209 protein-coding genes, 9 tRNA genes, 1 other RNA gene and 1 riboswitch (2 of these 220 cut by a window edge) are annotated in these 228,977 nt (G+C 70.0%); of the genes, 84 read left to right on the plus strand and 135 right to left on the minus strand.

Going from position 1 to position 228,977, the window contains the following annotated elements:
- The 8 genes from Q0747_RS00305 to Q0747_RS00340 all read left to right on the plus strand — a co-directional run.
- Nucleotides 1–1,595, plus strand: partial view of a 3-hydroxyacyl-CoA dehydrogenase NAD-binding domain-containing protein gene (locus Q0747_RS00305; protein WP_298251281.1) — the 3' portion only. The gene continues 532 nt to the left of window position 1, outside the view; 1,595 of the gene's 2,127 nt are visible here — the last part of the coding sequence; its start codon lies off the left edge, out of view; it ends in the stop codon at nt 1,593–1,595.
- A gap of 107 nt (nt 1,596–1,702) precedes the next feature.
- Entirely contained in the window at nt 1,703–2,155 is a 453-nt protein-coding gene (locus Q0747_RS00310; RefSeq protein WP_298251282.1) for a VOC family protein, read from the plus strand.
- 49 nt (nt 2,156–2,204) lie between these two features.
- Nucleotides 2,205–3,062 (plus strand): NmrA/HSCARG family protein, encoded by an 858-nt coding sequence (locus Q0747_RS00315; protein WP_298251283.1) that lies wholly within the window; start codon nt 2,205–2,207, stop codon nt 3,060–3,062.
- A 70-nt stretch (nt 3,063–3,132) separates the two neighbouring features.
- Nucleotides 3,133–3,495 carry a UBP-type zinc finger domain-containing protein gene (locus Q0747_RS00320; RefSeq protein ID WP_298251284.1) on the plus strand — a complete coding sequence of 121 codons (363 nt, stop codon included), beginning with the start codon at nt 3,133–3,135 and terminating at the stop codon, nt 3,493–3,495.
- A gap of 42 nt (nt 3,496–3,537) precedes the next feature.
- A complete protein-coding gene (locus tag Q0747_RS00325; protein ID WP_298251285.1) occupies nt 3,538–4,122 on the plus strand; it encodes a TMEM175 family protein in 585 nt (194 codons plus the stop codon).
- Nucleotides 4,123–4,482: 360 nt separating this feature from the next.
- A complete protein-coding gene (locus Q0747_RS00330) occupies nt 4,483–5,700 on the plus strand; it encodes a glycine betaine/L-proline ABC transporter ATP-binding protein (RefSeq protein ID WP_298251286.1) in 1,218 nt (405 codons plus the stop codon).
- On the plus strand, nt 5,697–6,647 hold the full coding sequence (locus Q0747_RS00335) for a proline/glycine betaine ABC transporter permease (RefSeq protein ID WP_298251287.1): 951 nt from the start codon (nt 5,697–5,699) through the stop codon (nt 6,645–6,647). The genes Q0747_RS00330 and Q0747_RS00335 overlap by 4 nt, the downstream gene beginning before the upstream one ends.
- Nucleotides 6,648–6,713: 66 nt before the next feature.
- The gene (locus Q0747_RS00340; RefSeq protein WP_298251288.1) at nt 6,714–7,634 is read left to right on the plus strand and encodes a glycine betaine ABC transporter substrate-binding protein; all 921 of its coding nucleotides are present in this window, start codon (nt 6,714–6,716) and stop codon (nt 7,632–7,634) included.
- Between the two features lie 102 nt (nt 7,635–7,736).
- Here Q0747_RS00340 and Q0747_RS00345 read toward each other — a convergent pair whose 3' ends face one another.
- The 5 genes from Q0747_RS00345 to ileS form a co-directional block, all read right to left on the minus strand.
- Complete coding sequence (locus Q0747_RS00345) at nt 7,737–8,693, minus strand: aldo/keto reductase (RefSeq protein ID WP_298251289.1); 957 nt, start codon at nt 8,691–8,693, stop codon at nt 7,737–7,739.
- Between the two features lie 53 nt (nt 8,694–8,746).
- Nucleotides 8,747–9,163 carry a nucleoside-diphosphate kinase gene (ndk, locus tag Q0747_RS00350; RefSeq protein WP_298251290.1) on the minus strand — a complete coding sequence of 139 codons (417 nt, stop codon included), beginning with the start codon at nt 9,161–9,163 and terminating at the stop codon, nt 8,747–8,749.
- A gap of 71 nt (nt 9,164–9,234) precedes the next feature.
- Complete coding sequence (locus tag Q0747_RS00355) at nt 9,235–9,666, minus strand: DUF4233 domain-containing protein (RefSeq protein WP_298251291.1); 432 nt, start codon at nt 9,664–9,666, stop codon at nt 9,235–9,237.
- Between the two features lie 8 nt (nt 9,667–9,674).
- Complete coding sequence (locus Q0747_RS00360; RefSeq protein WP_298251292.1) at nt 9,675–11,081, minus strand: folylpolyglutamate synthase/dihydrofolate synthase family protein; 1,407 nt, start codon at nt 11,079–11,081, stop codon at nt 9,675–9,677.
- Nucleotides 11,074–14,400: an isoleucine--tRNA ligase gene (gene ileS / locus Q0747_RS00365; RefSeq protein WP_298251293.1), complete on the minus strand. Its 3,327-nt coding sequence runs from the start codon at nt 14,398–14,400 to the stop codon at nt 11,074–11,076. The genes Q0747_RS00360 and ileS overlap by 8 nt, the downstream gene beginning before the upstream one ends.
- 406 nt (nt 14,401–14,806) lie before the next feature.
- Here ileS and Q0747_RS00370 point away from each other — a divergent pair, with 406 nt between their 5' ends.
- The gene (locus Q0747_RS00370; protein ID WP_298251294.1) at nt 14,807–15,196 is read left to right on the plus strand and encodes a hypothetical protein; all 390 of its coding nucleotides are present in this window, start codon (nt 14,807–14,809) and stop codon (nt 15,194–15,196) included.
- Nucleotides 15,197–15,265: 69 nt separating this feature from the next.
- Nucleotides 15,266–16,165, plus strand: coding sequence for a cytochrome P450 (locus Q0747_RS00375; protein WP_298251295.1), 900 nt, complete (start codon nt 15,266–15,268; stop codon nt 16,163–16,165).
- A gap of 73 nt (nt 16,166–16,238) precedes the next feature.
- On the opposite strand, the gene Q0747_RS00380 is transcribed toward Q0747_RS00375, so the two are convergent.
- On the minus strand, nt 16,239–17,042 hold the full coding sequence (locus tag Q0747_RS00380; RefSeq protein ID WP_298251296.1) for an SDR family oxidoreductase: 804 nt from the start codon (nt 17,040–17,042) through the stop codon (nt 16,239–16,241).
- Nucleotides 17,043–17,184: 142 nt separating this feature from the next.
- On the opposite strand from Q0747_RS00380, the gene Q0747_RS00385 reads away from it, so the two are divergent.
- From Q0747_RS00385 to valS, 6 genes are all read left to right on the plus strand, one after another.
- The gene (locus Q0747_RS00385; RefSeq protein WP_298251297.1) at nt 17,185–18,702 is read left to right on the plus strand and encodes a SulP family inorganic anion transporter; all 1,518 of its coding nucleotides are present in this window, start codon (nt 17,185–17,187) and stop codon (nt 18,700–18,702) included.
- Nucleotides 18,703–18,712: 10 nt separating this feature from the next.
- Nucleotides 18,713–19,414: a TVP38/TMEM64 family protein gene (locus tag Q0747_RS00390; protein WP_298251298.1), complete on the plus strand. Its 702-nt coding sequence runs from the start codon at nt 18,713–18,715 to the stop codon at nt 19,412–19,414.
- Nucleotides 19,383–20,060, plus strand: a complete 678-nt coding sequence (locus Q0747_RS00395) for a CDP-alcohol phosphatidyltransferase family protein (RefSeq protein WP_298251299.1) — start codon at nt 19,383–19,385, stop codon at nt 20,058–20,060. The genes Q0747_RS00390 and Q0747_RS00395 overlap by 32 nt, the downstream gene beginning before the upstream one ends.
- Nucleotides 20,061–20,234: 174 nt before the next feature.
- Entirely contained in the window at nt 20,235–20,945 is a 711-nt protein-coding gene (locus Q0747_RS00400) for a class I SAM-dependent methyltransferase (protein WP_298251300.1), read from the plus strand.
- A gap of 42 nt (nt 20,946–20,987) precedes the next feature.
- Nucleotides 20,988–22,319: a DUF2254 domain-containing protein gene (locus Q0747_RS00405; protein WP_298251301.1), complete on the plus strand. Its 1,332-nt coding sequence runs from the start codon at nt 20,988–20,990 to the stop codon at nt 22,317–22,319.
- A gap of 66 nt (nt 22,320–22,385) precedes the next feature.
- Nucleotides 22,386–25,016: a valine--tRNA ligase gene (gene valS / locus Q0747_RS00410; protein ID WP_298251302.1), complete on the plus strand. Its 2,631-nt coding sequence runs from the start codon at nt 22,386–22,388 to the stop codon at nt 25,014–25,016.
- A 46-nt stretch (nt 25,017–25,062) separates the two neighbouring features.
- On the opposite strand, the gene Q0747_RS00415 is transcribed toward valS, so the two are convergent.
- Nucleotides 25,063–25,680, minus strand: coding sequence for a DsbA family protein (locus tag Q0747_RS00415; RefSeq protein ID WP_298251303.1), 618 nt, complete (start codon nt 25,678–25,680; stop codon nt 25,063–25,065).
- A 244-nt stretch (nt 25,681–25,924) separates the two neighbouring features.
- Between Q0747_RS00415 and Q0747_RS00420 the strand changes: the two genes are divergently transcribed.
- Nucleotides 25,925–27,403 (plus strand): glyceraldehyde-3-phosphate dehydrogenase, encoded by a 1,479-nt coding sequence (locus tag Q0747_RS00420; protein WP_298251304.1) that lies wholly within the window; start codon nt 25,925–25,927, stop codon nt 27,401–27,403.
- Between the two features lie 205 nt (nt 27,404–27,608).
- Here the strand turns inward: Q0747_RS00420 and clpX are convergent, their stop codons facing one another.
- The 5 genes from clpX to Q0747_RS00445 form a co-directional block, all read right to left on the minus strand.
- Entirely contained in the window at nt 27,609–28,901 is a 1,293-nt protein-coding gene (gene clpX, locus Q0747_RS00425) for an ATP-dependent Clp protease ATP-binding subunit ClpX (RefSeq protein WP_148600286.1), read from the minus strand.
- Nucleotides 28,902–29,064: 163 nt separating this feature from the next.
- Nucleotides 29,065–29,739, minus strand: coding sequence for an ATP-dependent Clp protease proteolytic subunit (locus Q0747_RS00430; RefSeq protein ID WP_298251305.1), 675 nt, complete (start codon nt 29,737–29,739; stop codon nt 29,065–29,067).
- Nucleotides 29,740–29,780: 41 nt separating this feature from the next.
- A complete protein-coding gene (locus tag Q0747_RS00435) occupies nt 29,781–30,380 on the minus strand; it encodes an ATP-dependent Clp protease proteolytic subunit (protein ID WP_148600541.1) in 600 nt (199 codons plus the stop codon).
- Between the two features lie 335 nt (nt 30,381–30,715).
- On the minus strand, nt 30,716–32,293 hold the full coding sequence (gene tig, locus Q0747_RS00440; RefSeq protein WP_298251306.1) for a trigger factor: 1,578 nt from the start codon (nt 32,291–32,293) through the stop codon (nt 30,716–30,718).
- Nucleotides 32,294–32,363: 70 nt separating this feature from the next.
- A tRNA-Pro gene (locus tag Q0747_RS00445) sits at nt 32,364–32,437 on the minus strand.
- A gap of 111 nt (nt 32,438–32,548) precedes the next feature.
- Between Q0747_RS00445 and Q0747_RS00450 the strand changes: the two genes are divergently transcribed.
- A tRNA-Gly gene (locus tag Q0747_RS00450) sits at nt 32,549–32,619 on the plus strand.
- 19 nt (nt 32,620–32,638) lie between these two features.
- On the opposite strand, the gene Q0747_RS00455 is transcribed toward Q0747_RS00450, so the two are convergent.
- Nucleotides 32,639–33,526: an Fpg/Nei family DNA glycosylase gene (locus Q0747_RS00455; protein ID WP_298251307.1), complete on the minus strand. Its 888-nt coding sequence runs from the start codon at nt 33,524–33,526 to the stop codon at nt 32,639–32,641.
- Nucleotides 33,519–33,989, minus strand: coding sequence for a ribose-5-phosphate isomerase (locus Q0747_RS00460; protein WP_298251308.1), 471 nt, complete (start codon nt 33,987–33,989; stop codon nt 33,519–33,521). The genes Q0747_RS00455 and Q0747_RS00460 overlap by 8 nt, the downstream gene beginning before the upstream one ends.
- Nucleotides 33,990–34,193: 204 nt before the next feature.
- On the opposite strand from Q0747_RS00460, the gene pepN reads away from it, so the two are divergent.
- The 4 genes from pepN (at nt 34,194) to Q0747_RS00480 (ending at nt 38,504) form a co-directional block, all read left to right on the plus strand.
- Nucleotides 34,194–36,746 (plus strand): aminopeptidase N, encoded by a 2,553-nt coding sequence (gene pepN, locus Q0747_RS00465; protein ID WP_298251737.1) that lies wholly within the window; start codon nt 34,194–34,196, stop codon nt 36,744–36,746.
- 76 nt (nt 36,747–36,822) lie between these two features.
- Complete coding sequence (locus Q0747_RS00470; protein ID WP_298251309.1) at nt 36,823–37,299, plus strand: OsmC family protein; 477 nt, start codon at nt 36,823–36,825, stop codon at nt 37,297–37,299.
- Between the two features lie 105 nt (nt 37,300–37,404).
- On the plus strand, nt 37,405–38,028 hold the full coding sequence (locus Q0747_RS00475; RefSeq protein ID WP_298251310.1) for a mechanosensitive ion channel family protein: 624 nt from the start codon (nt 37,405–37,407) through the stop codon (nt 38,026–38,028).
- A complete protein-coding gene (locus Q0747_RS00480) occupies nt 38,025–38,504 on the plus strand; it encodes a globin (RefSeq protein ID WP_298251311.1) in 480 nt (159 codons plus the stop codon). The genes Q0747_RS00475 and Q0747_RS00480 overlap by 4 nt, the downstream gene beginning before the upstream one ends.
- A 45-nt stretch (nt 38,505–38,549) precedes the next feature.
- On the opposite strand, the gene Q0747_RS00485 is transcribed toward Q0747_RS00480, so the two are convergent.
- Together Q0747_RS00485 and Q0747_RS00490 are read right to left on the minus strand one after the other, a co-directional pair.
- Complete coding sequence (locus Q0747_RS00485) at nt 38,550–39,209, minus strand: hypothetical protein (protein WP_298251312.1); 660 nt, start codon at nt 39,207–39,209, stop codon at nt 38,550–38,552.
- Nucleotides 39,206–39,679 (minus strand): thioesterase family protein, encoded by a 474-nt coding sequence (locus Q0747_RS00490; RefSeq protein ID WP_298251313.1) that lies wholly within the window; start codon nt 39,677–39,679, stop codon nt 39,206–39,208. The genes Q0747_RS00485 and Q0747_RS00490 overlap by 4 nt, the downstream gene beginning before the upstream one ends.
- A 166-nt stretch (nt 39,680–39,845) precedes the next feature.
- On the opposite strand from Q0747_RS00490, the gene tesB reads away from it, so the two are divergent.
- A complete protein-coding gene (gene tesB, locus Q0747_RS00495; protein WP_298251314.1) occupies nt 39,846–40,766 on the plus strand; it encodes an acyl-CoA thioesterase II in 921 nt (306 codons plus the stop codon).
- 133 nt (nt 40,767–40,899) lie between these two features.
- Here tesB and ettA read toward each other — a convergent pair whose 3' ends face one another.
- From ettA to mptB, 5 genes are all read right to left on the minus strand, one after another.
- The gene (gene ettA / locus Q0747_RS00500) at nt 40,900–42,582 is read right to left on the minus strand and encodes an energy-dependent translational throttle protein EttA (protein ID WP_298251315.1); all 1,683 of its coding nucleotides are present in this window, start codon (nt 42,580–42,582) and stop codon (nt 40,900–40,902) included.
- A 71-nt stretch (nt 42,583–42,653) separates the two neighbouring features.
- A complete protein-coding gene (locus Q0747_RS00505; RefSeq protein WP_298251316.1) occupies nt 42,654–43,331 on the minus strand; it encodes a single-stranded DNA-binding protein in 678 nt (225 codons plus the stop codon).
- A 161-nt stretch (nt 43,332–43,492) separates the two neighbouring features.
- Nucleotides 43,493–43,565 (minus strand) — tRNA-Arg (locus tag Q0747_RS00510).
- 58 nt (nt 43,566–43,623) lie between these two features.
- Nucleotides 43,624–44,055: a DUF3224 domain-containing protein gene (locus Q0747_RS00515; RefSeq protein WP_298251317.1), complete on the minus strand. Its 432-nt coding sequence runs from the start codon at nt 44,053–44,055 to the stop codon at nt 43,624–43,626.
- 82 nt (nt 44,056–44,137) lie between these two features.
- A complete protein-coding gene (gene mptB, locus Q0747_RS00520; RefSeq protein ID WP_298251318.1) occupies nt 44,138–45,658 on the minus strand; it encodes a polyprenol phosphomannose-dependent alpha 1,6 mannosyltransferase MptB in 1,521 nt (506 codons plus the stop codon).
- A gap of 247 nt (nt 45,659–45,905) precedes the next feature.
- Between mptB and orn the strand changes: the two genes are divergently transcribed.
- From orn to def, 4 genes are all read left to right on the plus strand, one after another.
- On the plus strand, nt 45,906–46,508 hold the full coding sequence (gene orn / locus Q0747_RS00525; RefSeq protein WP_298251319.1) for an oligoribonuclease: 603 nt from the start codon (nt 45,906–45,908) through the stop codon (nt 46,506–46,508).
- Nucleotides 46,509–46,622: 114 nt separating this feature from the next.
- Nucleotides 46,623–46,695, plus strand: a tRNA-His gene (locus Q0747_RS00530).
- Nucleotides 46,696–46,839: 144 nt separating this feature from the next.
- Nucleotides 46,840–48,012 (plus strand): acyl-CoA dehydrogenase family protein, encoded by a 1,173-nt coding sequence (locus tag Q0747_RS00535; RefSeq protein WP_298251320.1) that lies wholly within the window; start codon nt 46,840–46,842, stop codon nt 48,010–48,012.
- Between the two features lie 5 nt (nt 48,013–48,017).
- The gene (gene def, locus Q0747_RS00540) at nt 48,018–48,590 is read left to right on the plus strand and encodes a peptide deformylase (RefSeq protein WP_298251321.1); all 573 of its coding nucleotides are present in this window, start codon (nt 48,018–48,020) and stop codon (nt 48,588–48,590) included.
- 15 nt (nt 48,591–48,605) lie between these two features.
- Here def and Q0747_RS00545 read toward each other — a convergent pair whose 3' ends face one another.
- Nucleotides 48,606–49,895 (minus strand): MFS transporter, encoded by a 1,290-nt coding sequence (locus Q0747_RS00545; RefSeq protein WP_298251322.1) that lies wholly within the window; start codon nt 49,893–49,895, stop codon nt 48,606–48,608.
- Between the two features lie 342 nt (nt 49,896–50,237).
- Nucleotides 50,238–50,636: RNase P RNA component class A (gene rnpB / locus Q0747_RS00550), an RNA gene on the minus strand.
- Between the two features lie 78 nt (nt 50,637–50,714).
- On the opposite strand from rnpB, the gene Q0747_RS00555 reads away from it, so the two are divergent.
- Nucleotides 50,715–51,476: a YaaA family protein gene (locus Q0747_RS00555; RefSeq protein WP_298251323.1), complete on the plus strand. Its 762-nt coding sequence runs from the start codon at nt 50,715–50,717 to the stop codon at nt 51,474–51,476.
- 52 nt (nt 51,477–51,528) lie between these two features.
- On the opposite strand, the gene Q0747_RS00560 is transcribed toward Q0747_RS00555, so the two are convergent.
- The 3 genes from Q0747_RS00560 to Q0747_RS00570 all read right to left on the minus strand — a co-directional run bounded on the left by Q0747_RS00560 (nt 51,529) and on the right by Q0747_RS00570 (nt 54,271).
- A complete protein-coding gene (locus Q0747_RS00560) occupies nt 51,529–52,494 on the minus strand; it encodes a reverse transcriptase-like protein (RefSeq protein WP_298251738.1) in 966 nt (321 codons plus the stop codon).
- 29 nt (nt 52,495–52,523) lie between these two features.
- Nucleotides 52,524–53,273: a zinc ribbon domain-containing protein gene (locus Q0747_RS00565; RefSeq protein WP_298251324.1), complete on the minus strand. Its 750-nt coding sequence runs from the start codon at nt 53,271–53,273 to the stop codon at nt 52,524–52,526.
- Between the two features lie 119 nt (nt 53,274–53,392).
- Nucleotides 53,393–54,271 (minus strand): Nif3-like dinuclear metal center hexameric protein, encoded by an 879-nt coding sequence (locus Q0747_RS00570; RefSeq protein ID WP_298251325.1) that lies wholly within the window; start codon nt 54,269–54,271, stop codon nt 53,393–53,395.
- A gap of 105 nt (nt 54,272–54,376) precedes the next feature.
- Between Q0747_RS00570 and msrA the strand changes: the two genes are divergently transcribed.
- The 3 genes from msrA (at nt 54,377) to epsC (ending at nt 56,579) form a co-directional block, all read left to right on the plus strand.
- Entirely contained in the window at nt 54,377–54,901 is a 525-nt protein-coding gene (msrA, locus tag Q0747_RS00575; protein WP_298251326.1) for a peptide-methionine (S)-S-oxide reductase MsrA, read from the plus strand.
- A 98-nt stretch (nt 54,902–54,999) separates the two neighbouring features.
- On the plus strand, nt 55,000–55,935 hold the full coding sequence (gene cysK, locus Q0747_RS00580; RefSeq protein WP_298251327.1) for a cysteine synthase A: 936 nt from the start codon (nt 55,000–55,002) through the stop codon (nt 55,933–55,935).
- Between the two features lie 56 nt (nt 55,936–55,991).
- A complete protein-coding gene (epsC, locus tag Q0747_RS00585) occupies nt 55,992–56,579 on the plus strand; it encodes a serine O-acetyltransferase EpsC (protein WP_298251328.1) in 588 nt (195 codons plus the stop codon).
- Nucleotides 56,580–56,694: 115 nt separating this feature from the next.
- Here the strand turns inward: epsC and gndA are convergent, their stop codons facing one another.
- On the minus strand, nt 56,695–58,131 hold the full coding sequence (gene gndA / locus Q0747_RS00590) for an NADP-dependent phosphogluconate dehydrogenase (protein ID WP_298251329.1): 1,437 nt from the start codon (nt 58,129–58,131) through the stop codon (nt 56,695–56,697).
- Between the two features lie 231 nt (nt 58,132–58,362).
- On the opposite strand from gndA, the gene rlmN reads away from it, so the two are divergent.
- Together rlmN and Q0747_RS00600 are read left to right on the plus strand one after the other, a co-directional pair.
- Nucleotides 58,363–59,577, plus strand: a complete 1,215-nt coding sequence (gene rlmN / locus Q0747_RS00595) for a 23S rRNA (adenine(2503)-C(2))-methyltransferase RlmN (RefSeq protein WP_298251330.1) — start codon at nt 58,363–58,365, stop codon at nt 59,575–59,577.
- An 88-nt stretch (nt 59,578–59,665) separates the two neighbouring features.
- Nucleotides 59,666–59,741 (plus strand) — tRNA-Val (locus tag Q0747_RS00600).
- Nucleotides 59,742–59,854: 113 nt separating this feature from the next.
- Here Q0747_RS00600 and Q0747_RS00605 read toward each other — a convergent pair.
- The 4 genes from Q0747_RS00605 to Q0747_RS00620 form a co-directional block, all read right to left on the minus strand.
- Entirely contained in the window at nt 59,855–60,625 is a 771-nt protein-coding gene (locus Q0747_RS00605) for a hypothetical protein (RefSeq protein WP_298251331.1), read from the minus strand.
- Between the two features lie 91 nt (nt 60,626–60,716).
- A complete protein-coding gene (locus tag Q0747_RS00610; RefSeq protein ID WP_298251739.1) occupies nt 60,717–61,598 on the minus strand; it encodes an NAD-dependent protein deacetylase in 882 nt (293 codons plus the stop codon).
- Nucleotides 61,599–61,693: 95 nt separating this feature from the next.
- The gene (locus Q0747_RS00615; protein WP_298251332.1) at nt 61,694–62,158 is read right to left on the minus strand and encodes a redoxin domain-containing protein; all 465 of its coding nucleotides are present in this window, start codon (nt 62,156–62,158) and stop codon (nt 61,694–61,696) included.
- Nucleotides 62,159–62,161: 3 nt separating this feature from the next.
- Nucleotides 62,162–62,578, minus strand: a complete 417-nt coding sequence (locus Q0747_RS00620) for a DUF3052 domain-containing protein (protein WP_298251333.1) — start codon at nt 62,576–62,578, stop codon at nt 62,162–62,164.
- Between the two features lie 357 nt (nt 62,579–62,935).
- Between Q0747_RS00620 and aceE the strand changes: the two genes are divergently transcribed.
- The 6 genes from aceE to fabF all read left to right on the plus strand — a co-directional run bounded on the left by aceE (nt 62,936) and on the right by fabF (nt 70,909).
- Nucleotides 62,936–65,689: a pyruvate dehydrogenase (acetyl-transferring), homodimeric type gene (gene aceE / locus Q0747_RS00625; protein ID WP_298251334.1), complete on the plus strand. Its 2,754-nt coding sequence runs from the start codon at nt 62,936–62,938 to the stop codon at nt 65,687–65,689.
- A 120-nt stretch (nt 65,690–65,809) separates the two neighbouring features.
- The gene (locus Q0747_RS00630; protein WP_298251335.1) at nt 65,810–67,138 is read left to right on the plus strand and encodes a CdaR family transcriptional regulator; all 1,329 of its coding nucleotides are present in this window, start codon (nt 65,810–65,812) and stop codon (nt 67,136–67,138) included.
- A 78-nt stretch (nt 67,139–67,216) separates the two neighbouring features.
- Complete coding sequence (locus Q0747_RS00635) at nt 67,217–68,182, plus strand: ACP S-malonyltransferase (protein WP_298251336.1); 966 nt, start codon at nt 67,217–67,219, stop codon at nt 68,180–68,182.
- Complete coding sequence (locus Q0747_RS00640) at nt 68,179–69,240, plus strand: beta-ketoacyl-ACP synthase III (RefSeq protein WP_298251337.1); 1,062 nt, start codon at nt 68,179–68,181, stop codon at nt 69,238–69,240. The genes Q0747_RS00635 and Q0747_RS00640 overlap by 4 nt, the downstream gene beginning before the upstream one ends.
- 77 nt (nt 69,241–69,317) lie before the next feature.
- Nucleotides 69,318–69,563, plus strand: a complete 246-nt coding sequence (locus Q0747_RS00645) for an acyl carrier protein (protein WP_019482900.1) — start codon at nt 69,318–69,320, stop codon at nt 69,561–69,563.
- Nucleotides 69,564–69,673: 110 nt separating this feature from the next.
- Nucleotides 69,674–70,909 (plus strand): beta-ketoacyl-ACP synthase II, encoded by a 1,236-nt coding sequence (fabF, locus tag Q0747_RS00650; protein ID WP_298251338.1) that lies wholly within the window; start codon nt 69,674–69,676, stop codon nt 70,907–70,909.
- 40 nt (nt 70,910–70,949) lie between these two features.
- On the opposite strand, the gene Q0747_RS00655 is transcribed toward fabF, so the two are convergent.
- The 16 genes from Q0747_RS00655 to ffh form a co-directional block, all read right to left on the minus strand.
- Entirely contained in the window at nt 70,950–71,453 is a 504-nt protein-coding gene (locus tag Q0747_RS00655; protein ID WP_298251339.1) for a DUF3145 domain-containing protein, read from the minus strand.
- A 219-nt stretch (nt 71,454–71,672) separates the two neighbouring features.
- Nucleotides 71,673–72,605: a tyrosine recombinase XerC gene (locus Q0747_RS00660; RefSeq protein ID WP_298251340.1), complete on the minus strand. Its 933-nt coding sequence runs from the start codon at nt 72,603–72,605 to the stop codon at nt 71,673–71,675.
- A 27-nt stretch (nt 72,606–72,632) separates the two neighbouring features.
- Nucleotides 72,633–73,259: a methylated-DNA--[protein]-cysteine S-methyltransferase gene (locus tag Q0747_RS00665; RefSeq protein WP_298251341.1), complete on the minus strand. Its 627-nt coding sequence runs from the start codon at nt 73,257–73,259 to the stop codon at nt 72,633–72,635.
- A 34-nt stretch (nt 73,260–73,293) separates the two neighbouring features.
- Nucleotides 73,294–74,487, minus strand: coding sequence for a DNA-processing protein DprA (dprA, locus tag Q0747_RS00670; RefSeq protein ID WP_298251342.1), 1,194 nt, complete (start codon nt 74,485–74,487; stop codon nt 73,294–73,296).
- The gene (locus Q0747_RS00675) at nt 74,487–76,022 is read right to left on the minus strand and encodes a YifB family Mg chelatase-like AAA ATPase (RefSeq protein WP_298251343.1); all 1,536 of its coding nucleotides are present in this window, start codon (nt 76,020–76,022) and stop codon (nt 74,487–74,489) included. Before Q0747_RS00675 ends, dprA begins: the two co-directional genes overlap by 1 nt.
- Nucleotides 76,022–76,387, minus strand: a complete 366-nt coding sequence (locus Q0747_RS00680; protein WP_298251344.1) for a YraN family protein — start codon at nt 76,385–76,387, stop codon at nt 76,022–76,024. Before Q0747_RS00680 ends, Q0747_RS00675 begins: the two co-directional genes overlap by 1 nt.
- 89 nt (nt 76,388–76,476) lie before the next feature.
- Nucleotides 76,477–76,803, minus strand: a complete 327-nt coding sequence (locus tag Q0747_RS00685) for a DUF2469 domain-containing protein (RefSeq protein ID WP_148600324.1) — start codon at nt 76,801–76,803, stop codon at nt 76,477–76,479.
- A 7-nt stretch (nt 76,804–76,810) separates the two neighbouring features.
- On the minus strand, nt 76,811–77,539 hold the full coding sequence (locus Q0747_RS00690; RefSeq protein ID WP_298251740.1) for a ribonuclease HII: 729 nt from the start codon (nt 77,537–77,539) through the stop codon (nt 76,811–76,813).
- Between the two features lie 5 nt (nt 77,540–77,544).
- Nucleotides 77,545–78,351, minus strand: coding sequence for a signal peptidase I (gene lepB, locus Q0747_RS00695; RefSeq protein ID WP_298251345.1), 807 nt, complete (start codon nt 78,349–78,351; stop codon nt 77,545–77,547).
- A gap of 84 nt (nt 78,352–78,435) precedes the next feature.
- Entirely contained in the window at nt 78,436–79,119 is a 684-nt protein-coding gene (gene lepB, locus Q0747_RS00700) for a signal peptidase I (RefSeq protein WP_298251346.1), read from the minus strand.
- A 9-nt stretch (nt 79,120–79,128) separates the two neighbouring features.
- A complete protein-coding gene (gene rplS, locus Q0747_RS00705; RefSeq protein ID WP_298251347.1) occupies nt 79,129–79,488 on the minus strand; it encodes a 50S ribosomal protein L19 in 360 nt (119 codons plus the stop codon).
- Nucleotides 79,489–79,700: 212 nt separating this feature from the next.
- The gene (gene trmD, locus Q0747_RS00710; protein WP_298251348.1) at nt 79,701–80,486 is read right to left on the minus strand and encodes a tRNA (guanosine(37)-N1)-methyltransferase TrmD; all 786 of its coding nucleotides are present in this window, start codon (nt 80,484–80,486) and stop codon (nt 79,701–79,703) included.
- Nucleotides 80,486–81,064, minus strand: a complete 579-nt coding sequence (gene rimM / locus Q0747_RS00715; RefSeq protein WP_298251741.1) for a ribosome maturation factor RimM — start codon at nt 81,062–81,064, stop codon at nt 80,486–80,488. Before rimM ends, trmD begins: the two co-directional genes overlap by 1 nt.
- Before the next feature lie 99 nt (nt 81,065–81,163).
- Nucleotides 81,164–81,409, minus strand: coding sequence for an RNA-binding protein (locus Q0747_RS00720; protein WP_298251349.1), 246 nt, complete (start codon nt 81,407–81,409; stop codon nt 81,164–81,166).
- 1 nt (nt 81,410) lies between these two features.
- On the minus strand, nt 81,411–81,815 hold the full coding sequence (rpsP, locus tag Q0747_RS00725) for a 30S ribosomal protein S16 (RefSeq protein ID WP_148600330.1): 405 nt from the start codon (nt 81,813–81,815) through the stop codon (nt 81,411–81,413).
- Nucleotides 81,816–82,015: 200 nt separating this feature from the next.
- Nucleotides 82,016–83,599 carry a signal recognition particle protein gene (gene ffh, locus Q0747_RS00730; protein WP_298251350.1) on the minus strand — a complete coding sequence of 528 codons (1,584 nt, stop codon included), beginning with the start codon at nt 83,597–83,599 and terminating at the stop codon, nt 82,016–82,018.
- Nucleotides 83,600–83,757: 158 nt separating this feature from the next.
- Here ffh and Q0747_RS00735 point away from each other — a divergent pair, with 158 nt between their 5' ends.
- The gene (locus Q0747_RS00735; RefSeq protein WP_298251351.1) at nt 83,758–85,194 is read left to right on the plus strand and encodes a glucose-6-phosphate dehydrogenase; all 1,437 of its coding nucleotides are present in this window, start codon (nt 83,758–83,760) and stop codon (nt 85,192–85,194) included.
- A gap of 20 nt (nt 85,195–85,214) precedes the next feature.
- Here the strand turns inward: Q0747_RS00735 and Q0747_RS00740 are convergent, their stop codons facing one another.
- Nucleotides 85,215–86,297, minus strand: coding sequence for an ammonium transporter (locus Q0747_RS00740; RefSeq protein WP_298251352.1), 1,083 nt, complete (start codon nt 86,295–86,297; stop codon nt 85,215–85,217).
- Nucleotides 86,298–86,462: 165 nt separating this feature from the next.
- Here Q0747_RS00740 and Q0747_RS00745 point away from each other — a divergent pair, with 165 nt between their 5' ends.
- Genes Q0747_RS00745 through Q0747_RS00750 form a run of 3 tightly spaced genes read left to right on the plus strand, consistent with a single transcriptional unit; the run spans nt 86,463 to nt 87,795 of the window.
- Nucleotides 86,463–86,813, plus strand: coding sequence for a helix-turn-helix transcriptional regulator (locus Q0747_RS00745; RefSeq protein WP_298251353.1), 351 nt, complete (start codon nt 86,463–86,465; stop codon nt 86,811–86,813).
- 2 nt (nt 86,814–86,815) lie between these two features.
- Nucleotides 86,816–87,013 carry a hypothetical protein gene (locus Q0747_RS13890; protein ID WP_367277650.1) on the plus strand — a complete coding sequence of 66 codons (198 nt, stop codon included), beginning with the start codon at nt 86,816–86,818 and terminating at the stop codon, nt 87,011–87,013.
- Entirely contained in the window at nt 86,926–87,795 is an 870-nt protein-coding gene (locus tag Q0747_RS00750) for an SRPBCC domain-containing protein (protein ID WP_367277648.1), read from the plus strand. Before Q0747_RS13890 ends, Q0747_RS00750 begins: the two co-directional genes overlap by 88 nt.
- Before the next feature lie 8 nt (nt 87,796–87,803).
- Here the strand turns inward: Q0747_RS00750 and ftsY are convergent, their stop codons facing one another.
- A complete protein-coding gene (gene ftsY / locus Q0747_RS00755) occupies nt 87,804–88,997 on the minus strand; it encodes a signal recognition particle-docking protein FtsY (protein ID WP_298251354.1) in 1,194 nt (397 codons plus the stop codon).
- Between the two features lie 88 nt (nt 88,998–89,085).
- On the opposite strand from ftsY, the gene Q0747_RS00760 reads away from it, so the two are divergent.
- Complete coding sequence (locus Q0747_RS00760; RefSeq protein ID WP_298251355.1) at nt 89,086–90,408, plus strand: MFS transporter; 1,323 nt, start codon at nt 89,086–89,088, stop codon at nt 90,406–90,408.
- 24 nt (nt 90,409–90,432) lie between these two features.
- On the opposite strand, the gene smc is transcribed toward Q0747_RS00760, so the two are convergent.
- Nucleotides 90,433–94,059 carry a chromosome segregation protein SMC gene (gene smc, locus Q0747_RS00765; RefSeq protein ID WP_298251356.1) on the minus strand — a complete coding sequence of 1,209 codons (3,627 nt, stop codon included), beginning with the start codon at nt 94,057–94,059 and terminating at the stop codon, nt 90,433–90,435.
- A gap of 223 nt (nt 94,060–94,282) precedes the next feature.
- On the opposite strand from smc, the gene Q0747_RS00770 reads away from it, so the two are divergent.
- Genes Q0747_RS00770 through Q0747_RS00780 form a run of 3 tightly spaced genes read left to right on the plus strand, consistent with a single transcriptional unit; the run spans nt 94,283 to nt 98,894 of the window.
- Nucleotides 94,283–95,308, plus strand: a complete 1,026-nt coding sequence (locus tag Q0747_RS00770) for a 3-oxoacyl-ACP synthase III (RefSeq protein ID WP_148600338.1) — start codon at nt 94,283–94,285, stop codon at nt 95,306–95,308.
- Nucleotides 95,302–97,929 (plus strand): alpha/beta fold hydrolase, encoded by a 2,628-nt coding sequence (locus Q0747_RS00775; protein WP_298251357.1) that lies wholly within the window; start codon nt 95,302–95,304, stop codon nt 97,927–97,929. Before Q0747_RS00770 ends, Q0747_RS00775 begins: the two co-directional genes overlap by 7 nt.
- Nucleotides 97,926–98,894, plus strand: a complete 969-nt coding sequence (locus tag Q0747_RS00780) for an NAD(P)-dependent oxidoreductase (protein ID WP_298251358.1) — start codon at nt 97,926–97,928, stop codon at nt 98,892–98,894. Before Q0747_RS00775 ends, Q0747_RS00780 begins: the two co-directional genes overlap by 4 nt.
- 150 nt (nt 98,895–99,044) lie before the next feature.
- On the opposite strand, the gene Q0747_RS00785 is transcribed toward Q0747_RS00780, so the two are convergent.
- The 7 genes from Q0747_RS00785 to Q0747_RS00815 all read right to left on the minus strand — a co-directional run bounded on the left by Q0747_RS00785 (nt 99,045) and on the right by Q0747_RS00815 (nt 103,827).
- Nucleotides 99,045–99,848 carry a C40 family peptidase gene (locus tag Q0747_RS00785; protein ID WP_298251359.1) on the minus strand — a complete coding sequence of 268 codons (804 nt, stop codon included), beginning with the start codon at nt 99,846–99,848 and terminating at the stop codon, nt 99,045–99,047.
- A 2-nt stretch (nt 99,849–99,850) separates the two neighbouring features.
- A riboswitch (cyclic di-AMP (ydaO/yuaA leader) is annotated at nt 99,851–100,028 on the minus strand.
- A 161-nt stretch (nt 100,029–100,189) separates the two neighbouring features.
- Nucleotides 100,190–101,152 (minus strand): bifunctional DNA-formamidopyrimidine glycosylase/DNA-(apurinic or apyrimidinic site) lyase, encoded by a 963-nt coding sequence (gene mutM, locus Q0747_RS00790; protein ID WP_298251360.1) that lies wholly within the window; start codon nt 101,150–101,152, stop codon nt 100,190–100,192.
- Entirely contained in the window at nt 101,153–101,869 is a 717-nt protein-coding gene (rnc, locus tag Q0747_RS00795) for a ribonuclease III (protein ID WP_298251361.1), read from the minus strand.
- Between the two features lie 66 nt (nt 101,870–101,935).
- Nucleotides 101,936–102,139, minus strand: a complete 204-nt coding sequence (gene rpmF, locus Q0747_RS00800) for a 50S ribosomal protein L32 (protein WP_298251362.1) — start codon at nt 102,137–102,139, stop codon at nt 101,936–101,938.
- Nucleotides 102,140–102,141: 2 nt separating this feature from the next.
- The gene (locus Q0747_RS00805) at nt 102,142–102,708 is read right to left on the minus strand and encodes a DUF177 domain-containing protein (protein WP_298251363.1); all 567 of its coding nucleotides are present in this window, start codon (nt 102,706–102,708) and stop codon (nt 102,142–102,144) included.
- A 214-nt stretch (nt 102,709–102,922) separates the two neighbouring features.
- Nucleotides 102,923–103,363 carry a hypothetical protein gene (locus Q0747_RS00810; protein ID WP_298251364.1) on the minus strand — a complete coding sequence of 147 codons (441 nt, stop codon included), beginning with the start codon at nt 103,361–103,363 and terminating at the stop codon, nt 102,923–102,925.
- On the minus strand, nt 103,360–103,827 hold the full coding sequence (locus tag Q0747_RS00815; protein WP_298251365.1) for a cupredoxin domain-containing protein: 468 nt from the start codon (nt 103,825–103,827) through the stop codon (nt 103,360–103,362). The genes Q0747_RS00810 and Q0747_RS00815 overlap by 4 nt, the downstream gene beginning before the upstream one ends.
- 370 nt (nt 103,828–104,197) lie before the next feature.
- Between Q0747_RS00815 and Q0747_RS00820 the strand changes: the two genes are divergently transcribed.
- The 3 genes from Q0747_RS00820 (at nt 104,198) to Q0747_RS00830 (ending at nt 106,079) form a co-directional block, all read left to right on the plus strand.
- Complete coding sequence (locus Q0747_RS00820; RefSeq protein ID WP_298251366.1) at nt 104,198–104,785, plus strand: GNAT family N-acetyltransferase; 588 nt, start codon at nt 104,198–104,200, stop codon at nt 104,783–104,785.
- A gap of 196 nt (nt 104,786–104,981) precedes the next feature.
- Nucleotides 104,982–105,314, plus strand: a complete 333-nt coding sequence (locus Q0747_RS00825) for a hypothetical protein (protein ID WP_298251367.1) — start codon at nt 104,982–104,984, stop codon at nt 105,312–105,314.
- Between the two features lie 222 nt (nt 105,315–105,536).
- Nucleotides 105,537–106,079: an MOSC domain-containing protein gene (locus Q0747_RS00830; RefSeq protein WP_298251368.1), complete on the plus strand. Its 543-nt coding sequence runs from the start codon at nt 105,537–105,539 to the stop codon at nt 106,077–106,079.
- A 28-nt stretch (nt 106,080–106,107) separates the two neighbouring features.
- Here Q0747_RS00830 and coaD read toward each other — a convergent pair whose 3' ends face one another.
- Nucleotides 106,108–106,581, minus strand: coding sequence for a pantetheine-phosphate adenylyltransferase (gene coaD, locus Q0747_RS00835; RefSeq protein WP_298251369.1), 474 nt, complete (start codon nt 106,579–106,581; stop codon nt 106,108–106,110).
- Between the two features lie 97 nt (nt 106,582–106,678).
- On the opposite strand from coaD, the gene Q0747_RS00840 reads away from it, so the two are divergent.
- The 4 genes from Q0747_RS00840 to Q0747_RS00855 all read left to right on the plus strand — a co-directional run bounded on the left by Q0747_RS00840 (nt 106,679) and on the right by Q0747_RS00855 (nt 110,339).
- Complete coding sequence (locus Q0747_RS00840) at nt 106,679–107,908, plus strand: aminotransferase class I/II-fold pyridoxal phosphate-dependent enzyme (RefSeq protein ID WP_298251370.1); 1,230 nt, start codon at nt 106,679–106,681, stop codon at nt 107,906–107,908.
- A complete protein-coding gene (locus Q0747_RS00845; protein ID WP_298251371.1) occupies nt 107,905–108,723 on the plus strand; it encodes a spermidine synthase in 819 nt (272 codons plus the stop codon). Before Q0747_RS00840 ends, Q0747_RS00845 begins: the two co-directional genes overlap by 4 nt.
- A gap of 118 nt (nt 108,724–108,841) precedes the next feature.
- On the plus strand, nt 108,842–109,447 hold the full coding sequence (locus Q0747_RS00850; RefSeq protein WP_298251372.1) for a hypothetical protein: 606 nt from the start codon (nt 108,842–108,844) through the stop codon (nt 109,445–109,447).
- A gap of 112 nt (nt 109,448–109,559) precedes the next feature.
- The gene (locus Q0747_RS00855; RefSeq protein ID WP_298251373.1) at nt 109,560–110,339 is read left to right on the plus strand and encodes a YcnI family protein; all 780 of its coding nucleotides are present in this window, start codon (nt 109,560–109,562) and stop codon (nt 110,337–110,339) included.
- A 143-nt stretch (nt 110,340–110,482) separates the two neighbouring features.
- Here the strand turns inward: Q0747_RS00855 and rsmD are convergent, their stop codons facing one another.
- From rsmD to Q0747_RS00915, 12 genes are all read right to left on the minus strand, one after another.
- Nucleotides 110,483–111,055, minus strand: coding sequence for a 16S rRNA (guanine(966)-N(2))-methyltransferase RsmD (gene rsmD, locus Q0747_RS00860; protein WP_298251374.1), 573 nt, complete (start codon nt 111,053–111,055; stop codon nt 110,483–110,485).
- Nucleotides 111,056–111,064: 9 nt separating this feature from the next.
- Entirely contained in the window at nt 111,065–112,156 is a 1,092-nt protein-coding gene (locus tag Q0747_RS00865; protein ID WP_298251375.1) for a sulfate/molybdate ABC transporter ATP-binding protein, read from the minus strand.
- Nucleotides 112,156–112,998, minus strand: a complete 843-nt coding sequence (locus Q0747_RS00870) for an ABC transporter permease (protein ID WP_298251376.1) — start codon at nt 112,996–112,998, stop codon at nt 112,156–112,158. The genes Q0747_RS00865 and Q0747_RS00870 overlap by 1 nt, the downstream gene beginning before the upstream one ends.
- A 33-nt stretch (nt 112,999–113,031) precedes the next feature.
- Nucleotides 113,032–113,838, minus strand: a complete 807-nt coding sequence (gene modA / locus Q0747_RS00875; RefSeq protein ID WP_298251377.1) for a molybdate ABC transporter substrate-binding protein — start codon at nt 113,836–113,838, stop codon at nt 113,032–113,034.
- Between the two features lie 2 nt (nt 113,839–113,840).
- Nucleotides 113,841–114,245, minus strand: coding sequence for a molybdopterin-binding protein (locus Q0747_RS00880; RefSeq protein ID WP_298251378.1), 405 nt, complete (start codon nt 114,243–114,245; stop codon nt 113,841–113,843).
- A 41-nt stretch (nt 114,246–114,286) separates the two neighbouring features.
- On the minus strand, nt 114,287–116,515 hold the full coding sequence (locus Q0747_RS00885; protein WP_298251379.1) for an ATP-dependent DNA helicase RecG: 2,229 nt from the start codon (nt 116,513–116,515) through the stop codon (nt 114,287–114,289).
- Complete coding sequence (locus Q0747_RS00890; protein WP_298251380.1) at nt 116,505–117,446, minus strand: DAK2 domain-containing protein; 942 nt, start codon at nt 117,444–117,446, stop codon at nt 116,505–116,507. Before Q0747_RS00890 ends, Q0747_RS00885 begins: the two co-directional genes overlap by 11 nt.
- A 22-nt stretch (nt 117,447–117,468) precedes the next feature.
- Nucleotides 117,469–118,494, minus strand: a complete 1,026-nt coding sequence (locus Q0747_RS00895; RefSeq protein ID WP_298251742.1) for a thiamine-phosphate kinase — start codon at nt 118,492–118,494, stop codon at nt 117,469–117,471.
- Between the two features lie 86 nt (nt 118,495–118,580).
- On the minus strand, nt 118,581–119,486 hold the full coding sequence (rfbA, locus tag Q0747_RS00900) for a glucose-1-phosphate thymidylyltransferase RfbA (RefSeq protein ID WP_298251381.1): 906 nt from the start codon (nt 119,484–119,486) through the stop codon (nt 118,581–118,583).
- 4 nt (nt 119,487–119,490) lie between these two features.
- Complete coding sequence (locus Q0747_RS00905) at nt 119,491–120,981, minus strand: bifunctional dTDP-4-dehydrorhamnose 3,5-epimerase family protein/NAD(P)-dependent oxidoreductase (protein WP_298251382.1); 1,491 nt, start codon at nt 120,979–120,981, stop codon at nt 119,491–119,493.
- Nucleotides 120,982–120,984: 3 nt separating this feature from the next.
- Nucleotides 120,985–121,983 carry a dTDP-glucose 4,6-dehydratase gene (rfbB, locus tag Q0747_RS00910; protein WP_298251383.1) on the minus strand — a complete coding sequence of 333 codons (999 nt, stop codon included), beginning with the start codon at nt 121,981–121,983 and terminating at the stop codon, nt 120,985–120,987.
- Nucleotides 121,984–122,082: 99 nt separating this feature from the next.
- Nucleotides 122,083–122,874 (minus strand): hypothetical protein, encoded by a 792-nt coding sequence (locus Q0747_RS00915; protein ID WP_298251384.1) that lies wholly within the window; start codon nt 122,872–122,874, stop codon nt 122,083–122,085.
- Between the two features lie 198 nt (nt 122,875–123,072).
- Between Q0747_RS00915 and Q0747_RS00920 the strand changes: the two genes are divergently transcribed.
- From Q0747_RS00920 to Q0747_RS00930, 3 genes are all read left to right on the plus strand, one after another.
- On the plus strand, nt 123,073–123,558 hold the full coding sequence (locus Q0747_RS00920) for a DUF3515 family protein (RefSeq protein WP_298251385.1): 486 nt from the start codon (nt 123,073–123,075) through the stop codon (nt 123,556–123,558).
- 37 nt (nt 123,559–123,595) lie between these two features.
- Nucleotides 123,596–124,453 (plus strand): SMP-30/gluconolactonase/LRE family protein, encoded by an 858-nt coding sequence (locus tag Q0747_RS00925; RefSeq protein ID WP_298251386.1) that lies wholly within the window; start codon nt 123,596–123,598, stop codon nt 124,451–124,453.
- An 83-nt stretch (nt 124,454–124,536) separates the two neighbouring features.
- Entirely contained in the window at nt 124,537–124,767 is a 231-nt protein-coding gene (locus Q0747_RS00930) for a DUF3072 domain-containing protein (protein ID WP_298251387.1), read from the plus strand.
- 1,149 nt (nt 124,768–125,916) lie between these two features.
- Here Q0747_RS00930 and ribA read toward each other — a convergent pair.
- Both ribA and Q0747_RS00940 read right to left on the minus strand, forming a co-directional pair.
- Nucleotides 125,917–127,275, minus strand: a complete 1,359-nt coding sequence (gene ribA / locus Q0747_RS00935) for a GTP cyclohydrolase II (RefSeq protein ID WP_298251388.1) — start codon at nt 127,273–127,275, stop codon at nt 125,917–125,919.
- 62 nt (nt 127,276–127,337) lie between these two features.
- Nucleotides 127,338–128,249, minus strand: a complete 912-nt coding sequence (locus tag Q0747_RS00940; protein WP_298251389.1) for a LysR family transcriptional regulator — start codon at nt 128,247–128,249, stop codon at nt 127,338–127,340.
- A 144-nt stretch (nt 128,250–128,393) separates the two neighbouring features.
- Here Q0747_RS00940 and Q0747_RS00945 point away from each other — a divergent pair, with 144 nt between their 5' ends.
- Together Q0747_RS00945 and Q0747_RS00950 are read left to right on the plus strand one after the other, a co-directional pair.
- Nucleotides 128,394–131,927 carry a bifunctional proline dehydrogenase/L-glutamate gamma-semialdehyde dehydrogenase gene (locus tag Q0747_RS00945; RefSeq protein WP_298251390.1) on the plus strand — a complete coding sequence of 1,178 codons (3,534 nt, stop codon included), beginning with the start codon at nt 128,394–128,396 and terminating at the stop codon, nt 131,925–131,927.
- A gap of 128 nt (nt 131,928–132,055) precedes the next feature.
- On the plus strand, nt 132,056–133,123 hold the full coding sequence (locus Q0747_RS00950) for a YeiH family protein (RefSeq protein ID WP_298251391.1): 1,068 nt from the start codon (nt 132,056–132,058) through the stop codon (nt 133,121–133,123).
- Nucleotides 133,124–133,167: 44 nt separating this feature from the next.
- Here the strand turns inward: Q0747_RS00950 and Q0747_RS00955 are convergent, their stop codons facing one another.
- The 6 genes from Q0747_RS00955 to leuC all read right to left on the minus strand — a co-directional run bounded on the left by Q0747_RS00955 (nt 133,168) and on the right by leuC (nt 139,771).
- Nucleotides 133,168–134,310, minus strand: a complete 1,143-nt coding sequence (locus Q0747_RS00955; protein WP_298251392.1) for a D-alanine--D-alanine ligase family protein — start codon at nt 134,308–134,310, stop codon at nt 133,168–133,170.
- Nucleotides 134,307–135,353, minus strand: coding sequence for an NAD(P)H-dependent glycerol-3-phosphate dehydrogenase (locus Q0747_RS00960; protein WP_298251393.1), 1,047 nt, complete (start codon nt 135,351–135,353; stop codon nt 134,307–134,309). The genes Q0747_RS00955 and Q0747_RS00960 overlap by 4 nt, the downstream gene beginning before the upstream one ends.
- Nucleotides 135,350–136,138 (minus strand): 1-acyl-sn-glycerol-3-phosphate acyltransferase, encoded by a 789-nt coding sequence (locus Q0747_RS00965; protein ID WP_298251394.1) that lies wholly within the window; start codon nt 136,136–136,138, stop codon nt 135,350–135,352. Before Q0747_RS00965 ends, Q0747_RS00960 begins: the two co-directional genes overlap by 4 nt.
- Nucleotides 136,139–136,150: 12 nt before the next feature.
- Nucleotides 136,151–137,500 carry a UDP-N-acetylglucosamine 1-carboxyvinyltransferase gene (gene murA, locus Q0747_RS00970; RefSeq protein ID WP_298251395.1) on the minus strand — a complete coding sequence of 450 codons (1,350 nt, stop codon included), beginning with the start codon at nt 137,498–137,500 and terminating at the stop codon, nt 136,151–136,153.
- Nucleotides 137,501–137,695: 195 nt separating this feature from the next.
- Nucleotides 137,696–138,295: a 3-isopropylmalate dehydratase small subunit gene (leuD, locus tag Q0747_RS00975; RefSeq protein ID WP_298251396.1), complete on the minus strand. Its 600-nt coding sequence runs from the start codon at nt 138,293–138,295 to the stop codon at nt 137,696–137,698.
- Nucleotides 138,296–138,304: 9 nt separating this feature from the next.
- Nucleotides 138,305–139,771 (minus strand): 3-isopropylmalate dehydratase large subunit, encoded by a 1,467-nt coding sequence (gene leuC, locus Q0747_RS00980; RefSeq protein WP_298251397.1) that lies wholly within the window; start codon nt 139,769–139,771, stop codon nt 138,305–138,307.
- A gap of 148 nt (nt 139,772–139,919) precedes the next feature.
- Here leuC and Q0747_RS00985 point away from each other — a divergent pair, with 148 nt between their 5' ends.
- Entirely contained in the window at nt 139,920–140,639 is a 720-nt protein-coding gene (locus Q0747_RS00985; protein WP_298251398.1) for an IclR family transcriptional regulator, read from the plus strand.
- Nucleotides 140,640–140,876: 237 nt separating this feature from the next.
- Here Q0747_RS00985 and Q0747_RS00990 read toward each other — a convergent pair whose 3' ends face one another.
- From Q0747_RS00990 to Q0747_RS01020, 7 genes are all read right to left on the minus strand, one after another.
- Nucleotides 140,877–142,688 (minus strand): GTPase, encoded by a 1,812-nt coding sequence (locus tag Q0747_RS00990; protein ID WP_298251743.1) that lies wholly within the window; start codon nt 142,686–142,688, stop codon nt 140,877–140,879.
- 50 nt (nt 142,689–142,738) lie between these two features.
- Nucleotides 142,739–144,502 carry a dynamin family protein gene (locus Q0747_RS00995; protein WP_298251399.1) on the minus strand — a complete coding sequence of 588 codons (1,764 nt, stop codon included), beginning with the start codon at nt 144,500–144,502 and terminating at the stop codon, nt 142,739–142,741.
- 152 nt (nt 144,503–144,654) lie between these two features.
- A tRNA-Glu gene (locus Q0747_RS01000) sits at nt 144,655–144,727 on the minus strand.
- Between the two features lie 67 nt (nt 144,728–144,794).
- Nucleotides 144,795–144,866, minus strand: a tRNA-Gln gene (locus Q0747_RS01005).
- A gap of 69 nt (nt 144,867–144,935) precedes the next feature.
- Nucleotides 144,936–145,703 (minus strand): HAD family hydrolase, encoded by a 768-nt coding sequence (locus Q0747_RS01010; RefSeq protein ID WP_298251400.1) that lies wholly within the window; start codon nt 145,701–145,703, stop codon nt 144,936–144,938.
- Nucleotides 145,704–145,706: 3 nt separating this feature from the next.
- Nucleotides 145,707–147,215 carry a glutamate--tRNA ligase gene (gltX, locus tag Q0747_RS01015; protein ID WP_298251401.1) on the minus strand — a complete coding sequence of 503 codons (1,509 nt, stop codon included), beginning with the start codon at nt 147,213–147,215 and terminating at the stop codon, nt 145,707–145,709.
- Between the two features lie 75 nt (nt 147,216–147,290).
- Nucleotides 147,291–148,064, minus strand: a complete 774-nt coding sequence (locus tag Q0747_RS01020; protein WP_298251402.1) for a fumarylacetoacetate hydrolase family protein — start codon at nt 148,062–148,064, stop codon at nt 147,291–147,293.
- A 671-nt stretch (nt 148,065–148,735) separates the two neighbouring features.
- On the opposite strand from Q0747_RS01020, the gene Q0747_RS01025 reads away from it, so the two are divergent.
- A complete protein-coding gene (locus Q0747_RS01025; RefSeq protein WP_298251403.1) occupies nt 148,736–149,665 on the plus strand; it encodes a hypothetical protein in 930 nt (309 codons plus the stop codon).
- A 210-nt stretch (nt 149,666–149,875) separates the two neighbouring features.
- A complete protein-coding gene (locus tag Q0747_RS01030; RefSeq protein ID WP_298251404.1) occupies nt 149,876–151,447 on the plus strand; it encodes a bifunctional diguanylate cyclase/phosphodiesterase in 1,572 nt (523 codons plus the stop codon).
- A 30-nt stretch (nt 151,448–151,477) separates the two neighbouring features.
- Here the strand turns inward: Q0747_RS01030 and Q0747_RS01035 are convergent, their stop codons facing one another.
- Both Q0747_RS01035 and Q0747_RS01040 read right to left on the minus strand, forming a co-directional pair.
- Nucleotides 151,478–152,584: a branched-chain amino acid aminotransferase gene (locus Q0747_RS01035; RefSeq protein WP_298251405.1), complete on the minus strand. Its 1,107-nt coding sequence runs from the start codon at nt 152,582–152,584 to the stop codon at nt 151,478–151,480.
- A gap of 93 nt (nt 152,585–152,677) precedes the next feature.
- The gene (locus Q0747_RS01040; RefSeq protein WP_298251406.1) at nt 152,678–153,730 is read right to left on the minus strand and encodes a 3-isopropylmalate dehydrogenase; all 1,053 of its coding nucleotides are present in this window, start codon (nt 153,728–153,730) and stop codon (nt 152,678–152,680) included.
- Between the two features lie 147 nt (nt 153,731–153,877).
- On the opposite strand from Q0747_RS01040, the gene Q0747_RS01045 reads away from it, so the two are divergent.
- The gene (locus tag Q0747_RS01045; RefSeq protein ID WP_298251407.1) at nt 153,878–154,417 is read left to right on the plus strand and encodes a hypothetical protein; all 540 of its coding nucleotides are present in this window, start codon (nt 153,878–153,880) and stop codon (nt 154,415–154,417) included.
- A gap of 15 nt (nt 154,418–154,432) precedes the next feature.
- Here Q0747_RS01045 and metG read toward each other — a convergent pair whose 3' ends face one another.
- From metG to ilvD, 7 genes are all read right to left on the minus strand, one after another.
- Nucleotides 154,433–156,007: a methionine--tRNA ligase gene (gene metG, locus Q0747_RS01050; protein ID WP_298251408.1), complete on the minus strand. Its 1,575-nt coding sequence runs from the start codon at nt 156,005–156,007 to the stop codon at nt 154,433–154,435.
- Between the two features lies 1 nt (nt 156,008).
- The gene (locus tag Q0747_RS01055; protein WP_298251409.1) at nt 156,009–156,977 is read right to left on the minus strand and encodes an acetamidase/formamidase family protein; all 969 of its coding nucleotides are present in this window, start codon (nt 156,975–156,977) and stop codon (nt 156,009–156,011) included.
- 16 nt (nt 156,978–156,993) lie between these two features.
- Entirely contained in the window at nt 156,994–158,586 is a 1,593-nt protein-coding gene (gene serA / locus Q0747_RS01060; RefSeq protein ID WP_298251410.1) for a phosphoglycerate dehydrogenase, read from the minus strand.
- 136 nt (nt 158,587–158,722) lie between these two features.
- The gene (gene ilvC / locus Q0747_RS01065; protein ID WP_298251411.1) at nt 158,723–159,748 is read right to left on the minus strand and encodes a ketol-acid reductoisomerase; all 1,026 of its coding nucleotides are present in this window, start codon (nt 159,746–159,748) and stop codon (nt 158,723–158,725) included.
- A gap of 53 nt (nt 159,749–159,801) precedes the next feature.
- Nucleotides 159,802–160,314, minus strand: a complete 513-nt coding sequence (gene ilvN, locus Q0747_RS01070; RefSeq protein WP_298251412.1) for an acetolactate synthase small subunit — start codon at nt 160,312–160,314, stop codon at nt 159,802–159,804.
- A gap of 2 nt (nt 160,315–160,316) precedes the next feature.
- The gene (locus Q0747_RS01075; protein ID WP_298251413.1) at nt 160,317–162,215 is read right to left on the minus strand and encodes an acetolactate synthase large subunit; all 1,899 of its coding nucleotides are present in this window, start codon (nt 162,213–162,215) and stop codon (nt 160,317–160,319) included.
- A gap of 318 nt (nt 162,216–162,533) precedes the next feature.
- Nucleotides 162,534–164,237, minus strand: coding sequence for a dihydroxy-acid dehydratase (gene ilvD, locus Q0747_RS01080; RefSeq protein WP_298251414.1), 1,704 nt, complete (start codon nt 164,235–164,237; stop codon nt 162,534–162,536).
- 179 nt (nt 164,238–164,416) lie between these two features.
- Here ilvD and Q0747_RS01085 point away from each other — a divergent pair, with 179 nt between their 5' ends.
- Entirely contained in the window at nt 164,417–164,881 is a 465-nt protein-coding gene (locus Q0747_RS01085) for a hypothetical protein (protein WP_298251415.1), read from the plus strand.
- On the opposite strand, the gene Q0747_RS01090 is transcribed toward Q0747_RS01085, so the two are convergent.
- Nucleotides 164,871–165,899, minus strand: a complete 1,029-nt coding sequence (locus Q0747_RS01090) for a 2-hydroxyacid dehydrogenase (RefSeq protein ID WP_298251416.1) — start codon at nt 165,897–165,899, stop codon at nt 164,871–164,873. The two genes, Q0747_RS01085 and Q0747_RS01090, sit on opposite strands and share 11 nt — an antisense overlap.
- 170 nt (nt 165,900–166,069) lie before the next feature.
- Here Q0747_RS01090 and Q0747_RS01095 point away from each other — a divergent pair.
- A tRNA-Lys gene (locus tag Q0747_RS01095) sits at nt 166,070–166,142 on the plus strand.
- Nucleotides 166,143–166,401: 259 nt separating this feature from the next.
- Here Q0747_RS01095 and Q0747_RS01100 read toward each other — a convergent pair.
- From Q0747_RS01100 to Q0747_RS01120, 5 genes are all read right to left on the minus strand, one after another.
- Nucleotides 166,402–167,838 (minus strand): MFS transporter, encoded by a 1,437-nt coding sequence (locus tag Q0747_RS01100; protein ID WP_298251417.1) that lies wholly within the window; start codon nt 167,836–167,838, stop codon nt 166,402–166,404.
- Nucleotides 167,839–168,209: 371 nt separating this feature from the next.
- Nucleotides 168,210–168,398: a DUF2795 domain-containing protein gene (locus Q0747_RS01105; protein ID WP_298251418.1), complete on the minus strand. Its 189-nt coding sequence runs from the start codon at nt 168,396–168,398 to the stop codon at nt 168,210–168,212.
- A gap of 60 nt (nt 168,399–168,458) precedes the next feature.
- Nucleotides 168,459–169,322 carry a glycosyltransferase family 2 protein gene (locus tag Q0747_RS01110; protein WP_298251419.1) on the minus strand — a complete coding sequence of 288 codons (864 nt, stop codon included), beginning with the start codon at nt 169,320–169,322 and terminating at the stop codon, nt 168,459–168,461.
- A complete protein-coding gene (locus Q0747_RS01115; protein WP_298251420.1) occupies nt 169,319–170,902 on the minus strand; it encodes a PfkB family carbohydrate kinase in 1,584 nt (527 codons plus the stop codon). The genes Q0747_RS01110 and Q0747_RS01115 overlap by 4 nt, the downstream gene beginning before the upstream one ends.
- Nucleotides 170,902–172,311: an aldehyde dehydrogenase gene (locus Q0747_RS01120; protein ID WP_298251421.1), complete on the minus strand. Its 1,410-nt coding sequence runs from the start codon at nt 172,309–172,311 to the stop codon at nt 170,902–170,904. The genes Q0747_RS01115 and Q0747_RS01120 overlap by 1 nt, the downstream gene beginning before the upstream one ends.
- A gap of 216 nt (nt 172,312–172,527) precedes the next feature.
- Here Q0747_RS01120 and Q0747_RS01125 point away from each other — a divergent pair, with 216 nt between their 5' ends.
- A complete protein-coding gene (locus tag Q0747_RS01125) occupies nt 172,528–173,682 on the plus strand; it encodes a glycosyltransferase family 9 protein (protein WP_298251422.1) in 1,155 nt (384 codons plus the stop codon).
- Here Q0747_RS01125 and Q0747_RS01130 read toward each other — a convergent pair.
- The 7 genes from Q0747_RS01130 to Q0747_RS01160 form a co-directional block, all read right to left on the minus strand.
- Nucleotides 173,648–174,361: an SDR family oxidoreductase gene (locus Q0747_RS01130; protein WP_298251423.1), complete on the minus strand. Its 714-nt coding sequence runs from the start codon at nt 174,359–174,361 to the stop codon at nt 173,648–173,650. The genes Q0747_RS01125 and Q0747_RS01130 overlap by 35 nt on opposite strands.
- Nucleotides 174,362–174,416: 55 nt before the next feature.
- The gene (locus Q0747_RS01135) at nt 174,417–175,784 is read right to left on the minus strand and encodes a PfkB family carbohydrate kinase (protein WP_298251424.1); all 1,368 of its coding nucleotides are present in this window, start codon (nt 175,782–175,784) and stop codon (nt 174,417–174,419) included.
- On the minus strand, nt 175,781–176,425 hold the full coding sequence (locus Q0747_RS01140; RefSeq protein ID WP_298251744.1) for an SIS domain-containing protein: 645 nt from the start codon (nt 176,423–176,425) through the stop codon (nt 175,781–175,783). The genes Q0747_RS01135 and Q0747_RS01140 overlap by 4 nt, the downstream gene beginning before the upstream one ends.
- 182 nt (nt 176,426–176,607) lie before the next feature.
- Nucleotides 176,608–177,897, minus strand: a complete 1,290-nt coding sequence (locus Q0747_RS01145) for a glycosyltransferase (protein ID WP_298251425.1) — start codon at nt 177,895–177,897, stop codon at nt 176,608–176,610.
- Nucleotides 177,894–178,895: a glycosyltransferase gene (locus Q0747_RS01150; RefSeq protein ID WP_298251426.1), complete on the minus strand. Its 1,002-nt coding sequence runs from the start codon at nt 178,893–178,895 to the stop codon at nt 177,894–177,896. Before Q0747_RS01150 ends, Q0747_RS01145 begins: the two co-directional genes overlap by 4 nt.
- A complete protein-coding gene (locus tag Q0747_RS01155) occupies nt 178,892–180,004 on the minus strand; it encodes a glycosyltransferase family 9 protein (protein WP_298251427.1) in 1,113 nt (370 codons plus the stop codon). Before Q0747_RS01155 ends, Q0747_RS01150 begins: the two co-directional genes overlap by 4 nt.
- Nucleotides 180,001–180,549: an HAD-IIIA family hydrolase gene (locus Q0747_RS01160; protein ID WP_298251428.1), complete on the minus strand. Its 549-nt coding sequence runs from the start codon at nt 180,547–180,549 to the stop codon at nt 180,001–180,003. The genes Q0747_RS01155 and Q0747_RS01160 overlap by 4 nt, the downstream gene beginning before the upstream one ends.
- Before the next feature lie 136 nt (nt 180,550–180,685).
- Between Q0747_RS01160 and Q0747_RS01165 the strand changes: the two genes are divergently transcribed.
- On the plus strand, nt 180,686–181,717 hold the full coding sequence (locus Q0747_RS01165) for a glycosyltransferase family 9 protein (RefSeq protein WP_298251429.1): 1,032 nt from the start codon (nt 180,686–180,688) through the stop codon (nt 181,715–181,717).
- A gap of 28 nt (nt 181,718–181,745) precedes the next feature.
- Here the strand turns inward: Q0747_RS01165 and Q0747_RS01170 are convergent, their stop codons facing one another.
- Nucleotides 181,746–182,627 (minus strand): sigma-70 family RNA polymerase sigma factor, encoded by an 882-nt coding sequence (locus Q0747_RS01170; RefSeq protein ID WP_298251430.1) that lies wholly within the window; start codon nt 182,625–182,627, stop codon nt 181,746–181,748.
- Nucleotides 182,628–182,765: 138 nt separating this feature from the next.
- Nucleotides 182,766–183,293: a MarR family winged helix-turn-helix transcriptional regulator gene (locus tag Q0747_RS01175; RefSeq protein ID WP_298251431.1), complete on the minus strand. Its 528-nt coding sequence runs from the start codon at nt 183,291–183,293 to the stop codon at nt 182,766–182,768.
- Nucleotides 183,294–183,445: 152 nt separating this feature from the next.
- Here Q0747_RS01175 and bcp point away from each other — a divergent pair, with 152 nt between their 5' ends.
- From bcp to Q0747_RS01220, 9 genes are all read left to right on the plus strand, one after another.
- A complete protein-coding gene (gene bcp / locus Q0747_RS01180; protein ID WP_298251432.1) occupies nt 183,446–183,919 on the plus strand; it encodes a thioredoxin-dependent thiol peroxidase in 474 nt (157 codons plus the stop codon).
- A 69-nt stretch (nt 183,920–183,988) separates the two neighbouring features.
- Nucleotides 183,989–184,073: transfer RNA gene (locus Q0747_RS01185), tRNA-Leu, on the plus strand.
- A 195-nt stretch (nt 184,074–184,268) separates the two neighbouring features.
- Nucleotides 184,269–184,973 (plus strand): fasciclin domain-containing protein, encoded by a 705-nt coding sequence (locus Q0747_RS01190; protein ID WP_298251433.1) that lies wholly within the window; start codon nt 184,269–184,271, stop codon nt 184,971–184,973.
- Between the two features lie 176 nt (nt 184,974–185,149).
- Nucleotides 185,150–186,865: an ABC transporter substrate-binding protein gene (locus Q0747_RS01195; RefSeq protein ID WP_298251434.1), complete on the plus strand. Its 1,716-nt coding sequence runs from the start codon at nt 185,150–185,152 to the stop codon at nt 186,863–186,865.
- Between the two features lie 99 nt (nt 186,866–186,964).
- The gene (locus Q0747_RS01200; protein ID WP_298251435.1) at nt 186,965–188,458 is read left to right on the plus strand and encodes a malate:quinone oxidoreductase; all 1,494 of its coding nucleotides are present in this window, start codon (nt 186,965–186,967) and stop codon (nt 188,456–188,458) included.
- Nucleotides 188,459–188,508: 50 nt separating this feature from the next.
- Entirely contained in the window at nt 188,509–191,838 is a 3,330-nt protein-coding gene (locus Q0747_RS01205) for an efflux RND transporter permease subunit (RefSeq protein ID WP_298251436.1), read from the plus strand.
- On the plus strand, nt 191,819–192,295 hold the full coding sequence (locus Q0747_RS01210) for a MarR family winged helix-turn-helix transcriptional regulator (protein WP_298251437.1): 477 nt from the start codon (nt 191,819–191,821) through the stop codon (nt 192,293–192,295). Before Q0747_RS01205 ends, Q0747_RS01210 begins: the two co-directional genes overlap by 20 nt.
- A 145-nt stretch (nt 192,296–192,440) precedes the next feature.
- Nucleotides 192,441–193,361 carry an oxidoreductase gene (locus Q0747_RS01215; protein ID WP_298251438.1) on the plus strand — a complete coding sequence of 307 codons (921 nt, stop codon included), beginning with the start codon at nt 192,441–192,443 and terminating at the stop codon, nt 193,359–193,361.
- Nucleotides 193,362–193,424: 63 nt separating this feature from the next.
- A complete protein-coding gene (locus tag Q0747_RS01220; protein WP_298251439.1) occupies nt 193,425–194,222 on the plus strand; it encodes an alpha/beta fold hydrolase in 798 nt (265 codons plus the stop codon).
- Between the two features lie 93 nt (nt 194,223–194,315).
- Here Q0747_RS01220 and Q0747_RS01225 read toward each other — a convergent pair whose 3' ends face one another.
- The 4 genes from Q0747_RS01225 to Q0747_RS01240 form a co-directional block, all read right to left on the minus strand.
- On the minus strand, nt 194,316–194,489 hold the full coding sequence (locus Q0747_RS01225; RefSeq protein WP_298251440.1) for a hypothetical protein: 174 nt from the start codon (nt 194,487–194,489) through the stop codon (nt 194,316–194,318).
- An 82-nt stretch (nt 194,490–194,571) separates the two neighbouring features.
- Nucleotides 194,572–195,885 (minus strand): MFS transporter, encoded by a 1,314-nt coding sequence (locus Q0747_RS01230; protein ID WP_298251441.1) that lies wholly within the window; start codon nt 195,883–195,885, stop codon nt 194,572–194,574.
- 69 nt (nt 195,886–195,954) lie between these two features.
- The gene (locus tag Q0747_RS01235) at nt 195,955–199,092 is read right to left on the minus strand and encodes an SMC family ATPase (protein ID WP_298251442.1); all 3,138 of its coding nucleotides are present in this window, start codon (nt 199,090–199,092) and stop codon (nt 195,955–195,957) included.
- 7 nt (nt 199,093–199,099) lie between these two features.
- Nucleotides 199,100–200,263, minus strand: coding sequence for an exonuclease SbcCD subunit D (locus Q0747_RS01240; RefSeq protein ID WP_298251443.1), 1,164 nt, complete (start codon nt 200,261–200,263; stop codon nt 199,100–199,102).
- 77 nt (nt 200,264–200,340) lie between these two features.
- Between Q0747_RS01240 and Q0747_RS01245 the strand changes: the two genes are divergently transcribed.
- Nucleotides 200,341–201,339 (plus strand): ADP-ribosylglycohydrolase family protein, encoded by a 999-nt coding sequence (locus tag Q0747_RS01245; RefSeq protein ID WP_298251444.1) that lies wholly within the window; start codon nt 200,341–200,343, stop codon nt 201,337–201,339.
- Between the two features lie 56 nt (nt 201,340–201,395).
- On the plus strand, nt 201,396–202,310 hold the full coding sequence (locus tag Q0747_RS01250; protein WP_298251445.1) for an SDR family NAD(P)-dependent oxidoreductase: 915 nt from the start codon (nt 201,396–201,398) through the stop codon (nt 202,308–202,310).
- Between the two features lie 22 nt (nt 202,311–202,332).
- Here Q0747_RS01250 and Q0747_RS01255 read toward each other — a convergent pair whose 3' ends face one another.
- From Q0747_RS01255 to clpS, 8 genes are all read right to left on the minus strand, one after another.
- Nucleotides 202,333–203,325 carry an exonuclease domain-containing protein gene (locus Q0747_RS01255; RefSeq protein WP_298251446.1) on the minus strand — a complete coding sequence of 331 codons (993 nt, stop codon included), beginning with the start codon at nt 203,323–203,325 and terminating at the stop codon, nt 202,333–202,335.
- A 137-nt stretch (nt 203,326–203,462) separates the two neighbouring features.
- Nucleotides 203,463–204,044 (minus strand): DedA family protein, encoded by a 582-nt coding sequence (locus Q0747_RS01260; protein ID WP_298251745.1) that lies wholly within the window; start codon nt 204,042–204,044, stop codon nt 203,463–203,465.
- Nucleotides 204,045–204,201: 157 nt separating this feature from the next.
- Entirely contained in the window at nt 204,202–204,828 is a 627-nt protein-coding gene (rdgB, locus tag Q0747_RS01265) for an RdgB/HAM1 family non-canonical purine NTP pyrophosphatase (protein ID WP_298251447.1), read from the minus strand.
- Nucleotides 204,821–205,609: a ribonuclease PH gene (gene rph / locus Q0747_RS01270; protein ID WP_298251448.1), complete on the minus strand. Its 789-nt coding sequence runs from the start codon at nt 205,607–205,609 to the stop codon at nt 204,821–204,823. Before rph ends, rdgB begins: the two co-directional genes overlap by 8 nt.
- Before the next feature lie 33 nt (nt 205,610–205,642).
- Complete coding sequence (locus Q0747_RS01275) at nt 205,643–206,431, minus strand: MBL fold metallo-hydrolase (RefSeq protein WP_298251449.1); 789 nt, start codon at nt 206,429–206,431, stop codon at nt 205,643–205,645.
- Complete coding sequence (gene murI / locus Q0747_RS01280) at nt 206,428–207,339, minus strand: glutamate racemase (RefSeq protein ID WP_298251450.1); 912 nt, start codon at nt 207,337–207,339, stop codon at nt 206,428–206,430. The genes Q0747_RS01275 and murI overlap by 4 nt, the downstream gene beginning before the upstream one ends.
- A 105-nt stretch (nt 207,340–207,444) precedes the next feature.
- Nucleotides 207,445–208,020, minus strand: a complete 576-nt coding sequence (locus Q0747_RS01285; RefSeq protein WP_298251451.1) for a DUF2017 domain-containing protein — start codon at nt 208,018–208,020, stop codon at nt 207,445–207,447.
- Between the two features lie 8 nt (nt 208,021–208,028).
- Nucleotides 208,029–208,337: an ATP-dependent Clp protease adapter ClpS gene (gene clpS, locus Q0747_RS01290; RefSeq protein ID WP_298251452.1), complete on the minus strand. Its 309-nt coding sequence runs from the start codon at nt 208,335–208,337 to the stop codon at nt 208,029–208,031.
- 102 nt (nt 208,338–208,439) lie between these two features.
- On the opposite strand from clpS, the gene Q0747_RS01295 reads away from it, so the two are divergent.
- Together Q0747_RS01295 and Q0747_RS01300 are read left to right on the plus strand one after the other, a co-directional pair.
- The gene (locus Q0747_RS01295) at nt 208,440–209,789 is read left to right on the plus strand and encodes a nicotinate phosphoribosyltransferase (protein WP_298251746.1); all 1,350 of its coding nucleotides are present in this window, start codon (nt 208,440–208,442) and stop codon (nt 209,787–209,789) included.
- Nucleotides 209,786–210,409 carry an isochorismatase family protein gene (locus Q0747_RS01300; protein WP_298251453.1) on the plus strand — a complete coding sequence of 208 codons (624 nt, stop codon included), beginning with the start codon at nt 209,786–209,788 and terminating at the stop codon, nt 210,407–210,409. Before Q0747_RS01295 ends, Q0747_RS01300 begins: the two co-directional genes overlap by 4 nt.
- Nucleotides 210,410–210,451: 42 nt before the next feature.
- Here Q0747_RS01300 and Q0747_RS01305 read toward each other — a convergent pair whose 3' ends face one another.
- The 3 genes from Q0747_RS01305 to Q0747_RS01315 form a co-directional block, all read right to left on the minus strand.
- Nucleotides 210,452–212,227 (minus strand): DEAD/DEAH box helicase, encoded by a 1,776-nt coding sequence (locus Q0747_RS01305; protein WP_298251454.1) that lies wholly within the window; start codon nt 212,225–212,227, stop codon nt 210,452–210,454.
- Nucleotides 212,224–213,669: an MFS transporter gene (locus Q0747_RS01310; protein ID WP_298251455.1), complete on the minus strand. Its 1,446-nt coding sequence runs from the start codon at nt 213,667–213,669 to the stop codon at nt 212,224–212,226. The genes Q0747_RS01305 and Q0747_RS01310 overlap by 4 nt, the downstream gene beginning before the upstream one ends.
- Nucleotides 213,670–213,749: 80 nt before the next feature.
- Complete coding sequence (locus tag Q0747_RS01315) at nt 213,750–214,049, minus strand: DUF3039 domain-containing protein (protein WP_298251456.1); 300 nt, start codon at nt 214,047–214,049, stop codon at nt 213,750–213,752.
- A gap of 152 nt (nt 214,050–214,201) precedes the next feature.
- Between Q0747_RS01315 and Q0747_RS01320 the strand changes: the two genes are divergently transcribed.
- Entirely contained in the window at nt 214,202–215,548 is a 1,347-nt protein-coding gene (locus Q0747_RS01320; RefSeq protein ID WP_298251457.1) for an HNH endonuclease signature motif containing protein, read from the plus strand.
- Between the two features lie 101 nt (nt 215,549–215,649).
- On the opposite strand, the gene Q0747_RS01325 is transcribed toward Q0747_RS01320, so the two are convergent.
- From Q0747_RS01325 to Q0747_RS01350, 6 genes are all read right to left on the minus strand, one after another.
- Nucleotides 215,650–216,213 (minus strand): PKD domain-containing protein, encoded by a 564-nt coding sequence (locus Q0747_RS01325; protein ID WP_298251458.1) that lies wholly within the window; start codon nt 216,211–216,213, stop codon nt 215,650–215,652.
- A 421-nt stretch (nt 216,214–216,634) separates the two neighbouring features.
- Nucleotides 216,635–217,297, minus strand: coding sequence for a DUF6318 family protein (locus Q0747_RS01330; protein WP_367277634.1), 663 nt, complete (start codon nt 217,295–217,297; stop codon nt 216,635–216,637).
- Nucleotides 217,298–217,497: 200 nt separating this feature from the next.
- Nucleotides 217,498–219,063, minus strand: coding sequence for a transporter (locus Q0747_RS01335; protein WP_298251459.1), 1,566 nt, complete (start codon nt 219,061–219,063; stop codon nt 217,498–217,500).
- Nucleotides 219,045–219,854 (minus strand): ABC transporter ATP-binding protein, encoded by an 810-nt coding sequence (locus Q0747_RS01340; protein WP_298251460.1) that lies wholly within the window; start codon nt 219,852–219,854, stop codon nt 219,045–219,047. Before Q0747_RS01340 ends, Q0747_RS01335 begins: the two co-directional genes overlap by 19 nt.
- A gap of 159 nt (nt 219,855–220,013) precedes the next feature.
- The gene (locus Q0747_RS01345) at nt 220,014–220,970 is read right to left on the minus strand and encodes a tetratricopeptide repeat protein (RefSeq protein WP_298251461.1); all 957 of its coding nucleotides are present in this window, start codon (nt 220,968–220,970) and stop codon (nt 220,014–220,016) included.
- 60 nt (nt 220,971–221,030) lie between these two features.
- Entirely contained in the window at nt 221,031–222,824 is a 1,794-nt protein-coding gene (locus Q0747_RS01350; protein WP_298251462.1) for a hypothetical protein, read from the minus strand.
- Nucleotides 222,825–223,234: 410 nt separating this feature from the next.
- On the opposite strand from Q0747_RS01350, the gene Q0747_RS01355 reads away from it, so the two are divergent.
- Nucleotides 223,235–224,425: an AI-2E family transporter gene (locus Q0747_RS01355; RefSeq protein ID WP_298251748.1), complete on the plus strand. Its 1,191-nt coding sequence runs from the start codon at nt 223,235–223,237 to the stop codon at nt 224,423–224,425.
- Nucleotides 224,426–224,439: 14 nt separating this feature from the next.
- Here Q0747_RS01355 and Q0747_RS01360 read toward each other — a convergent pair whose 3' ends face one another.
- Nucleotides 224,440–225,249 carry an alpha/beta hydrolase gene (locus Q0747_RS01360; protein ID WP_298251463.1) on the minus strand — a complete coding sequence of 270 codons (810 nt, stop codon included), beginning with the start codon at nt 225,247–225,249 and terminating at the stop codon, nt 224,440–224,442.
- A 129-nt stretch (nt 225,250–225,378) separates the two neighbouring features.
- Nucleotides 225,379–225,699 (minus strand): hypothetical protein, encoded by a 321-nt coding sequence (locus tag Q0747_RS01365; protein ID WP_148600449.1) that lies wholly within the window; start codon nt 225,697–225,699, stop codon nt 225,379–225,381.
- A gap of 69 nt (nt 225,700–225,768) precedes the next feature.
- Between Q0747_RS01365 and nucS the strand changes: the two genes are divergently transcribed.
- Both nucS and Q0747_RS01375 read left to right on the plus strand, forming a co-directional pair.
- On the plus strand, nt 225,769–226,464 hold the full coding sequence (gene nucS, locus Q0747_RS01370; RefSeq protein ID WP_298251464.1) for an endonuclease NucS: 696 nt from the start codon (nt 225,769–225,771) through the stop codon (nt 226,462–226,464).
- Nucleotides 226,465–226,519: 55 nt separating this feature from the next.
- Complete coding sequence (locus Q0747_RS01375; protein ID WP_298251465.1) at nt 226,520–227,743, plus strand: N-acetylglucosamine-6-phosphate deacetylase; 1,224 nt, start codon at nt 226,520–226,522, stop codon at nt 227,741–227,743.
- Between the two features lie 51 nt (nt 227,744–227,794).
- Here Q0747_RS01375 and Q0747_RS01380 read toward each other — a convergent pair whose 3' ends face one another.
- The 3 genes in view from Q0747_RS01380 to atpD are tightly spaced (at most 8 nt apart) and all read right to left on the minus strand, a layout consistent with a single transcriptional unit that may run on beyond the window.
- The gene (locus Q0747_RS01380) at nt 227,795–228,226 is read right to left on the minus strand and encodes a DUF2550 domain-containing protein (RefSeq protein ID WP_298251466.1); all 432 of its coding nucleotides are present in this window, start codon (nt 228,224–228,226) and stop codon (nt 227,795–227,797) included.
- A gap of 8 nt (nt 228,227–228,234) precedes the next feature.
- Nucleotides 228,235–228,528: a F0F1 ATP synthase subunit epsilon gene (locus Q0747_RS01385; protein ID WP_298251467.1), complete on the minus strand. Its 294-nt coding sequence runs from the start codon at nt 228,526–228,528 to the stop codon at nt 228,235–228,237.
- Nucleotides 228,529–228,533: 5 nt separating this feature from the next.
- Nucleotides 228,534–228,977: the final stretch of a F0F1 ATP synthase subunit beta gene (gene atpD / locus Q0747_RS01390; protein WP_148600454.1), read on the minus strand. It continues 1,020 nt past the right edge of the window; the window shows 444 of its 1,464 coding nt (coding positions 1,021–1,464); its start codon lies beyond the right edge, outside the window — the gene reads right to left on this strand; it ends in the stop codon at nt 228,534–228,536.

Consider the following 228,977-nt stretch of genomic DNA (forward strand, 5'->3'; position numbering starts at 1 on the left):
CCCGCCTGATCGGCCCCGCGAACGCGGTCAAGGTCATGATCGAGAACCCCCTGAGCAACAATCGGAGCCTCAGCGGCACGGAGGCGTACGAGCTCGGTATCGCCGACGCACTCTTCGAGCCCGCGGACTATCTCGAGCAGTCCCTCCTCTGGGCGGCCCGCGTGCTCCGCGGTGGCAGCGCGCAGGAGTCCGTGGAGCAGCGCCGCGGCCGACTCGCCGACTACGACGACGACGCCTGGGTGTCGGCCGTCGCGTCCGGGCGGGCGTTCGTCGAGGCGAGGACGGGCAACGCCGCTCCTGCGCCGTCGCGCGTGCTGGACCTGCTCGAGGCGGGCCTCCGGCTGTCGCGGCACGAATCCGCGGCGGCGGAGTGCAACGCCCTGGCCGAGCTGATGCAGACACCGGAGTTCCAGTCGACGGTGTACGCCTTCCTCGACCTCGTGCAGAAGCGTGGCAAACGCCCCGCAGGAGCACCGGACAGGAAACTCGCCCGCCCGGTGTCGAAGGTGGGCGTCGTGGGCGCCGGGCTCATGGCGAGTCAGCTCGCCCTCCTCTTCGCACGCCAGCTGAAGGTCCCGGTGGTCCTCACCGACATCGACCAGGCACGCGTGGACAAGGGTGTGGCGTACGTCCACGCGGAGATCGAGAAGATGCTCGGCCGGAAGCGCCTGTCCCAGGACGCGGCGAACCGCACCCGTGCCCTCGTGACCGGCTCGGTGTCGAAGGATGCCTTCGCGGACGCCGACTTCGTCATCGAAGCGGTCTTCGAGGAGCTGTCCGTCAAGAAGCAGGTCTTCGCGGAGGTGGAGGCCGTCGTCTCCCCCGAGTGCATCCTCGCGACCAATACGTCCTCGCTCTCCGTCGCCGAGATGGCGGCGGACCTGCAGCACCCCGAGCGTGTGGTGGGCTTCCACTTCTTCAATCCGGTCGCCGCCATGCCGCTGCTCGAGGTGGTCCGCGCGCCGAAGACCGACGACGCCGTCCTGGCCACGGCCTTCGTCCTCGCGAAGGGGCTGAAGAAGAACGCCGTCCTGGTCCAGGATGCCCCCGCCTTCGTGGTCAACCGCATCCTGGGCCGGATGTTCGGGGAGATCACCGCGGCCTTCGACGAGGGTACGGATGCAGCGACCGCGGACACGGCCCTCGCTCCGATGGGCCTGCCGATGAGCCCCTTCAAGCTCCTCGCCCTGGTGGGACTACCTGTGGGTCAGCACGTCCAGGAGTCCCTGCACACCGCTTTCGGTGACCGGTTCCACGTCTCGGAGAACCAGCAGAAGCTGATCGACGCCGGGGTCAAGGGCCTGTGGGAGAAGCAGGAGGACGGGTCGTACGCAGTGCCCGGGTCGACACTGGACCTCATGGAGCGCGGCAGCAGCCCGTCCACGGCCGAGGAGGTCCTCCGGCGCACGCAGGACGGTCTCGCGGACGAGATCGGGCGCATGCTCGACGAAGGTGTGGTGGCCGGCCCCGAGGACGTCGATCTGTGCATGATCATGGGCGCCGGATGGCCCATGCATCTCGGCGGCATCACGCCCTACCTCGACCGCGTGGGTGCCTCGGAGCGCGTGAACGGCAAGCAGTTCCATCGGCAGTGATGCCCGGATGGGCGATCCTGCGGGACGCCTCGACCTCCCGGGCGGCGCTGGCGTGGCGTGGTCGGAGGCCTCGCCGCCGAAGCGCACCCGATGAAGGGAACAGCATCATGGACCGAGAAGATCTACCCGCCCCCGAGCAGGGTTTGACCCTGGCGCACTACATCACCGTCCGGGATGTGGAGCGTTCCCGGGAATTCTACGCGGACATCTTCGGGGGCGAGGTGGTCCTGCCGGGGAATCCCGGCATGGTGAAGGTGGCCAACAGCTGGATCATCATGAATCCGGGTGGCGGCCCCACTCCCGACAAGCCCGATCTCAGTCTGCGTGCACCGGAGGAGGGTGATCCCATCACCTCCTTCCTGAATGTGCGGGTCGCCGATATCGCGGCCTTCTACGAGGCCGCCACCGCCAAGGGCGCGGAGTTCCTCACCGAACCCCTGGACCGCAAGGCCGAGATCCGCTGCTACCTGCGCGACCCGGACGGCTACCTCATCGAGATCGGGCAGGCGACGGGGATGCTCGAGGGCACGTTCGCGGACCGCCCGGGCGATGACTCATGAGCAGGACCCTCGGTGATCCGACCGTCGACATCCCGGCACAGGAGAACCCGTGACCGCCGCCGACGCGCCCGTCCTGGTCCTGGGGGCCACGGGAGGTCAGGGCAGCGCCGTCGTCGACGCCCTCTCGGTGCGCGGTGCGCCGGTGCGCGGGCTGGTGCGCCGCCCGGACTCGGAGTCCGCGCGCCGGCTCCGGCAGGACAGTGTGGACGTCGTGGCCGGCTCGCTCGACGACGCCGACTCGCTGGCGCAGGCCATGCGCGGTGTGCGGTCGGTCTTCGCCGTCACCACACCGTTCGAGGGCGGCACGGACGCCGAGATCGCGCAGGGCCGGGCCATCCTCGCAGCAGCGGAGGCGGCACGGGTACCCCATCTTGTCCTCAGCTCGGTCGCCGGGGCGCAGCAGGACAGCGGCGTGCCCCACTTCGAGAGCAAGGCGGTCATCGAGGCAGAACTCACCGCGTCGGACCTGTCGTACACCATCCTCGGGCCCACCTACTTCTTCGACAACGCGCTCGGCGGGGAGCAGCAGATCCGCGACGGCGTCCTCGAGCTCCCCCTGGCGCCCGATCGGCCCCTGCAACAGCTGCACCGCGCGGATCTCGGGGCCTTCGCCGCTACCGTCCTCCTCGATCCGGGCTCCTTCGTGGGTTCCCGCATCGAACTGGCCAGCGACGCGCCGACGCCCGCGCTCATGGCCCGAGCCCTGGCGGACGCACTCGATCGGCCCGTGCACCACGAACAGACCCCGCTCGGTGCCATCGGGAACCAGGACATGCACGCCATGTGGTCCTTCCTGCAGGGCCCCGGGTACCAGGTCGATGTGGCACGGCTGCACGCCGATCACCCCCGGATACACTGGACCACCTTCACCGAGTGGGCCGACCACGCCCTCCGGCCGTCGCACTGACGCGGCGGTACCCGCCGAAGCCGGCGGCACAGCAGCGCGATCGCACCCCTCCCGGAAGGACGGACCCGTCTTGGACACGACCCCCACGAATCACATCGATCCCTCCAGAGCGCCGAGCGGTACCGGTTGCGCGGACTGCCTGGCCGGTGACGGCGCGGGCTGGTGGTTCCACCTGCGGCGCTGCGCCCAGTGCGGACGCATCGGCTGCTGCGACAGCTCACCCTCGCAGCACAGCTCCGCCCACGCGCGGGAAGCGGAACACCCGGTGCTCACGAGCTTCGAGCCGGGCGAGACCTGGTTCTGGAACGCCGAGACCGAGGAGTCGTTCGAGGGCCCCGATCTGGCCGAGCCGCGGGCCCGGCCAGAATCCCAACCGGTGCCAGGACCTGCCGGGCGCGTTCCGGCCGACTGGACGGACCGGCTGCACGGGTAGTTTCCCGGCGCGGTCGCGCCCTGGCCCCGGGGAGCACACGGCATGAACACGAGTCGCCTCGAGGCCTTCAGTGACGGCGTGCTGGCCATCATCATCACCATCATGGTGCTGGAGCTGAGCGCTCCCGCGGAACCGAGCTGGGAGGGCCTGCGCCAGGTCCTCCCGGTCTTCCTCAGCTATCTGCTGAGCTTCGCGTTCGTCGGCATCTACTGGAACAATCACCACCACCTGGTGCACCTGGCCGGAAAGGTGAACGGGACGGTGCTGTGGGCGAATCTCCACCTCCTCTTCTGGCTCTCGCTCATCCCGTTCAGCACCCGGTGGATGCAGCAGACGGACTTCGCACAGGTACCGGTCCTCACCTACGGCATCGACCTCCTGCTGTCCGCCATCGCCTTCCTGATGCTCCGTGTCGCCCTCGTCAGGCAGGACGGTCCCGACGGCCACCTCGCCCGCGCGCTGCGCGACGACCGGAAGGGGAAGCTGTCTCCCCTGCTCTATCTCGTCGGGATGGCGGCGACCCTGGTCCACCCGTGGATCGGGCTGGGAACCTACGCGATCGTCGCCCTCATGTGGCTGCTCCCCCAGCGCAGGATCGAACGATATGTCGCGCAGCTCAACGAGTGAGACTTCTGGGATTCGACCTGTTCGGCGTGGACAACGCTCTCCCATGTAACGACTGAGCACCTATTTACCCCCGCCCGGGGGGCGCCGACCACCGGGCCGGCGGGTACGAGGGCCCGGCGGACATCGGCCAGCTGACGGCGATCCGGGAGCGTCGTCCTCCCTGTCCGCCGGGGAGGAGGCATCGCCGCCGGGCTTTTCCCGGCCGGATTTCGTGCATTCCGCAGGGGTATATTGACTCATCGGTTCAACGGACGCTGTCCAGCCCTGTCCAGATCCCGCAGGGAATTGTCGATCCGATCCACTTTGCATGCAGCAGGCGAAACACCGAGAGAACGATTCAAGTCGAGGAACGGAGTATTCGTGCCAGTTATCGAGGCCACCGAGATCTTCAAGGTCTTCGGCCCCAAGCCCGAGCGAGCTGTCGAGAGATTGCGCTCCGGCGCGACCCGCGAGGAACTCCGCAAGGACGACCTGACCCCCGCCGTCATCGACGCCACGTTCGACGTCGGCGAGGGCGAGATCTTCGTGGTCATGGGGTTGTCCGGATCGGGCAAGTCGACGCTCATCAGGATGGTGAACGGACTCCTCATGCCCACCGCGGGTTCCATGAGCATCGGCGGTGAGGACATCACGCGACTCGGCGGCAAGGACCTGCGCCGGGTGAGGCGGGAGAAGGTCAGCATGGTCTTCCAGCACTTCGCGCTCCTCCCCCACCGCACCGTCGGGGAGAACGCGGCCTACGGGCTCAAGGTCCAGGGCCTCAACCGCTCCGAGCGCGAGGCGAAGGCCGAGGTGGCACTGCAGATGGTCGGTCTCGACGGCTGGGGAGGCTCCCTGCCGGGCGAACTCTCCGGAGGCATGCGTCAGCGCGTGGGCCTCGCCCGGGCACTGGCTGCGGAAACCGACATCATGCTCATGGACGAGGCGTTCAGCGCCCTCGACCCCCTGATCCGCCGGGAGATGCAGGACCAGCTGGTGGATCTGCAGCACCAGCTCGGCAAGACCATCCTGTTCATCACCCACGACCTCAACGAGGCCATGCGCCTCGGCGACAGGATCGCGATGATGCGCGACGGGCGGATCGTGCAGGTCGGTACGACGGAGCAGATCCTCAACGACCCCGCGAACGACTACGTGGCCCAGTTCGTGCAGGACGTGGACCGCACGAGGGTCCTCACCGCCTCGGCGATCATGGAGGCACCCGTGGCGCTCCTGGGAAGCGAGCAGGGCCCCCGCGCCGCCCACCGACTCCTGCGCGAGAACCAGCTCTCCAGCATCATGGTGGTGGGCCGCGACAAGACCCTGCGGGGCATCGTGCACGAGCACGAGGTGGCCGACGCGGTCCGCAAGGGCTCGGACGATCTCGACGGGCTGCTGCGCAGTGCCGCGACCGTGCGCGTCGACACCGCCCTCGCCGATCTGATCACCGCCGCCGCGGAGAGCCCTGCGGCACTGGCGGTGGTCGACGAGCACGGCAAGCTCCGCGGAGTGGTGCCGCGCGTCACCCTCCTCAACGCCCTCGGTGACCCCAACACGGTCGTCGAGCACATAGGACCCGACCAGAAGGTGATGGCATGAGCGTACCCACCAGTCAGTTCAGTGAGACCGGTGTGCCCCGGGTGCCGGTCGGCGACGGCATCGAGGTCGTGTTCGACTGGGTGGACCACAACCTCGGCGCGTTCTTCGACTTGATCAGCGATGTGGTCTCCGGCGCTACCGGCGGGCTGGCCGATGGCCTGAACACTCTTCCTCCGTTGATCCTCGTGATCCTGTTCGCCGCCCTCGCCTGGCTGGTCAAGGACTGGAAGTTCGCGGTCGTGTCCTTCATCGGCCTGGCCTTCGTCATCAGCGTGGACCAGTGGGAGAACGCGATGGAGACTCTCGCCCTGGTGCTCGTCGCCACGATCATCGCACTCGTCATCGCCATACCCATCGGCTTGGCGGCGGCACGCTCCGACTCTGTGAGCAACGCCGTTCGTCCCGTGATGGACCTCATGCAGACCATGCCCGCGTTCGTCTGGCTGGTACCCATGGTCACCCTGTTCAGTATCGGCGTGGGACCAGGCGTGGTCGCCACCGTGATCTTCGCGCTGCCGCCCGGGGTCCGCCTGACCGAACTCGGGATCCGCCAGGTCGACGCCGAGGTGGTCGAAGCCGGTCACGCCTTCGGCAGCTCACCCGGTCAGATCCTCCGCGGGATCCAGATTCCCCTGGCGCTGCCCACCATCATGGCCGGCGTCAACCAGGTCATCATGCTGGCACTGTCGATGGCGGTGATCGCCGGACTCGTGGGCGCCGGAGGACTCGGCGGGGCCGTGACCTCCTCCATCTCCCAGCTCGACATCGGCCTCGGCTTCGAGGCCGGCCTGTCGGTCGTGGTCCTGGCCATCTACCTGGACCGGACCACCGCGGCGGTGGGCGGCGGGGCAGCAGCCCGAGCCCGCCGCATCACCGGCGGCTTCGGCCGCATGCTCGGCCGGTCCCGCACCACCGCTGCCCCCGTCCCCGCGGGCAGCCCCACCTGATCCCCCAGCTACTGCACGGGAACCCTCCACCAGCGGTTCCCTCCGATGAGAAAAGGAAGAAGAGCCATGACGAAGACATTGCACGCACGTAATCTCGGCCTGTTCGCCGTCCTGACGAGCCTCACGCTCGGCGCCACCGCCTGCGGATCCGACAGCTCCGGCGACAGCGCCGGAGACAGCGCTTCGACCGGGGAGAACCAGACCATCGCCCTGGGCATCATCCCCTCCTGGACCGACGGCCTGAGCACGGCCTACCTGTGGCAGGACATCCTCGAGGACGAGGGCTTCGAGGTGGAGATCACGGAGCTGAGCGAGGCGGCCCCGCTGTACACCGGGCTGTCCAACGGCGACGTGGACGTCTACCCCTCGGGTTGGCCCGACGCGACCCACGCCGAGTACATGGAGGAGTACGGGGACGACATCGAGGATCTCGGTACCTACTACGACAACGCGAAGCTCACCTTCGCCGTCCCGGAGTACACCGACATCGCGTCGATCGCCGATCTGACGGGTAACGCCGACCAGTTCGACGGCAGGATCGTGGGAATCGAGCCAGGCGCGGGCCTCACCGCCGTCACCAAGGACAACGTGATGCCGACCTACGGGCTCGAGAGCGACTACGAGCTGGTGGAGTCCTCCACCACCGCGATGCTCACCGAACTGCAGAGCGCCATCGACTCCGAGGAAGACATCGTGGTGACCCTGTGGAAGCCGTTCTGGGCCAACAGCGCCTTCCCGCTGAAGGACCTGGAGGACCCCGAGGGTGCGCTCGGTCCCGTGGAGGGCCTGCACACCCTCGCCCGCACGGGCTTCGCGGAGGACTTCCCCGAGGTGGCCGACATGATGGCCAACTTCACGCTCGACGACGAGCAGTACGGCCAGCTCGAGGACCTCGTGGTCAACGAGTTCGGCTCGGGCAAGGAGGCCGAGGCCGTGGACCAGTGGCTGGAGGAGAACCCCGACTTCGTCGACAGCCTCAAGAGCTGACCTGGGAGACGGAAGGAGGAGGGCCGGTGACCACCGGCCCTCCTCCTTCTCTTCGTGCGTGTGCACTCTCTCGCCGGGAGAACGCCCCGGGGCCGCTGCCGGTCAGACGGGGAAGATCCGGTCCAGCTCCCGCAGATCCTCCGCCGACGGCGTCCAGTCCGCTGCGGCGGCGTTCTGCCGCACCTGCTCGGGCGACGTCGCTCCGGCGATCACGGAGCCGACGGACGGCTGGGCGGCCAACCAGGAAAAGGCGATCTGCACCTCGCTGACCTCCCGTTCCGCGGCGAAGCGGGAGTACGCCTCGAGCTGGTCCCAGTCGGCGGTCTCCAGCAGATTCTTCCGGGAGTGCGTCAGGCGGCTTCCCGCCGGCACCTCGTCCCGGCGGTACTTGCCGGTGAGGAGGCCGTTCGCGAGCGGGAAGTACGGCAGGATGCCGAGTCCGTACGCCTCGGCGGCCGGCACCAGCTCACGCTCCAGCCGGCGGTCCAGCAGGCTGTAGGGATTCTGCGCCGAGATGAAGGGCGTGTAGCCGCCGCTGCGAGCAGTGAACTCGGCCTCCGCCACCTGCCAGCCCGAGAAATTCGAGTGTCCCAGATAGCGCACCTTCCCACTGGTGACGAGATCGTCGAGGGCGGCCAGGGTCTCCTCGATCGGCGTCAGGACGTCCGGGGTGTGGTACTGGTACAGGTCGATCCACTCGGTACCGAGGCGACGCAGCGAGGCTTCCGCTGCCCGGACGATGTAACGGCGCGATCCGCGCGCATCCCAGTCCGGCCCGTTGACGCCGTCCATGTCGAGCCCGAACTTCGTGGCGAGGACGACGTCGTCGCGCCGGGAACCGAGGGCCCTGCCGAGCTGGACCTCGCTCACCCCCGGCGCCCTGCCGTACATGTCGGCGACGTCGAAGAGCGTGATGCCGGCGTCGATCGCGGCGTGGACGACGGCGTCGGTCCCTTCCTGCGACTCGGAGGTGGTGCCGGCCCTGCCCAGGTTGTTGCAGCCGAGCCCGACGGTGGAAACGCTGAGTCCGGAGGAGCCCAGTCTGCTGTAGGTCATCATGGTCCCAACCTACCAACACCGTTGCCCCGGGCACACGATCCGGCGCGCGGGGCTCAGGCGAACCAGATTCCGATCTCGCGCTCGGCCGACTCCGCCGAGTCCGAGCCGTGGACCAGGTTCTGCTGGACCTTGACGCCCCAGTCGCGCCCCAGGTCGCCGCGGATGGTGCCCGGCGCCGCCGCCGTGGGTTCCGTGGCGCCGGCGAGGGAGCGGAGGCCCTCGATGACGCGCTGTCCCTCGAACACCGCCGCCACGACGGGTCCGCTCAGCATGAACTCGACGAGCGGCTCGAAGAAGGGCTTGCCGGCGTGCTCGGCGTAGTGCTGCTCGAGCAGCTCGCGCGTGGCGTGCACCTGCTTGAGTTCGGCGATGCTGTAGCCCTTGGCCTCGATCCGCGCCAGGATGGTCCCGGTCAGCCCGCGGGCTACGCCGTCGGGCTTGACGAGGACGAGGGTGCGCTCGGTGGTCATGTGATCTCCTGGCTCTGCGGCGTCGGTGATGCCGCGATGGTTGGGTGCTTGGTCAGATTCTACCGACGGACTCACTCGGGGTTCGCCTTCTCCCACTCGGCCTGCAGCCTGTCGCGTTCCACGTTCTCCCGGTCCACGCGGGTGCCCTGGCGGATGCCGTAGAGCCAGGTCACGGCGAACGCGGCACCCACCAGGAACATGGTGGGCTCCAGGAAACCGCCGGCGATGATGACCAGCTGTAGGAACCAGCCGAGGCCGATCCCCCATCGCTTCGTCACCACGGCGCAGGTGAGGATCAGGACGACGCTGAGGATCAGTCCCGACGTCAGGATCAGCACGGGGCTGATCTCGTCGCGTCTGAGCCCGAGGACGGCCAGGGTCGCGAAGAACACCACGAACGCCTCGAGCGCCAGGACCGTCGAGGCGAACAGGACCTTCGTGGACCGGCGCTTCCGGGGCATTCCGGGCCGCCACTCGCGCTGCGCCCTCGTCATGCGTGCCATGGCGGTACCTACTTCCCCAGCAACGTTCGGGTTTCGCCGATCACGGTGATGGAGCCGGTCACGAGGATCCCGCCGGCGAGGTCGTTGTTCTCCTCCGCCTTCATCACGGCCCACTCCAGGGCGTCGTCGAGCCCCGGGAGGATGGTGATGTTCTCCTCGGCGAATCCGGCGGCGAGGGCTGCCTGCAGGAGATCCGCTGCGGGCACGGAGCGCGGGGACGTGGACTGCGTGAGGCAGAGGTCCTCGAGCATCCCGCCGAGCTCCTCGTGCAGTTCCGCGAGCATCCCGGCCGCGTCCTTGTCCTGCAGCGCCCCGATCACCAGGACCAGGCGCGAGAAGTCGAAGGCCTCCTTGATGCCCTTCGCTGCGGCACGGGCACCGGCCGGGTTGTGCGCGGCGTCGACGATGATGCTCGGGGCGGTGCGGACCACCTCGAGACGGCCGGGTGAGGTGACGGCGCGCAGGCCGTTGCGCACGAGCGTCGTGTCCAGCTCCCGCTCGCCACCGCCGAGGAAGGCCTCCACCGCGGCGACGGCCAGCGCGGCGTTCTCCGCCTGGTGCTCGCCGTGCAGCGGGACCAGCAGCTCGCCGTAGCGACCCGCGAGGCCGCTGAGCGACACCACCTGTCCGCCGACGGCGATCGCCCTGGACTCGACGCCGAACTCGATGCCCTCGAAGCGGAACTCCGCGCCGACCTCCTGCGCCCGCTCCAGGAGGACCTGCGCGGCGTCGCGGGGCTGGACGGCACTGACGAGGAAGGCGCCGGGCTTGACGATGCCGGCCTTCTCCAGGGCGATGTCCTCCACCGTGTCCCCGAGGAGATCCGTGTGGTCGAGGGAGATGGGCGTGATGACGGCCACCTGGCCGTCGCCCACGTTGGTGGCGTCCGTGACCCCGCCGAGTCCCACCTCGATCACGCCGACGTCGATCGGCTCGTCGGCGAAGATGGCGAACGCGAGGATGGTGATGCACTCGAAGTAGGTCAGGCGTGTTTCCCCGGCGAGGAGGAGCTCGCCGTCGACGATGTCCAGGTACGGCTTGATCTCGTCCCACACGCGGACGAACGTCTCGTCCGCGACCGACTCCCCGTCGATGCTGATGCGCTCGGTCACCCGCGACAGGTGGGGGCTGGTGTAGCGGCCCGTGCGCAGATCGTGCGCCAGCAGGATGCTCTCGATCATCCGGGCGGTCGAGGTCTTCCCGTTGGTCCCCGTGATGTGGATGATCGGGAAGGCCCGGTTCGGCTCCCCGAGAATCTCCATGGCCCGGTGCAGCGGAGCCATCCGGGGTTCCATCCTGTCCTCCGGGGCGCGGCTGAGCAGCTCGGCGTAGACGCTCTCCACGGAGAAGGCGTCGTGATCCGGCCGCTCGATCCCGGCGCTGCCGGTGTCGGTGGTGCCGTTCGTGTCATCCATGCACTGACTCCTGTTGCTCGACGGTGACCTTCTCGACGGTGATGGCGAAGTCGCCGTCGGCGTCCTCGTCGGCGATGATGCGCAGCCGGACGGTCAGGGTCTCCGCACTGATCAGCTCCGCGTTCGCCTCCAGTGCGGCGACCTGCGCGGGTGCCACGCCGATGACGGTGCTGATGCGATCGCTGATGCGCAGATCCGCGTCGCGGCGTGCCTGCTGCACGGCGCGGATCGCGTCCCGTGCGGTGCCCTCGGCCGCGAGCTCGTCCGTGACCTCGGTGTCGAGCACGAGGAAGCCGCCACCGGGAAGCACCGTCACGGCCTTCGACTCGGCCTCGGTGCCCGTCACGACGGTGTCGAGCGTGTATTCGTATGGTTCGAGCACCAGGCCGCCGACGACGACCCCGCCGTCGTCGTCCACGTGCCACTCCCCCGCCTTCGAGGCCTTGATGGCGGTCTGCACGTTCCTGCCCAGGCGCGGTCCGGCGGCGCGCGCGTCGACCACGAGGCGCTGGGTGATCCCGAACTCCGACGGATCCGCGTCTGCCGAGTCGACGAGCCGCACCTCCTTGAGATTGAGCTCGTCGGCGATGATGGAGCGGTACTGGCCCCCGAGATCCGTGGCGCCGGGAGCGACGACGGTCAGCTCCCGCAGGGGCAACCGGACGCGCAGGTTGGCGGCCTTCCGCAGGCTCGAGCCGACCGAACACACCTGGCGGGTGCGGTCCATCCGCTCCACGAGCTCAGGGTCGGCCGGGAACGACGTCGTGTCCGGCCAGTCGGTCAGGTGCACCGAGCGTCCGCCGGTGAGCCCGCGCCAGATCTCCTCGGTGACGAGCGGCAGCAGCGGCGCCGCGACACGGCACACGGTCTCCAGACACGTGTAGAGCACGTCGAAGGCGTCCGTGTCCTCGTCGAAGAAGCGCTGGCGGCTCCGCCGCACGTACCAGTTGGTCAGGGTGTCCAGGTACCGGCGCAGGGACTCGCAGGCCTCGCTGATGGTGAAGGCGTCCAGCGCCTCCGTGAGATCGCGCACCAGGTTGCCGGTATTCGCGAGGATGTACCGGTCGATCGGTTCGGCGAGGTCCGCGGCGGCCCCCGGCGTGACGGTCCTCGCCTCGTAGCCCGCGCCGTCGAAGGCCGCGTTGGTGTACAGGCCGAAGAAGTGCCAGACGTTCCACAGCGGCAGGATCACCTGGCGGACGCCGTCGCGGATGCCCTGCTCGGTGACCACCAGATTGCCGCCCCTGAGGATGGGCGAGGCCATGAGGAACCACCGCATGGCATCGGAGCCGTCGCGGTCGAAGACCTCGGAGACGTCCGGGTAGTTCTTCAGGCTCTTGGACATCTTCTGGCCGTCGGAACCGAGGACGATCCCGTGGCTGATGACGTTCCGGAACGCCGGGCGGTCGAACAGGGCGGTGGAGAGGATGTGTAGCATGTAGAACCAGCCGCGCGTCTGCCCGATGTACTCCACGATGAAATCGGCAGGATGGTGGGTCTGGAACCACTGCTCGTTCTCGAACGGGTAGTGCACCTGGGCGTACGGCATGGACCCGGAGTCGAACCAGACGTCCAGGACGTCCTCGACGCGGCGCATGGTCGACCGGCCGGTGGGATCGTCCGGATTGGGACGTGTCAGCTCGTCGATGAAGGGTCGGTGGAGGTCCACCTCGCCCTCGTGGTTGACGGGCAGCCGGCCGAAGTCGGCCTGCAGCTCGGCGAGGGAGCCGTAGACATCGGTACGCGGGTACTCGGGGTCGTCGGACTGCCACACCGGGATGGGGCTGCCCCAGAACCGGTTCCGGCTGATGGACCAGTCGCGCGCGTTCGAGAGCCAGGTGCCGAACTGGCCGTCCTTCACGTTGCCCGGGATCCACGTGATGTCCTGGTTGAGTTCGACCATGCGGTCGCGGATCCTGGTGACCTCCACGTACCAGGAGGACACGGCGCGGTAGATGAGCGGATTGCGGCAGCGCCAGCAGTGCGGATAGCTGTGGACGTAGCTGGACTGGCGGATCAGGCGGTCCCCCGCCTTCAGGACGCGCGTGATGACGCGGTTCGCCTCGAAGACCTGCAGTCCGGCGATCCCCTCCAGCGGGCCCCGGGAGAACAGGGGCAGGAACCGGGCCTTCTCGTCGACCGAGAGGATCACCTGGATGCCGGCCTGCTCGCAGACCGCCTGGTCCTCCTCGCCGTAGGCGGGTGCCTGGTGCACCAGCCCGGTGCCGTCCGTCGTCGTGACGTAGTCGGCGACGAGGATGCGGAATGCGTTCCGATAGCCGCCCTCCTCGGGATCGGCGAGGTAGTCCCAGAGCGGTTCGTAGGTGAGCCCCTCGAGCTCGGCGCCGAGGTGGCGGGAGGTGATCGCCTCACGTGCGGCAGCCGCATCGGCGAAGCCGAGATCCTTCGCATAGTTGCCCAGGAGATCCTCGGCGATGAGATAGCGCCGTGGAGCGTCGTCGCCTGCGGCGTCCACCACCACATAGGTGATACCCGGTCCGACGGCCAGCGCCGCGTTGGTCGGCAGGGTCCACGGCGTGGTGGTCCAGGCCAGTGCCTCCACCCCGGCGAGCTGCCGGGACAGCCCGGTGGTGCCCGCGCGGAGCGGGAAGGAGACGGTGACGGTCTGGTCCTGGCGGTCCTGGTAGACGTCCTCGTCCATGCGGAGCTCGTGGTTGGACAGCGGTGTCTCGTCGTTCCAGCAGTACGGCAGTACCCGGTACCCGCTGTAGGTGAGGCCCTTCTGGTGCAGGGTCTTGAACGCCCAGAGGACGGATTCCATGTACTCCGGGTTGAGGGTCTTGTAGTCGTTGTCGAAGTCCACCCAGCGGGCCTGGCGGGTCACGTAGTCGCGCCACTGGTCGGCGTACTTCATGACCGAGGCACGGGAGGCGTCGTTGAACCTGTCGATCCCCATGGCGAGGATCTGCTGCTTGTCCGTCATGCCGAGCTGCTTCATGGCCTCGAGCTCGGCCGGCAGTCCGTGGGTGTCCCAGCCGAAGCGCCGCTCCACGCGGTGCCCGCGCTGCGTCTGGTAGCGGGCCACGAGGTCCTTGGCGTAGCCGGTGAGCAGATGACCGTAGTGCGGCAGTCCGTTGGCGAAGGGCGGTCCGTCGTAGAACACGAACTCGTTGGACCCGTCCACGCCGGCATCCCGCGCGTCGATCGAGGCCTGGAAGGTGCCGTCCTGCTGCCAGTAGTCGAGCACTCGTTCCTCGAGCTCGGAGAGGCGCGGCGAGGCACTGGTGCCGGTGGAGGCGCGCTGGCCGTCCTGGGACTCCAGTGCGGGGGAGACTGCTTTGGGGTAGATCTGCGGCATGGTTCTCATCCTGTGTGCGGCGGCGGGTGGAGCAGGAGTCCTGCCGTGAGGACGGGTGCCGTCTCGCCCGCCACCGGCTGCCTGACCGGGTGCGGGGTCCTGGACCCGCGGTACCACCTCACTTGCCGCCGTCGCCCCCGGCGCCGCTGACCGCGGACGCTGCGGGCGGGAGGAAGCCGCTCGTTCGGGCTGTGACGGGCCGTCCCGTCCGGTTCTACGGGCCGCCCTGCTGGCCGGCCTTCTTCCGGAAGCTCGCCGGTGATTGCCGGGTCGGTGCTTGTGCCCCGATTCTAGCCCGGCGCGGAATCCGTTGTCGAAAGCACGGCACGCCGGGTGGCGGGCCGTGCGCCGCGGTGCGGGTCTGGCACGCTGGGACGGAACCCGACCACGACCGGATGGATGCCACATGCGCAGCACAGCCCTTCCCACCGCCACAGCGCTGGAGACCACGCGGGTGGTCCTGGGCGTCCTCCTGCCCACCATCGCCAAGGGTCCGATCATCCGCCGTCCGCGGATGGTGGGTCTCGCGGCACGCTGGGACCTCGACACGAAGGCCGTCGGGATCGTCCGGCAGCTGCACGCGAAGTACCCGGACGGACCCCTGCTGCTGAAGCTGCCGCTGCGGAAGCAGGCCCTGGCCCTCGCACCCGGTGACGTGGACACGGTCCTGGCCCGGTCACCCGAGCCGTTCTCGCCCGCGAGCAGCGAGAAGCGGGCGGCGCTGTCCCACTTCGAGCCCCACAACGTCCTCATCTCGCAGGGCCCCGTGCGTACGGTCCGCCGTGCGCTGCAGTAGCAGGTCCTCGACACCGAGCACCCGGTCCACCATCTGGCCGACCGGTTCGTCCCGGTGGTGGAGGAGGAGATGCAGCACCTGCTGGCCGGCGCCGTGCGCACCGGCTCGCTCCCGTGGGAGGAGTTCCTCGACGCCTGGTACCGCGTGGTCCGTCGGGTGGTGTTCGGTGATCATGCGCGGGACGACACGGAGCTCACGGACCTGATCATCAGGCTGCGCCAGGACGGGAACTGGGCCTTCCTCAAACCGGTACGCCGGCGGACCAGGGCCCGGTTCCTGCGGCGGATCGGCGACGAGCTGGCGAACGCCGAGCCCGGGAGCCTGGCGGCCGTCATGGCCTCCGCCCCGAAGGGCGACGGCGCGGAACCGTCCGACCAGGTACCGCAGTGGCTGTTCGCCTTCGACCCGGCCGGCATGGCCACCTTCAGGGCGCTGACGGTCCTCGCGACCCACCCGGCGGCGCTGGCCGAGGCGCGGCGCGAGATCGACGGCGACACCTCGGGCCGCCGGGTGCTCCCCTACCTCCGTGCCACCGTCCTGGAGGCACTGCGCCTCTGGCCGACGACACCCATGATCCTGCGGCAGACCACGCAGCCGGTGCAGTGGGAGCACGGGCTCATGCCGAAGGGGTGCGGCGTCCTGGTCTTCGCGCCGTACTTCCACCGTGACGATCGCGCGTTGCGCCGCGCCCACGACTTCTTCCCGGAGCGGTGGCTGACGGACGAGGACGACGCCTGGCCGCTCGTACCCTTCAGCGACGGGCCGGTGGTCTGTCCCGGCCGCCACCTGGTGCTGCTCCTGACGAGTGCGGCGCTGGCATCGGTGGTGGGCGGCCACGACCTCGCCCCGGGCACGGGCCCACACCTCGACCCGGACACTCCTCTCCCGGGCACCCTCGACCACTACTCCACGATTCTGGAGGTCGCCGTGCGGCAGGCCTCCGACCAGGAGCTCTCCGAGCGGTACTGAGCTGCTCGAGCACCGCGTGGGCCACGGCTCTCGGCACGGCTCGCGGCAGGGCTGAGGCCCGCCCGGGCGGGGCTCAGGCCCGGAGGACCTTGTGGTTGGCCGCCTGCGCGAGCGGACGGAGCACCAGCTGGTCGATGTTCATGTGGTGCGGTGCGTTGAGGGTGAACGCGACGGCCCGGGCGACGTCGTCGGCCGTGAGGGGGTACTCGACGCCCTCGTAGACGTTGTCCGCCGCTCCCCTGTCCCCGCCCAGGCGGTTGAGCGAGAACTCCTCGGTACGGACCATGCCCGGTGATACCTCGATGACGCGGATGTTGTTCTCGGCCTCCTCGAGCCGGAGCGACCGCGCCAGGGACACCTGGGCCGCCTTGACCCCGCAGTACCCGGCTCCGCCCTCGTAGGCGGCGAGTGCCGCGGTGGAGGTCAGGAACAGTACGCTCCCCTGGCCCGAGTCGCGCAGCGCCGGGAGCAGGGCGCGGGTCATGCGCATGGAGCCGAGCACGTTGACCTCGTACATCCGTTCCCAGTCCGCGGTGACGGAGTCGGCCACCCGGTCCGCGCCGAAGGCGCCGCCGGCATTGTTGACGAGCGCATGCACCGCGCCGCCGGCCGCGACCTCGGCGGCGAAGGCGTCGACGGAGGCCTGGTCCGTGACATCCAGGGCCACGGGGACCGCACCCGTCTCCTCCGCGAGCGCGGTGAGCCGGTCCGTGCGCCGGGCAGCGGCGACCACGGCCCACCCGTCGCGGCGCAGGGCGCGGACGGTGGCCGCTCCGATCCCCGAACTCGCGCCGGTGACGACTGCGCGCAGGGCCGGCGGTGCTGGTTCCGCCGGGGCGCCGAGCGGTCGGGGGTCCTGGGTGCTGAGGTTCTCCATGGGCCCATGCTAGCCAGCCCGCGTTAGGATTGTAGCGGGCGTGCCGCGCGCCCCGCCATCGAGGACCCCGCACACCGGCGTGACCGAGGTATCCGGCGCCTGCGAGCAGCCCCGCTCCGACCGCACCGAAGGACCACTGCCCATGCAGACCAGTACCGCCCCGGCGGGCCCCACCCCGACCGAGCGCCAGTCCGTCCTGCGCACGCTCAGGAGGCCGCGCCTGCTCAAGACCGAGGTGCTCGCCGGACTCGTCGTCGCTCTCGCCCTGATCCCCGAGGCCATCGCCTTCTCGATCATCGCCGGGGTCGATCCGCGGCTGGGCCTGTTCGCCTCGTTCACCATGGCCGTCTCCATCGCCTTCCTCGGTGGGCGACCGGCGATGATCTCCGCCGCCACGGGTGCGGTGGCCCTCGTGATCGCCCCGCTGGTGGCCAGTCACGGCGTGGACTACTTCATCGCCGCGGTGATCCTCGGCGGGCTGTTCCAGGTGGTGCTCGGCCTCACCGGCGTGGCACGCCTCATGCGTTTCATCCCACGGTCCGTGATGGTCGGCTTCGTCAATGCGCTCGCCATCCTCATCTTCCTGTCGCAGGTCCCGGAACTGATCGGCGTGCCGTTCCTCGTCTACCCAATGGCCGCCATCGGGCTGCTCATCGTCTTCGGACTGCCCCGGCTGACGCGGGCGGTCCCGGCTCCCCTGGTCGCCATCGTGGTCCTGACGGTCTTCGCGGTGCTCGCCAACGCCGTGGTCCCCACCGTCGGCGACAAGGGCGAGCTTCCCGAGAGCCTGCCGTCGCTGATGTTCCCCGACGTCCCGCTGACGCTCGAGACCCTGCAGATCATCGCCCCGTTCGCCCTGGCGCTGGCTGCCGTGGGCCTGCTCGAATCCCTGATGACCGCCAAGCTCGTCGACGACATCACCGACACGCGCTCCGACAAGACGAGGGAGTCCTGGGGCCAGGGCGCGGCGAACATGATCACGGGCTTCTTCGGCGGTATGGGTGGGTGCGCGCTGATCGGCCAGACCATGATCAACGTCAAGGTCTCGGGAGCCCGGACCCGCATCTCGACCTTCCTCGCCGGGATCTTCGTGCTCCTGCTCGTCGTCGTCCTCGGCGGGATCGTCGCGCTCATCCCCATGGCGGCACTCGTCGCGGTCATGATCTTCGTGGCCATCACCACGTTCGACTGGCACAGTGTCAGGCCCTCCACCCTCCAACGCATGCCCAGGAGCGAGACCACGGTCATGCTCGCCACGGTGGTCGTCACGGTCTGGACCGAGAATCTGGCGATCGGCGTCGGGGCAGGGGTCCTGGTGGCCATGGTCGCCTTCGCCCGGCGGGTGGCCCACTTCGTCACGGTGGAGCGGACCGAGGCGGTACACGACGGCGAACGCGTCGCCACCTACACGGTGAACGGGGAACTGTTCTTCGCGTCCTCGAACGACCTCTACACCCAGTTCGAGTACGCGACCGATCCACAGCGGGTGGTCATCGACCTCCACGACTCGCATCTGTGGGACGCCTCGACCATCGCGGCCCTGGACGCCATCCAGGAGAAGTACCGCTCCTCCAGCACCGAGGTGCAGGTGGTGGGGCTCAATGACGCCTCGACCACGATGCGCGAGCGCCTGGGCGGCACGCTCGGCGCCGGCCACTGACCGGAGGACCATGCAACCCCGTGGGACGGTACCGGAGGGAGGCGACGCCGCCGGGCCGTCCCCTGGGCCGGGCTCTCCCGTCCGCCGTCTGGTCCTCCTGGGCGCGGTCGTCGTCGCCGCGACCGTCGTGGTCCTGCTCGTCCCCCTGCCCGACGTGGACCGGCTCCGGGACTTCGTGGAGCAGGCCGGGTACTGGGGTCCGGCCGTGTTCGTCCTCGGCTACGCGGCGCTGACCCTCGCGCCCGTCCCCAAGAGCGTGCTGTCCATCGCCGCCGGCGTGCTGTTCGGTTTCTGGACGGGACTGGTGCTCGTCTACGCGGCCGCCCTGCTCGGGGCCGCGGCGGGCTTCTGGCTGGGACGGGCACTGGGCCGGGACGCCGTCGAGAGGCTGACGCAGGCGCGTGTGGAGCGCGTCGACGCCGTCCTGAGCTCTCGCGGCTTCATCGCGGTGGTGGGTGTCCGGCTCGTGCCGGTGCTGCCCTTCACCGTCATCAACTACTCCGCCGGCCTGACCTCGGTGCGCTGGTGGCCCTACTTCCTCGGCACCATGGTGGGCATCCTGCCCGGGACCGCGAGCTATCTCGCTCTCGGGGCCTTCGGGCTCGACCTCGGGTGGCCGGCCCAGCTGGGCATCGCGGTCCTGGGCCTCCTGACCCTCGCCGGGGTGATCGTCGCCGTCCGTGCGCGCCACACCCCGGGGCACCATGTTTGACGCCCGGCTCAGGCCGCTGCTGGCGCCCCTGCTCGATCGGGCCGCCGCGACCGTGGATGTCCCCTGGATCACCCCGAACCGGCTCACCGGTGTCAATCTGGTGCTCGGCCTCGCGAGCGCCGTCCTCGCCGCCACCGGATCCTGGCTCCCCGCCCTGGGGGCATGGCTGCTCTGCCGCCTCGCGGACGGCGTGGACGGTCCCCTCGCATGGCGACGCGCCGCACGGGGGCCCTCGCCGGGGTCGGGCGCCGACACCGGTCAGGGCGGCTTCTGGGACATCTCGGCGGATTTCGCGGTGTACGGGGCCACGGTGATCGGCGTGGCGATCGGCGCGGCAGCCGGGTACGGAGCACCGTGGCTGCCCTTCCTGGTGGTCCTCTTCGCGTACTACCTCAACGGCAGCGTGTTCCTCGCGTTCTCCTCCGTCGCCGAGCGGACCGGGCGACGGATCGACGACGGCCGGTCCCTGTCCTTCCTCGGTGGACTCGCGGAGGGTGCCGAGACCGTGCTCGTCCACTCCCTCTGGCTGCTGTTCCCGTTCCTCGCCTGGCAGATCGCTGCCGTCTGGGGCACCGTGGTCCTGCTCAGCGCCGTGCACCGCATGATCGCCGGGTACCGCGCCCTCGGGCGACCGAGCGGCACCTGAACTCGGTCCATCCCTGAATTCGGTCGTACCTCAATTCGGCCCATACCTGAAGAGGGCCGATACCTGGACCGGACCGAGGCCGTCCGGCGCGTGGCGCAGCGGCCGTGACGCAGCGGCCGGTGATACCTTGTCAGAGCCCCGGCGGACCCCTCCCGCCATCCTCGAGGACCGGACGTGCCGACCATCGCCGAGAAGTACAGCCTCTTCGCCCCGCTCTACGATCTGCTGTCGGCCGAATACCCCGTCTATCACGCCGGACGGAGACTCGGCGTGGACTCGCTCGGCCTGCGCGAGGGCGGGCAGGTGCTGGACCTGGGCTGCGGGACGGGCCTGAACTTCCCCCTCCTGCAGCGCGCCGTCGGCCCGGGAGGCTCGATCATCGGGATCGACCGCAGCGCGCAGATGCTGGCGCAGGCACGGCGGCGGGCTGACCGGCAGGGGTGGGCGAACGTGACCCTCCTGCAGGCGGACGCGACCACCCTCGACCCCCTGGCGATCGCCCGGAGGATCGAAGCGGCCGGCGGCCATGCGCTCTCGGACGCCGCGCTCGCCACCTACGCGCTGTCCCTCATGACGCCGTGGCGCCGGGCCTGGTCGGGGATGCTCGGACTCACCCGCCCCGGCGGGAGGCTCTCGGTCGTGGACATGCAGGACCCCACCGGACGGTCCGCCGTCCTGACGCCGCTGGCCCGCCTCGCGTGCAGGCTCGGTGGCGCCGACATCACGGCCCACCCGTGGCAGGGCGTGGAGCAGGACTGCGACGACGTGGCGCACTTCTCGGCCCGCGGCGGACACCTGCAGGTACGCACCGGCAGCAGGCCGGGTCCCGGCCGGCCCGGCGGGTCGTGGGCCGCAGCACCCGACGGGACGAGCGGCCGACAGTAGGCTGGCGAACGGAGTACACGGCACAGTGGAACGGATGACGGGATGCGGATGAAGAACCTCGAGGGTGAGTCGCTGCGCGATTCGCTGCGGACCCAGCTCTGGCCGGTCCCCCTGATCGCCGTCGTGCTGGCCGTGACCCTGGGCCAGTTCCTGCCGTTCCTCGACCGGATCCTCGAGGACGCCCTGCCCGCGACGGTCAGCGGTCTGCTGTTCGGCGGAGGCCCGGGAGCCGCCCGATCCCTCCTGGAGACCATCGCGGGCTCCATGGTCACCGTGACCTCGCTGACCTTCTCCCTCACCGTGGTCACCCTGCAGCTGGCGAGCAGCCAGTTCTCGCCCCGACTGCTCCGCACGTTCACGAGCGACCGCTTCGTGCACAACACGCTCGCACTGTTCCTGGCCACCTTCGCCTACGCCCTGACGGTCCTGCGGAGCATCCGGATCGAATCCAGCGACGGCAGCGGCTTCGTGCCGGAACTCGCGGTGACGGTGGCCTTCGTGCTCACGCTCGCCAGTGTGATCGGCCTCGTCCTGTTCCTCGCCCATCTCGCCCGGCAGATCCGGGTGGAGACGATGCTGCGGGACGTGCACCGCGAGAACGACCGCACCCTGGACCGGATCTTCCCCACCGAGCGACGCCAGGAGCCCACGGAGCTCCCCTCCTCGCCGGGCCAGCCCCTGCACATCACCTCGTCCGGCTTCCTGCTCAGCGTGAACCGCGGCAGGGCGAGGAGTGCCGCGGCGGACGCCCGGGCCTTCGTGGTGGTCGACGCCCATCCCGGCGCCTCGCTGGTCCACGGCATGCCGTTCGCGCGGGTCTGGGGCGCCGGCGGTCCGCTCACGGCGGACGACCTCTCGGACCTCCAGGAGAAGCTGAACGAGGCCGCGCGGATCGGGTTCGAGCGGACCTCGACGCAGGATGCGGCCTTCGGACTCCAGCAGCTGCTCGACGTCACCAACAAGGCGCTCTCTCCCGGCGTCAACGATCCGACCACGGCCGTGCACGCCATCGGCCACCTGGCCGCCGTCCTGTCCTCGATCGCCCGCCGGGCCACGGGACCGGAGACGGTGTCCGACGACGACGGGACGCCCCGCGTGGTCCTGACGTACCCGACCTCCGTGCAGCTCCTCGATCTCGTGATGGACCAGGTGGTCACCTACGCGTTCACCGACCCGCGCACCGCGGATCGCGCCGTGGCGATGCTCCGCGAGATCACGGTCACCTCGGGCCCGGATCGCTCCCCGCAGTTGCGCACGGCGCTCCTGCGCCACCTCGGACGGTCGGCGACGGCCATCGGTGAGTCCTCGCTGGACAGCAGCATCCGCGGCCACCTGGCCTCCGTCGTGACCGAGGTCGAGGGGCTCCTCGCCTGACGCCGGGGTCGGTCCCCCGCGGACGGCCGGGCGCCCGGGGCGCGGACGGTAGGACACAATGGTGGGATGGCCGATACAGCACAGGGCACAGACACGCCCTCATCACACCCCGTCTCCGTCCCCGACAAGCCCGCCCTGGAGGGCCTCGAGGACAGGCTGTCCCGTCAGTGGCGCGAGGACGGCACCTACACCTTCGACCGCGACACCACGCGCGAGGAGGTGTATTCGATCGACACACCGCCACCCACGGCGTCCGGCTCTCTCCATGTGGGCCACATGTTCTCCTACACGCAGACCGACGTCATGGCGCGGTTCAAGCGGATGAACGGTGCCAACGTCTTCTACCCCATGGGGTGGGACGACAACGGCCTCCCGACGGAGCGGCGCGTCCAGAACTACTACGGCGTCCGCTGCGACCCCTCGGTCCCCTACGATCCGGACTACCGACCGCCGGCGGAACCCGCGAAGAACCAGCGCGACTTCGACGCCGTCTCCCGCCGCACCTTCATCGCCCTCTGCGAGGAACTCGCCGTCGAGGACGAACTGGTCTTCGAGAATCTCTTCAGCACGCTCGGGCTCTCCGTGGACTGGCAGCTGACCTACCGGACCATCGACGACACCTCCCGCGCCGTGTCCCAGCGCGCCTTCCTGCAGAACCTGGTCGACGGCGATGCCTATCTCGCCGAGGCTCCCACCCTGTGGGACGTGAGCTTCCGCACCGCCGTCGCGCAGGCCGAGCTGGAGGACCGCGAGCAGCCCGGCGCCTACCACCGCATCGGCTTCCACGCGGCGGACGGGACGCGCATCCGCATCGAGACCACGCGGCCGGAGCTGCTGCCCGCGTGCGTGGCCCTGGTGGCCCACCCGGACGACGAGCGCTACAAGCCCCTCTTCGGCACCACCGTGACCTCCCCGCTGTTCGGCGTGGAGGTGGAGATCAAGGCCCATCCCCTCGCCAAGCCGGACAAGGGCAGCGGGATCGCCATGGTCTGCACCTTCGGTGACCTGACGGACGTCACCTGGTGGCGTGAACTGCAGCTGCCCACCCGGGCCGTCGTCGGACGGGACGGGCGCCTGCGCTCCGAGACCCCGGAGTGGATCACCACGGCGGAGGGCGCCGCGCACTACGCCCAGCTCGCCGGCAAGACGATCTTCAGCGCCAAGGAGGCCGTGGTCGCCCTGCTGCGCGACAGCGGCGATCTCGAGGGTGAACCGACGAAGGTGGTGCACCCCGTCAACTTCTACGAGAAGGGCGACAAGCCCCTCGAGATCGTCACCAGCCGCCAGTGGTACATCCGCAACGGAGGACGCGACGCCGCCCGGCGGGACGCCCTGATCGAACGCGGCCGCGAGGTCGAGTTCCACCCCGCCTTCATGCGCTCGCGCTACGAGAACTGGATCGACGGCCTGAACGGCGACTGGCTGGTCTCCCGCCAGCGGTTCTTCGGCGTACCCGTGCCGGTCTGGTACCGGCTCGACGCCGACGGCGAACCGGACTACGAGGATCCGATCCGCCCGGCACTCGAGACCCTGCCCGTCGACCCGGTGGCCGAGCCGGCGCCGGGCTACGAGGAGTCCGCCCGGAACCAGCCGCACGGCTTCGTCGGCGACAACGATGTCCTCGACACGTGGGCCACCTCGTCCCTCACCCCGCAGATCGTGGGCGGGTGGTCGCGCGACGAGGAGCTGTTCGCCACGGTGTTCCCCTTCGATCTGCGCCCGCAGGGCCACGACATCATCCGGACCTGGCTCTTCTCCACGGCCGTCCGGGCCGACGCGCTGCAGGACTCCATCCCCTGGAAGCATGCTGCGCTGTCCGGCTGGATCCTCGACCCGGACCGGAAGAAGATGTCGAAGTCCAAGGGGAACGTGGTGGTCCCCACCGATGTCCTCGAGCAGTTCGGGGCGGACGCCGTGCGCTACTGGGCGGCGTCGGCGAAGCTCGGTGCGGACACGGCGTACGAGGTGAACCAGATGAAGATCGGCCGCCGCCTCGCCATCAAGCTGCTCAACGCCTCCAAGTTCGTGCTGAACCTCGGTGTCACGGAGGCCTACATCGGTGCTGGTTCGCTCGACCGGGTGACGAACGCCCTGGACCTGTCGCTGCTGGCCCAGCTGCGCTCGGTGACGGACGAGGCCACGGCCGCCTTCGCGAAGTACGACTACGCGCGGGCGCTGCAACTCACCGAGTCGTTCTTCTGGACGTTCACGGACGACTACGTGGAGCTGGTCAAGGACCGCGCGTACGGTGCTGCCGACGATCCCGGGACGCAGTCGGTGCAGACCGCCCTGGCGACCACGCTCGATGCCCTGCTGCGCCTCTTCGCACCGTTCCTGCCGTTCGCCACCGAGGAGGTCTGGAGCTGGTGGCGTGCAGGATCGATCCACCGTGCGCCGTGGCCGGAGGCAGCCGCGCTCGCCGGGCTGCCGGACAGCGCCGACGCCGGTGTCCTGACGTCGGTCGCGCTGGCGCTCGGCGGCATCCGCAAGGCGAAGTCGGAGGCGAAGGTGAAGCAGCGGACGCAGGTGGACACCGCCGTCGTGACCGCCCCCGCCGGCCAGGTGGCCCAGCTGCGGCTCGGGCTGCCGGATCTGCTCGCCGCCGGCAATGCGAAGGACCTCAGGCTCGAGGAGGGCGGTCCGCTCACCGTCAGCGACGTCGAGCTCGCAGCGGAGTCCGTGGACCAGCGCTCCTGACACGGGAGGGGGAGGGACCCGCGGGTCCCTCCCCCTCGTCCTGCGGTCAGTCGAAGGTGGGGCTCTCGGTCCGTGAGCGCTTGAGCTCGAAGAACTCGGGGAACCCGGACAGCAGGATCGCTCCGTCGAAGATGCGCCCCGCCTCCTCGCCGCGCGGGATCCTCGTCAGGACGGGGCCGAAGAAGGCGGTGCCGTTGAAGGCGACCACGGGTGTACCCACCTCGTTGCCGACGCGGTCGATGGCACCCTGGTGGGACGCCTCGAGGCGGTCGTCGTAGTCCTCGGTGTGGGCGAAGCGTGCCAGGCCCGCCGGGAGGCCCACCTCGTCGAGGGACTCGCGGATCACCGCGTCGAGGTCCTCGTTCCGGCCCTCGTGGATGCGGGTGCCCATCGCGTCGTACAGGCGCTTGATGTACTCCCCGCCGTGGAGCTCGGCCGCCGCGACGATCACGCGGACCGGCCCGCGGCCGCGGCGCATGGTCGCCTGGTGCTCCTCCGAGGAGTCCCGGCCCTCGTTGAGGACGGACAGGCTCATCACGTGCCAGTCGACGGAGATGTCACGGACCTGCTCCACCTCCCCGATCCAGCGCGAGGTCACCCAGGCGAAGGGGCACAGGGGGTCGAACCAGAAATCGGCCTGCTGGACGGGGGTGGACTCGCTCATGCGCTGCTCCTCAGGTGGTGGACAGGCCCGTGGCCTTCCCCCCCTCAACCGCTCCGCACGGTCCGCTATTCCACGGCGACATTCCACGGTATTCCGCGGCGACTCCCGCTCCCGGTTTGTGCAGCGCCCGGCGAGGCGGTGTAATGAGAGCACACGACCAGCCGACGATGCTTGGCGCTACCCCTGCGTTGTCATCCGGTTGGGTGAGTCGGCACCGGCCGGACCGGTGCAGTGAGGGACCGAGTTGACGCAGCACGACCGCACCGAGAACCACGACACCTGGCTCGAACGCGAGGAACTCGCTGAGGCCATGATCCCGCTCATCGGGCACCTGTACCGGACCAACAACGTGGTCACCAGCATCCACGGGCGCAGCCTCATCAACAAGTCCACGATGAGCATCCTCAAGGCGCACCGCTTCGCCCGCCGCATCACCACGGAGGAGCTCCGGCTCGAGGACACCGCTCCCCTGCTGCGCATCCTCACCGACCTCGACCTCGGCGCCGCCGCGATCGACATCGGCCGGCTGCGCATGGCCTACGACCGCTCCGGCGACGGCCGCAGCCTCGAGGACTTCCTGCGCACCGAACTCGCGGACATCGTCGGGCAGGGCGGCCGCGACGAACGGACCAGCACCGACGTCGTGCTCTACGGCTTCGGGCGGATCGGCCGCCTCGTGGCGCGACTGCTCATCGAGAAGACCGGCGGTGGCCACGGCCTGCGCCTCCGGGCCGTCGTCGTACGCCGTGGCTCCGACAACGACCTCGCGAAGAGGGCCAGCCTGCTCCGCCGGGACTCCGTGCACGGCTCCTTCGAGGGGACCATCCAGGTGGACGAGGCCTCGAACACCATCACCGCCAACGGGGTCAGGATCCAGGTCATCTACTCGGACGACCCCGCGTCGATCGACTACACCGCGTACGGCATCCAGGACGCCGTGGTGGTCGACAACACGGGTCGCTGGCGCGACGAGGAGGGCCTGTCCCAGCACCTGAGGAGCACCGGCGTGGCCAAGGTCCTCCTCACGGCTCCCGGCAAGGGATCGCTGAAGAACATCGTGCACGGCATCAACCACGCGTCCATCGACCCCGAGGACCGCATCATCACGGCTGCCTCCTGCACCACGAATGCGATCACCCCCGTGCTGAAGGCGGTCAACGACCGCTTCGGTGTGGTGCACGGGCACGTCGAGACGGTGCACTCGTTCACCAACGACCAGAACCTGATCGACAACTTCCACCGCGGGAACCGCCGCGGGCGCTCAGCCGCCCTCAACATGGTCCTGACCGAGACCGGTGCGGCCACGGCGGTCGCCAAGGCGCTGCCCGAGTTCGCCGGCAAGCTCACGGGCAGTTCCATCCGGGTGCCCACCCCGGATGTCTCGATCGCCATCCTGAACCTGACCCTCGAGGAGGGCACCACCAAGGAGGAGGTGAACACGCATCTGCGTGAGATCTCGCTCCACTCCGGCATGCGCAAGCAGGTGGACTACATCGACAGTCCGGAGGTGGTCTCCACGGACTTCGTCGGATCGAGGCGCGCCGGGATCGTCGACGGTCTCGCGACCATCGCCGACGACCGGTTCCTGGTGCTCTACGTCTGGTACGACAACGAATTCGGCTACAGCTGCCAAGTGGTCCGCGTGCTCGAGGAGATGGCGGCGGTCCACCCGCCGTCCTATCCGCTGACCGCTACCGACGCCGTGGCCGCGCCGGTGCGCTGACAGGAGCCCCCGACAACCGCCGGTCAGGACACCTGGCTCCGGGCACCCGGCCGAGGCTCGCCGACGGCACGGGACACCGGAGCACGAGGTAGAACCACGGGGCAGCACCACGGAAGGGCCCGGCCTGTCGGCCGGGCCCTTCCGTGGGTTCGGAGATGTGCAGGAAGATGTCCAGGCGGGAACCCTCCCCGGTCCCGGTGCCCGCTCAGGCGGACTTGGTGCGGCGCTTGGCCACCACTTCGTGGGAAATGAGGGTGGGTTCGGCGCGCTTGCCCACGACGTCGTCCGTGATCAGGACGGTGGCGACATCCTCGCGGCTCGGCAGGTCGAACATGACCGGAAGGAGCACCTCCTCCATGATGGCCCGGAGCCCGCGGGCCCCCGTCCCGCGCTCGAGCGCCAGGTCGGCGATGGCCTCCAGGGCCTTGTGCTCGAAGGAGAGTTCCACGCCGTCGAGCAGGAACATCTTCTGGTACTGCTTGATGAGGGCGTTCTTGGGTTCGGTGAGGATCTGCATGAGCGCCGGCCGGTCGAGCTGCGTGACCGTGGTGATGACCGGCAGGCGGCCGATGAACTCGGGGATCAGACCGAACTTCAGCAGGTCCTCCGGCATGACGTCGCCGTAGCTCACCTCCTCGTTGGTGAGGGAGCTCAGCGGCGCCCCGAAACCGATGCCCTTGCGCCCCGCGCGCGAGCCGATGATCTCCTCAAGCCCCGCGAAGGCCCCGGCCACGATGAAGAGCACGTTCGTGGTGTCGATCTGGATGAACTCCTGGTGGGGGTGCTTGCGTCCACCCTGCGGTGGCACCGAGGCGACCGTTCCCTCGAGGATCTTCAGCAGCGCCTGCTGGACGCCCTCACCGGAGACGTCGCGCGTGATGGAGGGGTTCTCGCTCTTGCGAGAGATCTTGTCGATCTCGTCGATGTAGATGATGCCCTGCTCGGCCTTCTTCACGTCGTAGTCGGCGGCCTGGATCAGCTTCAGGAGAATGTTCTCCACGTCCTCGCCCACGTACCCCGCCTCGGTGAGGGCCGTGGCGTCGGCGACGGCGAAGGGGACGTTGAGACGGCGGGCCAGGGTCTGGGCGAGATAGGTCTTGCCGCAGCCCGTGGGCCCGATCAGCAGGATGTTGGACTTGGCGATCTCCACGTCCTCGGTGTCGAGGGCATCGGCGAGCGTCCCTGCGACCCGGGGGCCGCTCCCGGACTGGATGCGCTTGTAGTGGTTGTACACCGCCACCGCGAGGGATCGCTTCGCGGGCTCCTGGCCCACCACGTACTCCTGCAGGAAATCGAAGATCTCCCTGGGCTTGGGCAACTCGAAGGTGCCGAGATCGGCCACCTCGGAGAGCTCCTCCTCGATGATCTCGTTGCACAGGTCGATGCACTCGTCGCAGATGTACACGCCGGGGCCGGCAATCAGCTTCCGGACCTGCTTCTGGCTCTTTCCGCAGAAAGAGCACTTGAGCAGATCTGTGCTCTCACCGATGCGAGCCATGTTGGATCCCCTTAGGTACGACGCGTTTGCTGGTTCCACTCTAGGCCACGGCAGCGCGCTGGACGGTAACGAAATGCCCGTGGTGCCTTGCGGCACCACGGGCATCCGCGGTCGGTAGGGCCGGGCCCGACGGGGCCCGGTGCACCACCCGGCCCTGCTGCCGCTAGGGCGTGTTGATCTTCGGCGGCGTGATCTTGCGCGAGTTCAGGACCTCGTCGACCAGACCGTACTCCACGGCGTCGGCCGCGGTGAGGATCTTGTCGCGTTCGATGTCGATGTTCACCTGCTCGGAGGTGCGGCCCGAGTGCAGGGCCAGCGTGTCCTCGAGCCAGGTCCTCATGCGCATGACCTCGTTGGCCTGGATCTCCAGGTCGGAGGCCTGCCCACCCTGTCCCCCGGAGAGCGCGGGCTGGTGGATCAGGACACGGGCGTTGGGCAGCGCGAGCCGCTTGCCCGGTGCCCCGGCGGCGAGCAGCACCGCTGCGGCACTCGCGGCCTGGCCGAGGCAGACGGTCTGCACCTCGGGTCGGATGAACTGCATGGTGTCGTAGATGGCTGTCATCGCCGTGAAGGATCCGCCGGGCGAGTTGATGTAGAGCGTGATGTCCCGCTCGGGGTCCGTGGACTCGAGCACCAGCAGCTGGGCCATGACGTCGTCCGCCGAGGCGTCGTCGACCTGCGTGCCGAGGAAGATGATGCGGTCCTCGAACAGCTTGGTGTAGGGATCCTGGCGCTTGAAGCCGTAGGGCGTGCGCTCTTCGAACTGGGGAAGGATGTAGCGGCTGGTCGGAAGGTTCTCCGCCTTCGAGCCCGCTGCTGCCTGGAACTGGTGGTTCATGGTGTCTCCTGTTGGCCGACTGGTCGTGGGGCTGTGGCTGACTACGCCGTCTGGTCGGTTCCGCCGCCGCCCGAGACCGAGCCCGAGTGTGCCGAGATGTGGTCGAAGAAGCCGTAGTCGAGGGCTTCCTGGGCTGTGAACCACTTGTCGCGGTCATTGTCCTTCAGGATCTTCTCCACCGTCTGGCCCGTCTGCTCCGCCGTCAGTTCGGCCATGACCCGCTTCATGTGCAGGATCAGTTCGGCCTGGATGCGGATGTCGGTGGCCGTGCCGCCGATCCCGCCGGAGGGCTGGTGCATCAGGATGCGTGCGTGCGGCGTGGCGTAGCGCTTGCCCTTCGTCCCCGACGAGAGCAGGAACTGACCCATCGAGGCCGCGAGGCCGGTGGCCACGGTGACGACGTCGTTCGGGATGAACTGCATGGTGTCGTAGATCGCCATGCCGGCCGTGACCGACCCGCCCGGGGAGTTGATGTAGAGGAAGATGTCCCGCTCGGGGTCCTCGGCGGACAGCAGGAGCAGCTGTGAGCAGATGGCGTTCGCGTTGTCGTCGCGGACCTCGGAACCGAGCCAGATGATGCGCTCCTTGAGGAGCCTGTTGTAGATGTAATCGTCACGTCCGGCCATCTCGGGGCCGGCCATGCTCGGGGTGCTTGGTTCGGTTGCCATGGGCGTTGACCTTTCACTCTGGCGGACCACACCGTCTCGGCGGACCCGTCCGTTTGTCTCTCCTTGGACACTAACCCGCCACGCCGCGGAAGTACTCCCGCGTCCCGGGCTGTTCGCTGACGGCGCACGGTCCGCGGGCCGCCTCCGAAGGTGCCATCGTCGAGCTCCCGATCGGTCCCGGGTCGGCTCCGTGCAGTACCGGAACGGAGCCTCGACGGGACGGCGCATCCAAGGGACGGAGCCTTAACACACCGCGGCGCCGCTGCCCGAAGGCTGCGGCGCCGCCGTCCCGCTGAAGAGGGCGGGCGTTACTCCGCAGCCTTCTTCTTGGCAGGCTTCTTCCTGGGCTTCTCGGCGGCGGGCTTCTCGGCTGCCTCTTCCGTCTGCTCCGTGGCGGCGGGCTCCTGGGCTGCTGCCTCGGACTCCCCCGTGGCTTCCTCGGTCTGCTCCGTGGACTCCGCAGCGTCGGCAGCCGTTGCGTCGGCACCAGCCGTGTCCCCGGCATCCGGTGCGTCCGTTGCGTCGGCACCAGCCGTGTCCCCGGCATCCGGTGCGTCCGCGGCGTCCACGATGCTCGTCGCGTCCTCCTCGTCCTCACCGCGGACGAACTCACTGAGGTCGATCGCCGCACCGGTGGTGTCCGTGACCGTCGCGTACTCGAGGACCTTGGCGAGTGCCTTCCGGCGACGGACCTCGCCCACGATCATCTGCACCTGCCCGCTCTGGTCGAGCATCTGGGCGAACTGGTTCGGTTCCATCCCGTACTGGCCCGCGGTGGAGACGATGTAGTCGATCAGCTCGCTCTGGCTGACACCGACCTCTTCCTTGTCCGCGACCGAGTCGAGGATGACCTCGTTCTGGAAGGCGCGCTCCGTGTTGGTGCGGATCTCCGCACGGTGCTCCTCGGTGTCGTGGTCCTCGCCAGCGCTGTGCGCGTTCTCGCCGTTGAAATGCTGCTCGAGCTGCTCCTCCACCACGCTCTCGGGCACCGGTACCTGGATGAGCTCGACCAGCTTGTCGAGCACCAGGTCGCGGGCCTCCACGCCCTGGTCCATGAGCTTGGACTCGGAGGCCTGCTTGGCCAGATCGGCGCGCAGTTCGTCGGCCGTGTCGAACTCGGAGGCCAGCTGGGCGAACTCGTCGTCGACCTCGGGGAGCTCGCGCTCCTTCACGGCCTTCACCAGGATCTTCACCTGGGCATCGACACCGGCGTACTCCCCGCCGGCGAGCTTCGTCTCGAAGACGGCGCTCTCGTCCTCGGAGAGACCCGTGACGGCCTCGTCCATGCCCTCGAGCATGGTGCCGGAGCCGATCTGGTAGGAGAGGTCCTGGGCCGAATCGACCTCCTCGCCGTCCACGGACGCGGTCAGGTCGATCGTGAGGAAGTCGCCGTCCTTGGCGGGGCGGTCCACGGGGCTGAGCGTGCCGAAGCGGCCACGCAGCTCGTCCATGGCCTTCTCGATGTCGTCGTCGGACGCCTCGACGGGCTGCACCGTGACCTCGATGCCCTTGTACTCCGGAAGTTCGATCTCCGGGCGGATATCGAGCTCGACGCTGAACGCGAGCTGTCCCTCCTTCTTCGCCGGATCGGGGACCTCGGTGATCTCCACCTCGGGGCGACTCAGCGGACGGATGCCCGTCTCCTGCACCGCGGCCTGGTAGAAGCCGTTCAGTCCGTCGTTGATCGCCGTCTCGATGACGTACCCGCGCCCGACACGCTGGTCGATGAGCTGCTGCGGAACCTTGCCCTTGCGGAACCCCGGAACCTGGACCTGGGTCGCGATGGTCTTGTAGGCCTCGTCGATGTTCGGCTTCAGTTCCTCGAGGGGTACCTCGACGGCCAGCTTCACCCGCGTGGGGGAAAGGGTTTCAACAGCGCTCTTCACAGCGTAGGACTCCTGAAATGATTGGGAATGGTTCTGCAGCGCACGGCATAACCTTCGTTGCACGACAGTGTCGGGGTGACAGGAGTTGAACCTGCGACTTCCTGCTCCCAAAGCAGGCGCTCTACCAAGCTGAGCTACACCCCGTCAGTGCGAGTGTTAGTCTACGCATCTTTGCCGGCGGCACGCACATTTGGCATTAGCAGAACAGCTGTGGTGTAGTTGTAGGCGTTCCTGGGCCCGGTTCTCTGCCCATTCGGGGATGTAGCTTAGTGGTAAAGCCTCAGTCTTCCAAACTGATGATGCGGGTTCGATTCCCGTCATCCCCTCTCGAGATCCCGCACAAGGTCAGTCCGGCTGGCACTGCGGGCACCAGAACACCGTGCGGGCCGCCATCTCCGAGACGAGGATGGGCGTGCCGCACCTCCGGCACGGTTCGCCGCCCCGTTTGTACACCCAGGTCGGCGCCGCGCGCCCGAGTCGCCCGTTGCGGGCCTCCGCCGTGGTGGTCACGATCCGGCCCTCACGCACGCCGTCCCGCATGAGCCGGACGGCGTCCCCCCAGATCCCCGCCGCCTCGTCCTCACGGATCTGCTTCCCCGGCCTCCAGGGGTCGATGCCCTGCAGGAAAAGCACCTCGGCCCGGTAGATGTTGCCGATACCCGCGATGACCGCCTGATTCATCAGCTGGATCCCCACGGGCGTGATGCTCGACATGAGCTTCCGCCCGAAGACCGTGCCGTCCGCGTCGGCCTGCAACGGATCGGGACCGAGTCTGGAACGGGCTGCCCGCTCCTCGTCGGGAGTGATCACCTCGCAGGCGGTCGGGCCGCGGAGGTCCGCCCACCCGTTGTCCGAGACGAGCCGCACCCGCACGGCGCCGACGGGCTCGGGCGGACCCGCGTACGTGTCCTGCCCGGCGGTCCCCACGTCACCGCGGAGCTCCGACTCCCCCACCCTGCGCGGCGCCCCGATGCTGGAGGCCCCCCGGAACGTGGCATCGCCGCCGAAGCTCCACGCCCCGTAGAGCCCGAGGTGCACGCGGAGCACCAGGTCGTTGTCGAACCGCAGGAACATCTGCTTGCCGTGGGCGAGCGCGGAGACCATGGTGGCACCGTCGAGGCGCGCGGCACCCTCGCTGAAGCGACCCTGCGGACTGGAGGCGCTCAGGCGTGCGCCGCCGAAGACGGAGGAGAACTGCCGTGCGAGCCGGTGGACCGAGTGCCCTTCAGGCAAGGCTGCCCGTGTCCTCGAAGCGCTTGATCTGCCCGATCCGGCGACTGTGGCGCTCGGCGCCGCTGAAGGCCTCGGCGAGGAAGACCTCGATGATCCCGGTGGCCTCCTCCACCGAGTGCTGACGACCGCCGACGGCGACGACATTGGCGTCGTTGTGCTGGCGTGCCAGCCGCGCCGTCTCCGGGTTCCACGCCAGCGCCGCACGCACGCCGTGGACCTTGTTCGCCGCGATCTGCTCCCCGTTGCCCGACCCGCCGAGCACGATACCCAGGGCCTCGACGCCCGAGGCCTGGTCGGCGACCACCGCCTGTGCTGCGCGGATGCAGAACGAGGGGTAGTCGTCCTCGGGGTCGTAGGACGCGGGACCGTGGTCGACGACGTCGTACCCGGCCCGGGCGAGATGCGATACCAGGTGGGCGCTCAGTTCCATGCCGGCGTGGTCGGTGGCGAGGTGGACGCGCATGGGGGTGTCTTCCTTCGGGTCTCGCCGGCATGGCCCGCGGTGGCTGATCGGTGGGTCCGCCGGTACGGCCGGACGTTCCCAGCGTAGGCGTCCGGGGATCGAGGTGCGACCGCAGCGTGCACGATGGCAGAATACGAGACGCCGCGTAAGCCCCATCACACGCGCGGCCCACCCTGCCGACCCTGGAGGCGTTCCTTGCCCGGTTTGAACCTGACGCGCGACGAAGCTCGCACGCGCGCCGCTCTCCTCACTGTCCAGTCCTACGACATCTCGCTCGACCTGACGCGCGGCGACCGCGTGTTCGGTTCGCGCACCGTGGTCACCTTCGACGCGGAGCAGGGCGCCTCCACGTTCATCGACGCCGTCACGGACACGGTGCACCGGGTGGAACTGAACGGCGTACCGCTCGAGCCCGGGGAGGTCAGCGACGGCGTCAGGATCCAGCTACCGCTGCTCGCTGCGACCAACACCCTCGTGGTGGACGCGGACATGCCGTACATGAACACGGGCGAGGGCCTGCATCGGTTCGTCGACCCGGTGGACGGAGAGGTGTACCTCTACACGCAGTTCGAGGTACCCGATTCCCGCCGGGTCTTCGCCGTCTTCGAACAGCCCGACCTCAAGGCCACGTTCCGCTTCCTGGTGACGGCGCCCGCCTCCTGGGACGTGATCTCCAACAGCCCCACACCCGAACCGGTCCAGGCCGGGGAGGGGACCGACGGCGCCGCGAGCGCCACCTGGTCCTTCGAGCCGACGCCGGTCCTCTCCTCCTACGTCACGGCGCTCATCGCCGGGCCGTACCAGAGCGTCCGCAGCGAACTGACGAGCTCGTCCGGCCGGACCATCCCGCTCGGGGTCTTCGCCCGCAAGTCCCTCATGCAGTACCTGGACGCGGAGAACATCTTCGATCTCACCCGCCAGGGCTTCGCGTTCTACGAGGAGCAGTTCGGCACGCCGTACCCCTTCGAGAAGTACGACCAGCTGTTCGTCCCCGAGTTCAACGCCGGCGCCATGGAGAACGCCGGTGCGGTCACCTTCGTGGAGACCTACGTGTTCCGCTCACGGGTCCCGGACGCGACCGTGGAACGCCGCGCCATCACGATCCTCCACGAGCTCGCCCACATGTGGTTCGGTGATCTGGTCACCATGCGCTGGTGGAACGACCTCTGGCTGAACGAGTCCTTCGCCGAGTACATGTCGACCCTCGCCGCAGCCGAGGCGACCGAGTTCCGGCAGGCGTGGACCACCTTCGCCATCCTCGAGAAGGGATGGGCCTACCGGCAGGACCAGCTCCCGTCCACCCACCCCATCGTGGCGCGGATCGACGACCTCGACGACGTCCAGGTCAATTTCGACGGCATCACCTACGCCAAGGGCGCGTCGGTGCTGAAGCAGCTCGTCGCCTGGGTGGGCCAGGAGGAGTTCATGGCCGGGGTCCGCGAGTACTTCGTGAAGCACGCCGGGAAGAACACCGAGCTCGTCGATCTGCTGGTCGAGCTGGAGGCCGCCAGCGGTCGGGACCTCAGGGCGTGGTCGGCGCTCTGGCTCGAGACGGCCGGCGTCAATACGCTGCGCCCCGAATTCGCGACCGACGAGGCCGGGAGCATCACCTCGTTCGCGATCCTGCAGAGTGCCGTCGACGCCTTCCCGACCCTGCGCCCGCACCGCCTCGCCGTCGGGTTCTACGACCTCGACGACGACGGCGCGCTGGTCCGGGTGCACCGCGTGGAGCTCGACGTCGACGGGGAGCGCACCGAGGTGCCGCAGCTGGTCGGCCGACCGCGGCCGGCCCTGGTGCTCCTCAACGACGACGACCTCGCCTACGCGAAGATCCGGCTCGACCCCGACAGCCTGCGCACCTCCGTGCAGCACGTCAAGGACTTCCGGGACTCGCTCCCGCGCACGCTCGTCCTCGCCTCCGCCTGGGACGCGACCCGCGACGGCGAGTCACCGGCGCGGGAGTACCTGGAGCTGGTCCTGCAGAACGTCGGCGCGGAATCCGACTCCTCGGTGGTGCTCGTGCTGCTGCGCCAGCTCGCCTCGACCCTGGCGTTCTACGTCGCCCCACAGGACCGGGACAGGCTCGGTGACGAGGCGGCGGACCGGCTGCTGGAACTGGCCCTCGCCGCACCCGCGGGCTCCGACGCGCAGCTCCAGCTGACCAAGGCCTTCGCGGGCCATGCACGCACCTCCGAACAGCTCGGGACCCTCGAGGCGATGCTCAGCGGGCAGGACGTCCCCCCGGGGCTGGAGGTGGACCAGGACCTGCGCTGGGAACTGCTCACCGGCCTCGTCGTGGGCGGTCGCTCCGGCGAGAACGAGATCGCCGCCGAGCTGGAGCGGGACGCGACGGCGACCGGGCAGCTCGCGGCGGCCGAGGCCCGGGCCGCCGTGCCCACGGCCGCGGCGAAGGAGGCGGCCTGGACCGCCCTCGTCGACGCGGCGGAGCTCCCGAACGCCGTCCAGCGCTCGATGATCTCCGGCTTCACCCGGGTGCACGACCGCTCCCTGCTCGAGCCGTTCGTGGAGCGCTACTTCTCGTCCATCGACGACGTGTGGTCGTCGCGGACCTACGAGATCGCCCAGCAGATCGTCGTCGGCCTCTATCCGTCCCTGCTGACCACGCAGGCGACACTGGATCGCACGGACTCCTTCCTCGCGAACCTCGGGGACGACTCCCCGTCGCTGCGCCGCCTCGTCCTGGAGAGCCGCGACGGCGTGGAGCGGGCGATGCGGGCGCAGGCCGCCGACAGGTAGGAGGGGGTCGGGGAGGACCGACCCGGTCCTCCCGCCGGGGCCCGCACTCCCCCGCCGCCCGTACTAGGGTCACAGCATGAGACTCTCGGAACACCACTACGCGGCGCAGCTCCGGTGGACGGGGAATCGCGGCTCCGGGACGTCGGGGTACCGCGCCTACAGCCGCGATCACGAGGTGGAGGTGGAGGGCGCCGGACTGCTGCGGGGCACCGCCGATCCCAGCTTCCACGGGTCGCGGAATCGATGGAATCCCGAACAGCTGCTGCTGGCCGCGCTCGCGCAGTGCCACATGCTGTCCTACCTGCACGTCGCCGTGACGGCGGGTCTGGTGGTCACCGGCTACCGGGACACGGCCACCGGCACCCTGCGCCTCAACAGGGACGGCAGCGGCGAGTTCACCGGTGTGGTGCTCCGCCCGCAGGTGGAGCTCGCGGATCCAGCCCAGGCCCCCCTGGCGGACTCCCTGCACGCGGAGGCCAACGCCCTGTGCTTCATCGCGCGGTCCGTGAACTTCCCCGTGGACCACGAGCCGACCGCGACCGGGCCCCGCTGACGCGGTCGGGCTGCGTCCCCGCTGTAGCCTTGGAGGACACCCCCGCACCTCCGGCCCGGTCGACGGTGCGCGGAGACACCCGAGTACCCGGCCGAAAGTGACAGCATGATCTTCCTCCCCTCGCTCGGCTACGGCGGACGGATCATCGGCGCGCTGGTCATCCTGGTCGGCGCCGTGCTGCTGTGGCTGCTCGTCCGGGCGCTGATAGCGCGCTCGGTCAGGCGTGTCCGTAACGGGCACAGCGTGTTCAGGAAACCGCACCTCGCCTGGGCGCAGTCGGCCCTCCGCCCGTTCGACAGCGCCCGGCGCGTACAGCGGGCGCAGACCATCGGCGGACTGCTCTCGAGCGTCGCCGCCGGGACCATCGCGATCGTGGCCGTCCTCATGGCCCTCGACACGCTGGGCTTCCCGATCGGGCCCATCCTGGCGAGCGTGGGCATCGTGGGCATCGCGATCGGCTTCGGCGCCCGGGAGGTCATCCGCGACGCCTTCCTCGGCTTCTTCATCACCATCGAGGACCAGTACGGCATCGGCGACACCATCGAGGTCGGTGACACCGTCGGCGTCGTCGAGTCGCTCGGTCTGCGCATCACGCGGCTCGTGGATGTCGACGGCGCCGTCTGGTACGTGCGCAACGGCGACATCACCAAGGTGGGGAACAGATCGCAGGGTACCTATCTGGCGCCCTCGCCCGACCTCACCGACCCACCCACGGAGGACCACGCATGACCACCCAGGACCCGGCAGGAGCCCGGCCTCCCGAGGACAGGACCGCGCTGCCCGTCGAACGCCTCACGGCGGCCGGCCGGGAGTTCGTCCAGCCCCAGTACACCGACAACTTCTACGCCGCGGTCGGCGGGCACGAGGTCTTCGTGGCGCTCGTCGATGCCTTCTACGACGGCGTGGCCCAGGACGAGGTGCTCCGGCCCATGTATCCGGAGGAGGACCTGGGGCCCGCGAAGGAGCGCCTGCTGCTCTTCCTCGAGCAGTACTGGGGTGGTCCCAGGACCTACGGCGAGCAGCGCGGGCATCCGAGGCTGCGCATGCGGCACATGCCGTTCCGCGTGGGCCCGACGGCGAGGGACCACTGGCTGCGGCACATGCGTGCCGCCGTCGACGGCCTTCACCTCGCTCCGCTGCACGAGGCGACACTGTGGGACTACCTCGAACGCGCCGCGCACTCGATGGTGAACGCCGCGGACTGACACCGGGTGCCCGGCCCCGGGCGACTGCAGCTCCGTACGTGGGCGTCAGAAGACGGCGGCGGACCGGACCAGGACGTGCCCGCGGACGGTACTGAGCCTCGACCAGCGGCCGTTGCTGTGGACGGACGCCTGTGTCCCTGCTTCCAGGAAGCCGAGGGTGAAACCCCCGAACGCAGCCCCGGCAGGCACCCGGCCCGGGACGTCTGCCAGTTCCCGCCCCCACACGGCGGTTCTCGCACTGCTCACCAGCGGGGCACCGGCGCGGTCGGGCAACGACCCTGCCACCTCCGCGATGCCGGCCCTGGCCGCGTCCTCCAGCGCGTCGCAGGAGACCGCGCCCTCGCGCAGCCAGCCGGAGCGTGGTGGCAGCACCCCCGCCCACGGCTCCGTCACGGTGACAGCGGGCACGGGGAAGACCACCCCGTCCTCCGGCATCCGCGCGAGCCTGTCGAGGACCGAGCCGAGCGAGACCGTGACGTCGACGCGCGCAGCGTCCTGGAGGGCCATCGTCCGCAGGCCGAGAACCGTGGGCACCGCCTCGCCGAGCATGGTGGGGCCGAGAGCGCGGACATAGGCGGCGAGGATCCCCCCGCCGGCGACCAGCCGCATGCCACCGGCATCGTCGCCGGCGCGGGCGCGGGCGGTCAGGGTACGGAGATCACTGACCGTCTCCGCGTCGGCGAAACGGATCTCGCCGGCGCTCACGCATCCTGCCTGGCGCGGGCCCGGCGGAACGGGACGGCGGGTCCGAGCCAGGACTCGAGGACCGCACGCTGATCCGCGGAGAGCCGCACCGGCCGGCCCGACGTCCGGCTGACCAGCACCAGACTGGTACTCGCGATCGCGCTCGTGACACTGCCTTCCAGGGCCACCCGGTCCCGCACCGTGTAGCCCATCTCGAAGCTGGACGCCCCGATGCCGGTCACCCGCACGTCGACGGCGGCCGGGACCACGCTGAAGTTCAGCGGCGCGAGGTACTCGATCTCCTGCCGCGCCACGAGGGTGTAGTGGTCCGCGTCGACGCGTTCCATGAACGAGCCGCCCTCGAGCGGCTCACTCATCAGCAGCACGCGGGCGTCCTCGAGGAACTGCAGGTAGCGCACGTTGTTGACGTGGCCGTAGGAATCCTCGTCGCCGAAACGCAGGGGCAGGGGGATGGTGCGCACGAAAGACATGGTCCCATCCTCTCAAACAGGCCCGCCGCCCGGAGCACACGCCGGATGCACCGGCGCGGACCGTCGTCGCACCCGTCCGTGTTGAGCGTCGCCGGGGGTCCGTCTAGTGTCGGTGGAGGCCACGGAGCATCGGTTCCGTCCATCCGTTCCCGAGGAGACATCGCACATGGCAGACCACGCGCCGGCAGCAGACCACGACGCTGCCGGAAGGCCCTCGAAGGACCCCACCGCGGATCTCCTGGCCCTCCTCGACCTCACCGGCGCCGACGGGGCACAGACCGACGAGGAGATCTTCGTCGGAGCCTCCTCCCGCCAGCCCGGCCGCCGCGTCTTCGGCGGTCAGGTCCTCGCGCAGTCCCTCGTCGCCGCCATGCGCACGGTGGAGCCCTCCCGTGACGTGCACTCCATGCACGGGTACTTCCTGCGCGCGGGCGATGCGGAGAAACCGATCACCTTCGGGGTGCAGCGGCTCCGCGACGGACGCTCCTTCTCGGCACGGCGCACGCACGCCTACCAGAACGGGGTGCCGATCCTGTCGATGATCGCCTCCTTCCAGGAGCCGGACGACGGCATCACCCATCAGGACGAGATGCCGCAGGGCATGCCGGACCCCGAGAGCCTGCCGACGACGGCGGAGCTTCTCGGCGCCTTCGACCACCCGGTGGCTCGGGCCTGGGCCTTCGAGCGTCCGTTCGACATCCGGCACGTCGACAGCCCGCTCTACACCTCGAACACCGGGTCCCGCGAGCCGCGGAACGCGGTGTGGATGCGCAGCATGGGACCCATGCCGGAGGATCCCCGCCTGCACCGCGCAGCCCTGGCCTACGCGAGCGACTACACGCTGCTGGAATCGATCCTGCGCCCGCACGGGTTGAGCTGGATCCACCCCGGCATGAGCGTGGCGAGCCTCGACCACGCCATGTGGTGGCACCGTCCGGTCCGCGTGGACCAGTGGCTCCTCTACGTCCAGAGCTCGCCGAGTGCCTCCGGGGCGCGAGGCCTGGCCGCGGGCCGTATCTACACCCGGGACGGGGAGCTCGTGGCCACCGTGGCGCAGGAGGGCATGGTCAGGGTTCCGCGGTCCTGAGGTCCCGTCCACGGGGATGCCCGGCCCGAGGAGCCCGGCCGCCTTGGCGAGCCCGGCCGACGGCAGAGGACACGGCTCGAAGGCCGTGTCCTCTGCTGTCTGTCGCCGTGCCGCGCGGTGATCCGCCCGCGCCCTAGTCGCGGGTGAGTCGGCGGTGCGTCACACGATGCGGCTTGGCCGCATCGGCGCCGAGCCGCTCCACCTTGTTCTGCTCGTAGGCGTCGAAGTTCCCCTCGAACCAGTACCAGTTCGCCGGGTCCTCGTCGGTGCCCTCCCAGGACAGGATGTGCGTCGCCACACGGTCCAGGAACCAGCGGTCGTGCGAGACGACCACGGCGCAGCCGGGGAACTCGAGCAGTGCGTTCTCGAGGCTCGACAGCGTCTCCACGTCGAGGTCGTTGGTCGGTTCGTCGAGCAGCAGCAGATTTCCGCCCTGCTTGAGGGTCATGGCCAGATTCAGCCGGTTGCGCTCACCACCGGAGAGCACGCCCGCCTTCTTCTGCTGGTCCGGTCCCTTGAAGCCGAAGGCCGACACGTAGGCCCTGGAGGGCATCTCGACCTGGCCCACTTGGATGTAGTCGTGACCTTCGGACACGACCTCCCACAGCGACTTGTCGGGATCGATGCCGCCACGGGACTGGTCCACATAGGAGATCTTCACGGAATCGCCGATGCGCAGCTCCCCGCCGTCGAGGGGTTCGAGCCCCACGATGGTCTTGAACAGCGTGGTCTTGCCCACGCCGTTCGGTCCGATGACCCCCACGATGCCGTTGCGCGGGAGGGAGAAGGACAGCCCGTCGATGAGGACGCGATCGTCATAGCCCTTCTGCAGGTTGCGCGCCTCGATGACCTGGCTCCCGAGACGGGGTCCCGGCGGGATCTGGATCTCCTCGAAGTCGAGCTTGCGGGTGCGATCGGCTTCCGCCGCCATCTCCTCGTAGCGGTTCAGGCGCGCCTTCGATTTGGTCTGGCGTCCCTTGGCGTTGGAGCGCACCCACTCGAGTTCCTCGGTGAGGCGGCGCGACAGCTTCTGGTCCTTCTTGCCCTGGACCTCGAGGCGTGCGCGCTTTTTCTCCAGGTAAGTGGAGTAGTTGCCCTCGTAGGGGTACAGGTGGCCGCGGTCCACCTCAGCGATCCACTCGGCCACGTGGTCGAGGAAGTACCGGTCGTGGGTGACGGCGAGGACGGCGCCCGCGTAGGACTTCAGATGCTGCTCCAGCCACAGCACGCTCTCGGCGTCGAGGTGGTTGGTGGGCTCGTCGAGGAGGAGCAGATCGGGCTTCTGCAGCAGCAGCTTGCACAGCGCCACGCGGCGCCGCTCTCCACCGGAGAGGATACTCACATCGGCGTCGGGCGGCGGGCAGCGGAGCGCGTCCATGGCCTGTTCGAGCTGGGAGTCGATGTCCCAGGCGTCGGCGGCGTCGATGGCTTCCTGGAGCTTGCCCATCTCGTCGAGCAGCGTGTCGTAGTCCGCGTCGGGGTTGGCCATCTCCTCGGAGATCTCGTTGAACCGCTGGATCTTGCCGTAGATCTCGCCGACGCCCTCCTGCACGTTGCCGAGGACGGTCTTGTCCTCGTTGAGCGGGGGTTCCTGCAGCAGGATCCCCACCGTGTAGCCGGGGCTCAGCCGGGCTTCTCCGTTGGACGGGGTGTCGATGCCCGCCATGATCTTCAGGATGGTGGACTTACCGGCGCCGTTCGGGCCGACGACGCCGATCTTCGCACCGGGATAGAACGACATGCTGACGTCGTCGAGGATGACTTTGTCGCCAACGGCCTTGCGGGCCTTGGTCATTGTGTAGATGAATTCCGCCATGCACCCAAGGCTAGTGGCTGAGGGCCCTGTTCTCCCATTCACCGCCGGCCGGCCCCGGGCCCGCCGAGGGGTCAGAAGGGGACGGACTCCGACTGCGCCATCCCTGAGCGGTCCTGGTCCCTTCCCTGCCCTGCGTCGCCCTCAGGACCACTCGTGCCCTCGTGGTCGTGACCGTCGTGCTCCGAACCGTCCTGGTCCGAACCGTCCTGGTCCGAACGGTCGTGGTCCGAACGGTCGTGGTCGGGACCGTCCTCGGCGGCGCCGTGCGGGTCGAAGGCGCCTGCGAAGAGTTCACCGGTCGCCGGATCGAGGCCGTCCGGCACGGCGGTGTGCTCCGGGCTGCCGGTCGCGGAAGCATCGGCAGGACCGACCTGCGCCTCGGACCGCTCGGACGAGTTCCTCCTGAAGTTCGCGGTCCCCCACATGAGGTCGTGGCCCGCGGTGTCGGCGTCGATCTCCACGGAGGTCCCGGTGCGGCCGTCGGGGTTGCTCCATGGCCGGATCCGGAGCCGGCCGGTGACGATCACGCGGTCGCCCTTCTTGATGCTGGCGCCCGCGTTCGTGGCGAGCTGCCGGAACATGGACACCGAGTACCAGTTGGTGGTCCCGTCCACCCACCCGTTGGCCTCCTTGTCGAAGCGTCGCTCGGTGGAGCACATGCGGAAACCGCAGATCGGCAGTCCGCTGTGCGCGAGGGTCAGGCGCACCTCGGTCGCCACGTAGCCCCGTACGGTGATGATGTCGGTCATGATCTTCCCTTCCCTCGGCGAGGGGCACGGCGCTTGCCGGCCCGTACCAAGCGTCGGTCGGTCCGGTCCGGTCCGGATGCGGGCTCCGTCCTATGTGGACAACCGGGAATGCGAAAGGTCCCCTGGACCGCGGAGCCGCGGTCCAGGGGACCTTCCTGCTGTGCCCCCGGCAGGATTCGAACCTGCGACCAGAGGATTAGAAGGCCCCTGCTCTATCCCCTGAGCTACGGAGGCAGTCCGCCCAGTTTACTATGGGCGCTCTGTGGGAGGCGTCGGGCGGCCGGCGGAAGCCCTACGCGTAGGAGTCGGTGGCGGTCTCGGCGAAGGTCACGCGGAGTTCGAGGCGGTGCTGGCCGTCCGGGTCCTGGGTGTAGATGGCCCGGCCCGCGATGCCGCTGAGCCCCTCGGTGCCCGAGCCGGGGATGATGTGTCCCGAACTCGCCGCGTCGACGCCCTCGGCCACACCCCAGTGCTGCACCGTCATGGACCCCTCGCGCTCTCCCACGGTGCCGACGAACTGCTCGGACGCCACATAGCCCGCCCCCACCGCATTGCCCGCCATGAGCAGCTGGGCCGTGCTGGTCCCGCTGATCTCGCCCTCGAAGACCTTGGTGGCCCTGACCCGTGACAGCTCGCCGTTGCTCCCGGCCTCCGAGTAGGCCTCCGCGTCCCACTCCGTGATCTCGAATTCACCGTGATACGTGATCGTTCCTGATTCGGTCATGTCCCCAGTATCGCCGGTTCGCGCGCATCCCGCACGGCGCGGGGGCCCACGCGGGACCGCATGGAGCGGGTGCGAGGGGCTCTCAGTGCAGCTGTCCGGGGGCCAGCGGCGTGTAGCGCCTGCGGAACAGGACCTTGGTGCTGCGGTCGAGGAAGACGAGATAGAGCGCGAACGCGAGGGCGACGACGGCGGCCACCTGGCGTGCCATCATCAGGCTGAACTCGAAGTAGGGGAAGATGTCGAGCTGGTCGGTGATCGCGTAGACCATGAAGAACGCCACCGTGAAGTACAGGGACTTCACCTGCCAGTCGTCGCGGATCCCGGTGACGGCGAACAGCGGTATGAGCCAGACCACGTACCAGGACTGGATCATGGGTGCCAGCAGCACGATCGCCGCGAACGCGATCGCCAGGCGGCGTACCAGATGGCTGTGCTCACCGCGCAGCACCTCGTACGCGATGATGACCAGCGACCCCACCCGGGCGATGGTGTGGAAGACACCGGCCATGTCCCACCCGGGAAGTCCCACCGCGTTGCCCAGCGTCGCGATCACCAGACCGATGAAGCCGACGGGCGCGTACCAGATCCACACACTGCCCGGAGTGCTGAGCGCGCCCACCCAGCCGAATCCGAACGTGTTGATCAGCCCCATGATCCACAGGAGTCCCAGGCTCAGTCCCGCGGTCAGGAACCAGTGGAGGAAACGCCGCGGCCACGACGCACCCTTCCCTGCCCACAGCAGGCCGACGAACGGCAGGAAGATGAGGGTGATCGGTTTGATGCCCACGGACAGCGTGATCAGGAGGATCCCGAGCACGGGACGTCCGGTCGCCGCGAGGTACAGTCCTGCGAGCGCCAGGCCGATCATCAGCGAGTCGTTGTGGATGGCGGCGACGAAGTTGATCAGCAGCAGCGGGTTCGCGGCCGTCAGCCACAGGGCACGCGTGGGATCGACCCCATGGAGTTCGGCGAGCTTCGGCACCATCCAGACGCACAGTGCGACGCCGATGAGCGCGACGACCCGGAACAGGATGATCGAGGTGTCCGGGTCGCCGCCGGTCACGCGGACGATCCCCTCCTCGATCCACAGGAACACCGGACCGTACGGGGTGGGGCTCTGCGCCCAGAGATCGTCGGCGCCGATCTGCAGGTAGTTGGAGATCTGCGAATAGCCGTCCACGTACGGGTTCAGGCCCGCCACCATGACCTGCCCCTGCACGATGTAGGCGAACACATCCCGGCTGAACAGCGGGAGCGCCGCCGCGAGGGGAATGGTCCAGGCGATGATGGCACGCAGCACGTAGGGGCGTGTGTCCTCCGACCAGCCGTTTAGCCGCTGCCCCAGCCGCAGCCAGGACCTGATGAGGAGCATGCCGCCCAGGGCCAGGAGCAGGACCGACAGGAGCGCCCCGGGGGGTTCGAAGCGGAGCCAGATGATGATCGGGTTGCGCCTGAGCCCGGCGGAGGCCATCGACAGCCAGCCGACGCCGAGGGAGCCCATCCACATCATCAGCGAGCCGACGAATCCCTGCACGATGGCGATGTTCGGCCGATTCCGCCCCACCGGGGCCTCGACGTCGACGCGCGGGACATGGGCGGGCATAGGGAGGATCCAATCGTCGGCAGGCTCGAGGCGGCACTGGGCGTCCATGTCCGGCGGTGACGGCCGCCATGGAGAGCCTCCGACCGCCGGTGGGTGGCGGTGTCGAAGACAGCATCGCGCACCCGGATGTCCGCGCAGCCTGAGTGAACTGATGGAATATTAGCACCGGAGTCCGGCCCCGGCCCGGTGCCCGCGCCCGGGGACGGATCGTGGTCGTCGCCGCGGCACCGGGCGGTACATTGGTCGAATGCCGATATCGAATGAACGCATCGTCTGGATCGACTGCGAGATGACGGGGTTGGACCTCGTCCACGATGCGCTCATCGAGGTCGCCGTCGTGGTGACCGACGCGGAACTGAACGTCGTGGGAGAGGGGCTCGACGTCGTCATCAGGCCGCCCGCGGAGGCGCTCGCGCAGATGGGCGACTTCGTGCGTGAGATGCACACGTCCTCGGGCCTGCTCCAGGAACTCGACGGCGGCATGACCATGGCGGAGGCGCAGGACCGGGTGCTCGACCACGTCCGGGCCCTCGTCCCCGAGCCCCGCAAGGCGCAGCTCGCCGGGAACTCGATCGGGACGGACCGGAATTTCCTCGCCCGCGACATGCCACTCGTGATCGACCACCTCCACTACCGGGTGATCGACGTGTCCACCATCAAGGAACTCGCGCGCCGCTGGTACGTCCGCGCCTACTTCCAGTCCCCCGCCAAGACCGGCGGGCACCGCGCGCTCGGGGACATCGAGGATTCGATCCGGGAGCTGCGCTACTACCGGTCCGCCGTCTTCGTTCCCGCACCTGGGCCGGACTCGGCCACGAGCAAGGCCATCGCGGAGTCCCTCGCCACCTGAGGCTGGATCGTGGAGGTCCTGAGCACGCGCCGGAGTGTGTAAACTTGTGTCCGCTGCCTGTCGCCGGCAGCCCGGCCGGAGACCTCTCCACCCGGACACCGGCGTCGTCGCATGGTGGGTATAGCTCAGTTGGCAGAGCGCCTGGTTGTGGTCCAGGAGGTCGCGGGTTCAAGCCCCGTTACTCACCCTCGGAGGTCAGGAAGACCCTGGCACCGTATGCCGTCCCGGATCCGTCCGGGACGGCATACGTCTTTCCGGCCCCAGCAGTCCCAGTCCCCACGACGGCGACGCCCGGTACGTCGCCCGCCCACAGCAGCGAAGGACCATTGCCATGGAACGCACGGTGTTCGACGAGGATCACGAACTCTTCCGCGACGTCGCCCGGGAGTTCAACGAGCGCGCCGTCGCCCCGCACTACGCGGACTGGGACCGCCGCCACATGATGGACCGGTCCGTGTGGACCGCCGCCGGGGAGCAGGGTCTGCTCGGTCTCGCCGTCCCCGAGGAGTTCGGTGGGGCGGGGATGCCGGACTACCGCTTCCGCACGGTCCTCGACGAGGAGTTCGCCCGGAGCAACCACCTCGCCGTGGGTCTCGCCTTCCACCTGCACGACGACCTCGTCCTGCCGCACCTGCTGGCCCACGGCTCGCAGGACCTCAAGGAACGCTGGCTCCCGGGGATGGTCTCCGGGGACATCGTGACCTCCTGCGCCTGGACCGAACCCGGGGCCGGCAGCGATCTGCGCGGCATCCGCACCAAAGCCGTGCGCGACGGCGACGACTGGCTGATCACGGGTCAGAAGGTCTTCATCGGCAACGGGATCAGCGGCGACGCCTCCCTCGTGCTCGCACGCACCGACGGCAGTTCCGGCCGCGGGTCCAGCGACGCCTTCTCCCTCTTCATGGTCACCAAGGGTGAGGGCTACACTCCCGGCCGACAGCTGGACAAAATGGGCCTGCGCGCCTCCGACACCGCCGAACTGTTCTTCGACAACGTCCGCGTTCCCGGTGCGGACCTGGTGGGCGAGGTGGGCCAGGGCCTGCGGTACTGCCTCGAGCAGATCCCCCAGGGCAGGCTCGGCATCGCCGTCGCCGCCGCCGCGCTCGCGCGGGCCACGTACGCGCAGACCGTCCGCTACGTCACCGACCGCAACGCCTTCGGTGAGCGGGTGCTGGACTTCCAGAACACCCGGCACGTCCTCGCGGACATCCTCACGGAGATCGAGGTCACGGAGTCCTTCGTGGACCGGGCGGTGCTCGCGTTCAACGCGGGCTCCCTCACCCCGGAGGCCGCCGCGCAGGCCAAGTTGTGGGCGAGCGAGCGCGCGAAGTCCGTCACGGACCGCTGTCTCCAGTTGCACGGCGGCTACGGCTACATCCTGGAGTACCCGGTCTCCCAGGCGTTCCTCGCCGCGCGCCTGCTGACCATCTTCGGCGGCACGAGCGAGATCATGCGCGAGTCCATCGGGCGGTCGATCGCCGACCGCTCCGCGCAGCAGAGGTAGAGCACATGACAGTCCACCCCATCACCATCACCGGCGAGCCCGTGCTGCACCGGCGCGCCCAGCCCGTCGAGACCTTCGATGCGGCACTGCGCACCCTCATCGCGGACATGTTCGAGACGATGGACGAGGCCAACGGCGTCGGTCTCGCCGCGCCCCAGATCGGGGTGGGTCTGCGGCTCTTCGTGTACGGGATGGAGAACGACGACGGCGTCCCGCCGCGCGGCGTCCTCGTGAACCCGACCATCGTGACCACGAAGGTGCCCGGCTCCGAGCCCGATCCCGAGGACGACGCGGAGGGCTGCCTGTCGGTGCCGGGCGAATCGTTCCCCCTCGCCCGCGCCGGGTGGGCCCGGGTCACGGGGTTCGACGGCGACGGCGCACCGGTCGACTTCGAGGCCACCGGCTGGTTCGCGCGCTGCATGCAGCACGAGTACGACCATCTGGACGGCAAGCTCTTCGTGGACCGCCTCAACGACCGGTACCTGCGCAAGGCCCGCAGGAGCATCAGGAACAACGCGTGGGGAGTCCCGGGCCTCACCTGGATGCCCGGCGTGGACCCGGACCCGTTCGGCCACTAGCGGGAGCTATGCGGCTCAGGTCCTCGCGGGGCTGTCGAGACCGGCGCCCTCCGGGGCCTCCACGAGGTCCTCGAGTCTCCTGGTACCGCGCAGGGGTCCCAGGAGGGCCACGAGGGGGGCCAGGCAGGCGATGACGACGCCGACCAGGACGGCCTCGCGCACGCCGATCGTCTCGGCCAGGATGCCCGCGAGGAAGCTCGCCAGCGCGAGCATCCCCCAACTCACCATCCTCGACGCGGCTCCCAGCCGGCCCATCATGTCCGGCGGGCAGACACGCTGGCGGAAACTCGTGCCCACCACGATGTTCCAGGCCACGGACGCCCCCATGACGAACAGGCCCGCCACGCCCCAGAGCATCCCCCAGCCCGGCGTCAGGACCAGCAGCGATGCGTACCCGAAGACCCCCGGCACCATGGACCAGCGCCACAGCGGGCCGGAGCCGAATCTCTCGCCCATCGCCTGGGCGGTGATGCCACCGACGGCGCCCCCGACGGACGCTGCCGCCAGGAGCATCCCGAGCCAGATCTCCGTCTCCTGGAGCGTGCGCAGTACCAGGAGGACCAGCAGGGAGGCCGCGATGTTGCCTCCGAGGTTCCAGAGTGCGGCGTTGAACAGGAGCGCGCGGAGGGGCGCCGTGCTGAAGGTGTAGCGGAGACCGTCGAGCATCTCGCGCCAGATGCGCTGGTCACTGCGTGGCCGCACCACCTCCTGCACGTCCAGACGCCCTACGGCTGCGAGGGAGACGACCGACGTCGCCAGCTGGAGGATCAGCGTGTTGGACGCACCTGCCAGACTCGTGAGCCAGCCCGCCGCGGACCGGCCGGTAGCGTCCGCCGCGGCGCCGGAGCCCGTGATCAGGCCGTTGCCCTCCATGAGTTCGTCCGGGGTCACCGCCTGCTGCACCAGGGCTGCGTCCGCCAGCTGGAAGAAGGCCGATGCGACGCCGGCGGTGAACGCGGCGGCGAAGAGCAGGGGCGTGCTAAGGAAGCCCAGCCAGTAGCCCAGCGGCAGGAGGGCGAGGACGAGCACCCGCACGGTCAGTGCCGCGAGCATCACCGGCCTGCGGGGCAGTCGGTCCACCCAGACGCCGATCAGCAGACCGAACAGCAGCCAGGGCAGGAACGTCATGCCGGCCAGGGCGGCGACCGCGAAGTTGCTGGCCTCGAGTTCCACCGCTGCGATCACGGGCAGCGCCACCGCAGCGATCGCGTTGCCCAGTACGCCGGACGTGCTGGACACCAGCAGTGCCCGGAAATTGCTGTTGCGTCTGAACAGCGTCTTCTTTTCGGTGCCCCCAGCAATCATCGAATCAACCTAACGGAAGGAGCAGTGGATGCCGGAGCGGATGCGGGGGAACTGCGGGACAATCTCGGCGGGTCTTGACGATCGGATTCCTCCCGCAGATAATCCGGAACGCCGAACTCCCGTGCCGACATCGAGGGGTCCCGGTACTCCCGACGCATCATCGACCGTGTCCGCGGTCGGCGCGGCCCGTGGCGAACGGGCCAGCCCCAGTGGCCCCAGCAGCAGACCGGCCCGTTCCTACCGTCGCGCTTGCGTATGAGACCCACGACGGTCCTCACAGCGTAGGCATCCGCATGGTCCCGAGGGCGGCGCGACGCGCCGAGGGGCTTTCCCGGAAGACGTGGGATGGGCCGACCGATACGCCGGGTTCTGTCATCGCACGTCGTTGCCGTCGTGCGAGTGGCGGCCATCCATCTACGGACGCCGTTGCCGACGCCCTCCAGCGGCCTACCCGTGCGCTCGGGCGGGCAGCCCTCGATCGCGCACTGTCTGGCCTTGCTCCGGGTGGGGTTTACCGAGCCACGCCGGTCACCCGGCATGCTGGTGGTCTCTTACACCGCCGTTTCACCCTTACCCGTCAGGGCGCCTCGGCCCCCTGACGGGCGGTCTCTTCTCTGTGGCACTGGCCTGCGGGTCACCCCGAGTGGGCGTTACCCACCACCCTGCCCTGCGGAGCCCGGACGTTCCTCGGTGGATCCGGTGCATCTCGCACCCGTCCAACGCGGCCGCCTGGTCGACCCATCCACCGTCCAGTCTAGGGGGCGTACCGACCGTGACCACGCAGCCCGCGGAACCTGCCCCGTTGGGTAGGGTTGACCGGTGCTGATCCTGCTTCCTCCCTCCGAAGGCAAGTCCCCCGCCCGGACCGGGCAACCGCTCGAGTGGGAGGAGCTGATGTTCCCCGACCTGAACCCGGCGCGCCGTGCCGTCCTCGGCGGCCTGCAGCGGGCCAGCGCCGCCTCCGACGCCCACGCGATCCTCGGCGTCGGGGCCTCGCTCGCCCGGGACGTGCAGCGGAATCTCCTGCTCGACGGCGCGCCTGCGGCAGCCGCCCACAGCATCTACTCCGGTGTGCTCTACGAGGCGCTCGGCTACGCGGGTCTGACGCCCGTGCAGAAGCGCAGGGCACGCGAGCAGTGCGTCGTCGTCTCGGGGTTGTGGGGAGTCATCGGTCTCGGTGACCGGATCCCGGCGTACCGCCTCTCCATGGCCGTCGACCTTCCCGGCACCGGGCGCCTGGCGACCTACTGGAAGCAGCACCTCGCCGCCCCGCTCACCCGCCTCGCCGGCCAGGGACTCGTCGTCGACTGCCGCTCCAGTACCTACGCCGCGGCGTGGGCCCCTCCGCCGCAGCAGAGCGCCGCGGTCAACGTGTTCCAGCTCCGGGAGGGCAGGCGCACCGTCGTCTCGCATTTCGCCAAACACACCCGCGGTGAACTCGCGCGCCATCTGCTGACCAGGCGCGGAACGCCTCCGGCCGATCCGGAAGCACTGCTCCGGGCCGCGCGGGAGAAGTGGACCGCCGAGCTGGTGCCGGCAGGCACCCGGAAACCGGCGCAGCTGAACCTCCTGCTCGACTGACCTGCCCCCCACCGACGTCCCGCGGTGTCCGTGCGGAACCGGAGGACGCTGGTCAGTCCGCGACCAGTTCCACCTCGAAGCCCTCCGCGTTCTCCAGGTATGCGGCGTAGTGCTCCGCACCGCCCGCGAAGGGATGCCGGTCCGCGAAGAGGAGGGACCAGCCGTGGCTGGCCGCGCGGCGCGCCAGGAGATCGACGTCATCGCGTGAACCCGCGCGGAACGCGAGGTGGTTCACCCCCGGGCGACGGCGTTCGTGGCCTCCACCGGCGAGGTCGGGGCCGCTCTCGAGGACGAAGTAGAACGCATCGGTGCCGTAGCTCGCCCCGCCCGTCCAGGAGCGCCGCAGGGGGAAGCCGAGGCGTTCGAGCAGCCACCCGAGGCTCGCTGTCGTCGCGGTCGGGTCCGCGGTCCAGATCTCCACATGGTGGAGCGCACCCGCGGGCCGCGGCGGCCCGGTCACCCGCTCCGTCCCGGTCTGCCCGGAGGCGGTGGCAGGTGCGGCAGCCCGCGTGCCCGGTCCGCCGTCCCGGGCGCCGTCGGACCCGGACGCCGGCGTGGTCCTCGGCGTCCAGTCGACGCCGGCCATCCCGGCATCCATCGCCTCGTTGGACAGCCGGTCCGCGTCCTTGTTGCGCTCGCGCGGGATCCACTCGTAGCTCACCTGGCGGGGATCGAGGACCGTGCGCGCCCGATCGGCGAGCACGCGCATGTCCGCGTGCTTGATCTTCCACCGGCCCGACATCTGCTCGACGACGAGTTTCGAGTCCATCTTCACGTGCACCGTGGCGCGCGGATCGATGGAGCGGGCCAGTTCCAGCCCGGCGACGAGTCCCGAGTACTCCGCCACATTGTTGGAGGCCCTGCCGATGTAGGCCGCCTTCTCCAGCAGGATCCGGCCCGACTCCGGGTCGCGGACCAGGGCGCCGTACCCCGCATGCCCGGGATTGCCGCGGGAGCCTCCGTCGGCCTCCACGAGGAGGCGCCGCACGGACCGGGCAGTCCCACCGGCGTCGTGCAGGTCGGCCGGGTCGAACAGCTGCTGGTCGGTCACGGCTGCTGGTTCCCCCAGTCGGCGGAGCGGACCAGGATGCACCCGGAGTCCGGGCACAGGACGACGTCGTCGGGCGCGGCGCCCGAGATGTCCCGGAGGTCCCCGGGGCTCAGTTCCATGCCGGAGCCCTCCGACTTCCCGTGGAAGAGCCGGGCGGCGCCGACGCCGCGCCGGGCGAGGATCCGCTCGTACAGGCCGAGGAGTCCGGCGTCGAACGTGGAGGCGAGCTCGTCGCGCTGCGCCTGTACCCGGGTCCGGCGTGCCTCGATGTCGGCGAGCTCCGCGTCGCGGGCCTCCTCCAGGCCGCGGAGCTCGGCCCGCACGGCATCTGTGCGCTCCTGGACCTCGGCACGGGTCGAACGTGCCGTCTCGACCCGCTCCATGACGTCGAGCTCCACGTCCTCGAGATCGGACCGCCGCCTGGTCAGCGAGACCACCTCGTGCTGCAGGGCGGTGAGATCCTTCGAGCTCCCGGTACCGCTGCCCAGCCGCTTCTCGTCGCGCTCCAGGCGAGTCACGACCGACTGGACCTCGTCCTCCGCCCGCGTCAGTTCGCGTTCCAGGTCGCCGAGCTCGGTCTCGGCCCGGACGAGTTCGCCGTCGACCTCCGCGACACGTCCCGCAACGCTGCCGAGGGCCGGATTGCTGCGCGCCGACGCAGCCTGCCGCAGGAGCAGATTGAGGGTCGAGTCGAGTGCCTGCAGGTCGAGCAGGCGCAGTTGTTCCTCAGGTGCAGCCTTGGCCACGGTGAACCTCCCGGATCGGAACGGATGGGGACGATGATGGGGCATGGACGCCGCTCCCAGCCTAGGCCACGCCGTCCGTCCGCCCCTGATGCTCCGGTGCGGGTACCCTCACCGGAGCATCAGGGGCCGGGCGTGAGCACGAAGTCCCAGGGATCGGTGGTGATCCCGCTCACCCGGATGTCGGTGCTGAATCCCCGCTCCCCGAGCAGGGCACCCAGGGCGGCGGCCGCGGGAGTGAGCCAGAGCCACTCGCTGCCGAAGTGGGAGACGTCGATCAGGTAGGGAGTCCCTCCCCCCGCGGCTTCCCGGACCTCGGAGGCGGGGTGGTGGCGCAGGTCGGCGGTGACGTAGACATCGGCACCACTTGCGCGTACGGCGTCGAAGAGGGAGTCACCGGCTCCCCCGCAGACGGCGACCCGGCGGACGAGGGCGTCGCCGTCGCCCGCCACGCGGACCCCTCCGGCGACGGCCGGGAGGACCGAGAAGACCGCCGCGGCGAGATCCGCCAGGCGCAATGGCTCCACGAGGTCCCCGACACGCCCGAGGCCCTCCTGCGGTGACCCGCGTTCGGCCCGCACGAGGGGCGCCACGCCACGCAGCCCGAGCGCAGCGGCGAAGACGTCGGACACCCCGCCCACGGCGCTGTCGCCGTTGGTGTGGACCGTCACGAGGGCGCATCCCGACTCGATGAGCCGGTGGATCGCCTCGCCCTTGTAGCCGGCCGCGGTGACGCTCGAGACGGGCTTGAGGAGGAGCGGATGATGCGACACGATCATCGACGCTCCCCACGCCAGCGCCTCATCGAGCACAGCTGCTGTCGGATCGACCGCGAACAGGATCCTGCCCGCCGCGCTGCCGCCGCGGCCCGTGACGGGCCCGACGGCGTCCCACCCCTCGGCCAGGCTCTCTGGCCACAGCTCCCCGACGGCCGCGAGCACCTCCGCCACCGTCGGGGTGGTTCCCGTCTCCGTACCGGCCTCGTCCTGGTTCCGTCCCATGCCCCAGTCATACCCGCAGCGGGCTGATGCCACCAAGCCCGGTCTGTTCACCGCAGGCTGATCCCGGCCGGGAATCATCGGGACGGGTGGCGCATTGAGAAGGATATGAAGACTTTCGTACTTGGAGGAGGCTGCTTCTGGTGCCTCGATGCGCTCTACCAGAAGACCCGCGGCGTGACCGAGGTCGTGTCGGGCTACACCGGCGGCCACACCAGAGATCCCGACTACGACTCCGTCTGCTCCGGCATGACGGGGCACGCGGAGGTGGTCGCCGTCAGTTTCGACGAGACCGTCATCCCCGAGGACGTCATCCTCGACCTGTACTTCGTCTCCCATGACCCCACCACCCTGAACCGCCAGGGGTACGACGTCGGCACGCAGTACCGCAGCGTCATGTACTACCAGGACGCGGCACAGCAGGAGGCGTTCGAGGAGGCCATCCGCAGGAACCAGGCCAACTGGAGGAACCCGATCGTCACCGAGGTGACCCGGCTCCCGGAGTTCCACGTGGCCGAGGACGTGCACCAGAACTTCTACGCGAAGCACCCCGAACAGGGGTACTGCCAGGTCATCATCGACCCCAAGCTCTCCAAGGCGCGCAAGCAGCACGCGCAGTGGCTCGCGGCCTAGGCCGCAGCACCACCGGGCCCGCGTCGTCGCTCATCGCACCGCACGGGCCGTGCATCACCTCCTCGTCCACCTCCCCTCCCGAACAGGCAGGTACACCCATGGCAAAGATCTACGACGACGTCACCCAGCTGGTCGGCAGGACGCCCCTCGTGCGGCTGAACCGACTGACCGAGGGCCTGGACGCCCAGGTCGCCGTGAAGCTCGAGTTCTACAATCCGGCGAACAGCGTGAAGGACCGCATCGGGGTGGCCATCGTCGATGCCGCCGAGAAGGCGGGCGCGCTGCGGCCCGGCGGGACGATCGTCGAGGGCACCTCCGGCAACACGGGGATCGCCCTGGCCATGGTCGGAGCGGCCCGGGGCTACCGGGTGATCCTCACCATGCCGGAGACGATGTCCACGGAACGGCGGGTCATGCTGCGCGCGTACGGTGCCGAGATCGTCCTCACGCCCGGGTCGGAGGGCATGCGAGGCGCCGTCGACCGGGCCAAGGAGATCGTCGCGACGACCGACAACGCCATCTGGGCGGAGCAGTTCGCCAATGCCGCGAACCCCGCGATCCACCGCACCACCACGGCGGAAGAGGTCTGGGAGGACACCGACGGCGAGGTGGACGTCTTCGTCGCCGGCGTCGGCACCGGCGGGACCATCACCGGCGTGGGCCAGGTCCTGAAGGAGCGCAAGCCCGGTGTGCAGATCGTCGCCGTGGAGCCCTCCGACTCCCCCATCCTCAACGGCGGCGCACCCGGCCCGCACAAGATCCAGGGCCTCGGGGCCAATTTCGTCCCGGACAACCTGGACCGCGAGGCTTACGACGAGGTCCTCGATGCGACCGTCGAGGACTCCGTGCGCGTGGCGCGGGCGCTGGGGACCCAGGAGGGCATCCTGGGAGGGATCTCCTCGGGAGCCATCGTGTGGGCCGCCCTCGAGCTCGCCAAGCGTCCGGAGAACGCCGGTAAGCTCATCGTGGCCATCGTCTGCGACTTCGGCGAGCGCTACATCTCCACGGTGCTCTTCGACGACATCCGAGGCTGACCCGTCGGGAGCATTCCCGGCGGCAAAGCTGATCACCACCCCTGAGAGGACGGCCCGTGGGCTTTCTGGACCGACTGCGCGAGGATCTCGCGACCGCCCGCACACACGACCCGGCCTCCCGTGGCCCCATCGAGACGACCGCGGTGTACTCGGGACTGCATGCCATCTGGGTGCATCGGCTCACGCACCGGATGTGGCGCACCGAGAGCCTCCGCTTCCCGGCACGTGCCCTGTCGCAGCTCGCGCGCACGCTCACGGGGGTGGAGATCCACCCTGCGGCGACGATCGGTCGGCGCTTCTTCATCGACCACGGCATGGGGATCGTGATCGGCAGCACCGCGGAGATCGGCGACGACGTCATGCTGTACCAGGGCGTAACGCTCGGCGGCCGGTCCCTCGAGCGCGTGAAGCGCCACCCGACCATCGGCGATCGCGTCACCATCGGCGCGGGAGCGAAGGTCCTCGGTCCCATCACCATCGGTGCGGGGAGCGCCGTCGGCGCCAACGCCGTCGTCGTGAAGGACGCCCCGCCGGACTCGATCGTGACGGGCATCCCGGCCACGTCAAGGCATCGGGACTCCCGGCGCGAGACGCAGCCCGCGGTGGATCCGGCGGAGTACGTGGATCCCGCCATCTACATCTGAGCACGCTCTCCGCACCCGGCACGACGATGCCCCGACCGGTTCCGGTCGGGGCATCGTCGTGTGGAGGACATGCACGGTGCTGCTCGGCGCCTGTCGGCCCGGGCGCGTACCGACCTCAGTGCGTGTCGACGCCCTCCACCTCGGCGCGATCGGCTCCCCACAGCGTGTGGAACGTCCCCTCGGCGTCCACGCGGTTGTAGGTGTGCGCGCCGAAGAGGTCGCGCAGTCCCTGCGTCAGCGCGGCGGGCAGACGCTCGCGGCGCAGCCCGTCGTAGTACGCGAGCGAGGCGGAGAAGACCGGGACGGGGATGCCGAGCTGCACAGCGGTGGCCACGACACGGCGCCATGCCGGCACGGCGCCTGCGATCGCCTCGGTGAAGGCCGGGGCGAGCAGGAGATTCGCCGGACGGTCCTGGCCCGCGTAGGCCTTCATGATGTCGTCGAGCAGTTCGGCGCGGATGATGCAGCCCGCGCGCCACAGGGAGGCGATCTCGTCGAGCTTGAGGTCCCACCCGTACTCGGCGGCCGCTGCCGTCAGCATGTCGATGCCCTGCGCATAGCTCACCAGCTTCGACGCGTACAGCGCCAGCCGCACGTCCTCCACGAAGTCCTCCGGTAGCTCCACGGACGCCTCGTGGCCGGGCAGGGCCTCCTGCGCGAGCAGGCGCTGGTCCTGCTGGGAGGACAGGGCGCGGGCGAACACGGACTCCGCGATGCCTGACGTCGGACTGCCCAGTTCCAGCGCCGAGACGACCGTCCAGCGCCCGGTGCCCTTCTGGCCGGCTGCATCGACGACGACATCGACGAACGGCTTGCCCGTCCTCCCGTCCGTGTGGCCCAGCACCTCGGCGGTGATCTCGATCAGATAGGAGGACAGCGTGCCGGTGTTCCAGTCGGTGAAGATCCTCGCCTGGTCGGCCGGTTCGATCCCGGCACCGGAGCGCAGGAGGTCGAAGGCCTCCCCGATGACCTGCATGTCCGCGTACTCGATGCCGTTGTGCACCATCTTCACGAAGTGCCCGGCCCCGTCGGTGCCGATCCAGCGGCAGCAGGGCTCCCCGTTGTACTTGGCGGAGATCTTCTCCAGCATCGGTCCCACGGACTCGTAGGACTCACGGGAGCCGCCGGGCATGATCGACGGGCCCAGCAGAGCTCCCTCCTCCCCTCCCGAGACGCCGACGCCCACGAAGTGGAGGTCGTGCCGGGACAGTGCGGCCTCGCGGCGCCGGGTGTGCTCGAAGTGCGAGTTGCCGCCGTCGATCACGATGTCGCCCGGTTCGAGCAGCGGCGTCAGCTGATCGATCACCGAATCCACCGGCGCCCCGGCCTTGACCATGATCAGGACGCGGCGGGGCTTCTCGAGCGAATCGACGAGCTCCTGGAGCGTCTCGGTGCGGACGAAGTCGCCCTCGTCGCCGTGGTCCGCCAACAGGGCGTCGGTCTTCTCGGTGGATCTGTTGTGCAGGGCCACGGTGTACCCGTTGCGGGCGAGATTGCGGGCGAGGTTCGCCCCCATGACTGCCAGGCCTGTGACACCGATCTGTGCGCTCACTGTGTTCTCCGTCGTTTGTCAGCTGGGTGCATCGCGCTGCGTGCGCCGAGGCTCCCGTGCGTGGTCGCAGCGGAAGTCCGGCCGTCCTCAGACTATTACCGTCCCGACGGCGTTGCCACACGCCCCCACGGGGCGGGCGCAGGACCCACACCGAGGACCACCGGCCGGTACCGTGCGGCGGGCATCACGCCCGACTGGGACGCTGGTGTCATCCGTGAAAGAATGATAGTGATGTCCGACGTTACCGTTACCCCCGCCGCCCCTGCCCGACCACAGGTCCGTCCCGAAGTGGAGGGTGCACAGCCGATCGTCGCGAGCGACGGCCGTCCCCTGCTGCAGTTCAAGTCGCCTCGGGTCAGCCAGCCTCCGGTGCACCTCGCCGACCTCACCCTCGCCGAGCGCCAGGAGCGGCTCAAGGAACTGGGGTACCCGGGCTTCCGCGCCAAGCAGTTGTCCACGCACTACTTCTCCCACTCCACCACCGATCCGGCGCAGATGAGCGATCTGCCGAAGACCGGCCGTGAGGAGCTGGTCGGTGCGATGTTCCCGACGTTGCTCACCGAGGTGAAGCGCCTGACGACCGACAACGGGGACACCATCAAGTTCCTGTGGCGGTTGTTCGACGGCGCGCTCGTCGAGTCGGTGCTCATGCGCTATCCGGGCCGTGTGACCCTGTGCGTCTCGTCGCAGTGCGGATGCGGCATGAACTGCCCGTTCTGCGCCACGGGCCAGGCCGGGCTGACGCGCAACATGTCGACCGCCGAGATCGTGGACCAGGTGGTCGCCGCCAATCGTGCACTGTCCGAGGGCGCCCTGGGCGGCCTGCGGACCGACGGCGGGCACGACGCCCCGCGCGTGACGAACATCGTGTTCATGGGGATGGGGGAACCTCTTGCGAACTACAAGCGGGTGATGGCCGCCCTGCATCGTTTCGTCGACGACTCCCCCGAGGGCCTCGGGATGTCAGCACGCAACATCACCGTCTCGACGGTCGGGCTGGTGCCGGCGATCGACAAGCTGGCTGCCGAGTCGCTGCCGGTGACCTTCGCCCTGTCCCTCCACGCGCCGGACGACGAACTCCGCGACGAGCTGATCCCGGTCAACACGCGGTGGAAGGTCGACGAGGCGCTCGACGCCGCCTACAACTACTACCGCACCACCGGGCGTCGCGTCAGCATCGAGTACGCGCTCATCAAGGACATGAACGATCACGGCTGGCGCGCCGATCTCCTCGCGAAGAAGCTCAACCAGCGGGGCAGGGGCTGGGTGCACGTCAACCCGATCCCCCTGAACCCGACGCCTGGCTCCATCTGGACGGCGTCGGAGAAGAGTGTCTCAACAGAGTTCATCAACCGGCTGCGCGCGGCAGGGATCCCCACCACCCTGCGCGACACCCGGGGCAAGGAGATCGACGGCGCGTGCGGTCAGCTCGCCGCGGAGGAGTGAGCCCGTACCGAGTGGCACGAGCAGGAAGCCAGCCGGTATAGTCGGTGCTCGTGGGACAGGCTGGTGGTACCCGGCCGGGCGTCCTCGCGGGTCTTTAGCTCAGCTGGTAGAGCGCCACGTTTACACCGTGGATGTCATCGGTTCGATCCCGGTAGGACCCACCACGGCAGAACCCCGCCGCTTCCGGGTCCGCGACCCGGAAGCGGCGGGGTTCTCTGCATCCGTCCGGCGCGTCTCCGGCATGGTGCCGGCTCGGGTCTCCGAGGTCCCAGAGGTCTCAGCGAGCCACGGCCACGGCCACGGGCTCGCCGTCGACGAAGTCCACCACGTACGCCTGATCCATGATCGTCACGGTGCACTGCATCGCTCCGGTCACCCGGCAGTCGTCCGGAACCAGCGCTTCCACCGGTTCTCCGAGGATCGGCTGCGACAGCTCCGGCGGCATCCCCGGAGGCGTCGGCTCGTGGAACGGACGCGACCCCAGCGCTTCCACCGGATCCCCGAGGATCGGCCGCGACAACTCCGGCGGCATCCCCGGAGGCGTCGGCTCGTGGAACGGACGCGACCCCAGCGCTTCCTCCGGATCCCCGAGGATCGGCCGCGACAACTCCGGCGGCATCCCCGGAGGCGTCGGCTCGTGGAACGGACGCGACACCGGCGGCAGGCAGGTGTAGGGGTCGGCAGGATCGGTCCACCAGGTTCCCGCGGCATCGACCGCGCAGGAGGGGTAGGCAGGCGTGGGCAACAACTCGACGGGCAGGTCACCACCCATGCCGCTCCCGGCGGGAACCGGGCTTCCGGGTAACCCCCCTGCCCCCTCCGAGGGCTGCGCAGTGATCGGCTCGCTCCCTGCGACTCCCGTGCCGCCCGGGGAGTCTCCTCCGGTACCGCCCGGGGAGTTCCCTCCCGGCGGGAGCTGTGCCGGCGCGACACCCGCGGTCGCCGGTGCGTCGGCGAGCTCCTGACCTCCGGCGTCGACCATCAGGGGAACGAGGAGAACGGTGGCCGTTCCGACACCCACGAGCAGAGACCTTGTTGTATTACGCATTTTCCACCCCAGTTGAGAGACCCAGGGCATGACTGTAAGCCTCGCGCGATCGGCTGCGACACGGTATCCGTTACCCGAAACCGGAGGTGGACTACTCGCGTTCTTTCTGTAGTGCTACCTGCCCGGCCGACACATCAGGCAGTCGCTCCGCCAGATAGGTCAGGGCCTCGGACACTCCGACCTCGATCTTCAGCGTCGCGAACTCGTCGCCGCGCGTCCATCCGCGGTTGATGATCACCACCGGTTTGCCCTGCTTGACGGCGCTGCGGACGAAGCGTAGTCCGCTCATCACCGTCAGGGAGGACCCTGCGACCAGGAGCGCCCCGGCCGCGTCGACGAGCCCGTACGCCGCCGCCACCCTGTCCTTCGGGACGTTCTCGCCGAAGTAGACGAAGTCCGGCTTGAGCATGCCCCCGCACACCGGACACGGAGCCATGGTGAAATCGCCCGTGTCGTCGACGTCCGCATCGGCATCCGGTGCGACATCACCGGCGTCGGACTCCCGCTCGAGATAGCCGGGGTTGAGTTCCTCGAGGATCTCCGCCACCCGGCTCCTGGGGAAGACCGAGGCGCACTGGAGGCAGATCACGCGATCGAAGGTGCCGTGCAGATCGATGACGTTGGAGCTGCCGGCCGAGGAATGCAGTTTGTCGACGTTCTGCGTGATCAGCCCGGTGAGCAGACCACGCTCCTCCATGCGGGCCACCGCCGCGTGGCCGGCATTGGGATCGGCTCGGCGCAGGTGCCGCCAGCCCACATGATTGCGCGCCCAGTAGCGGCGCCTCAGGGACTCGTCCCCGACGAACTGCTGATAGGTCATGGGGCTCCGCTTCACGGACTGCGGCCCGCGGTAGTCGGGGATCCCGGAGTCCGTGCTCAAGCCCGCGCCGGTGAGGACCGCCAGCGGTAGTCCTGCGAGCACCGCGACGGCGTCGTCCAACCGTGCCCGCTCCTGCGGTGCGAGGGGGGCCAGCGTCGAGGCGGGGGATTCACTGACGAATCCCGTCAGGCCGAGGCGTGGATGGGACTCGGGCCCCGGTAGCGGGTCGTCCCCGTCACCCGGAGTGGTCACAGGGCGTCTTCGACCGAACTCAGGGCCTGCGAGTACTCCGCGATCGGTCGGCCCTGCCCGTGGGGGGAGGTGATGACGGAGCGCACCGAGCCGCGTCCGTCGAGGACGTAACTGATTCTCTCGGCGTATCCGTGCGTCTCGTCGAAGGCGTCGAAGGCACGGGTCACCGACCCGTGCGGCCAGAAGTCGGCCAGCAGGTCGAACGAGATGTCGTTCGTCTCCGCGAAGGCCCGCAGGGTGTACTTGTGATCGACGGCGATCGCCACCAGGGTCACGCCCGCCGCGTCGAACAGGCCCAGATTGTCCCGGAGCTCGCCGAGTTCGTCCGTGCAGACGCGCGAGAAGGCGAAGGGGAAGAAGACCACCACGGAGCCGCCGCTCAGCGACGTACTGTCCACGGTCTCGCCGAACTGGTTGGCGAGGGAGAAGTCAGGGGAAGCCGCGCCGATGTCGAGGGCCACGGACTACTGCTTCCGGCTGACGAGCCGGGTCGCTGCCCATTCGCTGGACACGCCGGCGGAGGAGGTGGAGTGCAGTCCCGCCGTGGGAGCTGATTCCTGGATGTCCGCCGGGGCCACGTAGCCCGGACGACCGGACTTGGGCGTCAGGAGCCAGATCACGCCGCCTGCATCGAGCGAGATGAGGGAATCGACGAGCGCGTCCACGAGATCGCCGTCGCCGCTGCGCCACCACAGGATCACCCCGTCGACGACCTCCTGGTCGTCCTCCGTGAGCAGTTCACCCCCGAGACCGCCCTCCAACTGGTCACGGAGGTCGAAGTCGACGTCGTCGTCGTAGCCGAGCTCCTGGACGAGGTCTCCGTCCTTGAAACCCAACTTGCCTGCCACGTCGACCGCAGTGGCGGCTTCAGCCTCGCTCACTTAGCTCCTCCTGAAAAGACGGGCCGTCACGTGACGCGCCCTCGGGTCCATGCTCGTTGCTACCAGCCGATCGCTTCATACGCTACGCATCTATACGCCGGGCATCAAGCCAGTACTGGGTTTTCACCCCGCGGTCGTGGGTGGCGCGCGGCGGGCGTCACCGGGCACGCCCTCGGCGTAATCCACCCCGGAGCCCTTCGTCGCTACGCACCGCACCGGCGGCGGCGATAGAGTGAGGAACTATATGGCCGCGGCGCTGTCGCCAGGCGGCCGGCATGCATTCCTGCACCCGCCGACGAGGTGGGTCCAGGTACAAAGCGACATGGACGCAGGTCCGTGGAAGTGGAGAGATAGCGCGTGGCTGCAGAACAAGGTACGGCGGACATCCTGAGCGGTCTGACGGTGGGTAAGTCGGACGGGGATCCGGAGGAGACCGCGGAGTGGATTGAGTCCCTGGATCAGTTGATCCGTTCCCAGGGGACCGAGCGTGCGCAGTACATCATGCGGTCGCTGCTCCAGCGTGCCGGTGCGCAGTCGGTGGGTGTGCCGATGGTCACGACCACGGATTATGTGAACACGATCCCGCCGGATCAGGAGCCGGAGTTCCCGGGGGACGAGGAGATCGAGCGGAAGTATCGTGCGTGGTTGCGGTGGAACGCGGCGGTGATGGTGCACCGCGCGCAGCGGCCGGAGATCGGGGTGGGCGGGCACATCTCGACGTATGCGGGCGCGGCGACGCTGTACGAGGTGGGTTTCAACCACTTCTTCAAGGGCCGGAACCACCCCGATGGTGGCGATCAGGTGTTCTTCCAGGGTCACGCGTCCCCGGGCATGTATGCCAGGGCGTATCTCGAGGGTCGGCTGTCGGAGGAGGATCTGGACGGCTTCCGCCAGGAGAAGTCCAAGGAGGGCCACGCCCTGTCCTCCTACCCGCACCCGCGGCTGATGCCGGAGTTCTGGGAGTTCCCGACCGTGTCCATGGGAATCGGGCCGATGAACGCGATTTACCAGGCGCAGTCCAACCGGTATCTGCACAACCGCGGGGTGAAGGACACATCGGGGCAGCAGGTATGGGCATTCCTCGGTGACGGCGAGATGGACGAGCCGGAGTCGCGTGGTCTGCTGCAGTTGGCGGCGAACGAGAACCTGGACAACCTGAACTTCGTGATCAACTGCAACCTGCAGCGTCTGGACGGTCCGGTACGCGGTAACGGGAAGATCATGCAGGAACTCGAGGCCTTCTTCCGCGGCGCCGGCTGGAACGTCATCAAGGTCGTATGGGGCCGGGAGTGGGACGGCCTGCTGGCCAAGGACGACGACGGCGCGCTGGTGGACATCATGAACCAGACCCCGGACGGGGACTACCAGACGTACAAGGCCGAGTCCGGTGGATTCGTCCGGGATCATTTCTTCGGCAAGTCCCCGCAGACCAAGGCCATGGTCGAGGATCTGTCCGACGCGGAGATCTGGAACCTCAAGCGCGGCGGGCACGACTACCGCAAGGTCTACGCCGCGTACAAGGCGGCCACCGAGTTCAAGGGCAAGCCGACGGTGATCCTGGCCAAGACGGTCAAGGGCTACGGTCTGGGTTCGCACTTCGAGGGCCGCAACGCGACCCACCAGATGAAGAAGCTCACCAACGCCGATCTGAAGGCATTCCGCGATCATCTGCGGATCCCGGTCACCGACGAGCAGATCGACGACGACCTCTACAACGCCCCGTACTACCGCCCGGACGCCGACTCCCCGGAGATCGCGTACCTGCTCGAGCGGCGCCGGGAACTCGGCGGTTTCGTGCCCGAGCGGCGCACCGAGCACTCCGACGTCGTCCTGCCCGGGGACAAGGCCTACGAGGGCGCCAAGCGCGGCTCGGGCAAGCAGATGGCCGCCACGACCATGGCATTCGTGCGGGTCCTCAAGGACATGATGCGCGACAAGGAGTTCGGTGAGCGGATCGTGCCGATCATCCCGGACGAGGCACGGACCTTCGGCATGGACTCGTTCTTCCCGACCGCGAAGATCTACAACCCCAAGGGCCAGAACTACCTGTCCGTGGACCGGGACCTGATCCTCGCCTACAAGGAATCGATCGAGGGCCAGATCCTGCACGCGGGCATCAACGAGGCCGGATCCCTCGCGGCGTTCACCGCCGCCGGGTCGGCCTATGCCACCCACGGTGAGCCGTTGATCCCCATCTACGTCTTCTACTCGATGTTCGGTTTCCAGCGCACCGGGGACGGCATCTGGGCGGCCGCGGACCAGATGACGCGCGGCTTCATCATCGGAGCCACGGCCGGGCGGACCACCCTCACCGGCGAAGGGCTGCAGCACGCCGACGGCCACTCGCCCCTGCTGGCCTCCACGAATCCCGCCGTGGTGTCCTACGACCCCGCGTTCGGGTACGAGATCGGGCGCATCATGCAGGACGGGCTGAACCGGATGTACGGGGACATCGGCGACAAGCCCGAGTCCTTCCGCAACGTCATGTACTACCTCACCGTGTACAACGAGCCCATCCTGCAGCCGGCCGAGCCCGAGGACCTCGACGTCGAGGGCCTGCTCCGGGGCATCTACCGGCTCCGTGCCGCCACCACCGAGGGCCCGGCCACGCAGCTGCTCGCCTCCGGTGTGGCCGTGCCCTGGGCGCTCGAGGCCCAGGCGATCCTCGCCGAGGACTGGGGCGTGGCGGCCGACGTGTGGTCCGTGACGTCCTGGAACGAACTGCGCCGCGACGGCCTCGACGCCGAGGAGCACGCGTTCCTGCACCCCGACACCGAACCCCGCACCCCCTTCGTCACCGAGCAGCTCAAGGACGCCGCCGGACCGATCGTCGCGGTCAGCGACTTCATGAAGGCCGTGCCCGACCAGATCCGCCAGTTCCTGCCCAACGAGTTCGCGACCCTCGGGGCCGACGGCTTCGGCTTCTCCGACACCCGCCAGGCCGCACGCCGGTACTTCAAGATCGACACCCACTCGATCGTGGTCCGGGCCCTGGAGATGCTCGTGCGCAGCGGCGACCTCGACGCGGGCATCCCGCAGCAGGCCATCGAGAAGTACAGTCTGCACGACATCAATGCCGGCACCACCGGCACCACCGGCGGAGACGCCTGACCGCACGAACAGCCGACACGACGGCCTGCCCGGGCAATTGACCGCCCGGGTACGCCGTCGTCGCTTTTTGTAGCCTTCACACAAATGGGACCTGTGGAGCGCACGCCGTATGCTCTGAACATGCCGCAGTCCGCACACGGCCCCGGGAGCGCCCGCAGTGACCCCGGAGCGACGAACGCAGGAAGTACTCCCCCGGACCCGGCGACCGTGGAGAAACTCCGCGCCACCATCGGCTCCCTGTCCACGGCGACCCTCCGACAGCTCGACGCCGATCTTCCGTGGTACCGCGGCCTGCGTCCCGACGAGCGCTCCGCCCTCGGCATGGTGGCCCAGAAGGGCATCGCGTCCTTCGTCAACTGGTACCAGAAGCCCGTCTCGCCCGCATGGGTCCTCAGCGACGTCTTCGGGACCGCCCCCACGGAACTGACCCGGTCCATCAGCCTGCAGAAGGCACTGCAGCTGATCCGCGTGGTGGTCCAGGTCGTCGAGGACCACGTCCCCTTCCTCGCCCCCGAGCCGGACCAGGGACCCCTGCGCGAAGCGGTCCTACGCTACTCACGGGAGGTCGCCTTCGCGGCCGCCGACGTCTACGCTCGGGCCGCCGAGACCCGGGGGTCGTGGGACACCCGGCTGGAGGCGCTCGTCGTGGACGCCATCCTGCGGGGCGAGAGCTCGGACGCCCTGCGGTCCCGCATCGCCGCCGTCGGCTGGACGTCGCAGGCACCCATCACGGTGATGGTCGGCAGCGCACCGGAGGACCCGAACGCGAGCCTGCTGCACGAGCTGCGGCGCATCACGGGGCGCCTGGCCGAGGACGTGCTCGTGGGGATCCAGGGCGAGCGACTCATCCTGGTCCTCGGCGGTGTCCGCGATCCGGCGAAGGCCTACCCGCGCATCAGCGAACTGTTCGGCCCCGGGGCGGTGGTCCTCGGACCGGAGGCCTCCTCCCTGGTGACCGCCAGCAGTTCGGCGCAGGCGGCATTCGCCGGGCTCACCGCCGCAAGGGCCTGGCCGGACGCGCCGCGACCCGTCTCGTCCGAGGACCTGTGGCCGGAGCGGGTCGTCTCGGGCGACGCGACGGCGCGCAACGCCCTGGTCCACAGCATCTACCGCCCGCTCCTCGCGGCCTCCAACGGCCTGGAGCAGACCCTGTCCTCGTACCTCGAACTGGGTCACTCCCTCGAAGCCACCTCGCGGTCGCTCTTCGTCCACGCGAACACCGTGCGCTACCGTCTGCGGCGCGTCTGCGATGTGACGGGCTGGGATCCCCTCCTCCCGCGCGAAGCCTACGTCCTGCACACCGCACTCGTGGTGGGGCGCCTCGCACAGGAAAGCGGACCGCCGGACGCCGGCCATCCCGGAGCGGGCGCGGCACCGGGACGCAGCCCGCGCCCGACGTCCGGAGCGAGGACGAGACCGGCGGCAGCCGGCCGCGCCCGCTCCTTGTAGACTTCCTACAACGGGGCAGAACCAGCTTGGTTCTGCCGGACACCCGGTAATACTCCCCCGGTTTGGAAAGCTGGAACAGTGCTTGCAATCGCCTGCCCCGGACAGGGCTCCCAGACCCCGGGCTTCCTGAGCCCCTGGCTCGATCTACCCGGGGTCCGTGACCAGCTCGAACACCTCAGCGACCGGGCAGGCCTGGACCTCGTCCGCCACGGCACCGTCTCCGACGAGGAGACGATCAAGGACACGGCTGTCGCCCAACCGCTCATCGTCGCGGCGGGTCTCGTCACTGCCCGCCTGCTCCTTGCGGACCACGTCCTCACCGCGTCGACGGTGCTCGCGGGGCACTCCGTGGGAGAGCTGACGGCCTCCGCCGTCGCCGGTGCGCTGACCGAGGAGGACGCGATCGCCTTCGTCCGCGTCCGCGCCAATGCCATGGCCGAGGCGGCCGCGGCGACGCCCACCGGGATGAGCGCAGTGCTCGGCGGCGATCCCGACGAGGTCACGGACCGGCTGTCGCACCTCGGACTCACGGTCGCGAACGCCAACGGCGGTGGACAGGTCGTCGCGGCAGGGACGCTCGAGCAGCTGTCCGCACTCGGGGAGGACCCGCCGGCCAGAGCCCGCGTCGTCCCGTTGAAGGTCGCCGGGGCATTCCACACCCACCACATGTCACCCGCGGTCACGGCCCTCGAGGATCTGCGGGGGTCACTCACCCCGACCGACCCCGTGGCGACCCTCATCTCCAACTACGACGGCAAGCCCGTGATCAGGGGCGACGGCAACCTGGACAGCCTCATCGCACAGGTGTCCCGACCGGTCCGCTGGGACCTGTGCATGGAGTCGATGCAGCACATGGGCATCACCGGTCTGATCGAACTCTCACCGGCAGGGACCCTGACCGGCCTGGCGAAGCGCGGAATGCGCGGAACGGCAGCCCTGGCCGTAAAATCTCCCGAGGACCTGGAAGCCGCCCACGCGTTCATCGAGGAGCACTCGCGAACCACGGATCCCGATCCGTCCATTACAGCCGAAGGATCCCAGTGAGCATCACCGCAATGAAGCAGGCACCCCTCCGCGCACACACGCGCATCCACGGAGTCGGCGCCTACCGTCCCGAGCTCATCGTGACGAACGACGACGTCTGCCAGTGGATCGACTCCTCCGACGAATGGATCCGGCAGCGGACGGGGATCGTGACACGGCACCGGGCGCCGCGTGAGGTGAGTGTCATCGACATGGCCGAGGCCGCTGCGCGGGACGCCCTCGCGGCGGCAGGTATCGAAGCGTCCCAGCTGGGTGCGGTCCTCGTCTCGACCGTGACCCACCCCTACGCCACACCCTCGGCCGCGGCGCAGCTGACGGACCGTCTCGGCGCGTCCCCGGCGCCCGCCTACGACATCTCGGCCGCGTGCGCCGGCTACTGCTACGGGATCGCGCAGGGAGACGCCCTCGTCCACGCCGGTACCGCGGAGTACGTCCTCGTGGTCGGCGTCGAGAAGCTCTCCGACTTCATCGACAACACTGACCGCACCATCTCGTTCCTCCTCGGCGACGGTGCGGGCGCCGTCGTGATCGGTCCCGCGGACTCCGCCGGGATCGGCCCCACCGTGTGGGGCTCGGACGGCAGCAAGCACGAGGCGATCCGCATGGACCGCTCCCTGCTGGACGTGCGGGACTACGCTCTGGGCGCGGTCGCCTCCGACGCCGAGCGCGACGAGGACGAGGGAACGGAGCGCGAAGGGCTCTGGCCCACGATGCGCCAGGACGGCCCCGCCGTGTTCCGCTGGGCCGTCTGGGAGATGGCGAAGGTGGCGCAGCAGGCCCTCGACGCTGCCGGCATCACGGCCGACGAGCTCTCCGTCTTCCTCCCGCATCAGGCCAACATCCGTATCATCGATGAGATGGTGAAGCAGCTGAAGCTCCCGGAGCACGTCCACGTGGCGCGCGACATCGTCGACGCCGGGAACACCTCCGCGGCCTCCATCCCGCTGGCCATGCACCGCACCCTCCAGGAGCAGCCTTCCCTCAGCGGCACCCTCGCCCTGCAGATCGGCTTCGGTGCCGGACTCGTCTTCGGGGCGCAGGTCGTCGTCCTGCCCTAGATCCCAAGCCCGGATCGCGTCCGCGCGATCTGACCATCCCCCGCCGGTCCGCCGGCAAGAACAGAAAAGGAGCCATCATGGCTAGCAACGAAGAAATCCTGGCCGGTCTGGCAGAGATCGTCAACGAGGAGACCGGCCTCGCCCCCGAGTCCGTCGAGATGGACAAGTCCTTCACCGACGATCTCGACATCGACTCCATCTCGATGATGACCATCGTCGTCAACGCGGAGGAGAAGTTCGGCGTCCGCATCCCCGACGAGGAGGTCAAGAACCTCAAGACCGTGGGCGACGCCGTGAACTTCATCTCGGGCGCGCAGGCCTAGCACCTCCCGTCCGGCTCTGCGGCCGCTCCCGGTATCACCGCCGTGGGCGGCCGCAGTCGTATTCCCGCCCCGGTGCAGCCGGAGCGCACCCCAGCGTCGAAAGAGTGACCATGCCACGCAAAGTCGTCATCACCGGACTCGGTGCAACCACCCCGATCGGCGGGGACGTACCCACCATGTGGGCCAACTCCCTCAAGGGAGTCTCGGGCGCCCGTGCCATCGAGGCCGACTGGGTGGAGAAGTACGAACTGCCGGTGACGTTCGCCGCCCAGATCGCCACCCCGGCCTCCGAGGTCCTCTCCCGCGTGGAGGCCAAGCGCATGGATCCGTCCACCCAGTTCGCGGTGGTGGCCTCCCGGGAGGCCTGGCGCGACTCCGGGATCGAGGACATCGACAGGGACCGCCTGGCCGTGGCGTTCGCGACCGGTATCGGCGGGGTCTGGACCCTGCTCGACGCCTGGGACACCCTGCGGGAGAAGGGACCGCGCCGTGTCCTGCCGATGACCGTGCCGATGCTCATGCCGAACGGACCGGCGGCAGCAGTCAGTCTGGACCTCGGCGCACGGGCCGGCGCGCACACGCCGGTGTCCGCGTGCGCCTCGGGTACGGAGGCGCTCCACCAGGGGCTCGAGCTCATCCGCTCGGGCAAGGCCGACGTCGTCATGTGCGGTGGAGCCGAAGCGGCCATCCACCCGATGCCCATCGCGGCCTTCGCGTCGATGCAGGCCCTCTCGCGGCGCAACGACGAACCGGAACTCGCCTCCCGCCCCTACGACACCGGCCGCGACGGCTTCGTCATGGGTGAGGGGGCCGGGGCCCTCGTCATCGAGGCCGAGGAGCACGCCCTGGCGCGTGGCGCGCGGATCTACGCCGAGCTCGCCGGGACCTCCGTCACCGCCGACGCGTATCACATCACCGCCCCCGATCCCGAGGGGCTCGGTGCCACCCGTGCGCTCAAGGCCGCGCTGTTCGACGCCCGGGCGCAGGCGGAGGACGTGGTGCACGTCAATGCCCATGCCACCTCCACGCCCGTGGGCGACAAGCCGGAGTACACGGCCCTGAAGGCCGCCCTGGGTCACCACCTCGACCAGGTGGCCGTCTCGGCGACCAAGTCGCAGACCGGGCACCTTCTCGGAGCGTCCGGGGCGGTGGAGGCCATCATGACCGTGCTGGCACTGCACGAGCGCACGATGCCCGTGACGATCAATCTCGACGACCAGGATCCGGAGATCCCCCTCGACGTGGTCACCGCCCCCCGGGAGCTGCCTGCGGGAGACCTCGTGGCCCTGAGCAACTCCTTCGGCTTCGGCGGGCACAATGCCGTGATCGTGCTGCGGAGCAGCTGAGCACTGTGCCGTGCGCCGGCGGTACACCCGGTGGGCGGGCCTAGCCCACCTGGTGGAGCCAGCGCACGGGTGCACCCTCGGCGGCGTGACGGAACGACTCGAGCTCCTCGTCCCACGACTCGCCCAGCGCGAGGGACAGCTCGTGGTAGACCGCGGCGGGATCCCCCGCCCCTGCCTCGTAGGCGTAGCGGATGCGATCCTCCGTGATCATGATGTTGCCGTGCACATCGGTCGTGGCGTGGAAGATCCCCAGCTCGGGGGTGTAGGACCAGCGTCCTCCGTCGGCTCCTGCACTCTGCTCCTCGGTGACCTCGAAGCGGAGATGGGCCCAGCCGCGCAGCGCCGATGCGATGCGCGAGCCCGAACCCTGGGATCCTGTCCAGGACAGCTCGGCGCGCAGCATCGCGGGAGCGGCCGGCTGCGCCGTCCACTCGAGGTCTATGCGCTTGTCGAGCACCGAGCCGATGGCCCACTCCACATGAGGGCACAGGGCAGTAGGGGCTGAGTGCACGTACAACACGCCACGAGCCGTCACACCAGACATTCCATCCTCCATAACTGTAGGTACGTCTTCCCCAACGACCCTCAGTGATGCGTGGAAAGTGATGCGTGGAACCGGTGTGCTGACCGGACATCGACCGGCGGAGCTACGCCGGCTATCGCTCATTGTGCCCGACAAGCATCGATTCCGCCAGCATGGACGACGGATGCTCGCTCGGGAGCGGGAAGGGCGGATCCGGTGCTGGAAATCCTGCGTCTTTCCTCAGGCTCTGGGATGGGCCTGCTCATAGCTGCGCCGGAGGCGGTCCACGGACACGTGCGTGTACAGCTGGGTGGTCGCGAGACTCGAATGACCAAGGAGCTCCTGGACGGAGCGGAGATCGGCGCCGCCGTCGAGCAGGTGCGTCGCAGCGCTGTGCCGCAGCGCGTGGGGACCGCGTGCAGCGGTGTCCCCGAGCGACTCCAGTACTTCCTGGACCTGCGACCGGACGGTCCGCTGGTCGATCCGCCCGCCCCGGGCGCCGAGGAAGAGCGCTGGACCGCTCGTCCCGGTCACCCGTGTCGCCCGTCCGCGTCGGAGCCAGTCGTCGACGGCGGCGGCCGCCGGCACCCCGTAGGGGACGGTGCGCTCCTTCCCTCCCTTGCCCAGGACCACGAGGGTGCGGCGCTCCGGATCGAGGTCGTCGATGTCGAGGCCCACGAGCTCCCCGACGCGGATGCCTGTCCCGTAGACCAGCTCGAGCATGGCCCGGCGTTGCAGTTCGCGCGGCTCTCCTGCCTGCGCGCGCGCACCCAGCAGCTCGAACAGGGCCGTGGCCTGCGGCTGGCTCAGGACCGTGGGCAGGTGACCGGCGCGCTTCGGGGCCCGCAGTCGGAGGGCCGGGTTCGCCGGTACCAGCTCCTCGCGGACTGCCCAGTCCATGAAGGTCCGCACCGAGGCGGCCCGCCGCGCGATCGTGGAGCGTGAGAGCCCTGCGGCGTCCAGAGCTCCGAGCCAGGTACGGAAGTGGCGCAGTTCCAGCTCTGCGAGACGGGAAGCGCCGGCGGACGTGGCGTGCGTGAGGAACAGGTCGATGTCCAGCCGATAGGCCCGCGCGGTGTGCGCGGACCGGTTCCGTTCCCGCGTCAGGTACGCGGAGAAGCGGTCGAGCGCAGCGGCGAACTCGTCACCGCTCGCTGCCCGGGCACCAGCCACGACGTCCTCCGATCCTGAGGGCAGCCACTACGGGATGCGGCTACCCGCCCCCAGCGTACCCAGGGCGAGCCGGGTCGCGGATTCGAGCTCCAGCAGAGCGATCTTCGTGCCGCTACCGGACGCGTAGCCCGCGACGCCGCCGGTACTGCTGACCACCCGGTGTCCTGGGACGAGGATCGACACGGGATTGGCCCTGACCGCCGCTCCGATCGCTCGCCCCATCGCCGAGTTCCCCTGCCGGGAGGCGAGGTCGCGGTAGCTGCGGCGTTCTCCGTACGGGATCGTCAGCACATCGGCCCAGACCTGCAGCTGGAACTCCGTGCCGTGCAGCTCGACGGGCAGCTCGAACTCCTGACGGGCCCCGGCGAAGTACTCCGCCACCTCCTCGGCCGCTCGCCCCAACAGGTCCGCAGTCATGGGCGGAAGCGTCGCCGGCGGCCCTGGTGTACCTTCCGGGCTCGATACCTCCGCCGTCGACCCGGGCACACGGAGGCGCCGGCCGAGCAGTTCCGGTCCGGGAGCCGGGTCGTGGATCGAGTGGTACAGGCCGACGATCGCCGCGGCGTCGGCCACGATCAGCAGTCCGCCGACGGGAGTCTCGATCTCCTGATGCCATCGTCCGCCCCCGGTGTCGGGGCCGCTGGTTCCGCTCATGGTGTCCTCCTGGTCATCGGATGGATCTGCTCGGTCATCGCTGTCGACGCCCCCAGCCCTCGCCGGTGCGGTAGGCGAGGCCGGCGAGTTCGAGCCGCGCCAGTCCGCCGATCACCTCGCGGACGGAGAGACCGGCGACGGCGGTGAGCTTGTCCACGGTCGTCGTCGCGCGCACCGGGAGCCCGTCGAGGACGAGCAGGTCCGGCACCGTCAGACCGTCCTGGTCCTTCACGGGTGCGGCCTCCTCCCTCGCCCTGTCCCCCAGCGGCTCGCTGCCCAGCGGCCCGGCGAGCTCGGCGACGTCGGCAGCGTCTGCCACGCAGACGGCCGTGCCCTCCCTCAGGAGCCTGTGACATCCGGCCGAGTTCGCGGAGTGGACCGAGCCCGGGACGGCGCCGACGGGGCGACCGAGAGCCGCCGCGTGGTGGGCGGTGTTGAGGGCGCCGGAGCGCCAGCGGGCCTCGACGACGACGGTCACCGCACTGAGCGCTGCGATCAGGCGGTTGCGCTGCAGGAAGCGCCACCGTGTGGGCGAGCTGCCGGGGGGCACCTCCGAGACCAGCAGGCCCCGCTGGGCGATGGTGCGCAGCAACTCCTCGTTCCCGGCCGGATAGTACCTGTCGATCCCGCCGGCGAGGACGGCGATGGTCGGCGGGCCGTGATCGCTCGCCGACGCGAGAGCAGCCCGGTGCGCCTGCGCGTCGATGCCGTAGGCGCCGCCGGAGACCACTCCGTAGCCCCGCATCACGAGTCCGGTCGACAGCTCCGTCGTCACCGCGGATCCGTACGGGGTGCTGTCCCGGGACCCGACCACCGACGCCAGGCGGGCCTGCGGTGGTATCGCCTGCGTGCCGCGCACCCAGAGACAGACGGGGGTGCCGCCCTGGAGGTCGTCGAGGGCCCCGGGCCATTCGTCGGTCTCGGGTGTGACCAACCGTCCGGCAAGGCGGCGCAGTGTCGCCAGATCACGTTCGGGTGCGAGTTCGGGCACGCGTGGGGCCCAGCGCGCCAGGGAATCCCGGAGCGGATCCCGCGGGCCGTTTGCGCCGCCCAGCAGCTCCCGCAGGGAACGCCGGATCCCGTCGTCCACGATGAGCTCCCTCCGGGCGATCCGCAGGGCATCGACGGGACCCACGATTGCCACGAGGCCCAGCCCTACGGTGTCGGAGGGTTCGAAGAGCCTCGAGAGCGCTGCCCTGGCCAGTGTGGCGCTGCTGTCGGCACCCATCAGGCAGCACGTTCCTGGAGGCGGAATCCGAGGGCGGTCACGACGTCGTCCGCGTCCGGCCGCGCGCGACCGGCCAGATCGGCGATGGTCCAGGCGACGCGGGTCACCCTGTCCCACCCGCGGGCGCTGACGAGGCCGAGCTCGAGGGCTCTGTCCAGCGCTGCTGTGACACCGCGCGGCAGGGCGAGCTCGCTGCGGAGGATCCGGCCCTGGACCTCGGAGTTGGTGACGACGTCCCACGGGCGGAGCCGCTCCCGCTGCGCCCCGCGTGCGGCGGCGACCCGCGCGGCGACCACGGCGGAGGACTCGGCCGCCCGGGTGTCCGCGTAGTCCTCGAGGCCCACCCGGCGCACGGCCAGTTGCAGATCGACGCGGTCCAGCAGCGGACCGGAGAGGCGGTTGAAGTACCGTCGGCGCTGCTGTGCCGTGCATACGCAGTCGGTCCCCTTGCCGGTGGCGAGTCCGCACGGGCAGGGATTCAGGGCCAGCACCAGCTGGAACCGCGCGGGATAGGATGCGGTTCCGGACGCCCTGTGCAACACGAGCCGCCCGCTCTCCAGCGGCTCCCGCAGCGCTTCCAGCACCCGGCGCTCGTACTCCGGCGCCTCGTCGAGGAACAGGACCCCCCGGTGCGCTCGCGATGCCGCACCGGGGCGGGGGATGCCACTGCCTCCACCGATGATGGAGGCCGGGGTCGCCGTGTGGTGCGGGCTCTCGAACGGCGGGGTGCGCTGCAGCTGGGCGCAGTGCCGGTCGCCGCTCAGGCTGTGGATGGCCGTCACCTCCATGGCGTGGTCGTCCTCGAGATCCGGGAGGATCCCCGGCAGGCGCTCGGCGAGCATGGTCTTGCCCGCGCCGGGGGGCCCCACCATCAGCAGGTGGTGGGCGCCCGCAGCGGCGACCTCCAGCGCGAAGCGTGCCTCCTGCTGGCCCGCGATGTCCGATAGGTCCCGCGGCTGCGTGATCGACACGGTCTCCTCCGACGGGTCGGCGTGGACCACGGGGTCGGGCAGCTTCACCTGCGCGGCGTCCGCCCCGAAGGCCAGCGCCACCTCGGCGAGAGTCCGGAAGGACGTGACATCGGCAGCGGGGACCAGCGCCGCCTCAGCCTCGTTCTCGAGGGCGACGACGACGCGATGGTGGCCGGCCCCCACCGCGGCCATGACCGCCGGCAGCACTCCGCGAACAGGTCTCAACCGACCGTCCAGCCCGAGCTCGGCGATGAAGACCGTGGATCCGCAGGCCCTGACATCGCCTGCTGCGGCGAGCGCCGACATGACGATCGCCAGGTCGAAGGCCGATCCGCGCTTGGGCAGCGAGGCGGGGATGAGATTGACGGTGAGCTTCCGTCGGCTGAGCGGCACACCGGCATTCCGGGCCGCGGCCCTGATGCGGTCCTTCGCCTCGTTGAGGGAGGCGTCGGGCAGGCCGAGGAGCACGAACGCCGGCAGGGTCTGCCCGATGTCGGCCTCCACCTCCACGACATGACCGTTCATGCCCACCAGGCAGACGGCGTAGGTCCGGCCGAGCGCCATCAGAGCACCGCCCGGACATGTTCGATCCGCGGGGCCCCGGAGCCGTCGTCGAGCACGCCGACCGCATCGATCCGGAAACCGCTGAACCGCTGCTCGTGCGACCGCGCCCACTTCGACGCCAGCAGATACAGCCTGGCGAGCTTGCCCGCGCTGATCGCCTCCAGCGGCTGCCCGAAATCGTCCGAGGTCCGCGTCTTGACCTCGACGATCACGAGGGTGGAACCCTCCACCGCGACGAGGTCGATCTCACCCGCCGGACACCGCCAGTTGCGGTCCACGATTCGCAGCCCCGCGCGTTCGAGGAACGCAGCGGCCGTCTCCTCGCCGCGGCGTCCCAGCCGATCCTTCGCCAGCATGGCCATCACCTCCTCCCCCAGCCTCGGGCAGAGGGAGGAAGGACCGCAGCGGAGAAGCTGCTATGTGGACAAGGCCGCGATCAGGCCGGAGCAGCCGCTCAGTTGCCCAGCGTGCCGTCCTTCGCCAGGGTGATGTCGTCGGACTTCGTCAGCTCCTCGACGTTGACGTCCTTGAAGGTGATCACGCGGACGTTCTTGACGAAGCGCGCTGACCGGTACACGTCCCAGACCCAGGCGTCCTGCAGGGTCAGGTCGAAGTAGACCTCACCGTCCGCGGAGCGGGCCTGCAGGTCCACGTTGTTCGCCAGGTAGAACCGGCGCTCCGTCTCCACGACATAGCTGAACAGGCCCACCACGTCGCGGTACTCGCGATAGAGCTGCAGCTCCATGTCGGTTTCGTAGTTCTCGAGATCCTCGGCACTCATTCGGTCATCATCCTCTTTCCAGGATCGGTGCGGCGGGCCTGTCGCGGCTCCCCAGGCGCCAGGTCCTCCGGTGGTACTCAGTGGGCCCGGCGGCATCGATGGCCGTGCGGTGCCCCGCGGTGGCGTACCCCTTGTTGACGTCCCACCCGAAGGACGGATGATCCGCCGCGAGCGAGACCATCAGGTCGTCGCGCTCCACCTTCGCGAGCACACTCGCGGCGGCGACGCTCAGGCAGGTCAGATCGGCCTTGATCCGGGTGTGCACCGGAGCCGTGCGGTCCTGCGCGTCGCGTCCCACAACCAGATCACCGTCGGTCCCCGCCGTGTCCGCTGGAAGCGGTGAGAGCCAGTCGTGGTTACCGTCGAGCACGACGACGTCGGGCGGAACGCTCGTCCGGACCGTGGCCAGCGCCCGGCTCCCGGCGGTCCGCAGGGCGCCCACCAGACCGAGGGCGTCGATCTCGGCGGCCGATGCGTGCCCCACCCCGGAAGCCACGCACCAGCGTCGGATGCGGGGCACCAGGGCCTCACGCTCTGCGGCGGTGAGCAGCTTGCTGTCGCGGACCCCGCGCAGCCCGCGGGCGGCCTCCAGATCCACCACGACGATGCCCACTGACACCGGGCCGGCCAGTGCTCCCCTGCCCACCTCGTCGCACCCGGCGACGAACCGGTGGCCCTGCGCCGAGAACGCCCTCTCGAGCCGGAGCGTCGGCGCGGCGGTCCGCCTCCGGCGCAGTGCCGTCACGATCCCGCGGCGTCCGGCACGCCGTCGAACACGTCGGGGTGATTGCCGAGGAATCCGATGCGATTCAGCGGCCACGCGATGACGGCGGCCCTGCCCTCGATGTCGTCGATGTCGACGAAGCCCTCCCCGGGCTTGTCCTGGTTGGCACGCGAGTCGGCGGAGGCGTTGCGGTGATCGCCCATGACCCAGACGCTGCCCTCGGGGACGACGACGTCGAACGGCAGATCCGAGGGATTGGCACCGGGGAACAGATAGGGTTCGTCGAGCGGTTCGCCGTTGACGGTGATGCGGCCCTCGGCGTCGCAGCAGGTCACGGTGTCCCCGGGCAGCCCGATGACCCTCTTCACGAGGTGCTGCTGGGACTGGTCCGGCGCGAGGCCGACGAAGATCAGTGCCTCCTTCAGCCAGCTGAGCTGGAGCTCCTCCTGGGGCGGCAGCCATCCGGCCGTGTCCCGGAAGACGACGATGTCCCCGCGCTGGAGGTCGAACGGCTGGGGCACGAGCTGGTTGACGAAGATGCGGTCGTCGATCTCGAGCGTCTCCTCCATCGATCCCGAGGGGATGAAGAAGGCCCGGAAGAGGAAGGTCTTGATGAGGAACGAGAGGACCAGGGCGATCACGACGATGGTCGCGATCTCCTTGAGCCAGGCGCCGAAGCCGCGCTCCGGGGCTTTCTCGGGTTTCCGTCGGGAGGCACGCGTGGCGCCCCCGGCGGACCCCTCGGCGTCACCGGTCGGGTCGACGGCGTGCGCGTCGGACGCGTCGTCCTCCGGGCTCGACTTCCTGCGGAAGCTCCGTGCCATGTACTGATCCCTCTGTGGTCGTGGTGGTGCCCGGCGTCGACCTGCCGGTCGGGTGGTGCGGAGGCCTGGTCCGGCGCCGAGCGGTCAGTCGTCCGGCAGCCCGATCGGCGCGAACCGGTCACGTGGCCAGACTAGCTGAAAGGCCCGCCCGATGATCCGATCCTCCGCGATGAGTCCACCACCCGGTGCGCCGAGCAGCGAGCGTGAATCCTGCGATGCGGACCGGTGGTCGCCGAGGAGCCAGACCCGCCCCTCGGGGACGACGACGTCGAAGCTGCCGTCGCTCGCGCTGTCACCCGGATAGAGGTAGGGCTCGTCCAGGACGTCGCCGTCGACGATCAGGTGTCCGTCCTCGGAGCAGCACTCCACGTGGTCTCCGCCGAGGCCGATCACGCGCTTGATGTAGACCGTGTGGCTACCGCTGACCCCGAGCCACCGACCGGCGCCGGAGAGCAGCCGCTCGGGCAGGGACCGCTGGTCGGTGATGGGATCGAAGGATCCCCTGCCGTCGAAGACCACCACGTCCCCGCGCTGCAGCTGGTCCGCCGTGTCCACCAGCTTGTCGACCAGCACGCGGTCCCCCTCGGTGAGAAGGGGCTCCATGGAGCCGGAGGGGATGAAGTAGACGTCCACCAGGAAGGAGCGCACGAGACCCGTGAGCAGAGCCGCCACGACCACGGCGGAGAGCACGAAACGCCAGCCCACGGATCGGGACCGGCGTTTCGGGTGCTCTCCGGTCGTGGACCGGTCGGCGGGGGTTTCGTGCACCAGCAGAAGCTACTTGAGCGTCTTGGGGTCGCGCTTCTCCTTGATCTTCGCAGCCTTGCCGCGCAGATCACGCATGTAGTACAGCTTGGCGCGGCGCACGTCACCACGCGAGACGACCTCGATGCGATCGAGGACCGGGCTGTGGACGGGGAAGGTCCGCTCCACGCCGACGCCGAAGCTCACCTTGCGGACCGTGAAGGTCTCGCGGATGCCGTCGCCCTGGCGGCCCAGGACGAAGCCCTTGAAGATCTGGACACGGGTGTTCTTGCCTTCGATGATGTTGACGTGCACGTTGACGGTGTCTCCCGCGCGGAAATCGGGGACGTTGTCGCGGAAGGCTCCGGCATCGACAGAATCGAGAATATGCATATTCGTGCTCCTGATGAACGCCACAGGTCATTCATGTGGGTCACGGCGGGCGCGGGTGGACCCTGGGGTCCGGCGCTGTCGCCGATGAAGGAAGATCCGGGTGACCCGACGATTCGGGACCCGGTGTGGAACTGTCGACCGGGATCCCCCTGTGGCAGGACCCGGTCCAGTGGACACAGCTGTCGATTATTCCACAGCGGTCCGGGCAATCGCTAATGCGCCGGAGGCGGGTGGGGATCGCCGTCCACCGCAGGCGCGCTCCCGCTGAGCGCGGTCCGTTCGGCCTGGCTCAGGCTCGCGGGGTCGACGCGCGCGAGCAGGTCAGGACGCCGCTCGGCGGTGCGCCGCAACTGTTCGAGGCGCCGCCACCGCGCGATCCTGGCGTGGTCGCCGCTCAGGAGCACCTCCGGGACGTCCCGGCCGCGCCAGGAGGACGGTTTGGTGTAGACCGGGTACTCGAGGAGGCCGTCGGAGTGAGACTCCTCGACGAGGGACTCCGGGTTGCCCACCACGCCGGGGATGAGGCGGCCGACGGCCTCGACGATGGCGAGGACGGCGACCTCCCCCCCGTTGAGGACGTAGTCGCCGAGCGAGACCGCCCGGACGTCGAACTGCTCCCGCGCCCAGTCGATGGCGCGCTCGTCGATGCCCTCGTACCTCCCGCAGGCGAACACGAGATGATCCAGCCCAGCCAGCTCGTGGGCCATCTCCTGGGTGAAGACGGCGCCGGCCGGCGAGGGCACGATGAGTGTGGGGCGGGGGTCAGGAGCAGCAGCGAGCACGGTTCCCAGGGCCTGCGCCCATGGCTCCGGTTTCATGACCATCCCGGCCCCACCGCCGTAGGGGGTGTCGTCGACCGTGCGGTGGCGGTCTGTCGTCGCCTCGCGCAGGTCGTGGATCCTGATGTCGAGCAGACCCTGCCGCCGCGCCTTGCCGATGAGGGAGAGATCGAGTGCGGCGAGGTACTCCGGGAAGATGGAGACGACGTCGATGCGCACTAGCCGCGAGCCTCGCCCGTTCCGGCACCCAAGGCGTCGTCGCCGTCGTCGGGAGCCTGGTTCGAGCCTGGCGTATTGAGCTCGAACAGTCCCTCCGGGGGGACGATCTCGATGAAGCCCTGCTCCGTGTTCACCTGGGGGACGATGCTGCCGACGAACGGGACGAGGGCCTCGTGTCCGTCGGCGAGTTCGACGACGAGGAGGTCCTGCACCGCCATGGTCCGCAGGGCGGTGACCTTCCCGACCGAGGCGCCGTCCACCCGGGCGTCGAGGCCGACCAGTTCGTGCTCGTACCAGGCATCGTCGTCGTCGTCCTGCACCGCTGCGGTGTCGATGAACAGCTGCGCTCCACGGAGGGTCTCGGCCTGGTTCCGGTCGGCGACCTGCTCGAAGCCGACGATCAGGATGTCCTTGTTCCAGCGGGCCTTCGCCACGGTCAGCTCCGTCACGGCGGCCCCTTCCACACGGAAGGTCCCACCGGCGTCGAAGCGGTCCTCGGGTGCATCGGTGAAGAGCTGGACGGTCACCTCGCCCTTGATGCCGTGCGGCTTTCCGATCCTGGCGACGAGTACGTCCATGGTGGTGCTCCTGCTGGGGTCGAAGGGGTTCTGCATGAAAATCGGCCCCACCTCCAGATCCTGGTGGTGGGGCCGATCAAGGCTTTCGAGCTCCGGGGGTCAGCCTCGGCGGCGGTCGGTGTCGACCACGTCCACGCGGACCGGTTCCCCGTCCGCGAGGGCTGCGATCACGGTGCGGAGCGCACGGGCGGTGCGGCCCTGACGGCCGATCACCCGACCCAGGTCCTCCTGGTGCACCCGGACCTCGAGCGTCTCTCCGCGGCGGTCGTTCTTCGAGGAGACCCGGACGTCGTCGGGGCTGTCCACGATGCCGCGGACGAGATGCCCCAGAGCTTCGGCCAGCAAGTTACTCTGCCTCGGCGGCTTCCGCAGCGGCGTCGTCGCTCTTCTTCGCCTTCGGGGTGATGGCCTCGGGGACGATCACGGATCCCTTGTCGGGGGCGACGAAGGATTCCTTGGAGGCCTTGGTCCTCAGGGTGCCTTCCTGGCCCTTGAGTCCCTTGAACTTCTGCCAGTCACCGGTGATCTTCAGCAGGACGGACACCTGCTCGGTGGGCTGCGCGCCGACGCCGAGCCAGTACTGGGCCCGGTCCGAGTTGATCTCGATGAACGAGGGCTCCTCGGTGGGGTTGTACTTGCCGATCTCTTCGAGGGCACGGCCATCACGCTTGGAGCGTGCGTCCATGACGACGACACGGTAGAACGGTGCACGGATCTTGCCCATGCGCTTGAGGCGAATCTTTACGGCCACTGGTGTGGTCACTCCTTGTAAATGAAAAGGGGCGAACCCGTCATCCTGCTCCCGTGGGGCGGGCCATTCATGGGGGTTCTTCAGGACACGATGCACGCACAGAGAGAGGGCTGCACGGATCGGGTACGGATTCATTGTGCCAGACGGTGCCGCGTTAGGCGACTCCGGCCGGCACCATGCATCCGTCGGGCCCGGGCCGGCTACTTCCCGAGGAACTTCTCGAAGCCCTTGGGGAGGTTCATCGCCGAGGGATCGAGCTCCTGCTGTCCGCCGAAGGCGGCGCCGGTGGGCGCGGCGGCGCGAGCCGCCTCGCGCCGCACCTCGGCCTCCCTGGCCTCCTGCGCGGCCTTGGCCGGGTTGCCCGAGCGCGGCTTCTTCTTGCCCTTGGCAGCGACGGCCTTGCTCTTGCGGGCTCCCCCGAACCCACCGGGCCCCGCCATGCCCGGCATCCCCGGGACACCGCCGCCGGAGGCCATCTTCTTCATCATCTTCTGCGCCTGCGCGAAACGCTCGAGCAGGCCGTTGACCTCGGAGACGTGGACGCCCGATCCGCGGGCGATCCTCGCGCGCCGCGAGCCGTTGAGGATCTTCGGGGCCACACGCTCGTGCGGGGTCATGGAGCGCACGATCGCCTCGACGCGGTCGATCTCGCGCTCGTCGAAGTTCTCGAGTGCCTCGCGCATGTTCGCAGCACCGGGCATCATCATGAGCATCTTCTTCATGGAGCCCATGTTGCGGATCTGCTGCATCTGGGCCAGGAAGTCGTCGAGCGTGAAGTCCTCCTGGTCGGCGAACTTCTTCGCCATCCGGGCGGCCTCGTCCTTGTCCCAGGACTTCTCCGCCTGCTCGATCAGGGTGAGGATGTCGCCCATGTCGAGGATGCGGGAGGCCATCCGGTCGGGGTGGAAGAGCTCGAAGTCCTTCAGGCCCTCGCCCGTGGAGGCGAACATCACGGGCTTGCCGGTCACCGACGCGACGGAGAGGGCCGCGCCTCCCCGGGCATCACCGTCGAGCTTGGTCAGCACGACGCCGGTGAAGTCGACACCCTCGCTGAAGGCGAGCGCGGTGGTGACCGCGTCCTGGCCGATCATGGCGTCGATGACGAAGAGGACCTCGTCGGGGTCGATCGCCGCGCGGATGTCGGCGGCCTGCTGCATCAGCTCGGCGTCGACACCGAGGCGTCCTGCGGTGTCCACGATGACGACGTCGTGCAGGCGGGACCGCGCCTCGGCGACGCCCTGGCGGGCGACGGCCACGGGATCACCCGTGGCGGCCTCGAATTCGGAGCTCACGCCGGGGTGCGGGGCGAAGACCGGCACCCCGGCACGCTCGCCGTTGACCTGGAGCTGGCGGACGGCATTGGGACGCTGCAGGTCACAGGCCACGAGCAGCGGGCTGTGTCCCTGGCCCTTGAGCCAGGTGGACAGCTTGCCGGCGAGGGTGGTCTTGCCCGCTCCCTGCAGACCGGCCAGCATGATGACGGTGGGCGGGTTCTTGGCGAGGCGGATGCGCCGCGTCTCGCCGCCGAGGATACCGACGAGCTCCTCGTTCACGATCTTCACGATCTGCTGGCCCGGGTTCAGCGCCTGCGACACCTCCAGACCCAGCGCCCGCTCCTTGACCGACGCCGTGAAGGCGCGGACCACCGAGACGGCCACATCGGCGTCGAGCAGGGCGCGCCGGATCTCGCGGACCGTCGCGTCGATGTCGGCTTCGCTCAGGCGGCCCTTGCCCCGGAGGTTCTTGAAGGTCGCGGTCAGGCGGTCGGAGAGTGAGTTGAACACGTGCCGTGGACTTCTTTCATCGGGAGAAGATGGGGACTTCAGCTCCCTAGCGTATCAACAGGGCCTGTGCCGGACGACGGCGGCCCCGCCGCCGGGAATCCTCCGTCCGCCCTGCAGGAACACGGGACACGCCCGGCTTTCCGTGGCAGGGTGAAGGCGTGGACACTCACTCACTCGCAGAACACGACTCCATCCCGGCCGATGCGGACACCCGCGTGAGAACACTGCTCATCCTGGGAGCGTCCGGCGATCTGACGGGCCGCCTCCTCCTCCCGGGGCTGGCTCGGCTGATCCGCCTCGGGCGCGCCGACGGCCTCAAGCTGGTGGGCGCCGGGTCGGACGACTGGAGCGACGAGCAGTGGCGGACGCGCATCGACAGCTCCTTCGCCACCGCCATGGGCAAAGCGGACGACGCCGGGCGGGCCTCGCTGCAGCAGGTGCGGGACGACAGCTCCTACCACCTGCTCGATGTCACGAAACCGGGCCTGGCCGACCTTGTGGCCACCCTCGACGGCCCGGTGGCGATCTACTTCGCGCTGCCCCCCTCCGTCAGTCAGAAGGCCTGCAGCGCGCTCGGGTCCGACTCGCTGCCCCACGGGACCAGGCTCGTCATGGAGAAGCCCTTCGGCACCGATCAAGCCTCCGCCCACCTGCTGAACGAGAAGCTCGCGAAGGTGGTCCCGGAGCAGAACATCCACCGCGTGGACCACTTCCTCGGCAAGGCCACGGTCTTCAACATCCTCGGGCTGCGCTTCGCCAATCGCATCCTGGAACCGGTCTGGAGCAATCTCCATGTCGAGAAGGTCGAGATCTTCTTCGACGAGGCACTCGCGCTCGAGAACCGGGCTCGCTACTACGACGGCGCCGGCGCGCTGCGGGACATGATCCAGAGTCATCTGCTGCAGATCATGGCCCTGCTGGCCCTGAATGCGCCGTCGACCCTCCACGAGCGGGATCTCCGCGATCACATCGGCTCGGTCCTGCGTGCCAGCTCGGTGGACGTCGACACGCCGGGCAGCAGCCGTCGTGCCCGCTACACGGCGGGCAGGATCGGCGAGCGCGAGGTCGGCGACTACACGGCGGAGCCCGGCGTCGACCCCTCGAGGGGTACGGAGACGCTCGCCGAGGTGACCGTCTCCATCAACAACGACCGCTGGGCGGGGGTCCCGTTCATCCTCCGCTCCGGCAAGGCACTCGGGGTCACCCGCAAGGAGGCGGTCATCACCTTCAAGCCCGTCAGTCATCTGCCCACCGGCTTCAAGGGTGAGGACGCACCCGCCAAGCTCCGGATCGGGTTCGGACCCGACACGCTGCAGCTCGAGATCGACGTGAACGGCCCGGGAGACATCTTCTCGCTCGACCGCACCACTCTGAGCACCAATCTCAACGAGACCGATCTGCTCCCCTACGGCGAAGTGCTCGAGGGTGTCCTCGCCGGGGATCCGACACTCTCCGTCCGCGGGGACACCGCGGAGGACTGCTGGCGCATCGTGGAGCCGGTCCTGCAGGCCTGGGCGGAGGATCGGGTGCCCCTGGACGAATACACCGCCGGATCGGCCGGTCCGGACTCCTGGCCCTCCACCCACGGAGGCTAACGGGACCTTGCGCCCCGGGGTCAGGGGCCGGTGCCCTCCATCACCGGGTCGGTACCCCTACGCTGTCCGGTCACCGACGGCACCGCCCGTTGGTCGACCCGGTGCCCGGTGAAGGGGCGGAAGGTGCTGCCCATCGTGAGTCCCCCGAACTCGTAGGCCGTTTCCGCGTGCTCGGAGAGGTCGACGCCGGACACCTCGTCGTCGGGGCTGATGCGGAACCCGATGGTCCGGTGGATGGCGAGCCCGATGACGGCCGTCATCACCGCCGAGAATGCCACGGCGAAACCTGCGGCGACGAGCCCCGCCACGATGCCGGAGGCGGCACCGAGCGAGGTGGGGCGCCCGTCGCGGATACGTTCGGTCACCAGCCAGCCCACCATCGCCGCCGCAGGCGCGGCCATGGTGTTGACCCAGATCAGCCCCGCCTCCTCGGCGCTACCCGCCGCACCGCCGTTGAAGCCGAACCATCCGAACCACAGCAGCGCAGCACCGAGCATCACGAGGGGAATGTTGTGCGGTCGATGGGCCGGGTCCTCCCCGAACCCCTGGCGCTTGCCGAGGATCAGGGCCATGACGAGGGCTGCGACCCCGGCGCTGATGTGCACCACCGTACCGCCGGCGAAGTCGACGGCCTCACCGACCGTCCCGCCCACGACGCCGTCGGCGCTGAGCAGCCCCCCGCCCCAGACCATGAACGCCAGCGGGCAGTACACGATCGTGATCCAGACCGGGACGAAGAGGGTCCACGCTCCGAACTTCGCCCTGTCCGCGATCGCCCCGCTGATCAGCGCAACCGTGATGATGGCGAAGGTCGCACCGTAGCCGGTACCGATGAGGTCCTCGGTACCGATCAATCCGGTCAGGCCGGAGGAGGTGAAGGGGTTGCCGACGAGCTGGGCGACCCCCTGGCCAGTAGTCATCGAGTAGCCCCAGAGAACCCAGACGATCCCGACGAGGCCGACGGCGACGAAGCTCATCATCATCATGTTCAGGGCGGCCTTGGCGCGGGTCATCCCGCCGTAGAAGAACGCGAGGCCGGGCGTCATCAGCAGTACGAGGGCAGCTGAGGTCATCACCCAGACGTGGCTCGGTGTCAGATCCATCACGGACAACCCTTCCGGAAGAGGCGGGTACTTCCCGCACCTCAAGAATCGGACGCCCGTGTTTCCGTCGCTCGGGCGCCGTATTGCGAGCAGGTTAAGCCGCAGCAAGCGGAAGCCGTGAGAAGGCATTGCACGAGCGTCGAGCCGCGAGTAACGTACAACTTTATGGTTGTAGATGCGTTGACCGACGAGGAGGTGAACCGCATCTTCCGTGCGCTGGCCGATGCCACCCGGCGCGACATCGTGCGCAGGACGCTGCTGGCCGACATATCGGTCTCGTCCCTGGCCCACGCGTACGACATGTCGTTCGCCGCGGTCCAGAAGCACGTCGCGGTACTGGAGGAGGCGAGGCTCGTGACCAAGGAACCCCGCGGACGCGAGCGGATGGTGCGCGGAGTGCCCGAGCGCCTCCGCCAGGCCCAGCGCCTCCTCGACGACCTCGAACTGATCTGGCGTGCGCGGACCGACCGCCTCGACGCCCTCCTGAGCGAGTCCCCACCCCCCGAGAAAGGCTGATCATGCCCGTCATCACCACCGAGAAGAACCTCGACCTGCTGACCCTGACGATCGTCGCCGAGTTCGCGGCACCGCTGCGCCGCCTGTGGGACGCCTATATGACCCCCGGCAGATCGAACGGTTCTGGGGACCGCCCACGTACCCCGCCACGTTCCTCCGCCACGACGCCTTCCCGGGCGGCCGCAGCGTCTACCGGATGACCGGCCCCGAGGGCGATGAGCACTACGGGTGCTGGGAGTGGCGCTCCGTGGATGCTCCCGACGCCTTCGAGGTGTCCGACGCCTTCGCGGACGCGAACGGCGAGCCGAACCAGGAGCTGCCGAGCATGCACATGTCCTTCGCCTTCGAGGCGATCGAGGGAGGGTCGCGCCTCGTCACCACGACGCGCTTCGACTCCCTCGACCAGCTCGAACAGCTGGTCGGGATGGGAATGCTCGAGGGTACCCGCGAGGCGATGTCGCAGATCGACACAGTGCTGACCGATCTGGCGGCCTTCGCCGCCGACCACGTGGCCGAGGCGCAGCTCCTCGGCGATACACGGGTACGCGTGGCCCGCATCATCCGCGGTCCCGTGGAGCACGTCTGGCGCGCCCACACCGATGCCGCCCTCGTGAAGCGGTGGCTGCTCGGACCCGACGGCTGGACGATGCCCGTGTGCGAGATCGCGGTGCGCGTCGGCGACAGCTACCGCTACGAGTGGGAGAACGCCACCGACGGCGAGCGCTTCGGCTTCACCGGCGAACTGCTGGAGTCCGCGGAGCCATACCGCTCGGTCACCACCGAGTCCATGATCGGTACGGACCACCCAGCCACACTGAACGAACTGACGCTGACGCCCGTCCAGGGCGGGACCCTCCTGTCCCTGGTCATCACCTACGCGGATGCCGGCCAGCGGGACGCCGTCCTGGCGACGGGCATGACGGACGGCATGGAGACGAGCTATGCGAGGCTCGAGGGACTGCTGGAGTCAGCCCACGCCTGACGGGCCGATCAGTTCAGCAGGGCGTCGACAAAGCCGTCGGCGTCGAACGGCGCCAGATCGTCGGCACCCTCGCCGAGTCCGATCAGCTTGACCGGCACGCCGAGACTGCGCTGGATGGCCACCACGATCCCGCCCTTCGCCGTGCCGTCCAGCTTCGTCAGGACGATACCGGTGATGTTGACCACCTCGGCGAAGACCTTGGCCTGGCTGAGTCCGTTCTGGCCCGTCGTCGCGTCCAGCACCAGCAGCACCTCGTCCACGGCGCCGTGCTTCTCGACCACGCGCTTGACCTTGCCGAGCTCGTCCATCAGGCCGACCTTGTTCTGCAGGCGACCGGCGGTGTCGATGAGGACGACGTCGACCTCCTGCTCGATACCCGCCTTCACAGCATCGAAGGCCACCGACGCCGGATCTGCGCCGTCGACGTCGGACCTCACGGTCGGGACACCGACCCGTGCCCCCCACGTGGCGAGCTGCTCGGCGGCCGCGGCACGGAAGGTGTCCGCCGCCCCGAGGAGCACATCCTTGTCGTCCGCCACGAGCACGCGGGCCAGCTTGCCCACGGTGGTGGTCTTCCCCACGCCGTTCACACCGACCACCATGACCACGGCCGGACGGTCGGCGTGGCGCTGGGTCGCGAGCGACCGGTCCATCGTCGGATCGACCAGCTTGACGAGTTCCTCGTGGAGCATGCCCCTGACCTCGGCGGGGTCCCGGCTGCCGGCCACCTTCACGCGCTCACGCAGCGCGTCGACCAGTTCCAGGGTGGGCTCGGTGCCCAGATCCGCGAGCAGGAGGGTCTCCTCCACCTCGTCCCACACGTCCTCGTCGATCCGGTCCCGGGAGAGCAGGGCGAGCAGGCCCTTGCCGAGGGCGTTGTTGGAGCGGATCAGGCGCGCGCGCAGCCGGGCGAGCCGGCCCTGCACGGGGTCCACGGTATCGAGGCCCGGCGCGGGCGGCGCCTCGTCCAGACTGCTGAGATCGTCGGGGACGAGGACGTCCGTGGTCGTGCCGTCGGGCCTGTCGAGCACATCCGTGGAGGTGGCTCCGTGGACGCCGGCCGGATCCTGATCATCGGCGTCCCGCGGGGACGAGTAGATCCCCGGCGGTGTCCGGCGACCGCGCACGAGCACGACGAGGAGCGAACCGATCACGGCGATCGCGAGGACGACGAAGATGACGGGCAGCAGTAATTCGTTCACCGCTCAACCTTCTCACAACGCCTCCCGCGCCCGGCAGCCACCGGACCTGCGGTCGCGGGACGCCCGGCAGTGGCAGAATGCGAGGACCATGTCCGGTTTCCCTCGCGCGCGCAGACACCCCTCCTCCGACGACTCCTCGGGACGGAAGCGTCCGCCGACGGACGACGCCGGCGAGAAGCAGGCCATCCCGCGCGAGATCAAGGTCCTGATCGCCGCGGCGTTCGTGATCGCCATCGGCTTCGGACTCGTCGCGCCCATCCTCCCGGCCTTCGCCCAGAGCTTCGACGTCGGGGTGACCGCGGCCTCGGTCATTGTCAGCGCCTTCGCCCTGACCCGCCTGCTCTTCGCACCGGCGGGCGGCTGGCTGATCGAGCGGATGGGCGAGCGACCCGTCTACATCATCGGCCTGCTCATCGTGGCCACCTCCACCGCCGCGTGCGCCTTCGCGGCCAGCTACTGGCAACTGCTGATCTTCCGCGGACTGGGCGGTATCGGGTCGACCATGTTCACCGTGTCGGCCATGGGTCTGATAGTCCGGCTCGCTCCCCCGAGCATCCGCGGACGGGTCTCCGGCGCCTATGCCACGGCGTTCCTCCTCGGCAACATCGGCGGTCCCGTCCTCGGGGGCCTGCTCGCCGGCTTCGGGCTCCGCGTGCCCTTCCTGGTCTACGCCGTCGCCCTGCTCATCGCCTCCGCCGTGGTGTTCTTCCAGCTCAAGGACACCTCGCTCGCCGATCGCCGGGCGGCCCGCAAACAGGCTCCGCTGGCGGTCAAGGTGGCGCTCCGTGACTCCGCCTACAGGGCGGCCCTCGTCTCCAGTTTCGCCAATGGCTGGTCCTCCTTCGGCATCCGCATAGCCCTGGTCCCCCTGTTCGCCTCGGCCGTGCTGGGAGCCGGCCCGGAGATCGCCGGGCTCTCCCTGGCCTTCTTCGCTGCCGGTACCGCATTGGCGCTGACCTTCTCCGGCCGGCTCACCGACACCGCCGGCAGGAAGCCCCTCGTGATCACGGGATTGATCATCAACGGTGCGGCGATGGTGGCGCTCGGATTCTCCGGGAACGTCGTGGTCTTCCTCGCCATCTGCGTGGTGGGCGGGATCGGGACCGGACTGCTCAACCCTGCCCAGCAGGCGGCGGTCGCCGATGTCATCGGTCACGAACGAAGCGGCGGCAAGGTCCTGGCCACGTTTCAGATGAGCTCCGATCTCGGTGCCATCTTCGGCCCCATCGTCGCGGGCGTCATCATCGACCGGTTGTTCGTGGGCTCCTACGATCTGGCCTTCGTCGCCACCGGAGCCCTCGCCCTGCTCGCCGCCGTCGTGTGGCTGGGCGCGCGGGAGACCCTGGTCCGCAGTCGCGGCGCGGACCCCGTGGGTCGGGACACGGGCGGGACACCGGTGACGCAGGACTGAGGACCCGGCCCCTGCGCGGGCCGTTCAATGTTCCGGCGGCACCCCCAGGCGCTGGCTGATGACGGCGGAGACCCCGTCACCGCGCATCGTCACCCCGTACAGGGCATGGGCTATCTCCATGGTCCGTTTCTGGTGGGTGATGACGATGAGCTGACTGGTCCGGCTGAGGTCCCGGAAGATCTCGAGGAGACGGCCCAGGTTCGTGTCGTCGAGGGCCGCCTCGACCTCGTCCATGACGTAGAACGGAGAGGGGCGCGCCCGGAAGATGGCGACCAGCAGCGCGACCGCCGTCAGCGAGCGCTCTCCGCCCGACAGGAGCGAGAGTCGCTTGATCTTCTTGCCCGCGGGCCGCGCCTCCACCTCGATGCCCGAGGACAGCAGGTCCGTCGGATCCGTGAGCACGAGCCGCCCTGCGCCTCCGGGGAAGAGCCTGGCGAAGACCTGCTCGAACTGCTCGGCCGTGTCCCGGTAGGCCGCGGTGAAGACCTGTTCCACCCGCTCGTCGACCTCCCGGATGATCTCGAGGAGGTCCTTGCGACTGGCCCTGAGGTCGGCGAGCTGCGTGCTGAGGAACTGGTGGCGCTCCTCCAGGGCCGCGAACTCCTCGAGGGCCAGCGGGTTGACCTTGCCGAGCGCGGCGAGGTCCTTCTCGGCACGCCGCAGGCGTTTCTCCTGCTCGGACCGGACGAAGGGCAGCCCCTCCGGCACGGGCTGCCCGTCGGCGTCGACCGCCGTCCTCAGCTCCGCCCAGCGGTCCTGGGTGCCGGAATCCGCCGGCACCGGCAGGTGGGGGCCGAACTCGCCCACGAGGTGATCCGGGGTCAGCCCGAGGTCGTCGATCGCCCGCTTCTCGAGCGCTTCGATCCGCGCTCCCTGCTCGGCCCGGGCGAGCTCGTCCCGGTGCGCGGCGGTGGTGAGCCCCGCCAGCTCCTCACCGAGCTCCGCGGTACGTCGCCGGACCTCCTGCCACAGCGCGTCCTGCTCGTGCCGTCGCTGCTCTGCGGTGTCCCGCCGGTCGGCTGCCGCAGCGATCGAGCGGATGGCGAACTCCTCCGTCCGTCGCGCACCGTCCGCCACGGCACTGGCGGTACGGGCCCCGGCCCTGCGTACGTCCTCCCTCCGTGCCGCCTGCTCGCGCGCGCGCCGCTCGGTACGGGCTGCGTGCTCCAGCGACGCCGCCCGGGCCCCGAGGGCCGACAACTGCTCCTCGCTGCTGCGCAGGGCCAACCGGGCCTCGAGCTCGCTCTGCCGGGCATCGGCCGCGCCGCGGTGCAGGTCCGCCTGCCGTGCGGTCGAGGGCTCTGCCTCGACGGGCCGGTCCTCGTACTCCTCGAGGCTCTGCAGGGCCCCGGCCAGCGTCGCCTCCTCGCGGTCGCGGCGTTCGCCGGCCTCGGCGAGGAGACGCTCCAGACGCGTCCTCTCCCCGGAGGCGGACCGCAGGGTGGCGCTCAGGTGGCCGAGCTGCTCCGTCACCGCGGCCATCCGTGCGTCCGACTCATGGAGGCGGGCGAGAGCGGCGTCAACGTCCTGGCGCGCTGCGTGGTCCCGGCCGCGCACGTCGGCCAACCGTATGCGCAGACGCTCCGCCGCGATCTCGGCCTGCGCCAGCCGCTCCTCGGTCCGGGTGGCGGCTGCTCTCAGCTCGAGCTGCCCCGCTGCCGCGCCGGATCCACCGCGCGCAGTGTGCCGCGACAGGAGGTCGCCGTCCCGGGTCACCGCCGCACGCACCCGGTCGTCCTCCACCGCGGCGGCCGCCTGCTCCATCCCCTCCACGACGACGACGCCGTCCAACATGCTGCCGAGTGCGGCCCGCAGCGGGAGCGGCACGGACACGACGCTCAGCAGCGGCACGGCCTGATCGAGGGCGCCCTCCACCGCCGGAGCCTGCCCTGTCGCGTCCGTGCTCCGTGGATCCTCCTGCCGCGATGCAACGGTCCCGCCCGGAACGACGACGAGGGAGATCCGGCCCGCGTCGTCGCGCCGGACCAGGCGCAGTGCCTCCAGCGCCGACTCGACGCTGTCCACGGTCACGGCGTCGGCGAACTCCGCGAGCGCGACGGCGACCGGCCGCTCGAACCCGGGCGTGATGTCCAGCAGGTGCGAGAGGGGCTGGAGGACACCGCGCAGGTCGGCGCCGAGGAGTGTCCCTGCCGCATCGCGCTGGTGCAGGCCCTCACGCTGCGCGTCGAGCCGGGCGGAGAGGGCTCCGCGTTCCCGGTCGGTACGGCGCTCCTCGTCCGTGAGGGCCTCGAGTTCCGCCGCGACCGCGCGATGGACGGCGGCGGCCTCCTCGTACACGGCGTCGAGCCCCTCCTCCCCGGACTCGGCGTCCCCGATCTGGTCCTGCAGCGTCGAGAACGCCTCCTCGGCGATCCGCTGCTCCTCCTCCGCCGCAGCGATAGAGGCCCGGAGCCGTCCGGCCTCGGCGATGGCCGCGTCAGCCCTGGAGCGGGCAGCCCCGACCGCCCCGGAGAGCCTCGCGTGCGCCTCGCGCCGCACGGAGGCCGCCTGCAGCGCGCGCGCCAGCCGTGTGTCCTCCGCAGCCGCCGCCTCCTCCGCAGCACGGCGCTGCACCAGTGCCCGCTCGAGTGCCCCGGCCCGGGCTGCGACCTCATCCTGCAGGACGCCGACCTCCTCCCGGAGCCTCGCTGCGTCCCGGTCGAGTCGGTCCGGGTCGCCGCCCGGCTCCGGCGGCGCACCCTCCTGTCCCAGCAGGTGCGCGCGGTCCTCCGCCCGGACGGCGAGCGCGGAGAGCTTCTGCCGCGCCTCCGACAGGGCGTACCAGGAGTCCCTCGCGCGGTCGAGTGCGGGTACCGCCGCAGTGGCCGCCTGCTCGATAGCGCTCTGGCGTTCCTGCTCCGAGCGGAGCAGCCCCTCCACCTCGGTGCGGCGCGCCCTGCCGGCGTCCGCTGCGGCGACGGACCGCTCGAGGACGGCGCGCAGACCCACCAGGTCGTCGGCGAGGAGGCGGGCGCGGGCGTCGCGGAAGGTCGACTGCACCTGCTGCGCCCGCCGGGCCACCTCGGCCTGCTTGCCCAGGGGGGTCAGCTGCCGGCGGAGCTCGGTGGTCAGATCCGCGAGTCGTGCGAGATTGGCCTGCATGGCCTCGAGCTTCCGCACGGTCTTCTCCCGACGCCGCCGGTGCTTGAGCACACCCGCGGCCTCCTCGATGAAGCCGCGGCGCTCCTCCGGCGTGGCATGGAGGATCCGGTCGAGCTGCCCCTGCCCCACGATCACGTGCATCTCCCGGCCGAGGCCGGAGTCCGAGAGGAGTTCCTGGACGTCGAGCAGACGGCAGGTCCGGCCATTGATCGCGTACTCGGAACTGCCCGACCGGAAGAGCGTCCGCGAGATGGTCACCTCGGTGTACTCGATGGGCAGCGCGCCGTCGGTGTTGTCGATGGTGAGCTCCACCTGCGCACGCCCCAGGGGGGCACGCCCGGAGGTGCCGGCGAAGATGACGTCCTCCATGCTGCCCCCGCGGAGGGTCTTGGCACCCTGCTCCCCCATGACCCACGCGAGCGCGTCCACCACGTTCGACTTGCCGGAGCCGTTGGGGCCGACGACGGCGGTGATGCCGGGCTCGAAGTCGAAGCTGGTCGCCGATGCGAATGACTTGAACCCCCGCACGGTTAGACTCTTCAGATGCACGGTGTCAGGATCTCCAGGTGGGGTAGGACCTGCCCAATCTACTGGACCGCATCCACGAAGTGCCGTTCCGGTGCCGCTCGGCAGCGGCCGCGTTCGAGGTCCACGTGACCCGAGCCTTACCTACGAAGTAGGCTTACCAAAGTTTCAGCAGTATCCAGAGGCGTCCGGGCCACCCCTTCGCGGGGCTCTCGGCGGGCGTTGATTATGTGACGAGGCAGGAAATTTGACCGGTAACGCGACGTTCCGACATGACAATACGGCGCTGCTCGCCGTGACGAGCGTGGAGGCGCCGGTAGTCGTCAGTTCCAGTGAGTTCGACGAGCGCCTGGCCCCGAGCCTGAAGAGACTCCGCCTCTCGAAGCGCCTCCTCGAGCGTGTGGCCGGCGTGACCGAGCGCCGCTGGTGGTCCCCCGGATCCGACTTCGACGACGCCGCGATCGAGGCCGGTGCGAAGGCGATGGCGGAGGCCGGGATCGAGCCGGGGGATGTCGGTCTCCTGGTCAACACCTCGGTGACCCGGCGGAATCTCGAGCCGTCGGTCGCCGTCAAGATCCATCACTCGCTCGGGCTGCCGTCGTCGGCCATGAACTTCGATCTCGCCAACGCCTGCCTGGGCTTCGTGAACGGCATGACCCTCGCGGCGAACATGATCGACTCCGGGCAGATCAAGTACGCGCTGATCGTGGCCGGCGAGGACGCCCAGCAGACGCAGGAGGCCACGTTCAACCGGCTGAATCGTGAGGAGTCGACCAGGGAGGACTTCCTGAGCGAGTTCGCCACCCTGACGCTCGGCTCCGGTGCCGCCGCCGCCGTGATCGGCCCGGCGGACCTCCATCCGGGATCGCACCGCATCCTCGGCGGAGTCTCCCGCGCCGGGACCGAACACCACGAGCTGTGCGTGGGTGGGATCGACGGCATGTACACGGACACCAAGGGCCTCCTCGACGGCGGCCTGGACCTCGTGGTCACCGCCTGGCACGAGGCCCAGGCGGACGGCTGGAAGTGGGACGCGATGGATCGCTACGTCACGCACCAGGTTTCCACCTCGTACACCAACGCCATCATCAAGGCCGTGGATCTCGAGCGCGAGCGGGTCCCCATCACCTTCCCCCACTGGGGCAACGTGGGTCCGGCGTCGCTGCCCATGACCCTCGCCCAGGAGTCGCAGTCGCTCAGCCCCGGGGACCGGGTGCTCTGCCTCGGCGTGGGATCCGGGCTCAACACGTCGATGATGGAGATTGCGTGGTAGCACTCCCTGGCGTCGACCCCTCCTGGTCGACGTTCACGGACGTGCCCTCGACCAGCGGAGCAGACGAGCCCGGGACCGTCCACCGCTGGCACTATCTCGACAACGGAGCCGGCCGCGACGGCGAACCGGTGCGGGGTACCCTGCTCTGCGTCCACGGCAACCCCACGTTCTCCTACCTGTGGCGGGACTACCTGGCCGCCGGACGGGCGGCGGGCTGGCGGGTCGTCGCCGTGGATCAGCTGGACATGGGCTACTCGGCCCGGACCGGCGTCCTCCGCCGGCTCGCCGACCGCATCACGGACCTCGAGGACTTCGTGGCCGCCGTCGGCCTCGACGGTCCGCTCGTCACCGTGGGGCACGACTGGGGTGGCGTCATCAGCCTCGGCTACGCGAACCGCAATCGGGGATCCCTGGTGGGGATGATCCTCACGAACACGGCCATCCACCAGGATCCCGCCCGCCCCATCCCTGCGCTGCTCAGACTCGCGCTGGCCAGAGGCGTCCACGGGCCCGGGACCCGCACCACGAGTTCCTTCCTCGACGTCACGCTCGCCCTGACCCGACCGCGGCTGGTACCGGAGGTCCGCCGCGCGTACAAGGACCCCTATCGTGGCACCGCGGCCCGCCACGGTATCGCCAACTTCGTCTCCGACATCCCCGTCGGGCCCGGACACCCCAGTCACGCCGCGCTCGCCACCGTGGCCGAGGGTATCCGGAGCATCACGGTCCCCGTCCTGATGATGTGGGGACCCGGTGACCCGATCTTCTCCGATCCCTATCTCGAGGATCTCGCCCGGCGTCTCCCCCACGCGGACATCCACCGCTTCGAGGGGGCCGGTCACCTGGTGCAGGAGGACGCGGACACCGCCACCACCGCCGTCGAGTGGCTCGATGCGCGCTTCGTGGGCCTCGACGCTCCGGCCGCGCCGACGGACCGGCGCGCCGAGGACGCCGGCTACACCCCGCTCGGGCAGCGCATCGGCGATCTCGCGGCCGGCCCGGACGGGACCTCCACGGCCGTCGCCGAGATGTCTGCCGACGCAGCACCCCGGACGTTGTCCTGGCGCGCCCTCGAGGAGGACATCGCGGCCGTCGCCGCCGGACTCTCGGAGCGCGGCGTCGGGCCCGGCAGCAGGGTGAGCCTGCTCGTCCCGCCGGGCGTTGATCTCACCGTGCTGATCTACGCGTGCCTGCGCATCGGGGCCGTCATCGTCGTGGCAGACGCCGGCCTCGGCGCACGCGGACTGAGTCGCGCCGTGCGGGGGGCGGCCCCCGACGTCGTCATCGGCATCGAACGCGCGCTCCTCGCCGCGCGCGTGTTCGGCTGGCCCGGTCGCCGCATCAGCGCCGCACCGTTGTCCTCCGCCCGACGGTCCGCCCTGAAGGTCGAGGCATCCCTCGAGGATCTCCGGAGGACGCCCGTAGCGGTCCGGCCCCCCGCCGGGGATGCCGACCCCGACGCCGATGCGGCGATCCTCTTCACCTCCGGCTCCACGGGCCCGGCCAAGGGCGTCGTCTACACGCACCGCCAGCTCAGTGCCATGCGTGACGCCGTCGAGCGCACCCTCCACCTCGGACCCGGCACCGCACTCGTGGCGGGCTTCGCTCCGTTCGCCCTGCTCGGACCGGCGCTCGGCGCCACGTCCGTCACCCCGGACATGGATGTCACCGCTCCGCGGACCCTCACCGCCCGGGCTCTGGCGGACGCCGCCGCAGCCATCGGCGCGGACGTGGTCTTCGCCTCGCCGGCGGCCCTGCGGAACGTCCTCGCGACGAGCGACGACCTCCCGGCGTCGGGCAGGGCTGACCTGGGCCGGGTCCGGCTCCTGCTCTCGGCCGGTGCTCCGATCCCCGTCCCTCTCCTCGAGGCCGTCCAGGATCTCCTGCCCGCCGCCACCCTCCACACGCCGTACGGGATGACGGAGTCGCTCCTGGTCGCCGATGTCGATCTCGCGGGCATCCGTGCCGCCGCAGTGGCCACCGGCGCGGGCACGGAGGGCGCCGGCAACGGTGTGTGCGTGGGACGGCCGGTCCACGGCGCACGGGTCGCCATCGCACCGCTCGACGCGACCGGCGCTCCCGGGCCGGACGTGTCCACCACGCCAGGGCTGACGGGCGAGATCCTGGTCAGTGCCCCGCACGTCAAGGACCGCTACTTCCGCCTGTGGAAGACGCAGCAGCTGTCCGCCGGCACGAAGCCCTGGCACCGGACCGGCGATGTGGGGCACCTGGACGCCGAGGGGCGCCTCTGGGTGGAGGGCAGACTGCCGCACGTCATCTCCTCCCCCGCCGGTGTCATCACGCCCGTCGGACCGGAGCAGGTCCTGGAGCAGCTCGACGGCGTCCGCCTGGCAGCCGTCGTCGGCGTCGGTCCGACCGGCACCCAGGCCGTGGTCGCCGTCCTCGAGGTGGCAGATGCAGGACGTCGTCCGCGACTGGCGGACGAGGCCCTGACCCGCGGTGCCCGGCATGCTGCCCGCGAGCTGGGCACGGAGCTGGCAGCGGTCATCGCCGTGCCACGGCTCCCGGTGGACATCCGCCACAACGCCAAGATCGATCGCACGCGGGTGGCGCGGTGGAGTGCCCGCTTCCTCGCAGGCGGGCGGGCGGGCTCGCTGTGACGGTCCTGGTGACCGGCGCGAGCGGCATGCTCGGGCGCGCCGTCGCCCGACAGCTGCTGATCGACGGCACACCGGTCCGCACCTTCCAGCGGACGCCCTCGGGCGTGCCCGGGGTCGAGGACCGCCTGGGCTCCGTCGACGACGGCGCAGCGGTCCGCAACGCCGTGCGGGGCTGTTCGGGCGTGATCCATCTCGCCGCGAAGGTCTCGTTCACCGGGGTGTCCGCGGACTTCGACCGCATCAACGTCGAGGGCACCCGACTGGTCCTCGGGTGCGCCCGGGCGGCCGGTGTTCGCGACGTCGTCCACGTCTCCTCGCCGTCGGTCGCCCACAGCGGCGCCTCACTCATCGGTGTGCCGGCCGGTCCCGCGGATCCGGTGCGCGCCCGGGGCGATTACGCCCGGACGAAGGCCGCTGCGGAGCTGCTGGCCCTTGCGGGCTCCACCCCGGACTTCCGGGTCGCTGCAGTGCGACCGCACATCGTCTGGGGACCCGGGGACACCCAGCTCGTCCAGCGCGTCATCCATCGTGCGCGCGCCGGCCGTCTGCCACTGCTCGACGGCGGCACCGCCCTGATCGACACCACCTATGTGGACAACGCCGCGGCCGCCATCGTCGCGTGCCTCGACCGCATGGACCAGGCCCAGGGCCAGGCTCTGGTGGTCACGAACGGCGAGCCGCGTCCCATCGCGGAGCTGATCTCCGCGATGTGCCGTGCCGGCGGGGTGGCGCCTCCGCGCTGGTCGGTCCCGGGTCCTCTCGCGCGCAGCGCCGGAGCGGTGATCGAGCATCTCTGGCAGCGAGCCGGACGGACCGGGGAACCTCCCATGACGCGATTCCTCGCCGAGCAGCTGTCCACCGCCCACTGGTTCGACCAGCGCCACACCCGGAGCGTGCTCGACTGGACACCTGCGGTCGGCCTCGACGAGGGCTTCGCCCGCTTGGCCTCGCACTACCGCCGCTGACGCAGGCCATGCCATGCCAGGCCATGGGGTACCCGACCATCGGCCCTGACGGTGACGATGGTCCGGGAACGACGAAGGACGGGATGCAGGGCATCCCGTCCTTCGTCGTTCGCTCACGTCATCACCGGCGCGCTGCCGGCAACTCGGCTCCTAGCGCGTGTAGTAGCCGTCCAGCGCCATGGCGTTGACCGAGTGCACAACCGTGCCCTGGGTCGAGTTGAGGGCACTGATCATCCGGCCGTTACCGAGGTAGATACCGACGTGGCCGCCACCGTTCTGGCTCACGAGGTCACCCGGCTGGGGGTTCGACGTCGGGGTCATCGCGGCGATCTGGGCCCAGCTGGTGCGGGGCAGGTTGATGCCGTTCTGGGCGTAGGCCCACTGCACGAAGCTCGAGCAGTCCCAGGTGCCGAAGCCGCTTCCGCCGTAGACGTAGCCCTGGCCCTCACCCTGCATGGCCGTTCCGGCGATACCGGACATCGATCCGCTCTGGCGGACCACGGGCTTGTTGGTCGACTGCAGGCTGTAGGCCGAGGTGGCAGCAGCAGCAGGCGCGGCGACCGGAGCGGCGGGGGCGTACGTCGCAGCCGGTGCGTAGGTGGTTGCGGCAGGAGCAGCCCACTGGGTTGCGGCGGGAGCAGCCCACTGGGTGGCGGCGGCTGCCGGTACACCCCACTGGTCGGTGGTGTAGGTGCGTGTTCCGTTCGCGTCCCACTCGGTGACGGTGTAGACGCCGCTGGTCGCGGCCTGCGGGGCAACGGGAGCCGTGGTGAGCTCACCGGCTGCGCTGGCGGGAAGTGCTGCGCCGAGCATGAGGCCGGAGGCCGCAACGACGACGGCGGCGGGCTTACCGGCTACCGAGGCGCTCATGGTGACGGCACGCGACGCGGTCACGAAGGGGTTGATGCGTGCGGGAACGGCGCGGTGGCGCGCTGAAAAAGTGTTCTTGGACAAGTTGATGCCTTTCCCAATGCCTGCGAAGTTAGCTGTCGGGTTCGGATGGGACATCCGGACACTCTGTTCATCACGCAAGCGCCCCAACGCTGGTGATTCGTGTCTTTACCCCTAGGACTCCTGAAGGAATCCACTACTGGTTCCCCCGCCCCTGTCGAATGTGTTGAGCGAACGGTCCGTCCTCATCGACAGGGCTAGGCAGTGTGAGGATGGGCGCTCATCCATCGTGGATCGAACGCGAGATCTACGGTACGGGGTGGGAACGAGATTGTCACGTTAAGGTCACGAGCCTGTGGATTCGTCTGTTTTCCCTAACGACACAGCACGCCGACGGGAAGAAATCAGGTCCTGGCGTTGCGAGGTACGGGCTGGCACCAGGGGCAGACGGAGGAGGACCTGCCCATGAAGGCTTCCCTCCGGATGAGAGTCGTCCGCCCCTCCGCCGCGCACCTGCTGCACGGCAGACCCGCCCGCCCGTAGGCCTTGAGCTCACGGGAGAAGTAGCCGGAGGAACCGTTCACGTTGACGTACAGCGCGTCGAAACTGGTGCCGCCCGCGTCCAGGGCGCGGGTCATGACCGACGTGACGGCGTCGACGATCCGGTGCGTGTCGGGACGCCGCATCGTGTCGGTGGGGCGCGAATAGTGCATCTTCGCGGCCCACAGCGCTTCGTCGGCGTAGATGTTCCCGATGCCGGAGATGAGGCCCTGATCGAGCAGGGCTCGCTTGAGGCCGGTCCTCCGCGCACGCAGACGGGCATGGAACGCCTCGATCGAGAACGCCACGTCCAGGGGGTCACGCGCTATGTGGGCGGCCTGGTGCGGGATCAGCGGCAGGGATCCGCGGCCGAGTCCCCCGGGCTGATGATCCGGCGTGGGCTCGAGGCCGGTCACGAACATGCCCCCGAAGATGCGCTGGTCCACGAAGCGCAGCTCGGTGGGGAGTGCTGCGCCGTCGTCCCCGTGCGCAGCGGAGAGCCGGAGCCGGACCTTGAGGTGCTTCTCGGCGGGTGCCTCGGGATCCTCGATGAGCAGTTGTCCACTCATTCCGAGGTGGGCCATCAGTGCCACGTGCGGACTGTCCGAGGTGCGGCCGGGTTCCTCGAGGAGGAGCCACAGGAACTTGCCACGCCGGACGACGTCCTGGACCCGGGAGCCGGCAACCGTACCGATGAAGTCCTCGGGGCCCGCCACGTGACGACGCAGCGAACGTGCGTCGAGGATCTGGACGTCCTCGATGGTGCGACCCGTCACCCAGCGGGCCAGACCGCGTCGCACCACCTCGACCTCGGGGAGCTCCGGCACTCAGCGGTCACCGACCGGGCGGCCGGGTGCAGGGTCGGCCTCCGCGGCCAGCATGGTCCAGGACTGGGCGGCCGCCGCCTGCTCGGCGTCCTTCTTGGACGGACCGCGGCCTGATCCGTACTCCACCGTGCCGATCAAAAGACGCGCGGTGAAGGTGCGGGCATGGTCCGGGCCGGTCCCGTCCACGCGATAGTCGATCAGTCCCAGGCGCCGCGCGGCGGCCGTCTCCTGGATCCGCGTCTTCCAGTCCGTCCCCTCGCCCAGGACGGCCGAGTCCCTCAGGAGCGGCCCGATGAGTCGCATGACCATGGCTCGGGCTGTCTCGATCCCATGACTGAGATAGGCGGCTCCGATCACCGCCTCCATGGTGTCGGCGAGGATGGACGCCTTATCACGCCCGTTCGTGAGCTTCTCGCCCTGACCGAGCAGCACATGGCTTCCGAGGTCCAGGCCGCGTGCGACGCCGGCGAGGGCCTTCGTGCTCACCACCGCACTCCGTCGCTTGGCGAGGTCTCCCTCGGACAGCGTCGGGTTGTCGCGGTAGAGCGCGTCGGTGACCGCCAGACCGAGCACCGAGTCCCCCAGGAACTCCAGCCGCTCGTTGGTGGGGATGCCGCCGCGCTCGTAGGCGTACGACCGGTGCGTCAGGGCAAGACGAAGCGTCTCGGGGTCTATATCGACCCCGAGACGCTTCGTGAGCTCTGCGCTATTCGTCACAATTGCTTCGGTTGATCTGGTGTCCGGTGCGCGCGCCCGAATGGGGCGCGGTGGCGGCGGTCTGGATCAGACGTCGGCGACCTTGCGGCCCTTGTACTCGAGGAACAGGGGCGTGCCTGCCGAGTCCGTGACAACCTTGGCCTGGTGCGCGATGCTGTAGGTGACACGGCCGTTCTCGAGGGTCTTGACCAGCTTGGGCGCGGTGGCCTTCCACTGGGACCGGCGTGCGCGGGTATTCGCGCGGGACATCTTCCGCTTCGGGACAGCCACGGCTAACTCTCTTCTCTCTCGTCTGACTCTGACTTGGTTGCCGCGTCACTCTCTGCGGCGGCGCCCGTCAACCCGGCGAGGGCTGACCAGCGAGGATCCAAAACTTCGTGGTGATGGTCGGGATCGTCGTTGAGGCGGGCCCCACATTCGGAGCACAATCCCTTGCAATCCTCCCGGCACACCGGCTGGAACGGCAGCGACGTGACCACTGCGTCCCGGAGCACGGGTTCCAGGGCGATTGCATCACCCTCCACCCGGTACTGCTCTTCATCCTCCTCCACCGACAGTGACTCGGAGTCGCTGTAGAAGAAGAGTTCCTGGATGTCCACGTCGCGGTCGAACCGCAGGGGCTCCAGGCAGCGCCCACACTCGCCGGTCACTTCCACGCTCGCGGTCCCCGACACCAGGATTCCTTCGTGGACCGACTCGAAGCGCAGATCGAGGTCCATGATGGAACCCTCCTGCACGCCGACCAGGGCCACGCCGAAGTCCTTGGGTGCCGGTACATGTTCTTCGACAGTCCGCATGCTTCCCGGACTGCGTCCGAGGTCCTTGACACTGAATGTCAAAGGCGAACTGAGATCGCTTTTAATGGTGACTCCTGTAGAACATATGACCGACGAATCATTCTAGCCTGTCTGCAGGTGCAGCCCCAAAACACCGCGCTCCGTCCAGGCTCACCCTGTGACTGATGCACCCGCCGCCAACGCCGAGGAGCCGGGACCGGAAGCGCGGTTTCGCCGCCTCGACGGAGCCGTGAGCGCGTTCCTGACGCAGCAAAGATCAGAGTGCTCTACGCGACAGTCGGTAGCCGACGACGGCGAGGATGAGCGCGAGTCCCTCAGCGACGGCGGTGATGGTCTTCGTGGTGTACCAGACGGGCTCGTACATGGACGGGATCGGTCCGATCGTGGGGACCTGCACGTACCGGTAGAGCAGGACCGCCGCAAGGGAGGCCAGCGCCACCAGTGCTGCCAGAAAAAAGGCCCTGCTGGTCCCTCTGAGGAGAACGTAGAGGCCGGACAGGACGGCGACCGCGGCCTGGATACGGAAGACATTTCCACCACCGATGCCGTCGGGTGCTGCCTGCTCGAAGCCCGAGGCGAGCTGCAGGTGGATGACACCGCTGACGATCAGAGCCGCCGCCACGAGGAGCCTCAGGACCAGCAGGGGGATCCGGCTCGTTCCCCTGCTGGTGTCCGCGGACCCGTTGGTCGAGCTCACCCGATGACCAGCGTCCCGGACATCTGAGGATGGTAGGTGCACTTGACGGCGTAGTCGCCGGACTCCTCGGGCGCGGTGAAGGTCACTGTCTCACCTGCGCCCACCTCGACGTCGAAATCTCCGTCGCCGTCAGCCGTGACGGTGTGAGGCGCATCGTCCTCGTTGGTGACGGTCACCTCGGCGCCGGGCGCGATGGTCTCGGGCATCTGGTACTCGAAATCGACGATCGTGATGACGGCTTCCTCGGCGGGGGCGGCTTCAGCCGTCGAGGACGCTCCGCCTCCGGCTGACGCTTCGGACGTAGGCACGGCCGCGTCAGACGTCATGGGCGCCGCCGGGGCCGAACTCGTCATCACGCCGTCGGGCGGGTCGGTGGTGGTCGTCTCCTCGGGCGTGCAGGCTACGGATCCCATCACAACAGCAGCAAGGACCACCGCGGACAAAGCGTTCTTCGCAAGATTCATGGTGCTCTCCAGACATAGGTTCTGCGCCGATCTGTGGATGCCGGGCCGCCGCACTCTCCGACGGAGGGCAGATCAATCATCTACGCGAGGACTCGACACATGTTGTTCGTCACACGTCGTGTGCCAGACGTGTGCTCCGGCGCACTATTTTCGAGATCATCACCGCTGGCAGTCCAAACCGATCGGGCACCGGAGGCTGAGGTCTTCCATCATCGAGTGGCGCCCCTCACCCAGGAGCACGCTCCGGCGTGACCGTCCAGAACACATTGGGCGGAGAATTGTGGCTCGGGGAGCAGGCTCACAACCTGACCCCCCGGACGAGCCGAAACGTGGGTGAACATCTTGGCCGTGCTGGCTGCAGAATGAGGTGATGGTTCCGGTCATCCCCATCGTCACTACCTCGCGTCTGACACTCACGCCTCTTTCTCCGCATGACATCGACAAGGTGTTCGACATCTACCGCGACCCGGCGACCTGGGAGCACTTGCCTACTGGCCGTCATCGGCGACGAGAAGAATCAGTAGCCCTGATCGCGGCCGGGCAGAGAAGCTGGACGGAGTCGGGCGCTGGGCCATGGGCCATCAGGATCGGTCGGACCGGCAGTCTGGGAAATCTGCTGCCGGGAATGTTCATCGGGACCGGTGGAGTAACTTTGACCGCTTCCGGGCTGTGGAACCTCGGTTACCGATTAGCACCGACGAGTTGGGGCAGGGGCCTTGCCACGGAGATGGCCACGGCAGCAATCATGTCAGCGACAACGGCGAACTCCACCGCGCCGGTCACGGCTCGGGCACTCTCCAACAACCCCGCCTCGTGTGCTGTTGCTGAACGTGTTGGTCTGAAGCTGCTGTGGGAAGGTCCGACGAAAGACACTGTTGCAGCCGGTGTGCGTCGAAGAATCTATGCGGACCGGGAACCCACCGCAGCCCAGCTGGAGTGGCTTGTGGCTCGTGCTTAGGCAGCATCGTCGCGAGCTCGAGTAGCGCTTCTTCACTCCGCGGCGGGCGCCGCACGGGCCTACCCTGGAAGGAGGAATGGACGCAGGACGATCGGAAGGCAGAAGCCGTGAAGAAGTTCTACGTTGCGTCGAGCGTCAGGAACATCGCCGACGTTCGCCACGTCGCTCAAACCTTGGAGGCCAGGGGTACATCAATATGTACGAATGGACCGACTATGCGTCATCGGGCGACGCGAACGAAGTCACTCTCGATGATCTACGGGCCATCGGGCAGCATGAGAGAGATGCAGTGATGGGCGCCGACGTCGTCGTCGTCCTGCTCCCGGCCGGGAACAGCACGCATGTTGAGCTCGGCATCGCGATCGCCCAGCGCAGAAGGACGATCCTGCATTCGCCGGACGACGCCATCAACGACCTCGATAGCACCAGCACGTTCTACCACCTACCTGAACTGGAGAAGTGCCACGGAACCCTGGACGACGTCGTCGCAATGATCGACGGTCGAGAAGTGACTGATGCCGCCGACTGACGCAAGTTTCGCCCAGCGACCGCCAGAACCCCCGCGGGTGCGGAACTGGGACGAGGTAATCCTGCAGCCGGCGCCAAGTCCGAAGTAGGTTCGACTCATGGATGCTCAGCAACTCATGATCACCGCCTTGGATACGGCTCACCTCGCTGCGACTCGGTGGTCAGCGCGCGGACCCGCGGTCGTCCTCCTGCATGCCGGTGTCGCCGATCGGCGGTTCCGGCGATGAGTGGTCTGACTGTGTCGGTCAGCAAGAGTACGGACCATCATTTCAGCAAAGAACCAGCAGCATCGGTCCTGCTCGTCGAGGGCATGGGGGTAGAAGGGGACGCCCATGCTGGAGCGACCGTGCAGCATCTGTCCCGCGTCCGAGCGGACCCCTCTCAGCCGAATCTCCGGCAGGTGCATCTCATTCAGGCAGAGCTGTTCGACGATCTCGCGCAAGAGGGGTTCCGGGTGGGCCCAGGTGATCTCGGCGAGAACATCACAACCTGGGGTATCGATCTCCTGGCCCTGCCCGTCGGCGCTCTGCTCCGCATCGGTCCTCACGCGGTGGTCGAGGTGACCGGGTTACGCAATCCCTGCAGGCAGATCGACCGCTTCCGGACCGGATTGCTCAAAGCGGTGGTGTCACGAAATGAAGCAGGGGACGTGGAGCGCAGGGCAGGCATCATGGGCATCGTCGTTCGTGGCGGCGAGATAAAACCCGACAACGTCGTAGGCGTCGATCTGCCGCCTGGCCCGCATCGGGCCCTGGAACGCGTATAGCTCCGTCCCCTGGCCGGCATCCCGGCCGTCAGTCCCGCTGAAGCAACCGCTCGCGGACGACGTCGGGCACGAAGGGCTCGATGTCGCCACCCAATGAGGCGACCTCCTTGAGCAGGCTCGAGGACAGGTGCGCGAACTCGGCGGCGGTGGGGAGGAAGACGGTGTCGACGTCGGCCAGGTGGCGGTTCATGGTGCTCATGGGCAGCTCGTAGTCGAAGTCGAGGCCCGAGCGCAGGCCCTTGACCAGCGCATCCGCTCCGTGCTCGGTGCAGAAATCGGCGAGGAGTCCGCCCCCGAGGGGAAGCATCCTGACATTCGGAAGGTGGGCGAGACCCTGCGCGCAGAACTCCATGCGCTCCTCGACGTCGAATCGGTACTTCTTCGCGTAGTTCGTCGAGACCGCGACGATCACGTCGTCGAACAAGCGGGAGGCCCGGCTGATGATCTCGATATGACCGTTGTGGATGGGGTCGAAGGATCCGGGGCAGACGGCGCGGCTCATGCCCCTACGGTACCGAGATTCCCGAGCCGCTCGAGCCGGTGCACGCCTCGCGTGGTGACGTTGCCGCTCGGACTGCGGGAACGGCGATACTGGTGGCATGACCACTGACGCGCACCCCACGAGCTCGAGCACCAGGGCGCCCTGGGCCAGGACGGCACTCGGTGCGAACCTGCTGGGCGACGACGGCCGGCTGGGGCTCACCATCTTCGAGGAGGTCACCGCGCTCGCGCAGCAGCACTCGGCGATCAACCTCGGCCAGGGCTTCCCCGACGAGGACGGACCGCAGGAGATCCTCGACGCCGCCCGCGCCGCCATCGCGTCCGGTGCCAATCAGTACGCCCCCGGTCAGGGTCTCGCCGTGCTGCGCAACGCCGTCGCCGCCCACCAGGCACGCTTCTACGGCCTCGAGGTGGATCCGCAGACCGAAGTGATCGTCACCACCGGCGCCACCGAGGGGATCGCCGCGTCGATCCTCGCCTTTGCAGGACCGGGCGACGAAGTGCTCACGTTCGAGCCGTTCTACGACTCCTACGGCGCGACCATCGGCCTCTCGGGTGCCACGCACACCACCGCACCTCTCCTGGCGCCGGGCTTCCAACCGGACGCGGCGAGCCTCGAGGCCGCGTTCTCCGAGCGGACGCGCATCATCGTCGTCAACAATCCGCACAATCCCACGGGCAGCGTCTTCTCCCGGCAGTCCCTGGAGCTGATCGTCCGCCTCGCGGAGCGGTACGACGCCCTCATCGTCACGGACGAGGTGTACGAGCACCTCGTCTTCGAGGCGAAGCACATCCCCATCGCCTCGCTCCCCGGCGCGAGAGCGCGGACCCTGAGCATCTCATCGGCCGGCAAGACGTTCTCGATCACGGGCTGGAAGGTGGGCTGGCTCAGCGGCCCGGCGGACCTCGTGGCGCAGGTCCGCACCGTCAAGACCTTCCTCACGTACACCTCCGGCACCCCGTTCCAGGGCGCCGTCGCGCTCGGCCTCGGCCTGCCGGACGAGTTCTTCAGCACCGCTGCCGCGACCCTGCGGAAGAAGCGTAATCTGCTCGGTGAGGGCCTGCGCGCCGCCGGCTTCGAGGTGTTCACCCCGAAGGGCACGTTCTTCGCTCTGGCCGATGCGGCGCCCCTCGGGCTCGACGACGCCACCGACCTCGCGCGGCGGCTTCCCGCCCTGATCGGCATCGCGGCCATCCCGGTCGCGGCGTTCTGCCACGACGACGGCGCCCGACGCACCGGCTCCCTGCTCCGGTTCGCGTTCTGCAAGAAGTTCGACGTGATCGAGGAGGCGGCGCACCGCCTCGCGAGTCTGCGGGACCGCCTGTGAGTACGCCCCCGCGGCCCGAGCACGACGGGCCGTTCGAGGTCCCCACCCGATGGCTCCCCGCGACCGGTGCGTATGCGGAGCTCGACGAGGACGCGTTCATCGACGGGGCCCTGATCCTGAGCATCGGCGGCGCACAGCAGTCCCACGTCGACGTGCTGCATCCGGAGCGGATCTTCTACGAGTACCTGCAGCGGATCGCCCACGTGATCGATCTGCTCGGACCCGCCGGGGCCCCCTTGCGTGTACTGCATCTGGGTGCCGGGGCACTGACCCTCGTGCGCTACGTCCAGGCGACCCGTCCGGGGTCCCGGCAGACGGCGGTCGATGTCGATGCCGAGCTGCTCGACTTCGTGCTCGACGCCGTGCCGCTGCCCCACGGCACGGCCTGCGAGATCGTTGCCGGAGACGCGGCCGACGTCGTCCTCGAGGAGGCGGACGGAGCGTTCGACGTCGTCGTGCTCGACATCTTCGCCGGAGCCGACGCACCGGCGCATCTCACGTCGCCCGATTTCGCCGGGCACCTCCTGCGGATCTGCGCGGAGGACGGCGTGGTCCTCGTGAATGTGGGCGACGACCCGCCGCTGGACTTCGCCCGCGCACAGGCCCGCCAGCTCTCGTCCCTGGCACCGGCGACCGCCGTCCTCACGGAGGCCGCGATGGTGGACGGCGGGCAGGCCGGGAACGTCATCGTCGCCGCGCGGCGGAGCCCCTGGCCGGATACCTGGACGACGGCGTTGCTCGCCGCCGGTCCCCACCCGGCCGCGGTGCTGGTGGGCTTGGAGCTCGCCGCCTTCGAGGACGCAGCACTACGGTGAATCCTTCCTGGCGCCACGGCACCGGTGGGCGCGGAACGCGACCCGATGGCCCTAGGCTTGGGAGTGGGTCCGGTGTATATCGATCACCCCGCGTGACGACGACGGAAAGGAGCAGGCCGTGGTAGGTAAGCGCTACCTCCGCTCCCTCCTGCTCGTCGCCGTGATCCTCTCGGTCTCCTCCGCCTCGCATGTCCTCGCCTCCGGCCACCTGCCGGCGCCGGCGGTGATCCTGCTGTTCGGGGTCCTCCTCCTGCTGCCGACCATGCTGCTGACCCGGCGCACCGTCTCGTTCCGGGCCGCCGTCCTCACCATGGGTACCGGCCAGGTCCTGCTGCACCACCTGTTCGCGCTGACGGCCCTTCCGTCCGCATGCCAAAGCTCGGTCGCCGCACCCGGCCACCACGCGGCCTTCGAGCTCGCCTGCGCCCCGTCCGCCGAAAACCCGCTCGGCGGCGCCGAAGGCAGCCCAGTGATGCTCCTGCTGCACGGACTCGCCACCGTGATCCTGGCTTTCGCCGTCTCACGGAGCGACAAGGCGCTGGCGCTGCTCGCCGCCTGGATCCGCCCGCTCCTGACGCTTCCCCTCCACGTGCCGTTCGCCCCGGTCCGGCGCGAGCCGCTCCTCCGGAACGTGGCGTCCCCGGTCACCCCGCTGTCCGTGCACTCCGCCGTGCCGACCCTGCGTGGTCCGCCGCGCTTCCAGGAAGCCCTTGGCCTGATCTGATCCCGGAGAACGGGGCAGGCGGGCTCCAGACCGCAGCATGACCCACCCCCTTCCCCCGGCGCTCCACGCCATGCCTCGATGCAGGCGTGAGCGCACCCTGAAAGGTACTTCCATGACCTCCTCCACACCCCGGCGCGCCCGCACCACCGGCGCCGTCGTCCTCACCACCGCGACCCTGATGGCCTTCGGTCTCGGCGCCGCCAACGCCCACGTGAGCGTTGCACCGACATCGACCACCGAGAACGGCTACGCGCAGCTCACGTTCAGCGTCCCCAACGAATCGGACACCGCCAGCACCACCACCCTGGAGGTGCAGCTGCCCACCGAACAGCCCTTCACCTCCGTCCGCGTGAAGCCGATCGAGGGCTGGGACGCCGAGGTGGTCACCGGCGAGCTGCCGGAACCGGTCACGACGGCGGACGGCGCAACACTCACCGAGGCTCCCCTGTCCGTCCGCTGGACGGCCGAGGAGGGCTCGGAGATCGCCCCGCAGCAGTACCAGACCTTCTCCATCTCCGTGGGCCAGCTGCCCGAGGCAGGTACCACGGTGATGTTGCCTGCCACCCAGTCCTACACGGACGGCGAGGTGGTCGAGTGGGACGACGAGACCGTCGAGGGCGAGGCGGAGCCCGACAAGCCGGCGCCGTCGTTCGTCACCACCGCAGCGGCCGAGGGCGAGGACTCCCACGGCGGAGCAGCTCCCGAGGCGACCGGGGAGGCGGCTGAGACCGCCGAGGCCACGGCACCGGCCGAGGCCGCCGACACGGAGCAGACAGCGTCCACCAGCGACGACGATTCCGCGTCCGCCGTGGGCTGGATCGGTCTGGTGGCCGGCCTGCTCGGACTCGTCGCCGGCGTCGTCGCCCTGCTCCGCACGCGCCGCACCGCGTAACCCGGGTCCACAGCACGGAAGAACGGAGGGAGCGGTGCCGGTCAGCCGGCACCGCTCCCTCCGTGTGATCGGCGACGGATGGTGCCTGATAGCCCACGGCTGCCGCACGGCGACGCCGGACCGAGCATTACGGCACGGGACCGTCAGCCTGCCGCAGGCTCCAGGAACCAGAGCCGCGTCTCCCCGTACTTCCTGTCGGAGAAGCGTTCCAGCCCCTCCGGCCACTGCGGTTCCGGCGAGCGCGTGGAGCGCTCCACCACGACGACGGCGCCCTCGGAGAGTCTGCCCCGGAGAGCGGTGAGGACACTGGTCACCTCGTGCCCGTCCACGGTGTACGGGGGGTCCATGAGGACGAGGTCCCAGGTGAGCTCCGGCGCCACCCGCGCCAGATAGGTCTCCACCTTCGAGCGGTGCACGCGGGCCGCAGTCCACCCCAGCACCCGGTTCACCAGGTCCGCGTTGCGCTGCGCCACGGCCGCCGCGCGGTCCGCGGACTCCACGAGGTCCACCGTCGCGGCCCCGCGGCTCACGCTCTCGATGCCGAGCGCGCCGGATCCGGCGTAGAGATCGAGCACATGGGCTCCGTGCAGGATGCCGTAGGACTCGAGGCGGGAGAACAGTGCCTCCTTGACGCGGTCCGTGGTGGGACGCGTCGCCGTCCCGTCGACGCCTGCGAGGGTGGAGCCTCCCGCGGCTCCGGCGATGATGCGCGTCATGCTTCGACTCTAGCGTCCACTCCCGGCCGTGCTCCGACCGGACTCCTGCTCTTCCCGCCGGGTCGGATAGACGGTCACGTCGCCGTGCCGGATGCGGAGGTCGACGGCGAGTCCGGGAACCAGTCCGTGGGCGACGGCGTCTGCCGGTGCGACGTCGGCGGCCAGGCCTGCCGCGTGGATCCGTACCAGGTCTCCGCGGTGCTCGACGTCGTCGATCTCCGCGCTCACGACTGCCGCATCGGCGCCGGGGTGGCCCGAGAGCGAGACGCCGATCGCCGCCGGCCGCACGGCGAGGACCAGGGCGGTTCCCTCCGGAAGGCGATCAGCGAGTGGTACCTCGATCCCGTTCCCTCCGGCGAACCCCGTGCGCGTCCGCCGACCCTGCACCAGATTGAGACCGGCCAGCCGCGCCCCGAAGGCCGTGACGGGTCGGGTGAGCACCTCGGCCGTGGGGCCGGACTCCACGATCCTTCCGCCCTCCAGGACCAGGACCCGGTCCGCGAGGAGGAAGGCGTCGAGCGGATCGTGCGTGACGATCACGGCGGTGCGCTCCTGCAGTACCTCCCGCAGCAGCAGCCGCATGGCCGGGGTGACGCTCACGTCGAGGGCTGCGAGTGGTTCGTCGAGCAGGAGCAGCGACGGCTCCACCGCGAGTGCGCGTGCCAGGGCGACGCGCTGCGCCTGCCCGCCGGAGAGCTGGTGCGGGCGGCGGTGGGCAAGTTCCGCGACCCCTACGCGCTCGAGCCACTTGTGAGCCGCGGCCCGCGCCGCCGTCCGGGGTACCCCCCGGCTCCTCGGTCCGAACGCCACGTTCTCGAGCGCCGACAGGTGCGGGAACAGGAGGGCGTCCTGCGCCAGGAGGGAGATCCCGCGCTCCCGCGGCTCGGTCAGCGTCCGGCCGGACCCGCCGACGTCGAACAGGACGGCGCCGTCGAGCTCCGCGCAACCGGTGGTCGGGGTCAGCAGACCGGCGAGCAGCGACAGCACGGTTGACTTGCCGGCTCCATTGGGTCCGAGGACGGCGAGGGTCTCCCCCGTGCGCATCTCGAAACTCACGTCGAGGTTCCGCTCCGCGAACGTCGCGGCGAAGCTCAGCCCCATCAGGGGGCACCTGCGGCTCGCCGGACCGCTGGTGCCGGCGGGCGTGCCGTGGCGGGGCCCCCGAGCGGCCGCACCCGGTGGGCTGCGCCGACCACGAGGATGGCGACGACCACGAGGATGAGGGACAGGGCGACGGCGGCGTCGGGATCGGTCTCACGCTGCAGGTAGATCTCGAGCGGGAGGGTGCGGGTGGTCCCCTCGAGGCTCCCGGCGAAGGTCAGCGTGGCGCCGAACTCCCCGAGCGCCCGGGCGAAGGAGAGGACGGCTCCGGAGACCAGGGCCGGCAGGACGAGCGGCAGGGTGACCCGGCGCAGCACCGTCCAGCGGCTTGCGCCGAGTGTGGCCCCGACGGCCTCGTAGCGTGTGCCGACCGTCCGCAGTGCTCCCTCGAGGCTGAGCACCAGGAAGGGCAGGGCCACAAATGCCTGCGACAGCACCACGGCCGTGGTGGAGAAGGCGATGTCGACCCCGAGCGTCTCCAGCGTCCCACCGAGCAGGCCGCGCCGCCCGAAGGTGTAGAGGAGGGCGATACCGCCCACCACCGGCGGAAGGACCAGGGGCAGGAGGACCAGGGAGCGCAGGATGCGCTGGCCCCGGAAGCTCGTGCGGGCGAGGACCAGGGCCATCGGGACGCCGAAGACCACGCAGAGCGCGGTCGCCGCGAGCGAGGTACGCAGACTGAGCAGCAGGGCGGCCCGGGCGCTCTCGGAGGTCACCAGGGGGACGAAGTGCGGCCAGTCGACGCGCAGGGCCATCGCCACGAGCGGAAGCACCACGAACAGGGCTCCCACCGCGGCCAGCACCAGGACCCAGCGGGGCAGCCGGACCGCGGTCAGCTCCATCGCGCGGACCAGCTCAGGAGACCGCGACCGGGCTCAGGGCGCACCGAAGCCTGCTGCCTCCAGCACGGCGCGGCCGTCGTCGCCCACCACGAAGTCGACGAAGTCGCGAGCCGCCCCGGACTCCTGTGAGCCGGTCAGCGCTGCGATGGGGTACGAGTTCACGACGTCGGCCGCCTCCGGTAGCGCGATCCCCAGCACGGCTTCACCGGCGGCCCGCACATCGGTGACGTAGACGAGCCCCGCGTCGGCCTCGCCCGAGGAGACCTTCCCCAGGACGTCCGTCACGGAGGACTCCTCGCTCACCGGGGTCAGCTCGACGTCGGTGGCCTCCTCGACGCGCGCCGCCGCGGCCCCGCAGGGCACCTGCACGGCGCACACCACCGTCTTCACGCCGGGCCGCGCGGCGTCGTCGAGCGAGGCGATGCCGGCCGGGTTGTCCGGTGGGACGGCGAGCTGCAGGGTGTTCGTCGCGAAGGTGATCGGCTCGCCGTCGAGCAGCTCCGCGCGTCGCACGCTCTCCATGGTGGACTCGTCGGCGGAGGCGAAGACATCGGCGGGGGCGCCCTCCACGAGCTGCGTGGCGAGGTCCGAGGAGCCGGCGAAGTTCAGGGTCACCTCCGCACCCGGGTGGGCGTCCTCGAACTGCTCCGCCAGCGCCGTGAAGGGTTCCTTGAGCGACGCCGCGGCGAAGACGGTGATGCTCCCCCCATCCGAGTCGCCGGTGGCGTCGTCGCCCGGAGCCCCGTCCGCGCCGCAGGCCGAGACGCCCAGGACCACGAGCACGGCGGCCGGCAGGAGCAGGAGCCGCCGCCCCCGCGTGAGGAGACGCATCCGGATCATGATCAGTTCTTCTCCTCGGGGGTCTCGATGATGACGGTGGTCGCCTTCACCACGGCGATCGCGATGGACCCCGGCACCAGGCCGAGCTCGCGCACCGCTTCGCTGCTCATCAGGGACACCACGCGGTGCGGGCCGCACTGGAGTTCCACCTGAGCCATGACCGTGTCCGCCACGACATCCGTGACGATCCCGACGAACCTGTTGCGGGCGGACCGGCCGATCTGCGAGGGGTCCCCCGGCAGGACGGCGTTCTTCCGGGCCAGACCGGCGAGGTCGAGGGTGTCGACGGTGGTCCTCCCGGAGGCGTCCTTCGTTCCCGCGAGCGCACCGGCGTCGATCCAGCGGCGGACGGTGTCGTCACTGACGCTCAGGTAGCGCGCCGCGTCGGATATCCGTATCTGCGTCATGGGGGAAACGATACAACCTCATCTGCGGAATACAGCGCGGGTCATCCGCGTTCGAGGAACGCTTCCTTCTCCGGATTCAGATACAGCTCGATCGCCAGCGCCAGCCCGGGATAGTCGTGCAGTTCCGGATCGGCGAGGACGATCTCCTGCGCATCCGTGCGGGCCTTCTCGATGACGGCGCCGTGCTGGGAGATCTTCAGGAAGCGCAATGCGGAGCGACCGCCAGACTGCGAGGCACCCAGGATGTCTCCCTCGCGGCGGAGCTCCAGGTCCTTCTGGGAGAGTTCGAAGCCGTCCGTCGTCGCGGCGACGGCGGCCAGGCGTTCCCGGCTCGGATGCCCGGGCTCGAGCTTCGTCACCAGGAGGCAGGTCCCGGCGTGCCCGCCCCTGCCGATCCTCCCCCGCAGCTGGTGGAGCTGGGAGATCCCGAACCGGTCGGCGTCCATGATGACCATGAGCGTCGCGTTCGGAACATCGACGCCCACCTCGATCACCGTGGTCGCGACCAGCAGCTGCACGTTGCCCTCGGCGAACCGCGTCATGACGTCCGCCTTCTCCTGCGGGTCCAGTCGTCCGTGCAGCATCGCGCTCGTCACGCCCTGGAGCTGCGGCACTCCGGCGAGGGACTCGAGGAGCCCCACCACACCGGTGAGTTCCTGCCGTGCCTCGGCCTTCGGATCCGGCGGAGGCTCACCGTAGAGGACTCCCGGGGCGTCGTCGTCGTTCCTCACGTCGTCGCCGATCTTGGGGCACACCACGTACACCTGGCGTCCGGCGTCGATCTCCTCTCGGGCGCGGGACCAGATGCGGTCGATCCACGCGGGGTGCTCGGTCAGGCCCACCTCGTGGGTGGTGATGGGCGCGCGGCCCGCGGGCAGCTCGGACAGCGTGGAGGTCTCGAGGTCGCCGAAGACGGTCATGGCCACGGTGCGCGGGATCGGCGTCGCCGTCATGACCAGCACGTGGGGCGAGGTGCGCGCCTTGGTCCGCAGCGAGTCCCGCTGCTCCACGCCGAAGCGGTGCTGCTCGTCCACCACGATCAGTCCGAGGTCGAAGAACTGCACGTTGTCGGAGAGCAGGGCGTGCGTGCCGATCACGATCCCCGCCTCGCCCGACGCCGCGTCGAGAAGCGACCTCTTCCGCTGCGCGGTGGTCATGGATCCGGTGAGCAGGACCACCCGCGTGCCGTCCGTGGACCCGCCGAGCATGCCGGCCTCGGCGAGGGGCCCGAGGGTGGTGGTGATGGACCGCAGGTGCTGGGCGGCGAGCACCTCGGTGGGGGCCAACAGCGCCGCCTGGCCCCCGGCGTCGATCACCTGCAGCATGGCGCGCAGGGCCACGAGGGTCTTGCCCGAGCCCACCTCGCCCTGCAGCAACCGGTTCATCGGGTGATCCTGGGCCAGGTCCTCGCCGAGCTGCTGCCCCACCTCGCGCTGCCCCTGCGTGAGGGTGAAGGGCAGGCGGGTGTCGAACTGGTCCAGCAGGCCCCCCGGGCGCGGGATGCGTGCCGTGGCCTCCTCGCGCGCGGTGAGTGCCCGGCGTCGGGCCAGGGCCGACTGCAGCACGAGGGCCTCCTGGTAGCGGAAGCGGTGCTGGGCGCGGTAGGCGTCCTCGACCTCGCGGGGACGGTGGATCAGCTCGTAGGCGTTCGCGAGGCTCATCAGCTTGTCGCGGCGTGCCACCGGGGCCGGCACGGGATCGTCGAGCTCGGAGAGTCGCAGGGTGTCGAGGATGGTTCCGACGGCGACGGCGATGCGCTCCGTGCCCAGTTTGTCGACCGCGGGGTAGACGGGGATGGGGCGGTTCACGCGCTCCGGATCGTCGTCGTCGTCGAGCAGGGCGTACCGGGGGTTGGTGAGCGAGAGCTTGCCGCGATAGACCGTCACCTTGCCGGAGAACATGGCCCGCACACCGGGGCGCAACTCGCGCTCGGCACCGTAGCCGTTGAAGAAGGTCAGATTCATACCACCGAGCCCCCCGTCGGCGTCGTCGGTGATGACCACTTCCAGCAGCATGCCCTTGCGCGTGTGCATCCTGCGGGAGTTGGAGGACTGGACGCGCGCGATCAGGGTGACGTCCTCGTCAACCGGGACCTCGTCGATCGGGGTGAGCTCGCCGCGCCGGAGATAGGTGCGGGGGAAGTGGTTCAGAAGCTGGCCCACGGTGTGGATGTCGAAGTGCTTGGCGAACAGCTTGGCCACCGGACCGAGATGGCGGTCGAGCGATGCATCGAGGTCCGAGACGGCGGACCGCGTGGTGTCAGGTGTCACCGGCCCCGGCTCCTGCTGCCGTGGCGAGCTGGGTCACGCTGATGTTCACCGGCGTGCCGGCCTCGTTAATGAGGGCGAGTGCCGGTCCTGCATCCGGCACGTGGGCGTGGACCCGCCAGCGGTACCCCTCCTCGGTCTCGGAAACGGCGCTCATGATGACCGAGTCCCCGAGCTCGTCGAGGTGCAGACGCAGGGTTGCGGCATCCAGCGGACTGAGTTCGATGGTGCACATGACCTCGACGCCGTCGGTGTCGTTGCCCGCGTGGATGTGCGGGGACTGGATGCCGTAGCCGTGGAGGCCGTCGATGAGCTCGCTGTCCAGCTCCTCGCCCAGGGCGGCTGCGCGGAGCGCGTCGAGGACCAGCAGGAAGCCCACTCCCCCGGCGTCGACCACCTGTGCGTCCGCGAGGGCTCCGAGCTGGCTCTCCGTCTGCACCACGGCCTGCAGGGCATGCTGCACCGCCATTGTCAGGGTCTCCGCGAGCACCTGGTTGCTGTCGTCCCCCGCATGACCCGCGGCTGCCTCGCCGGCGCCGTGCGAGCACGCCTCGAGGACCGAGAGCATGGTGCCCGGTACCGGATCGCTCAGGGCCGACCAGCTCCGGATCTGCGCCCGGTGCAGCGCCGCGGCGAGGAGACCGCCGGTCAGGCGTGAGGCTCCGCCGAGTGGTTCTGCGAACGCCGTCAGGAAGACCGCGAAGAGGGTGCCGGAATTGCCGCGGGCGTCCTCGAGGGCCGCACGCCCCGCGATGGTGAGTAGCTCCCCGAGATCGGAGGTTTCGGTGTGCGTGGCGGCCAGGGCGGCCGCGCGAACCGTCAGATAGAGATTCGTGCCAGTGTCGCCGTCGGCCACGGGAAAGATGTTGATGGCGTTCAGGCGGTCGCTGTGATTGCCGAGGGACTCCTCGGCCCTGGTCAACCAGCGCCTCATCGCCACAGCGTTGGCCGTGACCTTAGTCTGCAAAATGATCCCATCCCCGGAGAGCTGTCTCCCGTGACGCCAGTGTCACCAGCGGTCGGCCGGGCTTCACCGAGCCTACCGCAGCGAACCCGGGCGGCAGCGGACGATCCGGGGGAAATGTGGCCAGCAGCCCGTGATCCTCTCCCCCGCCGAGCACCCAGTCCATCGCCTCCACGCCCAGGAGCGCGGCGGCCCCCTCGAGCGGTTCGGCGTACCGCCGCAGCGCCTCCGGGTCGAGGTCGAGCCCCACACCGCTCGCCGTCGCGATCCGCCCCGCATCGCGGATGAGGCCGTCGGAGACGTCGAGCATCGCGCTCGCCCCGGCCAGCGCGGCGGCCGGACCGGCGGCCAGGGGTGGCTGCGGGCGGAGCTGCGCAGCGACGAGCTCCTCGCCGCTCGGTCCGAAGTCCGTCAGGGTGCGGCCGTCCTCGAGGATGGCCAGGCCGGCGGCGGCCCGTCCGAGCGTGCCCGCGACGGCAATCGTGTGCCCTGCTCGCGCGCCGGAGCGCAGCACGGGCGAGCGTCCATCGAGGGTTCCGGTGACGGCGGCGGTGACGACGAGCTGCGTGCCGGCGCCGAGGTCCCCGCCGACCACGCAGCAGCCGATCGCACCCAATCCTTCGATGGCGGCGGCCAGTCCCCGGGCGCAGTCCTCCACCCAGGCGACCGGTGTCTGCGGCGGGAGGGTCAGACTGACGACCAGCGACGTCGCGGTGCCTCCCATGGCGTTGATGTCGCTCAAATTCTGCGCCGCCGACTTCCAGCCGACGTCGTACCCGGTGGTGCGGTGGCCGTTCGGACGAACCAGCCGGAAGTCGTGGTCCTCCACGAGGGTGTCCATGCTGATGACGGTCCGGCCGTCGGGTGCGGCGACGATGGCGGCGTCGTCGCCCGGGCCGAGGAGAACAGTGTCCGACAGGGGAAGAAGGGGAAAGATCCGTGCCAGGAGCTCACCCTCGGTCAGCTCTCCCACCCGGCGCTCCCGAGCGGAGGCGGACTCAGTGGCAGCAGTGGACATCCGGGACACAGGGCTACGCTACAGCGCAACCGGTCGACGTGACGGCCTCGACCCGCAGCCGGGTACGTGGTGCATCCACGGTCTGTCTACCGACGGGCGGTCCGGTCGGGACGGGCGGGCGCTCGCTCACCGCCGTCGAGCAGCGAGAGCAGATAGGCGCCGTATCCGCTCTTGACCAGAGGAGCCGCGATCGCTTCGAGCTCTGCATCGGTCAGGAAGCCCTGCCTCCAGGCGACCTCCTCGGGGGCGCCGATCTTGAGTCCCTGCCGATGCTCCACCGTCCGGACGAAGGTCGAGGCATCGTTCAGGGAATCCACGGTGCCGGTATCCAGCCATGCCGTCCCCCGGGGGAGGATCTCCACGTGGAGCCTGCCCCTGGCCAGATATTCGCGATTCACATCGGTGATCTCCAGCTCGCCCCGGGCCGACGGTGTGAGGTTCTGCGCGATGGAGACCACGTCGTTGTCGTAGAAGTAGAGACCCGGAACGGCATATCTGCTGCGGGGTGCCGCCGGCTTCTCCTCGAGCGAGATCACGGTGCCCGACTCGTCGAACTCGACGACCCCGTAGGCCGACGGATCGGCCACCTGATAGCCGAAGATCGCTCCTCCGTCCACATCCTCGAACCGCCGCAGCTGGGTTCCCATCCCGTGCCCGTAGAAGATGTTGTCGCCGAGGATCAGCGCCACGGTATCGGTGCCGATGTGGTCCGCACCGAGGACGAACGCCTGGGCGAGCCCCTCCGGCGCCGGCTGGACGACGTACGACAGCTCCACCCCGAACCTCCCGCCGTCGCCGAGCAGCCGGCGGAACTGCCCGGCGTCGTGCGGCGTCGTGATGATGAGGATCTCGCGGATCCCCGCGAGAATGAGTGTGGACAGCGGATAGTAGATCATCGGCTTGTCGTACACCGGGACGAGCTGCTTGCTGATCCCCTGGGTGATGGGGTGCAGCCGGGAGCCGGTCCCCCCGGCGAGAATGATGCCGCGCATAGGACTAGCGTGCTCCCGCTCGGTCGGCCGGATCCGCCTGGGGAGTCGCGGTCCCCTCCACGGCAGCAGGCCGGGCCTCGGCCGTCAGCGCCTGCACACAGTCGGCCAGCCGCTGCGCCGCGGGTGGAGGCGCGAATCCGGTCGCCCTCAGCTTCCGGAGATCGAGCGTGCTCCGACGAGGGCGCGGCGCGGCCTCCTTGCCCGCGACGTACTCCTCGGTGCTGACGGGCGCGACGTCGGCACGATCACGGCCGCAGAGGGCATACACGTCCGCGGCGATGGCGGCCCAGCTCTGTGGCTCGCCGTCGTTCGAGACGTTGTACGTCCCGAAGGGAGCCCCGGTGTCCACCAGGTGTGTGATGGCCGCCGCAAGGTCCTCGGTGAACGTGAGGCGGCCGATCTGGTCGTCCACCACGGCCGGGGAGATTCCCCGTGCCGCAAGCTCCACCATCGTCCGCACGAAGTTGCCGCCGTCGCCGATCACCCAGCTGGTGCGCAGGATGTAGTGGCGGGGTACCGTGGCGACCACGGCGTCACCGGCCGCCTTCGTCTGGCCGTACACACCCAGCGGGCTGAAGGGCTCACTCTCGTCGTGGGTCTCGCGGGAACCGTCGAACACGTAGTCGCTGGAGAGGTGGACCAGCGTCAGCCGGTGCGCCGTCGCCACCCGGGCGAGCGCTGCGACCCCTGCGACATTGACGGCCCACGCGGCGGCGCGTCCCTCCGGGGTCTCCGCTGCGTCTACCGCGGTGTAGGCGGCGGCGTTGATGACGGTGCTGTAGTCGGCCCACGGCCGGGCGTGCTCGAGGTCCGGGTGGAGCAGGTCGAGCTCGGGGCGGCCGGCGAACTCGACGGACGGCTGATCCGCGAGCGCCGTGCGCAGGGCTCTCCCGAGCCGCCCGTCGGCGCCGACGACGAGCGTCTTCCGCGCCGGAACCGGCTCGATGTCCGTCAGTCGCGGGTGAGTGCGGTCCTTGTCCGACACCTCGGCACCGTCGAGCGGGATGGGCCACTCGACGGCTGCGGTCTCGTCGGCGAGATTGAGGAACACGTACTGGTCCTGTGCGTCGGCCGACCAGTGGTCGTTGACGAGATAGGTGTACGCCGTCGCGTCCTCGAGCGTCTGGAAGGCGTTGCCGACGCCCCTCGGGACGAAGATCGCCGTCGACGGGTCCAGTTCGGCGGTGAAGACCGCCCCGAAGGACGGACCCTCCCGCAGATCCACCCACGCGCCGAAGACGCGGCCGGTGGCCACCGAGACGAACTTGTCCCACGGTTCGGCGTGGATACCGCGCGTGGTGCCTCTCGTCCCGTTGAAGGAGATGTTGTTCTGCACCGGACCGAAGTCGGGAAGACCGGCGGCGGTCATCTTCTCCCGCTGCCAGTTCTCCTTGAACCACCCACGGTTGTCGCCGTGGACGGGCAGGTCCAGCAGCACGACGCCGGGGATCGGGGTCTCGCGTGTGGAGAGGGGCTTCGAGAACTCGGGGGCCATGCGCTACTGCCCCGACTCGGTGTACCTGGACTCGGTCGCTGCCTTCTGCGGCCGCCACCAGGCTTCGTTGTCCCGGTACCACGCGATCGTGGTGCGCAACCCCTGCTCGAAGTGCCCGAAGCGAGGCGCCCAGTCGAGTTCCGTGCGGAGCCGGGTCGAGTCGATCGCGTAGCGCAGGTCGTGACCGGCGCGGTCGACCACGCGATCGTAGGCGTCGGCGGCCTGGCCCATCTCGGTGAGGATCAGCTCGACGACCTCCCTGTTGTTCCGCTCGCCGTCGGCCCCGATCAGATAGGTCTGCCCCAGCTCGCCCCGGGTCAGGATGGCCCACACGGCGGAGGAGTGGTCGTCGGCGTGGATCCAGTCACGCACGTTCCGTCCCTCGCCGTAGAGCCTGGGGCGGACGCCGTCGAGCACATTGGTGATCTGGCGCGGGATGAACTTCTCCACGTGCTGGTACGGGCCGTAGTTGTTGGAGCAGTTGCTGATGGTGGCCCGGACCCCGAAGGACCGCACCCAGGCGCGGACGAGGAGATCGGACGCGGCCTTGGTCGACGAGTAGGGGCTAGAGGGGTTGTAGGGCGTGCTCTCGGTGAAACGCTCGGGGTCGTCCAGCTCGAGGTCACCGTAGACCTCGTCGGTGCTGATGTGGTGGAGACGCGTGCCGTACCGGCGGGCCGCCTCCAGCAGGGTGTACGTGCCGATGATGTTCGTGTCGAGGAACGGCCGCGGGTCGTGCAGGGAGTTGTCGTTGTGCGACTCCGCCGCATAGTGGACGATCGCGTCCGCGCGCTCCACCAGCGGATCGACGACGTCGGCATCGGCGATGTCCCCGATCACCAGCTCCACGCGCTCCGGGGGCAGGTCCGCGAGGGACGCCCGGCTGCCGGCGTAGGTCAGCTTGTCGAGCACCGTCACGGACACGTCGGTGTGTGCCATCAGGTGGTGGACGAAGTTGGAGCCGATGAACCCGGCGCCGCCGGTCACCAGGAGATTCTTCACGTGGTGCACTGTACCGTCGGATCGACCGGCCCGCCGTGCGGTCCTCGACCTGACGGTAGGCCGGCACGAATCCGACCTCTCGAACAGGACCGGCGCTTGTCAGGCCTGGTGCTGTCCGCGCCGCCGCACCGCAAGGACGACGACGATCGCGACTCCCAGCGCCACGAGGCCGGCACCGATCCACGCCACGGGGGCCAGGGACGAGGCGCGCACGCCGGCCATCGCCACCGGCTCACTGCTCCGGGCGGACGAGCTGGGCGTGGCGCTCTGGGATGCCATGGACGCCGCTGCCGCGGGAGCGGAGGCTGTCGGGGTGCTCGCGGGCTCCGTGGCAGGGGCTGTGGGTTCGATGGTGACGGTGGTCTCGACCGCGCTCGGTGACTTGGTCGGCTCCGCTGCAGCGCTCTCGCTCGGAGCGGGCTCGCTCGGCGCAGCGGGCGTCGGCGTGCTCTCGGGCTCCGGGCGCGGCGCCGCATTCTCACCCGGGATCTCCACGACCTCCCCCGTCTCCGCGACGTACCGGAGGTTGGTGTAGATGAGCGTGTCCGCGTAGACCAGGTTTCCGGTGTGCGGCTCGATCAGATAGCCGGTGGGCGGGTGCACGAGGAAGCCGGTGCGTGCGTTGACGGCGAAGCCGGTCACCGGATCGATACCCGCCGTCGCCATCGGGTCGGTGATCTGGGGCGCCGGTTCGACGAACGTCCCGCCGGGCTGGGGTTGCTCGATCACCTGGGGCCGGGGCTGGGTGACCAGCGCCGGCGAGAGCTGGCCGGGCACGGCCTGCGCGGGGACGGCGAACGCCGGGGTGGCGACCGCTGAGCCGGCGAGAAGACCTGTCGCGAGAGCCACCTGGACAGCGAGGCGGGTACGGCGTGAGTGGGGGGTGGGCATGGATCCTCGTTCGGACTCTCGGGCTCGGCGACGGCCGCGGACTTGGTTGTGGTGCGCCCATGACCGCGGGGACAGGGCGGTGCCGGAGGCCTCCGGTTCACTGCACGGTACGATCGGTCGCTCCCGCAGATCCGTTAGCCCGCTGCGACTCCCGGACAGCGGGGACGACGGCGACGCCGACTCCTCTAGGGTTGAACCATGCCTGTCCCGTCCCGAGCACTCCGCCGCCGCCTTCCCGCCGTCGTGCTGGTACTGGCCCTCTCCGGATGCGCCGGGACCGTGAGCGTCGACCCGGCCGCCGACGCCGCCGATCCGCACTGCGCCGACGTCATGATCGCCCTGCCTCCCGTGGTCGCCGAGCACGAGCAGAGAAACACCGACAGCCAGGCGACATCCGCATGGGGCGATCCGTCGCAGGTGGTACTGCGCTGCGGCGTCGGAGTGCCGGGACCCACCACCGATCCCTGCGTCACCGTGAACGACGTCGACTGGGTGCTGCGGGAGGGCGACCCGGCCTGGACCGCGACCACCTACGGGCGGGACCCCGCCGTCGAGGTGCTCTTCGACCCCGAGCAGGTCGCCTCCAGCACGGTGCTCGTGGAGCTCGGCGCCGCCGTCTCCCGTGTGGAGCAGACCCGCGCCTGCGTGGGCCTCTCCGAGGCCATCCCGCCGCCCTCCGACTGATCCGACCGACCGCACCGAGCCGATACCAGGAGGCACCATGAAAGCCCAGCAGATCTCCGACGTCATCACCTTCCACGGAGAGGGCCCCTACTGGGACCCGCGTCGCGGCGAGCTCCTGCTGGTCGACATGACCGAGGGCGACGTCCTGGTCAGGCACGAGGACGGGAGCATCGACCGCCATGATGTGCACCCGCGGCTCGCAGGCGTGGTTCGCGGTCGGGTATCGGGCGGCTACGTGATTGGGGTGGAGCGCGGTTTCGTGTTCGCCGACCACACTCTGACGGTCCTCGAACAGGGCCCGGAAGCCTTCACCGACAGCGCGGAGCGGATGAACGACGGCGGCTGCGACACCGCCGGGCGCTTCCTCTGCGGCTCGATGGGCTGGGAGGGCGGCTTCGGAGCCGGAGCCCTCTACAGCCTCGGCACCGACCACGCGGTCTCCACGGTCCTGACGGGCGTCACGGTCTCCAACGGGCTGCACTTCTCGCCCTCCGGTGATACGGCCTTCTACAGCGACACCCCCACGGGGCGCATCGACGCACTCGCGTACGACGTCGGCAGCGGCCGGTTCACGGACCGCCGCACCTTCGCCGTCGTCGAGCAGGCCCTCGGTATGCCCGACGGCATGGCCATCGACGCCGAAGGGGGCATCTGGACTGCCCTGTACGGCGGGGGCGCCATCGCACGGTACGACGCCGCCGGACGACTCTCCGAGCACATCCCGCTTCCGACCACCAATGTCACGGCCTGCGCGTTCGGCGGCGAGGATCTGTCCACGCTGTACGTCACGACCACGCAGGAGAACATCCCGCAGGGGTCCGAACCCAGCGCGGGCGCGCTGTTCGCCGTCGAGCCCGGCGTGAGCGGGGCTCCCCTACCCCTGTTCGGCGGCTGATCCGCGCCGGGACCTCCCGACTTTTCCGGGGGTGGCAGTCACTACAATGAGGGCTCAGGCTGGCTACGACAGAAGGAATCGACATGGCAGACACACTGGGAAGTCCGAACTCCGAGCCCGAGGGCGGCTTCGAGCGGGATCCCTCGGACTGGGTCACCGGTGACGAGCCCATGACCGACGCGCAGCGGAGCTACCTCGACACCCTGGCGAGGGAGGCGGGCGAGGAGATCCCCGCCGACATCAACAAGGCCGAGGCGTCGGAACACATCGACCGGTTGCAGGGCAAGAGCAAGCGGGTCGGCGGGGACTCCTGATCCGTCCCTGAGGGCGTACGCCCATCCCACTCTTCCGGCCGGTCCGATGGGAGCGATCGATCGCTCCCATCGACGCGGCGGGAGGATTGGGATTTTGCGTTTGCCCACAGTGGGGCAGCCCTCGGGCCCACTTCTCGGTGCGGCATACTGGGCACGACCGGTTGTCGGCAGTGGCGACGAACCCCTCGATCTCACTGCTCGCCCCCGCACGCTGGGAACGACCGCTCGACCCCAGTGATGGGACTCGATGAGTGGGATCGAACTCCACGACGCCGGCGAAGCACCCCTCAATCCCACTCCTCACCGCCGCACGCTGGGAACGACCGCTCATCCCCAGCGATGGCACCCGATGAGTGGGATCCAGGACTCGACGCCGACTGAGCAGCACTCATTCCCAGTGATGGAATCCGATGAGTGGGATCGAACGCCCCGACGTCGGCGGAGTGGTCCTCGATCCCACTTCTCACCCGCGCACGCTGGGAATGACCGCTCATTCCCAGTGACGGAACCTGATGAGTGGGATTCAGGGCTCGACGCCGGCTGAGTGGTCCTCAATCCCACTTCTCACCGCCGCACGGTGGGGATGACCGCTCGATCCCAGCGACGGCACCCGAGCAGTGGGATCGAGGGTTCGACGCCGACCGAGCAACCTTCGATCCCACCACAGGCACCGCTGCTGTGGGATCGAACTCTGCGACGCCGACCGAGCACCCCCCAATCCCGCTCCTCACCGCCGCACGGCGGGAATGACCGCTCATCCTCAGCGATGCAACCCGATGAGTGGGATCCAGGGCTCGACGCCGACCGAGCAGCCCTCAAGCCCACTGCTCGCCCCCGCACGTTGGGAACGACCGCTCGATCCCGCCGGTGGCACTCGAGCAGTGGGATCCTAGGCTCGACGCCAGCGGAACAGCCCTCAATCCCACCAGAGGCACCCGAGCAGTGGGATCGAACTCCACGACGCCGGCGGAGCAGTCCTCAATCCCACTTCTCACCGCCGCACGCTGGGAATGACCGCTCATCCCCAGCGATGGGACCCGATAAGTGGGGTCGAGGGTTCGACGCCGACCGAGCAGCCCTCGATCCCAGCGACGGCACCCGAACAGTGGGATCGAACGCTTCCGACCCGCCGGGAGGTTACCTCGGCACCTACTGCGACACGTCGAGATCGAACTCCGAGCACGTGTCGTGCCCCAGCACGAACCGCCGGACGGGCGCCGTGCGTATCTGCACGGGCGCGTGGGCGCCGGAGAACCGCAGGCCGGGGATGCCGTCCCCGATCAGGACCGGCACGGTGGTGCAGTACAGCCGGTCCAGCAAGCCGGCCTCGAGGAAGCCCGACACGGTGGCGCCGCCACCCTCCACGAGCACCCTGTCCAGGCCCCGCCGAAGCAGGAGATCGAGAACAGGTGCCGGATCCGTGGCGCCGGTGGGCAGTCTGACCACCTCCACCGAGGCGGCCAGGGTGGAGGGGACCTCCACGTGCTGCGCCACGAGCCAGAGCGTGGGAGCGGCGTCGTCGGTCAGGACGCTGCTGTCCACGGGGAGCACCCCGGCGGCATCGAACACCACCCGCACCGGATTGTCCCCGGGCACCTCGTCGACGGTCAGGGCGTCGTCCTCGGCGGACAGCGTCGAGGCGCCGACCACCACGGCGTCCGCGAGGGCGCGCAGGCGCTGTACGTGTCCTTCGTCGCTGGGGTCCTGCGGGAGCGCCGGGGCGTGCGGCCGCGGAGCGACGAACCCGTCGAGGCTCTGGCGGGCATGGCCGACGACGATCGGCCCCGACGCCGCGGCGAGATACCCGTAGCGGCGCACGAGGTCGTCCTCCGGCAGATCCGGCACGACGCCGTCGAGCAGGCTCGCCCAGACGTCGGGCCCGACCGCATCGTGGCGCATCCGGGCCCGCTTGGTCCGCAGGTAGCGTGCGTTCTCCGTGCGCTCCGACACCGCCAGGCCCCTCCGCTCGACGACGGCGATACCCAGCGCCTCCAGCGCCTCCTCCTTGGCCGGGTTCCCGGACAGCAGCCGGATGGCCCCGATGCCCAGGTCGCGGAGGATCCCCGCCGCCTGGTCGTACCTCCGGGCGTCCACGGGCAGGCCGAGCTCGGTGTTGGCGTCCACGGTGTCCACCCCCTGGTCCTGCAGCGCATAGGCCTTCAGCTTCGCGAGCAGACCGATACCCCGCCCCTCGTGTCCGCGCACGTAGACCACCACGCCGCGCTCCTCCAGCGAGATCGCTGCGAGCGCTGCGTCCAGCTGTTCCCCGCAGTCACAGCGCCAGGAACCGAAGGCATCCCCGGTGAGGCACTCGCTGTGCACCCGGACCAGGGGCGCCACGCCGCCGTCGTCGTCCCCGCGCACGAGCGCCACGTGCTCGGTCCCCCCGCTGTCCCGGTACCCGAGCATGCGGAAGACCCCGTACTTCGTGGGCAGCACGGTCTCCGCGACCCGCTCGACGCCGACGGGCGCGGAGGTGGGTTCGGTCTGCGTGGGGTGGACGGACATACCTCAACCTTAGGAGTGGGCCGGAGCCGGGAGAAACCGGGTGGCCGGGCAAAGGGCCCGGCTCAGCCCACCGGGCGCCGCACCCCCGCGGCGACGGCCTTCAGCACCTCGCGGACGGACCGGATGGCGGGACGTGCGGCGCCCGCCCGCCGCGCGGAGGTGAAGACGGTGCGCCGGGGCGATCCGTCGAGATCCACGAGCCGGACCGGGATGTCGCGCGCCGCCCAGACGAGATCCGGCATGAGGGCCACGGCGTTGCCCGAGGCGATGAGCCTGACCTGGGCCTGCAGATCCGCGGTCTCGTAGCGGACGTCGGGCTCGAACCCGGCGCGGCGGCACGCCTGCTCGGCCCAGTGGCGTGAGGCCGCTCCCCGCGGTTCCATGACCCAGGCCGCTGCCGCGGCGCCGGCGACCGAGGAGATCCCGGCGTACTGTGCGCCGTCGGGCGGGACCGCGAGCCCGATGGCGTCCTCGGTCAGCGGCACGTGGTCGAGCTCTGGATGACGGGGGGCCGCATGCCCCGGGTACTGCTCGGCGACCACGAGGTCGAAGTCGCGGGCGAAGGTCGCGTGCAGCGCGGTCTCCGGCTCGCGCTGCACCATCTCCACCCGCACCTCGGGATACTCACGGCTGATCGCGGTGAGGGCGTCGGGCATGAGCGCGAGGGCGGCCGACTGGAAGACCGCCATCCGCACCGTCCCCGCCACGGTGGTCGAAGACGCGGCGAGGGTGGCCTCCGCGCGCTCGAGCGTCTCGAGCAGCTCCTCGGTGTGCGTCACGAGCACCTCGGCCTGGGGCGTGAGGACCACGCGACGCCCACTCCTGCGCAGCAGCTGGACCCCGACCTCCTTCTCCAGCAGGGCGAGCTGCTGGGACACCGACGACGGACTGTAGTTGAGGGCCGCGGCGACATCGGCGAGCGTGCCCCGCAGCTTCAGCTCCCGCAGCAGCCGCAGGCGGCGCAGGTCCAGCATGACCACCTCTATCCGTCAGGTTCGCCGACGAATACTGTTCGGTATTCGTCGCTTTTCCCCATGGTACGGCGCGGCCCACAATGGGAGGGAAGTAGCTGCTTCATTCTGTGCGCGGCGAGAGCCGTCCGACCGAAGGCCGTTGCCATGACAACCCAGCTCCCCGCCCGCCAGGGCACCGCCCCCACCCGGGCGTCCACCGCATCGTCCGAGGGCCACACCCCTGACCACGACGCCGATGCCCGGTTCTCCCCCGGCCCCGGGGGCACCACCGAGATCCCGGCGACGCTGCCGGAGGACTCCATCGCCCTCGTCCGGCGCTGGCTCACCGAGGCCTCGAAGATCCCCGTGGACGCGTCCGCGAAGCAGCTCGCCGGCGTGCTGAAGGATCCGGGCGGGCTCGCCTTCACGGTGGGCTTCGTCGACGGCGTCATCCGGCCCGAGGACCTCTCGGTGGCCGCTCGCAATCTCGGCGCCATCGCCCCGCAGGTCCCCGGATTCCTCCCCTGGTACGTGCGCTCCGCCGTGAAGCTGGGGGCCGTCGTCGCCCCGGTCCTGCCACGGATCGTCATCCCCATCGCCCGGCGTGTACTGCGGGAGATGGTGGGGCACCTCATCATCGACGCCTCCGACGCCACCCTCGGCCGGTCCATCAGCAGGATCAGGCGCGACGACGTCCGACTCAACATCAACCTGCTCGGCGAGGCCGTCCTCGGCGAGCACGAGGCCGACCGGCGGCTCGAGGGCACGGTGCGGCTGCTCGAGCGGCCCGACGTCGACTACGTCTCCATCAAGGTCTCCTCCACCGTGGCCCCCCACCCGGCCTGGGCCTTCGACGAGGCCGTGGGCCACGTGGCCGAGAAGCTGGCACCGCTCTACGCGCTCGCTGCGCGGTCCGAGAAGGCCAAGTTCATCAACCTGGACATGGAGGAGTACAAGGACCTCGATCTCACCGTCGCCGTCTTCACGGCGATCCTCGACCGGCCCGAGTTCCTGCACCTCGAAGCCGGCATCGTCCTCCAGGCCTACCTGCCCGACTCCCTCTCCGCCATGATCCGCCTCCAGGAGTGGGCCGCCGCCCGGCGAGCGGCGGGCGGGGCGAGCATCAAGGTCCGCGTGGTCAAGGGCGCCAATCTGCCCATGGAGCAGGTGGAGGCATCCCTCCACGACTGGCCGCTCGCCACCTGGGGATCGAAGCAGGACTCGGACACGCACTACAAGCGCGTCCTCAACTACGCGCTGCAGCCCGCCCACATCGACAACGTGCGCGTGGGCGTGGCGGGCCACAACCTGTTCGATCTCGCCTTCGCCTGGCTCCTGGCCGGCGAGCGCGGCGTCCGCCACGGGATCGAGTTCGAGATGCTCCTGGGCATGGCGCAGGGGCAGGCGGAGGCCGTGCGGCGCGACGTCGGCTCCCTCCTGCTGTACACGCCGGTGGTCCACCCGAGCGAGTTCGACGTCGCCATCGCCTATCTGATCCGGCGTCTCGAGGAGGGGGCGAGCCAGGACAACTTCATGTCGGCGGTCTTCGAACTCTCCGACGACGAGACCCTCTTCGACCGCGAGAAGGAGCGCTTCCTGGCCTCGCTCGCGGAACTCGACACCTCGATCCCGCCGCGGAACCGCCACCAGGACCGCTCGGGCACCGCACCCGCGCATGGGCCGAGCGGTTTCGAGAACACCCCCGACACGGATCCCTCCCTCCCGGCGAACCGGGCCTGGGGCAGGGCCATCCTCGATCGCATCCCCACCTCCCGGTTGGGCGAGGACCTCGTGGCATCCGCGACCCTCCGCGGCGCGGACGAGCTCGAGGAGACGATCGCCGGGGCGGTCGCCGCCGCCGGCTCCTGGGGGTCCATGACCGGCGCCCAGCGTGCCGCCGTCCTGCATCGCGCCGGTGAGGCGCTCGAGGCGCACCGGGCCGATCTCATGGAGGTCATGGGGGCCGAGACGGGCAAGACGCTGGACCAGGCAGACCCCGAGATCTCCGAGGCCGTGGACTTCGCCCACTACTACGCGGAGCGCGCCCGTGAGCTCGACGACGTCGATGGCGCCTCCTACCGCCCCGTGACGTTGACCGTGGTCACGCCGCCCTGGAACTTCCCGGTCGCCATCCCGGCCGGGTCCACCCTCTCCGCGCTGGCTGCCGGATCCGCCGTCATCATCAAGCCCGCCGGCCAGGCGCGCCGCTGCGGGTCCGTCATGGTGAACGCGCTCTGGGAGGCGGGGGTGCCGCGGGAGGTGCTGCGCCTCGTCCACCTGGAGGAGCGCGACCTGGGCCGCCGGCTCATCTCCGATCCCCGCGTGGACCGCGTGATCCTCACCGGCGGGTACGAGACCGCCGAGCTGTTCCGGTCGTTCCGCACCGATCTGCCGCTGCTCGCGGAGACCTCCGGCAAGAACGCCGTGATCGTCACCCCGAGCGCCGACCTGGACCTGGCGGCGAAGGACGTGGCGCAGTCCGCCTTCGGGCACGCGGGGCAGAAGTGCTCCGCGGCGTCGCTCGTGATCCTCGTCGGCAGTGTCGCGACATCGCAGCGGTTCCGCAACCAGCTCGTCGACGCGGTCTCCTCGCTGAAGGTCGGCTACCCCGAGGACCCGACCACGCAGATGGGTCCCGTGGTGGAACCGGCCGCGGGCAAGCTCCTCGACGGGCTCACCACGCTCGGCGAGGGCGAGTCCTGGGTGCTCGAACCGCAGCGGCTCGACGACACCGGGCGGCTGTGGAGCCCGGGCGTCCGCCGGGGCGTGAAGCGCGGCTCCACGTACCACCTCACCGAGTACTTCGGGCCGATCCTGGGCGTCATGACCGCGCGGACGCTGGAGGAGGCCATCGCCCTGCAGAACGACATCGCCTACGGTCTGACCTCCGGCATCCACTCGCTCGACAGCGCGGAGATCGCCGCCTGGCTCGACGGCGTGCAGGCGGGCAATCTGTACGTCAATCGGGGCATCACGGGGGCGATCGTCCAGCGGCAGCCGTTCGGGGGCTGGAAGAAGTCCGCCGTCGGCGCCGGGACGAAGGCCGGCGGACCCAATTACCTCGTGGGTCTCGGGGCCTGGTCGTCGAGGGAGTCGACGGCGCAGGAGGCTCCCCTCCCCGCCGTCGCGCCCCTGCTGGAGGCCGCGCGCTCCGCGGGGCTGTCCGCCGCCGACGTCGCGCGCCTGGAGCGTTCCGCCGCGTCCGACGCCGCGGCCTGGAAGGGTGAGTTCGGGCGGGTGAAGGACGCCTCGGCGCTCTCCGCCGAGCGGAATCTCTTCCGCTACCTGCCGCACCCGGTGACCGTCCGGCTCGCGGCCGGCGCGTCCGTCACCGAGCTGGTGCGCGTGCTGCTCGCCGCCGGAGCGACCGGCGCCGCCGTCGCCGTCTCGAGCGGGGTGGAGCTCCCGGCTGCCCTCCTGCCCGTCCTGGCGGCGCGGACCGAGTCCCTGACCATCGAGGACGACGACGCCTGGCTGGTGCGCGCCGCGACCCTGGACGTGCGCCGGATCAGGCTCATCGGCCAGGACACCGGGCCGCTCGCCGAGGCGACCGGTGGGCGCCCCGATCTGGCGGTCTACGCCCAGCCGGTCACCGAGTCGGGGCGGGTGGAGCTGCTGCCGTTCCTGCAGGAGCAGGCCATCAGCATCACGGCGCACCGCTTCGGGACACCGAACCACCTGACGGACGGCATCATCTAGCGCTCGAGATCGCAGGAACGACCGCGCAGGGCGAGCTGCGGCGGTCGTTTCTGCCATCTCGGCAGGCATGCGGCACGATGGAGGCTGCGCCACTCGCCCGACGGCGGCCGGAAGGATCGACAGCACCCATGAGCAGCAGCACCACCCCGAGCACCCGGGTCCCCCGACTCCTGCCCTGGGTGCCGGGTCTTCTCGTCATGGCCCTCGGAGTAGCTCTCGCCATGGTGCTCTCCACCGTGCAGACCCTCCTCGGGGCGCTGGTCCTGGCGCTGGTCCTCGGTATCGTCCTCGGCAACTCCGGGCTGTACACGGCGGCGCTCCGGCCCGGTATCAGCGGCGGTACCAAGCGGTTGCTGCGGGCCGGCGTGGTGCTGCTGGGACTGCAGCTCGCCCTGCCGGACATCCTGGCGCTCGGCGCGCAGGTGATCCTCCTGATCGTCGCCAGCGTGGCCGTCAGCTTCACCGCGACGCTGTGGATCGGTCGGCGGTTCGGGCTGAGCCGTGCCGGCGCGCTGCTCATGGCGGCCGGCTTCTCCATCTGCGGGGCCTCGGCCATCGCCGGGATGCAGGGCATCGTCGACGCGGACGACGACGAGGTGGCCTCCGCCGTGGCCATGGTCACGCTCTACGGCTCGCTGATGATCCTCGCGCTGCCGCTGCTGAATCTGCTCGTGGGCCTCGGCGCCGGGGACTTCGGCATCTGGTCCGGCCTCGCCGTCCACGAGGTGGCCCAGGTGGTCGCCGTCGCCAGCACGGCCGGGACGACGGCGCTGGCCGCAGCCACGGTGGTGAAGCTCGGGCGCGTGCTCATGCTGGCGCCGGTCGCGGCCGTGGCGAGTATCGGGGAGCGCCGGCACGCAGCACGGTCCCTGCGCGACGCCCCGCCGCACGCCGCCCAGCACGGGGTCCAGCACGGGGTCCAGGACGTGCGGCGGAACACCCCCCTCGTCCCGCTGTTCGTGCTCGGCTTCCTCGCCGCGGTGATCCTGCGGTCCTCCGGCGTCCTGCCGGAGCTGGTCCTCGATGTCGGCAGGACGCTGACCACCATCCTCCTGGCGGCGGGCATGTTCGGGCTCGGCGCCGGCATCGACATCCGGCGCCTGCTGCACACGGGCGGCCGCTTCGCGGCCGTGGGCGCCGTCTCCACGGCGCTCCTGGCCGGGATCTCCCTGCTGGGCGTGCTGGCGCTCGCGTAGCCGGAGCTCCCCCGCTCGGAGGAGGATGCCGCGGTCGGCGGGCTTCAGCGCAGCCCGGTGCCGCGTTCCAGCGCGAGTTCGATCAGTTCGTCGATCAGCTCGGTGTACCCGAGCCCGGACTTGGCCCACATCTGCGGATACATGCTGATGGGCGTGAACCCGGGCATGGTGTTGATCTCGTTGATGACCAGGCGTCCGTCGGGCGTGTAGAAGAAATCGACGCGCGCGAGTCCCTCGCCGCCGACGGCCTCGAACGCCTCACCCGCCAGGCGTCGCACGAGCTCGATGGCCGGGGCCGGCAGATCCGCCGGGCAGCTGAGCTCGGCGGCGGCGCCGTCCACGTACTTGGCCTCGAAGTCGTACCACGCGGCGCCTCCTGGCTGCACGGCGATCTCGCCCGGCAGGGACGTCCGCGGCCCGTCCAGTCCGCGGCCCTGCAACACGGCCACCTCGATCTCGCGGCCGTCGATCCCCGCCTCGACCACCACCTTCGGATCGAAGACGCGGGCGGCGTCGACGGCGTCGCGCAGCCCGGCCGGGTCCTGGACGCGGGTGATCCCCAGCGAGGAGCCCGCCCGGGCAGGCTTCACGAAGAGCGGGAAGACCAGCGCCGCGGCACGCTCCAGGCACGCCTCGGCGTCCGTGCGCCACTGCCGATCGGTGATCACCTCGTACGGGCCCACCTCGAGCCCGGCGGCCGCGAAGACCACCTTCATGTAGTGCTTGTCCATCCCGACGGCCGACGCCAGGACGCCGGAGCCGACGTAGCGCATGTCCGCCAGCTCGAGCATGCCCTGCAGCGTGCCGTCCTCACCGAACGGGCCGTGCAGGAGCGGCAGCACCACGTCGACCCCGCCGATGCTCTCGGGCACGGACCCGGGGCTGGCGACGAGCAGTTCCTGGCCCTCGCTGCCGTCCACGGGAGCACCCATGACCACCGTCTGCCCGTTCGCCGTCACTTCCGGCAGCACGTCGGAGCGCAGGGACCAGGCGGAGGGGTCCCCGGAGACCAGGGACCACTGGCCCGAGCGCGTGATCCCCACGGGCACGACCTCGTACCGGGTGCGGTCGATGGCCTGGAGCACACCGGCCGCGGTGACGCAGCTGACGGAGTGCTCGCTCGAGCGCCCGCCGAAGAGGACGAGCACGCGGGGCTTGCGGGAGCGTGCGGGGACTGCGGTGGTCACGGTGCAGGGTCGCCTTCCGGCTTGAGATGACGGGCCAGGAGGCGGGCGCCGAGGTCGTCGACCGCCAGCCGCCCCTGGAGCACGGCCACGACGGCCGCAGTGATGGGCATGTCGACATCGAGTTTCGTGGCGGAGTCCAGGACGGCCTGCGCCGACTTGATGCCCTCGGCGGTCTGGTTCATCCGTACCGTCACCTGGTCCAGGGTGAGTCCCTGGCCCAGCAGGCGCCCGGCGGTGTGGTTGCGGGAGAGCGCCGAGGAGCACGTGGCGATCAGATCTCCCATGCCTGCGAGCCCGGCCATGGTCTCCGGTCTGCCACCGAGGGCCACGGCGAGCCGCGTGGTCTCCGCCAGCCCCCGGGTGATCACCGAGGCCTTCGTGTTGTCGCCCATGCTGCGGCCCTCGCAGATGCCGACGGCGAGGGCGATCACGTTCTTCACGATCCCGCCGATCTCCACCCCGATCACGTCCGTGGAGGTGTAGGGCCGGAAATAGGACGCCGTGCAGGCGGCGGCGATCCACGTGGCCGTCGCGTGGTCCGGGCACGCCACGACGGATGCGGTCGGTTCCTCGCGGGCGATCTCCAGGGCCAGGTTGGGGCCGGAGAGGACGGCGATGCGGTGGGACGGGATCCTCAGTTCGTCGGCGATGACCTCGCTCATGCGGGCGTCGGTGCCCACCTCGAGGCCCTTCATCAGGGAGACCACGACGGCGTCGTCCGGGATGAGCCCGCGCCACGCCGGCAGCTGGCCGCGCAGGGTCTGGGCGGGCACGGCGAGCACCACCAGCTCACTGCCCGCGAGGACGGCGCCGACGTCGTCGGAGGCCGTGACATTCGCCGGCAGTCGGGTGTCGCCGAGATAGCGCGAGTTCCGGTGCCGCTCGGTGATCTCGGCGGCCACCTCGGCGCGCCGCGACCAGAGGGCCACCCGGGTGGTGGGTGAGGCGTCGGCCAGGACCTTGGCGAAGGTGGTGCCCCAGCTCCCCGAACCGAGGACGGCGATCCTCCCCGGTATCTCCCGGACGCCCGACCGCCCGGTCACAGCTGGTCCCCGGTCACGGGGCCGGCCGGGGTGTCGCCGTCGCCCGGCTCCTCGAAGTGCCGTCCGGTGGGTTTCTGCTGCTTCGCGATCGGGTCCCAGCGCTCCGCCGGGGCCTCCTCGTCCCGGAGTTCGGCGAGCAGTGCGGTGATGGCATCGAGGATGCGGTTGGTCGCCGTGTCGAGCGTCGCCCTCGTGAGGGGTGCATCCTGCAGATCGCTGAGGTCCACCGGCTCACCGACGAGCAGGCGCACCCGCTTGCGCGGGACGGGGTGGAAGCGTGTGGCATAGCGGGGGAAGAGCTCCTGCGCGCCCCACTGCGCGAGCGGCACTACGGGCGCGCCGGTCTGCAGGGCCAGGCGCGCCGCGCCCGAACGCCCCTTCATGGGCCACATGTCCGGATCGCGCGTCAGGGTGCCCTCGGGATAGATGACGATCCCGCCGTTGTCGGCCAGGGCGTCCCGGGCGGCGTCGAGTGACCGGTTGGCTCCCGCGGTGCTGCGTTCCACCGGGATCTGCTTGATGGTGCGCAGGATCGAGCCGATGACGGGCACGGAGAACAGTGAGGCCTTCGCGAGGAAGTGCGGCATGATCCCCTGGTTGTAGAGGAAGTGGCCGACGACCACCGGGTCGATCTCGGTGACGTGGTTGGGGCACACGATCATGCCCGTCCCCCGCGGCAGCCTGTCCTGACCGCGCCACTCCTTGCCCAGCAGCGCGTTCATGGTGGGCCTCACCCAGCACGCGAGGAACGTGAACATGGCGCGCGAGCTCCGCGACTCCCCCATGTGCCGAACCTCCTAGGGCAGTGCCACGGCGACAGCCGGGGCGTCCTCCGTGAGATCGAAGTCGGCGCCGAGGCCCTCGAGCTTGTCCTGGAAGCGCTCGTAGCCGCGGTTGATCAGCTCGATGCCCGTCACGCGGGACACGCCGTCGGCGGCGAGCGCGGCGATGAGGTGGCTGAAGCCGCCCCGCAGGTCGGGGATGTCGATGTCGGTGCCGCGCAGCTCGGTGGGGCCCGAGATGACGGCGGAGTGCAGGAAGTTCATCTGCCCGAAGCGGCACGGGATGCTGCCGAGACACTCGCGGTGCACCTGGATGCTCGCCCCCATCCGCATCAGGGCGTCGGTGAAGCCGAAGCGGTTCTCGTAGACGGTCTCGTGCACGATCGACACCCCGGCGGCCTGCGTCAGCGCGACCACGAGGGGCTGCTGCCAGTCGGTCATGAAGCCGGGGTGGACGTCGGTCTCGAGGACCAGCGGCGAGAGGGGCCCGCCCGGGTGGTAGAACCGGATGCCGTCGTCGTCGACGTCGAACGCCCCACCGATCTTCCGGTAGGTGTTCAGGAACGCCGTGAGATCGAGCTGGCGTGCACCCTCGACGTAGATGTCACCCTTGGTGACCAGGGCGGCGCAGGCCCAGGACGCCGTCTCGTTGCGGTCGGAGATGGCCTTGTGGTTGTACCCGGAGAGCTCCTCGACGCCCTCGATCCGGATCACGCGGTCCGTCTGCACAGTGATGATGGCGCCCATCTTCTGCAGGACCGCGATGAGATCCATGATCTCTGGCTCGACGGCGGCGTTGGAGAGCTCGGTGATGCCCTCGGCGCGGATCGCCGTGAGCAGCACCTGCTCGGTGGCGCCCACGCTCGGGTACGGGAGGGCCACCTTCGCGCCGTGGAGCCCCTTGGGGGCCGAGATGGAGATGCCCCCGGTGCGCTTCTCGACGACGGCGCCGAAGTTCCGCAGCACCTCGAGGTGGTAGTCGATGGGCCGGTCGCCGATCTTGCAGCCACCGAGGTCGGGGATGAAGGCCTCACCGATGCTGTGCATGAGGGGGCCGCAGAAGAGGATGGGGATGCGCGAGTCGCCCGCGTGGGCGTCGATGTCCTTGGACTGCGCCATCTTGGCGTTGAGCGGGTCCATGGTCAGATCGCCGGTGACCGGGTCCTTCGTGACCTCGACGCCGTGCAGCTGCAGCAGGCTCGTGACGACGTCGACGTCCTTGATCTCGGGGACGTTGCGGAGCACGGACGGCGTGTTGCCGAGGAGGGAGGCCACCATCGCCTTGGGGACGAGGTTCTTCGCTCCACGGACCGATACCTTGCCCGTCAGCGGGATGCCGCCGCGGATGGTCAGAACGCTACCCATGAATACCTGATTCCCTCGGATGTGATGTCCGCGCGCACGCGAAATTGCTCGCTCCAAGCATAGGAGCACCTGCGAGCAGACAGAAATACAAGGGTACTGCGTGACCGTGCCGCCCGAGCACAGTCCCGAGCACAGTCCCGAGTACAATCCCGAGCCCGCCCGGCCCACCCAGTCCATTTGGCCGAGCCGTGACCCTCAGGTGCGGACCGGGAGCGTGGTGGGCTTGTGGGCGGGGCGGCGTGCCTCGAACTCGGTGATGTGGGCCTCCTGCCGGAGCGTCAGGCCGATGTCGTCGAGGCCCTCGAGGAGGCGCCAGCGCGTGTAGTCGTCGAGCTGGAAGGCGGCGCTCACGGACCCGCACTGCACGCTGCGGGAGACCAGATCCACCGTGACGGGGGTGCCGGGTTCGTTCTCGAGGACCTTCCAGATGAGCTCGATGTCGTCCTGCGCCACCTGTGCCGCGACCAGACCCTGCTTGCCGGAGTTGCCCCGGAAGATGTCGGCGAACCGGGACGAGAGCACGGCCCGGAAGCCGTAGTCCTTCAGGGCCCAGACGGCGTGCTCACGCGAGGACCCGGTGCCGAAGTCCGGCCCGGCCACGAGGACGGAGCCGCGCGCATAGGGCTCGCGGTTGAGGATGAACGTCTCGTCCTTGCGCCACTCGGCGAAGAGCGCGTCCTCGAAGCCGGTCCGCGTGATCCGCTTCAGGTACACCGCGGGGATGATCTGGTCGGTGTCGATGTTGCTCTGGCGCAGCGGCACGCCGATGCCGGTGTGGGTGGTGATCTTCTCCATGGCGGGCTCCTACGTGGCGGGGACGGTGGACTCGGCGGCGTGGGCACCCGAGCCGGGCCGGGGGGCCAGATCGGACGGTGAGCTGAGGGTGCCGCGCACCGCGGTGGCGGCGGCGACAACGGGTGAGACGAGGTGCGTGCGCCCGCCCTTGCCCTGACGTCCCTCGAAGTTCCGGTTCGACGTCGAGGCGCACCGCTCCCCCGGCGCCAGCTGGTCGGGATTCATCCCGAGGCACATGGAGCACCCCGCGAAGCGCCACTCGGCACCGAAGTCCGTGAACACCCGGTCCAGGCCCTCCGCCTCCGCCTCGAGCCGGACCCGCGCGGACCCCGGTACCACCATCATGCGGATCTGCGGGTCCTTCTCCCGACCGCGGATGATGTCCGCGGCGAGCCGCAGGTCCTCGATCCGGCTGTTGGTGCAGGACCCGAGGAAGACCGTGTCCACACGGATGTCCTTCATGGGCGTCCCGGCCTCGAGGGCCATGTAGTCGAGCGCCCGCGTGCAGGCCGCCTTGTCGTTCTCGTCCGGGAAATCCTCCGGTGACGGTACGGCCTGGGAGAGCGACACACCCTGGCCCGGGTTGGTCCCCCACGTCACGAACGGCTCCAGCTCGTCGGCGTCGAGGAAGACCTCGGCGTCGAACACGGCGTCGTCGTCGGTGCGCAGTTCACGCCAGTCGGCGACGGCGGCCTCCCACTCCGCGCCCTGCGGCGCGTGCGGGCGACCCTTCAGGTACTCGAACGTGGTCTCGTCCGGGGCCACCATGCCCGCGCGTGCGCCGGCCTCGATGGACATGTTGCAGATGGTCATCCGCGCTTCCATCGACAGCGAGCGGATGGCCGAGCCGCGGTACTCCAGCACATAGCCCTGACCGCCTCCGGTGCCGATCTTCGCGATGATCGCGAGGATGATGTCCTTCGACGTGACGCCCGGCCTGAGGGTGCCCTCCACCGTGATGCCCATGGTCCTGAAGGGCTTCAGCGAGAGGGTCTGGGTGGCCATGACGTGCTCCACCTCGGACGTGCCGATGCCCATGGCGAGGGCTCCGAAGGCCCCGTGGGTCGATGTGTGGGAGTCGCCGCAGACCACCGTGAGGCCCGGTTGCGTCAGACCGAGCTGCGGCCCGATGATGTGGACGATCCCCTGCTCCGCGTCGCCGAGGGAGTGCAGTCGCACCCCGAACTCCCGGCAGTTGGCGCGGAGGGTCTCGATCTGGGTGCGGCTGGTCGGATCGGCGATCGGCTTGTCGATGTTCAGGGTGGGCGTGTTGTGGTCCTCGGTGGCGATCGTCAGGTCCGGCCGGCGGAGGGGACGACCGGCGAGCCGGAGGCCCTCGAAGGCCTGCGGCGAGGTGACCTCGTGGATCAGGTGCAGATCGATGTAGAGGAGGTCCGGCTGGGCCTCGGCTCCGACGACCTCGCCCTTGCGGACCACGTGTGCGTCCCAGACCTTCTCGGCCAGTGTCTTGCCCATGACGATCGTCCTGTTCTGCTCCGGCGGACCGACCCGGATCAGGAGCGGCCAGCACTGTGGTTTCAGTGGGATCCAGTCAAGCAGCGCGCGATCACCGGAGCCACCCGAACTACTTGCGTCTCAGATGGTGAGACGGCAATATCATCCTATGGACAATACTAGCGGGGTCGGCGTGATCGACAAGGCCTCACTCCTCCTCGATGCGCTCGAGGCCGGACCCACCACGCTCGCGCAGCTCGTCTCCTCGACGGGCCTGGTGCGTCCCACGGTCCACCGGCTGGCCCTCGCCCTCGCCCATCACCGGCTCGTGGGGCGGGACATCCAGGGTCGCTTCGTCCTCGGCAGTCGCCTCGTCGAGCTCGCCTCCGCGGCGGGCGAGGACCGGCTCATCGCCGCCGCCGGCCCCGTCCTCCTCGGGCTGCGGGACGCGACGGGCGAGAGCGCCCAGCTGTTCCGCCGACAGGGCGAGTGGCGGGTCTGCGTGGCGTCGGCCGAACGGCCCGTGGGGCTGCGGGACACCATCCCCGTGGGGACCCAGCTCTCCATGCGGGCGGGGTCCGCCGCCCAGTGCCTCCTCGCCTGGGAGGATCACGACCGTCTGCTGGAGGGACTGCAGCAGGCCCGCTTCACGCCCACGGTACTCGCCGGTGTGCGGCGGCGCGGCTGGGCCCAGAGCCTCGGCGAGCGGGAGGCCGGCGTGGCCTCCGTGTCCGCGCCGGTCCGCGGTCCGTCCGGGCGGGTCGTCGCCGCCGTCTCCATCTCGGGGCCGATGGAGCGCCTCACCCGCCAGCCCGGACGCATCCACGCAGAGGTCGTCGCCGACGCGGCACGACAGCTGACCCTCGCCGTGGCCAAGACCCCCGGCTGACCCGGCCCCGGCACGAACGCGCCGGCGGCCCCACCACATGCACTGCGACGTCCGGGCCTGCCGTCCGCGCGGCCCCGCGGTGCTTTCCGATCACCGACACCGTCCTCACGCATGACGACTTCGATCACGCCCAGCGTGCGCAGCAGCTCAGGACGGTCCTGGGAGCCCCGGTCCGGATCGGCGTGGCCGACGCCGAGATCCTGCACGACGCTGCTGGTCGGCGGCGCCCGGAGCGGGTCAGCGGTCCGCCACCGACAGCACGGCGTCGCGGAAGTCGTTGCAGCGCCGCACCTCGGCCAGGACAGGGCGCAGCACGACGTCGTCGGCCACCCGGGCGCACGCGTCGAGCAGACGCCGCCGCACGCGCGCCGCCCGGCGTCGTGCCCCCCAGCGCGCCAGCACCGCAGCGGCGACGCCGAGCAGGATCCCCGCACCGAGGCCCCCGAGAATGAGCAGCGTGGGGACGGGGAACCCCTCCACGCGCGGCACCTCGGGTACGGGCAGCTGCAGGAACGCGAGGACCGCCAGGACGCCGAGCCACCCCACTCCGCCCACGAGCGCCGCGAGGGCGACCCACTGGAGGACGCCGAAGAGCCCCCACCACCGCCGTCTGCCCGTCTCCAGATCGGTCCCCGTGACAGCCGAGTCGAGGGCGTCCGCGAGATCGTCCGTGGTGCTGCGCGCGGCGTCCCGGACGGAGGTCCGCCAGGGCTCGACGACGTCGCCGCTCGCCGCCGTGCCGAAGATGCGCAGGGCGTGGTCCACGGTGGCACGCTGCGCCGGCTGGGCCCGTGCGATCGAGGACCGCCGGACCTCGGGGAGCACCTCCTGCCGCCGCAGGTTGAGCCGGCGGAGAGGATCCGGCCGGAAGCCGGCCAGCCAGCGGGTGACCGGCCAGCCCATGGCTGCGTGGGCATCGCGCCGGTAGCTGCTCCGCACGGCGTCCGCGACGACCGGCACCCCTGCAGCCTGGGCGAGTTCGTCCGCCAGCACCGCCCGCGCATCGCCCGACGGTGCGGCCACCACGCCGTCCGCGACGAACGGCAGCAGGTCCGCTGCCGCGCGGGCGGCGTCGGCCCTGATCCGCAGTGTCGCCGCCGACCGTCCCTGCGCGAAGTCCCGGATGATGCCGGCGAGCGCCTCGATGCCCTGTCCGGTCTGCGCCGAGACAGGGACCACCGGTACCCCCTGCAGTCCCCCGTCCGCGAGGATCCCGGTCAGGGAGGCCAGGACGGCCTCGAGATCGGCCTGGTCTAGCCGGTCCGCCTGGTTGAGGGCCACCACGGTGACGGCCTGGTGCGTCGCGAGATCCCGCAGGAAGCCGTGGTGCAGTGCGGCGTCGGCGTACTTCTGCGGATCCACCACCCAGACCAGCACGTCCACCTGGCCCGCGAGCCGCAGCACCACGTCCCGGTGGGCCTGCGTGGTGGAGTCGAAGTCGGGCAGATCGAGAAGGATCAGGCCCGCGCCGCGGATGTCCGCGCCCTGCGTGCCCGCCGATGTGGTCGGCTCGCCCGACGGTTCCTGTGGACCGGACACCGCCGCGTCACGCCGCCTGCGGCCCAGGATGCCGCGCAGGCCCCCCGCGCGCCGCGGGGTCGGCGTCCCGGGGTCCTTCCCCGGGCGGCACTCGGCCGCAGGGTGCGACCGGGGCGCGTCACCGGAGGTCCCGTCGGTGCTGCCGGTGCTGCCGGGGGTGGCGTCGGCAGCACCGGCGACGAGCGGGGCGCCGTCGGGCAGCTCGACACGCGAGCCGACCCCGAGCCAGTCGAGCAGCTCCCCGCTGCCCTCCCGGCCCCAGACCATTGCGAGGGGTTCGGAGGTCGTGGGCCGCCTGGCAGCGACACGCGCCGCGGTGGTGCCGCTGAGGGCGTTGCCGAGCGAGGACTTGCCGCTGCCGGTGGGTCCGAACAGTCCCACGACCGTGTGCTCGGCGGACAGTGACCGGCGGCCCGCCGCATGATCCAGCACGATGCGCAGGCGATCGAGGACGTCCTCCGGCACGCGGTCCTGGCCGAGCTCCCGGGCCCGGTGCAGTCCGCCGAGCACATCGGTGAGCTGCGTCGCCGGCGTCACCTCGTGGCGGCGCGTCGTCCCGCTCACGCCTCCGCCCCGACGGCGCCGCCCTGGGCGGGCAGGAGCGTGCGCAGCCGCCGCGCCAGGACCCGGAGGGTCTCCGCCGGGGTCTGCCGGGCGAGGGGCTCCAGCGCGCAGTCGAAGTCCGCGCGCTCGCGCTCGAGGAGTCCCTCCACGCGACGGGAGAGATTGCGCCGGGCCACGACGGCGAGGCGGCGGACGGCGTCGTCACCGAAGATCGCCTCGAGGAGCTTCTGGCCGGCGACGGCGGACACGCCGGCCACCCCGATCTCGCCCCCGGTCAGTCCGCCGGTCGAGGCGAAGACCACCACCATGAGGGACACCGCGATCCCGTTGACGCCGAAGGAGAGCATCCGGGCGGTGAAGCGCTTGCCCGCACCCTCGGCCTGCACGAGCTCGAGGAGGTCCTGCTGCCACGCCCGGATCTCCCGGGCCACCTCGGCGGGAAACGTCTCGGAGCGCCAGGCCGGTACTTCGGCGAGCAGGGCTGCTCCGGCCTGCTCCGCCCGCCACCGGCGACGCGCCGTCTCGTCGGCGCGGGCGGCCTGTTCCACGATGACGCTCTGCAGTCCACTGCCGATGGCGTCGGCGACGGTGGCGGCCGGGGCGGGGCGCCCCGTGAAGAACCCCGTGATCCGCTCGCGTACGCGACCCACCCTCGTTTCGAGGGCGCGCATGAACTCCCCCGTGCCGACGAAGTCCTGCCAGCGGGCCAGCACCTCACCGCGCAGCAGCCGGCCGTCCTCCGTCGCGGCGAGGACACCCGCCAGCGCATCCCGGTAGGCGCCGTCGACCGCTGCGCGCAGCGCGTCGCCCACGGTCTGCTCCTGCTCGGCGGCGGCAGCGATGCCCTCGATCCGGGTGGCCAGCGCGTTCATGGCTCCGCGGACCGTGCGTCGCGCGATCTCGCGGCGCCCGTCGGCGTCCGCTGCCAGCGCCCGCAGCCAGCGTGTCATGGGCTCCACGAGCTCGTGCGGCAGCATGCGGTCGGCTCCGAGCGCCACCTCGGGCAGCACGAAGATGGGGGCGTGTCCGAGGTTCTCGGCGGAGAGCAGGGTCAGCAGGTCGCTCCTGATCTCCTCCTCGACCCCGGGTGGCACCCGGTCGAGGACGACGGCGACCAGCACGTCGCGTCGTCCTGCCTCGGCCAGGAGCTTCCACGGGACGGCATCGGCGTAGCGGTTGGCGGTGGTGACGAAGATCCACAGATCGGCGGCCGCGAGCAACTGGGCGGCGAGTCGCCGGTTCTCGTCGGCGATCGAGTCGACGTCGGGAGCGTCGAGGAGGGCCAGGCCCGGCGGGAGGGAGGGCTCCGGACGCAGCAGCAGGGTGTCGCCCGGCGACGTCGGCGCCTGGTGCGCACGGCTCCCGTCATCGTCGCTGAGCCGCACCCGGCTGAGGGACGGGAGGATGCGTGCGTCCTCGAACCAGCCGGCGTCGTCGGGGTGATGGAGCAGGAGGGGCTGCCGGGTGGTGGGGCGGACCGCCCCGGTGACGGAGACCGGGCGCCCGGCGAGGGCGTTCACCAGTGTGGACTTCCCCGCGCCGGTCGACCCGCCCACCACGGCCACGAGCGGCGCATCCACACTGGCCAGTCGCGGCAGGATGTAGTCGTCGAGTTGCGCTCGGGCGCCGGCTGCGGCGTCGCGGCCCGCGGCGGAGCTGGCGAGCTCCAGGGGAAAGACCAGATCACCGAGCGCAGCACCGACCTCACGCAGCGCGAGGGAGATCCCGCGGGCATCGCCCACGGGCGGAGGTGTGCTCATCGCTCCATCATGCCAGCCGCCCGGTGGACGGCCGGGACCTCCGCCCGAGGCCGTGCGACCCGCCCCGGAGGCGCACTGTTCCACCCGGAACGAGGAAAGTCCCGGACACCGTGGTGTCCGGGACTTTCCTTCCGTGTCCTTCCGGACAACTGTGACCCCAGCGGGATTCGAACCCGCGTTACCGCCGTGAGAGGGCAGCGTACTAGGCCGCTATACGATGGGGCCAGTACTGTTCCATGCTACTACTGCTGTTGCACTGCTTGTGCCATCCGATCCTGCGGATCGAAGTGCGCTGGGGTACCAGGACTCGAACCTAGAATGTTGGTACCAGAAACCAGTGTGTTGCCAATTACACCATACCCCACAGGCGTGATCCGGCCCCCCGGGCGTACCGGGCTACCGCTGCGTTTCCGCTCCGCGCCGAGAAACAACGTTACCGGACCGGAGGCAGGAACTGCAAAACGCCGGAGAGCGAGCCGATGCGCGGCATGCTCTCGTCGACCGACGCCGCGGTGCCAGGTGAGGCCGCCTCCCCCCTGCCTGCGCGGTCGAGCCAGACGCCCACCAGGCCCGCCTCCGTGGCCCCGATGGCGTCCAGGAGCAGATTGTCCCCCACGTACAGCGTCCGCTCCGGCTTCGTCCCGATGAGCCGTGCCCCCTCGAGGTAGATGGCGGGATCTGGCTTGGCAGCGCCCACGGTGTCGATGCCCACGAGTACCTCGATCCGTGACAGTCCCGAGCGATCCAGCTTTGCCCGCTGATAGTCGTGCACGTTGTTGCTCACGGCCCCGAAGGGGATTCCCCGCGCGTCGAGAGCGTCGAGCAGGGAGTCCACGTCGTCGTACGCGCGGAAATGCAGCGGGAGTGTCTGCTCGTAGGAGCGCTCCCAGGCCTCCACCGCGACACCGAGGAAGGGCTCCGCCGTCAGGCCGGCCCGCGCGTGGCGGACCCGATGGATCCGCTGCTCGCGGAAGCTCACCTCGCCCGCGAGGAAGCGGTCGTAGTGCCGCTCCGGATCGGCGGTGAACAGCGCCTTGTACTGCGCCCAGCCGTCGTCGTCGAGATGGTCGAGGGCGCGGTCGGGGATGGACTGCAGCGTGTGCCCCATCGCCTGCTCCAGGTCGACGAGGGTGTCGTCGATGTCGAACAGCACCCCCTCCACGTCGAGTGCGGGCAGTGAGGCGGATCCGGACTGCTGCACCGGTCAGGCCGCCGTCGCGCGCAGTGCGCGTACCCGCGCGAGCGAGGATTCCCGGCCGAGGATCACCATCGACTCGAAGAGCGGGGGCGAGACCTTGCGCCCGGAGATGGCCGTGCGGACGGGGCCGAAGGCGAGCCTCGGCTTCAGTCCGAGCCCCTCGACGAGCGCGCTCCGGAGTGCGGCCTGCAGTGACTCGGCATCCCAGGCCCCGACGCCGTCGAGTGCTGTCAGCGCGGCGTCGAGCACCTCGCCGGCATTCTCCGGCAGGCCCTTCCGGGCGTCGTCCGCGATGTCGACGGCGTCGTCGGCCTTGAAGAGGAAGCCGAGCATCTCGGGGGCCTCCCCGAGCAGGGTGATGCGCTCCTGGATGAGCGGCGCCGCCTCAGCGATGGTCCTGAGCTCGGCCTCGCCGGGCTCGGGGCCGATGATGCCGGCCGCCGCGAGATAGGGCAGGAGTCTGCTGCGGAACTCGGCGGGATCCAGCAGGCGCACATGGGTGCCGTTGATCGCCTCGGCCTTCTTGAGATCGAAACGCGCCGGGTTGGCGAGCACGTCGCGGACGTCGAAGGCCTCCACCAGCTGCTCCACCGTGAAGATGTCCTCGTCCGCCGACAGGCTCCAGCCGAGCAGGGAGAGATAGTTCAAGAGCCCCTCGCGGATGAAGCCGCGCTCGCGATGCAGGAACAGGTTGGATTCGGGATCGCGCTTGGACAGCTTCTTGTTGCCCTGGCCCATCACGTAGGGCAGGTGGCCGAACAACGGCATGTAGCGGGCTACGCCGATGTCGATCAACGCCCGGTAGAGGGCCACCTGCCGCGGGGTGGACGAGAGCAGGTCCTCGCCCCGGAGGATGTGCGTGATGCCCATGAGGGCGTCGTCGACCGGGTTGACGAGGGTGTAGAGGGGGGCACCGTTGGCGCGCACGACGGCGAAGTCGGGCACGCTCCCGGCGCGGAACGTGATCTCGCCGCGGACGAGATCGTGGAAGGTGATGTCTTCCTCCGGCATCCGCAGTCGCAGCACCGGATCACGGCCCTCGTCGCGGAAGGCCTGCTTCTCCTCCTCACCGAGGGTGCGGTCGTGGTTGTCGTAGCCGAGCTTCACGTCGCGTCCCGCCGCCCGATGCCGCGCCTCGACCTCCTCGGGGGTGGAGAAGGACTCGTAGAGGTGACCGGCCTCGACCAGCCGCTCGATCACGTCCCGGTAGAGCTCACCGCGCTCCGACTGGCGGTACGGCGCGTGGGGACCCCCCACCTCGACGCCCTCGTCCCAGTCGATGCCCAGCCAGGTCATGGCCTCCAGCAACTGCTGGTAGCTCTCCTCGCTGTCGCGGGCGGCGTCGGTGTCCTCGATGCGGAAGACGAGCTTCCCCCCGGTGTGGCGCGCGTAGGCCCAGTTGAAGAGCGCCGTCCTGATCAGTCCCACGTGCGGGGTGCCCGTGGGCGACGGGCAGAATCGGACCCTGACGGGCGTGGCATCGGAGACGGTCGGTACGTCGGCGGCAATAGTCATGATGGCCCCAGTCTAGAGGGGACCCTCACGACCCGTCGCGCCTCCGGGGCCCGCTCGTCGTGGCCGGCGGGGCGCTCAGCGCCGGGCGGTGTTGGACAGGCGTCCGATGCCCTCGATGTCGACGTCGTACCGCTGGCCGTCGGTGATGAGCCCCACGCCCGCGGGTGTCCCGGTGAGGATGAGGTCACCCGGAAGGAGGGTGAAGGCCTGCGAGACGTATGCCACGAGCTCGCGGGCCCCCCAGATCATGTCGCTGGTGGATCCTTCCTGCCGCACCTCGCCGTCGAGCGATCCCGTGATGGTCAGGTTCTCCGGGTCGAGATCCGTCTCGATCCACGGGCCGATCGGGCAGGACGTGTCGAAGCCCTTGGCCCGTGCCCACTGGTCGTCGGTCCGCTGGACGTCCCGCGCCGTGAAGTCGTTGGCACACGTGTAGCCGAAGACGACGTCGTCGACGCGTTCCAGCGGGACGTCCTTGCAGATCCGTCCTATGACGATGGCGAGCTCGGCCTCGTAGGAGATCTGGTCCGAGAAGGACGGGAGCATGACGGGGTCCCCGGGGCCGACGACCGAGGTGTTCGGCTTGAGGAACAGGAGGGGAGCGGGAGGGGCCTCTCCCCCCATCTCCTGGATGTGGTCGGCATAGTTCCGCCCCACGCCCACCACCTTGCTCCGGGGGATCACCGGGGCGAGGAGCCTGACATCCTCCAGAGCGTGGCGGGCGCCCGTGAGTTCCACCCCGTTGTAGAAGGGATCGCCCTGCATGACGGCGATCTCCTCACTCCCGGTGGCACCCTCGACCACTCCGAACATTGGGTCATCCTGAACGACAAAACGTGCGATTCGCATGACGCCCAGCCTAGCGCTCGGCCTGGCCGGGCCCGCACTCTGCGTCGGGCGACGGCGAGCATCCTTCCGGGACGCCCGGCGGCTGATCGGCGGCTGATCGGCGGTTAAACAGATACCGCGGACACTCCCTCCCCAGTGGAGGGTGCCCGCGGTATATGTCTGCTCAGGCCAAGCGAATGGCCCGATGCCTTACAAGTGGCCCCTTACGGCCGAGAGTACTCAGAAGGGCCAGTAGCCAACCCGGTCCGTAGAGGAGACGGGCGCCGTGACGCCCGACTTGGAAGGTGCAGCGTTGGCAGCCGCCGCGCTTCCAGTTACCAGCAGCGCTGCGAGGAGGAGGGAGGACGTGATGCGCTTCATGAGACTTCCTTTTCTAAATGGTCCAGATGGCAAGGTCCCTTATAACAGCTCGGAACCTACAAGTACTGTAAGCCACACCAGTCACTTTGGTAACATTGGTGGTCATCTTTTTTCAGTGCCGGTCGCAGCTAGCAGAAACCCTCGCCAAGCCGAATACTGGAGGCGGAAGGGATCACGATGCCGAGACTGAAGGTGCGATGACGTATAGGGAAGCCTCGGGACAGCGACTCCTACTCGAGCTTCAGGCTCGAGATGCATGGAATCACCGGGACTATGGCGAGGCCCGGCGATTCGCTGAGCAGCTTGCGGCCATGGTGTACGAGGAGGCCGAGAGCGAGGCGTGGTGGAACGCGAAGTTCCTGATAGCTGAATGCCTCCGCAAACAGGGACACATGGCCGAGTCCCGAGACGTGGCAACCGAACTTGGACGACACCCGCTGACTGTGTCGTCTGAAGCGCTCAGTGCTCGCGTTGCAACGCTCGCAGCGTTCGCTCTGCAGGGCAGCGGCCATCTTGCTGACGCAATCCAGTCAGCTCGCCAAGCCGTCGAGACGGCGGCATCCCAGCCGGATCATGCCAACATCGCAATCGAAGCGCGAAATGCTCTGATCGCTGCGCTCGCCGAGAGTGGACAGCTCGAGGAGGCATGGGATCAGAGCGTCAAACTCGTCGAGCTTTTGGAACGTGAGCCCTACAGCACCTACGCCGGCCAGTCGTATTGGGCTATCGGAAACGTCGCATTCCTCCTCAAGCGAATCGATGACGGCGTTACCTACCATCAACTTGCGGCAGATAGCTTGTCCCCAACCAACGATCTCGATCTCTGGGCTCGGTTTAACCGAGGATCAGCTCAGTTCAGACTGTCGGCCGGGCTTTCAGGACCTGAGACTCTTGCCTGCATCGAGCGGGCCGAGCTAGCGAGCTCGATCGTCGGAGGAACAGCGCGCGATCAACTTGAATTGAGACTGAATCGCGCTCAGTGGATGGTACTTATCGGACAAAGCCAGGGCGCTGTAGCCCAACTCAAGAGCATTGTGGAACAGCGGCAGCTTTTAGCTCCTCAGATTGCCGCTCAGGCATACCTTCTGCTCGGCGAAGCTATTGCGCTCAGCGGACTCGGCGACAAGGCAGAAGCCACCACGAATCTCGAACTCAGTGAGGAGCTCTTCCTCCAGTCCGGGGCCGAGGACCGGGCAGCAGCTGCCCGGGAGTTGATCGAGAGCCTCCGACGTCCGGAGTAACGGGGGCGGGCCCCTCCCCACGGCGGGCCCGAATGCCCTAGAGTAGTCGTCGGACCCTGACCGGTCTGGGCGATGTCCCCCATTTCTCCCAGACCGGTCGGGGTCTTCTCATGCACTCCACTTCCGGCCAGCACGACGCCGATACGCAGTTTCTGCGCGGCGAATGATCATGCAGCCGCTCGGCGTTTTCCTGGAGGTAGGCTCAATCCGATGAGTGCAGACAAGGATCCTCGGCTCGCGATGCTGGTCGACAGCATCGTGCGGCTCTCCAAGGGAGAGCTCAGCAGTCGCCTTGAGCCCTCCAGCGCCCGGGACGAGGTGGATGCCGTCATCGCCGGTGTGAACCTCCTCGCCGAGGAACTCCAGCAGGTGTACGAGCAGTTCGAGAAGCGGGTGGAAAGCCGCACGGCCATGCTCCGCCAGGCCCACCTGGACATGATGAAGATGGCCATGTCCGACGCCCTCACCGGCGTCGCCAACCGGGTGGCCCTGATGGACGGCATCGAGGAGGCCCTGGGGCAGGCGGTCGACGGAGCGCCGCCACCGGCTCTCCTGCTCCTGGATCTCGACAGTTTCAAGAACGTCAACGACCGCTTCGGTCACGATGCGGGCGATCGGGTACTGCAGGAAGTGGCGCGGCGCCTGGCCGGAGTGGTGCGCGAGAGCGACATCGTGGCGCGACTCGGAGGGGACGAATTCGCCATCCTCCTTCCCGGAGCGACCATGGATCTGGCCCTTCAGGTGGCCCGGCGCGCCGTGGAGGCCCTCGGCCAGCAGATCCGGCTCGAAGCCGTCGACATCCACTGCCGGGCCAGTATCGGCGTGCGTCTGGGCACGCCGAACCAGAGCGCCGAGGAGCTGCTGCTCGACGCCGACACGGCCATGTACGCGGCCAAGCGCGAGGGCCGCAGCATCATCAAGATCTTCCAGCCGGTCATGCTCTACTCGCGCCAGCTCCGCAGCCAGATGGCCACCGAGCTGCGCGATGCCATCAGGTCCGACGAACTGGTGCTGCACTACCAGCCGGTGGTGGAGCTCGCGACCAACCGGATCCTCGGTGTGGAGGTCCTCGTCCGCTGGCAGCACCCGATCCGCGGACTGATCCCGCCCGACACGTTCATCCCGCTCGCCGAGGAGATCGGGGTCATCCATGACCTCGACCGGTGGGTGATGTCCACCTCCCTGCGCGAGCTTGCTCGGTGGAGGCGGGAGCTCGGGCTCGACGACGACTTCCAGCTCCGGGTCAATCTCTCCGCCGTCGAGCTCAAGCAGCTCGACCTCGTGGACTACGTGCGCGCCCTGCTGCGCGAACTCGAGGTGCCGGCCCGCAGTCTGGTCGTCGAGATCACCGAGACCGCGATCGTCACGCGCGGGGAAGTGGAGATGTATTCGCTCCTGAGCCTGCAGCAGCTCGGGGTGGGGATCGAGATCGACGACTTCGGAACGGGATACTCGTCGATCAGCTATCTCCGCGAGCTGCCGGTCAGCATGGTCAAGGTGGATCGGTCCCTGCTCGCCGAGCTCAACACTCGACCAGGACAGCTCCAGTTCGTCGCGGCGATCCTGCAACTCATCCGGGCCGCCGGGCTCGAGGCGGTCTTCGAGGGGATCGAGACGCAGGAACAGGCCGATCAGCTGAGGGCGCTCGGCTGCAACAGCGGTCAGGGATTCTTCTTCTGCCATCCCATGGCCGCCGACGAGACGGCCGCGCTCCTCGCGGGTACCCGGTATCTCGGGCTCGGCGAGGCGATCGACGACCCGGAGATCACCGTCTCCCACTGAACCGGTGGGAGACAGTGACCCCGAGGCGGCTCAGACCAGGCGCGTGAGCCAGCCGTGGGGGTCCTCGAGGAGCCCTGCCTGGATGCCGAGGAGCTGGCTGCGGATCGACATGGTCACCTCACCGGTCGGGGCATCGGCGGCGCCGATCATCTCGTCGCCGTCGCGCAGTCGCCCGATCGGCGTGATCACCGCAGCCGTGCCGCAGGCGAACACCTCGGTGATGTCCCCGGAGGCGACGCCGTCGCGCCACTCGTCCAGCGTGATGGTGCGCTCGCTGACCTCGAGACCGCGGTCGCGTCCGAGCTGGATCACGGAGGAGCGCGTGATGCCCTCGAGGATGGTGCCCGAGAGCGCCGGGGTCACGAGCGACCCGTCGCGGAACACGAAGAACACGTTCATGCCGCCGAGTTCCTCGACCGCATTGTCGTTGAACTGGTCGAGGAAGAGGACCTGCTTGCAGCCGTGCGCCTCCGCCTCGAGCTGCGCGATCAGGGACGAGGCGTAGTTCCCGCCGGCCTTGGCGGCCCCGGTACCGCCACGCCCGGCCCGTGCGTAGGTGCGCGAGACCCAGATGTCGACCGGCTTCACCTCGCCACCGAAGTAGTTGCCCGCCGGGGAGGCGATCACGCGGAAGGACACCTCGCGGGCAGGACGGACGCCGAGGAACGCCTCGGTGGCGATCATGAACGGCCGCAGATACAGACTGTCGCCCTCCCGCGTGGGCACCCAGTCCTGGTCGGCGGTGACCAGTTGCCGCAGGGACTCCAGGAAGAGCTCCTCCGGCAACTCCGGAAGGGCGAGCCGCCGGGCCGAGCGGTTCAGCCGCGCGGCGTTGGCGTCGGGGCGGAAGGTCCAGATGGAGCCGTCCTCGTGCCGGTAGGCCTTCATCCCCTCGAAGATCTCCTGCCCGTAGTGCAGGACGCCGGCCGCAGGATCGAGCGCGATGGGACCGTAGGGCTCCACCCGTGCATCGTGCCAGGAGCCCGCACCGGAGGCGTCCGCGCTGAAATCGACGATCGCGGTGTGGTCGGTGAAGTGGTTCCCGAAGCCCGGGTCGGCGAGGATCGCCTCCCGCTCCGTCGCCGGGACCCGCTGCGTCGACAGGTGCTGGGCAAAGTGGGTATCGGTGGCTACCATGATTCCTCCGCTGGAACGAACGGTTCGCGGCACGGCCGCCGTCGCCCGTCGATGATCAGTGCCGAGGCACTGCGTTAATGATGTGTAACCACTTTAGGACACCATGGCGGCGATCGCATCGCCGATGGCCGCTGTGCTGCGGGGGCCGGATCGCACGGCGATGTCCTCCTCGACGGCGCGCTCGATGCGCGCGGCGGGATCCGGCAGGCCGACGTGCCGCAGCAGGAGCGCCGCCGAGAGGATGGAGGCCGTCGGGTCGGCCAGCTGCTGACCCGCGATATCGGGGGCGGACCCGTGGACCGGCTCGAACATGGACGGCGCCGTGCGATCCATGTTGAGATTCGCCGAGGCCGCGAGCCCGATACCACCTGTGACCGCCGCCGCGAGGTCCGTGACGATGTCGCCGAACAGATTGTCGGTGACGATCACATCGAAGCGGGAGGGATCCGTGACGAGGAAGATCATGGCCGCGTCCACGTGCAGGTAGTCGTGCGCGACCTCGGGGAACTCCGCGGCGACCGCCTCGACCGTGCGCTTCCACAGATGCCCCGCGTACACGAGGACGTTGTGCTTGTGCACCAGGGTGAGCCTGCCGTGCCGCGCCGCCGCCCGTGCGAAGGCGTCCCGTACCACACGCTCCACGCCGTGAGCGGTGTTCAGCGAGACCTCGGTGGCCACCTCGTGTGGTGTGCCGCCGCGCAGCGTCCCCCCGTTGCCGGTGTACGGGCCCTCCGTCCCCTCGCGCACCACCACGAAGTCGATGTTCCCGGGAGCTGCCAGCGGGCTCGGGACCCCGCTGTAGAGGCGGGAGGGCCGCAGATTTACGAAGTGGTCGAGGGAGAAGCGGAGCTTGAGGAGGAACTCGCGTTCGATCAGGCCGGAGGGGATGCGTGGGTCACCCGGGGCTGCGCCCACCGCGCCGAAGAGGATGGCATCGTGACCCCGCAACTGCTCGAGCGTCGCATCGGGCAGGGTCTCCCCCGTGACCAGCCAGTGGTCCGCGCCCAGCGCGTAGTCGGTCAGGGTGAGCTCCACGTCGTCGCCGGTGACGGCGCGCAGCACCTTCACCGCCTCCCTCGTGACTTCCGGGCCGATCCCGTCTCCGGGGATGACGGCGATGTCGAGGTGGGCCGGGGCAGCAGTCATGGATCCAGCGTAGGAAAGCCCCGGGGCACGCGATAATCGGTCCGCTGGGTGAGACGCAGGACTCAACCGGGGCCGGGAGGAGGGGCCCGGTTCCGTCCACGGTTCCGGCTGTCCTAGGGTGAAGCGGACACCAACGGAAGGAACCCCATGACGCCGGACGCGGCTCGGACGCCGGTGCGCCGGCTGGACCCCTCGACGCTCCACCCCTACCTGGACCTGCATCTGGTCGGCGCCACGAACGGTGTGCGCCTGTTCGACGCGGCGCACACCTCGTGGGCCGGGACGCCGTACGAGGAGGAGTTCGCCCGGCTGCGGATGAACGTCCGCGAGGAACGGTCGACCCTCGAACGGATGATCAGGGCACTGGGGCACCGGCCGAGCCTGCTCAAGCAGACCCTGGCGCGCGGCCTGGCTCTTGTCTCGGCGCACAATCCGTTGAACCCCCGCCGCCGGACGGCGAGCGCCGGAGCGCAGCTCGAGCTCGAGGCCCTGCTGTCCCTGCTCAAGGTCAAGGAGTGCATGTGGGACACCCTGCTGGCCCTGCCGGCCGGGGTCCTGACGTCGGAGGGTGCCCAGGCGCTCGACCGGGCCGCGCTCGAGCAGCTGCGGACGGACGCCCGAGCGCAGCAGGAGACGGTGGCGGGCGTCATGACCGCGACCGCCGCCGACCGCTTCCTCCAGCGCTGACGCGACGGCCGGGGCTCAGGCCCCCGCAGGCTCCTCGTACTTCGGGAAGACCGGGCTCGGCGCGGGCAGCGGTGTCCCCGGTACGATGCGCTGGTCCAGGGCGATGAAGCTCCGACGCGCGTCGTCGTCGCCTGTTCCCTGGCCCAGCGCGGTGAGGACCCGGCCGGAGCTCGTGGGCATCACCGGCTGCGTGAGGATCGCCACGACCCGGAGCACCTCCAGCGTCACGTAGAGCACGGTGGCCATGCGCTCGGGGTCGGTCTTGCGCAGCACCCAGGGCTGCTGCTCGGCGAAGTAGCCGTTGGTGTCCCCCAGCACGAGCCAGACGGCCTCCAGCGCCCGGGAGAACTCCTGCCGTTCGTAGGCGGCGCGGCTCGAGTCCAGCAGCGCGTGGGCCTGGTCGAGGATGCCCGTGTCGGCCGACGTCAGCTCCCCCGGGACGGGCACGGCGCCGTTGCAGTTCTTGGCGACCATCGACAGCGAGCGCTGCGCGAGATTGCCGAAGTTGTTCGCCAGATCGGCATTCATCCGGCTGACGATCGCCTCGTGGCTGTAGGAGCCGTCCGCTCCGAACGGCACCTCGCGCAGCAGGAAGAAGCGCACCTGGTCCAGGCCGTACTGCTCCACCCAGTCCGCGGGTGCCACGGTGTTGCCGAGCGACTTGGACATCTTCACGCCGCGATTGTGCAGGAAGCCGTGGATCATGACGCGCCTGGGCACCTCGAGCCCGGCCGACATGAGGAAAGCGGGCCAGTAGATGGCATGGAACCGGGAGATGTCCTTGCCGATCACGTGCACGTCGGCCGGCCAGAACCGGCGGAACGACTCCGACCCGGTGTCGGGGAAACCGACGCCGGTCAGGTAATTCGTCAGCGCGTCCACCCAGACGTACATGACATGGCGCTCGTCGCCCGGGACGGGGACGCCCCAGTCGAACGTGGTGCGGCTGATGGACAGGTCCTCGAGTCCCCGCGCCACGAAGGAGATGACCTCGTTGAAGCGGGACTGCGGTGCGCCGAAGTCCGGTTGCGCCGCATAGAGGTCCAGCAGTTTCTGCTGGTAGGCCGAGAGCCGGAAGAAGTAGCTCTCCTCCTCGGTCCAGGTGACCTCGGTGTCGGTCTCCCTGGCGTACCGGACGCCGTCCTCGCGTACCTCCGTCTCGTCCTCGCCCCAGAACGCCTCGTCGCGCACCGAGTACCAGCCGGCGTAGGTGTCGAGGTAGATGTCCCCGTTGGCCTCCATGCGCCGCCAGATCTCGGACGCCGCAGCGTAGTGGTCCTCGTCCGTGGTGCGGATGAAGCGGTCGTAGGACGTACCGACGGCGTCGTTCATGGCGCGGAACGCGAGCGCGTTGCGGGTGGCCAGCTCCCGGACCGGGACGCCCTCGCGGTCGGCGGCCTGCTGCATCTTCAGGCCGTGCTCGTCCGTGCCCGTCAGGTACCTGACGTCGAACCCGTCGAGGCGCTTGAAGCGGGCCATCGCGTCGACGGCGATCGTCTCGTAGGCGTGCCCGATGTGGGGCTCCCCGTTGGGATAGGAGATGGCCGTGGTGATGTAGTAGGACGGCGTGGCGTCGGCGGCGGGAGTCACCCTATGAAATTACCCCGCCCGGTCCGGATTCGCCCAAGCGCGGTCCCACCGCTCCGACGGCGTCGAGCCCCAGGACGGCGTGGACACCCCACGTCCGGTTGGCGATCTGCGTGACCCGCAGGTCCACCACCGAGCTCGCCAGGGCCAGTGCGGTGGTCCGCTCCAGCCCGTGGAGCTGCTGCATCCAGGTCAGCATCGCACCGAGGGCCTCCGCCGTGGCCCGGTTCAGGTCGGCGTCGAACCCGAAGGTGATGCGATCGGTCGGCGTGACCGCGTGGATGCTCTGAACCGGAGCATCCCGGACGACGTCGACCGTCACGGTGGTGGTCATCCCGCACTCGATCGCCGTGCCACCGACCTCGCCGTCACCCTGGGCGGCGTGTCCGTCCCCGAGGTGCAGCAGCGCGCCGGGCACCGTGACCGGAAGATACAGGGTGGAGCCTGCCGTGAGCTCGCGGCAGTCGATGTTGCCGCCTCCTGCGGCGCGCGGCGGCGTGGTGGAGTGCTCCCCCGCCTCCGCCGGCGGCAGACCCACCACCCCGAGGAACGGGGCCAGGAGCACGGTGTGCCCGAACTGGTTCGTTCCCGTGCCGGCCACGCCGTCGAGCTCCCAGAGCAGCCAGGCGGGATCCGCCCCGTCGACACCCAGGGCGCGCAGGAGGTTCTCGTCGCGCCGGCTCGTGGTCCAGCCCCACGCGTCCGGTTCGAGCGATTCGAAGCGGACGGCCAGGACGTCTCCCGGTACCGTCCCTGCCACCTCGATCGGTCCGGTCAGGGCGTGCCCCCGGCGATCGGGGAAGCGGTACGGGGTCGGCGCTCCGGGCGTCGCCTGCCGTTCGAGATGGCCCCAGGCGTCGAGGGACCCGACCACGATGCGGTCGCCGGGGTCCACCCGGAGCACGGCCGGGGTGTCCCGGGAGAGGACCTGGGTCGCCGTCGCCTCGGTGGCGGGCAAATGGTGCGTGGTCATGGTGTCCTCACGATCGTCAGTCCTGCAGGTCCACTTCGCGCGCCACGCTCGCCCCGATCGCGGTCCTGATGGCGTCCAGGACGTCCTGCGGCACGGAGCTGTCCACGGTGAGCAGGGACAGCGCCTGCCCGCCCTCCTGGCTGCGCGCCACCTGCATCCCGGCGATATTGACACCGTGCTCCCCGAGGAGCCGGCCGAGCGTGCCGATGACGCCGGGGCGGTCCGCGTAGAGCAGCACCACGAGGTGGTCGCTGATGGGGATCTCCAGATCGTAGCCGTTCACGCCCACGAGCTTCTCCACCTGCTTGGGTCCGGTGAGGGTACCGGCCACCGAGATCTGCGACCCGTCCGAGAGCGCACCCCTCAGCACGAGCACGTTGCGGTACTCCTCGGACTCGGCGGTGGTGATGAGCCGGACGGCGACGCCGCGCTGCTCCGCCAGCACCGGGGCGTTGACGTAGGAGACCTGCTCGGAGACGACGTCGGTGAAGACACCCTTGAGCGCCGCGAGTTCGAGTGCCTTCACGTCGAGGGATGCGATCTCCCCTGCCACCTCGATGTCGATCTGGGTCAGGGAGTCGTGCGTGAGTGCGGTGAAGATGCGGCCGAGCTTCTCCATGAGCGGGATCCCCGGCCGGACGGCAGGATCGATCACACCGCCGGCCACGTTGACGGCGTCGGGCACGAGTTCCCCGGCCAGGGCGAGCCGCACGGAGCGGGCCACCGAGACGCCGGCCTTCTCCTGCGCCTCGTCGGTGGACGCTCCGAGGTGCGGGGTCACCACCACCCGTTCATGGGCGAAGAACGGCAGCTCGGTGCTGGGCTCCTGCACGAACACGTCGATCCCGGCGCCCGCGATGAGGCCCTGCTCGAGGGCGTCGTGGAGGGCCTCCTCGTCCACGAGGCCGCCGCGCGCCACGTTGATCACGTACGCGGTGTCCTTCATCGCGGCGAAGGCGTCGGCGCCGAGCATGCCGATGGTCTCCGGGGTCTTCGGCATGTGGATGGTCACGAAATCCGCGGCGCGCAGCAGCTCCTCGAGGGACACGAGCTGCACCCCGAGCTGGGCCGCCCGCGCGGAGGTGACGTAGGGGTCGTAGGCGAGGATCTGCGTCCCGAAGCCCTGCAGGCGCTCCGCGACGAGCGCCCCGATGCGTCCCAGGCCGATGATGCCGATGGTCTTCTCGTAGAGCTCGCTCCCCGAGTACAGCGAGCGCTTCCACTGGCCCGCCTTGAGCGCTGCGCTGGCCTGCGGGATGTGCCGGGCGAGGCTGAGGATGTGGCCCACGGTGAGTTCCGCCGCGGAGATGATGTTCGACGTCGGGGCGTTGACCACCATCACGCCGGCCTGCGTGGCCGCCCTGATGTCCACGTTGTCCAGGCCCACGCCGGCGCGGGCGATGACCTTGAGCTTCGGGGCCGCGGCGATGGCCTCGGCGTCGAGCTGCGTGGCGGAGCGGATGAGGACGGCGTCGACGTCGGCCAGCGCCGCGAGCAGCAGACCGCGATCGGCCCCGTCGGTGCTGCGGATCTCGAAGTCGGGTCCCAGTGCCTCGACGGTGGCGGGAGAGAGTTCTTCGGCGAGCAGGACGACGGGTCTGGAGGTCACAGGGGTTCCTTCGGGCTGGATCAGCGGGCGGAGCAGGAGGGACGGGCCGGGAGGACGGAGATCAGGGCCCGGACACAGGGACGGCAGGACACGGGCTCGACGTCGAGCACGTGTCCTGCCGGAAGGGGTGAAGCCGTCAGCGGGCGACGGAACCCTCGGTGTAGTCGTCGTTCGTCCGGATCCAGGAGAACAGCTTGCGCAGCTCGCGGCCCGTGGCCTCGATCGGGTGGTCCTCGCCCTTCTTGCGCAGCTCCGTGAACTCCGGAGCGCCGGCGTCCTGGTCGTCGATGAACCGCTTGGCGAAGGCACCGCTCTGGATGTCCGCGAGGACGGCCTTCATGTTCTCCTTCACGTCCGGGGTGATCACGCGCGGCCCGGACACGTAGTCGCCGTACTCGGCGGTGTCGGACACGCTCCAGCGCTGCTTGGCGATGCCGCCCTCCACCATGAGGTCCACGATCAGCTTGAGCTCGTGGAGCACCTCGAAGTAGGCCACCTCGGGCTTGTAGCCCGCCTCGGTCAGCGTCTCGAACCCGTACTGGACGAGCTGCGAGGCGCCGCCGCAGAGCACGGCCTGCTCGCCGAAGAGATCCGTCTCGGTCTCCTCGGTGAACGTGGTCTCGATGACGCCGGCGCGGGTGCCGCCGATCGCCTTCGCGTAGGACAGGGCGAGCTCGCGCGCCGCCCCGGAGGGATTCTGCTCGACGGCGATGAGGTCGGGCACCCCGCGGCCGGCCTCGAACTCGCGGCGGACGATGTGCCCGGGCCCCTTCGGTGCCACGAGCGCCACGTCGACGTCGGCCGGCGGCTCGATGTAGCCGAAGCGGATGTTGAAGCCGTGGCCGAAGAAGAGGGCGTCACCGGCCTGCAGGTTCGGGGCGATGTCCTCCTTGTACACGTGGCGCTGCACCTGGTCGGGTGTGAGGACCATGATCAGGTCCGCCTCGGCGGTGGCCTCGGCGACGGAGAGCACACGCAGACCCTCCGCCTCGGCCTTGGCGCGCGACGCCGAGCCCTCCTTCAGTCCCACGCGCACGTCGACGCCGGAATCACGCAGGCTCAGCGCGTGGGCGTGGCCCTGGCTGCCGTAGCCGATCACGGCCACGGTGCGGGCCTGGATGATCGAAAGATCTGCATCGTCGTCATAGAACAACTCGGTCACGGGTGTTTCTCCTCTGTCGGATGGTGCGGGGGTGGTCTGGAAGGAGCGGCGCGCTAGGCGCTGCGGAGGGCGCGATCGCTCATCGACTTGGCGCCGCGCCCGATCGCGAGGGTGCCCGACTGGACGATCTCGCGGACACCGAACGGTTCGAGCACGGACAGGAGCGCCGCGAGCTTCTCCGCGGTCCCCGTGGCCTCGATGATCAGTGAGTCGATGGCCACGTCGACAACGGAGGCGCGGAACAGATCGGCCGCCTGCGTCACCTGGAGGCGGGTCGCGGCGTCGGCCCTGACCTTGATGAGCACGTGGTCGCGCTGCACGGACTGCTCGGTGGTCAGTTCGACGATCTTGAGCACGTTCACGAGCTTGTTCAGCTGCTTGGTGACCTGTTCGAGCAGGTCACCCTCGGCCTCGACCACCACGGTGATGCGCGACATCCCCGCCACCTCCGTCGGTCCGACGGCGAGGGAGTTGATGTTGAACGCACGACGGGCGAAGAGGCTCGCGACGCGGGTCAGGACGCCGGGGACGTCCTCGACGAGGACGGAGAGAGTGTGGCGTGCCATGGTCAGTCCTCCTCTTCCCAGGTGGGGGTCATGCCGCGGGCGATCTGGATGAGATCGTTGCTGACGCCCGAGGGGACCATGGGCCACACCATCGAGTCGCGGCTCACCACGAAGTCGATGACCACGGGGCGGTCGTTGATGGCCAGTGCCTGCTGGATGGTCGCGTCGATGTCCTCGTCGCGTTCGCAGCGCAGGCCCACGCACCCGTAGGCGTCCGCGAGCTTCACGAAGTCGGGCACCCGCCTCGTGTCGTGCCCGGTGTTCAGATCCGTGTTGGAGTACCGCCCCTCGTAGAAGAGGGTCTGCCACTGGCGCACCATGCCCAGGGACGAGTTGTTGATCACCGCCACCTTGATGGGGATGTTGTTGATCACGCAGGTGGCGAGCTCCTGGTTGGTCATCTGGAAGCAGCCGTCGCCGTCGATGGCCCAGACCACGCGGTCCGGGTCGCCCACCTTTGCCCCCATCGCCGCGGGGACGGAGTACCCCATGGTGCCCAGGCCCCCGGAGTTGAGCCACGAGTGCGGGCGCTCGTACTGGATGAACTGCGCGGCCCACATCTGGTGCTGGCCCACCCCGGAGACGAAGACGCCCTCCGGTCCGGTGAGCTCGCCGATGCGCTTGATGACCTGCTGCGGTGCCGACAGGCCGTCCTCGGGCTGCGTGAAGCCGACCGGGTAGGTGGCCTGCAGGCGGGAGATGGTCTTCCACCACGCGGAGATGTCGGGACGTCCCTGGGTATCGAAGGCACTGCGCACCGCCCCGGTCAGCTCGGGGATGATCTCCTTGACGGAGCCGACGATCGGCACGTCGGCGAGGCGGTTCTTGGAGATCTCCGCGGGATCGATGTCCGCGTGGATCACCTTCGCGTGCGGGGCGAAGCTGGAGAGCACACCGGTGACGCGGTCGTCGAAGCGCGCGCCCAGGGTGATCAGCAGATCCGACTGCTGGAGTGCCGTGACGGCGGAGACCGAGCCGTGCATGCCGGGCATCCCCACGTGCTGCTCGTGCGAGTCCGGGAACACGCCGCGCGCCATCAGCGTGGTCACCACGGGGGCACCGACGAGTTCGGCCAGTTCCAGCAGCTCTGCCGAGGCGTGCGCCTTGAGGCAGCCGCCACCCACGTAGAGCACGGGGCGCTGGGCCTCTGCGATGAGCCGGGCGGCCTCACGGACCTGCTTGGCATGGCCGCGGAGCACCGGACGGTAGCCGGGGAGCTCGATCTTGGGCGGCCACGAGAAGCTCATATGGGCCTGCTGGGCGTCCTTGGCGATGTCGACGAGCACGGGTCCGGGACGCCCCGTGGTGGCGATGTGGAAGGCTTCGGCGAGCACCCGGGGGATGTCCCGCGCATCGGTCACCAGGTAGGAATGCTTGGTGATCGGCATGGTGATGCCGACGATGTCCGCCTCCTGGAAGGCGTCGGAGCCGATGAACGCGCTGGAGACCTGCCCGGTGATGGCCACCATGGGGACGGAGTCCATGTGGGCGTCCGCCAGGGCCGTCACCAGGTTCGTGGCGCCCGGGCCGGAGGTCACGATGCACACGCCCGGACGGCCCGTGACCATGGCATAGCCCTGCGCCGCGTGACCGGCGCCCTGTTCGTGCCGCACGAGGATGTGGCGCAGCTTGGTCGAGGCCAGGAGCGGATCGTACGTGGGAAGGATGGCTCCCCCCGGGAGACCGAAGACGTCGTCGACGCCGAGTTCCTCGAGGGACCTCACGATCGCCGCCGATCCGAGCATCGGGGTGGGGGCGACGACGGTGTTGGGGCCACGGACGGCGCCGGCCGGCGCGACCTGCGCCGTGTCCCGCACCGGGGCTGCATCCCGTGCGGGCGCTGCCGGAGGTGCTGGCCGTGCTGCCAGCAGTGCTGGGCTGATGGGCGATCCCTTGGACATCTGGAACTTCCTTCGGAAAGGGTGCTGCCTTGCTACTGCTCTGACTGCGGACGTACATCCACGCGATGGGGTCTGCCGACAGGTCATGTCAACAAAAAAACCCCTCGGCCCGGTGGGGCTTGGTGAGGGGTTGCGCGCGGCTCGAGTCGTCTACCGGACGGGTCTCAGACCACGCGCTGGGTAAGAATGACGACTACGGGTACGAGCTGCATATCTGTAGTGTCCCCGCCCGCGGAAAACAGTGTCAACCGCCACCCCTGCTCGTCTCACGATGTGAGACGGATCAGTCCGGTTAGTGGACACTAACCGGACTACCCGCTACCCCGTGTAGGCGCCCGTCGATGCCGAGTGCACCAGCTTGGCGTACTTGCCGAGCACTCCCCTCGTGTAGCGCGCGGGCAGGGGCTCCCAGCCCACCCTGCGCTGCTCGAGCTCGGCCTCGTCGACCAGCAGGTCGAAGCTCTTGGCGGCGATGTCGACGCGGATGCGGTCGCCGTCGCGCACGAAGGCGATGGGGCCGCCGTCCACCGCCTCCGGCGCCACGTGTCCGATGCACAGGCCCGTGGTCCCTCCCGAGAAGCGGCCGTCGGTGAGCAGGAGGACGTCCTTGCCGAGGCCGGCGCCCTTGATGGCACCGGTGATGGCGAGCATCTCGCGCATGCCGGGACCGCCCTTGGGCCCCTCGTAGCGGATCACGACGACGTCCCCGGCACGGATGCCACCGGCGTCGAGTGCGTCGAGGGCACCCTGCTCGCGCTCGAACACGCGGGCGGTCCCCTCGAAGACGTCGGCGTCGAAGCCGGCGCTCTTGACCACGGCGCCCTCCGGCGCGAGAGAGCCGTGCAGGATGGTGATCCCGCCGGTCTTGTGCAGCGGGTTGTCGAGGGCCCGCAGGATCTTGCCGTCGAGATCCGGCGGATCGATCTCCGCGAGGTTCTCCGCGACCGTCTTCCCGGTGACGGTGAGGCAGTCGCCGTGGATCAGGCCGGCGTCGAGCAGTGCCTTCATGATCACCGGGACGCCTCCCACCTTGTCGACGTCGAACATCACGTAGCGGCCGAAGGGCTTCAGGTCGCCGAGGTGCGGGATGCGATCCCCGATGCGGGTGAAGTCGTCGAGGGTGAGCTCCACCTCGGCCTCGCGGGCGATGGCGAGCAGGTGCAGGACGGCGTTCGTGGAGCCGCCGAACGCCATGGTGACGGCGATGGCGTTCTCGAACGCCTTCTTGGTCATGATGTCGCGGGCCGTGATCCCGAGGCGCAGCAGATTGACGACCGCCTCACCGGACCTGCGGGCGAACAGGTCGCGACGGCGATCGGCCGAGGGCGGCGCCGCCGATCCGGGCAGGGACATGCCGAGGGCCTCGCCGATGCAGGCCATGGTGTTCGCGGTGTACATGCCGCCGCAGGCTCCCTCGCCGGGGCAGATGGCGCGCTCGATGCTGTCGAGGTCCTTCAGGCTCATCGTGCCGGCAGCACACGCACCGACCGCCTCGAAGGCATCGATCAGCGTGACCTCCTTCTCCGTGCCGTCCTCGAGCTTGGCGAAGCCGGGCATGATGGTCCCGGCGTAGAGGAACACGGAGGCCAGATCGAGGCGCGCGGCGGCCATGAGCATGCCCGGCAGCGACTTGTCGCATCCCGCGAGGAGCACGGAGCCGTCGATCCGCTCGGCCTCCATGACGGTCTCCACCGAATCGGCGATGACCTCCCGGGAGACGAGGGAGAAGTGCATGCCCTCGTGTCCCATGGAGATGCCGTCGGAGACCGAGATGGTGCCGAACTGCATGGGGAAGCCTCCCCCGGCATGCACGCCCTCCTTGGCACCCTGGGCCAGCCGGTTCAGCGAGAGATTGCAGGGCGTGATCTCGTTCCAGGAACTCGCCACACCGACCTGCGGCTTCGCGAAGTCGTCGTCGCCCATACCCACCGCCCGGAACATGCCGCGGGCGGGGGCCGCGTGGATACCGTCCGTGACGGTGCGGCTTCTGGGCTTGATGTCCGGGGTCGTCTCCACACTCATGAGGGAGAGTCTAGGCCGTTGCCGCAGGCCCCTTTTGCTCTGTGACCCTCCTGTTACAGCCGGTGCACCCTCCGGTACAGTGTGGATCTCGCGGGCTTTCCCCACCCGCCTGCCGGACGTAGCGCGATCGGTTCCCCTTCCGGAACCGGACCGACAGCCTCCTAGCGAAGCGGCGTGATATGACTTCCGAACACCCCGATGGACCCGCGCGACCGCCCGAGGGCGGACAGGAACTGAAGGACGCCTTCCGACTCGTGTTCGACGGCCAGATCCCCAATTACGGCGATTACAACCTCGTGGTCGCGTCCTGCCACGATGGCATCGCCGACGGGTCGGGACCCGGGAGGGCCTTCGTGGTGGGCTACCGCTGGAAGCCCGCCGAACTCATGATCGCTCCCACCCACCTCTCCGGGATCACGGGGGCCGGTGTCCCCGCGGAGGTGAACATGACCAATCTGGCGCACGCACTCCAGTGGGAGGACGGGAGCTACGAGGTGGGCACGAGCGTGGGGCGCATCTTCCGGTTCGGCCTGGAACCGGAACCGGTGCTCGAGATCGGGCCCGGAGCTCCCCTGCGGCTGGACCAGGCCGACGACGTCGTCGACTTCGCGGCCTTCATGACGGCCTTCATCGCTATGGCCTGAGCGTCCCGTCGGACGCGCGCCGACCCCAGGGGCCCCGCTGCACCAGGTTGACCGGTTCCCCGCCCTCCCCGAGCGTGCCGATCTGGCGGCGGAGCAGCGCGAGGATGCGGGGTGGGAACGCTGCCGTGTTCCCACCGTTGTGCGGCGTGATGATGGCCCCGTGAGCACTCCACAGCGGGTGGCCCTCCGGAAGGGGTTCCGGGTCGACGACGTCGAGGGCGGCCCGCAGGCGCCCGGAGACCACCTCGCGGGTCAATGCCTCGGTGTCGACGACCGCTCCGCGGGCCACATTGACCACGAGGGCGCCGTCGGGCAGCGCGGCGAGGACCTCCCGCCCGACGAGTCCGTGCGTCGACTCCGTCAGCGGCGTGATGACGATCACGACGTCGTGGTGCGGTGCGAGATCGACCAGTTCGTCGCTCGCGTGGACATGGCCCTGGTCGTCGTCGCGGGCAGTGCTGCCCACCCGGGTGAGCACGGTGTCGAAGGTCTCGAGCCGCCGCCCGATCTCGGCGCCGATGCCCCCCACTCCCACGAGCAGCACCCGCCGGTCCGCCAGGCCCGGATAGCGCGCGCTGCGCCAGACGCCGTCGGCCTGCTGCCGCACGGCGTCGTCGATCCCCCGCAGCGAGGCCAGTGCCAGCCCCACGGCCAGCTCCGCCGTCGCAGCGGCATGAACCCCTGCGGCCGTGGCGATCGCGACGTCCGGCCCCACGAGATCGACGACCCCGTCATAGCCGGTCGACTGCGTGTGGACCAGCTTCAGCCCGGTCGCCGTCGCGAACGCTCCGGCCAGATCGGGCTGGGCCGTGAAGGGCGGGACGACGGCGTCTCCCGCGTAGGGCAGGACGGCGGCGTCGAGATCGGCGTGATCCACGCCGTCGGGCGCGTCCCGGAAGTCCCACAGCACCACGTCGACGTTCGGCGAAGCGTCGGCGAGGGCGTCCCTGAGTTCGGTGGTCGGGACGCTGAGGGTGCGTACTGGTCGGTGCTCGGCGGCCGGCTCTGGAGGCGTCATGCCGTCAGCCTAGTGCGCCCGTCCCCGGCGACGTCCAGGTGCGGCGCCCCGGTCCCGGGCCGGTGCGCCGCTCGGCGCCGCAGCGGGTTTCATGATTCGGCGCAGGTGCTGGTAATGTTCAGTGCTGTTGCGGGTTGCCGACCGGGTGAAATCGGGAGGGAAAACGCTACGCACCTCTAGCTCAATTGGCAGAGCAATTGACTCTTAATCAATGGGTTTCGGGTTCAAGTCCCGAGGGGTGCACTTCGATTCCCCGTTCGCCAGGTCTCGCCGCCTGACGGACGGGGTTTCGTTTTGTCCGGGAACCTCCGCGTCGGCAGCACCGGTGCCTACGATGGAGCTGTGAGCGGCAGGCCGCGTACCGCAGGGCGCGCCGCGAGCTCGACGGACTGATCGTGCTCCCCGACGCCACGATCGACCCCCTCGAACAGAGCGTCGCCGGAGCCCTCGATTCAGGACGGGGCGCGTCGCCGGCCTGACGGCGGTGCCTGGAGGTGCCGCGTCAATCCGGTGGATCCGCCGTGTCGCGCACGAGGACGAACGCTGTGGTGGCGCTGAGCAGCGCGAGTCCCGCACCGACCCAGGCCGCGGCGGCAAAGCCTGCCAGGAGATCGTCGGCCGAACCGATGAGGACGAGTCCGAGGAAGGCCGTGGCCACGAGGCCCGCGATGCGCGAGATGGCATTGTTCACTCCCGAGGCCACCCCGGTGTAGCGCTGCCCCACGCTGTTGAGCACGGCCGTCGTCAGGGGAGCCACGGAGGTGGCCATTCCGAGGGCGAGGACGACGAGCCCGGGGAAGATGTGCAGCCAGTAGTCGACGTCCGCCGAGGGGACGGCCGAGAACAGCAGGAAGCCTCCGGCGACCAGACCGGATCCGACCGTCAGCAGGCTCCTCGTGCCGAACCGGTCGGACAGGGTGCCGCCGGCGAAGCGTGAGAGAAGGAACATCAGGAGCGGGAAGGGCAGGATCGCCGCTCCGGCCTGCGTGGCGGAGTAGCCCACCTCCTCGATCAGGACGTAGGGCAGGAGCACCAGGAGCCCACCGAGGGCGGCGTAGAGGAAGAACGTCAGGATCGACAGGCCCGAGAAGGTAGGCCTGGTGAACAGCACGAGCGGGGTCATCGCCGCGTCCCCCAGGCGGTGTTCGACGACGAGGAACGCCGCGAGGAGGAGAAGCCCGGACACCAGCGCGAACCAGACCAGGCCGGTCATGCCGCGGTCCGGGAGGGCGATCAGCGCCCAGATCACCGCGAAGAGACCCACTCCGGACAGGATTGCACCGGTCCAGTCCAGGGACGAGGTCTCCTCGGCGTCCGCCCGGCTCTCGCGCACCGACCGGTACGCCACGACCAGAGCGATCAGCGAGAGCGGCACCATCAGGACGAACGCCCACCGCCATCCGGCGACGTCGACGATCACCCCGCCGAGGAGCGGTGCCACGGCTCCGGCTGCTGCGCCGGCGGCCGCCCAGGTGCCGATGGCGGCACCTCGTGCCCGTCCCGAGAAGGCGTCGGCGAGGATCGCCAGGGACGTCGGTGCCAGCATCGCGGCGCCGACGCCCTCCAGGACCCGTCCGAGCAGCAGCACCGGGAAGCTCCACGCCACCGCGCAGAGGATGCAGGCGACGGCGAAGATCACCAGCCCCGCCAGGAAGATCCGTCGTCGCCCGTACTTGTCACCCAGGGCACCACCGATGAGCACCAGCGCACCGAGCGGCAACAGGTAGGCATTGACCACCCATTGCACGCCGGTGACCCCGGCGCCGAAGTCCTGCTGGATCTGCGGCAGGGCCACGTTGATGATCGATCCGACGACGAATGCCAGGCTCGACCCCAGGATCGTGGCGATCAGGGTTCCCCGCTTGTTCAGGCCGTCCGGCTGCTGCACCTCGGCTGCGACGGCGCCCCCGGTGCACGGGAGGGGAAGCGTGTTGCTCATGGCCGGCTCCACGCGGTGTGGCTGTCGTCCGGAGTCGATCCCGAGCTTGCTGCGGGCCGTCCAGCTGTCATCCCCGCGCCGGCTCCTCGTAGCGGCGAGACCTGTGAACTCGTACGCGTTTCCACCGCACAACCCTTCCGCCTCCGACGACCGTCGTGGAGGGACGAGGGCCGATGCCGCACCGCATGATCGGTCGGCTCGGGGATCCCCGTCGGTTCCCAGTATCATCCGCCGTCATTCCGACCACAACGCGACGGCGGCGCTGTGCACCGCTGACGTGGCCGGGTCGGCTGCTCCCTGGATCCTCCCGACGAAGGCGCACTGACGGTGGCGGTCCTCGGCCGGACCACCACCGTCAGTGGGAAGAACTCCTAGTTCGAGGCGTCCTTGTTCACGTCCGCCGGTGAGTCGAACTGGCGGTCGGGAAGCCCCTGGAGGGTCTCCATGACCGACGGGTCCGCGCCGTTGTCCTTGGCGTGCTTCACGAGATCGTCCTTGGACGCCGGGTACTCCATGCCGCCCAGCGCCTTCTGCAGGTCGATCGGGCTCGGATCTGCCATGTGGTGCTCCTTCGTGTCGGTTCCATCTCCTGCAGGTGCTCCCGGGCGGGAGCACCTTCTTCACTGACCCAGGATCACCCGGGCAGCGTCTGTGCCACGGTCCGTCACCGTGGTGGGCGCCTCGAGATGCACGGCACCCGACGGGATGATGCCGGCGCCGCCGAAGCGCTCCATGACGCGCCACTGCACGGCGACGTCCTCCCCCGCATGCTCGGTCGGCAACCGGTCCCAGAAGTCGAACCCGCCGACGTCGAGCAGGGCCTGCCGGTCGAACAGGACGCAGCCGCCCACCCAGGCCACGCGGTAGAGCCGCCACTCGCCCGGAGGGATGGCGAGCTCCACGGCGGCATGGGCAAGATTCGCGGCGTTGTGCAGCGGCCAGCGCTCGAAGCCCTCGGTGCCCTCACGGATCCGCTCCGGGGTCACCACGTCGTCGGGCCACAGACTCAGCGTGGTCCGCTCGTCGGGCCGGCTGTCGTGAAGATAGGACAGTCCCTGGACGGCGGAGCCGATGAAACCGCAGCCGGCCCGGCGCAGCGCCCGGCTCATCCGCTCCAGCGATCCCGGCTCCAGCCAGACGTCGTTGTCGAGGAAGAGGACGGACGGCGCACGCGCCAGGGAGAGGAGGAAACTGCGCTGCTCGGCCAGTCCGCGACGGGGCAGATGCCTCTCGAGCTGCACGGTGCGGCCCTGGGCCCGCAGGACCCGGACCATGGCCCGTACCGCCGACTGGTCGAGGGGCAGGTCATCGCCCTCGCTCTGGTCGCTCACGACGACGCGGAAGGGCACGCCCTCCTGGGCCGCGAGCCCGGACAGGGTGACGGCCAGTTCCCCGGGCCGCCCGTAGGACGGGATCAGCACGTCGACGAGCGGTTCGCGCCCCGGCTCCCCGGAGGCCCACTGGCCGGACGGGCGGGGCGTCACGGGGCATCATCGATCGTGGGCAGAGGGACGGGCAGTGACCGGATCCGGTGCACGACAGCAGCGGTGGAGCGCTCGGGCACATAGTCGAGGATGCTCACCCGACCGCCATTGGCCTCCACGGCGGGTGTCTCCTCCAGCATCTGCGCGGTGTAGTCGCCGCCCTTGGCGTAGACGTCCGGCTTCAACAGGTCGATGAGCGGCACGAGGGTGTCGGTGCTGAACGCGCTGACGTAGTCCACGCAGCTCAGGGACGCGATGATCCCGGCGCGGTCGGCGATGGGGTTGATGGGCCGGTCCGGACCCTTGAGCCGGCGCACGCCGTCGTCGTCGTTCAGCGCCACCACGAGGACGTCGCCGAGCTGCTTCGCCTGGTTGAGATAGCGCGTGTGGCCGCGGTGCAGCACGTCGAAGCAGCCGTTGGTGAGCACGATCCGCTTGCCGTCGGCGCGGTCCTCCTCGACCCTGCGCACCAGTTCCGCGGTGGTGAGCGCCGAGTCCGCGAACGACTGCAGATGCCGCGTCAGATCCGCCGTCGTGCACACGGAGGTGCCGGGCCGGTGCACGACGACGTCGGCGGCGGCCTGCGCCAGGTCGAGGCTCGTGGACAGGGGCAGACCCGCGGCACGGGCCACGGTGAGGCCGGCGACGAAGGTGTCCCCCGCACCGGAGGCCTGCTTCTCGTCGGCCGGTCTGGCCCAGGTCCGGTGGTCCTCGCCGTCCCGGCCGAGCAGGACGGTGCCGTCACGATCGAGGGTCACGACGACGGCGCCCGCTCCGGTGGCAGCCAACAGCTCGTCGCGCCGCGCCACCACGCGGGCTGCACGGTCGGACCGGGGATCGAGGCGCAGGTCGAGGACGGCCGCCGCCTCCTGAGCGTTGGGCGTGACGATGTCCGGCCGGAGCGCCGACCAGGCGGCGGTGTCGTGCGCGTCGACCACCACCAGCAGATCCGGGTCGCGCGTCGTCACGCCGCTGAGCGCCTCGCGGACCGTGGCGTCGAGGAGTCCCGTGCCGTAGTCGCAGACGACGACGACGGCGGAGCCCGCCACCGCTGCGGGGATCCTGTGCGCCAGCAGGTCGACGGCCGCCGTCGGAGGCCCCTCGTGCGTGTCGTCGATCCGGAGCATCACCTGGCCGGCGCCGACGATCCGGTACTTGGTGGTGGTGGCGACCCGCTCGTCCTGCATCAGGTCCGCGGTGCTCACCCCGGCCTCCTCGAGGATCGCCCGGAGCCGGTCCCCGGCGTCGTCCGCCCCGATCACCCCGCACATGCGCACCCTCGCCCCGAGGGCTGCGAGATTCATGGCGGTGTTGGCTGCGCCACCCGCGGCGTAGTCGCGCCGCCGGATGTCGACCACGGGCGCCGGTGCCTCCCGGCACAGGCGCTCGATCGTACCGCTCCACCAGCCGTCGAGGATCGCATCGCCGACCACGGTCACGAGCGGCGCCTCGGCGGCGATCGCCGCCGGGACCCAGACGGCCGGACCGCGCACCTCCGAGAGATCACCGGACAGGTCACCGGACAGGCCTTCGGACGGAGTGCCCGCCGGTGAACCCGTGCCGCCCTGCGCGCCTGACATCAGGCGCCCTGCTGCGGGGAGCTGATGTGGACCACCTTCACGAGGGCGAACTCGTCGAGCAGCTCCGGTCCGTAGCCGAAGCCTGCGCCGCTGATCCCCCGCGGCTGGGCGGAGCCTCCGGGAGCGCCGCCGAACACGGCGTTCACCTTGACGGTGCCGACCGCGAGCGCGGCGATGGCCTGCTGGGCGTGGGCGATGCTTCCCGTCAGGACGGAGGCCGTCAGACCGTAGGGGCCGGCGGAGGCCAGCCGGAGCCCCTCCTCGAAGCTGTCGACGACGGTCACCGGGGCCACGGGGCCGAAGGTCTCCTCGGTCATGACCATCATGGTGTCGGTGCATCCCGTGAGGACGGTGGGCGGGTAGTGGGAGCCGGGGCCCGTCGGTGTGGCACCACCGGCGAGGCACTGCGCTCCCTGCCGGATGGCGTCGCCGACGTGCGCCTCGACGGCGTCGCGCATGCGGCCGTCGACGAGGGGCGGGAAGGTACCGCCGGCGCTGCGGCTTTGCGCCTCGTCGGCGAGGGCGGTGAGGAAGGGTTCGGCGATGTCCCTGTGCACGTAGATGCGCTCCACGGAGGTGCAGATCTGCCCGGCATTGGCGAAGGCGCCGAGTGCCGCCTGTGCCGCGGCCCAGGCGGGATCGACGTCGGCGTCGACGACGAGCGGATCGTTGCCGCCGTTCTCGCGGATCACGTGCGCGCCGGTGACGGAGGCGGCGCGGGCGATACCGGCACCGGCAGCGCTCGAGCCCACGTGCGCGATGACGTCCACGCCGGGCTGCCCGGTGAGCATGCGGCCCACGGCTGCAGCACCGGTGAGTGTGGTGAGCACACCGTCGGGGAAGGAGGACTGCAGGAGCCGTCCGAGGAGTTCGCCCACGTGGGGGCAGCGTTCGCTGGGCTTGTGGATCACGGTGTTCCCCGTGACGAGGGCTGCCCCGATCAGACCGGCGGCGACGGCCACCGGATCGTTCCACGGGGTCAGGAGGACGGCGACCCCCCGCGCCTCCGCGACGGTGTAGTCGGTGGCGGTGACCGCCCCGCGCAGGCTGAGCCCGCGGTGCACCGGGCCGAGCTCGGCATACTGCTCGAACGTCGAGATCGCCGCCTCTATCCCGCCGAGCGAGTCGCCGAGCGGCTTGCCGGTCTCGCGGGTGTTCAGTTCGGCCAGTTCCCTGGCTCCCCCGCGCACCGCGTCGGCCGCACGGCGCAACGCGGCCCCGCGGTCGGCCGGAGGGGTGGCGGCCCAGGAGGGCTGCGCCGCGCGCGCCGCCCCGAGGGCCGCAGCGACCTCGTCCTGCGTCGCACAGCGAAGACTGCCCACCTCGCTGCCGTCGGCCGGGTTCCGGATGTCGATGGACTCCTCGTCCTGCTCGGCTCGTGGCGTGTGCACCTGGGCGTCGATGGACATTGTGCTCCTCGGGGATCGATCCGTCCTGCAGCGGCCGCATCGCCCTGCACGTCTACTGGTCCCGTACCCAGCCTCGGCCGGTTCACACAGCCTCGTCCCCGATATTCGGAGGCGTCCCGACTCCTCCGGCGCACCTAGCATGGGAAGCATGGGAGCGGGAGGCCCGGCCTCCCGACACCGCTACCAGCACCAGCACCAGGAACGGGGACGCACGGCATGCAGCACCCAGAGACCACGGCGGAGTTCGGCGGGCGCCAGGACACCGCGAGGGCCGTGGGCCCGCTGCTCGCCCCGTTCGAGGACGTCCGCAGGATCGCGGTACTGCGCGGCGGGGGGCTGGGGGACCTCATGTTCGCCCTTCCGGCCATCACCGCGCTCCACGCCCGCTACCCGGAGGCATCGATCACCCTCCTCGGGATGCCCGCCCATGCGGCCCTGCTGGACGGCAGGCCCGGCCCCGTCGCCGAGGTGCTGGAGCTGCCGGTCCACGAGGGTGTGCGGCCCGGCGAGGCGGATCCTGCCGCCGTGGACCGGTTCTTCGCGGGGGTTCGCGGGTCCTTCGATCTGGCGGTGCAGCTGCACGGGGGCGGGAGGAACTCCAATCCCTTCCTCCTGCGCCTCGACGCGCCCCACACCGTCGGCACGCGTACCCCGGATGCCGCGGCGCTGGAGCGGACCATCCCGTACGCCTACTACCAGCACGAGGTGTTCCGTGCCCTCGAGGTCGTGGGCCTGGCCGGCGCGGCGCCCGTGGACCTGGAGGCCCGGCTGCAGCTCACCCCGGACGACGCCGAACGGGCGAGGCGGCTCGTGGGACCGGGGCCGGTGATCGCACTGCACCCGGGGGCCACCGATCCCAGGCGCCGCTGGCCGTCGTCGTCGTTCGCGGAGGTGGCCGTGCGGGCGGCGGCCGACGGCTGCGAGGTGGTGGTGGTCGGTGACGCCACGGATGTGCCGGCCGCCGAGGAGATCGTCCGGCAGGCCCTCGGGGCGGCACCGGCGGCGTCGGTCCGCTCCCTGGCGGGCGAGCTGGAGCTCGGCGAACTGCTGGGCGTCCTGGAGGCCAGCGCCGTCGTGGTCGGCAACGACAGCGGGCCCAGGCACCTGGCGCAGGCCCTGGGCACACCGACGGTGGGCGTCTTCTGGATCGGGAACATGATCAACGCCGGCCCGGTGGGCCGCACGCTGCACCGTGTGCACTTCTCCTGGGTGACGCACTGCGCCACGTGCGGCGCCGATCTGCGCCAGGTGGGCTGGACGGCGGAGCGCTGCGAGCACGACGACCCGCTCGTCGCCTCCGTCCAGCCCGACGCCGTCTACGCGGACGTGGCGGAACTCAGGGCCACGAGCCTTCTTCTGCGTGGGCGATGACCATCTCGCGGATCTCGCAGCTCTTCGGCTGCGAGAGGGCGAACAGGATGGCCTCGGCGACGCGCTCCGGATCGTTGAGGCGCGAGTCGTCCTGCGGCTTGTACTGCTCGTCCCGGTCGTCGAAGAACCGGGTCTTCATGCCGCCGGGGATGATGGTCGTCACGCCCATCTCGCCCGCCGTCTCCGCCGCGAGTGCCTGGGAGAAACCCATGACGCCGAACTTCGAGGCGCAGTAGGCCGTCGCGTCGCCGACGGCCTTGATACCCAGGGTCGAGGCGATCGTGACGACGCGGCCGTGGGACTGCTTCAGGTACGGCAGTGCGGCGCGTGCCGTCGAGGCGGTGCCCAGGAGATTGACGCCGATCACCTTCTCCCACTCGTCGGCCGCCACGGTGTCCAGGGCCCCGCAGCGGTCGATCCCCGCGGCGGTCACCACGGCGTCGAGCCCGTCGAGCATCTCGGCGGCCGCGGTGACCGCCGCCTCGACGGCCGCGCGGTCGGCGACGTCGACCTCGAAGGCCTTCACGCCGCTGACGCGGCTGATGTCGCGGTCGAGCACGACGGCGGTCCCGCCGGCGGCGACGACGCCCTGGACGATCGCGGCGCCGAGGCCGGAGCCTCCGCCGGTCACCAGGACGCGCCCGGGGTTGAAGCTGGTGGCAGGGGTGTTCTCTGTCATGGTGTTCCCTTCGTTGAGTGTGCCCGGACGGACCGGACGAGGATCTGCAGCCGGCTCAGCCCACGCGGGCGAGAGCAGCGGCAAGTTTCGTGGTGGAGCGCGCCGGGATGTAGGGCACGGTGACGGTCCTGCCGCCCCAGCTGCTCATCAGGGCTGCCTCCGGGAGGTCCTCCGCGGCATAGTCGCCGCCCTTGACCCAGATGTCCGGCTGCAGCCGGGCGATCGCGTTCTCCGGCGTCGACTCCGTGAACACGAGCACGGCGTCGACACACTCGAGCGCGGTGAGCAGCTCGGCGCGGTCGTCCTGCCGGATGATGGGCCGGTGCTCCCCCTTCAGTCCGCGCACGGAGTCGTCGGAGTTCAGGCACACGACGAGGCAGTCGCCGAGCTGCCGTGCCGCGGCGAGTGTGCGGGCGTGCCCCGCGTGCAGGAGATCGAAGCAGCCGCCGGTCGCCACCACGGTCCCGCCCGCCGCACGCGTCCGTCGGACCACCTCCAGGGCGTCGAGACCCTCCACCGGCAGCTGCAGCGGCGCCGCTCCCTGCCCGGTGCCGAGCGAGGCGAGACCGCCGAGCCCGAGGAAGTACGCCGCGGCCTCGGTGGCCTGCCGGGCCGCGGCGTCGACCGCCGCCCCCTCGGCGAGCCCGACGGCGAGCGCGACGGCGAAGCGGTCACCGGCGCCGCACGGATCCGCTGCATCCACGCGCGGTGCGGGGATCACCTGGGGCAGCAGTCCCGGCGCGGCGACCAGGGCGCCGTGATCGCCCATCGTGACGATCACGGCTCGGCTCCCCCAGGTCTCCAGGAGGACGTCGGCCGCCGCCGCGGCTGCCGAGGTCCCGGACCCGCGGACCCCGGCGAAACGCAGGGCCTCCCCGAGATTCGGGGTCACGGCTGCCACGCCCGGCACGGGCTCGGCACCGAGCGGGTGCGGATCCCAGATGACAGGGGTGGATCCGGCCACCGCCGCGAGGTGTGCCCGCAACTCGGCATTGGCCAGGACGCCGCGACCGTAGTCCGCCGCGATGATCGCGTCGGCCCCGGTCAGCGCTGCGAGCATCCCGTCGGTGCACTCCGGCGCCGGTGGCGGCGCGCAGCCCTCGTCGAACCGCACCACCGCCTGGCCCGACGCACGGATCCGCGTCTTCACGGGGGTCGGGGCTTGCGAGGGGCCCGCGACGACGTCGATGCCGTCGAGCTCGGCGCGCAGGAGCCCCGCGGCGTCGTCGTCCCCGAGGACCGTCACGAGGACGGCCTCGTGCCCCTCGCCCCGGACCATGCGCGCCACGAGGCCCGCGCCGCCCGGGCGCCGCCGCACGGCGTCGACCTCGACCACGGGCACGGGCGCATCCGGTGACAGTCGCCCCGCTCCCCCGGAGAGATCCGTGTCGAGCAGCACGTCCCCCACCACCACGATCCTCATCGCTGCTCCTCCCTACCCGACCGGCTCTCCCCGGACCGCCGGTTCTCCCCGGACGGCTGGTTCTCCTCACACTGCTGTTCCTCCCGACGGCGCAGCACCGCCGCGTCGAAGGCACGGCAGACGGCGTGCAGGGCGATCAGGTGCCCCTCCTGGGCGCTGGCCGAGACGGCATCGATCGCCACGGAGGAGTCCACGCACTCGGTGAGCGGGTTGGGGCCGGCACCCGTCAGCGCCCACGTGGTGATGCCGGCCGCCCGGGCCGTCTCCGCCGCGCGCAGCAGATTGGGGCTCCTGCCGCTGGTGCTGAAGAGCATCAGGATGTCCCCCTCACGGCCGTGCGCGCGTACCTGGCGGGCGAACAGCTGCTCGAAGCCGTAGTCGTTGGCGATCGCGGTGACCGCCGAGCTCTCGGCGTGCAGCGAGATGGCCGAGAACGGCTCCCGCTCCCCGTCGAAGCGACCCACCAGCTCCGCCGTCAGATGCTGCGCCTCGGCCGCCGAGCCGCCATTGCCGGCGGCGAGCAGTCGCTGACCGCCCATGAGGCGGGTGGCCAGTTCGCGTCCCCACTCCGCGAGCGTCCCGGCATTCCGGGACAGCGATTCCAGGGCCGGCGTGAGGGCCCGCAGATGCTCCAGGACCAGGCGCTCCGAGTCCTCGAGCGAGGCGTCGAGGGTCCCGACGGGGTGCGGCAGGCCGTTCCGCGGACGTGCGTCCGTGTCCGACAGTCCCGTGTCCGACAAATTCGTGTCCGACAGATCCGTAGTCCTCAGTTCCGTGTCCGACAGTCCCGTGGTCCTCAGTTCCGTGGTCCTCAAATCCGTGGTCACAGTGCCCGGCCTCCCGTGCTCTCGAGTGGGCGCGCGGTGGTGTGCTGCGCCGTGGTCGGTGGTGGCGCCGTCGTGCCCAGTGCGGCGAGATACGCCGTCTCGGTGTCGGCGGCGATCCTGTCCCAGGAGTAGCGCGCCAGCACCCGCCGGTGGCCGTTCTCGCCGAGCTCGCGGGCCCGGGCCGGATCGGCGAGGAGGGAGCCGATCGCCGCGGCGATGGCGGGCGGATCCTGCGGCGGTGCGTGGAGTCCGGTGGTGCCGTCGACGACGGTGTCCACCAGGCCGCCCACGGCCGCGGCGACGACGGGTACGCCGCATGCCATGGCCTCGAGCGGGACGATCCCGAAGGGTTCGTACCAGGGCGCGCAGACGACGGCGTCGGCGCTCCGGAGGACCGCCGGCATCTCCGCCCGGGACACCTGGCCGCGCAGCACCACGCGGTCAGCGACGCCGAGGTCCGCCGCCAGGGTCAGCAGGCGCTGCGCCTCGGGATCGTCCTGCAGTCCGGCCGAGTTGCCCGCGCCGCCCACGATCACGAGTTCGACGTCGCTGCGCCCGAGGTCGGTGAGCTCACGCAGCGCACGGATGGCCAGGTCCATGCCCTTGCGCGGCACGAGCCGGCCCACGCTGACGATCCGGTGTGCCCGGTTCCGCTCCTCCACGGGGCCGCGGGGGGTGAAGAGGTCCAGATCGACGCCGCAGGGGGCGATGGAGACCCTGCCGTCCGGCACGCCCATCGCCGCGAGCTCGAACACCTCGTCCGAGCAGGTGGCCACCACGTGGTCCGCGCTGCGGCCCACCATCGCCTCGAGGGAGATCCGCTCGGCCGGACTGGTGTCCTCGACGCCCTGGTGGCGCCGCTTGACCGTCCCGAGCGCGTGGAAGGTCTGGACGACCCGCACCGGTCGGCCCGCGCCTGCGCTGCGGCGCGCTGCATCCAGCGCCGCGAGGCCGGACATCCAGAAGTGGCCGTGCACGATGTCGGGTGCGTCCTGGCCCCAGTCCGCGACGATGCCGTCCGCGAGCGCCCCCATGTACGGCAGGAGGAGGTCCTTGGCGACGGCGCCGGCCGGGCCGGCGTCCACGTGCACCACCTCGAGTCCCGGCTCCGAGCGGACGCGGGCGGGCAGGTCCGGATCGTCGCGGCGCGTGTAGACGGTGACGTCGTGTCCCCGGCGCGCGAGGGCCAGGGACAGCTCGGCGACATGGACGTTCTGGCCACCGGCGTCGACGCCTCCGAGTGCCGCGAGCGGGCTCGCATGTTCGGACACCATGGAAATCCTCACGGCGCTCTCCTCTCGGTGACGAGCTGTCCTCGCAGCCGGGACGCCTCCTCGTCGAGGACCGCGTCCCAGTCGGACAGGAAGCGGGCGAGTCCGTACCGGGCGAGGGCGGCCTCGCGTGCCACGAGGCCGCGCGTGCGGGCCTCGTCAGGGTCCTCGATCAGCCGGGCCGCAGCACGCAGGAGGTCCTCGACGCTCGTCGAGACGGCGCCGGCGCCTGCGGGTACGGCCCGGGCGGCCTCGGTGGTGGCGAGCACCAGGACCGGCAGACCCACGTGCATGGCCTCCAGGAGGGACAGTCCCAGCGAGGTCCAGCGCAGCGGGTGGACGTAGGCCCGCGAGCGTCCCAGCCTCGCGTGGAGCTGCTTGGTCGGGAGGTCCCCGCCGATGCGCAGCTCGCCCGGTCCCAGATCCAGGGCGTCCGCGAGGGTGCCGGTGCCCATGCCGAAGACCTCGAGGGGTGCGACGCCGGCGAAGCGAGGCAGCAGGTCGGTGCCGGTGATGCGGCCCCGCCGGACCGGCTCGTTGATCACGAGCGCGAGCTGCTGCAGGTCCCCGGAGTAGAGATAGCCGGGATCCACGATGCCGTGCTCGATCACCGTGGTCCGGGCACGGCCGCTGTCCCAGAAGAGGTCGTTGAAGTGCGTGACGTGGACGATCGGGATGTCCGTCCGGTCCGCCAGCGGGTGCACGGTGCCCACGATGTCGCGGCGCGGTGTGTTGTGCTCCACGAACACCGCCGGCAGGTCCCGCCCGGGGGTGCGTCCGAGGAGCCGCTCGCACGCGGCGATCTCCTCCGCGCGCTGGAGGACGACGACGTCGATGTCGGCGTCCGCGAGGTCCCCGGGAGCGACCTCGACCACGCTGTCCGGCCAGTCGCGACCGGCCCGGCCGAGTCCCCACGGACCGCCGTCGGGCTCGGTGGGAAGCACACAGGTGTGCCGCCCCCTGACGAAGGCGTCGGTCCACCCTCCGTGGACGTGCCAGAGCAGGATCCTCATTGCTTTCCCCTCGTCTGTCTGCGGCCGTCGGTGCGGCCGATGCTGCGGCGCGAGCCGAGTGATGAGATACCGGAACTGAGCCGGAGGACGGCGTCGACCACGTCCTCCGGCGAGACGTTCGACAGGCACGGGTGGCCCTGGACGGGGCAGATGCGGGCCCGGGTGAGCGCACAGGCGGCGTCCTGGTCCCCGAGCAGCTCCACGGGGACCCTGTACGGCGCCCAACGGACGGCGGGGACCACGGGTGAGAACAGGCACACCACGGGGGTGCCCACGGCAGCGGCCAGGTGGGCCGGTCCGGTGTTGCCCGTGATGACCACCGTGGCCCCCGCCAGCACGGTCCCCAGGGTGTCCAGATCCGTCCTGCCGCCGAGGTCCAGGCCCTCAGGACCCGCCACGGTGGAGGTCAGGCCGGTCTCGCCCGGGCCCCCCGTGACCACCACGCGGAAGCCCGCGGCGGTGAGCAGCTCCACGGCGGCGGCGTGGTGCAGGGGCGGCCAGGCGCGGGCGGGGACGGCGGCGCCGGGGTGCACCACCACGTAGGGCCCCTCCCCCACGAGCTCCTCCACCTCCGCGGGGTCCGGGCGGGGGGTGACCTGCAGCCGCCCGTCGTCGCCGTCCGGCAGGGCGTAGCCCGCGGCCTCGGCGATCCTCAGGGCCCGCTCGGCCTCCGGCTGGTCCTCGGGGAAGTCCTCCCCCGGCCTGATGCGCACGTCCAGGAGGGATCCGGCGTAGTCCACGGACGCGCCGGCGATGCGCCGGACCCCCGTGAGGCGCAGCAGGAGGGCGAGCGGCAGCGGCGACTGGTGGAAGGAGGTCAGGATCACGGCCTCGTCCACCTCCAGCGCCTCCACGGCGTCCTGCAGCTCGGCGATCAGCTCGGGCGTCGGATCGGGTGCGGGGTCCACGATCCAGGGGGCGGACCAGATCACGACGTCGGCCACACCGGGTAGCAGCCGACCCGCGGCGGCGCCCTGCGGTCCGCACAGGAGCACGACGTCGTTGGGCGAATCCCCGTGGTCCCCCGCCGCGATGGCCCGCACGGCCGGTCCGGCGAGCAGCACGTCGCCGGCGCTGTCGAGGCGTGCGACCAGCACGCGGCGCCTCATGGGGCCCCCTCCCACAGGAGGGCCACGGCCTCGGCGAGGCTCCCCGCGACGGCGGGCGCCGAGCGGATCTCGTCCTCGAGGGTCACCACGGTGGGGACGAGCACTGCTCGTGCCCCGGCGGCGGCAGCAGCGCCCATGTCGGCGCCGATGTCACCGATGACGGCGACGTCGGACGGGTCCAGGTCGAGTCGCCCGCTCGCGGACAGGACCATGCCCGGGCCGGGTTTGCGGCACCGGCAGCCGTCCCCCGGTCCGTGGGGGCAGACCTCCCAGAGGTCGAACGGGCCGAGCAGCTCCTCGACCCTCGCGTTGACGGCGTCGACCTGCTCCCGCGTGACGATGCCGCGGGCGATCCCGGACTGGTTGGTGACGACGCCGAGGCGCACGCCGTCGGCGCGCAACCGATCGAGGACGTCCCGGGCACCGGGCATGGGCTCCACCAGCGAGGGGTCCCCGTTGTACGGGACGTCCTCGACGATGGTCCCGTCCCGATCGAACAGGACGGCCCGTGGGGCGGTCCGCGGGGGTCCGGGTGAGAAGGCCATACAGGCTTAGTGCCCGGGAAGGAGCAGGACTAAACACTTCGGGCCGAACTTCTTCCGTCCCCCACCGCTGCCGCCGCCCGGCCACGCGGCCACGCGGCCACTGCCATCCTCCCGGACCTCTGGCAGGATGAACCGCATGAGCTCCGACGGCACCGCCGCGACCACCCCGGACCGTGCCCCGTCCGCCCCGGGCAGCGGGGCCCCGGACGACCGTCCGGTGCCGTCGTCGACCCCCGCACGCGACGGTCGCCCGGAACTCCTCGTTCTCCGCGCCCTGAAGCTCGGCGACCTCCTCGTGGCCGTCCCGGCGCTCCGGGGACTGCGCCGCGCCTTCCCTGAGCACCGGATCCTGTACGCGGCCCAGGAGTGGCTGCGCCCCGTCGTCGGCCTCGTCGACGCGATCGACGACCTGCTGCCCACCCACGGACTGGACGCCCCCCTCCCGGTGGAGCACGGGCGGATCGACATCGCCGTGAATCTGCACGGCAACGGCGTCGAGAGCCGGGGTCGGCTCGGGGAGATCGGAGCGCACCGGCGCCTGGGCCACCGCTCGCACGGCTGGGACGGTCCGGACTGGCCCGACGGCGTCCACGAGCGGGAGCGCTGGGCGTCCCTGGTGTCGTGGCACGGAGCACCGGCGGACCCGCTGGACTGCCGCCTCGGTCCGCCCAGCGTGGCGAGCTCCGCCCCGGGCGCCGTCGTCGTGCACGTGGGAGCCGCCTACGGCAGCAGACTGTGGCCCGTCGAACGCTTCGCGGCCGTCGCCCGTCGTCTTGCAGCCGCGGGCCACCGGGTCCTGTTCACCGGCAGCGACGCCGAACGCGCGCGGGCCCTCGCCGTCGCCGCTGCCGCCGGCCTGCCCGAGGACGCCGTCGCTGCCGGGACGCTGCCGCTCGACCGGTTCGCCGCGCTCATCGCGGGTGCGGCATTGGTGATCTCGGCCGACACGGGTGCCGCTCACCTCGCCTCGGCGTACGGCCGGCCGTCGGTCGTCCTGTTCGGACCGGCGCCCGCGGCCGAGTGGGGTCCTCCACCGGGCCCCCACACCGTCCTGACCGATGCCTCGGTGCGCCTCGGTGACACCTTCTCCCCCACGCCCGATCCGGCCCTGCTGGCCGTCACCGTGGAGCAGGTACTGGCCGCTGCCGCGGCTCACGGCATGGCGTAGCCGCGCCTGCCTCCGGGCACGGGGCGCTTCACCCCGTCCGGCCCGGCGCCCGGGACGGCGCTGCGGCCGGACGGGCCTGGGCGGGCGAGCCGAGCAGGGTTTTCTGCAGTCTGACGAGGATCCGTGAGAGGGCGCGGGACACCTGCATCTGCGACATCCCCAGTGCGTCCGCGATCACCTGCTGGGTCTGCTCCATGAAGTACCGGCGGTAGAGCAGTTCCTTCTCGCCCGGTCCGAGGTCGTTGACCGCACCGCGCAGCGAGATCATGTCGTCGCTGCGATCCGTGCCGCTCGCCTCGACGGCCAGCGTCTCCGCCCAGCCCGGGCCCTCGGCGTCGAGCGACTCCGGGCGGAGGCTGGAGTGGGCGGCCTGCGCCTCGAGGATCCTCGCCTCCGGGTGGCCCAGTTCCAGGCCCAGTTCCCGGGCCGTCGCCTCACGACCGAAGCGCTGCGCCAGGGCCGGTGCGGCACGGGCGATCTCGGTGCGCAGGTCCTGGATCTCCCGCGGTGGGCGGATCACCCAGCACGAGTCCCGGAGGTACCTCTTGATCTCACCGTTGATCGTCGGGACGGCGAAGGACGCGAACGGGACGCCGCGCGCGGGATCGAAGCGCTGCACGGCCTTGATGAGACCCAGGTACGCCACCTGGCGGATGTCGGAGGCCTCCGGGCCCGACGACGCGAAGGACCGCGCCACGGACTCGGCGATGTCCAGGTGCCGCAGTGCGATGTCGTCCTGCAGCGCCGCGGTCAGCCGCGCTCCCGGGCGGGCGGCAGCACGCGAGACCGGCACCTGGCCCGCCCCGTCCTTGCCGGACGTGCCACCGGGGGCCCTGTCGGGTGACCCGCCCTGCACCCGGGGTGCGGCGGAACTCTGCGTGCGACGCTGCGTCGGCGGAAGAACACTCACGCTCCCAAGAAAACAGCAGACCGGTCCACGCGCAACCGTGGGGTCCTGCGGAGCCGGGTTCCTGCACGGGCTTCCTTTTCGCGCCCGGGCACGCTACGGCGACGGACCGCGACCCGTCGCCCCGGTTCCGAACGGGTGTCAGCAGGGGACGGCTGCAGGGCCCGTGGGGCCCGCGGGGCCCTCGGGCGCCGTGGGGCCCTCGGGGGCCGTGCCCGGGTCCGGCGCGGTGCCGGGGACAATCCGCTTCCAGCGGGAGGCGCCGAGCTCACTGATGATGGCCTGCAGATGTCCCCGCAGTTCCTCGGACACCAGGGCGCCGCCGCTCACGAGGGTCTGCTCGATGTCCTCGGCGGCGTCGAGCACCTGCCGCCCCGTGGCGGAGAGGGACACCGAGTGCGAGCGCCGGTCGAGGTCGTCCGGCACGCGTAGCACGCATCCCCTGGACTCCAGGTGGGAGAGGGTCCTGCCCATGGTCTGGGCCTGCACCCGGACGCTCTGGGCGAGAGTGGCCTGGGTCATGGCGCCCTGCTCCGCGAGCACCCCCAGCGCGATCACGCCGGCATGGGTCACCCCGAGGTGGTTCAACCGCTCCATCCATGCGTGTTCCACCAGACGGGCTGCCGTGGTCAGGAGCCGGCCCGTGGTCCACTGATCCAGATTGCGCATGGCCAACCTTCCTCTTGCTCACAGACCTGCAGCTCGGGCACCGGATCTGAGGTCCATGATAGCTAGGCTGTACCCTCTGATTGCCGACCACTTCCTCTCCGCCCGGACGAGGAGCCCCAGCGCCGGCGAACCATCGATCCTCAGGAGCAGGCATGACGCAGCAACTGGACCAGGGTGCCGCCGCACCCGATTTCACGCTCCCCGACGCGCAGGGCACCGACGTGACGCTGTCCTCCTTCCGGGGCGGCGACGTCATCGTGTACTTCTACCCCGCGGCCGCCACCCCCGGGTGCACCACGCAGGCCTGCGATTTCCGCGACAACCTCGCCTCGCTCGGCGCAGCCGGCTTCACCGTCCTCGGGATCTCGCCCGACCCGGTGGACAGGCTCGCCGCCTTCGTCGAACAGGAGGCCCTGACCTTCCCGCTGCTCTCGGACGAGGACCACGAGGTGGCCGCGGCCTACGGTGCGTGGGGGGAGAAGAAGAACTACGGCAAGACCTACGAGGGCCTCATCCGGTCCACCGTGGTGGTCGACGCCGAAGGGAAGGTCTCGCTGGCCCAGTACAACGTGCGGGCCACCGGTCATGTGGCGAAGCTCCGCCGTGACCTCGGGATCGACGGGTAGCCGTCGGGGCGCCGCCGCGGTGGCGCTAGAGTGGTACCAGGACGATGCCCCTGGTCTCCAGGCATCGAGGCGCGAGTGGCGGAATTGGTAGACGCGCTGGATTTAGGTTCCAGTGTCTTCGGACGTAGGGGTTCAAGTCCCCTCTTGCGCACCACAGGACCAGCCGGCCGGAGTCCCCGTGTGGATCCGGCGCCGGCACCGGGCGAACGCTTTCTTCGATTTCCCGACCTGCCTACCCATCCGCCTCCCCGGTTCGAGCGAATGACCTGTGAGACATCGACACGATGTGTTCCACCCCACGGCACCGACCGCAGGCACCCGCCCGGTCACATCTACGGAGGATATTCCCATGGCAGTCATCCAGCGCAGGAACCTTTCGATCCTCGGGATCGCAGCAGTATCCATGTTCGGTCTCGCAGCCTGCGGGGGCGGCGACGAGGCGTCGTCCGAGCCCAGCGAGAGCAGCATGGCCAGTGAGAGCAGCATGGCGAGCGAGAGCGCCGAGGCCAGCATGGCGCCGTCGGCCTCCAGCGACGCGATGATGGACCCCGCCGCGAACCTCGTGGGCCCCGGGTGCGAGGACTACGCGGCCGAGGTGCCCGACGGCGACGGCTCGGTTGCCGGCATGGCGCTGGATCCGGTGGCCACCGCCGCCTCGAACAACCCCATCCTGACGCAGCTCACGGCGGCCGTCTCCGGCGGCATCAACCCTGATGTCGACCTGGTCGACACGCTCAACAGCGGCGAGTACACCGTGTTCGCCCCGGTCGACGAGGCGTTCGAGGCACTGCCCGCCGAGACCGTCGAGGGACTCAAGACGGACACCGAGGGACTCACCAGCATCCTCACCTACCACGTGGTCGAGGGCAAGATGCAGCCCGCCGACATCGAGGGCACCACCCAGACCTCGCTCCAGGGCGGCGAGCTCGAGATCAGCGGCTCCGGCGACGAGCTCATGGTCAACGACGCCAACGTCATCTGCGGCGGCGTCCAGACGGCCAACGCCGTCGTGTACCTGATCGACACGGTGCTCTCGGTTCCCGCCGAGCAGTAGCACGCACCGCCCTGGTCCGGCCCTCCAGGGCGGTCCAGGGCTCCGGGACAGGCCCCCTCACCCCCGCGGTGAGGGGGCCTGTCCTGTGTCCGGCGAGCGACGCGCCGTCGGGGAACGGACAGCTCGATCACTTACACTTGGGGCTTCACCCACCCGGCCCATCGGAGATCCCGCCTGTGAACACTGCCGCCGCGCGCCGCCCCGGTCGCCGGAGCACCGCCGGAGCCCGCTCCCTCGCCGCCGCGCTGGCAGCCTCCCTCACCCTGGTCTCCTGCACCGCGCCGGAGGAGGTACCGCAGCCGGTCAAGAGCAGCACGGTGGTGGAGAACGACCCGGGCACGTTCCGCTTCGGGACGGCCGCCGATCCGCGGACCCTCGACCCGGCGCTCGCCGTCGACACCGAGTCCTACCGCGTGACCCGCCAGCTGATGCAGGGACTGGTGGGTGTCGATCCCCTCACCTCCGAGCCCGTTCCCCTCCTCGCGGAGTCCTGGACGGAGCAGGACAGCGGCCGCGCCTACGACTTCACCCTGCGCGAGGACGTCCTCTTCCACGACGGACGGCCGTTCGACGCCGCCGCAGTGTGTGCCAACTTCGAGCGCTGGTACACGATGCCTGCCTCCGACGGGCTCGACCGGTCGCGCCTGCCGTTCAAGGACGTCTTCAGGGCCTTCTCGGACCAGCCCGAGCTGAGCCTGTACGAGGGGTGCACGGCGACGTCGGAGTACACCCTGACGCTGCAGCTCGCCCGGCAGATCACGTCGCTGATCCCCGCGCTGGCGGCCCCGGGCTTCGCCCTCGGTTCGCCCGCGGCCCTCGCCTCCGATCAAGCCAACGAACTCAGCCACAGCAGGGGCGGGACGCTCATCTCCAGGTTCGGGGCTGCGCCCGTGGGCACCGGACCGTTCGAACTCGTGCGCTGGGAGGCCGGCGAGGTGGAGCTGAAGTCCTTCGCCGACTACTGGGGCGACTCCGGGGACGTGGACCGTGTCATCCTCACCACCATCACCGACGCGGGAGCACGCGCACGGGCGCTCACCTCGGGGCGCATCGACGGGTACGACTTCGTCTCGGTCGACAGCGCGGTGGATCTCGCCCGCAACGGCGTCCAGTTCCTGCAGCGCGACCCCTACTCCGTGCTCTACCTCGGTCTGAACCAGGACTTCCCCGGCGTGGACGACGTCCTCTTCCGGCGGGCCGTGGCCCACGCGATCGACAAGCGCGCGCTGATCGACGGCCGGTTCCTCGACGGGACCAAGCCGGCCCGCTCCTTCCTGCCCGAGAAGCTCGGGATCAGCACGGAGGACGTCACGAACTACGGGTACAATCCCGCCCGCGCCAGGGACCTCCTGGAGCAGGCCGGCTACGACGGGGAGGAGCTCCCCTTCTACTACCCGCGCTCCGTCTCCCGTCCGTATCTCCCCGCGCCGGAGAAGGCGTACGCCGAGCTGAGCCGCCAACTCGTGGAGGCCGGCTTCAACATCAGGCCGGTGCCGATCGAGTGGGGCGAGGGCTACGTCGACGCCGTCCAGCGGCCGGGCGACCGGGCCTTCCACCTCCTGGGCTGGAGCGGCACCTACCAGGATCCGGCCAACTTCGTCGGCGCCCTCTTCGGCAGCTCCAGCGCCGAGTTCGCCTACGACGACTCCCAGCTGGAGAGCAAGATCACCCGGGCAGGCAGCCTCCCTGTCGGGCAGGAGCGATCCGATGCCTACGCGGACATCAGCGCGCAGCTCTCGGAGCGGATCCCCGCCGTGCCGCTGGTGCTGCCCATCTCCGCCCTCGCCATGAGCCCGCGCGTGGTGAGCTATCCCGTCAGTCCGGTGATGAACGAGGTCTTCAACAGGATCGACCTGGCCGACGTGGAGGCCGACAGCAGCCGCCCGGGCTGACCCCGGCTCGGCGGTCCCACGACCCTCCGCAGGAATTTATAGAACGTCACCAGCAGACGTTAGGCTGTGGCTGCTAGCACCACGTGACTGGAGACTCCGTTGATCAAGAACACGCAGGGCACACCCGCCAGGACCACCGACGTCGTCCTGATCGGCGGCGGGATCATGAGCGCGACGCTCGGATCCTTCCTCCGGCAGCTCCAGCCCGACTGGGACATCTCGCTGTTCGAACGGCTCGACGTCGTGGGCCTCGAGAGCTCCGACCCGTGGAACAACGCCGGCACCGGCCACTCGGCGCTGTGCGAGCTGAACTACTCGCCCGCCGGTCCGGACGGTTCCGTGGACCCGGCCAAGGCCGTCGCCATCAACGAGCAGTTCCAGGTCTCGCGTCAGTTCTGGACCCACATGGTGTCCGAGGGACACGTGGGCGATCCGCGCACCTTCATCAACCAGGTGCCCCACATGAGCTTCGTCTGGGGTCAGGCCAACGCCGCCTACCTGCGCAGGCGTCACGAGGCCCTCAAGCCGCAGCCGCTCTTCGACTCCATGGAGTTCAGCGAGGACCAGGACACCATCGCCGGCTGGACGCCGCTGCTGATGAAGGGGCGCAACCCGTCCCAGCCGGTCGCCGCATCGCGCGTCGAGGGGGGCACCGACGTCGACTTCGGGTCGCTCACGCGCCAGCTCACCGCATATCTGGAGGGCACGGGCGTGGACCTCCACTTCGGTTTCGACGTACTCGACGTGGAGCGCGCCTCCGACGGCCGCTGGGACGTCAAGGTCAAGGACAGGGCCTCCGGGGAGGTCAGCACCGTCACCACGAAGTTCGTCTTCATCGGTGCCGGAGGCGGCGCCCTGCACCTGCTCCAGCGCAGCGGCATCCCGGAGGGCCGGGGCTTCGCCGGTTTCCCGGTCTCGGGCCAGTTCCTGCGCTGCACCGATCCCGCGATCGTCGACCAGCACGACGCGAAGGTCTACGGGCAGGCGTCGGTCGGCGCTCCTCCCATGTCCGTCCCGCACCTGGACACCCGCTTCGTCAAGGGTGAGCGCTCGCTCCTCTTCGGGCCCTACGCCGGCTTCTCCACGAAGTTCCTCAAGCAGGGCTCCTACCTCGATCTCCCGGCGTCGATCCGTCCGTCCAATCTCGTCCCGATGCTCGCCGTGGCCAAGGACAACATGTCCCTGACCAAGTACCTCGTCACCGAGGTCCTGAAGAACCGGGAGGCGAAGAACGAGGCACTCAACGCGTTCCTCCCCTCCGCGGACGGCGACCAGTGGGAACTGATCTCCGCCGGTCAGCGTGTACAGGTCATCAAGAAGGCCCCGAAGAAGGGCGGTGTGCTGCAGTTCGGCACCGAGGTGATCACCTCCTCCGACGGAACGGTGGGAGCCCTCCTCGGCGCCTCCCCCGGAGCATCCACGGCCGCCCCGATCATGGTGGAGCTGCTCAAGCGCTGCTTCCCCGGCAACATGTCCGGGTGGGAGCCCAAGCTCAAGGAGATGCTCCCGGGCTACGGGGTCAAGCTCAACGAGAACCCGGGTCTCGCCTCCGAGGTCCAGTCGCTCACCGACTCGGTCCTGAAACTCAAGTAATCCGCAGCGGAGCCGGCCAGGCCACCGTCAGCACCTAAGGCAGGTTCCCCTTGTTCCGTCTGGCCCGGCTCTCCCTAGCCAATCGCGCCCTCATAGCGCTCATCACGGTCCTGGCATCCGTCTTCGGCGTCATCACGCTCGGGTCCCTGAAGCAGGAGCTCATCCCGTCCCTCGAGTTCCCGCAGATCACCGTGCTCTCCACGGTGACCGGCGCGTCTCCCGAGTACCTCGACCGGCAGGTCAGCGAGCCCCTCGAGGCTGCCCTGAGCGGCGTGGAGGGCCTCGAGTCGTCGTCGTCGACCTCCCGCACCAGCGTCTCCACCATCAGTCTGGTCTTCACCTACGGGACCGATCTGGACCGCGCCCGCGCACAGGTGGACCGGGCCATCTCCGCCGTCCGGCCGGCCCTGCCGGACGGCGTCGAACCCCAGTCGCTGGCGGGCAGCGTGAGCGATCTGCCGATCGTCTTCATGGCGGTGTCCTCCGACGAGTCCCTCAGCGAGCTCAACGGGGATCTGCGGCGCCTGACCGTGCCCCGCCTGCAGAAGATCGAGGGGGTGCGGACCGCGGACATCTCGGGCGGGACCACGCAGCACGTCGCCATCCTGCCGCGGGACGGGGCCCTCGAGGACGCAGGGCTCACGGTCGCCGACCTCACCAGCACGCTCGAGGACAACGGGGCGCTGTTCCCGGTGGGCACCCTCGAGGACGACCCCCGCTCGCTGACGATCCAGGCCGGCAGCCGGATCGGCTCGCTCGAGGACATCGAGGCGCTGCCCGTCCTCCCTGCCGCCTCCGACACGCCCTCGGGCGACGGCGGGTCGCAGGCCCCGGACGCACCGTCCCTGCCCGGGGCCCCGGGCACCGCGACACCCCCGCCGCCCGTGCTCCCCGATCCACCGGCACCGGCCGCGGGTCCGGTGGCGACCATCGGGTCCGTCGCGGACGTCTCGCTCACGGACGACGCCCCCACCTCCGTGACGCGCACGAACGGCGTCGAGACACTCGCCCTGACGGTCACGAAGGTGCCCGACGGCGACACCGTGGAGATCTCCCAGCAGATCACCGAGCTCGTGCCCGAGCTGGAGACCGAACTCGGCAACGCGGCCGACATCACGGTGGTCTTCGACCAGGCCCCCTTCATCGAGAAGAGCATCGACGATCTCACCACCGAGGGCATCCTCGGCCTCGGCTTCGCCGTCCTGATCATCCTCGTCTTCCTGCTCTCGGTACGCTCCACGCTCGTCACCGCGATCTCGATCCCGCTGTCGCTGCTCGTCACCTTCATCGGCCTCTACGCCGCCGGGTACTCGCTGAACCTCCTGACCCTCGGCGCACTGACCATCGCCATCGGGCGCGTGGTCGACGACTCGATCGTGGTGATCGAGAACATCAAGCGACACCTGGGCTACGGCGAGGAGAAGCGGGAGGCGATCCTCACGGCGGTGCGGGAGGTGGCCGGTGCCATCACGGCGTCGACCCTGACCACGGTGGCCGTCTTCGCCCCGATCGGTTTCGTGGGCGGCCTGGCCGGCGAGCTGTTCCGGCCCTTCGCGGTCACCACGGGCATCGCACTGCTCGCGTCGCTGGCCGTGTCCCTGACCATCATCCCGGTGCTGGCCTTCTGGATCCTGCCGTGGAAGGCGGCGGCCCGGAAGGACGCTCCGTCCGCGGCGAGCGCCGTCGTCCCGGCGTCGCACCACACGGCACGCCATGCGGCAGGCACGCCGGAGGACGACTCGCGCACGGAGACGTCGCCCGAGCGCCCGTCCCTGCTCCAGCGCGGCTATCTGCCCATCCTGACCGTGACACAGCGCCACCCCGTGGTCACCCTCATCAGCGGGCTGATCGTGCTCGGGGCGACGGCGGCGATGGTCCCGTTCCTGCCCACCAACCTCCTCGGCGGGTCGGGGCAGAACAGCTTCTCCATCACCCAGACCCTGCCGGCGGGGTCGAGCCTGACGACGACGACGGACGCCGCGAGCCGGACGGAGCAGATCCTGGCGGACACGTCGGAGGTCCAGGACGTCCAGTTGACGGTCGGGAACGCCCAGGGCGGTTTCGCCGCCCAGTTCTCGAGCGGGTCCTCCGTGGCGTCCTTCACCGTCATCACCGACGAGGACGCCGACCAGGAACTGCTGCAGCAGTCGGTCCGCCGGGAACTCGACGACCTCGAGGGTGCCGGTGAGTTCTCCCTGTCCGGGCAGCAGGGCGGGCTGGGGACCTCGAGCACCATCGACGTCGACATCACCGCGTCCGAGCGCGACGATCTCGACGCCGCGAACGCCGCGGTGCTCGAGGGCATGCAGGGGCTCGACGGTGCAGGCGATGTGACGAGCAATCTCTCGGCAGCCCAGCCGCAGGTGCAGATCGACGTGGACCGCGCGTCGGCCGTGGAGGCCGGACTGACCGAGGGGCAGATCGCCGGGCTCCTCGGCGGGAGCATCAGCCCGATCCCGGCAGGCTCGGTCCGCTTCGATGCCAACGACTTCCCCGTCCTGGTGGGTGAGGGCACCGAGATCACGAGCCTGGAGCAGCTCCGCTCCCTCCAGCTCCCCACGGCCCGGGGCCCCGTCCCGCTGACAGATGTCGCCACGGTCGAGGAGCTGCAGGTACCACTGTCCATCACCAGCTCGAACGGTGAACGCACGGCCCGCGTCTCGATCACACCCGCGGACGACGACCTCGGGACCCTCACGACGGCGGTGAACGAGCGGCTCGCCGGTATCGACCTGCCGGCCGGTGCGAGCGCCACCGTCGGAGGTGCCTCGACCCAGCAGGCGGAGTCCTTCGACCAGTTGTTCCTGGCGCTGTGGGCCGCCGTCGCGATCGTCTATGTGATCATGGTCGCGACCTTCAAGAGCCTCGTGCAGCCGCTGATCCTCCTGGTGTCCATCCCGTTCGCCGCCACCGGGGCGATCGCGCTGCTGCTCGTCACCGGGATCCCGCTCGGGCTGCCCTCGCTGATCGGCATGCTGATGCTCGTGGGCATCGTCGTGACGAACGCCATCGTGCTGATCGACCTCATCAACCAGTACCGGCTCCCGCGGGACGGCCTCCCGGGCCTGCCGGTGGCCGACGCCATCCGCGAGGGTGCCCGGCGCCGCCTGCGCCCCATCCTCATGACGGCGCTCGCCACCATCTTCGCGCTGATCCCCATGGCACTCGGGCTGACGGGCGAGGGCGGCTTCATCTCCCGCCCCCTGGCCGTCGTCGTCATCGGAGGACTCGTCTCCTCCACGGCACTCACCCTGATCCTCGTGCCGGTGCTGTACCGCCTCGTGGAGGGGCGGCGGGAGACGCGCGCACTGCGACGGAGGGACGGCGAGCGGCATCCGGTCACGGCAGGAGGGGAAGCCCATGGCAGCACAGGGAGGTGACGACGTGACGGAGGGTACACCCACCGTGCGGCAGTCGGCGGAGACGTGGGAGTCGCTCTTCCGCGCGCAGGTCTCGCTCATGCGCCGCATCCGGCAGGATCCGGCCTTCGCGGAACTGCCGATCGCCGAATACGACGTCCTGTTCAACCTGAGCCGCCGGCCCACCGGCTGGACCCGCCTCAACGAGCTCAACGACCACCTGCTGATCAGCCAGCCCAGCCTCAGCAGGATGGTGGACCGGCTCGAGGCGAAGAAGCTGCTGACCAAGCGGCCGGCGCAGAGCGACCACCGCGGAGTCGAGCTCGCCCTGACCGATGCCGGACGGGCCCTGCAGCGGAGGATCGGCTCGGCGCACGTGCACCGCATCCAGGACGTGCTGGCTCCCCTCCTGGACCCTGCCGAGATGGAGCAGCTGAAATCGCTCACCGACCGGATCAGTGCACGCCTGGGCCGGTGAGCACGGCCGCCGGATCTTCCGCGAAGACGCTCGCGAGGGCGCCCGCACACTGCCGTACCGGTCCCTATGCTGGTACGGGCGGCGCTCCTCGACGTCGGTCGGACAAGGTCCCGTCCGGGCAGGGCGGACTGCACGAAAGGGAATCATGAGCGACTTCACAGCGGATGCCATCGGCGATCTGACGGGCCGGCGGGTGGTGATCACCGGCGCCAACAGCGGGCTGGGCCTGCAGACCGCCATCGGACTCGGGCGCGCCGGCGCGGAGGTGATCCTCGCCTGCCGCGATAAACAGCGCGGGCGCGACGCCGAGAGGCGGGTCCGCGCGGAGACCGGGAGCGACCACATCGAGATGCGCATCCTCGACCTCGCGAGCCTCACCTCGGTCCGCGACTTCGCCGCCACCTTCAGCGGCCCGCTGGACCTCCTCGTGAACAACGCCGGCGTCATGGCGACGCCCCGGGCCACGACCGCCGACGGCTTCGAGCTCCAGTTCGGCACGAACCATCTCGGGCACTTCGCCCTGACCGGTCTGCTGCTCGAGCACCTGCGGGAGGCCGGAGCAGCCCGCGTCGTGACCCTCTCGAGCCTGGCCCACAAGCGCGGGCGGATCGATTTCGACGACCTGCAGTCGGAACGCAGGTACCGGCGCTGGAAGGCCTACGGTCAGAGCAAGATCGCCAATCTCTACTTCATGGTGGAACTCGACCGGCGCGCACGGGCCGCAGGGTGGGAGCTGACCAGTGTCGCCGCCCACCCCGGCATGGCCAACACGAATCTGACGGCCGGCATGAACATCCCCGCCGCGCTCGATGTGTTCGACGTCTTCTTCCGGCTCGTGACGCAGTCCGACGCCGCCGGCGCCCTGCCCACCCTGTACGCGGCCACTTCCGACGAGGTCCGCGGCGGGGACTACTACGGGCCCTCCGGCCCCGGGGAGACCCGGGGCGCGCCGCGCCTGGTGGCACCGGAGGCACGCGTCCTCGACCGCGACGTGGCCGTCCGGCTCTGGAACCGCAGCGTCGAGGCGACCGGCGTCGACTACGCGGCGCTGCAGCCCGCCGTGTGACCGGCGGCGTGCCGCGGCCCGTGGGGACGTCGTAGGGCGCGCTCCGCGCCCTACGATGAATCCATGGATCATCACGCCCTGCATGCTGTCGAGGGGGACGACCCCCGGCTGGCCATCACACGCAGCGATGCGGGGGCTCCCGGCGCGGCTCCCCCGGTTCTCCTCCTGCACGGCTTCGGCTCGTCGTCGGGGCAGAACTGGGTGGAGACGGGGTGGGTGCGGTTCCTCAACGACGCCGGGCGGAACGTGATCATGATCGATCTCCCGGCGCACGGCGGGAGTGCGGCACCGGCGGCTGCGCACGCCTACGCCCCGAGCCGCCTGCGCGCGGACATCCTGCAGGTCCTGGCCGACGAGCACGTGCACCCCGTGCAGACCGGCGTGGCGACCTCCGGCGTGGACGTCATCGGCTACTCGCTCGGAGCACGCCTGGCGTGGGAGTTCGGTGCCACCCAGCCGGAGCTCGTCCGGAGGATGGTGCTGGGTGGTCCGGGGAGCACCGATCCACTGGCCGCCTTCGACCTCGAGGGAGCCGAACGCTTCCTGGCCGGAGGTCCCGCGCCCGGGGACGCCGTCACCGCGGATCTGCTACGGATGGCCCGGCTCCTCCCCGGCAACGATCTCCCCTCGCTCCTGGCGATGATCTCCGCGATCAAGCTGGAACCCTTCGACCCGCGGGACGCCGTACCGGGCATGCCGGTGCTCCTCGTGGCCGGTGACCGGGACAGCTACGCCGTGGGCATCGAGTACCTCGCCCGGCTCGCACCGTCGGCCGAGATCACGATGCTGGCCGGCAGGAACCACACGAACGCGATCACCTCGCGGAGCTTCAAGCAGGCAGCGCTCGCCTTCCTCACCTGAGCCGTCGCGACTCCCTCCCCCGCTGGGGGCCGGCGTCCCCGCTGGGGGCCGACGTCGCTGCTCCTGCTCCTGCTCCTGCTCCTGCGGCGGAGCCTACTGCTGGGAGCCGCTCTCGTCCTCTTCCGGTTCGAAGTGGCTGGGCTCATCGCTCGACCCGGCGGCGACGCCGTCCTCCCCTGCGGGAATGGTGCCCTCGGGGCCCGCCCCGTCGGTCCGGTCGTCCTCGGGATCCTGACCCTCACGGGCCTGTGTCTTGTCGGTGCTCATGCGTCCTCCTGCGTCGTGGATCGACTCCGATCCTATGCTCCTGCCGTGGCGATGGACAGCTGTCCACCGTCCACCGGTGCGGTCAGTCCCGGGAGACGTTCCGGAGCGCGAGCGCCGCTGCGCCGCCCATGACGAGCAGGGCCGCTGCCGCCCCGGCGGGGACGATCGCTGCTCCGGCTGCACCGGCGTTCTCGGCCAGCAGTCCGGCGAGGGCGGACCCGAGGGCGGTCCCGGCGACGATCCCGCTCGCGAGCATGGTCATGACCGTCCCCAGCCTGTTGCCGGGAGCGACCACCGACCCGATCGAGAAGATCGTGACCATGGTGGGGCCCACGAAGATCCCGAGGACGAACAGGACCACCAGCATGCCGGCGATCCCGCCGGGCAGGGCGAGGGCCGACGCCGCCGCCGTCATCCCGATCGCGGAGGCGATCCACCGGCGTGTGTGCTCGAAGCGTTCGGACCAGTAGGCGACGGACAGGGCCGCGAAGGCCGAGCTGAGCGCCATGGTGGCGTAGATGAGGCCTGCGGACTCCGCCACACCGAACTGGCCGGCGAAAGCGGTGAGGAAGGTCTGCAGCGAGCCGAAGAACGTCCCCATGGCCACCATGCCGATCACCGGCAGCAGGACGAGGACGGGACGGATGCCCCGGGCCGCCGTCCCGCCGCCCTCGCCGTCCGCCGGCGTCGGGCGGGCATCGCTGTGCAGGACCGTCGGATGGACGGCGAAGGCGCTGACGAGCGTGATGGTCAGGACCGCCGCGACGGCGAGCGGTAGCCAGGGGGCGATCAGGCTCGCCAGGATGCCCACGAGCGCCGGCCCGAGGACGAAGGTCAGCTCGTCGGCCGTGCCCTCGTAGGACAGCGCCGTGTCCAGTTCGTTGCGCGGGCCACGCCGGGTCATCGCCATCCACCGCACCCGGGCGAGCGGGCCGATCTGCGGGCAGGTGAAGCCCATCGCGAAGGAGGCGGCCAGGACGACGGCGAGCGCACCGGGGGTGAAGTCGTTCGTCGTGAGGGTCACGGATACGAGCGTGGCGATCGCGAGGGTGTTGAGGACCGCCGAGACCAACAGCACGATGCGCTGGCCCCGCCTGTCCGCGAGGAGACCGAGGAGGGGGGCGCCGAGCGCCGAGCCGAGGCCCACGGCACCGGCGGCGAACCCTCCGGCGGCGTAGGAGCCGCTGGCGGTCGTCACCAGTGTGAGGGCACCCACGGTGAGCATGGCGAGGGGTAGCCGGGCGAAGAACCCGATGACCAGGAAGGAGGGGCCCGCGAGACGGGGCAGGACGTCGAACCTGCCCAGGGGCGATCTCCGGGCTGCCGTGGCGTGGGCGGCCTGTCCGTCGGCCGACGTGGAAGGGGCCGGCGTGGCCGGCGAGGGATTCTTGAGCATGGTCTTTCCGGGTGCGTCAAACGCGCATCGTCCCCCCTCCCGATGCGCCCGACCCGTGACGATCCGAGTCTACACGACGGCGGCCTGCCCCACGATGCGCAGCTGTGATCCCTGCCGTTCCTTCACCACCTGGAGCTGGGCGTTGACCCGCTGCTTCAGCTCGGGCACGTGACTGACCAGACCGACCACGCGGCCGCCGCTGCGGAGACCTTCGAGGGCATCCATGACCTGCTCCAGCGCCTGCTCGTCGAGGGAGCCGAAACCCTCGTCGATGAAGAGCGTCTCGATGTCGAGCCCTCCCGCCTCCTGCTGCACCACGTCGGCGAGTCCGAGGGCCAAGGCGAGTGAGGCCATGAAGGACTCACCGCCGGACAGGGTGGAGGTGTCCCGCCTGTTACCCGTCCAACCGTCCACCACATCGAGTCCCAGGCCCGACCGGCGGTTGCCCGCGCGCGCGTCGCTGTGGACGAGCTGGTAACGCCCGTCCGACATCTCCAGGAGACGCTCGGTGGCCGCGGCCGCCACCTGTTCCAGGCGGGAGGCGAGGACATACGTGGCGAGCGGCATCCTGTACAGGTTCTCCCCACCTCCCCGCGCCGTCTCGGCGACAGCTGCAACCAGGGCGGCCTGCTCGCGGAGGGGCTCGACGATCCGCTCCAGCTCCTCGAACTCCCGCGTGTACGCCTCGAGCTGCGCCACGGAGTGGGTCAGCACCTCGGCGCTGATCCCTGCCCGCTGCGCACGAACCCGGAGAGCGTCGGCGTGGTCCGCCGCGACCCGCTCGTCCTCCTCCGTCGGGGCGGACGAGCCGTCCTGCTCCTCGCGCAGACTGGTGCGGATCGCGTCGTCGTCCCACGCTGCGTCGAGGCGGTGGCCGCGGATCTCGTGCTCCCTGATGGACTGCCCCATGCGTTCACGGCGGTCCGCGCTCAGCAGTGCTGCGCGCGCCTCGGCGGCGGAGTCGAAACGCGTCTCGCGCAGCGCCTGCTCCAGGTGCTCGGCGGTGTCGGTCCTGTCCGCCAGCGCGCGGGCCACGGCCTCACCGGCTCGACGAAGCGCCTCGAGATCCTCCGCCGCGCCCTGCACGTCCTCGATCCGCCGGGCAAGGGTCGGTGCCTCCCCGAGCAGCCCCGCGACGCGAAGCTCCAGCTCCGCGGCGAGATCCGTCAGGGACGACCGGCGCGTGTCGGCCGTGGCGCGCTCCTCGCGCAGGCCCTCGCGGTCGAGGGTCCGCTGCTCCGCCTCGCGCGTCAGCCGGTCGATCTCGTGCTCCACCGCGGCACACTCCGTGCGTGCGGTCTCGGCCTCCTGCAGCCGCCGCCGGGCCTCCGTGGTGGCCTCCGCTGCGTCCTCCGGTGAGAGCCCTCCGACCAGCGCGCTGAGCTCCGCGGTCTCGAGCAGGGCCCGGTCGCGGACCTCCCGGGCCGACTGCAGGGCTGCTTCCGCCTCGTCCTGGCGGCGGCGCGCCGACCGTTCCTCCTCGAGGCTCATCCGGTCTCCGCCCGACGGCGCGACGGGTGCGGGGTGGTCGGGGCTTCCGCAGACGGGGCACGGTTCACCGTCCACGAGCCGTTCCGCGAGTTCGTCCGCCGCCTGCTCGAGCCTGAGCTGCAGGGCTGCCAGCCACTGCTCCTTGAGCGCCAGGAAGTGCTCGGACGCGTCCCGGAAGCGGTCGTCGGCCTCGGCCCTGCGCGCCTGGGCAACCCGGTGGTCCTGGACGCTCTGCTCGGCCGCGGTGGCGGTGGCGAGTCCGGTGCGCAGGTGCGTCAGGCCGTCGGCGGCGTGGCGGAGGGGTTCGAGCTTCTCGAGCCCGGCCGCGCGCTGGTGCTGGATCCGCGTCAGCGCCTCGGTGGCGTCCCGGATGGCGTCGTCGAGCCCGCTGATCGTGGTGGTCAGCGCCCCGGCCTCCGAGCGGATGCCGAGCAGTCGCTGCTCGTCGGGCAGGGCTGCCCGGAGGACGGCCAGCGCTGCGGACGAGGCAGCGCACGCCCGGCCCAGCATGCCGTGGGCAGGTCCGGGAACGCCGTCGGCACTTCCACGAGCGCCACCGGCAGGCCCTGGGATCCCGTCGGCAGGGTCGGGAACGCCGTCAGCACCTCCACGAGCGCCGGGGAGAACCGGTTCCACCGCGAGATACTCGGGGACCACCGGGTTGCTGCGCACACGGTCGAGGGCTGCCGCCTGCCCTTCCAGCTCCAACTGCAGGGTCGCTGCCGCCTCGTCGTCCAGGCGGAGTCCCTTGGCGAGCGACTGCGCCCGATCGTGTCGAGCGGCGGCGTCCGTCATTGCCGCGACGTCCGCCGCTCGGCCCTCGTGGTCGCTCTGCTGCTCGCGCAGCGCGGCGAGAGCGCCGTGGTCCCGGCGTCTGCCGCGGAGCGAGGTGAGGGCGCCGTCGGCGAGCCTGCCCTGCTCGGCGAGTGCGCGGTGCTCCTCGGCCACGCCGTCCCGCCGCTCCGAGAGGTCCGCGGCGAGGCTGCGCATGATGCCCGCCCGTTCCTCCGCGGCGTGGTCCGCGGTCACGGCGGCTGCTCCGGGTCCGTGGCGCCCCGCCTCGTCGAGCGCGCGCTGGAAGAGCTGGCCCAGCCTGGCCTCCTGCCCGGCGACGTCGGCCCCGAGTCGCTGGCTCTGCTCGGCGAACATTCGCTCGAGGACCTCGAACCGCGTGGTCGAGAAGAGGCGCTGCAGGAGCTCCCGGCGGGTGGTCGCGTCGGCCCGCAGGAACGCTGCGAACTCCCCCTGCGGGAGCATCACCACCTTGGTGAACTGCTCCTTGTCCATGCCCAGCACGGAGTGCAGTTCGAGCCCGGCCTCGTCGTTCCGCGTGGAGCGCTGCACCCAGTCCGAGCCGACGAGTTCGCTCAGGAGCGTACGTGCCTGCTCGGTGGTGGTGCCGGTCCCCCGCCGCGCCGGCCGCTGCCAGGCAGGGGACCTGACCACGCGGAAGCGGCGGCTGCCGGCGGAGAACTCGAGGGAAACCTCCGGCGCCACCGACTCGGCCGCGTGGTCGCTCCGGAGCCGCTTCGCGCTCCGCACACCGGGGACCGAGCCGTACAGGGCGAAGCAGACGGCGTCGAGCACACTCGACTTCCCGGCTCCCGTGGGCCCGTTGAGGAGGAACAGTCCCTGGCTGGAGAGCGCGTCGAAGTCGACGCCCTGGCGATCGGCGAAGGGCCCGAAGGCCTGCAGTTCGAGCCGGTGCAGTCTCACGGGTCCCCTAGCGTTCGTTCGCGAGGCTCAGCGCGGAGTCGACCGTCGACCTGACCAGGGCGTGTTCCTCGTCCGAGGCCTTCCTGCCGCGCACGTGCTCGAGGAAGCCGCAGCAGATCTCGGCGTCGTCCCTGGCATCCGCCATGCGCCGGCTGTAGCTCCGTGCATCCTCCTGGGCGCCGCCCTCCGGGGCGAACGCGAGCACGAGGGTGTCCGGGAAGCGCTCCCTGAGGCGTTCCATGGCTCGCGCCGGCCGTTCGGGATCGGTCAGGGTGATGTGGCAGTAGGCCTCCCGCGCCCACTCCAGGTCCTCGCGGACCAGCAGGTCCGCGAGGGGTCCGCTGAACACCGCGAGTGCACGGGGGGCGGGCCACTGGACGGCGCGGACGGCGGCGACACCGCCGGGCCCGACGTCGAGGAGCCAGGCACCCTTCTGCTGGTGGACCTCGGAGAACGAGTAGGCCAGCGGCGATCCGGAGTAGCGGACGGTCTCGCTCAGTGTCTGCTGTCCGTGCAGGTGGCCCAGGGCGCTGTAGTCGAAGCCCTCGAAGAGAGCCTTCGGAACGGAGCCGAGCCCCCCGATGGCCAGCTCCCGCTCGCTGTCCGATCCGCTGCCGCCGGCCACGAAGCAGTGCGCCATGACGATCGAGACCACCGTCCCGTCCGCGGACCTCGCCTCCAGGTCAGCGCGGATCCGACCGAGCGCTGCGGCGGTCACCGCCGTGTGCGTGGCGCTGTCCGCCTCCAGGGGCCCGGCCACCACGCGGGGCTCCAGATAGGGCACGCCGTAGACGGCCAGCTCGGCGCCCGACCCGAGGGGGAGGAGCACCGGGACGGCGATGTCCTCGACGCGGGTGCGCAGGTGGACTCCCCCGCGGGCGAGGATCCGGCCTCCGAAGCCGAGTCTCGTGGCGGAGTCGTGGTTGCCGCTGCTGACCACAACCTGCGCTCCGGCGATCGTGAGGCGCTCCAGGGCCTCGTCGAACAGTGCCACGACGTCGACGGCGGGCAGGGCGCGGTCGTAGACGTCCCCGGCCACCAGGACGACGTCGACCTGCTCCTCGCGCACGGTCTTCTCGAGGCTGTCGACGAAGATCCGCTGGGCCTCGAGGGTGCCCGTGCCGTGGAACGAACGGCCCAGGTGCCAGTCGGACGTGTGGAGAATCCTCATGCAGTGCACGCTACCGCCGGAGGGGGACATTACCGGTACCGGCGCCGCGTGCCCGGCCCCCTCCCTAGACTGGTCGGGTGACGAACGACAGCCCCACCGGCAACACCTCCCCCGCACCCGCCCATCCCACGCCGGGCCCGCTCGAGTACGAGGACAGGGTGCTGGGTTGCCTCCTCGGGAGCGCGGCCGGCGATGCGTACGGCGTGCTCCGAGCCGCAGGTCGTGATCCGGCCGGGGCGCTCCGTGATCCGTCCACGCTCGCGGTCTCCTCGGCGACCTCCCTGACCCTGTACACCGTCGACGGTCTGGTGGAGGCGCTCGAGTGGGCCAACGACGGCGTCGCCGCGGACGAGACGGCCTGCCTCTGGCTCGCCTATCTGCGCTGGCTCCGACGTCAGGGGGAGCATCCACCGCCGCATGCTCCCGCCCCGCCGGACCGCTGGCTGGACCGGCAGACGGGCCTGCTGACCGGGCAGCGGCCCGACCGGGACACCGTGCAGGCCCTCCTCTCGGGCGAGATGGGAACACGGTCGCGTCCTCTCGACCCCCGCTCGGCGGGTGCCGGGGCCCTGGTCCGATCGGCACCCTTCGGGCTCGTCCCGCGGATCCCGGCGAGCATGGCGGAGCGGCTCACACTCGACGCCGCGGCGCTGACCCACGGCGCGGAGGAGGCGACGGCCCCGGCCGCCACCTACAGCGGCATCATCCGGGCGCTCGCGATCGACGGGCTGGACCTCGCCGGGGCGCTCGGCAGCAGCGCGGAGACCGGTCCTCCCGCCGCGGATACGTCGGCGGAGCCGACGGCAGCGGGGACCCTGCACGCCGCCGTCCGGGGCGTCCTCGCGGGCACGGCGACGGACGCCGCACCGCAGGAGCAGTTCACCCTGGCCCTCGCCCACGCCGTGGAGGCGGCTGCCCCCGGCGCCTCACCCGTCGCGGCATCGCTGGCCGGCGGCATCATGGGAGCCCGCCACGGGACGAATGCCCTGCCCGGCGCCTATCTCTCCTCCTCCGGCACCCCGGAGATCGTCCGCGCGATGGCGCAGGCCCTGATCAGCCAGACCACGGGCGCGTGAGGGAGTCCCGCACCGGGACACCGCGGCGGGCCGCAACCGCCTCTAGGGTGGAGGGCATGTGGAATCCCCGTGCCCTCCCCGCACTGTCCGGCCAGCGCATCCTCGTCACGGGCGGCAACGCCGGGCTGGGCTACTTCGCCTGTGAACAACTGGCCGGCGCCGGCGCGAGCGTGATCATGGCGTCACGCAGCAAGGAGAAGGCGCTGCGCGCGATCCAGGCCATCCATGACCGCCACCCCGACGCCGAGGTCAGGTTCCAGCGCCTCGACCTGGCCGATCTGTCCTCCGTGCGCACCGCCACCGAGGCCCTCGCAGCGGGCGATGCCGTGACGGGGCTGCTCGCGAACGCCGGGGTTGTCGGGTCCGCGGAACGGCGGACGACGGCGGACGGGTTCGAGCTGCAGCTGGGCACGAATCATCTGGGTCACTACGCGCTGATCGCCGGTCTCCTGCCCGCACTCACCGACGCCGGGGCGAGGATCGTCCATCTGGCCAGTATCAGCCATCGCTGGGCCAGGCTCACTCCGACGTCGCTGCAGCCGTCGTCGTACCGGAACGCGCGCGCCTACGCCACGTCCAAGCTGGCCGTCACGGCCTTCGGCTTCGAGTTGGCACGGCGCCTGGAGCTGACGGGAAGCCGGGCCACGAGCGTCGTCGCTCACCCCGGCTTCTCCCTGGGGATGCTCACTCCCGACCGCCCCGGCGTCGCGGCCCACAAGGAGGCGTCCCGCTGGCGGCAGCGCGTCATGGCCCCCGTGGCCCAGGGCAAGGACGACGGCGCCTGGCCGCTCGTGCGCGCCGTGGCGGACCGGTCCATCCCGAACGGCGCGTACTGCGGGCCCGCCGGCTGGTTCCAGCTCTCGGGAGAGCCCGCCCTCGTCCCGGTGAAGCCCCACGCCCGCGACAGCACAGCGGCGTCACGGCTGATCGACCTGTCCGCGGCCCTCACCGGCGTCCCGCTCCGCCTCTGATGGCGGGTGTGTGTCGGAATAGCTAGGGACGGTGCAGCGCTGAGGATCCTGCGGTGAGGCGCAGGAACTGCTCCTCCGACAGGACGTCGATCGCGTGGCCACGCTCGTTGAGTTCGAGCACACGGCGGACCTTTCCGGTCACCCGCCCGTGCCGCAGATCGGAGGCGACGAAGCCGTCGCCCACCACCAGCACCGTGGTCCGCCGGGTCACCGAACTCGCCGGCTGTGCGCCGAGTCCGGCGACGCGTTCCTTCGCCTGCGGACGCGGCATGCCGAGGGACCCGGTGAAGACGACCGTCTGGCCGTAGAGGGGGTGCCGCGGATCGGCCTGCACGTTGGGGCTGGGATTGACGCCCTCCTCGGGCCATCCCGACCAGCCGGCCGCCGAGGACCCGCGACCCAGGGCGGTGCGCGTGGCCTTCGAGAGCTCGTCGACCCCCGGCGCGTACTGCTCGGTCCGCGAGAGCGGCAGGCTGTGGATCTCGAGGACCTCCTCCACGGAGGCTGCGTCCCACCGGCCCGCGATGTCGATCATGATGCCGGCACAGGCGCGGGCGTCCTCCACTGCGTCATGGTGCTTGAGCAGGGGCACTCCGGCCGCTTCCGCGACGAAGGGCAGCGAGTACGACGGGAGGGTGTAGCTCCGGCGGGAGAGGACCACGGTACAGGCATACTCCCAGGCCGGACCGGGCAGTGAGGACACCTCCAGCGCGGACCGGATGACGCCGAGGTCGAACGCGGCGTTGTGCGCCACGAGGACGTCCTCGCCGATGAATCCGCCGATCTCGGGGAAGAGATCGCCGAAGCGCGGAGCGTCCCGGACCATCTGTGAGGTGATGCCGTGGATGGCGATGTTCCGGGAGTCGAAGTGGTCGTGGTCCGCCGGTGGCCGCATGAGCCAGGAGGCCTCCTCCACGATGCGCCCGTCCCTGACCTTCGTGAGACCGACGGCGCACGGCGAGCCGCGGAAACCGTTCGCTGTCTCGAAGTCGATGGCCGTGAACGCGATTCCCACGCCTCCACTTTACCGGGCGGGCGCCCACTGCCCCGCATCGGAGGGTGTGCTCAGGCCGGGTCGGGAAGGGCCGGTCCTTGAAGGAGCGGGCCTGATCCGGGTCATCCACTCCGGTGCGCCAGCCGGGGCCCCGCCCATCAGGCCCGCTTCCGCCGGTACGTGCGGATCTTGGAGACCACGAAATAGATGAGGAACAGGACGACGGCGATGATCACGATCCGCTGGAAGATCCCGGCGTACTCCTCGACGATGCTCCAGTTCTCGCCCAGGTAGAAGCCCGCCAGGACGAAGATCGAGTTCCAGATCAGGCTGCCGGCGGTGGTGAGCAGCAGGAACTTCCCCACGGCCATCCTCTCGATGCCGGCCGGGATGGAGATCAGGCTCCTGAAGATGGGGATCATCCTGCCGAAGAACACCGCGCTGGAGCCGTGCCGGTCGAACCACGCCTCCACCCTGTCGACGTCCTCGAGGTCCACGAGGGGTACCTTCGAGACGAGTCGGCGCATGCGGTCCCGTCCCAGCCAGGCACCGATGGCGTAGAGCGCGAGGGCTCCGACGACCGAGCCCAGGGTGGTCCAGATGATCGCCTCCGCGAGCGAGAAGTTCCCGCGGCTCGCCGTGAACCCGGCCAGGGGGAGGATCACCTCGCTCGGCAGCGGCGGGAAGAGATTCTCGAGCGCGATGGCGAGCCCGGCACCGGGTGCGCCGATGGTCTCCATGAGATTGACGGCCCAGTCCGCGACACTGCCGAGGGAGGAGCTGTCCGACGTCGTCGCGGTGGCGAGCGGGAGTGCGTCGATGGTCTGGGCGATGCTCACGATGTGTCTTCCTCTTTGTCGATGGTGTGGATCGACGGCTTGCAGTGGTGGGTGGTGCTCAGGCGAGTGCGTCGACCAGATGCGGCAGCAGGGCCCGGAAGGCGATCCCCCGGTGGCTGATGGCGTTCTTCTCCTCGGACGAGAGCTCCGCGCAACTGCTGTCGAGTCCGTGGGGGACGAGGAGGGGGTCGTAGCCGAAGCCTCCCGTGCCCCGCGGTGCGGTGAGCAGGTGGCCGCGGAGCCGGCCGGTCTCAGTGGTGCCGCCGCCGTCCGGGTGTGCCAGGGCCGCAGCACATTCGAAGGCGGCGCCGCGCTGCTCCTCCGGGATGTCCGCGAGCTGGGCCAGGAGGAGGTCACGATTCGCGGCATCGTCGCCGTGCGAACCGGCCCACCGTGCCGAGAAGATCCCGGGGGCGCCTCCCAGGACGTCCACCGCGAGACCGGAATCGTCCGCGACGGCGAGGAGCCCGGTGGCGCGAGCCGTCTGCTCGGCCTTGAGCAGCGCATTCTCGCGGAAGGTCACGCCGCTCTCGACGACGTCCGGTGCGCCGGCCGCCGCTGCGTCGACGACCTGCGTGTCGACGTCGAGCCCCGGCACCTGCCCGCGGAGCAGGTCGCGCAGCTCCCGGAGCTTCCCGGCGTTGCGGGTGGCCAGGACGAGCCGGGGCTGCGGGATGTCAGGCACCCGGGGAGTCCCGGAGGGCGTCCTGCTGGATCCCGGCGAGCCGCGCCGTCCCCAGGAGTGCGAGGTCGAGCAGCGCGTCGAGCTCCGCGCGGTCGAAGGGTGCCCCCTCGGCCGTGCCCTGCACCTCGACGAAGGTCCCCGAGCCGGTGACGACCACGTTCATGTCCGTCTCGGCGCGCACGTCCTCGACGTAGGGCAGATCGAGCATGGGGACGCCGTCGATGATGCCGACGCTGACGGCGGCCACGGTATCGGTCAGGGGCTCGGCCGAGGCGGGGATCAGCTTCTGGGTCCTGGCCCAGCCGATGGCGTCGGCGAGTGCCACGTAGGCGCCGGTGATCGCTGCCGTCCTGGTGCCGCCGTCGGCCTGCAGCACGTCGCAGTCGAGGACGACGGTGTTCTCCCCGAGTGCTTTCGTGTCGATGATCGAGCGCAGCGAGCGACCGATCAGCCGTGAGATCTCGTGGGTCCTCCCACCTACCTTGCCCTTGACCGATTCGCGGTCGGAGCGCGTGTTCGTGGCCCGGGGAAGCATCGCGTACTCCGCGGTCACCCAGCCCGTGCCCCTACCCTTGAGCCACCGGGGGACGCCGCTCGTGAAGGACGCCGTGCAGAGCACGCGCGTGTCTCCGAACTCGATCAGCGCCGACCCCTCGGCCTGCGTGGACCACCCGCGCGTGATGGTGACGCCACGCAGCTCGTCCGGCGTCCTGCCGTCCGCGCGCAGCTCGGGAGGGGTGCTGCCGGTGGCAGCGTCGGACGAGGAATTCGCGGAGGTCATGATTTCCAGTCTAGACGCGCGGGGCCGGGGAGCTCAGACCTGGTAGGACACACCGGCGACGGCGACGGCGAGCTGGCCGTCGTAGCTCTGCCGCGCCTCGCCGACGGACACGTTGGCGTCGTTCCACACCGGCAGGTGCGTCAGAAGCAGCCGTTTCACGGCGGCCCGCGTGGCGATCTCCCCCGCCCGGCGCCCGGTCAGGTGCACGCCGGTGATCGCGTCGTCGCGGCCCTCGTGGAACGCTGCCTCGCAGAGGAAGATGTCCGCGTCGCGGGCGGCGTCCACCACGCCGTCACAGGCGTCGGTGTCCCCCGAGTAGGTGAGGACCCGCGCCCCGCGGTCGTCCACTGCCGGGGACTCCACGCGCAGCGCGTAGGCCTCCTCCTCGGTGTGGAGCACGTGGAACGGCGTGATCGTGAACGGCCCCACCGAGACCGCGGTGCGGTCGGACCAGGAGCGGAAGTCGAAGTCCTCGTGCATGCCGGGGTCGGGATCGAGGCCGTAGGCGCTGGCCATCCGGTCTGCCGTCGCCGCCGGACCCCACACGGGGATGCGCGGCAGCCCCCAGCCGGCAGGATCCCAGCGCACCGCCACGTGCAGCCCGCACAGGTCCATGCAGTGGTCGGGGTGGAGATGCGAGAGGAAGATCGCGTCGATCTCCCGCAGGTCGGTGTACCGCTGGAGGGCTCCGAGCGAGCCGTTGCCCAGATCGAGGAGCACCCGCCAGGTGCGCCCCTCCCACTCCGCGGTCAGCAGGTAGCAGGACGCGGGCGACTGCGGTCCGGGGAAGGATCCGCTGCAGCCGACGATCGTGAGCTTCATGCGCGCCGCGCTCCCGCGGCGGTGATCATGTCGGGCGTGACCCGCGCGAGGCTGCCGGTGGGGTACTCCTCGGCGACGCGGTCCACGTGCTGCACGGTGAGCACCTCCGGGCCGAGGAAGCGCCGGGCCAGCACCTCGAAGCTCGCGGCATCCCCCGTCGCGGCGAAGCGGTGGGTTCCCGGACCGGTGCCGGTGCGCTCGAGGCCGTGCGAGATGAGGGCACGGTAGACGTCCTTCGCCGTCTCCTCGGCGCTCGAGACCAGGGTGACGGCGTCGCCCATGACGTAGGAGATGACGCCGGTGAGCAGGGGGTAGTGGGTGCAGCCGAGCACGAGGGTGTCCACGTCGGCTGCCTTCAGCGGGGCGAGGTACTCCTCGGCTGTGCGCAGCAGCTCCGGGCCACCGGTGATGCCGGCCTCCACGAACTCGACGAAGGCGGGGCAGGCCACGGACGTGACGTCGAGGTGGGTCGCGGCGGCGAAGGTGTCGTCGTACGCGCGGGAGCCCACGGTGGCCGTCGTGCCGATGACGCCCACGCGGCCCGAGCGGGTCGAGGCGACGGCCCGGCGCACTGCCGGCTGGATGACCTCGATCACGGGGATCCCGTAGCTGGCGGTGTAGCGTTCCCGTGCATCGCGCAGGACCGCGGCCGAGGCCGAGTTGCAGGCGATCACGAGGAGCTTCACCCCGGAGTCGACCAGTTCGTCCATGATGGCGAGCGCGTTCGCGCGGACCCGGGCGATCGGCAGGGGTCCGTACGGGCCGTTCGCGGTGTCCCCCACGTACATGATCGACTCGTGGGGTAGCTGGTCGATGACGGAGCGGGCCACCGTCAGGCCACCGACGCCGGAGTCGAAGATCCCGATGGGCGCCTCACTGCGGTCCACGGTTGCTGGCTCGGAACTCATGACCTCTGACACTAGGGCGTGCTGCCGACGAAAACTATTCGCCGGTCCGTGGCTTTTGTCACAGCACCCCGTGGGTCCGATCCTGTGACGCAGCCCCGCGTCGGGTCAGCGCTGCAGCTTCGCAGCCTTCAGCATGGCCTGCACGAGCGATTCCTGCAGCCAGGTGATGAAGTTGTAGACGAGGGCCAGATAGGACTCCACGTTGTCCACGTCCTTGGAGTCCGCGACGTCGTGGAGGCGCTCGGCGTCCTCCTCCGTCTCGATGCTCAGGCGGTCCGCGAGGACGAGGCGGACGTCGTTGAGTGCCTGTGCCAGGATCCGCCCCTGCTCGTCGTTGAGCGTCATGGGACTCGACTCGATCAGCAGGGCACTGCCGCGCAGGGCCCCGATCTTCTGCTCGCGCAGGGAACGCTCCGTCAGGCGGCGGAAGGCGAGTGCCTCGTCGTCGTCGCCGCGGACGGCGTCGGGCAGGAGGCGCCGCACGGCGGAGTCGTCCGGGGCCGTGGCGTCGGCGTCGGAGCCCGACATGCCCACGAGGGCCGCGAGCGGGTCCTCGCTGGGGCCGGTCTCGGGCTCGAGCATGGAGATGACGTCGTCGAGCAGGGCGCGGAGCAGGCGTGCCTCGCCCGGTTCCAGTGCTCCGGTGATCCCGCGGCGGGTGGACTTGAACGGTTTCGCCATGGGTCGGTCTACTCGCTTCCGGCTTTTTCGAAGGTAGCCCAGAGTCCGTAGGAATGCAGCGCCACCGTGTCCTGCTCCACCTTCTCGCGGGTGCCCGAGGACACTGCCGAGCGGCCCGCCTCGTGGACCTCGAGCATGAGGGTGCGGGCCTTCGCCTCGCTGTATCCGAAGTAGGTCTGGAACACGAAGCTCACGTAGCTCATCAGGTTCACGGGGTCGTTCCAGACCACCACCACCCAGGGCTGGTCCAGATCGGTCTTCTCGGCCGTCCGTACCTCTTCCCTGGTGTCGGTGCCGATCGCAAAGCCTACTGTCATGCTCCCAAGTCTAGGTCGCATCGACCCCGCTCCGGGGCCGACTACGCACACGGCGAAGGCCCGGCTATCGTTTCAGGAGTGACCGACGCCCCGACCACCGCCCTGCCCGACGCTGCCCCTCCGGCGCCGCGCACCGCGAAGGCGCCCAACAGCGCACTGTTCACCGATCAGTACGAACTCACGATGCTGCAGGCGGCGCTCCACTCGGGTGCGGCGCATCGGCGCTCGGTCTTCGAGGCCTTCGCGCGCCGGCTGCCGGCCGGCCGCCGCTACGGCGTCGTCGCGGGGACGGGACGCCTGCTGGAGGAACTGGCGGCCTTCCGGTTCGAGGACGATCAGCTCGGCTTCCTCAGCGACCAGCGGATCGTGGACGACTCGACGCTCGCGTGGCTCGCGGACTTCCACTTCACCGGGTCCATCTCCGGCTACGCGGAGGGCGAGGCCTATTTCCCGCACTCCCCCATCCTCACGGTGGAGTCCACCTTCGCCGAGGCCTGCATCCTCGAGACCCTCATCCTGTCGATCCTCAACCACGACAGCGCCATCGCCTCGGCCGCCTCCCGCATGAGCGGCGCGGCGGCCGGCCGGCCCTGCATCGAGATGGGCTCGCGCCGCACGCACGAGGAGGCCGCCGTCGCCGCCGCCCGGGCCGCCGTCATCGGCGGCTTCGCCAGCTCCTCCAACCTGGAGGCCGGCCGCCGGTACGGCATCCCGACGGTCGGGACCGCCGCCCACTCCTTCACCCTGCTGCACGACTCCGAGCGGTCCGCCTTCGAGGCACAGGTGGCCTCGTTCGGCCGCGGTACCTCGCTGCTCGTGGACACCTACGACGTCGAGCAGGGTGTGCGCACCGCCGTCGAGGTCGCGGGGCCCGAGCTCGGAGCCGTCCGGCTCGACTCGGGCGACCTGGTGGCACAGGCGCGCTGGGTGCGCCACCTCTTGGACGAGCTCGGGAACGGCGGCACCCGGATCGTCGTCACCTCCGATCTCGACGAGTTCGCCATCGGGCTCCTGGCCTCCGCCCCGGTGGACTCCTACGGCGTCGGCACCTCGCTGGTCACCGGCTCCGGCGCACCGACGGCCGGGATGGTCTACAAGCTCGTCAGCCGACAGGGCGACGACGGGACCTTCGTCCCCGTGGCCAAGGCCGCGAAGAACAAGGCCTCCGTGGGCGGGCTCAAGCATGCGCTGCGGCGTCTCGACCCCAAGGGCGTGGCACAGGCCGAGGTGGTCGGCATCGGCAGCAGCCCCGCCAACGACGGCAACGACCGCCCGCTCGTCGAGCAGTTCGTCAGGGACGGTGTGGTCCTCGACGGCTGGACGGGGCCGGACGCCGTCGTGCGTGCCGCGGACCGCCACGCACGCTCCATCGCCGAACTGCCCGGAGCGTCCCGGCGCCTGCAGCGCGGTGAGCCCGTCATTCCCACCGAGTACGAGGAGGCAGCATCATGACACGAGCACTGATCGTCGTGGACGTCCAGAACGACTTCTGCGAGGGCGGGTCACTCGCGGTCGACGGCGGCGCCCGGGTGGCGGCCGACATCAGCGACCACATCGACGGGCAGACCGGAACCTACGACGTCGTCGTCGCGACGCAGGACTGGCACATCGATCCGGGGGCCCACTTCTCCGAGACCCCCGACTACGTGGACTCCTGGCCCGTCCACTGCGTGGCCGGCACCCGGGGTGCCGAATTCCATCCGGACCTCGACGTGGAGAGCATCGACGCCGTCTTCCGCAAGGGCCAGTTCGAGGCGGCGTACTCCGGCTTCGAGGGGGTCAAGGCGCCCGACGACGAGGTGCCGACGGGTGAGCAGAAGCTCGGCGGCGGCTCCGCCGAGCCTGCGGAGAGCCCTCTGACGCTCGACGACTGGCTGCGCGAGCACGAGGTGGACGACGTCGTCGTGGTCGGTCTCGCCACCGACCACTGCGTCCGTGCGACAGCCCTCGATGCCCTGCAGGCGGGGTACTCCGTGTCCGTCCTCACCGCGCTCACGCGCGGGGTCGGGCAGGATACGTCCGAGAAGACCCTCGACGAGCTGGAAGCGGCGGGCGCCGAGCTCCACGGCTGACCCGGGTGGGACGGCGCCCGTGGGAGCTGTCCCACCGCGTTCCTACTTCTTGCCGATGAACCAGTCCTGCAACTTCTGCAGCCGGCGCTGGAGCTGTTCCTCGTTGGCCTGCGCCACGGCCGGTCCTCCGCACTGACGGCGCAGCTCCGTGTGCACCTGTCCGTGGGGCATGCCGGTGCGTGCGGCCCAGGCGGAGACGTTCTTCGCCAGTTGCCCGCGCAGATCGGTGAGCAGCCGGTGATCCACCACGAGCGGCTCGGCGGCGGGCGAGACCGGACCGGTCTTCCGCCGGGACTGCTGCTCGTGCTGGCGCTGGCGCAGCAGCTGGCCCACCTGGTCGGCGTCGAGCAGACCGGGGATCCCGAGGAAGTCGAGCTCCTCGTCGCCGCCCATCTCGCCGCCGGTGCCGAACTCGCCGCCGTCGAACAGGACCCGGTCGAAGGACGCCTGCGACTCGAGTGCCTCGAACTTCTGCTTGGTCAGCGAATCGGACGCCTTGTCCTCGCGATTGGCGGCCTCCAGCAGGTCGTCCTCGAGCCCGAAACCCTCGTCGTGCTTCTCGGGCCGGTCGAGGGCATGGTCCCGCTCCAGTTCGAGCTGGTTGGCCAGCGCCATGAGATTGGGTACCGAGGGAAGGAAGATCGACGCCGTCTCGCCCCGCCGGCGGGCACGGACGTAGCGTCCCACGGCCTGGGCGAAGAACAGCGGGGTGGCCGTCGAAGTGGCGTAGACCCCCACGGCGAGGCGCGGCACGTCGACGCCCTCGGAGACCATGCGGACGGCCACCATCCAGCGCTTGTCCCCGGAGGAGAACTCCTCGATCTTCGAGGATGCCTTGGCGTCGTCGGAGAGGATGACCGTCGGGGACTCGCCGGTGATGCGTTTGAGCTGGCCGGCGTAGGCGCGGGCGTCGTCGTGGTCGGTCGCGATGACCATCCCGCCGGCGTCGTGCACGGTGCGGCGCACCTCGGTGAGCCGCTTGTCCGCCGCGGCGAGGACCGAGGGAATCCACTCGCCCGTCGGGTTCAGCGCCGTCCGCCAGGCCTGCGCGGTGATGTCCTTGGTCACGGCGGCCTCGCCGAGCGATGCCGCCATCTCCTCACCGTTGCTGGTGCGCCAGCGCATCTGCCCCGAGTAGGCCATGAACATGACGGGCCTCACCACGTGGTCCTTGAGGGCCTGGCCGTAGCCGTAGGTGAAGTCGGCCTTCGAGCGGCGGATGCCGTCCCGGTCCTCGGCGTACTCCACGAAGGGGATGGCCGCGGTGTCGGACCGGAAGGGCGTGCCGGTCAGGGCGAGGCGCCGGACGGCGGGGTCGAACGCCTCGCGGATGCCGTCACCCCAGGACAGCGCGTCGCCACCGTGGTGGATCTCGTCGAGGATCACGAGCGTGCGGGCGGCCTCGGTCTTGGCGCGGTGCAGCATCGGCTTGCTGGCCACCTGCGCGTAGGTCACGGCGACGCCGATGAAGGCTCCGCCGTGGCGACCGTCGGCGTTCTTGAAGTTGGGGTCGATCGCGAGTCCCACGCGCGCGGCGGCGTCGGCCCACTGGCGTTTGAGATGGTCGGTGGGTGCCACGATGGTCACGCGATTGACGACGCCGCGGTCCACGAGCTCGGTCGCGACCCGCAGGGCGAAGGTCGTCTTGCCCGCACCCGGCGTGGCCACGGCGAGGAAATCGCTCGGCGAGGAGTGGAAGTACTTCTCCAGCGCCTCGCTCTGCCACTGGCGGAGCTTGGGTGCCGTGCCCCAGGCCGCGCGCTCCGGATAGGCGGGCGGCAGGGCTGCGCCGGCACCGAACAGGGTGTCACTACTCACGCCGGGACAGTACCTTCCATCGACTTGCTGGGGGTGAGACCTGAGCCGTCAGTACCTGACCCGGCCCCTCTCAGACCCGAAACTATACCTGCTGCCGTGAACACCCACAGAGCCAGCCAGATCGCAACGAAGGTGGGCACATGGCCCGGGTTGCCGGCGTCGCGCAGGAGGGCGAAGAGTGCTCCCGCGCCCGCCGTACCGACCACGCCACCGAGCTGGTCGGAGATCTGCAGGGCGGCAGAATTACGGCCCTGCTCGTTCTGCGGCGAGAGTTTCAGCGTGAGGACCGACGTGCTCGACAACGTCATGCCCATGGCGAAGCCGGAGCAGGCCCACACCACCACGAGGATGCCCAGGGAGGCCTCGGCCGCCGTGGCGAGGGCGAATCCGCCCAGGGAGAGCGAGAGGATCGAGGCTCCCGCGACGAGCAGCCACTTGCGGTCGAAGTGGACACGGGCCTGGACGAACGAGCCCGCGCTCCAGCCCACGGCGCCTGCGCTCAGGGTGAGGCCGGCCGTCCCCGGGTCGATCCCGCGGGACGAGACCAGCATGAGCGGGATGAAGGCCTCCGTACCGAAGAAGGCCACGTTGACCAGACCGCGGGTGGCGATGATGCTGGGCAGGCCACGCGCCAGGGTCATGGTGCCGCGGGGCAGGAGGCCGGGCAGCACGAGGAGCACGACGGCGATACCTGCCGCTGCCAGGACGGCGAGGCTCCACACCGTGCCGGCATCCGGGCGGTCGATGTCCGCCAAGCGGACCACGGCCCACTGCGCGGCGAACACTCCCCCGGCGAGGGCGAACCCCCGGTAGGTCCTGGCCCGGGCGGACCCCGTGTCCGCCGTCTCGAGCGGACCGATCCCCCGGGTGCGGGGCCAGACCACGAGGACGGCGGCGAGCACGATCGGCGCCACCCCGAGGAAGACCCACCGCCAGCCGAACTGCTCGGTCACGAAGCCGGCGACCAGGGGCCCGATCAGGGCGGGCAGTACCCAGGCGGCGGCCAGCCAGCCGAAGACCACGGGCTGGGACTGCTGCGGGAAGGAACGTCCGATGACGACGTACACCGCCACGATCATGAACCCGCCACCGAGACCGGACACCGCGCGGCCCGCGGTCACGAGCCAGAACTCCGGAGCGATGCCCGAGGCGAGGAGCCCGAGGATCATCAGCGACATCCCGACGCCCAGCGCCGGTCCCGGACCCTTACGGTCGCACCAGGAGCCCGCGACGACGGTCCCGAGCAGGGAGGCCGTCAGGTACATCGAGAACGCGAGCCCGTAGCTCGACTCGCCCGAGAGCTCGCGGGCCACGGCAGGCATGGCGGTCACCACGGCCATCGCCTCGAACGCGGCGCAGGTGATGATGGCGAGGATGCCGATGGTGAGGGGTCGCAGTTCGGGCGACATGGCTCCGGTGGCGTTGTTCCTGGCCTTCTTCATGACACCCGGTGTTCTGATCGATCTGGTGGTTGTGTTCTTCCGGTCGTGCTCCGGGTGATCACCTGTGGCGAAGGCGTGAGCTACTTCTTCGGGTCGTCCTTGCCCGGCCGGAGGCCGTTGTAGATCTCCTTGCACTCCGGGCACACCGGGAACTTCTCGGGGTCGCGACCGGGGGTCCACACCTTGCCGCAGAGGGCGATCACGGGCTCACCGCTGAAGGCGGACTCCATGATCTTCTCCTTGCGGACATAGTGCGCAAAGCGCTCCGCGTCGCCCGGTTCCACCTCCTGCCGGAGTTCCTCGCGTTCGATCGTCGCGGTGGAGCCACCGGTACCGGACTCCAGGGGGTCGTTCTCGAAGGGGTCAGCGGGCATAGTCATGGGTGCAGTCTATCGTCCCGACCGGGGTGGCAGAAGTACGTTCTCGACGTCCTCCCTTCTCCGGTGAGAAGAATTGGAAGAACTTCTCACAACGACTTCCTGATCGACCCCGCAGCGGCGGAATTGTCGGTGGTGAATGTCACAATGGGGCCATGAGAACAAATGCGGAGCAATTGGAGGAACTCGAGCGGCTTTCCGCCCGCATGATCTCCCTGAGCGCCGGGAAAGCGCGGATCGAGGCGGAGATCGCCTCCACGACCGAACAATTGCGGGAGCTCTTCGAGGACCGTCTGCTGGATCATTCGTTCTCCACCTCGCCGACCACGAGCGAGAAGACACGACCGTCCGCGCGACGGAAGACGAACATCGCCGATCTCACCACGGCAACGGAGATCGCGTGCCTCCTGCACATCTCGGAGCGGTCGGCGCACCGCCTCGTGCAGCATTCGGCGCTCCTGGTCAATCACCACCCCCGGACACTCGACGCGTTACGAAGCGGTTCGATCACCTGGCAGCATGCGTCGACGCTCGTGCACGAATACGCGGGGCTGCCGCACCATACTGCTGCACTCGTCGAGGACAGGCTCCTGCCCCTCGCGGTCACCACCACCGTCTCGCGCCTGTCGTACCGCGCGAGGAAGCTCCGGAGTGAGCTGCACCCCGAGGCGCTCGAGGGACGGTGCAGGGAGGCGTCGCTGCGCCGGCGGGTCGAGTTCGAGCCGGCCGACGACGCCATGGCGTGGCTCCATGTATTCCTGGGCGCCTCCGATGCAGCAGCGATAGACGCCCGACTGACCCAACTCGCCCGCACTCTGGAGGACCCCGCGGAGCAACGGACTCTTCCTCAATTGCGCACGGACGTCCTGACCGATCTCCTCCTCGACGAGGTCATGGGCGAGAAGGTCGCTGTCGGGGAGGTCATAGGCGGGGAGGCAAGCGCCTCGGGACCGCCGTCGGCGTCGGGCCTCACCCGGTCCGCGGACTCCGGTCGCCCGACCGGAGGGGCGGCGTATCATGCGCCGGTGCGGGCGCAGATCAACGTCACCGTCCCGGTGCTGACGCTGCTGGGCGTGGATGATGCTCCGGCGGATCTCGAGGGCTACGGTCCTATCCCGGCCGACATAGCCCGACGCCTCGCTGCTCACGCTCCGTCGTTCACACGGCTCCTCACGCACCCGGAGACCGGAGCCGTCCTCAGCGTGGGTCGCACCTCGTACACCGTTCCGGCGGACCTCAAGAAGTGGCTGCGGGTCCGTGACAGAACCTGTCGACATCCGGGATGTTCGGTTCCGGCGTCGCGGTGCGAACTGGACCACACCCGTCCCTGGTCATATGACGGGCCCACCTCGCACGACAATCTCGCTCACCTGTGCCGCAAGCACCACATGCTCAAGAGCGAGGGGATCTGGCATTACGAGCAGCAGGACGGCGGTGTGCTGACCGCGACGTCGCCGGCAGGTGCCGTGTACGAGTGCGGTGTCGATCCGCTGCTCGTGTGAACCGCCCAGCGGGATTGAGCTTCAACGGCTCGGCGGGATGCAGACCCGGGCATCGTCCGCACGCACGACCGCTCGGTGCATCCTCCAACCAGCGCGTCCGGTCAGCGCGTGGGTGGCTCACAGCCGATGCCGGTGGGATTCTCGATGCAGTTCTCACTCACGCTGTGGCCCTTCGTCCGCCAGATGCTCATCAGGTGGGGTGCGGACACCACGGCGGCTTCGCCCGCGACGGGCTGGAACGGCCCGCCGTCCACCGAGTAGTCGCCGGCGAAGAAGGTTGTTAGCGTCAGATCGTAATCACCCGTCGAGGTGTACTGATGACTCGTCGGCGTCTGCGTATCGAAGGCGCTGCCGTCCACCGGACCGCCGGGCACGGAGGTCGTCGCGCTCGTCCCGTCGCCGTAGTTCCACTGATAGGAGACGGGCCTGGCCTTCAGCACGATGGCGGCATCCTGGAAGTCGAAGGCGAATTCCTGCTCCTGCGCTTCGGCGAAGATGTTCGAGTGGGCGTTCCTGAGCCCGAAATTCGATGGCTGCGAGATGATCGTCGCTGCGAGGACGGGCTGCTTCTGGAACTCCTCGAGCGTGATCACGATCGGCGCCTCCTCCTCGGCGATCGCCCCTGCCCCCTCCACCGGTGCAACAGGTGGTTCACCGGGGTACATGCAGGAGGATCGCCCGGTGGGAGTCTGCCTGGGCGGCTGGACGGTGCGGTCCACTTCGATCCAGTTGACCAGGATTCCGCTGTCCTGGGCATCGCACTGCGCATTCATTCGTGGGCAGAGGGCGGGGTCCAGATCGCTCCCGACACCGGAAGTGCAGGCCCGGACGTACGTGTAGTCGATGCCGTCGTCCTGAGGAAGGGCAGCCGGCTGAGCAGGTAGATCGGAGGGTTGATTATGCAGAGGCGTCGACCCGCGCCCTGCGACCTCTGCTCTCGTGACGCTAGAAGCATTGACAAGACCTGCGTCTGAGAATCCTGCCGCCACTTCCCTAGAATCTGCACTGGCCGCGCCAGATTGGAAAAGCTGAAACATAGTCAACAATAGAACAACTGCCAAACATGCGTGTATTCTGTTCGACATTTCAAGTCCCCTCAGGAGACCCAAAGTCGAGCATTATCCACTGGTTCTCTTCCCACAGAGCAATGGTCACGTTAAGCGTCAAAGGAAGTGCTTCTGATTTATTGATCTCGGTGCCTGTTGAGTCGAAGTAGGTTAGACCAGCTTGTTCGACACCAACAAACGAGTTGATAGACCCACTAGTGTTATTTATGAACTCAGTATCAAAGGAGGAAAGGTTAACTGCACCTCCGACAATCCACCCCTTGTCGGCATATAAATCTCGCACTTGTCCTGTCAGGTTCGCGCAGGTCCGGCATCCCGGGTCAGTCACCGCATCGAACGGCGCCCAGTCATTGGTCTCGTAGCCGTAGGAGAACAGCTCGAACCAGTACTCCGTGAAAGCCTCCAGCCCCTCCGCCGAGTTCTCGTCCGCCAGTGCCGGCTTCACGGGGACCGGGATGTTGACCGCCGGCCCGGCCGATGATGCCGGTGAGGGCTGCGGAGTCGACGGCACCGACTCGGACGGCGTCGACCCGGGCGCCGAAGGAGTGGTGATTCCAGGAGGAGACCCGTCGGTCGATGGTTCCGACGGGCCCTGACAGCCGCTGAGCAACACCACGGAGAGGAGTGCGCCTGCAAGGATCGGCCCGGCCCGTCGACGACCATCTGTACCCACAGAAAACACGTGACTCCCCGATCGCAATCGCCTGCTCAGCCGGAATGGGCATCAGCATAACCCGCCCGAAGTCCTCCCCGACAGGTTGTGCACAGGTCCGCGTCACCAGGAATCCGCAGCCGCCGAGAGGAACCGGACAGGACGGGACAGGACGGGACAGGACAGGACGGGACCGGACGGTACCACCCAGCCCTGCGAAGCACGTGATGTCAGCGGTTCCTCGACACTGCCAGCAGGAGCTCCGGAGCCCGGCGGTCGTACCACCGGCCACCGGCACGTATGCCGAGCAGAAGTACGACCCCGCCGAGCAGCACCCCGACCAGGAGTGTCAGCCAGCCGTAGAGCTGATCCCCGCTCACGAAGTACACGATCGTCAGGACGATCTCCGGCAGTGCCAGCAGCAGCATCACAAGCCACCCACCGAACTGCACTACGAACATCAGGAAGTTGGTCCCGGGCGGCGCCTTGAAGGCGCTCTCCCCCGGAAGCGGCACGTTGTAGGTGTACCGGGCCGAGATGAAGCTCGACAGACCCGTGCCGGTGAACAGGAACCCCAGGGCGAGGCCGAGCATCACCGGCAGATCCTCCATCCTCGCGGCGATGAGCAGCGGCAGCACCGTCAGGACGAGCGTTGCGGGCAAGGCGAAGACGAGCAGGGCGGCCGCCCTCCCCCAGCGGTCGTCGCGCCCGCTGACCCCCGTGGAGAGATGCAGGCTGAACGCCGTGTTGTCGTAGGAGACATCCGCCGAGATGGCCCAGGCGAGCAGGAACGCCGCGATGGGTCCGACGAAGGCGAACGCCCCTCCGGCCCCACCGCCCGAGAGGAACAGGAGGACGGCCAGCAACGGGATGAGGACGAGCGAGGCTGCGTACCGCGGATCCCGTACCCAGTACGTCAGCGCCCGGGCAGCGACCGCTCCCGAGGGGGTTGCCGGGAAACGGCTGAACCAGCCGAGGTTCCCGCCCGCCTTCTTCGTCATGGCGTTGTAGGGCGGGGTGACCAGCGCGTGGCTGAGACTGCGGCTCCACAGGAGCACGAACACGGCGAGGGTGGCGACGCCGATGAGTACGCGCACGACGGCGAGCAAAGGGTTCCCCGCGGCGACGTCGGCCGGAGCGGCCCACAGTGCCCCGAGGGGCGTCCAGGCCAGCACGTCCGCGAGCTTGCCGGCGAAGCCCGGCGAACCCTGGAAGCCGGCCGCGAGTCCGCCGATGATGGGACCGAGGAAGAAGAGCGGGAGGAAGGCCACGATGCCGTTCACGTCCTTGAACCGCCGGGATCCGGTGAGGGCGGAGACCGCCGTCGTGACGAGCCGCGAGGCGACGACGCACAGCACCACCGCGAGCAGTCCGCAGACCAGTGCCGTCAGTGCGGCCGCGGGGTAGCGGATCCAGGTGATGACCAGCGTCAGGGCGGCTATGAGCGTCACCAGACCCGGGATCCCCACCAGTCCGCCGAGTACCAGGCCCGCCAGCAGCTGGCGCATGGGGATCGTGTAGGTGACGAAGCGTGCGGGATCGAGCGTCATGTCCACACCGGACACCGCGATCGGGATCACGATCCAGCCCAGCACCGTCGCCGAGCCCCCGATCACCAGGATGGTGCGGATGAGTTCGGGATCCGCCGATCCCAGGAACACCAGACCGCTGACGAGGAACGCGAGCATCCCCAGGCCGTACAGACCGCCGAGGATCACCCCGACGAGTTGTGCGGTGCTCCGCTTCAACGAATTGCGGAGGAGCGTCAGTTTGAGCCTCAGGAGGTGCGCAACCACGAGAGCCCTTCCGCCGTGTTCCGACCGCCCACGAGGTCGACGAAGCGATCCTCCAGCGTGGCCTCGCCACGGACCTCGTCGATCGTGCCGGCAGCGAGGACCGTGCCCGCCGCGATGACCGCGACGTGGTCGCACATGCGCTGCACCAGGTCCATCACGTGGCTCGAGACGATCACCGAACCGCCCGAGTGCACGTAGCTGCTGAGGATGTCGCGGATGTTCGCGGCCGAGACGGGATCCACCGACTCGAAGGGCTCGTCGAGGACGAGCAGCTTCGGAGCATGGATGAGGGCCGATGCCAGGGCGATCTTCTTGGTCATGCCCGCGGAGTAGTCGACCACCAGTGTTCCCGCGTCGTTCGTCAGATCGAGGGCCCGCAGCAGGTCGCCCGTCCGCTCGGCGACCGTCTCCCGGTCCATCCCGCGCAGCAGTCCCGCATAGGTGACGAGCTGCTCACCGGTCAGCCGGTCGAACAGCCTGACGCCGTCGGGCAGGACTCCCATCAGCCTCTTGGCCTCGAGCGGCTTCTCCCAGACGTCGACGCCGTGCACGAGCGCCCGCCCGTGGTCCGGCCGCAGCAGGCCCGTCGCCATGGACAGCGTGGTGGTCTTCCCCGCCCCGTTGGGGCCGACCAGCCCGAAGAAGGAGCCGGCCGGCACCTCCAGGTCCACCCCGTTCACGGCGATCTTGTCCCCGAAGCGCTTCGCCAGACCGCGGATGCTCAGGGCCGCGGTCCGGGATGGCTGCTGCGGACTGTCCTGCTCAGGGGGCGATGGCACGGGAGAACTCATGAGCACAGGCTAGCAACGGGCCCGGAGCCTGTTCGTCATCCCAAAGACGGAAGATCGGCGCTCGAGAAGCGGCTGCGGGCGCATCGGCCGGTGGTGCGGGAGGCCGGGACGTCCTCCGATCGGTCGACGGGGGCGGGACGCGGCGCAGCGCGCCTCGGGTCAGAAGAGGGCCCGTGCCAGCGCGCTGCGAGCTTTCGTCACCCGAGGATCAGCGGTCCCGACGACGTCGAACAGTTCCAGCAGTCGCTTGCGTGCGCTCTCCCTGTCCTCGCCGGCGCTGCGGGCGATGAGATCGACGATGCGCTTGAACGCGTCCTCGACGTGCCCGCCCGTGAGATCGAGATCGGCGACCGCGAGCTGGGCCTCGACGGAGTCCGGTTGGTCGGCTCCGCGTCGTCGCACCTCCTCCGCGTCGAGCTCCTGGACGCGGCCCATCAGTTCCACCTGCGCGAGCCCGGCCTTCGCGTCCGCATCGGCCGGCTGCTCGGCGAGCGCGCGCCGGTACGCGGCGGCGGCGGTCTGGAAGTCACCCTGTTCGATGGCGTCGAAGGCCTCCTGGTGCAGGGGTGGCAGCGGCGGCTCCTCCGCCGGGACGGTGTCGGGCTGGGTTCCGTCGTTCAGCGTGCCGGTGACCCCGTTGGCCTCGGCGACCTTCATGAGCTCGTCGAGATAGGCCTGGATCTGGGGAGCGGGCAGCAACCCCTCGAACAGGGGCACGGGCTGCCCCTTGACCACGGCAACCACCGTCGGCACGCCCTGCGCCTGGAGCGCCTGGGCAATCTGCGGCTGGGACTGCAGGTCCACCTGTGCCAGGAGGATCCGACCGTCGAACTCGATCGTGGCGGCCTCGAGCACCGCCGTCACCTGATTGGACTGGTCGCTGTGGGTGGAGCGCAGATTGACCACGATCGGCACCTGCGAGGAGAGCTGCACCAGCTGCGGGAACGTCTGCTCCGTCACCTCCACGATGTACGGGCTCGATCCGGCCGGCACCTGCCGGCCCGCGTCCGGTCGGGACGCGGCGTCGGCCCGGGCCTTCAGGGCCGACAGGTCCACGGCTCCGCGAAGATTCATGCTCGACGGCGGGGTCCCGCCCCGCTGTGCTGGTGTAGACAATGCTCTACCTCTCTCTTGTACTGCTGCTGGTCTGGCTGGATCCGGCGCTGGGCACCGCGGTCAGCGGAGCTCGGCGGACAACAACTGCTGGGCCACCCCGACGACGCGGACCGCGTCGGCGCTGCCTGCGGGCGGTACATACATCATCACTGCTTCTCCCCGGATCACGTCGATCCCGGTCCTGCTCGTCGCCTCCCCGGTCAGGGACTCGTACACGGTCCCGTCGAGGTCGATCCTGCCGGCCGCCGACGTCGGGACTCTCGAGGAGGTCTGGGTGAGATACCCGAACACCATTGCTCCCCCGTCGCCCGTGGGCAGCGCCCGGGTCTGCTGGTCCTGTGCGGCATGCGAGGAGGAGACCGTGGCCCCGCTGCTGGCGGGCGCATCGCTGATCCCGGCCTGCAGACCGGTGATGGCCCCGGCGAGCGTCTCCTCCTCGAAGACGCCCTCCCTCCTGGCGGACGGATTGGAGAGGACCCCGGCGAGGGCGGCGACCGCCTCCTGCGGCGCCAGTGTCAGTGCACCGGGCTCGTCCAGCGGGATGGGCCCCGTGGCTCCCGGGGGCGGTGGCGTGGGGAAGATGACCTCCGGAAGCATCTGCACCGCCGTGACGAGCCGGTAGTTCTCGCGGGCCGACTCCTGCTCGAGCACCAGCGCCTGCGGGACGGGGTTCCCGGCACCCTGGGTGAGGACGGCGAGCGTCCTCGGCCACTGGACACCGGTGGGGATCATCTCCAGCAGCACGGGCGCTGCGGCAACCGGGACCGGGGGCGCAGCGGTGGCGTCCTGCGCGCCCACCTCGTAGGTCGCCACCCGGAGGTCGCGTGCCGCGCCGTCCACGCGGGGTGCCAGGCGCTCCGGGTCGGCAGCGGCGTCGGCGTCGGCGACGGTCGTCGCGACCGCTGCGAGGATGCGCTCGAGCTGGCTGTCGAGGACCACGGGCGGACCGCTCGCCGCGCTCCCCGGTGACGGCGCCCCTGTCGCCAGCGGCGGCTCGTCCGCGGCGGTGGCAGGTGCAGTGCTCGTGGCTGATGCTGTGCTCGCGGCTGTTGCTGTTGCTGTTGCTGTGGCTGTGGTATCCACACCCGGAGCGAGCGCGAGACCGGGGGCTGCCACGAGGAGGGATCCTGCACCGGCCAGGCCGATCACCAGCGTGGCGGACCGGGGAGCGCTGCTCGCGGACACGCCACCGGAGCTGCCCGGCGCGTCCTGCCGCTGCTCGTCGGCGGTCGACCCCGCGCGGTCCTGGGTGGCGGCACGCCGCCCGCGGCGCCCGCGCGGTGCGCTGAACAGCACCACCAGACCGAGGACCACCACGAGCGCACCGCCGACGAGCAGCGGCAGGGCGAGCGGGGTGGACCGGTCGTTGGGCAGGGTCACCGAGACGTCCGTGGGCGCGGGGACTCCCCCGCCGGTGGCGAGGACGATCGACCAGTCCCCCTCGACGGGTTCGCTCCAGCGGTACGACGCCCGTCCGGTAGCGGAGGTCTCGCTCACCCAGAGGTCGCTGCCGGCGGGATCGGGCACGGTCGGCTCGCCCTCGGTGTAGTGCGCGGCGAGGGTGTCCCCGACAGTGCCGGTGATGCTGACCCGGGCAGCCTCCCCCACCCAGGCCTCGACGTCGGACGATCGGCCGACGGCGAGGGTGAAGGGGCCGTCCCCCTCGACCGTCACCTCGAGGTCCCCGCCCTGGTCCCCGCGGACCTCCGGCATGATGACGGTCACGGGCGCGGCCCGCGTGTCCCCGATGGTGCTGATCGTGCGCGTCTCGGCCGGCATCGACACGGTCCGCACGCCGATGCCGAGCAGCAGCAGCACGAGCCCCGCGACGATGATCGGTACAGCCGCCTTCACACGCACTCGTCGCCTATCGTCGTCCTCACCGCCTGGCCCGGCGGCCCTGGAGGTCGGTCCCGGCCCCGCCGGGGCCGGCCAGGGAATGGTCACTCAATGGTACCGACATCCCACGGGACCGGCCGGTGTCGACGCTGGAGCGTGAGGGGCGGGGCCCCTGAGGTGGACCACGCCGGTCGTCCCGTGCACGGGGTTTGCAGGAGCCGGTTCAGCGCGTGTGCCGGCTGTTAGGGTTTTCGCTAGACCCGCGGCAGAGGCCCCCGCCCACCCGAAAGCAGACTCCTTCGTTGACCGATCACCAGGATGTGCCGAGCGACCAGCCGCTCCCGCGCCCCGGCCCGGCGGCGCCCGGGCACGACGAGCGGTCCGTCGCCGAACGGCCCATCGGGTCCGACCCGCAACCCTCGGCCCTGCGCTCGCTCCTGACCGCGGCCCGCCGGACCCTGCCCTCCGCCCAGCCCCGCCCGCGCTTCACGTTCCCGCCCGAGCGGGAGGACGTCCCGGTGGATCAGGAGGTCTCGCTGGGCGACGACCGCCTGAAGTTCGGCGACACCGGACAGCCGAGCCTGCGCAACCATCCCATCCACTTCGGCTTCATGGTCAGCGTGGGCGTGGGTCTGGCCCTGCTCGCGTTCTTCATCATCACGAATGTGGGCGAACTCCTCGTCTGGATCGGCGCCGCGCTCTTCATCGCCCTCGGCCTCGATCCGATCGTCCGCTGGCTCGAGACCAGGCACGTTCCCCGCCCGGCCGGCATCGCCTTGGCGGTCTCGCTCCTCGTCGGCATCGTGGCAGGATTCTTCGCGCTCCTCATCCCCACGATCGTCAACCAGACTTCGCAGATCCTCGCCGGCGCTCCGGGCTACGCCGACGACTTCCTGCGGTCGGAGTTCTTCACCACGCTCGACGAGCAGTTCCAGGTGCGCGACCGCGTCACCTCGGAGATCGACCGGTTCTTCGCGGACAGCGACGCCCTGGGCGGCATCTTCGGCGGTGTGATCGGCGTGGGCACGGTGATCCTGAACAGCCTCTTCGGCACGCTCGTGGTCCTGGTGCTGACGCTCTACTTCCTCGCCAGTCTCCCCGGCATGAAGAAGTGGGCGTACCGGCTCGCCCCACGCTCCCGCCGACCCCGGGTGGAGGTCCTGGCGGAGGAGATCACCCGCAGCGTGGGCCTCTACGTCATCGGGCAGGCGTGCGTGGCCCTGCTCAACGGCACCTTCGCCTTCATCGTGATGACGATCGCGGATGTCCCCTTCTCCATCCTGCTCGGCTTCGTCGTCGCGCTGCTGGCCTTCGTCCCGCTCGTCGGCGGAACCATTGCCGCGGTGGTCGTCAGCCTCGTGGCCCTGACCGTGGGCTGGGAGACGGTGCTGCTCTTCGCCGTTCCCTACATCGCCTACCTGCAGTTCGAGGCCTACTTCATCTCGCCACGGATCATGCATCGGGCCGTCGCCGTCCCCGGGGCGATCGCGGTGATCGCGGTGATCGCCGGCGGCAGCCTGCTCGGGGTGCTCGGCGCACTCATCGCGATCCCCACCGCGGCCGCCGTGATGCTGCTGCTCAAGGAGGTCTTCATCGCCCGGCAGGACAATCTGTAGTCCGTCCTGCGGGGTCAGCCGGCAACGGACGGGGCGGGAGCGACGGCCGCCGGACCGTTCCAGTGCGTCGGGAGGGGAAGCGCGAACTCCGGACGGACGGCGCCGACGATCTCGTTCAGCGCCCGTGCGGCGTACTTCTCACCGACCCAGAGGTGCTTGGCGCCCTCCACACCGAGCACTTCGGCCTGCGGTACACGGGCGAAGCGGTCGGCCGCCGCGTCCGGCACGAGGTAGTCGTCGAACTCGGGGACGAGGACCTTCAGTGGTAGACCGCTCTCGCGCCAGACGTCGAGATCCGCGTCGACCGCCCGGTGCAGCGGCGGCGAGAGCAGGACGGCGCCGCTGATGTGCCCGGCCATCGGCTCGAGCGCCCCGTACTTCAGGCAGAGCTCGGTCCCGAAGGACCATCCGACCAGCCAGATGTCGGGCAGGTCCTCGGCCAGGGCACGATCGACCGCGGCCTGCAGGTCCATCCGCTCCCCGTCGCCGCCGTCGAAGGTTCCCTCGCTGCAGCCCTGGGGTGAGCACGTGCCGCGTGTGTTGAACCGCAGGACCGCCAGATCCGCCAGCGCGGGCAGGCGGAAGGCGGCCTTCTTGTAGACGTGGGAGTCCATGAAGCCCCCGTGGGTGGGCAGGGGGTGGAGCATCACCAGGGTCGCCACGGGCGCCCGGTCCGCGGGGGTGGCCAGTTCACCGACGAGCGTCAGACCGTCCTCGGTGAGCAGTTCGATGCTGCGGCGATCGGCGGGCAGGACCGTGGACGCCCGGATCTGGGTGCCGGCGGCGTCGGTGGTGAAGGTGTATTCCGGAGCAGCACTGGACATGACACCAGTCTAGGGGCGCCCGCGAAGTGCTGGTCGGGTGCCTGCGAGGGCCGGATCAGTACCGGAAGCTGCGGGTCTGCCAACAGCGCACGTGCCAGTGCCTCGGGCCAGATACCCCTGAGGGCCGGATCAGTACCGGAAGCTGCGGGTCTGCCAACAGCGCACGTGCCAGTGCCTGCGGTCCGCGAGGGCCGCCTCGTGTCCGAAGAAGGAGTCCTCGCGCCAGACCACCAGATGCGCCAGCCCGGGCACGATCGACGAGTTGCAGCCGGGGCAGGTGTAGGTCTTGGCGGCATTGCGCTCGGTGATCCGCCGCACGGACCACTCGCCGTCGGGCGCCGACTCGTGCAGCGGTATGCCCGCCCTGGCCCGCTCCAGGTCGATCTCCGCGGGCGCGGTCCACTTGGGCCGGGGTGATCCGGGGCGGTTCGGGCGATTGGAACGGGGCACCGTCCCAGTTTGCCATCCGTCGCCCTCCCCCGGCACGCGGGCCGGGCCACGGACGGTAGAGTCGTCGTCGTGCGTCTCGTCATTGCCCGCTGCTCCGTCGACTACATCGGCCGGCTCCGGGCGCATCTCCCCCTGGCCACCCGCCTGCTGCTGGTGAAGGCGGACGGATCCGTCCTCGTCCACTCGGACGGCGGCTCCTACAAGCCGCTCAACTGGATGAGTCCGCCGGCGACACTGCGCGTGAGCGCGCCCGACGACGCCGATCGGGCCGAGGGCGTCACCGAGATCTGGACGGTGCAGCATGCCAAGAGCGACGACCGCCTGGTCATCTCGATCCGCGAGCAGCTCCACGACTCCTCCCATGATCTCGGTGTGGATCCGGGCCTCGTCAAGGACGGCGTGGAGGCCGATCTGCAGCGGCTCCTCGCCGAGCAGATCGAGCTCCTGGGCGCCGGCTCCACCCTGATCCGCCGCGAGTACATGACGGCGATCGGACCGGTCGACATCCTGGCGCGCGACCCCCAGGGACGCACCGTGGCCGTCGAACTCAAGCGCCGCGGTGACATCGACGGCGTCGAGCAGCTCACGCGGTACCTCGAGCTCCTGGGCAGGGATCCCCACCTGGCACCCGTGCGCGGTGTCTTCGCCGCACAGCAGATCAAACCGCAGGCCCGCGTCCTGGCCTCGGATCGCGGGATCGACTGCCTCACCCTGGACTACGACGCCATGCGCGGCGTGGACGACAGCGCCTCGCGCCTCTTCTAGCGCTGCCCGCCGCAGCGTCCGGTCCCCGGGCGGGACGACGGCCTAGACTCGGAGCATGGCCCTGTCGAACGGAACACCCACTGCCCTGCTCGGACGCCTGGTGACCGAGACGGGCATCGTCGACGACGGCGTCCTCACCTGGGACGGTACCCGCATCACCGCGGCGGGATCCGCGGCGGAGCACCCATCGGACCCGGCGGCACTCCGGCTTCCCGCGGACCACCTGATCCTCCCCGGGCTGATCGACCTGCACTGCCACGGTGCGGGCGGCGGCGACTTCACATCCGGGTCCGCCTCCGACATCGAGGCCGCCGCAGCGCATCTCCACCGGAGCGGTTCGACGACGGTGCTCGCCAGCACGTGCGCCGCACCCCTCGAGGAGCTCGAGCACGCCTTCGGCCGACTGGCCGACGCAGCGGACCGGGGGCTGGTCGCGGGGATCCACGCGGAGGGCCCCTTCCTGTCGAAGAAGCGCAACGGCGCGCACGACCCCGCCTATCTGCTCCTGCCCACCCAGCCCGACGTCGCCCGCCTCGTCGCGGCCGGCCGCGGGCACCTCGCGTCCATGACCTATGCGCCGGAGCTCCCCGGCAGCGACGTCCTGGTGTACGAACTGGTGATGCACGGGGTCATCCCCTCGATCGGGCACACGGACGGTACCTCGGAGGAGAGCGGGGCCGCGCTCGACCTGATCAACGAGGAGCTCGCCTCCACCGGGTTCGCCGGCTTCAGCGGCAGACCCACCGCCACCCACCTGTTCAACGCGATGCCCGTGATCCACCACCGCTCCCCCGGACCGGTGCCCCTGCTCCTGCAGCGTGCACGCGCCGGCGAGATCGCCGTCGAACTGATCGCCGACGGCGTCCACCTGCACCCCCAGACCGTCCGCATGGCCTTCACCATCGCCGGTTCGGAGAACATCCTGCTGGTCAGCGACTCCACCGCCGCGACCGGCACCACGTCCGGCGTGCACCGGCTCGGTGGCAGTGAGGTCACACTGGTGGACGGCTCCGCGGTCCTCACGGCCTCCGGGGCGCTGGCGGGAGGTGCGGGAAGCCTGCTCGACGTCGTCCGGGGCACGGTGGAGGCGGGAGTGGAGCTGTGCGACGCCGTGCGATCGGCCACGGTGGTCCCCGCGGCGGTCCTGGGGCTGTCGGACGAGCTCGGGTGCCTGCGCCACGGACTCCGCGCGGACGCGGTGGTGGTCTCGCCCGACCTCGAGGTCAGGGGCGTCCTGCGCAACGGGGACTGGGTACGCCCGCTCGACCTCGCCGCCTGAGGGGACCGGCGCAGGCCGGGGCGTCGGCGCCAAGTCCCGATGCCGTCAGCGTCAGCGCCAGGTCCCGATGCCGATGACCGGTCCGGCCTCGATCCAGGAGGACAGACCCGCGTAGACGTCGTACTTCATCGCGAGGTCGAACGGCTCCCCCCGGTGGACCAGCTGCACGACGATCGCTCCCGGCTGGATCCGCACGCGCTCGTCCTCCGTGGGCGGGCGCCAGCCCGACACCGAGAGCGAACTGCGCAGGAACCGGTACTTCGGGAGCGGGCTGAGCGAGAGCAGGGACAGCCATTCCAGATGCAGGTCCGTATAGCGACACACCCCCACCCGCCAACCGCGGGGCGGCAGGAGGATGGAGGCGTCGAAGGTGCCCAGGGCACGATTCAGCTGGTAGCGGCGGAGCAGGAAGGCCCCGATCACCGCGACGAGCAGGAGGAAGAACCCTGCCAGCACACCGAAGGTCAGACCCAGGGGCTCCACCTGGGGCCCTAGACGGCTTCCGAGGGTACCGAACCACCGACCTGGGCGTTGTCCGCCACGATCACCACGCGATTGGCGTCGACCGAGAAGAACCCGCCGTCCACGCCGACCACGAGTCGCTCGCCGCTGACCGGTTCCACCGCGAGCTCCCCGGCCTCGAGGACCGCGAGGATCGGCGTGTGACCGGGCAGGATCCCGATATCGCCGTTCGCCGTGCGCGCACTGACCGAACGCGCCGCGCCCGACCACACGAAGTGGTCGGCCGCGACGATCTCGACCTCCAGTTCACCGTTGGATGCCATCGGTGTCAGTTCCCGGTCTGCTGCTGGATCTTGGCCCACTGGCGCTCGACGTCGTCGAGACCGCCGATGTTGAAGAAGGCCTGTTCCGCGATGTGGTCCAGATCGCCGTTGCAGATCGCCGCGAAGCCCTCGATCGTGTCCTTGATGGAGACGGTGGAGCCCTCCACGCCGGTGAACTGCTTCGCCGTGTAGGTGTTCTGGGAGAGAAACTGCTGGATACGGCGCGCGCGCGCCACGACCACCTTGTCCTCCTCGCTGAGCTCGTCGATGCCGAGGATCGCGATGATGTCCTGCAGTTCCTTGTTCTTCTGCAGGATCTGCTTCACCCGGACGGCCGTGTTGTAGTGATCCTGTCCGATGTACTGCGGATCCAGGATGCGCGAGGTCGAGGAGAGCGGGTCCACGGCCGGGTACAGTCCACGCGAGGCGATCTCGCGGGAGAGCTCGGT

The organism is uncultured Arthrobacter sp., assembly GCF_947493765.1.
GTDB lineage: Bacteria > Actinomycetota > Actinomycetes > Actinomycetales > Micrococcaceae > Arthrobacter_D.

What these genes read in the sequence shown, in the direction of transcription:
- Q0747_RS00310 (WP_298251282.1), top strand. Translation starts at nt 1,703, where the DNA reads ATGGACCGAGAAGATCTACCCGCCCCCGAGCAGGGTTTGACCCTGGCG.
- Q0747_RS00325 (WP_298251285.1), top strand. Translation starts at nt 3,538, where the DNA reads ATGAACACGAGTCGCCTCGAGGCCTTCAGTGACGGCGTGCTGGCCATC.
- Q0747_RS00335 (WP_298251287.1), top strand. Translation starts at nt 5,697, where the DNA reads ATGAGCGTACCCACCAGTCAGTTCAGTGAGACCGGTGTGCCCCGGGTG.
- Q0747_RS00340 (WP_298251288.1), top strand. Translation starts at nt 6,714, where the DNA reads ATGACGAAGACATTGCACGCACGTAATCTCGGCCTGTTCGCCGTCCTG.
- Q0747_RS00345 (WP_298251289.1), bottom strand. Translation starts at nt 8,693, where the DNA reads ATGATGACCTACAGCAGACTGGGCTCCTCCGGACTCAGCGTTTCCACC.
- ndk (WP_298251290.1), bottom strand. Translation starts at nt 9,163, where the DNA reads ATGACCACCGAGCGCACCCTCGTCCTCGTCAAGCCCGACGGCGTAGCC.
- Q0747_RS00355 (WP_298251291.1), bottom strand. Translation starts at nt 9,666, where the DNA reads ATGGCACGCATGACGAGGGCGCAGCGCGAGTGGCGGCCCGGAATGCCC.
- Q0747_RS00360 (WP_298251292.1), bottom strand. Translation starts at nt 11,081, where the DNA reads ATGGATGACACGAACGGCACCACCGACACCGGCAGCGCCGGGATCGAG.
- ileS (WP_298251293.1), bottom strand. Translation starts at nt 14,400, where the DNA reads ATGCCGCAGATCTACCCCAAAGCAGTCTCCCCCGCACTGGAGTCCCAG.
- Q0747_RS00370 (WP_298251294.1), top strand. Translation starts at nt 14,807, where the DNA reads ATGCGCAGCACAGCCCTTCCCACCGCCACAGCGCTGGAGACCACGCGG.
- Q0747_RS00375 (WP_298251295.1), top strand. Translation starts at nt 15,266, where the DNA reads ATGCAGCACCTGCTGGCCGGCGCCGTGCGCACCGGCTCGCTCCCGTGG.
- Q0747_RS00380 (WP_298251296.1), bottom strand. Translation starts at nt 17,042, where the DNA reads ATGGAGAACCTCAGCACCCAGGACCCCCGACCGCTCGGCGCCCCGGCG.
- Q0747_RS00385 (WP_298251297.1), top strand. Translation starts at nt 17,185, where the DNA reads ATGCAGACCAGTACCGCCCCGGCGGGCCCCACCCCGACCGAGCGCCAG.
- Q0747_RS00390 (WP_298251298.1), top strand. Translation starts at nt 18,713, where the DNA reads ATGCAACCCCGTGGGACGGTACCGGAGGGAGGCGACGCCGCCGGGCCG.
- Q0747_RS00405 (WP_298251301.1), top strand. Translation starts at nt 20,988, where the DNA reads ATGCGGATGAAGAACCTCGAGGGTGAGTCGCTGCGCGATTCGCTGCGG.
- valS (WP_298251302.1), top strand. Translation starts at nt 22,386, where the DNA reads ATGGCCGATACAGCACAGGGCACAGACACGCCCTCATCACACCCCGTC.
- Q0747_RS00415 (WP_298251303.1), bottom strand. Translation starts at nt 25,680, where the DNA reads ATGAGCGAGTCCACCCCCGTCCAGCAGGCCGATTTCTGGTTCGACCCC.
- clpX (WP_148600286.1), bottom strand. Translation starts at nt 28,901, where the DNA reads ATGGCTCGCATCGGTGAGAGCACAGATCTGCTCAAGTGCTCTTTCTGC.
- Q0747_RS00430 (WP_298251305.1), bottom strand. Translation starts at nt 29,739, where the DNA reads ATGAACCACCAGTTCCAGGCAGCAGCGGGCTCGAAGGCGGAGAACCTT.
- Q0747_RS00435 (WP_148600541.1), bottom strand. Translation starts at nt 30,380, where the DNA reads ATGGCCGGCCCCGAGATGGCCGGACGTGACGATTACATCTACAACAGG.
- Q0747_RS00460 (WP_298251308.1), bottom strand. Translation starts at nt 33,989, where the DNA reads ATGCGCGTCCACCTCGCCACCGACCACGCCGGCATGGAACTGAGCGCC.
- Q0747_RS00470 (WP_298251309.1), top strand. Translation starts at nt 36,823, where the DNA reads ATGAGACTCTCGGAACACCACTACGCGGCGCAGCTCCGGTGGACGGGG.
- Q0747_RS00475 (WP_298251310.1), top strand. Translation starts at nt 37,405, where the DNA reads ATGATCTTCCTCCCCTCGCTCGGCTACGGCGGACGGATCATCGGCGCG.
- Q0747_RS00480 (WP_298251311.1), top strand. Translation starts at nt 38,025, where the DNA reads ATGACCACCCAGGACCCGGCAGGAGCCCGGCCTCCCGAGGACAGGACC.
- Q0747_RS00490 (WP_298251313.1), bottom strand. Translation starts at nt 39,679, where the DNA reads ATGTCTTTCGTGCGCACCATCCCCCTGCCCCTGCGTTTCGGCGACGAG.
- tesB (WP_298251314.1), top strand. Translation starts at nt 39,846, where the DNA reads ATGGCAGACCACGCGCCGGCAGCAGACCACGACGCTGCCGGAAGGCCC.
- ettA (WP_298251315.1), bottom strand. Translation starts at nt 42,582, where the DNA reads ATGGCGGAATTCATCTACACAATGACCAAGGCCCGCAAGGCCGTTGGC.
- Q0747_RS00505 (WP_298251316.1), bottom strand. Translation starts at nt 43,331, where the DNA reads ATGACCGACATCATCACCGTACGGGGCTACGTGGCGACCGAGGTGCGC.
- Q0747_RS00515 (WP_298251317.1), bottom strand. Translation starts at nt 44,055, where the DNA reads ATGACCGAATCAGGAACGATCACGTATCACGGTGAATTCGAGATCACG.
- mptB (WP_298251318.1), bottom strand. Translation starts at nt 45,658, where the DNA reads ATGCCCGCCCATGTCCCGCGCGTCGACGTCGAGGCCCCGGTGGGGCGG.
- orn (WP_298251319.1), top strand. Translation starts at nt 45,906, where the DNA reads ATGCCGATATCGAATGAACGCATCGTCTGGATCGACTGCGAGATGACG.
- Q0747_RS00535 (WP_298251320.1), top strand. Translation starts at nt 46,840, where the DNA reads ATGGAACGCACGGTGTTCGACGAGGATCACGAACTCTTCCGCGACGTC.
- def (WP_298251321.1), top strand. Translation starts at nt 48,018, where the DNA reads ATGACAGTCCACCCCATCACCATCACCGGCGAGCCCGTGCTGCACCGG.
- Q0747_RS00545 (WP_298251322.1), bottom strand. Translation starts at nt 49,895, where the DNA reads ATGATTGCTGGGGGCACCGAAAAGAAGACGCTGTTCAGACGCAACAGC.
- Q0747_RS00570 (WP_298251325.1), bottom strand. Translation starts at nt 54,271, where the DNA reads ATGGGACGGAACCAGGACGAGGCCGGTACGGAGACGGGAACCACCCCG.
- msrA (WP_298251326.1), top strand. Translation starts at nt 54,377, where the DNA reads ATGAAGACTTTCGTACTTGGAGGAGGCTGCTTCTGGTGCCTCGATGCG.
- cysK (WP_298251327.1), top strand. Translation starts at nt 55,000, where the DNA reads ATGGCAAAGATCTACGACGACGTCACCCAGCTGGTCGGCAGGACGCCC.
- rlmN (WP_298251330.1), top strand. Translation starts at nt 58,363, where the DNA reads ATGTCCGACGTTACCGTTACCCCCGCCGCCCCTGCCCGACCACAGGTC.
- Q0747_RS00605 (WP_298251331.1), bottom strand. Translation starts at nt 60,625, where the DNA reads ATGCGTAATACAACAAGGTCTCTGCTCGTGGGTGTCGGAACGGCCACC.
- Q0747_RS00630 (WP_298251335.1), top strand. Translation starts at nt 65,810, where the DNA reads ATGCCGCAGTCCGCACACGGCCCCGGGAGCGCCCGCAGTGACCCCGGA.
- Q0747_RS00645 (WP_019482900.1), top strand. Translation starts at nt 69,318, where the DNA reads ATGGCTAGCAACGAAGAAATCCTGGCCGGTCTGGCAGAGATCGTCAAC.
- fabF (WP_298251338.1), top strand. Translation starts at nt 69,674, where the DNA reads ATGCCACGCAAAGTCGTCATCACCGGACTCGGTGCAACCACCCCGATC.
- Q0747_RS00655 (WP_298251339.1), bottom strand. Translation starts at nt 71,453, where the DNA reads ATGTCTGGTGTGACGGCTCGTGGCGTGTTGTACGTGCACTCAGCCCCT.
- Q0747_RS00665 (WP_298251341.1), bottom strand. Translation starts at nt 73,259, where the DNA reads ATGAGCGGAACCAGCGGCCCCGACACCGGGGGCGGACGATGGCATCAG.
- dprA (WP_298251342.1), bottom strand. Translation starts at nt 74,487, where the DNA reads ATGGGTGCCGACAGCAGCGCCACACTGGCCAGGGCAGCGCTCTCGAGG.
- Q0747_RS00675 (WP_298251343.1), bottom strand. Translation starts at nt 76,022, where the DNA reads ATGGCGCTCGGCCGGACCTACGCCGTCTGCCTGGTGGGCATGAACGGT.
- Q0747_RS00685 (WP_148600324.1), bottom strand. Translation starts at nt 76,803, where the DNA reads ATGAGTGCCGAGGATCTCGAGAACTACGAAACCGACATGGAGCTGCAG.
- lepB (WP_298251345.1), bottom strand. Translation starts at nt 78,351, where the DNA reads ATGGCACGGAGCTTCCGCAGGAAGTCGAGCCCGGAGGACGACGCGTCC.
- rplS (WP_298251347.1), bottom strand. Translation starts at nt 79,488, where the DNA reads ATGCATATTCTCGATTCTGTCGATGCCGGAGCCTTCCGCGACAACGTC.
- rimM (WP_298251741.1), bottom strand. Translation starts at nt 81,064, where the DNA reads ATGGACGTACTCGTCGCCAGGATCGGAAAGCCGCACGGCATCAAGGGC.
- Q0747_RS00740 (WP_298251352.1), bottom strand. Translation starts at nt 86,297, where the DNA reads ATGGATCTGACACCGAGCCACGTCTGGGTGATGACCTCAGCTGCCCTC.
- Q0747_RS00745 (WP_298251353.1), top strand. Translation starts at nt 86,463, where the DNA reads ATGGTTGTAGATGCGTTGACCGACGAGGAGGTGAACCGCATCTTCCGT.
- Q0747_RS13890 (WP_367277650.1), top strand. Translation starts at nt 86,816, where the DNA reads ATGCCCGTCATCACCACCGAGAAGAACCTCGACCTGCTGACCCTGACG.
- Q0747_RS00760 (WP_298251355.1), top strand. Translation starts at nt 89,086, where the DNA reads ATGTCCGGTTTCCCTCGCGCGCGCAGACACCCCTCCTCCGACGACTCC.
- Q0747_RS00815 (WP_298251365.1), bottom strand. Translation starts at nt 103,827, where the DNA reads ATGAATCTTGCGAAGAACGCTTTGTCCGCGGTGGTCCTTGCTGCTGTT.
- Q0747_RS00820 (WP_298251366.1), top strand. Translation starts at nt 104,198, where the DNA reads ATGGTTCCGGTCATCCCCATCGTCACTACCTCGCGTCTGACACTCACG.
- Q0747_RS00825 (WP_298251367.1), top strand. Translation starts at nt 104,982, where the DNA reads ATGTACGAATGGACCGACTATGCGTCATCGGGCGACGCGAACGAAGTC.
- Q0747_RS00830 (WP_298251368.1), top strand. Translation starts at nt 105,537, where the DNA reads ATGAGTGGTCTGACTGTGTCGGTCAGCAAGAGTACGGACCATCATTTC.
- coaD (WP_298251369.1), bottom strand. Translation starts at nt 106,581, where the DNA reads ATGAGCCGCGCCGTCTGCCCCGGATCCTTCGACCCCATCCACAACGGT.
- Q0747_RS00840 (WP_298251370.1), top strand. Translation starts at nt 106,679, where the DNA reads ATGACCACTGACGCGCACCCCACGAGCTCGAGCACCAGGGCGCCCTGG.
- Q0747_RS00855 (WP_298251373.1), top strand. Translation starts at nt 109,560, where the DNA reads ATGACCTCCTCCACACCCCGGCGCGCCCGCACCACCGGCGCCGTCGTC.
- rsmD (WP_298251374.1), bottom strand. Translation starts at nt 111,055, where the DNA reads ATGACGCGCATCATCGCCGGAGCCGCGGGAGGCTCCACCCTCGCAGGC.
- Q0747_RS00865 (WP_298251375.1), bottom strand. Translation starts at nt 112,156, where the DNA reads ATGGGGCTGAGCTTCGCCGCGACGTTCGCGGAGCGGAACCTCGACGTG.
- Q0747_RS00870 (WP_298251376.1), bottom strand. Translation starts at nt 112,998, where the DNA reads ATGGAGCTGACCGCGGTCCGGCTGCCCCGCTGGGTCCTGGTGCTGGCC.
- modA (WP_298251377.1), bottom strand. Translation starts at nt 113,838, where the DNA reads ATGATCCGGATGCGTCTCCTCACGCGGGGGCGGCGGCTCCTGCTCCTG.
- Q0747_RS00880 (WP_298251378.1), bottom strand. Translation starts at nt 114,245, where the DNA reads ATGACGCAGATACGGATATCCGACGCGGCGCGCTACCTGAGCGTCAGT.
- Q0747_RS00890 (WP_298251380.1), bottom strand. Translation starts at nt 117,446, where the DNA reads ATGAGGCGCTGGTTGACCAGGGCCGAGGAGTCCCTCGGCAATCACAGC.
- Q0747_RS00895 (WP_298251742.1), bottom strand. Translation starts at nt 118,494, where the DNA reads ATGTCCACTGCTGCCACTGAGTCCGCCTCCGCTCGGGAGCGCCGGGTG.
- rfbA (WP_298251381.1), bottom strand. Translation starts at nt 119,486, where the DNA reads ATGCGCGGCATCATTCTCGCCGGGGGGACCGGCTCCCGGCTGCACCCC.
- Q0747_RS00905 (WP_298251382.1), bottom strand. Translation starts at nt 120,981, where the DNA reads ATGGCCCCCGAGTTCTCGAAGCCCCTCTCCACACGCGAGACCCCGATC.
- Q0747_RS00915 (WP_298251384.1), bottom strand. Translation starts at nt 122,874, where the DNA reads ATGCCCACCCCCCACTCACGCCGTACCCGCCTCGCTGTCCAGGTGGCT.
- Q0747_RS00920 (WP_298251385.1), top strand. Translation starts at nt 123,073, where the DNA reads ATGCCTGTCCCGTCCCGAGCACTCCGCCGCCGCCTTCCCGCCGTCGTG.
- Q0747_RS00925 (WP_298251386.1), top strand. Translation starts at nt 123,596, where the DNA reads ATGAAAGCCCAGCAGATCTCCGACGTCATCACCTTCCACGGAGAGGGC.
- Q0747_RS00930 (WP_298251387.1), top strand. Translation starts at nt 124,537, where the DNA reads ATGGCAGACACACTGGGAAGTCCGAACTCCGAGCCCGAGGGCGGCTTC.
- ribA (WP_298251388.1), bottom strand. Translation starts at nt 127,275, where the DNA reads ATGTCCGTCCACCCCACGCAGACCGAACCCACCTCCGCGCCCGTCGGC.
- Q0747_RS00940 (WP_298251389.1), bottom strand. Translation starts at nt 128,249, where the DNA reads ATGCTGGACCTGCGCCGCCTGCGGCTGCTGCGGGAGCTGAAGCTGCGG.
- Q0747_RS00945 (WP_298251390.1), top strand. Translation starts at nt 128,394, where the DNA reads ATGACAACCCAGCTCCCCGCCCGCCAGGGCACCGCCCCCACCCGGGCG.
- Q0747_RS00950 (WP_298251391.1), top strand. Translation starts at nt 132,056, where the DNA reads ATGAGCAGCAGCACCACCCCGAGCACCCGGGTCCCCCGACTCCTGCCC.
- Q0747_RS00965 (WP_298251394.1), bottom strand. Translation starts at nt 136,138, where the DNA reads ATGGGGGAGTCGCGGAGCTCGCGCGCCATGTTCACGTTCCTCGCGTGC.
- murA (WP_298251395.1), bottom strand. Translation starts at nt 137,500, where the DNA reads ATGGGTAGCGTTCTGACCATCCGCGGCGGCATCCCGCTGACGGGCAAG.
- leuD (WP_298251396.1), bottom strand. Translation starts at nt 138,295, where the DNA reads ATGGAGAAGATCACCACCCACACCGGCATCGGCGTGCCGCTGCGCCAG.
- leuC (WP_298251397.1), bottom strand. Translation starts at nt 139,771, where the DNA reads ATGGGCAAGACACTGGCCGAGAAGGTCTGGGACGCACACGTGGTCCGC.
- Q0747_RS00985 (WP_298251398.1), top strand. Translation starts at nt 139,920, where the DNA reads ATGGACAATACTAGCGGGGTCGGCGTGATCGACAAGGCCTCACTCCTC.
- Q0747_RS00995 (WP_298251399.1), bottom strand. Translation starts at nt 144,502, where the DNA reads ATGAGCACACCTCCGCCCGTGGGCGATGCCCGCGGGATCTCCCTCGCG.
- gltX (WP_298251401.1), bottom strand. Translation starts at nt 147,215, where the DNA reads ATGACTATTGCCGCCGACGTACCGACCGTCTCCGATGCCACGCCCGTC.
- Q0747_RS01020 (WP_298251402.1), bottom strand. Translation starts at nt 148,064, where the DNA reads ATGCGAATCGCACGTTTTGTCGTTCAGGATGACCCAATGTTCGGAGTG.
- Q0747_RS01025 (WP_298251403.1), top strand. Translation starts at nt 148,736, where the DNA reads ATGGTGTACGAGGAGGCCGAGAGCGAGGCGTGGTGGAACGCGAAGTTC.
- Q0747_RS01030 (WP_298251404.1), top strand. Translation starts at nt 149,876, where the DNA reads ATGAGTGCAGACAAGGATCCTCGGCTCGCGATGCTGGTCGACAGCATC.
- Q0747_RS01035 (WP_298251405.1), bottom strand. Translation starts at nt 152,584, where the DNA reads ATGGTAGCCACCGATACCCACTTTGCCCAGCACCTGTCGACGCAGCGG.
- Q0747_RS01040 (WP_298251406.1), bottom strand. Translation starts at nt 153,730, where the DNA reads ATGACTGCTGCCCCGGCCCACCTCGACATCGCCGTCATCCCCGGAGAC.
- Q0747_RS01045 (WP_298251407.1), top strand. Translation starts at nt 153,878, where the DNA reads ATGACGCCGGACGCGGCTCGGACGCCGGTGCGCCGGCTGGACCCCTCG.
- Q0747_RS01055 (WP_298251409.1), bottom strand. Translation starts at nt 156,977, where the DNA reads ATGACCACGCACCATTTGCCCGCCACCGAGGCGACGGCGACCCAGGTC.
- ilvN (WP_298251412.1), bottom strand. Translation starts at nt 160,314, where the DNA reads ATGGCACGCCACACTCTCTCCGTCCTCGTCGAGGACGTCCCCGGCGTC.
- Q0747_RS01075 (WP_298251413.1), bottom strand. Translation starts at nt 162,215, where the DNA reads ATGTCCAAGGGATCGCCCATCAGCCCAGCACTGCTGGCAGCACGGCCA.
- ilvD (WP_298251414.1), bottom strand. Translation starts at nt 164,237, where the DNA reads ATGAGTGTGGAGACGACCCCGGACATCAAGCCCAGAAGCCGCACCGTC.
- Q0747_RS01085 (WP_298251415.1), top strand. Translation starts at nt 164,417, where the DNA reads ATGACTTCCGAACACCCCGATGGACCCGCGCGACCGCCCGAGGGCGGA.
- Q0747_RS01090 (WP_298251416.1), bottom strand. Translation starts at nt 165,899, where the DNA reads ATGACGCCTCCAGAGCCGGCCGCCGAGCACCGACCAGTACGCACCCTC.
- Q0747_RS01100 (WP_298251417.1), bottom strand. Translation starts at nt 167,838, where the DNA reads ATGAGCAACACGCTTCCCCTCCCGTGCACCGGGGGCGCCGTCGCAGCC.
- Q0747_RS01105 (WP_298251418.1), bottom strand. Translation starts at nt 168,398, where the DNA reads ATGGCAGATCCGAGCCCGATCGACCTGCAGAAGGCGCTGGGCGGCATG.
- Q0747_RS01115 (WP_298251420.1), bottom strand. Translation starts at nt 170,902, where the DNA reads ATGTCAGGCGCGCAGGGCGGCACGGGTTCACCGGCGGGCACTCCGTCC.
- Q0747_RS01120 (WP_298251421.1), bottom strand. Translation starts at nt 172,311, where the DNA reads ATGTCCATCGACGCCCAGGTGCACACGCCACGAGCCGAGCAGGACGAG.
- Q0747_RS01125 (WP_298251422.1), top strand. Translation starts at nt 172,528, where the DNA reads ATGCAGCACCCAGAGACCACGGCGGAGTTCGGCGGGCGCCAGGACACC.
- Q0747_RS01130 (WP_298251423.1), bottom strand. Translation starts at nt 174,361, where the DNA reads ATGACAGAGAACACCCCTGCCACCAGCTTCAACCCCGGGCGCGTCCTG.
- Q0747_RS01135 (WP_298251424.1), bottom strand. Translation starts at nt 175,784, where the DNA reads ATGAGGATCGTGGTGGTGGGGGACGTGCTGCTCGACACGGATCTCTCC.
- Q0747_RS01150 (WP_298251426.1), bottom strand. Translation starts at nt 178,895, where the DNA reads ATGAGGATCCTGCTCTGGCACGTCCACGGAGGGTGGACCGACGCCTTC.
- Q0747_RS01155 (WP_298251427.1), bottom strand. Translation starts at nt 180,004, where the DNA reads ATGAGGCGCCGCGTGCTGGTCGCACGCCTCGACAGCGCCGGCGACGTG.
- Q0747_RS01160 (WP_298251428.1), bottom strand. Translation starts at nt 180,549, where the DNA reads ATGGCCTTCTCACCCGGACCCCCGCGGACCGCCCCACGGGCCGTCCTG.
- Q0747_RS01165 (WP_298251429.1), top strand. Translation starts at nt 180,686, where the DNA reads ATGAGCTCCGACGGCACCGCCGCGACCACCCCGGACCGTGCCCCGTCC.
- Q0747_RS01175 (WP_298251431.1), bottom strand. Translation starts at nt 183,293, where the DNA reads ATGCGCAATCTGGATCAGTGGACCACGGGCCGGCTCCTGACCACGGCA.
- bcp (WP_298251432.1), top strand. Translation starts at nt 183,446, where the DNA reads ATGACGCAGCAACTGGACCAGGGTGCCGCCGCACCCGATTTCACGCTC.
- Q0747_RS01190 (WP_298251433.1), top strand. Translation starts at nt 184,269, where the DNA reads ATGGCAGTCATCCAGCGCAGGAACCTTTCGATCCTCGGGATCGCAGCA.
- Q0747_RS01210 (WP_298251437.1), top strand. Translation starts at nt 191,819, where the DNA reads ATGGCAGCACAGGGAGGTGACGACGTGACGGAGGGTACACCCACCGTG.
- Q0747_RS01215 (WP_298251438.1), top strand. Translation starts at nt 192,441, where the DNA reads ATGAGCGACTTCACAGCGGATGCCATCGGCGATCTGACGGGCCGGCGG.
- Q0747_RS01220 (WP_298251439.1), top strand. Translation starts at nt 193,425, where the DNA reads ATGGATCATCACGCCCTGCATGCTGTCGAGGGGGACGACCCCCGGCTG.
- Q0747_RS01225 (WP_298251440.1), bottom strand. Translation starts at nt 194,489, where the DNA reads ATGAGCACCGACAAGACACAGGCCCGTGAGGGTCAGGATCCCGAGGAC.
- Q0747_RS01230 (WP_298251441.1), bottom strand. Translation starts at nt 195,885, where the DNA reads ATGCTCAAGAATCCCTCGCCGGCCACGCCGGCCCCTTCCACGTCGGCC.
- Q0747_RS01240 (WP_298251443.1), bottom strand. Translation starts at nt 200,263, where the DNA reads ATGAGGATTCTCCACACGTCCGACTGGCACCTGGGCCGTTCGTTCCAC.
- Q0747_RS01250 (WP_298251445.1), top strand. Translation starts at nt 201,396, where the DNA reads ATGTGGAATCCCCGTGCCCTCCCCGCACTGTCCGGCCAGCGCATCCTC.
- Q0747_RS01260 (WP_298251745.1), bottom strand. Translation starts at nt 204,044, where the DNA reads ATGGAGACCATCGGCGCACCCGGTGCCGGGCTCGCCATCGCGCTCGAG.
- rph (WP_298251448.1), bottom strand. Translation starts at nt 205,609, where the DNA reads ATGACCTCCGCGAATTCCTCGTCCGACGCTGCCACCGGCAGCACCCCT.
- Q0747_RS01275 (WP_298251449.1), bottom strand. Translation starts at nt 206,431, where the DNA reads ATGAAGCTCACGATCGTCGGCTGCAGCGGATCCTTCCCCGGACCGCAG.
- murI (WP_298251450.1), bottom strand. Translation starts at nt 207,339, where the DNA reads ATGAGTTCCGAGCCAGCAACCGTGGACCGCAGTGAGGCGCCCATCGGG.
- Q0747_RS01285 (WP_298251451.1), bottom strand. Translation starts at nt 208,020, where the DNA reads ATGGCGAAACCGTTCAAGTCCACCCGCCGCGGGATCACCGGAGCACTG.
- clpS (WP_298251452.1), bottom strand. Translation starts at nt 208,337, where the DNA reads ATGACAGTAGGCTTTGCGATCGGCACCGACACCAGGGAAGAGGTACGG.
- Q0747_RS01300 (WP_298251453.1), top strand. Translation starts at nt 209,786, where the DNA reads ATGACACGAGCACTGATCGTCGTGGACGTCCAGAACGACTTCTGCGAG.
- Q0747_RS01310 (WP_298251455.1), bottom strand. Translation starts at nt 213,669, where the DNA reads ATGAAGAAGGCCAGGAACAACGCCACCGGAGCCATGTCGCCCGAACTG.
- Q0747_RS01315 (WP_298251456.1), bottom strand. Translation starts at nt 214,049, where the DNA reads ATGACTATGCCCGCTGACCCCTTCGAGAACGACCCCCTGGAGTCCGGT.
- Q0747_RS01320 (WP_298251457.1), top strand. Translation starts at nt 214,202, where the DNA reads ATGAGAACAAATGCGGAGCAATTGGAGGAACTCGAGCGGCTTTCCGCC.
- Q0747_RS01325 (WP_298251458.1), bottom strand. Translation starts at nt 216,213, where the DNA reads ATGTACCCCGGTGAACCACCTGTTGCACCGGTGGAGGGGGCAGGGGCG.
- Q0747_RS01340 (WP_298251460.1), bottom strand. Translation starts at nt 219,854, where the DNA reads ATGAGTTCTCCCGTGCCATCGCCCCCTGAGCAGGACAGTCCGCAGCAG.
- Q0747_RS01360 (WP_298251463.1), bottom strand. Translation starts at nt 225,249, where the DNA reads ATGTCCAGTGCTGCTCCGGAATACACCTTCACCACCGACGCCGCCGGC.
- Q0747_RS01375 (WP_298251465.1), top strand. Translation starts at nt 226,520, where the DNA reads ATGGCCCTGTCGAACGGAACACCCACTGCCCTGCTCGGACGCCTGGTG.
- Q0747_RS01385 (WP_298251467.1), bottom strand. Translation starts at nt 228,528, where the DNA reads ATGGCATCCAACGGTGAACTGGAGGTCGAGATCGTCGCGGCCGACCAC.